Genomic DNA, 226240 nt, shown 5'->3' on the forward strand with positions numbered 1-226240 from the left:
CCGGGTTGCTGTCCGGCAATTGATCCGTGACCAGGATCGGCCCCGCCGGCAGCAATTCGCCATCGCAATCCTTGCCGCACACGCGCAGGAAGTCGTTGTTCGCGACCCCGTGCGTCTGATAGACCTTGCCCTTGTAACCGCGCTCCTTCAGCGCCTTGGCCGGCAAGGCCGAGGGCGTTCCTGCACCCGCGATCAACACGGCATCGGGATTTGCGCCCATGGTCTTCAGCACCTGACCGGTGACCGAGGTATCGGTACGGGCAAAACGCTCGTTCGCGACAATCTTCAGGTTGTGCGCGGCCGCAGCGGTGTTGAACACGCTATACCAGCCGTCGCCGTATGCATCCGCAAAGCCGATGAAGCCAACCGTCTTCACGCCGTGCTTCTCCATGTACTCGGCAATCGCGTCGGCCATTAGGCTGTCGTTCTGTGGCGTCTTGAACGCCCACGACCGCTTGGCGTCCATCGGCGAGATGATTGCGGCGGATGCGGCCATCGAGATCATCGGCGTCTTGCCCTGGCTTGCAGCGTCGAGCATCGCAAGCGAGTTCGGCGTGACGGTCGAGCCCACGATAGCGTCGACGTGATCTTCATCGATCAGCTTGCGCGTGTTCTGCACGGCGCGGCTGGTGTCGGAACCGTCGTCGAGCACGATGTACTCGACCGTCTTCCCGCCGATCTCCTTCGGCAATAACGCGATCGTATTTTTCTCGGGAATCCCAAGCGATGCCGCCGGCCCGGTTGCCGACAACGTCACGCCAATCTTCACCTGCGCGAACGCCGCGCCGGCGCCGAAGGCGAGCGTTACGCCAAGCGCCGCGCTCGTCAGCCGTCCCTGCCACTTCCACGAGTGAGTCTTTTTCATTGCATCGTCTCCAGACGCTATGCCATCGCGTACGACTTGTACGCTACTGCGAGTTGTTATGAATCTGTGTTGCGCGGTCCTGGCTTGATTGCCGCTCAATCTATTTTCGGTCGTTGCATGTGCCTAGACTCGTTTTCCCTCAGCGTTGACTACGAAGCCCGCACGAAGCCTGCGCTGCCGAGCCCATCTAAAACATCGATCCGATAACACTTCAAAAAAAAGGCGCGTTCGAAGCAACGCGCCTTTAGTCGGTTCATATATTCCTGTGGATTCCCGTCAGTCTTTGGCGAGCTTCCACTGCCCGCCGACGATCTCCACCATCACGCGCGCCCGCTGATCGAGTCCAGAGTGATCGTTCGCGCTCATGTTGAAGATCCCGTGCGAGCCGGGCAAATCCTTGGTGCTTTCAATTGCAGCACGCAACGCTTCACGAAACGCCTGCGAACCCGGTTGCCCCTTCGTCAACGCGATCGGAATCGCCCGTTGCAGCAACAGGCCGGCGTCCCATGCGTGACCGCCGAACGTGGACACGGACCCCGCGCCGTACGCATTTTCATAAGCCTGCTTATAAGTCAGCGCCGACTTCTTCACCGGATTCGAATCGGGCAACTGCGCGGCCACCAGCAACGGCCCGGCCGGCAGGAACGTGCCTTCGCAATCCTTCCCGCACACGCGCAGGAAGTCGTTGTTCGCCACGCCATGCGTCTGATAGATCTTGCCCTTGTAGCCCCGCTCTTTCAGCGTCTTTTGCGGCAATGCGGCCGGCGTACCCGCGCCCGCGATCAGCACGGCATCGGGATTCTGCGACATAGCCTTGAGAACCTGCCCTGTCACCGATGTATCGTTGCGCGCGAACCGTTCGTTAGCGACCACCTTGATCTTCGCGAGATCCGCCGCTTTGGTGAATTCCTTGAGCCAGCTCTCGCCGTAGGCATCGCTGAAACCGATGAACGCCACCGACTTCACACCATGATTCGACATATGCTGCGCGATCGCGGTCGCCATCAGGATGTCGTTCTGCGGCGTCTTGAATACCCACGCGCGCTTGGCATCCATCGGTTCGACGATCGTGGCCGCGGCAGCCATGGAGATCATGGGTGTGGAGGTCTCGGACGCCACGTCGATCATTGCCAGTGAATTCGGCACCACCGTGGAACCGATCAGGGCGTCGACGTGATCTTCACTCGTCAACTTGCGCGCGTTCTTGATCGCTTGGGTGGAATCGGTCGCATCGTCGAGAACGATGTAGTCCATCTTCTGCCCGGCGATCTCCTTCGGCAGCAACGCAATGGTGTTCTTTTCCGGAATTCCCAGCGATGCAGCCGGGCCGGTTGCCGATAACGTCACGCCAATCTTTACATCTGCAAAAGCCTGCGTACTGACTACTGCGGATACGCTCGCGACGAATGCCGCCGTCGAGATCCAGCGTAAAGCCAACTTCATCGATATGCCCCGTAAATGTGTTTTTTTCACTGGCGCGATTTTACGATTTTTATATCCCGACCACGCGGTCGGTGAATCCGGAGTGTAGCGGACGAGAACTGCGCGGAGCAAGCGATTTGAAGGAATTTGAACGCACGAATGCGCGCCAGGGCACGCATTGAAAAATGCGCGGGAAAACCCGTACGAAAATGATTAAGTTAATGTAAATCGCGGGCGTTTGCAGGCCATTTCTGGCCCTTTAATCCCGGTTGAACAAATTGGTCTGGATGTGAAAATCCGTGAGTGAGCAAAAGCGCGGAGCACAAATAAAAAGCGCTGTTGGAATCATCCAACAGCGCTTTCGGTCGGGCACTTGATGCCTCGTTGTCTCCTCGTTCTCCACCTCAAAATTCGGGTGCAACAGAACTGAAACGGATATTAGATTGCGCAACGAATACCGACAACCTAGCATTTACCCTAGTGGTGCACGTTAGCACCTTTATTGGGCGCTCGTTTATCGAGGTGCTGTCAAATGCCGCGGGAAAACCACTGCTCCTCACGGCATATAGTTCGGATCGCCAACTAAATTGCATAGCTTCCGTTCCTGTCGTTCTAGCCGCGCAGCGGCCTCACCCGTGCGACGATTTCCCCCACAATACCGCGCCGGAACAGCAGCACGCATGCAATGAAGATCAGGCCCGTCACGATCGTCACCGACTCTCCGAGCGAGTTGAACCACTCAATACCCGTGAGCGAAGACAGCGCACTGCCAATATCGCCGAGACGATTTTCCAGCGCCACAATGATGAATGCGCCGAGCAGAGGCCCGAACATGGTGCTCATTCCACCCACGAGGGTCATCAGCACGACGAGGCCCGACATGGTCCAGTACGCATCGCCGAGCGTTTCAAAGCCGAGCACCAGCGTTTGAAGCGCGCCGGCCAGTCCCGCCAATCCCGCCGACAACACAAACGCCAGCAGCTTGAATCGTGACGTGTCGTAACCCAGCGAGATCGCGCGCGGCTCATTTTCCTTGATCGCGATCAGCACTTGCCCGAACGGCGAATGCACCACGCGCACGATAAATCCAAACGCCAGCACCATCACCAGCAGCACGACGTAATACAGCGTCAGGTCGGAACTGAGGCTGATTGCGCCGAACAGCTTGCCGCGCGGCACGCCTTGCATACCGTCTTCGCCATGCGTGAACGGCGCCTGCAGGAACACGAAATAGACCATCTGCGCGAGCGCCAGCGTGACCATCGCGAAGTAGATGCCTTGGCGCCGGATCGCGAACAGGCCGACGACGAGACCCAGTAATGTCGCTATCGCTGTGCCTGCAAGCACGCCGAGCTCCGGCGTAAAACCGAGCGTCTGGATAGCGTAACCGGCGGAATAACCCGCGCTGGCGAGGAACATCGCGTGGCCGAACGAAAGCAGTCCCGTATAGCCGATCAACAAATTGAAGGCTGCCGCCAATAGCGCGAAACACAGCACTTTCATCATGAACACGGGGTACACGCCGAGGAACGGCGCCGCGATCAGGCCGGCTAAAAACACGCCGTAGAGCACTCTCCTAACCATCATTTTTCCTTGCCGAAAAGTCCTGCCGGGCGCACGAGCAGCACCAGCGCCATGATCACGAACACGACCGTCGCGGACGCTTCCGGATAGAACACACGCGTCAGGCCTTCAATCACGCCAAGCCCCAGCCCGGTCAGGATCGATCCCATGATCGACCCCATTCCGCCGATCACGACCACCGCGAACACGGTGATGATCATCGACTGTCCCATCAGCGGCGACACCTGGATCACCGGCGCGGCAAGCACGCCCGCGAATGCCGCGAGCGCCACGCCGAAACCGTAAGTGAGCGTGACCATCAATGGCACGTTGACGCCGAACGCCTCGACCATCTTCGGGTTCTCGGTGCCTGCGCGAAGATACGCACCGAGCCGCGTTTTCTCGATCACGAACCACGTTGCAAAACACACGACCAGCGATGCCAGCACCACCCACGCCCGATAATTCGGCAGATACATGAAGCCAAGATTCGTGGCGCCCGACAGCAGCTCGGGGACGTCGTAGGGCTGGCCCGATGACCCGTAGATCGCGCGGAACACGCCTTCGATCACCAGGGTCAAACCGAACGTCAGCAGCAGGCCATACAGATGATCGAGCTTATAGAGCCAGCGCAGCATCGTCCGTTCGATGATGATGCCGAACACGCCCACCACCAAAGGCGCGAGCACGAGCATGGCCCAGTACGGCACATTGAAATATGAAAAACCCATCCAAGTGAGCATCGCGCCCAGCATGAACAACGCGCCGTGGGCGAAGTTGATCACATTGAGCAGGCCGAAAATCACCGCGAGGCCAAGGCTCAGGATGGCGTAGAACGATCCGTTCACCAGCCCGAGCAGCAACTGGCTCATCATCGCCGCGAGCGGAATGCCGAAAATTTCCATTGAATCTGCCGTCAGAGTAGTTTCGACGCATGCCACCCGGCTCAAGATGAGCGAGGCGTCATGCGTCGATCGATCATGCGCAAACGTGTCGCGACGATTCAAACCCTCGGCGCTACACGTGAATCCGCAGTGCCGCTATAAACCGGCCGCTTACTTCCACAACGCGCAGCGCGACTCCGCCTTGGTGCCGAAGGCCTGGTCGCCCGGGATGGTCGCCGTGATCTTGTAGTAATCCCAAGGTTCCTTCGATTCCGCCGGCGTCTTCACCTGCATCAGGTACATGTCGTGGATCATGCTTCCATCTGCACGGATGTAGCCGTTCTGCGCGTAGAAGTCGTTGATCTTCATCTTGTGCAACTGGTCCATGACCTTGTCGCTATCCGTCGAGCCGGCCGCTTGCACCGCCTTCAAATAAGTGGTGACCGCGGAGTAATCGGCTGCGTGAAGACTCGTCGGCATCTTCTTCATCTTGGCGAAGTAACGCTGCGCCCAGGCGCGCGTGGTTGCGTCCTTGTTCCAGTACCAGCTATCGGTTGCAACCAGGCCTTGCGTGGTTTCAAGACCCAGGCTGTGGATATCGGTAAGGAAGATCAGCAGCGCGGCAAGCTTCATCGTCTTCGAGATGCCGAATTCCTTCGCGGCCTTGATCGAGTTGATCGTGTCGCCGCCGGCATTCGCCAGACCCAGCACCTGCGCTTTCGACGATTGCGCCTGCAACAGGAACGATGAGAAGTCAGAGGCCGACAACGGATGGCGCACCGCGCCGAGCACTTGGCCGCCATTCGCCTTCACCACGTCCGACGTGTTCTTTTCCAGCGCCTTGCCGAATGCGTAGTCGGCTGTCAGGAAGAACCACGTCTTGCCGCCCTGCTTCGTCACGGCCGACCCCGTGCCCTTGGCGAGCGCCATGGTGTCGTACGCGTAGTGGACCGTGTACGGCGTGCACTGCTCGTTGGTCAGATTGTCCGCGCCTGCACCAATGTTGATGTACGGGATCTTCTTCTCGCCGGCGACCTGGTTCGTCGACAGCGCGGTTGCCGAATTCGTGCCCCCGATGATCACGTTCACGCCGTCGCGGTCAATCCATTCACGCGCCCGCGATGCTGCGATGTCCGCCTTGTTTTGATGATCCGCGTAGACGAGTTCGATCGGCTTGCCGTTCACCTTGCCGCCGAAATCCGCGATTGCCATACGGATGGCCTCGAGGCCGCCCGGCCCGTCGATGTCCGCGTACAGGCCGGACAGGTCGGTGATATAGCCGATCTTCACCGTGTCACCAGGGGCTGCCTGGACATTGCCGGCCACGAGCGAAGCTGTGGCCGCGGCAACCGCGAGGCAGAGTCCCGACAGGCGCGCGAGGGTCTTCTTCTTCATTACAGTCTCCGTTGAGTTGTTGTTCTTGCGGTGAGCCGCATGTTGATGCGTTGAACTTGCGTTGAACGTTCTCAAACCCCGAGCAGCTCGTGCAGCACCGGCATTTTCGTTTCGAGTTCGCTGGAATTGAAATGCTCGACGATCTTCCCGTGCTCCATGACATAGAAGCGATCGGCAAGCGGCGCGGCAAAACGAAAATTCTGTTCGACCATCACGATGGTGTAGCCACGCGCCTTCAGCATGATGATCATTCGCGCAAGCGTCTGCACGATGACAGGCGCGAGCCCTTCCGAAATTTCATCGAGCAGCAGCAGATTCGCGCCGGTGCGCAAGATGCGCGCGACAGCCAGCATCTGTTGTTCGCCGCCCGACAAACGCGTGCCCTGGCTGCTGCGGCGTTCCTTCAGATTGGGGAACATCGAATAGATTTCATCGATCGACATGGCGTCTTTCGCGTCACCTACGAGCGGTGGCAGCATCAGGTTCTCTTCGCACGAGAGACTTGAAAAGATGCCGCGTTCTTCCGGGCAATATCCCACGCCGTAGTGCGCGATCTTGTGAGTCGACATGCCGATGGTTTCATGTCCGCCAATACGAATCGACCCCGTGCGACGCCCGGTAAGACCCATGATCGCGCGCAGCGTGGTCGTGCGGCCGGCTCCGTTGCGTCCGAGCAGCGTGACCACTTCGCCTCGATGCACCGTCAGGTCCACGCCATGAAGAATGTGCGATTCACCGTACCACGCTTGTGCACCAATGAGCTCGAGCGCCGGCTCCCGAGTCGACGCCTCGCGCAACTGTTCCGCGCGGCGCTCTTCCACGATCGTGCTCATGCATGCGCTCCCGCGAGTGATGCGTCAGCGCTGCCCATGTAGGCTTCCATCACCAGCGCATTCTTCGATACCTCTGCATAGCTGCCTTCGGCGAGCACTTCGCCGCGTTGCAGGACGGTGATGGTATCGGAGATCCCTGCGATCACGTTCATGTTGTGTTCAACCATCAGGATGGTCCGTCCCGCCGATACTTTCTTGATCAGTGCAGTCACACGGTCGACGTCTTCATGACCCATGCCTTGCGTGGGTTCATCGAGGAGCATGAGTTCGGGTTCCATCGAAAGCGTGGTGGCTATTTCGAGCGCGCGCTTGCGGCCGTAGGAAAGTTCGACCGTCGTGGTATCGGCGAAATCGGTCAAGCCGACCTGAGTGAGCAGGTCCATGGCGCGATCATCGAGTTCATGGAGAACCCGTTCGCTTTTCCAGAACTTGAACGATGTGCCAAGCGAGCGTTGCAAGCCGATGCGCACGTTCTGCATCACTGTCAGATGCGGGAATACAGCAGAAATCTGGAACGAACGGATGACACCACGACGGGCGATTTGCGCGGGACGTTCGCCGGTGATGTCGATGCCGTTGAAAACGATTTGTCCTGCGGTGGGTTCCAGGAACTTGGTGAGCAGGTTGAAGCAGGTCGTTTTACCCGCGCCGTTGGGGCCGATCAATGCGTGGATGGAGCCGCGACGCACGCGCAGGTTCACGCCGTTGACGGCGGTGAAGCCCTTGAACTCTTTTGTCAGGCCGCGGGTTTCCAGAATCGTATCGCCGAGAATCATGTCCCCTTCCGTGCTTTGTTTGAGCCTTTGTTTCAGCTTCAGCTCGGTGCGCTTTTGGCGCATTCCCCGTGATTTTGCTGGCGGTGTTTGTGTTGGGTAAGTGCGCCGTTGCCGTTGCGATTTTGCTGCGACGCTGTTGCATTTCTTGCGTGCTGCACAATGATGATGCAGACCTGCGGTGCAACAAGCGCGCAGGCCCTATTGTCGCGCCAATGATGCAGCGCAATCATCGGGATTTGCACTTAGTTTTGGGCTTGGTTTTTTGTTCGCACCGGTGGATGGGTTTTGGGGGGTGTTGGGCGGGTGTTTGGGGGTTAGCGGTCAGGGGTTGGGGTTGGGTTGCCAGGTTCTTGCGTTAGCGGTCGGGGTCTATGCCGGGTTGCCAGGTTCCTGCGTTAGCGGTCGGGGTCAGTGCCGGGTTGCCAGGTTCCTGCGTTAGCGGTCGGGGTCTATGCCGGGTTGCTGCTGCTTGGCTTGGCGGTCTGCGTGAGTGAGCTATTTTCTTTATCACTATTAGCCACTGCGCGTGGCGGCGCGTCATTTCTTTGTCCAAAGCGACAAAGAAACGAAGCAAAGAAAGCGCTTTCAAAACGAGGGCACGTAAGTTGACCTAGCGTGCACTTTCTACGTTTTTGGCACCCCAAAAGCACGGTGCTCGCAAGAGCGACGGATGTGTGAAACCCTCCTTCTCCGAACACCGATACCCACACGCTTCGCCACCAGTGACTGAACCTGCCACAGGTGCACCCCGCGCTATCCGCGAAAAACCATCTTCCGAATTTGTACGCACGTCGAACCACGTCGCCAACCCGCCTCGAAACAAGGCGTTCGGATAGATGAGGCCCTAACGTCAAAAAATAACCGGGCCAATCATGCCGACGAAGCAGCTAACCGATGAAGACCTGGAGCCGTAAATACGCGTGAGGCCGTGCGGGTTTCCTTGGCAATGGTGCTTGCCCGAGAGCGTACGGGGCGAAGCGTGTTCGTGTCAGGATTCGCGAGAAGGAGGGGTTCAAACATCGGTGGCTCTGGCGAGCACCGTGCTTTTGGGGTGCCAAAAACGCAAAAACTGCACGCTAGGTCAACTTATGAGCCCGCGTTTTGAAAGCGTTTTCTTTGCTTCGTTTCTTTGTCGCTTTGGACAAAGAAATGACGCGCCGCCACGCGCAGTGGCTAATAGTGCTAAAGAAAATAGCCAACTCACGCAGACCACTAACCCTGAAAGCAGCAACCCGGCAATGACTCCGACCGCTAACCCCAGAACCTGGCAACCCAGCACTGACCCCAACCGCCAACCCCAACGCCCAACCACTAACCCCGCCCCCCGTCCACCGGCGCGAGCGAAAACAAAAACCGTCGATCGGCGCGAATCATCTCGCTAGCCCGCTCAGCGATCATCAACGTCGGCGAATTCGTGTTGCCTGAGGTAATTGTCGGCATCACCGATGCATCGACCACCCGCAAACCGCTCACCCCAATCACGCGCAAACGCCCATCAACCACAGCGGCCGGATCGTTATCCGTCCCCATCCGACATGTCCCCACCGGATGAAAAATAGTCGTCCCAACTTTTCCGGCCGCAACAGCGAGCTCCGCGTCCGTCTGGAACGCCGGGCCCGGCAAAATCTCCTCCGGCGCATACTTCGCCAACGCCGGTGCTCTCACAATGCGTCGCGTCAAACGCAACGCGTTAACCGCAACCTCACGATCACGATCAGTCGACAAATAGTTAGGCGCAATCAAAGGCGCATCCCGCGCATCCGGCGTCGCGATATGAACACTCCCTCGCGACGTCGGCCGCAACGAACACACCGAAGCCGTGAACGCATTGAACGAATGCAGCGGCTCCCCAAACCGGTCAAGCGACAACGGCTGCACGTGATACTCCACATCCGGCCGCGTAATGCTCGGGTCGTCGGGATTGGACTTCGCAAACGCCCCCAGCTGCGACGGCGCCATCGACATCGGCCCGCTTCGCATCAACATGTACTGCAAGCCAATCCATGCCTTACCCCACCAATGCGCCGACATCGTGTTCAACGTGCGCACGCCATGCACTTTGTAAGCCATCCTAAGCTGTAGATGATCCTGCAAATTCTCACCGACTCCCCGCAGGTCCTGCACCACGTCAATGCCCAGTTGCTGCAGCCGCGCGCCGTTGCCAATCCCGGACAACTCCAGCAATTGCGGCGAATTCACCGCGCCCGCACTCAGGATCACTTCGCATCGCGACTTGGCGAGATAGTCCGTGTCGCCACCGCGATATTCCACGCCCACGCAACGCTTGCCCTCCATAATCAGCCGCTGCGTATGAGCACCCGTGATGATGGTGAGATTGGGACGTTTCATCGCGGGCCGCAAAAATGCCTTCGATGCATTCCACCGGATCCCGCTGCGCTGGTTCACATCGAAATAACCGACGCCCGTGTTGTCGCCACGATTGAAATCGTCCGTAGCAGGAAGACCGCTCTCCTGAGCCGCCTGCACGAACGACTCCAGCACCTTCCACTTCAGCCGCTGTTTCTCAACGCGCCATTCACCCCCGGCGCCATGCCATTGATTCCCACCGCCATGGTGATCTTCGCTGCGCTTGAACACCGGCAACACCGAATCCCAGGACCAGTCGCGATCGCCGGTAATGCGCGCCCAGTCGTCGTAATCCTCGCGCTGGCCGCGCATGTAGATCATGCCGTTGATCGACGAACAACCGCCCAGCACGCGGCCTCGCGGATACGAGAGCGAGCGCCCGTCGAGTCCCGCTTCAGCCTGCGTTTTATACAGCCAGTCCGTGCGCGGATTGCCAATGCAATACAGGTATCCGACCGGCACGTGAATCCAGTGGTAGTTATCCCTGCCGCCAGCTTCCAGCAGCAGCACGCTCACATCGGCATCTTCGGTCAGCCGGTTCGCAAGCACGCACCCCGCCGTTCCCGCACCCACGATGATGTAATCAAATTCGCCCTCAAGCTTGCGCGCGTCCTGTTTCATCTTGTCCCCTGCTCAAGTCCCGCCCAGCCGCTCACGGCGGCTTTGGCTCCATCGCAAATGCACACGCTACTGCGGACGCGGTGCAGCAATCCAATCAGATATCTTCAACAGCTTTATAAGCTGGGCTAATATCAGGCATGGACCTGACTCTTCTCCGCGCTTTCGTCACCGTCGCCCGCGAAGGCAATCTCACGCGCGCGGCCGTGTTATTACACGTGTCGCAACCCGCTGTCAGCCTGCAGATCAAGAACCTGCAGGAGACACTGGGCGTCACGTTGTTTTCGCGGACGTCGCATGGCCTGATCCTCACGCGAGACGGTGAAACCCTCCTGCCGCATGCCGAGCGTGCCCTGACGGCCGCCAGCGACGTCCAGCGCGTGGCCGCCGCGCTTCGTCACGAGGTCAGCGGACGCCTGACCATCGGGACAATCCTCGATCCCGAATTCCTGCGCCTGGGCGGGTTCCTGCGGGCGCTCGTGGAGACGTATCCGCGCATTGAAACCGCGTTGCGGCATGGCATGTCAGGCTGGGTGCTCGAGCGCATCAAGGCGCGCGATCTCGATGTGGGGTTTTATATCGGCGATCCGGTAATCGATGAACCCCGCGATCCGGACCGCTTTCATGTCGTGCAGTTGAAGCCGTATCTGTATCGCGTACTGGCGCCGGCTGGCTGGAAGGAGCGCGTGAACCGGCCGGACCGCTCGGAAGACGGGGAAAATGATTGGGTGGCGCTCGCCCGGCTGCCGTGGATCTGGACACCGCCGGAATCGGCGCATAACCGCTTGCTCACGCGGATCTTCGACGCCCACGGGGTCCAGCCCGTCAAAGTGGCCGAAGTGGACCAGGAGCCGTCGATGCTCGACCTGGTCAAGTCGGGCGTGGGCCTGACGCTCGTGCGCGACTCCATTGCGCTGGCCGAAGCGCACGCGCATGCGCTGACTATCGTGGAAGGCGTCACGGTGCCCACGCAGCTTTCGTTCATCGTATTGGCGGAGCGCCGCGAGGAGCCGAGCATCGCGGCGGCGTTACGTCTGATTGAAGCTCAATGGGCGACCTAGTCGCCTGAACGGCCGTTTTGAACGTCATGACCGCAAGCCGATGAATCTTCCGGTCATTAAATTTTGTTAGTCTGAGGGTCGCGCATCTGGCGCGCCCACGTGAACAGGAAATTCCAACATGGCACGCAATATCGAAATCAAGGCTCGCGCGCATCAGTTCGACCAGCTTCTGGCGCGCGCAGCAGCGCTAGCCAGCGAACCGCCGATGATCTACCGCCAGCAGGATTTTTTCTACGATGTGCCAAACGGCCGCCTCAAATTGCGTCAATTCGATGACAACACGCCGGCCGAACTGATTTTCTATCAACGCGACGACCGCGACGGCCCGAAGGTGTCGTACTACTCGCGCAGCCCGGTGACAAACCCCGAAGCCACCCACGCCCTGCTGGCACAGGCGCTGAACACGCGCGGCATCGTGAACAAAGAGCGGCACGTGTATAACGTCGGCCGCACGCGGATTCATCTGGACCGCGTGGATGGATTGGGCGATTTCATCGAGCTGGAAGTGCTGCTGGGCCAGGATGACGACGAAGAAGGCGGCGAGAAGGAAGCAGAAGAATTGTTTGCGAAGCTTGGCGTGTCGACGGCCGATCTCGTGCCGGTCGCGTATGTCGACCTGCTGAGCGAGCCGGCTTAATCGGCGGAATCCGGCGGAGTGGCGGCGAGATGTCCCAGCGGTAGCGGCCCGTTGCGCTTGAATGTGGTCAGCACAATATTGGAGCGCACACTGTCTACGCCGGGAACTCGCATGAGCTTTTTCATGACGAACGTGGAGAGCGCGTTCAAATCCGGCGCGACGATTCTCAACAGGTAATCGGCGTCGCCAACGGTCGCATGGCATTCAAGCACTTCGGGCAGCGCTTCGATCTGCTGCTGGAACTGGTCGATAACGGTATCGCCGTGATGCTTCAGCTTGAGGCTCGTGAAAGCGGTCACGCCAAGGCCGAGTTTTTCGGGGCGCAGCACGACCCGGTAACCATCGATCACGCCGGTCGCCTCCAGGCGTTGCAAGCGGCGGCCGATCTGCGATGGCGACAGCGGCACTTCCTCGCCGAGTTGTTGATGCGTCGCGCGGCCGAAGCGCTGAAGAACGTCGAGCAGCGCGAGATCGAAGTGATCAAGGTCGACCATGGGGATATCCTGCGTGAAAAGCCGAAAGACGCAAGCTTACCGCGTGATCCGCCGGTCGCCCGATCCCATGATCGCGTGCGCCGCCCAAGCGCTCTGAACCCCCACCGCTCCAGCAAGGAGAGCCGACATGATCAAGAAGCTTACAACCGACGAATTGCCCAAACTTCTCGCTGAGTTAGAGCATTGGCAACTCAGCGCGGATGCCACCTCAATCCACCGGAGTTTCAAGTTCGCCGATTTCAACGCAGCGTTCGGTTTCATGACCCGCGTGGCAATAAAAGCGCAGGAAATGGATCACCATCCGGAATGGTCGAATGTGTACAGCCAGGTGGACATCACGCTCTCGACGCATACGGCAAAGGGTCTGACGGAACGGGATATAACGCTCGCAAGGTTTATCGATTCCATAGCCTGAAAGCCGCTTACCAACCTGACTTCCGCGACAAATGCGTAACAGTCGAATTACAAACGATGACATTCAAAAACTGCAGTAAGCGAGCTGCAAGTGGTCTGAACTCCCTTATTCGAAAGCGGAAACACGGGTATTTGAAAGTCTGCGGCAACGAAGTCTTTCAACGAGAAAGAAAATATTTAATAGTGGCGTAAGCTTTCACAAGGCTCCAGGCGCTCTGGCGGCTCAAGTCCATCGGCGAAACAGACTGACACTGTACAATCAGCAGCGCATACGGTTTGGACAGTCCATTCATCCTTTTCAACGACCGGTTTCGTCGCTGGAGGGGCCGAACGGACTTGCTGGAAACTGCGGGGTGGCGTCCGTGAAGCGGGAATTCCGGCATGTCCTGCCGCAGGAGAATCGCTGCACAGCGAGGCGCGGTGCAGCGTTTGGCGTAAAAAGATTGCTGATATATAACTCGGACGGCGCCGCGGCAAAGAAAGGTAGGCAGTTCCGGCTGGCGACCGCGACGCACAATCGAGCCCAACCATCGTATAAGAGCGACTTTCATGCGAATCCTTCTGATCGAAGACGACCGCCCCATCGCGCGCGGCATTCAAAGTAGCCTTGAACAAGCCGGCTTTACCGTCGATATGGTTCACGACGGCATTTTCGCGGAGCAGGCGCTCACGCAAAATCGCCATGAGCTGGTGATTCTCGATCTCGGTTTGCCGGGTATCGACGGCATGACGCTGCTTTCGCGTTTCCGCCAGGGCAATCGTCATACGCCAGTGATTATCCTGACCGCACGCGACGAACTGCATGACCGCGTCCAGGGCCTGAACAGCGGCGCCGACGATTACATGCTCAAACCGTTTGAACCCGCGGAACTCGAAGCGCGCATTCGTGCTGTGATGCGCCGCAGCGGCCCGCATGGCGATGTACCGCGTCCGGAAGTGTCGCTTGGCGGCTTGCGCCTGTCGGGTGTGGATCGCCGCATTTTCAACGACGAAAAGCCGCTCGAACTGTCGCCGCGTGAATTCGCCGTGCTCGAAATGCTGTTGCTGCGCCACGGGCGTGTGGTCAGCAAAGCCCAGTTGCAGGATCACCTGACGCACTTCGGCGGCGATCTGGGCGACACCGCGATTGAAGTCTACGTGCACCGGGTTCGCAAGAAACTCGAAAACTGCCGCGTGGAAATCGTGACGGTGCGAGGTTTCGGCTACTTGCTGCAGGAAATCCGCCAGACCGCAGCGTAAGCGGCCGGTCGATGGCACAACCAGCCTGACCAAGCGGTAACCAGCACCTTGCGATTCCCTCCCCGGCGCACGCCCGACGACCGATTCGACCGCGCCGACTGGCTGCATCTGGCGCGTTCGACAACCACGTCTGCGCGCGTGCCGCCCAGCCTGCGGCGCTCGCTCCTGCGCCGCCTGGCCGCGCCGCTGTCGCTGCTCGCGTTGATGAGCGGATTGATGGCGTACTGGCTCGCGTGGCAATACACGCAGCACGTGGTCGATCGCTCGCTGGCCGATCTCGCCACGGCTATCTCCAAGCAAATCCAGCTGGCTGGCGTGGACGCACCGCTCACGGTCCCGCCGCTTGCGCGCGCCATGTTCTCGGATCCCATCGAACAACTGATCTACCGGATCAGCGACGGCGACAGCGAGATCGCCGGCGAACCCGACCTGCCGCTGACCGGCACGAACGTGCGCCGGATTCACTACGCCTACATCTTCGAGACGTACTACCAGGGCGTGAGCGTGCGGGCGGCGCAGGTGCGCGTCGACCAGCCGCACGGCAATCCCATTGTTGTGGAGGTGGCGCAGCGCGTGGGTTCGCGGTATCGGATAGCGGTCGAGTTCATGGTCGCAATCATGATGCCGCTGCTGCTCCTGCTGCTGGCCGGCTGGGTGATCGTGTGGCGCGTGGTGAACCAGCAGCTCAACCCGCTGACCGATCTCGCCGATACCCTCAACCGGCAGACTCATACGTCGCTGGAACCGGTCGACGAATCCTTCGTTCCTATCGAAATCCGTCCTCTGACGAGCGCGATGAACGCTCTCCTCGACCGCCTGAAAACAGCGCTGGACGGACAGCGCAAATTTATCGCCGACGCTGCGCACCAGCTGCGTACGCCGCTCACCGCCGTGAAGCTGCACGCCGAGCAGGCGGCGATCGCGAAAGATCCGGTGAAGGTGCTGGCGGCGGTCAAGGAACTGCGGGCATCGGCGGATCGGGCTGTGCGCTTGTCGAATCAATTGCTCTCGCTCGCTCGCGCCGAGCCGGGCGAACAGGCCGCGCGTTTCACTGACTTCGATTACGCCAACCTCGCATTCGAAACCGGCGCTGAATGGGTGCCGCGCGCGCTCGCCGTGGGTATCGACATGGGCTTCCAGCGTCTTGACGATCCCGATAACGAACATCCCCTGATCGTGCGCGGCAATCTCGTGCTGGTGCGCGAGGTGATCGGCAACCTCATCGATAACGCGCTGAAGTACGTCCCCACCTCACGAGCCGAAGGCGCGCGCGTGACGGTTACGGTGACGCAGACGGTCGATGAAACGGGCCGGAGGATGGGCGAGATCGTGGTGGAAGACAACGGTCCCGGCGTGCCGCTGGAACAGCAGCCGGATCTCTTCAAGCGTTTCTTTCGCGGCGATGGTCACGGCGTGGAAGGCGGCGCCGGACTGGGTCTCGCGATCGTCCACGACATCATGGTCCTGCACCACGGCAGCGTGCATTACGAAGATGCTCCAGCGCCGGAAGGCGGCGCACGTTTCATCGTGCGGATGCCTTTGAAGACGGCATGAAAAACGCCACGGAGGAAACCTTCCGTGGCGTTTTTTTTTATCTGATTCCCTCTACGAAAGCCCTACTTTTTCTTCTTCAGCGCCAACATGGTGCCGCGGCACTTTTTGGCGCCGCAGCGGCACTCGTATTCCTTCTTGAGCTTCTTCGTGATGCGACCGTCGATGACGAGACCGTAGTCGTAGTACAGCTCTTCATCTTCCTTGATCGCACGCAGCGCGTGAATGACCACGCGCCCTTCCTTCTCTTCAGCTTCGCAATTCGGCGCGCACGAATGATTGATGTAGCGTGCGCTGTTGCCGTTGACCTTGCCGTCGATCACCTTGCCGTTTTCGAGCGCGAAATAGAACGTATGGTTCGGCTCGTCGGGGTTGTGCGGATGACGGCGCAATGCCTCTTTCCACGAAATGCGTTCGCCTTTGTACTCGATTATCCGTTCGCCTTTGGCGAGCGGCATCGCGGCGAACACGCCCTTGCCGTGTATGCCCGAACGGCGGACGGCGACCCTCCGTGAACTCATCGAACGAATCCTTTAAAACGAATCGGTTTGGCTTGGCAGACGCTTCAACTTCGCCCCGTCCCGGTTTCACGCGAACGGTGACGAACCGGAACGGGGGTTAAAAAAACGCGGCGGCCTGAATGCGAGGCGCCGCCGCGTTGCTGTCCTTTCACTGCATTGTTTGCTTCGCTTGCTTCATGTGCCGCAATTCACTGTCCTTCGTCGCCCGCGTGAAGGTAAAACCATGCAGGCGAACAACGGCATCGTACACGTTAGGCGCGCACGAATTCAACCGCTCCATAAATTCAAGCCGCGAGTTTCAGCGCTGACCGAACGAGATATCGCCGAACAACGCTTTTTGATCGCGCGGCTGCGAGCGCCAGTATTGCGGCGGCGCTTCGACGGTCGCACCCAGTTGCGCGGCCGCGTGCCACGGCCAGCGCGGATTGTAGAGCAGCGCACGCGCCAATGCGACGAGATCCGCCTCGCCCGACTCAATAATTTCTTCGGCATGCTGCGGGTCGGTGATCAGACCCACGCCCATGGTATTCACGCCGGTGGCTTCCTTGATGGCTTTTGCGAACGGCAGTTGATAACCCGGCGACAGCGGAATTTTCTGCAGCGGCGATACCCCGCCCGAGGACACATCGATCCAGTCCACCTTGTGTTTCTGCAACTCCTTCACGAAGACAATGGTCTGCTCGAGATCCCAGCCGCCCTCAACCCAATCCGATGCCGACACACGCAGGCCGACGGGTTTATCGGCGGGGAAAACCGCGCGCACGGCGTCGAAGACTTCCAGCGGAAAACGCATGCGGTTTTCGAGCGAGCCGCCGTATTCATCGGTACGCTGGTTGGCGAGTGGTGAGAGGAACTGATGCAGCAGATAACCGTGGGCGCCATGCACTTCAAGCGCATCCACGCCCAGGCGCGCGGCGCGTTTCGCGGTCGCTACGAAGGCTTCGCGTATACGGATCAGACCCGCGGCATCGAGCGCCAGCGGAGGCGTTTCACCTTCCTTATGCGGAATCGCCGACGGCGCCGAGGGCATCCAGCCGCCATCCGAAACGGCAATCAACTGACCGCCTTCCCAAGGCACTGCGCTCGACGCCTTCCGGCCGGCGTGACTGATCTGCATCGTGATGGCGATGTGCGAGTATTTTCGAATCGCGTCGATAACGGTTTTAAGCGCGGCTTCCGTGGCGTCGTCCCAGAGGCCGAGGTCGCCGGGCGTGATGCGGCCATCGGGTTCGACCGAGGTTGCTTCGAGGCAGAGCATGCCGGCTCCCGAGAGCGCGAGGTGTCCGAGGTGGATCATGTGCCACGCGGTGGCTTCGCCGCGCTCGGCTGAGTATTGGCACATCGGCGACACCACGATGCGGTTCGGAAGCGTCACGCCTCGCAGCGTGAAAGGCGAAAACAGAGCGCTCATGGGAGTTTCCGATGGAAGGAAAAAGGGGCGTTTTAGAATAGCACTTCGGTTTTTTCCGTGCTGACAGCAAACCCGATTGCCTCGCCAACAACGCTACTTCCCTGCCACCCGATCCCTGCTGCGTTACCGTCTGTTCGTCTAACCTTTATTTGCCTGGTTCGAAACGGTCCAGCCATTCGCCAAACATCTTGCGCGCGGCGCGTTCGAGCGCCGGGCCGTGCCGGAGGGTATCGGCGCGCAAGGCGGTCACGGTCGTCCCGCTTTCCGCCACTTCGCCCGGATACGCGATCAGCCAGGTTTCAAAGCGGTCGACCACGACTTCCGGATGGCATTGCAAGGCCAGGACGTGATCGCCCCAGCTAAAAGCCTGATTCTGGCAAAGATCCGTGGATGCCAGCCGCGTGGCGCCATCGGGAAGATCGAAGGTATCGCCGTGCCAATGGAGAACCGGCAGCGGCTCGCCATCCGCTTCGAAATGCCGCAAAGCGGAAGCCCGTCCGGCCTCGGTCAGCGTCAACGCCTTCCAGCCGAGCTCTTTTTGTGCCGCCGGATAAACCTTCGCGCCCAGAGCACGAGCAATCAACTGCGCTCCCAGGCAGATGCCGATAGTCGGCAACCCGGCCGCAATGCGCTTTTCCAGCATGGCGAGCAATGGATTCAGATGGGGAAACAGCGCGTCATCGTAAGCGCCGATCGGGCCGCCGAGCACGACCATGAGCGAGGTATCGAGCGGATTCGGAGCGTCGATGCGGGCGCGGCCCACATCGAGATAACGCACCAGTTGGCCACGATCGCCGAGCACCAGTTCCAGGCTGCCGAGATCTTCGAAATAGACGTGGCGTATCGCCAGGACTTCACGTTTCATCGGCGGTCACCCACGAGAGCCGGCAAGCTGAGATCAGCGCACGCGGCATCAGGCGGCGCACACAAGGAAGAGGCACGGTCGAGCAACCGGCGCACCGCCAACGGGCGCGCGGCTCGAACAGTCTGGCGACAAGTCTAACCGACACCGCCGTGCTTCGCGCTCAAGACGCGAAGCACGGACGGCGAAGCGAACGTGAAGCTTCAGGCAGCGGCGCTTACGCGACCTGCGCGAAGATCTTCCAGTTCTTCTTCTGCTTGGCGAGATCACCTTCTTCGTATACCGAACAATCGAGACGCAGGTCGGTATCGGCCATGTCGATCTTCAGCAACGCGCAGTGATGCGGCGTTTTCTTCGGGTTCTTGCTTGCTTCGAGGTGCGTGCAGCTCAGGCACATGCGATGCGGCGGAATCTGCTGCACCACTTCAAGCTGTCGAATGGTCTTGAGCAGGCTCCGGTACAACTGCGACTGTTCATCGACTTTCAACGTGCCGACTGCCTTCGACAAGAACTCCGGCCATACCAGCGCCTTCTTGGCTGCCGTCTTTCCGCGTGCGGTCAGGCGTACAGCCAACGCGCGCCCGTCGTCCAGCGCGCGGCGCTTTTCGACCAGACCCTTACCTTCCAACGTGCTGACGGCATCGCTCGTGGTCGCGGCGGTCAACGCCGTTTCCCGTGCGATCTCGCCAAGCCGCATTGGACCGCGCCGCTGCATCAACAGCACGAGAATTTCGCCCTGGGTCGGCGTCAAGCCCGCACCCTCAGCCCATTCCCATGCCTGGCTACGCATCGCCGTGCTCAACCGCAGCAGCCCGTGGGTCACCCGCCCCGTGGCTTGCTCACCATATACGCCTTCGCTCATAGTCGTTCGCTTCGTCTTTCTTGATGCTTATCTGATGGTTCGGCAACAGCTTGAAACCGGCAAAACGTCAGACCCCGCTCGTTTTACCCAAGCCGCTGCTGGCTCAATCGCCGACGTATCCGACCGGCGAATCCTTTCGTATCAACTACCGTCTCAAAATTCGGGCGATCAAACCGATGCAGCTAGTTCGTCGTCCGGATAAGGACATCTACGTTTCTTCGTGGCGCCTGTTCTAGACCGTCGAGCGCTTCGTTTGTTCACCGGCGTTGCATCTCCCTACCGGTAAAACCGACATTCTAAGCGACTGGAACCAAACGTACACCTTAGTTATTCACAAAACAGTGTGGATAACGCAGTGGATAACCACTTTATTCGATGTGCGCCGATTCTTGATAACCCCCGGGTGTGCGAAACCGCACACGTCTTATCCCGCGCTCAGCCCTTCGATGCAAGGCTTCGCCCCAAGGTTATGCGCACTCCAAACTGTTGAGTTTGCGGAGATTTTATCGGTTGTCCACAGAAATGTGCGAGGCTTGTTAACTACTATTACGTATGTATACGAACTCATGACAGTAAACCTTGGAGGCGGGTTATCGGTATCAGTCTGAAAGAAAATAACGAAAAAAAAACCTGCCGAGGGAGCAGGTTTATTTTTTTTTGCGATCAAAACCGCCGGAGCCAACGCCGATCCATCACTCGCGCCACTGCAGGCACTGCTGGCGCACGGCTTCATGCAGCGAACGCTCGCGATCGAAAACACCGCGCAACCAGGTTGCATCGTTCATGTTGCTGCGGGCGATGTCGCCGACCTGGCGCAGTGCTTCGTTGGAACCAAGCGCGTCGCCATGAGGCGCGATCACGTCGAGCGTTGCGAGGATGTCTTCCGCAATCGTGCGGCGTTCGCCCGTTTGAGGATCGATGCAACTGCCTTCCAGGCCGAAGCGGCACGCTTCGAACCGGTTGAACGTGTAGACGAGATAGTCGTCCTCTTTCAGCGTCAAGGGCTTGTCGAGGAGCAGGTAGCGCGCGAGCGTCTGGATGTAGCAGGCAATGGCAGCCGCGCGATCGACCGACAGCGGCGTGTCCATCACCCGGACTTCGATGGTCCCGAAACCCGGCTTCGGCCGGATGTCCCAGTAGAAATCTTTCATGCTGTTGACCACGCCGGTGCTGACCATCTTCGAGAAATATTCCTCGAAGCTGTCCCAGGTGAGCGTGAACGGCGCGCGGCCGGACAACGGAAATGCAAAGACGGAATTAAGGCGGGCGGAATGAAAGCCGGTGTCCACTCCCTGCACGTACGGCGACGAAGCCGACAACGCGATGAAGTGCGGAATGAAACGCGACATGGAATGCAGCAGGAACAACGCGCTGTCCGGGTCCGGGCAGCCAATATGCACGTGCTGGCCGAACACCGTGAATTGCTTCGCGAGGTAACCGTAGAGCTCGGAAAGGTACTGAAAACGCGGTGTATCGAAGATCTGGCGGTCGCTCCACTGCTGGAAGGCGTGCGTGCCACCGCCACACAGCCCGACATTGAGGTGGTCAGCAGCGGCCACCAGGGTGTCGCGGATGGCATGGAGGTCCGTTACGGCCTGTTCATGCGTCGTACAGATGCCAGTGGACAACTCGATCATGCTTTCGGTGATCTCCGGCGTAATGTTGCCGGGGATCTTTTCGTCCTTGACGAGCCGCATGAGATCGGAGGCGGCCTTGGTCAGGTCGTAGTCGTGCGTGTTGACGACCTGGATCTCGAGTTCGACGCCGAAGGTGAACGGCTCCGAGTTGATGAAAGGTTCGAGTGACATGGTGCCTCTTGATTGACAAAGCCTGGTCGCCGGCCGGCGCGATATCGGCACGATGCGCCGGGTAAGCCGGGGTAATACACGCAAGCACACTCAAGCGCGCCCGAGCGCTCAGTGACAGGGTCAATGACGCGCCCGGCGACCCGATGAAAACGATAAAAAGACGGACTAAAACGTTACTCGCGGCGTTCGCCGATCGCCGACAAACTGCGGTACACGAGGAACGGCGTAACAATTTGCAGCACGACGATCGAGCACATCACGATTGCCCGCAGCGTTGGGTCGTAGTCGGGATACAGCACGTACATATCGTCGACGAGCAGGTAGGCGAGCGCCGACATTGGCGTCAACGCCACCCCGAGCGCCGCGCCCTGTTTCCAGTTGAGGCCGCTCGGTCTTGCGAAGATCAGCACGCCGGCCAGCTTGCCGATGAAACGCGCCACGATCAGCGCCAGCGCAGCCACACCGCCCAGCGCAATATCGCGCCATTCGAACGATGTCAGCGTCAGCGCGAACAGGATCACCGTCAGCAACCAGCCGGCTGTGCCGAAATGTGTCGGCCAGAGTTGCGGCCGCTCATTCGAATTCTTCACGATGATGCCAGCCGCCAGCAACGCAAGAATGGTCGACAGCTTGAACACATGCGCGATTGCGATCGCGAGCAACACGAGTCCGAACAGCGCGACGAACGAATGCTCGTCGTTGGTGTTCAGCCGGCGGTACAGCAGGTTGCAGGCCAGCGCGAGAAGCAGCGCCAGCACGAGCGAACCGAGCAGCAGATAAAGCGGCTGGACGATGGTCGCAAGCGTGTTGCCGTAGATCTCCTGATGCAGCACGCCGGCCGCGAGTTTTTCCACGATCACCGCGTACATGCTGTTCAGCGCGGTCAGCGTGAGCAATCGTTGTGTGACCTGACCTTCCGCGCGCAGTTCGGTGCGCAGTTGAATGACCATGGCCGGCGACGTCGCCATGGCGATCGCGGCAATCACCACCGACGGCATGGTCGGCACTTTGCACAGCGTCAGCGCGATCAGTACGAATCCGAACGTGAGCGTGCTTTCAGCAATGCTCGATAAGATCAGGTAAGGATTGCGACGAATCCAGCGCAGGTCGAGCCGGCTGCCAAGTTCGAACAGGAGCAGGCCGAGCGCGACGTCGAGCAAGGGCCGCGAGATCCCGGCCGAACTGACATCGATCACACCAAAGCCCGCGTTGCCCGCGATCAGGCCAATGACAGCGTAGCCCGTGATGCGCGGCAAACGCCAGGCGCGCCAGAGCAGCTCACCGCATAGACCAGCCGCGACCAGCGCAAGGCCGGCCCAAAAAATGGCGTCGGGTGTAAGTGGCCAAACCGGTAGGAATGAAAAGGCCGACTTCATCGTGAGGACTTCTCCTTCGCAGCTAGTGCGGATAGGCGGTGAATGGGCAGGTAGTGCGCGGCAACAGTGCGCGTTGCCGGAAAGGTTCGTTGCCCGGTAATTCTTCTGACTGCGTCAAACCCCGTCGGACCCGTGGGCCGATTAACAGCTGATTCGCCGCCTGGACAGCCGGTCCGTTGCCGTCACGGCCAGGGTTACAGCGTTTTTTCAATCCACGTTGCTCGAAGCCGAGCCCGGTTTGAAGCGATAAGCCGGCAAGGCGGCCAAACGAAAGAACGGGGATTGTGCCATAGCTACCGGCAGCCCCTGTTCTCTGCCTCCGGCAGTTGGAACCAGGCGGTAACAATGGGTTTCAGTGCATCAGCATGAGGAAAAATCTACCTTTCAAAGAAGTCGGATTTCGTCGTCGGTTGGTCTGAAATGACGCCGGTTTTTCACTTTGAGCGCTGCCGATGACGTGGGTTTTAAGGTTTACAAGTTTTGTTTATATATACGTAGTAGTAGTTAACAAGGCCGCACGATTTCTGTGGATAACTCCATTTTCATCAACGTTTACAGAAACTTGCAGCGCGCATAAGCAGATAGTGAACGTGTGGGCACCGGAGGGTGAACCCGGAACAACTTCGGCCGGATTCGCGTCTTGATCAAGTTGTCCCGTTTACGCCCACAGCGAGTACACAGGTCATTCGTGTGAAATTCGACAAGTTATCCACAGGCCGCGGTGGATAGTTTGCCGGGGCGAGTTTCTAGCTGAATTCGCCTTGTCTCAACGCCCGCAGAAGAAAGCGTGCGGGGTCGATGGCTTCAGCCAGTTCGCGTTCGATTGGCCACGGTTCCCCTTCGATTTGCGCGGCGATCAGCTCGGCTGCCAGCGTCGACCACACCAATCCGCGCGATCCGAAAGCAAACGCGCCGTACAAGCCGGCCTTACGTGGCAAATCCAGTGGCCACGCGCCTGAAAGACGGGCGGCATCGGCACGTGCGGCGGTTTCGTCGGCGAGGGCGCCGATCATCGGCATGCGGTCGCTCGTCACCGACCGGAACGCAACCCGGCCTTCCAGCGTTTCAGCTCGAGGAAAGAACCCGGCGAGCGCGGGTAGCATCATCGCGACACGTTCGAGGTTTTCGGTATGACCGGCGGGCTGAATTTGCGGATCGATGCCGTCGATATCGTAGGTCGCACCCGTCAGCGTTCGATGCGCGCCGAGCGGCACGGCGTAGCCATCGCCGACGATGGGTACGCGCAGGCCATCGAGGGGACTCGAATCCAATAGCGTTAGCTGGCCGCGCACGCCGCGCGTCGGAAGGCCGTGGAGCCCGGCGAGGCGTTGCGCATCGCCGGCGTTGGCAAGAATCACGACGGGGGCTTGGGCGAGGGCGCGGCCGGTGGCGTCAAACGCAGTCCATGTACCGTTTTCCTGATCGATACGCGTGACTTCCGTGCCAAAACGAACGGTTAGCAAATCTCCCGCAGACTTGCATTGCGCGGCGCATATCGCGGCTGGGGAAATCCAGCCGCCGTGAGGGAAAAACCATCCGGGACGCGCAACGGGCTGGCCCGCGAGGCGGGTGGCTTCGTGTTCATCGACGGCTACTACATAAGATGCCGGTAAGCCGAAGCGCTTGATCGCGGATGCAATTGCGTGTGCGTCCTCGGTGGTATCCGCGATTTGCAGCAATCCCCGGTTGCTGCGGTTCAGGGTGTGGCCGGCGTGTTCGAGTTCGGACCATCGGTGCAGCGCGTAGAGGAATCCTGCGCGTGTCAGGCGGGCAGCGATGCTGTCGTCACGCCAGACGATCGGGTGGAAAACGCCGGCGGGGTTCCCCGACGCATCGCGGGCGAGATCGTCGTGCCGCTCGATCAGGGTCACTCGCCATCCCCGCGATGCAAGGCGCTCCGTGATCGCACAGCCGGCAAGGCCAGCCCCGATGACGATTGCATGGCGCGGTGTTCGAGACGGGGAAGCTGACGCCGCGTCCTTCGAAAACTCTGCTGACGGAGCGGCGTTCTCGTTTTCTATTGCCAACGCAAGGGGCGGTTCATGACGCCGCACACGCCAGCGTGGGGCGAAGCGCGCTTTTACATAGCCGCCGTCGGGGCTTTCATCGCAGATAAAACCCGCGTCCTTAAGCGCTTGGGGAAGGAGCGGATGTGCTTCGGCGCATAACGTCGCCTGATCCCCGGCGACGCGAGCCAGCGCTTTGGCGACATAGGCCAGCTTCGTATCGACCTGCGATAGCCGCAGATAAAAAGCATCGGCGCGCAGCCAGATTTTCGGCAGCATGCTTTCCAGTTCGCCGATAGCCAGTGTCAGCACCACGCGCCCGTTTTCGAACTCAAGCCTGTGCAGCCCGGTTACCTGCATAGGCCACGCATCGATCAGTATTTGGGAAATCGTGGACTGCTCAGTAATTACATTCGGGCGAGCCATCGATTCCAGCGGCCCGACCGCCACGAAGTGCAGGCGCTCGCAGCGCTGCGGATCCGCACGCCAGGCGGCCCATGTTGCGATAAACAGCCGACCGGCGTCGAATTGCGCCTGCAGGACGGTGAAATGTCGCTGCCGGGCCCAGCGCGCGCGATCGACAAGCACGTTTGCGCCAAAAAAGGAATGGGTCATTCGAAAGGTTCGAAAGCAAGCTGCTGATATGACCTTCGCCGTGCATTTCCGGTACTGCGCTGCATTCCCGTAAAGCTAATAGGGGCAAGGCTTAGCGCGTGATACGCCGGATTGTCCGACAACCGTTGGCAAAAACCAACGGAGGGTGAAATGCACAGTACGAAAGGATTGCGCGCATGAAAAGGGCCGCAAGAAGGGTTTCCGCTAACGTCCGATCATGCGTAAATCTTCGAAACCCTTATCCCGCTTGGGTTTGCGCTGCGTTATGATAACAACCGGCGAGTAAGGAGGAGGCCCGGCGACCGGGGTGTGACGGTTTGCCGGAATAGTGGGCCAGGGGGCTGGACCCGCGCCAGTACTCGACTGCAAGGCCCGCGCACGTATAATCGGCGCGTTCGCGCTGTTCGTGTCAACCTAAACTGATAAAGGAACCTTAATGAATAAACAGGAACTGATCGACGCCGTGGCCGCTCAGACCGGCGCCAGCAAGGCTCAAACCGGCGAAACGCTGGACACGTTGCTCGAAGTGGTCAAGAAGGCCGTCTCGAAGGGCGACGCCGTGCAGTTGATTGGGTTCGGAAGCTTCGGTTCGGGCAAGCGCGCAGCGCGCACCGGCCGTAACCCGAAGACCGGCGAATCCATTAAGATTCCGGCTGCCAAGACCGTCAAGTTCACGGCTGGCAAGGCATTCAAGGACGCAGTGAACAAGCGGTAAGTTGTAGCCGATTGTCAGGTTGGAACCCGCCTTCGGCGGGTTTTTTTTCGCTCGCGCTCGGGTTCGCCCGGGCGGTGGTGACAAAGGCTAATGGCTGTGCCCGTGGGCTCCGCAATCGCAATCATCGCCGTGGTCATGGTCGTGGTCATGATGATCGTGGTCATCTTCATCCATCTCCCACGACGGAAACGGGTCGGCCAACACTCCCGCCGACGCCTGCTTCCACTCCTCATCGGTGACAAGACAGGCGTCGAAAGCCGCGCGCCAATGCGACTCGTCCAGGCCGGTTCCGATCATCGCCAGTTCCTGCCGCCGGTCGCCAATAGTCGTATCGTCCGCATCGCCGTACCAGTCCGCAGCAATTTCAGCTTCCAGCTCCGCATCGCCGGTCGGCCATTCGCTGCGCTCCTGCGCCGCCCACCACATGCCCGCGGGACCATGCCGCAGCGCGCCACCCGCTTGCGACAACGAGCCGCCGATATCACTACGCGTTGCCAGCCAGAAAAAGCCCTTGCAACGCAATACGCCCGGCCATTCCTGATGCACCAGCGCCCACAACCGTTCGGGATGAAACGGCCGGCGCGCGCGATAAACAAAACCACCGATATCGGAATCGGTGGACTCCGGCAGCGCATCCGGATCGGCGTTCAGCATCGCCAGCCAGCCGGGCGCGCTGGAGGTCGCATCGAAGTCGAAGCGGTCCGTGTTCACCAAGTCGTTCGCCGGCACTGCGCCTTGATGGGCATCGATCAACTCGGCACGCGGATTGAGCGCATGCAGGATGCGCCGGAGTTTGGCGAGCGCTTCGGTATCGACGAGATCCGTCTTGTTGATCACGATCACATCGCAGAATTCGACCTGCGCGATCAGCACTTCCACAACCGTGCGGTCATCTTGCTCGTCGCTTTGTTCGTCACTTGCCAAGCCGCGCTCGCTCAGCGCATCCGTCGACGCAAAGTCGCGCGAAAAGCTTTCCGCGTCGACGACGGTCACGATCGTGTCGAGGTGCGCGATGTCGTTATCGAAGACCAGGCTTTCGGCTATCAGCTGCGGGTCGTCGGTACCGGACGCTTCGACCACGATCGCGTCGAAGCGGCTTTCAGCAGCGGCGCTGTTGATTTCACCCGACAGATCGTCGATGCGGCCGCGAACGACCGCGATGGACGTGCCTGCATGATGCGCGAGCAGATGGTCGAGCAGGGTGGTCTTGCCTACGCCTGGCAAACCGGCAAGCACGGTAACGGGCAGAGGCTGATTCATCGCGTTGGCATCGAAAGAGGGCGCGTAGTCGCGCGAGCGGCCGCTGAAAACGGTGCGCTTTCAAGAAAACCCGCCTCGGGTAGCGGCGAGCTGGAACGCGGAATTGTGCATCAAACGCGACTGGAACGCCGCGCCATGCGATGAAAAACAGAAGACGGAGGACGAAGGAAAGCGAACCTGAATCAGCGCGATGCCGTCAGCAACTTCCACTTGCCCAGGATATTGATGATCTGCCTGGAGTACTGATCACGCAGCGACGGCGTTTCCGAGTGATATGCGCCGACCGCTTGCCACGTGTTGCCATACTTGTTCATCTTCTGGCGCAAGTGCCACGCGGCGATATAGACCGACTTGCACGGCTGCATCAGCGTGGTGGTCGAGATGCCGTACTGCGCGAGCTGCGACAGGTGGACCGAATTGATCTGCATGAGACCGTAGTCGATGGACCCGTTCGCGTTCTTGTTCATGGCGTCCGGCTGGTTGTGCGACTCTTGCCACGCGATGGCCCGCAGGATCAGCGGATTGACCTTTTGATATTTGGCGGCCTCATCGAAACAGTCGGCGTGCGCCGGCGCGGCTGCCAGCAAGGCGCCGAAACCAATCGCAAAGAGTCGCAGAAAAATTTTCATCATTGTTGGGTACCACCTGATCGACTGTGCGCCCTGCACCCGCAGACTGCAGCGGTGAAGAAGCCACTTCTCGGCAAAACCGGGTAACGCCCGGTAAAACTAGGTAAGACTCGGTAAGCACGGGAAAACCCGCCCGCACTTTGCGCATCTGGCGCGCCGAAGCGCTCGTATCATACCGGCAGACTATTGCGTTTTAAATTTGACCATCCGACATAGTCAAGACATGTGACGCCAATTAATCTGAAAGTTATTCGAAAGCTAACTTAATCTGCCGCGTTTGCCTTTATAACGGCACGAAACTCGAATCGCTCCACTGTACGGGCGAAAACGAACAAATATGACAAATTCAACCTTTCCGCTATATGGAAAGCGCTGAGTAAGGGTCAAGACCCACCGGGTTTTATCAGAAGTTTATTTTGAGATTGGTGATGCACTAATATTTGTGGAACGTCGGCCGAGGATTAGTACTTTTGTGACAAACATGACACGAAAAGCTGCTATGGTTCACGTTTTCGGGATATGGCATTGCCCGGGCACCGGCCCTGGAAACGTCTGTTTTAAGCCATCGTGGTGTTAAAAGCGTCGAAAGACGCTGCAACGCGACAGGCTTGCAACGACGTGATCAGCAGGTCTAGACATCACACTCCATGAGAAGAAAACGTATGGCTTTGCGTCGCGTCGCGACGGCTTTGCTGGTGGCTGGTCTTTTCACCACGCAAATTGCGCACGCACAGGTGACGCTGAATTTCGTCAATGCGGATATCGATCAGGTTGCGAAAGCGATCGGCGCAGCGACCGGGAAGACGATCATCGTCGACCCGCGGGTCAAAGGGCAATTGAACCTCGTATCGGAAAATCCGGTGCCGGAGGATCAGGCTTTGAAAACGCTGCAATCGGCATTGAGAATGCAGGGCTTCGCACTCGTGCAAGATCACGGTGTGCTTAAAGTCGTGCCTGAAGCCGACGCGAAGCTTCAGGGCGTACCGACCTATGTCGGCAATGCGCCCACCGCGAGAGGCGATCAGGTCATCACCCAGGTGTTCGAGCTGCACAACGAATCGGCCAACAACGTGTTGCCGGTCCTGCGTCCGCTGATCTCCCCGAACAACACGATCGCCGCTTATCCGGCCAACAACACGCTGGTCGTCACCGACTATGCCGACAACGTGCGGCGCATCGCGAGCATCATCGCGGGCATCGACACAGCGGCGGGACGGCAGGTCGACGTGGTGCCGCTGAAGAACGCGAATGCGCTCGACGTTGCCGAACAGCTGAACAAGCTGCTCGATCCAGGCTCGGTAGGCAGCACCGACGCCACGCTGAAGGTCACCGTCACCGCCGATCCGCGCACCAACTCGCTGATGCTGCGCGCGTCCAGCGGCGCACGGCTTGCAGCCGCCAAGCAGCTTGCGCACAAGCTCGACGCGGCTACCACCCAGCCCGGCAACATGCACGTGGTTTCCCTGCGCAACGCCGACGCAACGCGCCTCGCCAAAACCCTGCGCGCGATGATGGGCAAGGGCGGTGACAGCTCGTCTTCGTCGTCGGGGTCCGGGTCTTCGAGCAGTTCAGGTTCGTTTGGCTCGAACGGTTCCAGTACGTCCACCGGCACGAGCGGCACACCGCCGCTGCCGAGCGGACTCGGCAGCAGCAGTTCGTCGTCGAGCAGCAATCCGCTGGCGGGCGGTGGCCAGAGCAAGGACTCCGGCTTCAGCAACAACGACAACAGCGGTTCCAGCGATCAACCCGGCAACGGCATGATCCAGGCCGACACGGCCACCAACTCGCTGATCATTACCGCGTCCGATCCGGTATATCGCAACTTGCGGGCGGTAATCGACCAGCTCGATGCACGTCGTGCGCAGGTTTATATCGAAGCGTTGATCGTGGAACTGTCCGCAACGACGGGCGCGAATCTCGGCATTCAGTGGCAAGGGGCGCTGCTTTCGCAAAGTGGCAACAACGGCATTTACGGCAACTCGAACCTGGGCACGGGCACGTCGAGCATTGTCGATTTGACGGCAGCCGGCGCTACGGTCGCGAACAATACGTCGTTGCTTGCGGGTCAGACGAACATCCTCGCGCAGGGCCTGAACATCGGCCTGCTGCACAAGTTCGGCAACTTCTTCGGCCTGGGCGGTTTGCTCCAGGCGCTGTCGACGTCATCCGATGCGAACATCCTGTCCACGCCTAACCTCATCACGCTGGATAACGAGGAAGCGAAGATCGTGGTCGGCCAGAACGTGCCGGTGGTAACCGGTTCGTACGCCACGCCGACCGCCAATACCGGCACGTCAGTCTCGGCGTTCAATACGTTCGACCGGCGCGACGTGGGCGTGACGCTGCATGTGAAACCGCAGATTACGACAGGCGGCATCCTGAAGCTCCAGCTCTATCAGGAAGATTCCAGCGTCGATACCACCACGACCAATAATCCCGGCGGCGTGACGATCAACACGCGCTCGATCCAGTCGACCATCCTCGCGGACGACGGCGAGATCGTCGTGCTGGGCGGCTTGATGCAGGATCAGTATTCGACGAGCAACAGCAAGGTGCCGCTGCTCGGCGATATCCCCTGGATCGGCCAGCTGTTCCGCAGCGAAGCGAAGACGCGGACGAAGACCAACCTGATGGTGTTCCTGCGCCCGGTGATCGTGCGCGATCAGGCGACCAGCTCGCAGATCTCCAACGATCGCTACGAAAACCTGCGTCAGCAACAATACAACTCGACCTCCGATAACCGCATCGAGAAGGACAAGGATGTTCCGGTCCTGCCACCGGCGCCGATCGGTCCGAGCCAGGGCGGCGTGCCGTCGCAGAACTTGTTCGACTGGAACAACATGACACGCTCGCCGTCGCAGGGTGGCAGCGCGACGTTGCCGCAGGCGCCGCAACCGAAGATGCAGGATCAACAAGGGCAGTATCAAGGCCAGCAGCAATACCAGACGGCACAGCCGCCGGTGCAGGGCCAAGGGCAAAACCAGGGCCAGCCTGCGAACGTGAACAATTACGCTGTGCCGAATAACTCGGCGCCGGGCGTGCCGCTGAACAACAACACAGGAGCGCAGCCGTGAGCACGCTGAGTGCGTCCGCCGCCAACGTTGCCACGAGCACGCCGTCACCGCTCGCGGCACGGCTGATCCCGTACGCGTTCGCGCGCACCGGACAGATCCTGGTGGCGCACCAGCACGCGGACAGCATCGAAGTGTGGATCAGCGATAAAACCAGCGACGCCGCACTCGCCGAAGTCGCTCGCAACTTTGGCGCGCTTTCCATCGTGCGTTTGCCCGTGGCCGAGCTGTCGGCTGCGATCAATTCGGCGTACTCACGCAATGACGGCAGCGCGGCGCAGGTCGTGGGCGAAGTGGAAGGCGAAGTCGATCTGTCGCGGCTGATGCAGGACATTCCTGAAATCGAGGATTTGCTCGAATCGGAAGACGACGCGCCGATCATCCGCATGATCAACGCGCTGCTGACGCAGGCAGCGCGCGAACAGGCATCGGATATTCATATCGAACCGTTCGAGACGTCTTCGGTGGTGCGCTTTCGTGTCGATGGCACCTTGCGCGACGTCGTGCGCCCGAAGAAGGCGCTGCATGGCGCGCTGATCTCGCGTATCAAGATCATGGCGCAACTGGATATCGCGGAAAAACGGCTGCCGCAGGATGGCCGCATTACGCTGCGCGTCGGCGGCCGGCCGGTGGACGTGCGGGTGTCCACGCTGCCGACCGGTCATGGCGAACGCGCGGTGCTGCGTCTGCTGGAAAAGGACGCGCAACGGCTGAACCTCGAAACGCTGGGCATGGCGCGCGACACGCTGGTTCATTTCGACAAGCTGATCGGCCGGCCGCACGGCATCGTGCTCGTGACCGGCCCGACCGGTTCCGGCAAGACGACCACGCTTTATGCCGCCATGTCGCGGCTCGAAACCGCCACCACCAACATCATGACGGTGGAAGATCCGATCGAATACGATCTGGGCGGGATCGGTCAGACGCAGGTGAACGAGCGCATTGGCATGACCTTCGCGCGCGCGTTGCGATCCATCCTGCGGCAGGATCCGGACATCATCATGATCGGGGAAATCCGCGATCTGGAAACGGCGCAGATTGCTGTGCAAGCATCCTTGACCGGTCACCTCGTGCTCGCCACGCTGCACACGAACGATGCGGCGTCCGCCGTCACGCGTCTCACCGACATGGGCGTCGAGCCGTATCTGCTGGCGTCGTCATTGCTCGGTGTGCTGGCGCAGCGGCTCGTGCGGCTGTTGTGTCCGGTGTGCAAGGAAGAGCGCTCGGAAGACGGCCACGTCCATTGGCATGCAGTCGGCTGCGACAAGTGCGGCAACTCGGGTTATTCGGGACGTCGCGGCGTGTACGAACTGCTGTTGCTCGACGATCCGCTTCGCGCGCTGATTCATCGGAATGCATCGGATGCCGAAATTTTAGCGGCCGGCCGCGCGCAAGGAATGCGCACGCTGCGCGAAGATGCAAACCGGTGGCTCGCGACCGGCGCGACGTCGCTGGAAGAAGTGCTGCGCGTGACGGGCGGAGATTAAACATCCATGCCGGCGTTTCGTTTCGAGGCAATCGATCAGGCAGGCAAGTCGCAGAAAGGCGTACTCGATGCCGACAGCGCCCGCTCCGCTCGCAGCCAACTGAGGACGCAGGGGCTGACGCCGCTGGTGGTCGAAGCGGCGTCTACTCGCACGCGGGGTGAGCGCAAACAGCGCTTATCGCTGGGAAAGCGCTTGTCGCAACGCGAGCAGGCCATTCTCACGCGGCAAATCGCCAGCTTGCTGACAGCGGGTCTGCCGCTCGGCGAAACGCTTTCGGTGCTGACCGAGCAATCGGAGCGCGATTACGTTCGCGAACTGATGGCCGCCATTCGCGGCGAAGTGCTCGGCGGTCATTCGTTCGCGAATGCGTTGGCGGAACATCCGCGGGATTTTCCGGAGATCTACCGCGCGCTGGTGGCCGCCGGTGAACATACCGGCAAGCTTGGACTGGTGCTGTCGCGGCTCGCGGACTACATCGAACAACGCAATGCGCTGAAGCAGAAGATCGTGCTCGCGTTCACCTATCCCGCGATCGTCACGCTGATCGCGTTCGGGATCGTTACGTTCCTGCTGAGTTACGTGGTGCCGCAAGTGGTGAACGTGTTCGCCAGCACAAAGCAGGCGCTGCCGTTCCTCACCATTGCGATGATGGCGCTCTCCGGCTTCGTTCGGAACTGGTGGTGGGCCGGGCTGATCGGCGTGGCGTTGCTGAGCTGGTTCATCAAGAGCCTGCTTGCACGGCCCGGGCCACGCATGGCGTTCGACCGCTGGCTGCTTACCGCGCCGCTGCTCGGCAAACTCGTGCGTGGCTATAACACCGTGCGTTTCGCCAGCACGCTCGCTATCCTGACCGCGGCCGGCGTGCCGATCCTCCGCGCGCTGCAGGCCGCGGGCGAAACCCTGAGCAACCGGGCGATGAGCGCGAACATCGATGACGCGATCATCCGCGTGCGCGAAGGCACGTCGCTGTCGCGAGCGCTCGGCAACACCCGGACGTTTCCGCCTGTGCTGGTGCATCTGATCCGCTCGGGCGAAGCCACGGGCGACGTCACCACCATGCTCGACCGCGCGTCCGAAGGCGAATCGCGCGAACTCGAACGCCGCACGATGTTTCTCACGAGCCTGCTGGAACCGCTGCTGATCCTTGCGATGGGTGGCATCGTGCTGGTGATCGTGCTGGCGGTGATGCTGCCGATCATCGAATTGAATAATCTGGTGCAGTGAACAAGCCCATCTTATGAATGCATTCCAGACCCGCCTGCTATCGCTTATCGCGCTCGCCATTTTTTGCGCGACGCTGACGTGGTGGGTCATCACGCTGACCACGCACCAGAGCGCGCCGTTGCCCGCGGCCGCGGCTGGGCGCGCGCCGTCGGTGGAACAGGCCGCTACGTTGTTCGGCGGACAGTTGCAGCACCAGGAGAACCAGGACGTGCGCCTGTTCGGAATCCTCGCGCTGCAACACGGCGCGGCGGCGATCGTGAGCTACGGCGGCGAACCGGCGCGCGCGATCTCGCTGGGCGGGCCGCTGACGCCGGGCGTGACGATCAAGGAAGTGCGCGCGCGCTCGATCATCATCGATAGAAAGGGCAAAAGCGCCGAAATATTCCTGCCGCCGAATGCCCCCGGCCCGACCATTTATGTGCGCTGAAGCCGCCCAGGATCAAACGGATCGGACGGGCGCCGCTTACGAAGTGAAATCTGCCCAGGCGGGAGCTATAGAATGCTTGCCTGCCCGCTGCGACCGTTGATTATTCTGACGAATGGTCGGGCGAGGGCGGCGAACGGGCATCGACCATCATGTCGGGCCCGAGCGCTGTAACGACATCAATTGGAAAGGAAGATCAAGTCATGCAAATGTGGATGAAGCGCCGCTACGAACTCCAGACGGCGCAAACTGCCCAAGGCACACCCGGCGCACGTCGCCAGCGCGGTTTCACGCTGATCGAAATCATGGTCGTGATCGCGATTCTCGGCATTCTCGCCGCATTGATCGTACCCAAGATCATGAGCCGTCCGGACGAAGCGCGACGGGTGGCGGCGAAGGCGGACATCGGTTCGATCATGCAGTCGCTGAATCTTTATCGGCTCGATAACGGCCGTTATCCGACCCAGGAGCAGGGCCTGCACGCACTGGTCGAGAAGCCGACCACCGAGCCGGTCCCGAACAACTGGAAGGGCGGCGGTTATATGGACCGCGTTCCAGTCGACCCGTGGGGCAAGGAGTATCAATACCTGAACCCGGGTGTGCACGGTGAAGTGGACGTATTCAGCTATGGCGCCGACAGCAAACCGGGCGGTGAGGGCAATGACGCCGACATCGGCTCCTGGCAATAGGCTCTTTAGCGTCTTCTTGCCCCTCTTCTTGCCCCATTAACAGAAGCCAATCAACGTGAACACGCAGCACAGGCAGGACTGTCCAGCACCCGAGGCGCCGCGCCGCGCGAAGGTGCGGCCGCAGGCCGGCTTTACGCTGCTGGAAATGCTGGTGGTGCTGGTGATCGCGGGATTGCTGGTGTCGCTGGCGTCGGTGAAGCTCACACGCAATCCGCGCACGGATCTGAACGAGGAAGCGCAGCGCCTCGCGCTCCTGCTCGAATCCGCGGGCGACGAAGCGCAGGTGCGGGCACGGCCTATTGCGTGGCGGCCGATCGAGGGCGGTTTTCGCTTCAATATCCGCACGGAAGACGGCTGGCGTCCAATACGCGACGACCTGCTGCGCCCGCGCCGCTGGGAAGGCGGCGTGACCGGCGTGACAATCCAGTACGCCGGTTCCGAACAGTCCGCGGGCCAGGTGGTGTTCGGTACTGAAGCTATCGATACCCCGATGGAAGTGACGCTTGTCTCGGCGGCGGGCAGCGTGACGATAGTCGGCACCGGCAACGGCCGTTATCAGGTGCGCTGATGTCAACGCTCGCGCCCGGCCGTCGTCACGGCCCTTCATCCAAACTTAAACCTGAACGCTCGCGCGGCTTCACGATGATCGAAGTGCTCGTCGCGCTGGCGATCATCGCGGTGGCGCTGGCGGCGTCGCTGCGGGCGGTGGGCGCGCTTGCCACCGGCGAGGCGGACTTGCATCGGCGGCTGCTGGCCGGCTGGAGCGCCGACAACGAACTTGCGCAATTGCGGCTCACGCATTCGTGGCCGGATATCGGCTCGCGGACGTTCGATTGCTCGCAGGGCAATCTCAAGCTGATTTGCACCGACCGTGTGTCGGCCACGCCGAATCCGATTTTCCGGCGGGTGGAAGTCGTCGTGGAGTCGCCCGGTATCTCCGGCAATCTCGCGCAAATGGTCATGGTGGTGGCGAATGAAACCAATCGTTCGCTCTAGGCGGGACGTTCGCGGCGCTCGTGGCGTTCGTGGCGTTCGTGGATTTACGCTGATCGAGATGCTGGTCGCCATCGCGATCTTCGCGGTGATCGCGGTGCTGTCGTGGCGTGGCCTCGACCAGATCATGCGCGGCCGCACGACCATCAGCAACGCGATGGAAGACGAACGCGTCGTGGCGCAATTGTTCGACCAGATGCGCATCGACGCCCGCCAGGCCGCTACCGAAGACGAAGCCGGGCAGGCTGCGGTGGCTATCGGCGGGAATGCGCTGCAGATCGTGCGCGGTGTCTACACGGCCGGCGTGGCGCCGCGCTTGCAGGTCGTGCGCTACCGGCTGACGGACAATGGCCGGGTGGTGCGGTTTGCGTCGCCGCCGCTCGGTAACGTGGGTGAAGTGCGGCGGGCGTTATCGGCGTCGGACAACTCCGACGGCTGGACCGCGATACCACTGATGGGCGGCGTCTCGACCTTCGCCACGCGCGCCTACGTGCCCCAATCCGGCTGGACGATGCGCATGGCTGACGTCGCGGCGCGAATCACGCTGAACGACAACAACCTGAAAGTGCCGCAGCTCGGCAACGAGCCGTTGGCGCGTGCGGTGACGGGCATTCAGATTGCGGTCGGCGCGCACAATCTGGCGCAGCCGATCACTCGCGTGTTCCTGATCGGAGAATGACCATGCGTTCTTCATCGGCTCAGGCGAAAGGGGTCAGGTCAGCGAGGCCTTCCAGGCATGTGCAACAGCGCGGCGTCGCGATCATCAGCGCGCTGCTGGTCGTGGCGTTGTCGGCCATCATCGTGTCGGGATTGTTGTGGCGCGAGCAGGTGCAGGTCCGCCGTATCGAGAACCAGAAGCTGCTCGCACAGGCGCAATGGATTTCGCGCAGCGCGCTGGACTGGACCCGGCTGATCCTGCGATCCGAAGCGGATACCTCGCCGACCGTCACGTACCTCGGCGGCGTATGGGGTGTGCCGATCGCAAAAACGCGGCTCTCGGATTTTCTCGGGCAAATTGGCGATGTGCGGGCGCAGCAGGGCGCATCAACGTATCTGTCGGGATCGATTGAAGATGCGCAGGCCAAGTTCAACCTGCGCAACCTTGTCTCCACGCCCACGCCCGGCTTGCTGATCATCAATGCGCAGGAGATTGCGTCGTTCCAGCGGCTGCTGACGTTGCTCGGGCTCGATGCCTCGCTGGCGAAAAACGTCGCGCTGCAGCTTCGCGCCGGACTGGCGCAATCGGCGACGCGCTTCCAGGCGCAATCGACTACTGCGGCCGCGAACAGCACGCCGTCCACCGTGGCGGCCGCAATCGCGCAGGGCGGCGGAACGGGCGGCGGAACGGGCGGCGGCAATTTTACCGATGACCCGGGCCTCGCCGATGCGAACAGCAACACGCCCGTCGCGCCGCTGCAGATGATCAACGTGGAGTCGCTGCTCGATGTCCCCGGTTTTACGCCGGAAGCCGTGGAGAAATTGCGGCCGTTCGTGACCGTGCTGCCGACCACGACGTCGGTGAACATGAATACAGCGACCGCTGAAGTGATTGCGGCGACGGTGCCTGGCATGTCGCTTTCGCAGGCGCAGGCGTTTGTCGCGCGCCGCGAGACCGTGTTTTTCCACGATATCTCTAACGTGACACTCGCGTTGACGGGCGCGGGCGCGAATACCGACAACATCGATTCGAATCAGATGGACGTGACCACGAAGTATTTCCTGATCCACGGCCGCGTGCAGCACGAGCGGGCGGAAGTGGACCGAACAACTTTGCTGTATCGCGATCCGGCGACGCATAGCACGCGTATTGTCTATGTTCGTGACCAGCTTTGATGCGCCGGGATGGATTTCATCTTGGCAGATTCATTGCGGCGTCGCAGTACAGTGAATAACTTTCGATTCAGAAAACAAGAGAGCGGCCTTTGAGCACATTGATCGTCCTACTGCCGCCGCGCGATCCGGCGGTGCGCTCCGAAGAGTGGCATTTGCCGGAGCTGCCCTTTTTGCTGCTCGACAAGCGCAACGTCACGCAGCGGAGCGGCCGCGCCGCGCTTTCGCTGCTGCCGCGCGCGAGCGCGACGGTGCTGATCGTCGCTGCGCGCGACCTGTTGCTGACCGCCGCGCAAATGCCGCCGCTGAAAGGGCCGCGCTTGCGCCAGGCGTTGCCCAACGTGGTCGAGGATCAGCTGATCCAGGATCCGCAGACGTGCCATATCGCCGTCGATCCGGTCGCGCTCGCGAGCGGCCGGCGCGTGCTGGCGGTGATCGATCGCGGCTGGTTCCGCTTCGTGCTCGAGGCGTTTGCGAACGCGGGGCATCGGAATGTGAAGGCCGTGCCGGCCATGCGCTGCCTGCCGTTGCATGAAAGCGCCGCCGATACCCCGAATCCGTTCGTCGCGGGCATCCTGGGCGACGTGCTGGCAACCGCTCCGGTTCTGCTCGGCGGCGGGACGCTCCGGCCGCCGGAGAGCGCTACGACGCGTGTAGAGATCGCCATTGCACGCGGCGAGCACGCGGCGCTGGGCGAAGGTTTGGCCATTCCCACCGATGCCGTGACGTCCACGCTCAGCGCGCTCGCGGGCGCCCAGCCGGCCACGCTGTACGCCCTGCGCGACGTTCCCGGGGCGGAGCCGCGGTTGGCCTCGGCTCGGCCCGCGATTCCCGGCGCGCAGCCGCTGACGTTCGAAACCCTCGCACGCAACGCGCTCACGAACCACTTCGACCTGTGCCAGTTCGAGTTCGCCGCGCAGCCGTGGCGGCTCGACCGCGCGACCATGCGGCGCCTGAGGCTGCCGGTGGCGCTGCTGGCCGGGGCGCTGGTGGTAGCAATGATCGGCATCAACATTCAATGGCTGCAGCTCGCCCGGCAACGCGACGCGATCAACGCGCAGATGACCGAAACGCTCCTCAACACGTTCCCGAAAACCACGGTCGTGCTGGATGCGCCCGACCAGATGTCGCGTCAGCTCGACCGCTTGCGGCTGGTGTCGGGGCAGCTGTCGCCGTCTGATTTCCTCTCTCTCGCCGATGCCCTCGCCCGCTCGCTCGGCCCGATTCCGGTGAACGGGATCGCGGGGCTGGATTACCACGACCGGCGGCTGGAAGTGACCTTCAAGCCGGAAACCAAGGTCGATCCTGGCTTGCAGCAACGGTTGGCGACGAACGGGCTGGCAGGCGGTATCGACAGCAATACCGGCAAGTGGACCGTCAGGAGCGCCCAATGAAACAAACCCTCATCGACACTTGGGGCGAGTTCTGGAACGCGCGCACCCAGCGCGAAAAAACCATCCTGATGTGGGGTGGGCTCGTGGTGGCCATCGCGATCGTGTACCTGGTGCTGTGGGCGCCCGCCTATGAAGGCCGCGCCCGGCTTCGCAGCGCGCTGCCCGGCATGCAGTTCCAGCTCGCGCAGATGACCGCGCAAGCGAACGAGGCGCGCTCGCTGGCAGGCGGCGGGCAGGGCGTCACGCCGACCGGAGGCGCGTTGCGCGACGCGCTGGCAAAGTCCCTCACCGATAACAACATGCCCCCCGCGCAGGTCCAGGTTGTTGGCGCGGGCATACAGATTCAGCTTAAGAATGCGTCATTCCCGGAATGGACGGTGTGGCTCGACAGCGTGCGCAAGCAGTTCAAGGTGCAGGTCAGCGAGGCGCATATCACAGCGCTGAAACCCGACGGCCAGGTGGATCTGACGGCATCGCTGCAACCGGCCCAGGTGCAATGAACTACGGCATGCGACGGCTTCTCGCGGCGTGGCCGTGGTTCGTGGTGGCGGGAATATCGGTGCTCGTGACGCTGGCCGTCATGATGCCGGCGGCCTGGATCGTGCCGCAATTCGCGAAGTCCACGGACGGCCATGTGAATCTCGTCGATCCGGCCGGCTCGCTCTGGAAGGGTTCGGCCACGCTGATGCTGGCGACCGGCAGCGGTGCGGCCGCCGCCGACGGCGCGACGCTCCTGCCGGGACGGATCGAGTGGCGCACGGCTTTCTGGCCTTTGTTCACCGGCCATGTGCGCATGGAGATGCGCCAGACGGACTCCATGCCGGATCCGGTTTTCGTCGATGCCGGTCTTTCCGGTTCGACAGTCTCGCCGGGCGCGATTGCCGTGCCGGCGAGCCTGCTCTCAGGTCTGGGCGCGCCGTTCAACACGCTCAACATGGAAGGCAATGTGCGCCTGACCTGGACCGAATGGCGGATGCTCGGGCAAAACACGTACGGGCAGGTGATCGTGACGCTCGGCGACATGGCGTCCAGCGTGTCGCGCGTGAAGCCGCTGGGATCGTATAAGGTGGTGTTTCAGGCGGAAGGCCAGGCGGGAACGATCAATTTGACGACGACGTCGAAAGGGCCGTTGCTGTTGAGTGGACAAGGGACGGTGTCGAAGACATCGAGTGCGTTCAACGGCGTGGCGACGGCCACACCGGACGCACGCGAAAACCTGGCGGGATTGTTGAACCTGCTCGGACGGCATACGGGGCCGGATAGCGTCGAGCTGACCTTCGTTCGATAAAGATCTGGCGACGAAGGGCGCGTTAGTCGCGCTTTGCCTGCCAGTTCCGGCACCGCGTTAGCCGTGAAGGACGTGGCGTACCGGTGTAGACAGAAGGACTCCGCGGCATCCTCGCCCCGGCGCGTCTTACTCTTTGACCGTACCGCCGTTGGTGGCCGCAACGGTCGACGAACTTTGCGCGGAATTCAATCCCTGCACCGCAGAGCCACTCGCCGAAACCGGGACCGGACCCGCAACCGGCGCCGCTGCGCTGCCGGTTTCCTGATCCATTTGCGCCGAGTCCCAGCCGCCGCCGAGCGCCTTGATCAATCCCACCGACGACACCATCCGTTGCCCGGCAATGCTCGCCAGCTTCTGCTCGGCGGTGAACGCCGTGGTCTGTGCCGTGAGCACATTGATGAACCCGACCGTGCCTGACTTGTACTGATTGGTCACGATAGCCAACGCCTGCTGCGCCGACGCCACCGCTTGCTGCTGGATCCCGATCTCATTCCCGAGGATTCTCTGCGACGCGAGGTTGTCCTCGACATCCTGGAACGCGGTCAGCACCGTTTGCCGATACGTTGCCACGGCCGAGTCATACGACGCGCGCGCAGCTTCGGTCTGGGCGGCTCGCAAGCCGCCATCGAAAATGGTCGCAGCCAAGTCCGGTCCGAGCGTCCAGAAGCGCGAAGGCGCGGTTAGCAATTGCGAAAATATTGAGCTTTGAAAACCCCCGCTCGCCGACAAGGTTAGCGTGGGGAAAAACGCCGCAATCGCCACGCCGATCTGCTCGTTCGCCTGCGCCGCCTTGCGCTCGGCCGACGCAATGTCGGGCCGCCGTTCGAGGATGGCAGACGGCAGTTGCAGCGGCACGTCGGGCGGCGTTGCGTCGAGCGGTGATGAAGCGATGGAGAACGTCGACGCCGGTTCGCCGACCAGCACGGCGATCGCGTGTTCGTATTGCGCGCGGGCGACGCCGTTATCGATAGCCGACGCTTGTGCCGATTGCAATTGCGTCTGCGCCTGGATCACGTCCGAGCGGGCGGCCGTGCCTTGGGCGTACTGGTTCTGCGTGAGTTGCAGCGTGCGCTGATAGGCAGCGACGGTGTCGTCGAGGAGCTTTTGCTGCGCGTCCAGCGAACGCAACTGGAAGTAAGTCTGCGCGAGCGTGCCTTGCGCCGAGAGCCGGGCGTTGGCGAGATCGGCCGCGGCGCTTTGCTCACCGGCGCGCTGCGCGCCGACCGTCCGGCTGACAGTGCCCCACAGATCCGGTTCCCAGGACGCATCGAGGGAAAGATCGTAGCTATTGTTGATTGAACCGCCGCTGGTGACTGACCCGCTCGAGCGGCTGGAGGAACGTGCCCGCGAGCCCGTCGCCGATAACCCCAAGGTCGGAAAATACGCCGCGCGCGCTTCCGAGACGAGCGCCCGGGACTGCCGGTAAGCCGCCGCGAATTGCGCAATAGTCTGGTTCGACGCGTTCAGCCGCGTCTCGAGGTCGTTCAACTGCGGATCGTTATAAATCGCCCACCAGTTTCCACGGTCCATCCGGTCGGAAGGCTGCGCGACTTTCCAGCCTTCCGGCGCCTCTTTATACGATGCGGGAACGGCGGTGTCGGGGCGTTTGTAGTCGGGACCGACGGCGCAGCCGGCCATGGTCAGTGCCAGGGTCACGGCCAGGACGATGGCGGACTTGCGAGGAAAGACGGGGATTCGGGTGAATGGCATCTGCTCTGGATTCCTGTCGGAGATTGCGTGCGCTTCGACACGACGTGGCGTGAAGCGCTTCATGCAAGCGGTCCGAAATGGTAACTGAACGCACGCGAAGGGCGAGCGTCGGGCAGGCGTTAGGGTAACGGTTTGAAAGGTAGCCGGGTGTTACCCGCAGCGTGCGTTCGGTTACGGGTCGTTACGCAACCTGGTGTTGCATAACGACGCGCCAGGAACAGCGCCGGGGGTATCAGGCGTCGCAGTGCTTCGGACGACAGAGCAGCGGAGTCTTGGCGGGAGCCGGGGCCGGCGCATTGCGCGTGCGGCGGTTTTCGAACCACGCCGCACCCAATACGACAAACGAGCCGCCCGGCAGCAAGAACACGATCACATACAGCGCCAGCTTCCATGAGCTCAGATTGGGCGGCAGGACGTGCAGCAAGGTGGCACTGATCGAGTGGCCGAAGCGTCGGCCGAGGAGAAGGGTGGTTTGGGCAGCGCGGTTCATCGGGTAAATCCATTTTTGCATCGAATGATTCGATGCTTTCAGTCGGTCAGAACATGGTCTCGGGTGGCGCTTTAGCGCGTAACTCGTTGCTTAGAATAATATTGACTATGCAATCTATTTTCAAGATGCGGTCGTTAGCAAATTTTTCCAGTGTTGTTTTTCAGTCGAGAGCGCGGGCTTGTGTGGGATGGGTATCCGTTGGCTGGCGGATGCGGCACGTCGTTTTGATTCACGGACTTTCATCGCCGACGTTTTGCGCGTTGCGATCGGCAATGCTTTGATGGACAGTTCGCGGCTTTTGAGTGTCGCGTGAATTTCCTTAGCCGGAAGCGGTCGAGGCTGCTGCTTACCGCTTTCAGCCCGCCAGAACAGGGACTTTTGGGGAAAACGCACTCTTGAGCGGGAGGGTCGTTGCGCATCCGACAGGCTGCGTGTCATTCGGAGTCAGGCGAGCGATCCAGGTCAGCAGAGATTCCCCAGCGCGGAAAAATGATGCAAGGGTTTTAGGCAGACGCGGAGACTTCTGGTTGGACTCATCTGCACCTGCTTGGGCTCGGCGGAGACGCCGCGAGCACACCGAAGAGGCGAAGGCACAGCTCATTACCTCGTCAAATTAAAACAATGCCTATGCAAGGGTTTTGGCTATCGAATTGATAGCAACGAATCTGTCGATGCACCTATTAGTATGTAGACGCCACATTTTCGTCAATTGTCGCCGTCTTGCCGGCGCACACGGCGTTTGGCTGATTACCTGATTACATAAGCGAAGGCCGCGCCTCCAACGAGAGCGCGGCCTTCTGCAATCAAAATCCGCGGAAAACCTATTGCGGCGTCAGGTTTTGACCAGATTGTCCCGGCTGATTCTGGAGCGTTGGCGGCATTGGCTGGACGGGCAGGTTTTGCTGCATCGGCTTCGATGGCGGCGCGGGGGAAACCGGCGGCAACGCGTTACCGGACGCCGTCGCGCCTCCCGGCGTGCCCATCTGCGATGGCCCGCCGCGTACAAACTGCTTGAAGTCCGCGCCGGCCTTCCACGGATTCGGCTCGCAACCGAGCATGTTGTCGCAATGGGCGGCGAATCCGATCGTCGCAGTCCCTTCATTGCTCGGCGTCTTGGTGATCTGGTACGCGAGGGCGCGTTTGCCGCCGGACGGGCCGTCGGTCTGGATGATCGAATCCGTGACGGTCTGAAGCTTGTATTCGGAGTGGTTAATCACCCAAACCTGCGCGCGGGCCCACCACGCGTCGCATTCGGCCTTGTTCGTACAGGTGAGCGGCGCCGTGGCTTGTTCCATGGTCTCGCCTGAAATCTGGCCGGTCGTCGAGCAGCCGGCCAGCAGCGTGATCGCTGCCGCCACCGTGCTGATTGCCGCGAACTTGGCCAGGCTGGCGCTTCCCAACAAAGGCTTTCGCATTTTTCTTCCTCTCCTTATATGTGTCCAGGCTGGCCGATCGTGCCCGGCCAGCCGCTGATTGGTCTGGTTCAGCTGATACGTCGCTATTTTCAGACCTGACCCGCGGACGAGCGTTTCCACGCGTTGCGCACTGTTGCAAAACAAGTAAGGGTTGCCGCTGCTGAAGCTGTGCGGCGAGGAAAAAGCTGCTGGATTTGCGATGGGCACCGGCTTTGAAGCCGGCGCCCGGCAGGTTCAAACGCTAATGCGGTTCAACGTATAAGCCCGATAAGCGCCGACGAAGGCATCGAACGAACCGACCTCTTCACGCTCGATTCTTGCCTGATCGTCCAGCGACTTTACGGCGAGCGCCGCCATTTCACGCTCGGCGTCGGCGCTGAGCGGACGGCCACGGAAGTAATCGGCATGCTTCGCGCTCAGTTCCATCGCGAATTCGTTGAAGCTTTGATTCCGCTCGCGCATGGTCTGGAGCACGCGGGCGGACGGCGTCAGCGAGACATCGGCCAATCGTGCGCGCTGGGCCTTCAAAGCCGTCATGTGTTCATCGATGCCATGCAGCGCGTCGAGCGCCTGCGCGACCGGTTCGATGGCGTCGAGCAATGAATCCGCCCAGCCCTGCATAGGCACTTCACGGCCGTCGCGCGCCAGCGTCAGGCCGGGCTTGCGGCCTTCCTTCGTGATGCGCGCGAAGTTCTCGTTGGCTTCCTCGTTGGCGGCGCGCGGCAGAAGCGGGCTGTCTTCGAGCGCGCAATACAGCAGATACGCGTCCATGAAACGCGTGGTCTCAAGCGAAATCCCGGTCGGCTGGAACGGGTCGATATCGAGGCAACGCACTTCAATGTATTGCACGCCACGCGACGACAACGCATGCAACGGCCGCTCACCGGGTTGCGTGACGCGCTTTGGCCGAATGGTCGAGTAGAACTCGTTCTCGATCTGCAGCACGTTGGTGTTGATCTGCACCCATTCGCCGTCGCGCCGCTGCGTGCCCATGGCTTCATACGCCGGATACGGCTCGCTGACCGCTTTCGCGAGCACGTCGAGGTAACCGTCGAGCGTGTCGTAGCTTGGCAGCAACGCGGATTGCGCCGGGTTGTTCGTGTAGCCGAGATCGCTCATCCGCAGGCTGGTGGCGTACGGTAAATATCGCGTGGTGGCGTCGAAGGTCTCGAGCGAATTCGGGCGGCCGCGCAGGAACTGCTCATTGAGCGCAGGCGATGCGCCGAATAAATACATCGGCAGCCAGCTTGTGCGGCGAAAATTCCGGATCAGCGCGAAATACCGTTCGGACTGGAAATCGACGAGCGGCACGGCGCTGCGGTTATCGAGCGCGGCCCACGCGCGCCATACGTCTTCGTGCAGCGAATAGTTGTAGTGAATCCCGGCGATGCACTGCATGGTGCGGCCGTATCGGAGCGACAAACCGCGCCGGTACACATGCTTCAACATGCCGATATTCGATGTCCCATACCAGCCGAGCGGGATGTCCTGATCGGCGGGAAGCACGCCGGGCATGGAGTCGTTCCAGAGCAATTCGCTGCCGAGATGGGCGTAGGCGAAGCGATGCAAGTCGTCCAGTTGCTCCAGCGTGCGCGCGACGTCGTGCTCGGCCGGCGTGATCAGTTCGATCAGCGCTTCGGAGTAGTCGGTGGTGATGAGCGGATGCGTGAGCGCGGAGCCGAATGTGCGTGGATGCGGCGTGGTGGCGAGCGTACCGTCGCGCGTCACCCGCAGGCTTTCCTTCTCGATGCCGCGCAGCCCCTGGCGCAACGCCGCGCTTTGAGGGCCGCTGGTCAGCGCGGATAAGCGGCGCCGGAAGGCGCTGTCGGACGGAGAAGAGAAATTCGTATTTGCCATTGCTGCTACGGTTGCGTGTCGGGCGCAGAACAGAATGCGCCGAACCAGATTTTTTAGGTAGCGGGCACTTTAACATCTCAGTGTAAGACGTGCTTGAACCCTTGCCGGATAAGGGTTTGCGCGAATTCAAGCCGTTTGGAGCGGGAGTCTCGGCGATGGCGTTTGATAGATGATGCAGGCGTTGCGGTTCGGCTGGGTAACCGCCGGTGGTTTTTTTGAATGCGCTTTGGACGTGCGCAGCGTCACCCGCCCTTCGCCGACCCCGCCCGATCCGCGATCTCGTTCCACACATGCAGGGCAGCATAGGCGCGATATGGCCGCCACGCCTCAGCTCGGGCGCGCAATGTCGCCGCTTTCGCCATCGACGGATCGCGTGCGACCAACGACTGCATCAGGATCAGGTCGGTGCCGGGCCACGCATCGGCATCGCGCAGGGCGCGCATCGCGACATATTCCACGGTCCACGGCCCGATACCCGGCATGGCCAGCAACGCCGCCCGCAGTTCGGCGCGGTCCGCATTCGGATCGTCCAAAGGCAGCGCGCCTGCCGCGACCTCGCGCGCAAACCCCTGCAACGCGGCCACGCGTTTGCCCGGCATGCCGATCTTCTCCAGATCGACCGCGGCCAGCGCGGCGGCCGTCGGGAAACGCCAGGCCGTACCGAGATGCGGATGATCGGTCAGCGGCGTACCGGCACGTTCGACGAGTCTTCCCACAATGGTCGATGCCGCTTTCACGCTGACCTGTTGGCCGACTATCGCGCGCACGACCAGCTCGAAGCCGGACCACGCGCCGGGTACACGCAACCCGGGCACGGCTCGCGTCAGTGGCGCGAACCATGGATCGCGGGCGAGATGGGCGGCGATCGCGGGTGCATCGGCCTGGAGATCGAACATGCGCGTGAGATGCTCGCCGATCGCTTTCGCGTGGCGGCTCGCCGCGCCTTCCAGCGTCGCGACGAGACACGGCTTGCTGGCGTGTTTCGTCACGCTGAGCGTGCCCGAATCGCCGAGCCACTCGATCGCACGGCGATACGCACCGTCTTCCACCGCTTCGACGCCAAGCGTCGCGCGTCCCGCGAAAAATCGCAGGACGCGTGGCCAATCGTAGGGTTCAACGTAGGGCAGCTGGATGCGGGTGGGTTTGGTTGGTGGCAATTTGGGCGCGTTCGAAAGCAGGGAGGATCGGGGTGCAGGATCGGGATGCGAATCGGCATCGTAGCGCTCAATGTGATTTGAGAACTGCCATCAACCCAGATCCTCCGCGTCGACGGTTTCAAGTGGTGCCGTCACCCGATGCTCTTTTTCCGCCGATAACAACGCGACCTTGCGCGCGGTTCCCCATCGATACCCCGCCAGCGCGCCATCCTTATGCACCACGCGATGACACGGAATGGCAAGCGCCACAGGATTCGATGCGCACGCGTTCGCCACCGCCCGCACCGCCCGCGGCGACCCAAGCGTTTCGGCGATATCGGAATAACTGCGTGTCTGGCCGTATGGAATCCTCTGTAACGCGTCCCACACGCGCTGCTGAAAAGCAGTTGAACTGATATCGAGCGGCAGGTCGAAGTGCTCTCGCGTGCCACGCAAATAAGCATCGATCTGCACGATAAACGGTGCGAGCCGCGTCTTATCTTCGATCCGATCCGCATCCGACAACTCTTGCGCCAGTTCGGCTTCGAGCACGGCCGGGTTATCGCCGAAAGCGATCTTGCAGATACCCTTGGGCGTTGCCGCGACCAGCACGATGCCGAGCGCCGTCTGTGCAGTGGCGTAATGCACGACCAGTCCCGCCCCCTTGCGTCGATAAGTCGACGGCGTCATCCCCAGCTCGGCCGGCGCCGCCTCATACATCCGCGATGTCGACCCGAAGCCGGCGTCGTGCATGGCGCGCGTCACGTCGTCGCCACGCTGCAGCGCGCCGCGTAGCGTATCCGCGCGGCGGGCGGCTTGATATTGACGCGGCGACACGCCAACCACACGCGAAAACAGCCGCTGCAAATGAAACGCGCTGACATGCACCGCGCGGCTCAATTCCGCGAGCGTGACGCGTTGCTGCGGGTCGGCGTCGAGCACCTTGCACGCCCGCTCCACGATCGCCAGCTCGCGCGACAGACTACCCGGCTGACACCGCTTGCATGCCCGATAGCCGGCGGCTTCGGCTTGTTGCGTGGTATCGAAGAATTCGACGTTTTCACGTCGTGGCTGGCGCGACGCACACGATGGGCGGCAAAACACGCCGGTCGTGCGAACGGCATAAAAGAATTCGCCGTCGGCGCCGGAGTCGCGGCTCGACAAGGCGTTCCAACGGGTTTCATCGTTGGAAAAAGTAGCGGTGCTGGGTTCGGTTTTCATCACAATCCTCGGTTTGCGAAGGGTACGTGACTACTTTAGAGGCGTACGTCTATAGGTACTCGCCGGATCTTGCTCTGTCATTTCTTCCTTGGAGGACGGGGCTTTGAACGCATGGACAAATGACGCACAGATGCGACACATCACCACCATAGGGGTTTTTACTACGATAAGTGTTGCGTCGACCCTATCGGCTGTGTAATATCGGAACTGTCTCCTCCATGTCTCCTCCTGATATGGATTCAGCCCGCTCCGCAACGAGCGGGCTTTTTTTCGTCTGTACGCTGCGCGTACGATTCGCAGCCTTGATAGCCGTGCTGTTTCGCAACACCAGCTAAACTCGAGGCTGGCTTTTTCCGCTCGTTTATTGTCGGTTATCACGCAAGAACGGAGATACGCGATGCTAATACCCATCCGCGAGATTGATCACGTCGTGATTCGCTGTGCGAACCTTGATGCCATGGTCGGCTTTTACAAGACGGTGCTGGGCTGTCCGGTAGAGAAGGAGCAACGCGAGCTTGGGCTGGTGCAAATGCGCGCAGGACGCTCGCTGATCGATCTGCTGGCGGTGGGCGCGAAAATCGACCGGCCCGAAAGTGGCACACAGGGCGCGGGCAACAACATGGATCACCTGTGCCTGCGCGTGGAACCCTTCGACTCCGCCGCGTTGCGCGCGCATCTGCTTGAGAACGGTGTGCGCCTGGGGGAAGAAGGGCGTCGATACGGTGCTGAAGGCTTCGGTCCGTCGCTGTATCTCTTCGATCTGGAAGGCAATCTTGTCGAACTGAAGGGACCGCCCGAAGCCTGAGCGGCGGTCGCTACGGATCAGCGCGGTTTTCCCTTGAACACTGTCCAGTCGATAGCGACCGGATCAACCGTCGCGCTGCCCAGTGAGGCCTCGCCGTCCTGCACCGTACATTGAAGCCGCATGGTCCGCTCGGCCAACGCGCCGAGCGCTGCGGCCACGCCATCGGTGAGCGACCATACGGTCACGTTTTGCATCCGCTCGACCTTCGCCTTGACGCCCTGCCACCAGATTTCGGAGGTGCGGCCGCCATACGCGATCACGATCACCCGATCCGCGCGTCCGCTCGCCTTGGCGATGCGACGCTCTTCGGGTTGCCCCACTTCAATCCACGTTTCGATTTGTCCGGTCAGATCCTTTTGCCAGAGGTCGGGTTCGTCGGTGTCGGACAACCCTTTGGTGAATTCGAGGCGTTCGCTCGCGAATAACGCGAACGCGGCGACGCGCACCATCATCCGGTCGTCTGTTTCGGACGGATGCCGGGCGATCGTCAGCGCGTGGTCGCCGTAGTAGTGCCGATCCATGTCGGCGATTTGCAATTCAGCTTTGTAGATTGTGGATTTAAGGGCCATGCAACACCGGAAAGCCTGTTTGAGAGGCCGGAAAAAGGGGGAATTCAGAACGGATGGTTCGGGCGGAGCCGCAGCGTGCTGACGCATACCGACGCGTTCCGAATGACATTCGATGACGTTCGACGCGTGATGATACCGAACGCGTTCGTTCGTTGCGGGGAATCGCTGGTGGAGGGGAGGTGTTGCCGGCGGCTTGGAGTTGACCCATGCCGCTGCCGGTGCAGCGTAAGACCGTCCTGCGAGGACGCATAACCAGCCCGGCGGGCGTGAATAAATTCACGCCGCAAGATAATGCCGCGACTAGATAAGCGGCGGCTTTTACGCCGCCGTCATCATTTCAAACCGTGAGTTGTATCTGATTAATTCATTGCTTAATAAATCGATCCGCAGTCCACAAGCCTTGCGTATCGTTGTTTGCGGCATTCACAAATTCGACATCGTGGCCGACAACCTGCACTACACGGAAATGAGCGCCTTCCGGAGCCGGGATGCATTGAAATCCGGTGAAGAATTCCTGCATTTTCTGTTGCTCGCCAGCTTGGGCGTGCTGATCGGCGGAATCGAATTTGTCCTTCGATAAACAGCCGAACGCATTAGGCATGAAACTGAAGGTTTGTTGCGGCTGGATCACCTTGTCCTGGGCCTGAACCGAGGTGATCGCGCCCAATAAGCCGATCATCGCAAAACCAGCAATGGCGCGCATCTTCATCTATAGCCTCCATACAACTCTTTAACGAGATTTAGCTATGTATTCAGTGACTAGTTATTAATATGCAGCGTTTATCCTAGACGAGAATTTGCAAGAGGCAAGCACAACTTGTGTGCGTTCGCAACAAGACAGATTGTCGCAGACGGCCATTTGAGATTAAGCGGCTTTAAGCGCGCGGCACCGCGATTCAAAATGGCGAATGATGCGGCGCAAACACAAAAGACAAATAAAAGATGCCCGGTTCGCTGGAACCGGGCATTAACCCCACGTGTGAGGGAGGAGACACAACAAAATACCGGACCTGATCGCTGGTCAAAGCCCGTTCGATATCAAGCAGAATCTGTGCCGAATCCGGGAGTTGAACACGGAAATGTGATTTGGCAGCTGAAATCGTTTTAAGTCAGACACTTGGCGTGTGACGCCTATCCGTGCGACGACGGGGTCGTGCTCCGGGTCATCTAGCGATCCTGCCGTTTTTTACATAGTGTCTTGTCAGACGCGAATCTTCGTGGATTAATCGATGCTTCCTAACAGGAGCTTCCATGACCCTCGCTCAATGGCTGCCGTTCGCGGTTGCCTCCGCCATCCTTGTTGCCATTCCCGGGCCGACTGTGCTGCTGGTCGTCTCGTACGCGCTCGGCCACGGCCGCAAGTACGCACTCGCCACGACCGCCGGCGTCGCGTTGGGCGACCTCACGTCGATGACCGCTTCCATGCTCGGGCTTGGCGTGTTGCTCGCGGCATCGGCGGAACTGTTCATGGTTTTGAAATGGGTGGGCGCGGCCTATCTCGTTTATCTGGGCATCAAGTTGTGGCGCGCGCCGGTGATCGATGCGGATGCGGTCAGCGCGCCCGCCGAGTTGCGGACAGGGCGGATCGTCGCTCACGCTTACGCGGTGACCACGCTCAATCCGAAGAGCATCATTTTCTTCATTGCGTTCTTGCCGCAGTTCATCGATCCGCATGTGGCGAGCATTTCGCAGATTGCGATCATGGAGGCGACGTTCGTCGGATTGGCTGCGGCGAATGCGTTTGCCTATGCGATGCTGGCTTCGGTCGCGCGGCGCGCGATTCGGCGGCCTGGCGTGCAGCGGGGAGTGAACAGGACCGGCGGCGCGCTGTTGATGGGAGCGGGGGTGTTTGCGGCGGCTTGGAAGAAGGCGGTTTAGCGGACGCCTTTTTGCCTTTGGCGATTCCCGCTCACATCAGTGACCAGATGGAGCGGGATCTTTTGCCAGCCTTCAGGAAGGATCTCGGCCTACCTTCTTAGTCAGCCAACGCTCTGCCTGCTCCAGTTCCTCGATATCCTGCGTATCAGCCTCAAGCGCCTCCGCTCCCCGTCGTTGCTCATCGAACAGTTCGTAGCGGTCATGCGCGATTTTGACCATTTTGTCGTGGCTCATGCGTCCGTTGCCTTTGAGGAGCGGATTTTCATTGAATTCAATAAACGTATCGACGTAGTTTCGCCAATCGGCCATGCGCAGATCCTTGCGCTTTGCCGCGCGCAACTCAGCGAAGTCCAGGAACAGCGTAACAATGCGGTTGCGATCGTTGATTTCATCGGCGTTCAGATAGTTCTTCGCGACGATCACGTCTGACTTGCGGACACGTCCGGCTTTCCAGGCAGTGAGCGCCATGTTCGGCTTGCTCGCATCTGCGCGTTAAACGACGATTTCCGCTGCGGTCTGTTGCGTAACCGCATAGAACATCTTGCTTTGAACTTCCGCGAAGATTTGCCCTGCCGCTCCGAAATCGTCGCGATAGTCTACCGACAGCGCAAACAGATCCCGTATCTTCTGGTAAAAACGCTTTTCCGACGTCCGTATGTCGCGAATGCGCTGCAGCAGTTCGTCGAAATAATCCCAGCCGGCTGGATCCTTGAGTCGGGCGTCGTCCATGACGAAACCCTTCACCAGGTATTCCTTTAAATGCGCGGTCGCCCATTGGCGAAATTGGGTTCCCCGCGCTGACTTGGCGCGATAACCAACAGCGAGGATGAGGTCAAGGTTGTACGACTTCACTGTGCGACGGACCCGCCGAGCACCTTCGGCCTGAACTTGTAAGTGTGACTTACAAGTTGCCTCTTCCAGCAGTTCTCCTTCTCCGTAAATGGTTTTGACGTGTTGCGTGATGTTCTGCGGTGTCGTCTGGAATAACGCGGCAATTTCTGCCTGAGTGAGCCACACCGTCCCGCTTTCCGCCCGCAAAAAGAACTGCGCGCTGCCGTCGTCCGTAGCGTAGAGCACGAGTTCGCCGTTGTCCGATGATTTATCAGCCATGATATTCATAGATTGGATTTAGCTTGGGGTGGCCCGGTAGTGGGTTTGCGCGTGCGCCACTATCATTCACGAGAGCCTTGGCAAGACACTTGATGAGGCGCAATCAAGCTACTCGCCGATACAAGCAGGAGTATTCGCGACGGCTTGGAAGAAAGCGGTTTAAGGTTTGAGTGAGCAGCGCCGGTCAAGCCTCGGCGCGCGCACTTCGATTCGGCGGCGCCATGACGCTCTGATCAGGAAGCTGGAATCACATCCCAAGCCATCCAAACCACACGGCCATTCGCCAGAGCCCGGCGATGATGATCACGGCAGCGATGGTAGCCAAGGCTATCTGCCTGCGGCAGCGAGTTGCTTGCTCTTCCTCGAGACCCTGGGGTTTGGCCATTTTGGGCTCCCTGCGTGCGTTCTCTTCTGGAATCCTACATCAAGGAACGCCATGAGCCATGCTACGCCTACTTCCCGATACAAAAGCGGCTGAAAATCACACCCAGCAGATCATCGGAACTGAACTCCCCGGTGATCGAATTCAACTGATCCTGCGCGAGCCGCAGCTCTTCGGCGAACAAATCGAGCGCTTGCGAATTTTGGTCCGCGTGGTCCGCAGCAATCGCCAGATGTTCCCGGGCGGCGCGCAATGCAATCAAATGCCGTTCGCGCGCCAGATAGATACTTTCCGCGCCCGCCTGCCACCCGGCAATCTTGAGCAATTCGCTGCGCAATAGCGCTATGCCATCGCCGGTTTTCGCCGACAAATGCACTTCGCGCACGCCATCACCGGCCACGTCCGCCGATGCCTCCACGGCCGCCAGATCAGCCTTGTTCAGCACGCGCACGACCGGCACGCCCACCGGAAAACGCGCCGAGATCGCTGCGTCGTCGGCGCTCAGCGCTTCGCGCGCGTCCAGCAGATGCAGCACGACATCCGCGCGGCCGATTTCCCCCCACGTCCGTTCGATACCAATCCGCTCCACCTCGTCCTGCGTGTCGCGCAGGCCGGCGGTATCGATGACATGCAGTGGAATGCCTTCAATCTGAATAGTCTGCGTGACTTTGTCGCGCGTGGTGCCGGCAATCGGCGTGACGATGGCGAGTTCCGCACCGGCCAGCGCATTCAGCAACGACGATTTACCCACGTTCGGCTGCCCCGCGAGCACAACCGATAACCCCTCGCGCAACAGCGCGCCCTGACGAGCGTCGGCGAGCACCTTGTCCAGCAAGGCACGGATGCGGGCGAGCTTGCCGCGGGCATCGGCGGCTTCCAGGAAATCGATCTCCTCCTCGGGGAAATCGAGCGTCGCTTCGACCAGCATGCGCAACGTGATCACGTCTTCCACGAGCGCATGGATTTCACGCGAGAAAGCGCCATCGAGCGAGCGGCCCGCCGAGCGCGCCGCAGCTTCCGTGCTCGCCTCGATCAGATCCGCTACAGCCTCGGCTTGAGCCAGATCGAGCTTGTCGTTGAGAAACGCGCGACGCGTGAATTCGCCCGGCTCGGCCAACCGCACGCCGAATTCACGCCCGGTATCGACAGCACGCTGCAACAGCAGTTGCAACACGATCGGGCCGCCGTGTCCCTGTAACTCAAGCACGTGTTCGCCGGTGTAGGAGTGCGGCGCAGGGAAATACAGCGCAATGCCACGATCGATCGCCTCGCCGCGTGCATCGATAAACGGCACATAGCTCGCGTGCCGCGCCTCGAGCAACTGCCCGCACAGCGCGAGCATTGCGTGTTTCGCTGCTGCTTCGCCCGCGCGCCCGAACGACAGCCGGATCACGCCGATACCCCCACGCCCCGGCGCGGTGGCGATCGCGACGATCGGATCGGTGTCGTTATTGAACATGGTTGTTTCCAGCGGAACGCGAGTGAACGAGTGGCGGCATTGTAGCGTGGCGCTTTCGTTTCGCTGCGTCGTACGGTTCGTTAGGAGGATTCTTAATTTATCTTAAGTGGGATATGATCGACCATCGGAATAGCTGTGGGTGTGCATCGTTTCATTGGGTGCAAATGTGGTCGTTATTGGGTCACGGCTATCAATCACTCATCGCGGGATTCCCGACTTATTTTTCCTGAGCGCGCTAAAAATGAGAAAGATGCGCCATATCTAACGTAGGCGGTTGACTCCGCCACTGCGTTTGCCTCGCACAATCGCGACCATGCCAACACCCAAAGAGAAAACCGATTTTTCGGATCGGCTCAAATTTTCGATGACGCGCGCGCCCGAGAAAATGCGCGGCGCAACCGATCTCGCTTTGCATTTCAATTTGCGTTATCACGGTGAACCCGTGTCGCCGCAAACCACGCACAAGTGGCTGACCGCGCGTTCAATTCCTACTGCCGACAAACTGGCGACGCTCGCTGAGTGGTTCAAGGTGGAGCAGCACTGGCTTCACTACGGGCCTCCGCCAAGCGGGAATCCGCAAAATGCGCCGAAGCCGATCACCCACGATGAGAAGTATCCGGCTTCGGAGGAGACGCTTGAGCTGGCTTCGAAGATTGAGGCGCTGTCGTCGCATCACCGGTATTTGCTGGAGGAGCTGATTGACCAGTTTTATGGGACGGGTGGGAAGCGGTAGGGTTGTCAGATTATTCTCGGCTCGCCTGTTTTCAAGAAAACCATCCTGATTGCACTATCGATTGCCTTGTAGCGGCATGTTTTGTCGCCTCTTCAATTTGCGAGCTTGTTTTTTACGTTGATCTCGCGACCCTCAGTTGTCGCGAACTGACCTTAGGGTGGAGAGGAGCCGAAAGGGCAGCATCGAACTCTAGAACTGAGGGGGCGAAATAAGTGATGAAATTCATCTCAACTTGGCTACCGGTTGGCGATGCAAGCGGCCTTTCTTCTTATCTCGTTATTCGATCAAACTTGTTTGCGATACGTGCGTTGTAGTGCAGGTTTATCTCGAAAGAGACGGGCGGCAGTGGATTCGCGGACCGGTTTGAAGAAAATCGGGCCACCGCTTGCCCCCGACTTGGGCTAAACGACAGAAAATTCACTGCATGAACTCAACCACACCGGTACCAACACCAAAAGAGCGCTTTTCGGATCTGCTGCACGACTTAATAAAGGATTATTACGAGATTTCCTTCAAGACAGAGACTCGCGATCGAATATCTCTTTCTTTGACAAGTCCATCTGATTTCTCGAAATTTTTTACCGAAAAACATCCGCATTACCCCATTTCCAAAGAGACGGCGCGTAACTGGCTCAAGGGCCTAGGCCTCCCCAGTCTTCACAACTTCGACAAGCTCATCGAATGTTTTCCGGACATGTCAGATCATTTGGCTAGTGGGCTTGATAAGTTTCGGAACGAGGCGTACCCGATCGAACTTCGGTCCATAGAACGCCCAAAATATGGGCCGCAACCGAATGAGCAGCTTGACGTTTTCAAATCTCTCGGCCCAGAGGACCGCCATCTGATACTCACATTGATCGAACGGTTTGCTAAATAAAAAAACGCCCGACATAAGCCGGGCGTCCACTGAACCATCGAAAGACTAAAAACAGAAGCTCAAGCCTTCGCCACCTTCTTCTGCCCCATCATGCGCGTGATGTAATACTGCTGTGCGATGGAAAGCACGTTATTCACGACGTAATACAGCACCAATCCCGACGGGAAGAAGAAGAACATGACCGAGAACGCCAGCGGCATGAACATCATCATCTTGGCCTGAACCGGGTCTGGCGGCGTGGGATTCAACCGCGTTTGCAGGAACATGGACACAGCCATCAACACTGGCAGGATGTAGAACGGATCGGCCTGCGACAAGTCGTGAATCCACAAGACCCACGGCGCGCCGCGCATTTCCACCGACGACAGCAACACCCAATACAGCGAGATAAACACCGGAATTTGCACAACGACCGGCAGACAGCCGCCGAAGGGATTCACCTTCTCGGTTTTATAGAGCGCCATCAGCTCCGAATTCATCTTCTGCGGATCGCCCTTATACCGTTCACGCAATTGCGTCATCCGCGGCGTGATGGTCTTCATGCGCGCCATCGACTTGTAGCTTGCCGCCGACAACGGGAAGAACACTGCCTTGATCAAGAGCGTGAGCAGGATGATCGACCAGCCCCAGTTACCCACATAGCTATGGATCTTCTCGAGCAGCCAGAACAGCGGCTTCGCGATGATCGTCACCATGCCGTAATCTTTCACGAGCTCGAGACCCGGCGCGACGCCTTCCAGCATCCGTTCTTCTTCCGGACCGGCAAAAAGCCGCGATTGCACGTCGACGGTCTGCCCCGGCGCGATGGTCTGCAACGGCTGCTGGACGCCCACGCGATACAACTTGGGATCGATCTTCTGCACGTAGATATCGCGCTTCGCACCCTGCTGCGGAATCCACGCCGACGCAAAGTAATGCTGCACCATCGCGACCCAGCCGTTATCGGCGGAGGGCGCAAAATCTTCCTTGCCCTTGTCGATATCGCTGAACGTCATCTTCTGGAAGTGATGCTGCTCGGTATAAACAGCCGGCCCGATGAACGTATGCGAGAAGCGCGGCGTTTCCACCGGCGAATCGTCACGCACGAGTTCCATGTACAGGCGCGGTGTGACCGGCGCAGTGCCGACGTTCTGCACCTTCGTGTCGACACCAATCACATAGCTGCCGCGCGTGAACGTGTAAGTCTTGATGACCTTCACGCCACCCTTGACCGGCGACTCGAACGAGATCGACAACGTGTTGCCGTCGCCCATCGTCGTCTTGCTGCCCGGGACGAGCGTGAAGACGTCGTTGTGGTTCGGGAAATCGCCGCCGAGCAGGCCCGTGCGGGCGAGATACGTGTGCGTCGCGGTGTGATCGAAGAGGGTGATGTACAGATCAGGCTGCTTGCCGTCACCTTCCTTCACGAGCGACAGCTTCGAGAGCGTGCCGCCGCGCGTATCGATCTGACCGGAATAGACATCCGTGGAGAAATTCACGAGCTGATCTGCGGCGGTCGCGGGTGCATTCGAACCAGGCGCGGCCGGTGCGCCGGGCTCGCCCGGTGTGGCCGGCAAATCGGCGGCTTGCGTGCCCGGCGTCGTGGTTCCCGGTGCAGCGCTGCCGACCGTCTTGGTCGGGACGGCGCTCGGGAAGAACATCGACGGGCGCCCATGGTCACGTTGCCAGTTGTCGTACAGCATGACAGCCGACATGAAAAAGATGACCCATAGGACGGTACGTTTGATATCCATGCGTTGTCTCAGTGTCGATCGAAGAGCGCGTTATTGGCGCCGTGGGGGTTTGAACTCACTGAACTGGCCGGATCCGGTGAAACTGGATTCGGCGAATTCGATGCGCTCGGGGCAGAGTCGTCGACTGGGTCGGCCGCTGACGCGCCATCCTGCTGAACGCAGCCGGCGGCGGACGGAGGCACGGGGACCAGATCGATGCCGCCAGCCGAAAACGGATGGCAGCGGCACAGACGTTTTGCTGCGAGGAATGAGCCACGCGCGGCGCCATGATACTGGATTGCTTCGCGCGCGTAGTCAGAACACGATGGGTAAAAGCGGCACCGGTTGCCGAGCATGGGGCTCACCGCAACCTTGTAGAAGCGTAATAAGGCGATCAACGCCGTTTCTGCCATTCGTGCCGTCTGCATAGAATTCGCGCTCAGGTCGACGCCGGACCAGCCAGTGTGCGCCTGAAACGGCTCATGAGCCCGCAGGCGCGGGTGGGTCGTTGACGATAGTCGATGATGCACCCTGTTCTCCCGTGCCCTGCGTGCCTAGCGTTCGCTTGGCCGCTTCGCGCACTGCACGGTCAATCAGGCCGTCGATTTCCTCGCGAAACAGCGTACGCAGCGGCGGCGATTTCGCGCTCGGCATGGCCTTGCGGTCAATTTTCGCATGCAGCCGCAGCAGGATGTCCCAGCCGCCAAGCTCCGCACGCCGAAGCCGGAACGCCTCGCGCGCCAACCGCTTGATCAGGTTACGCGTCACCGCGCGCGGCGCAAACTTCTTGCCGATAACCAAGCCTAGTCGCGCCTCGTTGCCGGTCGGCTTGCCATACAGGACAAAGTGCGGAGACCGGCGCCAAGGGCGCAAACGAAAAACGGATGAGTATTCATCCGTTTTCAGCAGCCTTGCGGCCTTGGGGAACGCGGCACGCGCTCGCAACTGACTGGTTTCCGGTCCGGAGCTTGTCGTGCTACGCACCTGGCCGTCGCACGCGTCTGGGCGAGTGCCGGGGTGCGCCGTCAAAAGCGACCTTATACAGCCAGGCGCTTGCGGCCCTTCGCGCGACGTGCGTTGATCACCTTGCGGCCACCGGCCGTCTTCATACGGACGCGAAAGCCGTGGGTACGCTTGCGGCGGGTAACGGAAGGTTGGTAAGTGCGTTTCATGTTGGTCTCACTTGGGTAAAAACGGACCGCCGGCCAGGCGTAAGCGACGAAAAACGCGACGAACCGGCCGGTGGTACAGGAATTCGGGTTTTGCGGAACCCGCTATTTAAACCGTTTTCCTATTGACCGTCAATAGGTTACGAGGCATGGCGAGCGCTTTTCGAAGAAGTCCACAGGCCTGACGATCGGAACCGCGACATGGTCCGTCCCTGTGGATAACTCGCGCCGCGGTTGCATTTGGCGTTAGAATCTCCGCTCAATCCGACGTAACCGCACGTTGTCCCGGTCCGCTGTACCGCCTGCAAAAGCATGGTGGACAAGGCTCTGGGGCACGCTTGCCCGCGCGCACCGGGCCTTGTCGCCGAGTGGCTGCAAGGGCGGCGGCAGGACCCGCGGTAAACCCTAACGACTGCATTCGATGAACGATTTTTGGCAACACTGTTCCGCATTGCTGGAGCGCGAACTTACGCCGCAGCAGTACGTCACATGGATCAAACCGCTGGCCCTGGTCGACTTCGACGCCGATGCGAGCACGCTGCGCATCGCAGCACCCAATCGGTTCAAGCTCGACTGGGTGAAAAGCCAGTTTTCCGGCCGTATTGCTGATGTGGCCCGAGATTTTTGGCACACGCCTGTCGATATCCAGTTTGTTCTGGACCCCAAAGCCACCGCCCGCAAGGCGATGGGCGCGCCCGCGCCTTCCGCTCCGTCAGCGCCCGCTGGCGCGCCGCCGGGTTCGCCTTCCATGCAGCGAACGACGGCGCAGCCCGCAGAAAGAAGCAATGGCGGCCACGCGAACGCGAGCGCTCACATCAACGCGCTCGCGGCGGAAGCCGCGCAGCACGCGCAATCGCTGCAACATACCGACCAGGGTGACAACGGCGATCTCGACCTGCCGAGCCTCGACGCCAACGAAGCCGCCGTCGCGCGCCGGACATGGCGGCCGGGTGGCACGTCGTCGTCGAATGGGGAAAGTGATTCGGCTTACGAGCGCTCCAAGCTCAACCCCGTCCTCACCTTCGATAACTTCGTGACCGGCAAGGCGAATCAGCTCGCCCGCGCAGCCGCGATCCAGGTGGCGGACAACCCCGGTATTTCGTACAACCCGCTGTTCCTCTACGGCGGCGTGGGTCTGGGCAAGACCCACCTGATTCACGCAATCGGCAACCAGTTGTTGCAGGACAAGGCCGGCGCGCGCATTCGCTACATCCACGCGGAGCAGTACGTGTCGGATGTGGTGAAGGCCTACCAGCGCAAGGCTTTCGACGATTTCAAGCGGTATTACCATTCGCTCGACCTGCTGCTGATCGACGATATTCAATTCTTCTCGGGCAAATCGCGAACGCAGGAAGAGTTTTTCTACGCGTTCGAGGCGCTGGTCGCGAACAAGGCGCAGGTGATCATCACAAGCGATACGTATCCGAAGGAGATTTCGGGTATCGATGACCGGCTGATTTCGCGCTTCGACTCCGGCCTGACGGTCGCGATCGAACCGCCGGAGCTTGAAATGCGCGTGGCCATCCTGATGCGCAAGGCGCAATCGGAAGGCGTGAGTTTGTCGGAGGATGTGGCATTTTTCGTCGCGAAGCATTTGCGCTCGAACGTGCGTGAACTGGAAGGCGCGTTGCGCAAGATTTTGGCGTTCTCCCGGTTCCACGGCCGCGAGATTTCGATCGAGTTGACGAAGGAAGCGCTGAAAGACCTGCTGACGGTGCAGAACCGGCAGATATCGGTGGAAAACATCCAGAAGACGGCGGCGGACTTCTACAACATCAAGGTCGCCGACATGTATTCCAAGAAGCGGCCGGCGAACATCGCGCGGCCGCGTCAGATCGCGATGTACCTGGCGAAGGAACTCACGCAGAAGAGTCTACCGGAGATTGGCGAACTGTTCGGCGGCCGCGACCACACCACGGTCCTGCACGCCGTGCGGAAAATTTCGGCAGAACGAGGCACGGACGCTCAGTTGAACCACGAACTGCACGTGCTCGAGCAAACGCTGAAAGGTTGAGCGTTCCGCGCGGCGACGGAACGCCCGTCGCGCGATGCGAAAGATCCTCGAAATGCGGGAAATCGGCGGCTGTCGTTGGCCGCCGTCGATGAACAGCCCCAAACCAGCGCCGAACCAGCAGGTAGTCAAGCGGCCGACGAAAAACGCATTGAACGGCCGCCGATGATCGCGCGCCCAGCCGTTTCTCGCCGGCGCCCAAAAGCGCCACAAAAAGCGTCAAATAATGGGCCTGTTTATTGACGAAATTGCCCCCATTTTCAGGGAGCGGTCAGGTTTTGAGGCACAATACGGGTTTGACCGTCCAGCGGCCCTGGGCGGCGTTTTGGCGCAAGCCTGGCACGTGCGGGTGGCAATCGCTGCGAGCGCGTGACACGAGACCGTCCGAAGGTCATCCATGCGGTGGCAAACGCTTCTAAAAAAGCGGTGGCAAAAGCGGGGACTGCAGCGGTGACACAAGCGGCGGACGGCCGTCACATCAACGAAGGAACTCTATGCAACTGGTCAAGACCGAACGAGATAATCTCCTAAGGCCGCTGCAAACCGTGAGCGGAATCGTCGAACGCCGTCATACGTTGCCGATTCTCGCCAATTTGCTGATCACCAAGACTGGCGCCGACGTGTCGTTCCTCTCGACCGATCTCGAACTTCAGATCACCACCCGTGCCGACTTCGGCACCGGCAGCGATCAGGTTGCCACCACGGTCGCCGCCCGCAAGCTGCTCGACATCCTGCGTGCCATGCCGCCGGGTGAAGTGTCGCTCGATCTCACCGACAAGAAGCTGACGGTACGCTCCGGCAAAAGCCGCTTCGCGCTCCAGACGCTTGCTGCCGATGAGTTCCCGACCGTCAACCAGGCAACAGAGTTCGGCGCGAGCCTGTCGGTTCCGCAAAAGACCTTCCGGCAATTACTCGGCATGGTCCACTTCGCCATGGCGCAGCAGGACATCCGGTATTACCTGAACGGCATGCTGCTGGTGGTGGACGGCGACCAATTGATGGCAGTTGCAACGGACGGCCACCGGCTCGCGTTTTCATCGATGAAAATCGAGGGATCGTTCGCGCGCCAGGAAGTGATCGTCCCGCGCAAGACCATCCTTGAATTGCAGCGCCTGCTTGAAGACATTGACGACTCGCTGGTCATCGACATTGCCGCGAGCCAGGTTAAGTTCACGTTCGGCCAGGTCGAACTGGTGTCGAAGCTGGTGGAAGGCAAGTTCCCCGACTTCCAGCGCGTGATCCCGAAGTCGCACAAGAACACGTTCCTGATCGGCCGCGAAGAATTGCAGCGTTCGCTGCAGCGTGCCGCCATCTTGACGTCGGACAAGTTCAAGGGCGTGCGCTGTCTGATCGAGCCGGGCCAGTTGAAGATCATGTCGACCAACGCCGACCAGGAAGAAGCTCAGGAAGAGCTGGAAATCGCGTATCAGGGCGATAGCGTGGACATCGGTTTCAACGTCACGTATCTGCTCGACGTGCTCGCGAACCTGAAGATCGACATGCTGCAAGTGAGCCTTGGCGACGCAAGTTCGAGCGCCCTGATCACCATTCCCGAGAACGACGAGTTCAAATATGTGGTGATGCCAATGCGCATCTGACGCGGCCAAAACTAAAAACTTTCCAAGGGGCGCATTGCCCCTTTGGCATTTTTAAGGCGTTTCGAAAAGTCTCATGCAGCGACCGCGCAGCAACCCCGCAGTGACCCAGTAGCGACCCCGTAGTGACGCAGAACCGGAAAAAAACCCATGACTGAAAACCCAATTTCGCAACCCGACAACGCTTATGGCGCATCCTCCATTCAGATCCTCGAGGGTCTGGAGGCGGTCCGCAAAAGGCCGGGGATGTATATCGGCGATACGTCGGATGGCACGGGTCTGCACCACCTCGTTTTCGAAGTGCTGGACAACTCCATCGACGAAGCGCTCGCCGGCCATTGCAACGACATCCACGTCACCATTCACGCTGACAATTCCATCTCCGTGACCGACAACGGCCGCGGTGTGCCGACGGGCCTGAAGCTCGACGACAAGCACGATCCGAAGCGCAGCGCCGCTGAGATCGTGATGACCGAGCTGCACGCAGGCGGCAAGTTCGACCAGAACAGCTACAAGGTGTCGGGCGGTCTGCACGGCGTGGGCGTGTCGTGCGTGAACGGCTTGTCCGAATGGCTGCGCCTCACCGTGCGCCGCGACGGCAAGAAGCATTTCATGGAGTTTCGCCAGGGCGTGGTGCAGAACCGCGAACTCGTGACCGAGGACGGCATTACGTATTCGCCCATGCCCGTTGTTGGCGACACGGAAAACCGGGGCACCGAAGTGCATTTCATGCCCGATATCACCATCTTCGGCAACGTGGAATTTCACTATGACATCCTCGCCAAGCGCATGCGCGAACTGTCGTTCCTGAATAACGGCGTGCGGATTCGTCTGACCGACCAGCGTGACGGCAAGGAAGACGATTTCGCGTTTATCGGCGGCGTGAAGGGCTTTGTCGAATACATCAACAAAGCGAAGCAAGTGCTGCATCCGAACGTGTTTCACGCGATTGGCGAGAAGGACAACGTGACGGTCGAAGTGGCCATGCAGTGGAACGACAGCTACAACGAAAGCGTGCTGTGCTTCACGAACAACATTCCGCAACGCGACGGCGGCACGCATTTGACCGGCCTGCGCGCGGCCATGACGCGGGTGCTGAACAAGTACATCGCTGACCACGACATCGCGAAGAAAGCGAAGATCGAGACGAGCGGCGACGACATGCGCGAAGGTTTGTCGTGCGTGCTGTCAGTGAAGGTGCCGGAGCCGAAATTCAGCTCGCAGACGAAGGACAAGCTGGTGTCATCGGAAGTGCGCGCGCCGGTGGAAGACGTGGTCGCCAAGGCGCTGGAGGAGTTCCTGCAGGAAACGCCGAACGACGCGAAGATCATCACGAACAAGATTATCGATGCAGCGCGCGCCCGCGACGCCGCACGTAAAGCGCGTGAAATGACGCGGCGTAAAGGCGTGCTCGACGGCGTCGGTTTGCCGGGCAAGCTGGCCGATTGCCAGGAGAAGGATCCGGCGAAGTCCGAGATTTATATCGTCGAGGGTGACTCGGCTGGTGGATCGGCAAAGCAAGGGCGTGACCGGAAGTTCCAGGCCATCCTGCCGCTGCGCGGCAAGGTGCTGAACGTGGAGCGCGCGCGTTTTGACAAGCTGATTTCGTCGGAGCAGATCGTGACGCTGGTCACGGCGCTGGGGACCGGGCTCGGCAAGGACGACTACAACCTCGAGAAGCTGCGCTATCACCGCATCATCATCATGACCGACGCGGACGTGGACGGTGCGCACATCCGTACGCTGCTGTTGACGTTCTTTTATCGGCAGATGCCGGAGATTGTTGAACGCGGGTTTATCTATATCGCGCAACCGCCGCTTTACAAGATCAAGGCGGGCAAGGACGAGCGGTATTTGAAAGACACGCACGAGCTGAACCAGCATATGTTGAAGCTCGCGTTGCAGGGTTCGGAGTTGACTGCAAGCGAAGGCGCTACGCCGATTAGCGGCGATGCGCTCGGTGAATTGGCGCGCGCTTATTTGCTCGCGCAAGCTGTGGTGGATCGACTCAGCCGGTTTTACGATGTCAACGCGCTCGGAGCGGTGATGGATGGCATCGAGCTGGATTTGACGACGCAAGAGTCCGCAGTGGTTTCGGCTGCCGCTCTGGAGGCCGCTTTGCGTGCCGATCCGTTGAAGCCGGAGGTGACTGTCGAGCCGGCTTATGACGCGGTGCGCGAGATACGGTCGCTGCATATCAATCGCCGGCATCACGGGAACGTGAAGGTTTCGGTTATCGATGAAGACTTCCAGCTGACTGCTGATTACAAGCAATTGCAGACGACCGCGAACACGTTCAAGGGTTTGATCGGGCCGGGTGCGGTGATCAAACGCGGCGAGCGGTCGATGGCGGTGACCGACTTCAAGAGCGCGATGAAGTGGTTGATCGCGGATGCTGAGCGGAATGTGACCAAGCAGCGGTATAAGGGCTTGGGCGAAATGAACCCCTCGCAGTTGTGGGAAACGACGATGGACCCAACCGTGCGACGGTTGTTGCGGGTTCAGATCGAAGATGCGATTGCCGCCGATGGCATCTTTACGACGCTGATGGGGGATGACGTTGAACCCAGGCGCGCGTTTATTGAATCGAACGCGTTGCGGGCGGGGAATATTGATGTTTGAGGGGCTTGTGGCGGGAGCCGCAACCTGAGATTTTGGGGCGCATCTATTGAGATATTTATTGACGGATGCGCTCCGTTAGCTCAGCTTGGTGGTGCTTGACTAAATTCGCCGCAGCAAGAACGAAGGCCACCTCATCGAGGTGGCCTTCGCTTTTCAGGCAGTCCGAGAGCCGCAGTCTCTCCGTAATCTAGTCTCGCGTGAATAATCTTCGATGAAAATTCGGAAAAATGCCTTTGAGTGATAAAATCTCGAACCAGGTGAAAAAATTTCGAGTCCATGTCCAATTTGGAACCCGTCGGTTACGAGCACCTAATCCGAAGCTTTAGCCTGCCTGTCCGGCCGCTCACGCACCCCTGCTTCATTAGCGGCTCAGTGAATCGGCGAGTGCCTGCGCACAATGGATTCTGGTTCCCACGCAACGTCGCGCTCGAATCGACGCCGGTGGGCCATCTTGAGTTCGCCCTGCGGCACGAAGGTGTGAACCTCGAAGTCATCGACGCCGTGTTCGAGCACCTGCCCGACACAGAGCTCGTTCGCCGCTTCACAGCGTCGCCCAATGGGGCGCACATCCGCCGAGCCTGCTTCCTCTGGGAATGGCTAACCGGCAAAAGCCTGTCCGTCGAAGTCACACCGACAGGCCCGTACGTCGACGCACTTCCAAAAGATGAGTATTTCACCGCTGAACGCCCGGCGAACAACTCGAAGTTTCGCGTCCGCGATAACCTGCCAGGCACCTCTGCCTTCTGCCCACTCGTGCGCCGCTCGGCCCTGCCAGAAAGCCCGACGCTCGATGAGCTTCTCAACGAAGCTTCCGACACACTGGACAGCCTGACGGACCCGACGCTTTATGCCCGGGCTGTCAGCTACCTCTACCTGTCGGAGACGCGGAGCAGTTTCAGCATCGAACGAGAAAAACCCAGCGCGGACAAGGCTGAACGGTTTGTTGAGCTCCTGGCTCACGCTGGCGAAGAGAAGCTGGTGACTGAGGACTGGCTGGTCGGGTTGCAAAACATCATCGTTCGCGAGGTGTTCAGCCAGGAGGCGTCCTATCGGACGAAGCAGAACTGGCTTGAGGATGGCACGCGCCGTGTCACCTTCTTTCCGCCTCCTCCTGAGGACCTTCCGCAGGCGATGGCAGGCTGGGAGCATTTCATCAACGAAATCGGCCTCCGCTGCCCGAATACCCTGGTAAGAGCCGCGTGCGCCGCTTTCGGATTCGTCTACCTGCACCCCTTCCTGGATGGCAATGGTCGAATTCATCGCTTCATCATTCACCATGTGCTTAACGGCGCGAGACGCCTGCGCGGCGGGGCCATCGTTCCGGTGTCGGCCGTCATCCTTCGTCACGAAGCAGAATACGCTGAAGTTCTCAAAGGCTTTTCGGTCCCAACCACCCGGTTGTGGGACTACGTGATGAGCGACCCGGCTCCGCTAGTGACCCGGCATCCGGGAGGCCGCCCGTATCGTTTCTTCGACGCCAGTCAAGAAGTGCGTTTCCTGCACGAGATGCTGGTGGAGGCTATCCGGACAGAACTGCCGGAGAAGCTCAGCTGGCTCAGCGGTTACGACGAAGCTTTCAGGCAGCTGGACGCGGAATTCGACCTGAATCAGTCGGACCTGTCGGCCCTCATTCGCATGGTGAAGTCCAACAACGGAAAGCTCTCGGCAAATAAGCGCAAGCAATACTATTACCTGCCCGAGAACGTCATCGCTCGCATTGAGGAAGTGGTCAGGGAGTCTTTTCCCGAGGCTATAGGCGGTTCAGCCGACGCTGCGGACGCCGACTCCGCTTGATTCGGAGGTCTAACTCGCGGACGCTTGCTGAGCGCATCCGAAAATCTGCATGTTTTTCGAGAAACAAGCGAAAAATCCGTTTTGTCGTGAAAATTTCACGACCCAAAAACGGTTTTTTCGATGCAGGGAGACAGAATTCGCAATTCGGGAGGGATTTCGCGAATGCGAGCCTACCCTTTCAGCATGCATCCACTTCCAGTTGAGCAGCCAAGGCATGGTCACGTAAAAACCCTAGCTGCTAAGCCCCACCTGTGTCGGTTTCCCGCCGTGAAATTGTGAAAAACGATCTCAAGCGTCGGCAACGGGCATCGCGCCGTTTAAAGTCCACGGTTACCTCCGAGCGGTTCGACGCTGCAGCGCAAGCGCGCGTACGAACAATGCCCGTTCGCTAAACAACCGATGAAACTTCATGGCCCGACCCAATTTTCAACAATCGAAACAATCCGGCGGCATGCGCCAGTCCACCGCGGCCACGCGAGCGCGCTTAGCCAAGATTGCCGAGCAATTCCGGGTGGCGTACGCGACCGGCGACTATCAAGGCGGCGCGAAATTCGCAGAAGAAGCGCTTCAGATCACGCCTGGCAACATGTCTATCCTGCCGGACTACGCTCTGTGCCTGATGCGTACCAACGCTTTTGATCAAGCGTACCGGGTCTATATGAGCATCCACAACGCACCGGCGAGCCAGCGCAAGCTGGCGTCGGCGACCTGGCTTGATGGACTGGTGGAGGTGTGCGGCTGGCTGGGCAAGACCGAAGAAATGCGCGAGTACGGATTGCGCTCCTTGCGAGCCTCCGACGCCAAATGCGGCGCTAACCCGAGCGAGCCGATTCCCGATCGCGCACCGTCGCCATTCAATGCTGCGAACCCCGCTGAAAACGTAATCGCCTACTCGCTGTTCGGATCGAATCCGCGATACTGCGAGCCCGCCGTCATGAACGCCGAGATAACGCGCGACGTATTCAAGGGCTGGACATGTCGCGTTTATCTCGATGCAACCGTGCCTGAGCACGTTCAACGCAGACTCAAAGACGCCGGCGCCGAAGTCGTTTTCATGGAGCGGGACTCGGGCGTTCACCCGCTGATGTGGCGCTTTCTGGTTATCGACGACTCGAGCGTTAAACGCTTCCTTCTTCGCGACGCCGATGCGCTCTTGTCCGAGCGCGAACACGCAGCGGTACAGGAATGGGTGAATAGCTCGTACTACTTCCACGTCATCCGCGATTACTTCACGCACACCGAATTGATTCTCGCGGGCTTATGGGCCGGATGCGGCGGCGTGCTGCATAACGCAGTTGCATCGATGCAGCAGTTTGCCGCGAAAAACGCCCAAAGCGGCCGTTTCATCGACCAGCATTATCTGCGTGAACATGTATGGCCAACGTTGCGCAAGAGCGTGCTGTCCCACGACGATCTATTCGGTTTCCACGATGCCAAACCATTCCCGCCGCACGCGCCGAACAGATGGAACACGGAAAAATTCCACGTCGGCAGCAATACGAGCTATCAGGCGATCGGCGGTAAAAGCACGCTGCCCGAAGGCGCCGAGCAGCGGCTGATTTTTAGCTCAACCGATGGCAAGCCATTGTTCGATTACCATGCGCCCGTTCAGAAGGGCGAATGGCGCCTGGACATGCCTTTCTTCGTGATTCAGAAGATCGCGTCGCAGGAACTCGTGGTCCGCGCGGCCGAATAGTCGCGCCTCAAGCGCCCACCACTTCCACCGTCGAAAAGCCGATCCCCACGCTTTTCGCCACTCTGATCTGCAACGGAATGCGCTCTTTGAGCGCTTCCACGTGACTGATCACACCAATCATTTTGCCGCGCGCGTTCAACGAATCGAGCGCGTTGAGCGCAATCTCCAGTGTCTCTCCGTCGAGCGTGCCGAAACCTTCATCGAGGAACAGCGAGTCGATGGAAGTCTTGAAACTCACCAGATCCGATAAAGCGAGCGCCAGCGCAAGACTGACAAGGAAACTTTCGCCGCCCGATAACGTGCGTGTGTCGCGTGCAATGTCACCTTGCCACATATCGAGCACTTCCATTTCCAGATCCCCGCCAAGCTTGCGGTTCAACTGATAACGCCCATGCAGTTGCGCGAGTTGCCGATTCGCGAGATAGATCAAATGATCGAGCGTCAGGCCTTGCGCAAACTTTCGATATTTAGCTCCATCGGCGGAACCGATCAGACTGCTCAAGCGTTGCCACAAGTCGTAGCGCGAGCGTTGAGCATCGATCTGTTCGAATAGCGCCTGCTTTTCCACGCGCAGCCGATCGTCGTTCTGGAGCGTCGCGCGAAGCTCACCTTGTTTTTCGCTCAGTGCTTTCAACGTTGCGAGCAGTTCGTTAACCGTGCGTTGCAATGCCTCCGCATGTTGTTCGGTCTTCGGATCTTTCAGCAATTCCGCGCGATGGTTTTCGGCATTCGTGCGTAGCGTGCGTACAGTTGTAAACAGATCATCGAGTTCGCGCTTCAGCGTTTGCAAGCGCTCGCGTTCTTCGCTTGGCAGCAGAGCTTCTGTGAACGCCTGTTCATCGACGAATGCGCTTTTGGCTAACGCACTCGTCCATGCCGCTGATGTTTTCTCCGCGCGTTCAGTGTCTTCGCTCAGGCGTATCGTCAGCGTTCGGTGGGTGCCTTCCAGTTCGCTCGTTTTATCGCGTGCGGTTTCGTAGCGTTGTATGGCCGATGAAAACGCTGCATCGGGATCGTTGGACGCTGCAACAAGCTCAGTCTGCAATTCGACAAAATCCGCTTCGCAAGCGGCCCATCGCGTGGACCATTTGTCCGCTTCAGACGATGCCGCTTCAAGCGCCTGCCGCGCGCGATCAGCTTGCTGTGTTAATGCGCGGTTTTTATCCGACGCCGTCTGCCACGCCTTCCATTCGGCGTCGCGGTCGGAGAGCCACGCTTGCCATGAAGCCCACGAATCGGGCGTCGCGTAACCGACGGACGTGACGGATTCATCAAGCGTCAGTTCTCGTTTAATCAGCGCGTTTTGTAACGACTCCGTGTGATCCGCGGTTTCCTTAAGCGACTTTTCCGCAAAGCCTTGTTTCTCTTCGATCAGTCTCAAATCGTGTTGATGCTGGACGGACTTCCGCTCCGCCGCATTCGCGGCGTTCGCGTGCTGCTCAATCAACGTCTTCTGTCGATCCACCTCAGCAAGCGTCTCTTGCGCGTGTTTCAACTTAGTCGTGTGTTCGTGCGCATGGGTATCGAGCGCGCTCTGATCGATGGCTTCCAGTTCAAGCTCGGTGCATAACTTCGCCCAACTTGCGGCGTGCGAACCGGCGTCGATGATCCATGCATCGATACGTTTTCCCAACTGTTCAATCGCCACGCTCAACCCGGCGATTCCGACATCGACCGCCAACGCTTCCTTGCGTTTGCTTTCCAACGCGAGTTGTTTGTCGTTCAATGCTTGCCCGGTCGCGGAAACATCGAGCGCTTCGTACGCGCTGATCGACGGATGCTCGGTTGAGCCGCACAAAGGACAGGCTTCTCCAGGTTGCAACGCTGCACGATGACCGGCCAGATCAAGAATGCGCTGTTCCTGATGCAGCAATTTGCGTTTGTCCTCGATCTGTTCAGTGAGCGTTTCGACCTCTTTGGCGAGACGATCGCGCTGTTCCGTCAGGGGCTTGAACGATGCGTTTTTCTGCGCAAGTTCTTCGCAATCCAGCGCGAGTTGTTTGCTCCCGCGAGCAATCGTTTCGCCGATATGCGCAAGCTTCCCGAACACTTGATGTTGATCCTGAAGCCGCTGACAACGCGTCTTTAGATCGCTTTCGTTCGCGCCGTTAAACAGCGTCAAAAGCTTAGCGCGCTGCTCGGCTTCGCCTTTGCGCGCGTCCTCGGATGCCGCCGACGCATCACGAACGGCAATGCGCTGAGCATCGATCGCCTGGACTTGCTTATCGATCGTGAGCCTTAGTTCGTCGTGCTTTTTGCGGGTCACTTCAATCTCGCTTAGCGCCTGCTGGCGCGCCGCGAACTGCTGCTGCCACGACACGATCTGCTCGCCAAGTTTGCTTCGATGCGGATGTTCATCGAGCGCGGACTGGACGGCTTTGGCATCGGCCAAAATTTCAGTTAGCGCGCGTTGTCGAAGCTCTGCAATCCCTCTACTTATCGCCGATGTCTGACGCAGACCACGCGCTGCATCGAGTGACGAAGCCTGCCAGTCGGCCTTCGCGCTCGCTAGTTGGCTCGCAGTTCCAACATGCCTGTCGCGTGCCGTGAGCATGGCGATGTGATCGGCGCGCAGTTTTTCAGCTGGCTCACTCGCGGCAAGACGATCGAGCGAAGGCTTGGCATCGGCTATTTTCAATTCCGCTTGGCGTTGGTTCGTCAGCGCCTGCTCAAGCTGCACATCCGCCGCCGACAACGCCGCTCGCCACGCCAACATCGCGCGCGTTGTATCGAGTTGCTTACCGTGCGCCGTTTCTTGTTCGCCTACCGCGATCTGTTCCTGCTGCAATCCGCTGCGCTGTTCTTGAGTCAGGAGTTGAACGCCATCGGCGCGCAACAGCAGCGTGTCCAGCGCAAGCTTCTCGTTGCGCGTTCGCTCGAACACATTCTGCGAGATCGTGCCGTAGATATCGGTGCCGGTGAGTTCCTCGAGCAACTCGGCGCGCTCGTTCGCCTTCGCTTCGAGGAACGCGGCGAAGCCACCTTGAGCGAGCATCATGGACTTGGTGAAGCGGCCGAAATCGAGGCCCGTGATGCTTTCGACAAGCCGAAGCTTATCCACGATCCGCTCAGTCATGATCGTGCCATCGAGACGCGCGAGTTCCACCTTCGGCGCCTGCAGATTGCCGTCGGGTTTATCGCGTGCGCGACGTTGGCTCCAGAACGCCCGATACCCTTCGCCCTTCACTTCGAACTCCACCTCCGCGAGGCATTCGAACGTGTGCCGCGTCATCAGCTCGTTCGTCCCTTGCGAGATCGTGTCCATGCGTGGCGTGCGGTGATATAGCGCAAGGCAGATCGCATCGAGCAACGTGGTCTTGCCTGCGCCGGTCGGGCCGGTGATCGCGAACAAACCGTTATCGCGAAAGGGCGGCTGGCTGAAGTCGATTTTCCATTCGCCCTTCAGCGAGTTGAGGTTCCGCAAACGCAACGACAGGATCTTCATGCATTCGCCTCGCCAATCTGCGCGACAACCTCGCGATACATCGATAAAAGCTGCAAGCGCGTTTCCTCGTCGATGGTCTCCGTTTGCAGGCGGCGCGCGAATACATCATCGGGCGTGAGCTCGTTCAAGGTTTCCTTTGCTTCGCGATGCAGCGCGTTCGACGCCGAAGAACGCTCGCGACGGATGCGTAGTACTTCAACCGGCAGGTCTTCAGTGATCTTCTGGATACGCGACTGGAGATCGCTGAGGTAGTCATCGGCGGAGACTACGATTTCGAGCCACACGGTCTCGCCTTCAACCGCCTGCGACGCAGCCGCCGAGACCGCAGCCTCAAGCTCTTTCAACGATCCTTTGACTGACAACAACGGCTGAAAGCACGGCACGTCGAGCACGGTCACGCGTTCAAGGCCTTTCTCCGAAACATCCACGAGCAGCATCTCTTTCTGTTGCCGCGCTTCATCGAAGCTCAGTGGAATCGGCGAACCGCTGTAGCGAATGTGCTCGAACCCGCCTACTTTCTGCGGCCTGTGAATATGCCCTAGAGCGATGTAATCGGCCGCCGGAAACGCGCTCGTTGGAAAGGCTTCGAGCGCGCCGACATAAATCTCCCGCACCGATTCACTTGCGCTCGCGCCGACCGTCGTCAAATGCCCGGTCGCGATGATCGGCAAATGCGCGCCAAGCTCCACGCGTTTCTGCTCGGCCAGCGCGAACAGGGCCTGATAGTGCGCGTGAATCGCGTCTTGCAGCGACTCCTGTTTGTCGCGTGCGCTCTGCCCAGCGATGCTCTGCAGCACATCGCGTGGACGGATGAACGGGATTGCGCAGACGATCGCGCCCGGCTTGCCGTCACGCGTGGTGAGCACACGAACCTGCTCGCTCGGATCGTCCTGCACGGAGGGAATGACGACGGTATTCAACGCCGTCAGCAAGTCGCGCGACTCTTCGAGCACAGCGACGGAATCGTGATTACCCGCCAGCAGCGTCAAGCCGACGCCCGCGTCGCGCAACGCGAGAATCAGCGTGTAGTAGAGCTCGCGGGCGTAGCTGGGCGGTGCGCCGGTATCGAAGATATCGCCGGCTATCAGCACCGAATCCACCGCGTGCAGCCGCGTCTGCTCGACTAGCCACGCAATCAGCTTTTGATGTTCGGCCTGGCGTGAATGCCCGAGAAAGTACTGGCCGAGGTGCCAGTCCGAGGTGTGCAGGATTCGCATCGGGGAGTAGGGTTGAAGGCGTTGCCGCGCATCATTTTAGTGGCTGCCAGTTTAGCCCAAGCGCCGGAACCGGCCGGTGAAGCCCCGGAAACCGCCGCAAAACGAGGCAATCGCGCCGTGTACGCGTACACTTCGGCTTCTAATTGCGCGTAAAACAGCGCGCGCCGGCCTCGCCGGTGCCCTTTTCATGCCGCAACCCCATCAATTACGCTCAAATCAATCATGTTTATCTGCCGAAACCAGCCGTGCGGCGCCGAATGGCAACTTGCCGACGTGCTTATCAAGAATGAAGGCCAGGGCCTGATGTTCCGCTGCCCCATGTGCGGCGCGCGCAACAAGGTGCTGCGTCACGACGCGCCCGACGGCGCCATCACCTACGAGCAGGACAATTCGGTCCCGCCGAAACCTGCCGCAAAATAATCCCATGACCACGCCTACCTCTTTTAGCGCCCTGCCGCTTTCGCCGGCAATGCTGGCGAACCTCGAACAGCTCGGTTATCTGACGATGACCCCGATCCAGGCCGCCAGCCTGCCGATCGCGCTAGCGGGCCACGATCTCATCGCGCAGGCCAAGACGGGCAGCGGCAAGACCGCCGCGTTCGCATTGCCATTGCTCGCGAAAATCGATCCGCGGCTTTTTTCCGTCCAGGCGCTGGTGTTGTGCCCGACGCGCGAACTCGCTGATCAAGTCACGCAGGAAATCCGCCGGATTGCGCGCGCGGAGGACAACATCAAGATCCTGACGCTGTGCGGTGGTTCGCCCATGCGTCCGCAGATCGCCAGTCTCGAACATGGCTGCCATATTGCCGTGGGAACGCCCGGGCGGATCATGGATCACCTGGAGCGCGGCACGCTGCCGTTGACCGCGCTGAAAACACTGGTCCTCGATGAAGCCGACCGCATGCTCGACATGGGGTTCTTCGATGACATCGTCGCAGTAGTCAAGCAATGTCCGAAGGATCGCCAGACGCTGCTGTTTTCCGCGACGTATCCGGAAGGCATCGCGAAACTGAGCCAGCAATTCCTGCGCAAGCCGCAGGAAGTCAAGCTCACCGAGCAGCACACGAATTCGAAGATCAAGCAGCGCTTCTACGAAGTCCACGACAACGAGCGCCTGCATGCTGTAGGCCAGTTGCTCGATCACTATCAGCCGGTCAGCACGCTCGCGTTCTGCAACACGAAACAGCAATGCCGTGATTTGCTCGATGTGCTGGTCGCACAAGGTTTCAACGCGCTTGCGCTGCATGGCGAACTTGAACAACGCGAACGCGATCAGGTGCTCGTGCAGTTCGCCAATCGTAGTTGCTCGGTGCTGGTTGCGACCGACGTTGCCGCGCGCGGCCTCGATATCACGCAGCTGGAAGCCGTGATCAACGTCGATGTCACGCAAGATCCCGAAGTCCACGTGCACCGTATCGGCCGCACGGGCCGCGCGGATCAGGAAGGCTGGGCGCTGAGCCTCGCGAGCATGAATGAAATGGCGCGCGTGAGCTCGATCGAACAGGCGCAGAAAAAGGAAGTGGAATGGCACAAGCTGAGCGAGCTGACACCGGCAACGCCGGGTCACCTTCAGCCACCCATGGCCACGCTGCAGATTCTCGGCGGCCGAAAGGAAAAGATCCGTCCCGGCGATGTCCTCGGCGCGCTGACCGGCGACGCCGGTTTCGAAGGCTCGCAAATCGGCAAGATCAACGTAACGGACATGGTCACGTACGTGGCGGTCGCGCGGGATATTGCGGATCAGGCGGTGAAGAAGTTATCGGCGGGGAAGGTGAAGGGCAAGAAGGTGAAGGTGCGGCGCATTTAGTGTTGAAGCGCCGGGCCTGCAATTTGCACCATTGATTCGATGAAACCAGTCAGGGCGGATATGCGTATGCATTCATATCCGCCCTTAATCTTTGGTGTGCCATGTCCCGTCTTCTACGCGTTATTGTCGGTGTTTTGTTCGCGCTCGTATTGGGCGCGTGCATTTCGTCCCCGCCAAACCCCAATCCACGCGCGAATGTGGAGCCGAAGCTGGCATCCGTCGATTTGCCGCGTTATATGGGACGCTGGTACATCGTCGCGAACATTCCGTATTTCGCCGAAGACGATTTCGTCGGCAGTTACGCGCAATGGAAATTACGCGATGACGGCAAAATCGACGATTCGTATTACGCGCACAAAGGCTTATTCGACGCCCCGCTGAAGCATTACCAATTCACGGATTCAATCGTTCCTGGTACCAATAACGCCGAATGGAGCGTGCGCATTTTCTGGCCGATCTACGCGAGCCAGCAAACGCTTTATGTCGACGCGGATTATCAGTACACGATCCTCGGTTATCCGGGCAAGAAGCTGGCGTGGATCTTCGCGCGCTCGCCGGATATCAGCGACACGAAATATCACGAACTGCTGAGCCGTCTGGACGAAATGGGCTACGACACCTCGCGGGTGCGTCGCGTGCCGCAGACGCCGGAACAAATCGGCAAACCGGGCTTCCATTCCCCCGGCGATAAAGACTGATATCCCCGATCAGCGAAACTCATAACCGCAATCGGCGAAACAAGGGATAGGAGCAATCTGATAGTCGGACGCGAGGGCAGCGCTTAGCATCGAGAGGTTATCCACTTTGCTGAATACGCCCGCCATGAACCAACTTTCCGAACCGCTCGCCGTCGCTCTGGATCTTCATCAAGCGGGCCATATGGACGAAGCGGAAAGGGGTTATCGCGCGATTCTCAAAGAGCAACCCAATCACGTCGATGCATTGCATTACCTCGGCGTGTTGCTGCATCAACGCGGAGACAACGAAGACGCTGCGAGGTTGCTAGATCGCGCGCTCGACTTTGCCCCCGAGGCATCAGCGTGTTGGAGCAACCGAGGGTTGGTGGCGGCGGCGCTAGGCGATCTTCCCCAGGCTGTTGCATGCCACGAGCGGGCGCTTGCCATCGATCCGGCATTCGGCAACGCACGCAACAACCTCGGCACGGTGCTGCAAAAACAAGGCCGTTTCGACGAATCTATTGAACAGCTTGAGCTGTTGCTTGCTCAAGATCCTGATTTCATCGATGCACGTTTGAACCTCGGCTCGACGCTCGCTTCCGCCAAGCGCTACGACGAAGCGCTGGCGGTCTATCGCGCGGAGCTCGTACGGGACCCGAACAACTTCCACGCGCATTTCGGCGAAGGTAACGCGCTGCGCGAACTCAAGCGGTTCGATGAAGCTATCGCCAGCCTGCACCGGGCGCTTGCCTTGAAACCGGACCACTTCGAAGCGAACGTGAATCTGGGCACGACGCTCGGACTCTTCGGGAGATTCGTGGAGGCGGAGGCGCAGTATCGCCGGGCGCTGACCTTGCGCGACGATCCGCAGATTCACGTGTGCGTGGGCGCGGCTATTGGTTCGCAAGGCCGGTTTGAAGAGGAAGAGCCGTACTATCGGCACGCACTGACCCTCGTTCCCGATCACGCCGACGCATTGCATAACCTCGCGTTGCTGGAATTGCGGCGCGGAAACTACAAGGAAGGCTGGGCATTGCACGAAGTGCGCTGGCGCTCGAGCAAGTACAAGCCGATGAACATTCCCGGTGTGCCGGAATGGCGCGGCGAATCGCTGCAAGGAAAGACGCTGTTGGTCGCCGGCGAGCAGGGGCATGGCGACATGATGCAATTCGCGCGTTACATCCCGGTGCTCGAACGAATGGGCGCGATCGTCGATATGTGGGTGCCTGAGAACATCGTGGAACTGATCCAGAGCGTGCGCGGGATTCGCCGGGCGCTGCAAAAGGGCTCGACGAATGGATACGACTACTGGACGCCATCGATGAGCGTTCCGCATCGCGTGGCCCATCTCGTTCCCGGCGTGCTCGCCGAGACGCCTTATATGAGCGTGAGCGCTGAGCGCATCGGCTCGTGGCCGGCGCGTGTGAAAAAACTGGCGGGCGATCGCAGGAAAATCGGGATCGTGTGGGCAGGCAGTCCGACGTTCGGCAACGACCAATTCCGCTCGATGCCGTTCGCCGCGTGGTCACCGCTCGCGGAGGTGGCGAACACAGAATGGTTTTCGCTGCAGAAGGGCGCAGCGCGCGACCAGCTTTCGCAGCCCGGTTGTGCGTTGAAGCCCCACGACCTGACGGACGACATCCACGATTTCGCCGATACCGCCGCGCTGATCGAACAGCTCGATCTGGTGATAACGGTGGATACATCGGTGGCTCATCTGGCTGGCGCGCTTGGGAAGCCCGTGTGGGTGTTCCTGCCGGCGAATTACGATTGGCGCTGGATGCTCGATCGCGATGACAGCCCGTGGTATCCGGGTATGCGTTTGTTCAAGCAGACCACGCTCGGTGACTGGACCGAGTCGGTGGCGCGGGTGAAAGCGGCGCTGATGGCGGGGTGAATGTTTTGCGCTGGTGGTTGGTTGTCTGGTAGGAGACCACTCCTCGCGGAGCAAGCCCCGCGTGCCGACCGGCGTGCGGACTGCGCTGGCTCAGCGATTCACTAGCTATTACGTCTTGCGCTGTGCGACGAACGGCCTACTTTTCCGCTGTTTGCATCGCTTCCACGGGTTTATCGCGGGTAATCAGCCGCAAGCCGCTTGCGATACTCGCCACGCCCGCGAATCCCGCGCCAATCGCGAGCGCCAGCGCCGGTCCATGATGCCCCGCAATGCCAAAGCTCAGCGCGACCAACGCCGCGCCGGTCGCCTGGCCGATCAGCCGGGCGGTTGCCACCACCCCGCTCGCGCCGCCGCTACGCTCGCGCGGCGCGCTCGCCATGAGCGCCTTCAGATTGGGCGATTGGAAGAACCCAAAACCCGCGCCGCAGATGGCCATTCGGATACAGATATCGAGTGCATGCGGATGAGCCGGCAATAACGCCAGCGACGCCATGCCCGCGCACATGATCGCGAGGCCGATGCCGCCCAGCAACCCCGGTTGATATCGATCCGATAGACGGCCGGCGACCGGCGCAAGCAGCGCCACCATCACCGACCACGGCGTCATGAGGAAGCCGGTTTCCACCTGGCTGCGCCCGAGCACGCTTTCGAAATAAAACGGCAGCGACACGAACGCCAGCCCTTGCGCGGCGAACGAGCACACGGCGGTTGCTGTCGATAACGCGAACATCGGGCGCTTGAAGAGATCGACGGGGAGCATGGGCGCCGGATGACCGCGCTCCCGATGCAGCATCAGCCCGCCCGCCACCGCCGTCACGGCAAGCGCGATCAGCACGATATGCGCAGGCGCGCGCTGCGCTGCTTCGCCAAGCGCGAACACCAGCGCGGCGAAGGTGATCACGTTCAGCACCGCCGCCACGCGGTCGAAGCCGTGCTTTGCGCGCGGCGTCTGCGGCAAAGCCGGCCAGCCGATAAACAACGCCAGCAGCCCCACCGGCAGGTTCACGGCGAACAGCCACGGCCAGGGCCCGAGCGAGAGCACGATGGACGCGACCGTCGGACCAACCGCGAACGATATCCCCACCACCAGCGCGTTCAGCCCAAACCCACGCCCCAGCCTGTGATGCGGATAGATCGCCCCGATCAGCGCCGTGTTCACGCTCATCACCGCGCTCGCACCAATGCCCTGCAACAGCCGCGCCGCGGTGAGCGACGGCAGCGACCACGACAACGCGCAGGTCAGCGACGCCACGAGAAACAGGATCAGGCCACCGAGATAGATCTTCCTGTGCCCGACGATGCCGCCCAGCGCCGCGAACGGCAGCAGCGTGGCGACCATCGCGAGCTGATACGCGTTGATGATCCAGACGGAGGCGGCGGGCGTTGCGTGGAGATCGGCGGCGATTGCGGGGAGCGCGGTATTCGCGATGGCGGTATCGAGCGTGGCAAGTGAGACGGCGAGCAGGATGGCCGCCATGCCGCGACGCTGGAGGGCGGTCATGGGACCGTCGGCGAGAAGAGGGGTCTGGTCTGACACAGTTTTTTGGGGATTGGACGTGATCGGCGATAGTCCGACACGATACGGGATCGTGGCGAAGCTCGCCGGGCACCCTCGCGGGAGCTTTCAAACAGGTGTCAGCACGGCCTCGCCGGCGAAGTGCCGTGTGGCGTTATCGATGAACATTTGTACCGACGCCGCCACCGCTTCCGGTGAGCGCCCGCCCACATGGGGCGTCAGCACGACGCGATCGGAGCCCGTCAGCCGCGCGGGCGGCGCGGGCTCGCCTTCGTAGACATCGAGTCCCGCGCCGGCTATCACGCCGCGCTCGAGCGCGTCTGCCAGAGCGGCGGTATCCACAACGCTGCCGCGCGACACGTTCACTACGTAGCCTTTTGGGCCAAGTGCGGCGAGCACCTTGCTGTCGATCAAATGTTTAGTCGATGCGCCGCCGGGCGTGGCGACCACGAGGTAATCGGCCCATTCGGCCAGCGCGATCACCGAATCGAAGAACGTATACGCCGAGTCCGGCTGCGCCCGGCGATTGTGATAACCGATCTCGATATCGAAGCCCAGCGCTCTCTTAGCCACCTTCCCGCCGATATTGCCAAGCCCAACCACGCCCAGTTTCTTGCCCGAAAAGTTCGGCTGGAACGGCAGGTCGTCGCGCCAGACGCCCGCGCGGCACGCGCGGTCGAGCACGGGGATCTGGCGGACCACGCCGAGCAGCAGGGCGAAGGCGTGATCGGCGACGCAATCGTCGTTGGTACCCGCACCGTTTACCACGGTAATGCCGCGCGCCCGAGCAGCGTCGCGTGCAACGTTTTCATAGCCCGCCCCTAACGCCCCGATCAGTTCGAGCTTTGGCAGTTTCGCGACGGTTCCTGCTTCGATGCCGATAGTGCCGTTTGTCAGAACAGCACGGATTTCGTCGGCGTGGCGGGTGAGGGCTTGATCAAGAGCGGGTTGATCGAGGGCTGTAATGACGTTGAAGGCATTCGCAACGGAGGTCTGGTTTTCGGGACGAAGCGGGACTAACACAAGGACAGTGGGGAGCATGGATACCAGTCTCTTCGAAACCAAATTTCAAGTTTCGCATTTTTTGGAATTTTTAGCCCGTTGAATAACATGCCGCGTTCTCCGTGTTTTTTGACGCATCAGTCCCGCCGGCGTTTTAGGAAATCTCCTGTAGGCGAGGCGCAGTGGACCAATCACAATCCGGCTCGTTGCAAGATACGCATCTAACCATTGTCATCGCCTCGAATGGAGGACGTGGCAACGGAGATAGTGCTATGACCAAAAGTCACAAATCTAGATGGACTGCGAAATGTTATTTCGAGTTAACGGTTTTGTAGGGGCAGCGGTTGCCGACTCGGCTATCCCCGCTGCCAAGCCATCGCTCGTTGTTGAATAGCGGAAGGATGATGAGAACTGTTGCGGATATTCGCCGAAATGCTGCCTCGCTAGAGGTGCAAGGCGTACTTGCACGGTTGCTCGATGTCACATTGATTGTGCTGGGCGCAGTCGCGGCATCAATTTGCCGCTCGGCCCATGGGTTGCGTGCTGTCGATGACTGGAACTTCGTGGCGTTTTCGGTCGCTTGCGCGCTCTTCCTGTTTCCTTTGTTTGGTGTGTACCGGTCCTGGCGTGGCCGCTCAAAACTAAGGCTGGCGGGACACATTTCGGTCGCCTGGCTGGTCACGCAAGCGTGTGCCGTGGCACTGATGTTCGCCTTGCATTGGAGCGGGTTATGCCGTCCAAGGTGCCTCAGACGCATATGCGGGCGATCAAAGCGCTTATCTCAAGATAGGGTTATATAAAGCGGCCTGGAAAACGCAGCCATCGGATGTTACTCAGATCACCATGTTCTTTGGGCCTGTGTATGTTTCCCGGTGGTGACTGCTATCGACGAAGCGTTCAGGACAGATAGTACGTGTCGACGACTGGAGTGGTTTTCGATTTCGTAGCCTCTTGATCTCTTCGCGCAGAGTGAACGCTTTGGTAGACAGCTCCGCAATGCAGCACTTCTCAATGCAAACGCCCTGCGGCCGTCGCATTGATCCGCTTCGATGTTAGGTGATGCAAATGTCAATGATGATTGAAGGATTTTTCGACGCGAAGCCGATCGCTGATGCACTGCTCAAGCAGTGCCGTGAGGCTAGTTTTGCCGGATATGATCCCTTCGATGGATTAAATAGTTCCTTGTTCGACAGGCTCGGCGGGAATGGTTTTTCTCCTGCGCGCATTGCGTGGTTGCAACTGCACAAGCGAAGCCCGGTGAACCTGAGAAGTCTCGTCGGCGTTCCGAAAAAACGCAATCCAAAAGGTATTGCACTGTTTATTCTCGGCCTAATCGAACGCTGCCGTGGCGCCTCTGATGGCGAGGGTCTTAACGAAGCCGTCGCGCTCGGTGATTGGCTACTCACGCAGTGTGTTGACCGCAGCATCTGGAAGTACCACGCTTGGGGGTATCACTTCGATTGGGCGGCCAGGGCGTTTTATGTACCTCGCGGCAAACCCAACGCCATCACGACTTGCTATGTGGCACGGGCGCTCTACGAACTTGGGCTTGTGAGCGGAAATCCTCGCTTCATTGACGCAGCGACCGACGCCGGATTCTTTATCGACAGCCTGTACATCCGTACTTCGGACCTCGAATACTACGCATACATTCCTGGCGAGTCGGCGTTCGTGCATAACGCCAGTCTTTGGTCCGCTGCTATCGTGGCGCAGACAGCAGCGCGAATAGGCAACGAGCCGATGCGCGAGCGTGCGTTGGGGGTGGCTCGCCAGTCCGTCTCAATGCAGCGGCAGAGCGGCGAGTGGCCCTATGGAGTACGGGCGCATCACGCGTTCATTGATGGATTTCATACGGGTTACAACCTTGAAGCGCTTGACCTCATCCAGAAGGCGGTGGGGACGACAGAGTTCTCGGAGGCGATTGAAAAAGGGTTGGATTATTATCGGAGCAATTTCTTTTTACACGATGGGACTGTCAAGTATTACCACAATCGCGTCTGGCCGCTCGATACGCATTCAGTTGCACAAGCCATCGTAACCCTAATAAGAGTCGGTGGTACCAAGGAGGACTTTGCGCTGGCGCGTGCGGTCCTGTTCAGGGCGCATGCGTCGTTGTATATGGAGAATAAAAAACGGTTCGTTTATCAAAAGGGACGGTGGATTACCAACCGCATCAACTACTTACGTTGGACCCAAGCGTGGGCGTTCTACGCTTTGAGCCTTTACGCGGCGCAACCATCAAGACTTTCGGATAGACGCAATGAATCGCATTGAACTGTTTTCTTGCCCGGTAGACGTCGCGACAATAGATGAGACCGTTGAATGTATTGGCTCGCGAATTGAGCAAAGGCAGTTCACTCAGCACGTCGTCGTCAATGTCGCGAAGCTTGTCCGCATGCAGAATGACCCAGAGTTGGCAGCGTCGATTCGTGCGTGCGACATTGTCAACATCGACGGAATGGGCGTTGTGTGGGGTGCACGATTTTTGGGTTTTGACGTGCCCGAGCGAGTTGCTGGCGTTGACTTGTTTGAGCGGCTCCTGCACATGGCAGCGGAGCGGGGCCTACCTGTATTCCTGCTAGGAGCGACGGATGCCGTGGTCAGCCGCGCGGCGGAAGTCGTGTCTTTGCGCTATCCGATGCTACAGGTCGTCGGCCACCATCATGGTTACTTCTGGGACGATGAAGAGCGTGTCGTTGAAACGATTCGTAGCTCGGGCGCAAGACTACTTTTCGTTGCGATCACATCCCCGAAGAAGGAAAACTTTATCAACCGCTGGAAGGATCGTCTTGGCGTCGATTTCGTCATGGGGGTGGGTGGCACCTTTGACGTTGTTGCCGGCAAGGTGCGCCGAGCGCCCGGATGGATGCAACGCGGCGGACTGGAATGGGCCTATCGCGTTGCGCAGGAACCCCGTCGGATGTGGAAGCGCTATTTCATAACAAATAATAAGTTCGCGCTGATGCTGCTCAAATCGCGCGTCGTTTCGGCCATTGGCAGCGGCGAGCGTAGCAAATAGGGAGGGACTACATTGCCTCGACGACATATGACCGCGTCTGCGTGCTCGCGCTTCGCGACGCGGGGTGCAGGCGCTCAAACGATGGCGTGCTCATGGCAACGCAACGCCAGCAGTGGCCCCCTCACCTCCGCCAGCAACAGCCCCCACCCCCAAACCCAACCCCCAAACCCAACCCCCACTCCAACCGTCGGTGCCGCGTAATACCCAGGCGCATAGGCATACCCATACCCCGGCGCCGGCGCATACCCATAAGGTGGCGCGACGATGCATCCAGAAAGCCCAACCGCAAGTCCCAAAACAAGAAAGAGCCTGAGCATGATTTTTCTCCCTGTTGTGCCTTGGAGAGATAGAGCCGGGCCATGGTTCGGCTTGAATTGTGTCGCCAGTCGCCCATTCGTTTCGGAAAATTACACGCAGCCCGAAGTCGGGAACCTGCCCCGGACAATCCTAGGGTTTTTACCTAAAACAACAATAATCTCTTGCGCGCATCGCACTTAATTTTCGGAAACGGCTTACCTAGACTAGATCCATAGAACGCGAACAAGGTTGTTCGCGACAAAACAAGATTCGGAGGTAAGTATCATGAAATCGCTCATCCAAGCCGTTGTAGTTGCCGCAGTGCTCGCCGTGCCGGCCATGTCGTTTGCTCAATCAAGCCAACAACCATTGACCCGTGCTGAAGTGAAGGCGCAATTGATCCAGATTGAAAAGGCGGGCTACAACCCAGCAACAGCGAACGATTACGATTACCCGGCCAACATTCAAGCCGCTGAAGCCCGCGTCGCAGCTCAAAACGGAGGCGCCAGCAACTACGGTGGCGTGGCTACCGGGTCCTCGGATTCCGGGACTGCTGTCCAATCTTCATTTGGCAACAACGTGCAATCGGTTTACATGGGCCATTAATCAGCTTAATTATGATTTGACCTGAGAAGTCGCGGGCGGCTAACCGAGTGTGAGCCAGCTCGGAGGCTAGCCTGACAGGACAGGATGCTTACCAGCCAGACCTGTAAAAGAGCGCATCCGCACCTCCTCCAACGGGTTTAATCCCGATGGACTTGCCCAGCTTCGCTATCTGGGCTTTTTTGCGTGGTTCGACGGTAGACGAAGGCGAGGTCTCAACGTCGCCCAGCAAAGACGGTGCTTACAGGTCGCAAGATTCGCTTTTCAAAATGCCTGACCTAAAATGTAAGCAGGTTGCGACGTTTTTAGGAGGCGGCCATGACTGAGTCGATGATCGGTTTTGTGGTGGGCCTTGCAGTGCTGATAGTTATTGCTGCCGTACTGGGCCGGCGTTATCGACGCGAACACCCAGAAGACGGCAGCGGATGGCTACGCATGCGCGAGTGGCTCGATACGCACCACATGAGTTGGATGCACCATAAACATTAATGCGGTAATGCGTCGCCAAAAAAAAGCCCACTCGCAACGCGTAGTGGGGCAATGAAGAAGCGAGCGACAAAAATTTCATGGCGCTAGGGTAGGTGCGCTAGGGGGAGCAGTGAGGTTCGTCCCCGGTTCAGTTTCGGGCGGCGACTTCACGGCTCGCGGACGCCTTCGTCCGTCAACCTCTGCTTTCCCATATGCAATGGCAAACCGGCAGGCGTCGTCCGCTTGGGCGAAATGGCCCAAGACACCTGATGCCCAGCGCGCGCCATTCGGTTTGGTGACAATGACCATTGAGGCAAAACTGCCGCGCTCCCCCGCCGCAAGGGGCACCAAAATATGATCGTTATAGTTGAGTGGAATGGCATGCATTCGGCCTCCTCGTTAAACGATTTTTCGAATGGTGATTTTCTCGTGTTGGGGTAAACGTGGTTGTGAGTAATTGAAAAAAACGGAAACAACGCGTGCAAAAAGTCAGGCAAGCGCCGCGCAAGGCTGTGAACGCAGGTTCTTGGTCCCGATATCGCCCAGCACACCCCGGAAATACAATGCTTACGAGGAATAACTCTACTTGAGCAATCCTCTATTACCGACCATAAAACCGGCAATGCTTTCGTGAAGATTATTGGCGTATCTTTTATTGTAAAAGACAAGGTTTGCGCAAAGTTATTGCACCGACTTATCGGTGGGCTCGATTTAACGCCGCCAAGTCTTCGACAGTCATTTCATAAAGCGGATGCATATTGACGCCCTAGGACCATTCACACTGGTTACGCCATTTTCCATCGCCGAGCATGTAGCGCTACGCTACTGGCATCCGGATCGATTGCTCCGCACAGGCGACAGCCATTCGCTCATATCTTCGCGTTGCCCCATGTTCCGCTCCCGGTTGCCATCCACAACATCCTGGGCGGAGAACGCGTCGATCTACACGCTTGCGCTCCCATCGCGATTATCTGGGCGGTCAATTGCGTGCATAGCGAGTCATCACGGCTCAGAACGATATTTTGAGAATTTGCGCGCCCGCTCCTTGCGTGCCGGCATATAGGTTGCCGGTCTTGTCGATCGCAAGGGATGTGATGAGGTTCGAAGAACCCAGGAATGGATAAGCGGTAACCGTGCCGTTTAATGCAACGCGATAGATCACTTGCGTGTCCGAGGTATAGATGTTGCCCGCAGGATCAACGGCAAACGTGTTGCCCGTCGCGCGCGTGAGCGGGGTGATTGTCGTCACGGTTCCATTCGGGCTGATCTTGCGGAATATCCCGAGGCTTTCCACATAAAGGTTGTCGTCGGCATCGATTCCCAAATTGCTGGCGGACATCGTGAGCGTCGCGGCGGTCCCGGCTCCGTCAGCGTTTCCGGCCGTTCCGCTTCCGGCGAAAACGGTCCAGCCGGTCGGTGGGGTGAATTTGATGATGCGGTTATTGACTACATCGGCCAGAAACAGGTTTCCCTTGCTGTCGACGGCAAGTCCACCAGGTCCAATGCCGTTGGGCGAGGGCGAGGGCGAAGTGATCCAGTTCGGATATAGGCTCACCAAAGAGCCTGATGCCGTCATCTCGCTGATCGACGCACCAAACGTTACTGGCGAAACAGATGCGAGCGCCACACTGAAGCCGGAGCCGTAGATGTTTTAGCCGAGTCGACCGCCACGCCGTCCCATTCGTAGGGCTTAGCCGCCGCAGACAACGTCGTAACCACCCCTTGAGGTGTGACTTTCCTGAGCGCGCCCTCGTCCGAGAAGATCACGTTGCCGTTGTTATCGATGGCAAGGTGACCGCCACCATGAAGCACCGCGACTGCCCCCGTTCCGTCCTGGATGGCCGGTGCAGACGGGGAGCCGGCCGCTACAGTGGCTGATCCTGCCAGAGCGGTGACCGTGAGCGGGGTGGTCGAGACGTTGGCACTCGATGTTGCTGCGGTAGTGACGAGATTGGTCGCGGAACCGGTTGCGCTTGCCGGTACGGTCACTGTTGCGCCAGCCTGTGTGGAGACTGTATTCGATGACCCGTTAAGGGTGATGACGCTACCATTCGGCGACGTAATAATCGCACCCGAAGGCACCATGACTGATTCGTTCGCGGTCATGGTCACAGAGGCACCTGCCGCCACGATGGCTGGCCCTGCTGCAGCGGAACTGGTCGCCGATGTCGAACTGCCGCCACCACCGCAGGCGACCAGCATCGCACTGACGCAGATTACGAGAATGGCGCGCAAGAAAATCGTCATGGCTCTTCGTTCCCTAATAAATGGGTAAGAAGAATACAACGGCGCTTCTTAGTGAGATGGCTCTCATCGGCGATCGGGTGTTACGGGAAATTACTTTCGTTAACCCTGCTTACGCTCAGGGAACGGCCTTGCGACGGGATAGCCCTTTATTCAAGTAAGAAGTTAAACTTGGTAGTTTGCCTTTGTATCTGCTAAGGTACGGACATGAACTTGAACACGAACGAGAAAACGCAACATACCGATCCCGAAGTCGCGCATGCGCACGCCATTGCCGCGGAATTGCGCGTGGTGCTTGGCAAGCTGAAGCGGCGGTTGCGCGAAGAGGCGAATCTGGGAGAGTTCACTTTGTCCCAGATGTCAGCTCTTGGTCGTCTGGAGCGAGAGGGTCCCGCGACCGTCACCACGCTCGCGCGCGCCGAAGGTGTCCGTCCGCAATCCATGGGCGCCACCGTATCCGCGCTTGAGGCGGCCGGGTTTGTGATCGGTGCGCCGGATCCCGCCGATGGACGTCAAACCATTTTGTCCCTCACTGACACTTGCCGCGAATGGATCACGGCGAGCCGCGCAGCCCGGGAAGACTGGTTGTTCCGTGCCATCCGAACAAAGCTCACGCCAGCGGAGCAAGAGGAACTTGCGACCACCGTGGCGCTGCTGAACCGGCTCGTCGATTCCTGAGCGACCCACGCTCGCCTGGAAGAAGCAGTGCCATCGGCCTGACTATTCGCTTTGTCGCGCCTGGGTCAGGGCGCATCGCAGTCCAACTCGCAAGAAGGAAAACACCATGACAATCACCACGCTCGACCCGAAGACGGCGCTTGTAGTCATCGATTTGCAGAAGGGCATTGTTGCGCTTCCCACCGCGCACCCCGTCAATGAAGTCGTTAAACACGCCGTCGAGTTGCTTGACGCATTCCGCAGCCACGGATTGCCCGTCGTGCTCGTCAACGTTGCCGGCGGCGCGCCGGGGCGCTCTGAGCAGGCTCGAAACCTTGCCGGGCTTCCCGCCGATTGGGCCGATCTTGTCTCCGAGCTGAAGCAGAAGCCGGAAGATCACATCGTCACGAAGCGGACGTGGGGCGCATTCACGAATACCGGTCTCGATGAACACCTGAAGAAGCTGGGTGTCACCCAAGTCGTGATTGCCGGGGTGGCGACCAGCGTTGGTGTCGAGTCGACCGCACGTTATGCGCACGAGTTCGGGTTCAACGTGACATTAGCGACCGATGCCATGACCGACATGAACGCCGATGCTCACACCAACAGCGTCACTCGGATCTTCCCGCGGCTGGGCGAGACCGGCACGAGCCGGGAGATCATCGACCTGCTTGGCAGCACGCGCGCGTGAAGTATTTCAACCTGAAAATGGGGCCCTCGGGAGCGCTCCGGTGAAAGGCACCTTCCGCTCGCTGAACAGCTACAACTATCGGGTCTGGGCTGGCGGCGCGATCGTGTCCAATATTGGAACGTGGATGCAGCGCACGGCCCAGGATTGGCTCGTGCTTACGCAACTGACTCACCACAATGCGACCGCGGTCGGCGTGGTGATGGCGCTCCAGTTCGGCCCGCACCTTCTCTTGCTGCCCTTCACCGGTTTCGCGGCCGATCATCTCGATCGCCGCAAACTCCTGATCGGCACACAGGCGGCTTTGGGAACGCTCGCGCTTGGGCTCGGTATTCTCACGGTCGCTGGATGGGTCCAGTTGTGGCACGTGTACGCGTTCGCGTTTTTGCTCGGCAGCGTCAGTGCGTTCGATGCCCCCGCGCGTCAAACCTTCGTCGCCGATCTGGTTGGTGAAACCGATCTGTCGAATGCAGTGGCGCTGAACTCTACATCGTTTAATGCTGCGCGAATGATCGGTCCCGCCATTGCCGGTGTGCTGATTGCATCGGTGGGAACGGGGTGGGTGTTCCTGATCAATTCAGCGTCGTTCGTCGCGGTGCTTTGCTCGTTGGGATTTCTTCGTGTTGGCGAATTTCATCCGAGCAAGCGGGCCGTCCGCGCGCGGGGGAGCCTGGCCGAAGGGTTCCGATATGTCTGGAAGCGGCCTGATCTGAAAGCGGTTTTGCTCATGCTGTTTCTGATCGGCACGTTCGGGCTCAACTTCCCGATCTTCATCTCCACCATGTCCGTCACCGTCTTTCATGCCGGAGCGAGTCAATACGGACTCCTGACATCGATCATGGCGATCGGGACGATCGCAGGCGCGCTGCTCGCCGCGAGGCGGGCGAAGCCGCGGATTGGCGTGTTGTTCGCTAGTACGGCGGTCTTCGGGGTCGGCTGTGCGCTAGCGGCAATCGCGCCAAGCTATGGATTCTTTGGTCTTGCGCTTGTGGTCATCGGCGTGTCGGCGCAAACCATCACCACGACAACAAACAGCACGATGCAGCTATCCACCGAGCCCGCCATGCGCGGACGCGTGATGGCGATCTTCTTGGCGATTGCACTGGGTGGCACGCCCTTGGGTGCACCGGTTGTAGGTTGGGTCGCCGATACCTTCGGCCCGCGTTGGGCGCTTGGCGTTGCAGCGGCGGCGGGATTTGCTGCGGCAATCGTCGGGATTCGGTATCTGGTGAAGTACCGGCAGTTGCGAGTGTTTATCGATGCAGGGAGGGTGCGGTTTAGTATCGATGAGGGGGATGTGGTGGTTTGAGGGGCTTCGTTGCGCGGATGGAACACGAGTTATCTCACTCGTTTCAACCCGATCATGGAATGTGACACCAGTCATCAACAACGGGACTCTCGCGCCTGAGCGGGTTAATTCCAGAGAGCGAGATCACGCCAAATTTCCGGAAACCCCATCGCGTCTAAGGTCGCAACTCCTTCGACGCTCGGGAATTTTTCGATGAGCGTTACGAAAGCTTGCTTCCACGTGGAGTCAAAACCCATCGCGACCAAAAGGAATTGAATAATTGCGAAAGCGCCGTACACGTGTTGGCGCAAAAACAAGTTGCGTTCACCAGAGAGATGCTCGAGCAAAGGAACTTCGTTTCTGGCAGGCGGCTTGGGGCTGTCCACCATGCTGCGGTTCCACAAGCGGCTGTGGTGCGCGCAAATATTACGCAGGTGACTAATCGTACGGAGCCAGCTTGCCAGCAGAACGTGGCGTGGTATCCGTAACTCCGAAGCAATCAACTGCTTATCTTTGTCGCGTAGCCCGGCAAAATAGTGCGATAGCAAGCCGAAGTCCCAGACTTCAATCGACACCCACAGCGGGATGGGCGGGTCATAAGTGGTCCTGAAATGCTGAATGAAGTCTTCGCGGGAACGTGCAACTAACTTATCGTGTTGCTGCACCCACGTCGCGAAGTTTGAAGGTCTACGTGCTTCACCGACTCTTTCGGCCGGGATAGCGCAAAACTTCTGGTTGACCAAATCAGAGTTCAGATGCGCACAAGGATCCAGGCTACCCATGTGGTAAGCAACCTTCGCCCTTAGCGCGACCTCCAATTTCTCCACTGCATCCATCGCAAGGAGTCGTAGCGCCTGGTCAAACTTGTACAGTTTCGAGATGTGCGTGAACGATGTGCCCGCGACGAAATTAGATTCGCGCTTGGGTTGTGCGCCCATGTTCGGAGGCAGGACACGGAAAGGATAGAAGTAGCCGCTGAGGCGGTAGTAGCCGAGCTTTTCTATGTGCCACAAAGCGCTATCTTCGTCGTCGACAATGAGGCCACGTGCCTTGATCTGCTCTAGTTGCGCGCGATAGCTGAGGTGCGGCTTCGTGTACGGGGTGGTCATTTTTGCTACCGTTTCGCTGCACTTTCGCTGCCCGTTAACGAGAAAACCCGGTCGTGCAAACTACGCAGAGGACCGGGTCATATTGCTTACAATTATAAGTATCCTGATCACGTAGTCAACAGGCACCGACGCGTGGGCGAGCAAGGCGACGCTCTGACGCGACGCGCGGACCGATGTGATTTGCATCAAGCGATCCACAAAGCAAAAAGCCCGATCACAAGGACCGGGCTTTTTGCATGAATCTTTGGTGGGGCGTGACAGATTCGAACTGTCGACCTACGGATTAAGAGTCCATTTAATAATTCAATAACTTCAGCTACTTAGCTCGCTTTTTGCTCCGCATATATGTCATTTCTGTGAAGAACAGAGCGTTGCTCCCAAAGGGTTAGGTAAATTTTGCGGTGCGGAATTGCCTGCGCGGAAAGATCGGAATATATTTGCGCAGTTACAACTTGTAACGGCTTACTCCATAACAGCGCGAACCGGCCGCCTTTCGTGTGGGGCCTAGGACCTGAGACATGAAGCTTAAAGAAGAAGTAACCGTGACGCACTTCGACGTCACGAGGTGCGGCTATTTTGTGCCATTCGCTCGTAACAATGCACATCTGTTTGGGGACGCCGAGTCCATGCTTGCGGACCTCGCTAGCTGGTCAGCGGGAGTGGACCTGGTGCAGACGCAGACATATGCACCGGGTGATGAGCTTCTCCCTACATACCTTCTGGACGTTAAGTCTGCTAAGCGCGAGTATCTCGTTGGTACTTGGAACGGGACGGCGGATTCGAGCGGAAATGTGTTGTCGGTCCCTGCGACCGCTAAGGTCGGCTCTGCGCAAGCGACAACCGCAGTTTTGCCGCCGGGCAATATCGCTGGCTATGCAACCTACTTTTGGTTTCGCCCCGATCAGCAAGAGTTTTCGACGGTGCAATTCGCCGGGGGACTGAACGGCAGGCAGAACATGCTTGCGTATACAAACGCTTTTTTGGCGAAATTCAACCCCCGACACGTCGTCGCAAAGGGATCCGTGACCCTGAAAGCAGACGTCCACCGCTGTATTGAGGGGTATCGTGAGGCGCAGGACGACACCCTTGAAGTGTTGCCGCTAGAGAAGGCCTATCCGGTCTTCGAATCGCTGCTGGTTCGGAACGAGGGACGCATCAACGAGATCAAACGCAACTTGGCTTCGGTGCATACGATTATCCGTAAGGAAACCATCACTGCGACGACTGCGGCTGGCAAGTCCCATCTTGGAGGGATCATGGGTGTGTTCGGCGTCGAAAAGGCGAGGACCAATGAACATGACTATCGGGTCCGTTATCAAATCAAGTACAGGCCCACGGCTGCGGAGTTTGACGCAATGGTCGAAACTTATAAAGCGGTAAGCGGAAACGGCTGGGATGACATCGGGTTTTTGATGACTGGTCGTTCGTCGCCACTTTGGCTGAGCGGCTCAATGGCGCGTACAAAAGCCGAGATCGAGGTTGTGCGCAATGGTCATGTGGTTGACGCGCCTCAGCTTTTGAGGACCCTACAGCTACACCGCGCTGAACTGCTTAAAAAGTGACCACCACGATAAGGCTGCTTATTTTCGCGATCATTGCCGTTGCTTTGGCAGTCGCTTGGTTCTTAGGTGCCTCGATTCCCTTTGAGCAGCAGTCAAAGCTGCTTGAGGGGCTGCGAGACTCCTCTGCCGTGGTGATGGCGGTGCTCGGCATTTGGCTGGCAGTAATTTTTCCTGAGGTCTTGCCAAAGTTGTTTGCCGGCGTTCCTGTCCAGTTCGACTCGGTACAGCTAGGCCGCTTTCGGTCCGTCATTTATCCGCTATCGCTCGCGGCGGGGATCGTGGCTCTAGAAGTAATCGTGCCGTGGGCGGCGATCGTTGCAAAGCAGATTCCGTTTTTTCTTGAACATCGGGGCGCATGTCGCATCGGCTCGTTTGCCGTTCTTTCGGCCCTTTGCATGCTGCAAATGTTCGCTATTTTGTGGATGCTGATCCCTGTGGGAATCGTTGATATGTTCGCTAAGTCGTCAAGCGACAAGATCGATCACCTCGCCAAAATGAACCGCGGGACGTCTAAATCGCAGGATGAATGAGATCGCCGCCGTCCTCGCGATCGTCAACCTGCCCCGCCATCTCGTTACCGTTTCTCGGCGGCGCTGTATCGGGCTTATTGATGGTGATGCGTCACATCTTGACGCTGTGAAAGAATCCCGCACGCTGACGCGTGTTCGGGGCCTTCGGTCCAAGGACTAATCACGTGCTCACCCGTTTGGTCGAAAGTGACCAGTTGACGGTCGCCTTCGGGGAAGATTTTGACGACGGTATTCCGTGGGGTGTCTTCCTCGACTACATAAATCGGGAATCCGGCTTCTAGATGGGCCTTCGCGGCTGCACCATCGTCGGACAGCAACGCGGTTTCTAGCTGCTGCCAAAATTCTTGGTCAGACGGCGAGGGTAGTGGGACTATTTTCTGGTGCATAAAACCTCCGGCTTTTGGCCGCATTCCACGCGAGCACAAAGGCGTTGTTGTGCAATACAAACACAGATTAACAAAATTTTATTGCGACCGGGGGCGGGATATGCATGGGGTTGTGTCGACTATCGATGAAATGAATCATTTCAAAGGCTTATCGTCGTTTGTAAATCGGTTTGTCTATCCGATTATGTAAATCTATTCGTCTATCATTATCTGACATTAACTGTCGAATATCCATGTTTTGTAACTTGAGACGTCTATCAAATAGGCTCTGCGTAAATAATTGTCTGATGGTTCTATTTGAGAGTTTTGCGTATCGTTGGTTCTGCGCACTGCGCCATTGAACTAGACGATTAACGGTTAAACGGAACCTAATATGTCATCGAAACAAAAGCTTACGATTATCGCGATTAATGTCCGCAGTGGGGTTGCTCAGAAAACCGGGCGACCCTACACGATTCACGAGGCGCAGTGCATTCTCGAACAATCAAAAGACGGAGTTTCTAATGTGGTCGTCGGAGTAATCAATCTTCCTGATGTGTTGGCTAAGGAAGTTCAGCCGGGCGACTACCTCGCAGAATTTTTACTCGCGCAAGGCAGCGGTCAGGACGCCGGGAGATTGGTTCCGAGGATCACGTCGCTTGTACCGCATGGCAACCCTCGCCCGCAGCCTAAACCGGAAGCGAAAGCTGCTTAAGCGCCGCACTTCGGCGTGGACTGCTGATCAGTCGCTTTCAATGATTCGCATGCGTTCAGATGCTTCGCGAGCTGGGCGTAGGCTGCGCAATCGCATGTTCGCGGACGGCTATCAAAGAAGTCGATGCGTTCGAAATTGGCCCAAACGAACGAATCCAAATAAACGGGCCGTGCAAACTTGAGAGGTGGTGGATGAAAAAGATGGCAAATCGTGTCGTGGTTGGTGCTGCTCTGGCGGCTGCTTCGGTCGGTGCGTTCGCGCAGGCTTCGTCCGTTTCAATCAACGATACCGCGATTGTTTCGACGATTACGGGACTGTCGACCAACGTTCAGGATATTGGAGGGGCAGTGCTAGCAATTTGTGCGGTCGTTTTCGGCTTCCGCTTGCTTAAGGGATTTATTGGCCGCTGAATCGCCGAGTTCGTGAGGTAGCGATTGAAGGCGTTCGGCTGATACCGGGCGCCTTTTTTGTAGGGGGGCGGTTATGCGCGCTGTGGTGTTGGTGCTGCTGTTGGTGGTTTCGTCGTGGGCATGTGCTCAGGCTTCGGGGGTTCAGTTTTCCGGTGTCGTCTGCGGTCCTGGCGGCTTGGCGGGCGTCACATATGTGCAGGCCAGTGGTCGTGCGGTTGATTGCGGTGTGGATTCTAGTGGTGCTCAGTTGGTGTTGCAGGTGTCGACGCTGAGCGGTGATCGGCCAGTCGAGGGCGGTGAGCAAATCGGCATTGACCTTGGCGCCGCTGTGATTGCGGTGATGGCAACCGCGTGGGGTATTCGTGCTTTGCGTAATTTGTTGAATTCGAGCGGGGATGAGGCGTGATGTTCGCGAGGTCTCTCGATTTCTCGTTTGTTTGGTTGTTGTGTTGTTCACTTGGCGTCGGTGTGATCGGTGTCGGCGTAGGTCGTGGTTGGGTTAGCTGTACCAATTTTGGTTTCTGGTGTTCGGTACGCGATGTAGTGATGGCGTGGTTCGTGTGGATTGCCTGGGCGTTGATGGCTGTTGTTGATCGGGAGTCTTGATATGACTTGGTATTACGAGTGCGTTGCGTTTTTGGTCGCAACGTGTTGGGCGGTCGGACTGATTTTGTTCCTGTGACCATGAAAAAACATCGGGTGTTTCGTCAGTTGGTGATGGTGGTCTCGCTGGCGTCGTTGTTGTTGCAACAGCAGCGTGTTGCGGAGGCTCAAGCCGCGCCTATTTTGCAGGAGGCGTTTTCTGGCACGATAAATGAGGCCATTGCGGCGGCGGTTGAGTCAAATTTGGCTCGGCGCGGCATCACGGTTGCGGCGAATGACGCGACGATGGCGGCGACTGAGCAATACATCGGTGCTGCTGCTAATGCAGCGTCGTATGCCAGCACGGCATTAACCGCGGTTGCCACTGTTGCCGGTGCGCCTGTGTGGCTCACGGTGGCGCTTGGAGTGGGTGCGTTGGCGGCAGTTGGCGGTGTTGCGTGGGGCATTTATCAGTTGACGCAGAACAATGGCACGGGTACGACGACGGACGGTCAGCCGATGCCCATGTCGCTGACGCTTACGCCTAGTACGACCTCGGGTACGTCGACGGCGCCGAGTGCTGACCCTGCTGGCGCGTATCAGCTTTACAACACCGGGACGTGTAACACGTTCACGACTGCGACGTGTCCGACCGGGTTGCCGACTGTGGTGCCGAGTGATTTGCGGTATGAGGCGGCGGCGACTGGTGCTTATACGATTGTCGCGGGCGTGAGCGGGATGGATATCGCGCAGCAGTTGGGTTCGTGGATGATGGCGACGACGTGTCCGGCTGGTGGTACGAACATGTCGTGTACGGTTTCGTATCAGGATCAAGGTATCACTCAGCCGATTGGTGCGCCGGCGACGGAGTGGTACATCGTACGGCTTGATTACACGCCTTTTACGTTGGATCAGAACGGTAATCAAGTGCTGGGAACGCCGACGTTTGTGACAGCGGGCGGTAACGGCATTGTGCCGAATTACGGCTATGTGGCGCCTCCCGGTCCAGTGAGCGGTTCGCTGTCTAATCTTCAGTCATCCATTACATCGTCGATGTTGTCGCAGCCGGTTTCTCAGCCTTTGCTGGCGGATATGGCGAACCAGCTTTGGCGGGATGCCGCTGCTCAGCCGGGTTACAACGGTGAGCCGTATTCGCCGGCGAATCCGATTACTGCACAGGATATAGCGACAGCTCCCGTGTCGCCGACTTGGAATGACTTGTTGACCGCGCCTGCGCCTATAGGCACTACTGTCATTCCTATTTCGCCTACTGCGTCCACTTCGGTGAGTACGAGTACCGGCACAACCCCCGCGAGCGGTACGACTACGACTTCTGACGTTAATCCGTGTCTTGAGGACCCGACTGCGTCTGCCTGTCAGCCGTTGGGTAGTGCTCCGACGCCACCCCCTATTCCTGCCAGCTCTGTGACGGTGACGATGAGTCCGTGGGATATTGGCCCGTCGTCGGGTTCCTGTCCTGCGCCATTGACGGTATCTGCCTTTGGTGCGCCATTGACGTTTGATTACTCGGCGATCTGTACGTTTGCCGAACGCGTACAGCCGCTGATTTTGGCGTTGTGCGCGTTGGGCGCCGCTTTGATTGTGGTGATGGGATTGAAATCATGAGTTGGGCGACATGGCTGTTGGCGTTGGTGCAACCGATTATTGTGCAGGCCTTGATTGCGCTCGGGGTGGGTGTGTTGACGGTTTCGGGGATCGACCTGGCGGTGAATCAGGCTATGTCGTGGTGTACGACGGCCGTGGGTGGCATTCCTTCTGACATGTTGAATGTCTTGGCGCTTGGGGGGTTCTTTCAGGGTATGTCATACATCGGTGGCGCGATCAGTGCGCGTGTGGCGATGGCCGGGGTTGCCGGGGCGGCCAAGAAGTTTTTCATGCACTAATAAATGGCCATCACTCTAATCACTGGAACCCCGGGTAGCGGGAAGACGCTGTACGCCGTCTGGATGATGCAGAAGCAGTTGAAGGCAGGGCGGCGTTTGGTGGTTGATGGGATAAGAGATTTGGCTATTGACCATGAGTTGGTCGATGAGCTGTGGATTCGCGACTGGTTCAATCAGTGTCGGCAGCAAGATTTGATTGTGATCGATGAGGTGCAACGGATTTGGCCGCCTCAGTCGGTCAGTGTGAAGCCGGGTGTAGATATCGATGAGCTGCATAAGCATCGTCATCGTGGCGTTGATTTCATCATCATTACCCAGCATCCGCAGCGCGTGCATAAGACGATCCGCGATCTGGTTGGTCGGCATTTGCATGTGCGGCGCTTGTTCGGGTTGAAGCAAGCGATGGTCTATGAGTGGGATCACTGCCATAACCCGAATTCTGGCTTTAGGGATGCGGTTAAAACGCGTTGGGGCTATCCGCGAGGGGTGTTTGATCTCTATACGAGCGCGGAGGTGCACACGAAGCAGAAGGCTGTGGTGCCGAAAGCTCTGTATTGCATACCGTTGGCTGCTGCGGTGGCGTGTTTTTTTGCATGGCGTGGTTTGCATGATATTGCCCCAACTAAGTTTGCGAAGAAGGGGGAGGATGCCTCTGCGTCCGGTGTTGCGATCGCGGCGAAGCCTCTAGCGGTATCGGATGATTCGAAGGTTGCGGTGTCTGGCAAGTGGCGGGTGGTTGGGCAGTATTCGGTGGATGGAAGGGGGTATGTCTTGCTTGCTGATCCTCGGGGGCGGTTGCGTAGTGAGTTGAGTGATGGGTTCCACGGAGACACTGTGCGTGTGGAAGGCGTTGTGGATGGCGAGCGGGTAGCGGTTTGGTCGGGGGCGGGGTCCGACGTGTCGAAAAATGGCGAGGTTAAGAAATGATTAGGGCTACCGTATGTTGTATCGGTGCGCTGGCACTGGCCTGTGGGTCCGTTGTGTCTGCGGCGGATACGGTGCCGCAGATACCGACTGTGCCGTCTTTGTCGTCCAGTTTGCCGGGCGCGTCGCCGTATCCGGCTGGGGCATTTCCGGCGTTGCCGCTTGCGCCGTTGCCGCGTGTGAAGGGTGGCGCATTCGATCTGCGGTTCGTTAATGTCGGCCAACTGGTGGACCTCTTGTACGGGGACGCGATGCATACGCCGCACGTAATTAGCTCGGACGTCTTGCAGGATCAGCGTGTGGTGTCGTTGCAATACGACGGCAAGAGCGGTGATCTGCGGTCCTTTGTGCGGGTGTTTCTCGATTCTCTCGGCTTCAAGGTCGAGACGAAAGACGGCGTGGACTTCGTGAGCCGTAGGGACGGGAGCGATGACAAGGACGTCGCGCGAGGAACGTTTGTGTACCGACCTAAATATCGGTCGGCGGGTTACTTGGCGAAACTTGTGCAGCCGTTGTTTGCTGGCCGCATGAATGCACAGCAGGACGTGGACACGACGCAGGGGCAGCAGGACGTTGCGACAGGGGTGCCATTGGCCCCGCTTGGTGCGCCGGGCGCTGCGGTGCCGCAAGGTTTGGCAGGTCGCACTGGGCACCCTTCCGGTCTTTCTTCGTCGGTTACTTCGGCGGATGAGTTGGTGTTTGTCGGGAAGCCATCTGAAATCCGGGATCTGAAGAATGTGTTGCCGGAGGTGGACACAGCGCCGGGCGAGGTGGTGGTGCGTGGCTGGGTCTATGAGGTTTCGGACACGGACTCGAAGAACTCGGCGTTTTCGATAGCTGCGCATGTGCTGGACGGTCAGCTCGGCATTTCGAACGGCCCGACTGGCGTCGATGCGACGGCGCTGACGTTCGATGCGCATTTTCTGAACTTGGCCATCTCGGCGCTGAGCGCTGATAGTCGATTTAAGGAGGTGAGCGATCCGCACGTGCGTGTGCTGTCGGGTGAGAAGGTCAGCCTTAACGTGGGTTCGCAGGTGCCGACGCTGGGAAGCATAAGCTATCAAGGTGCGACCGGGACGCCGGTGCAGTCGGTGGACTATCAGGATGCAGGGGTGATCTTCGCAGTGCAACCGACCGTGATGGCGGATGCGATACAGGTCAAGCTCGATGAGCAGATTTCGAGCTTCGTGCCGACTACGACCGGGGTGAACAATTCACCGACAAAAAATACGCGCGAAATGACGACAACGGTAAGTATGAAAGACGGGGAGGTTGTTGTGCTCGGCGGCCTGGTCCAGGACTCTGATACGACGGCGGTGAACAGCGAGGGTTGGTTGCCGCGCTTCCTTGACGGGCATAGCTCTTCGAAGGGGCGCACGGAAGTGCTGCTGGTGTTGCAGGTGCAGCGCGTCGATGCTTCGTAATTGTGCGAGGCCGTTGGACTATGCGCTGGGGTCAAGGCTCGCGGTAGCGACCCGCAGGGCATGGCCTTGATGCCAGCTACACCGCGCGAGGATGAAGTCATGGGTTGTGTCGGCCATAGGACGGCGCAACCCATGTTAGACCGCCGTGTTGAAGACGGCGCGAGGCAAGTGTGAGTGCTAGCTGTTGGCGCTTCGTCGCCCGGCTGCACGCAGCGGAGCGCGGACAGCGGGGCGCGCGAAGCGCGCCTATCTTTATATCAGGGACACTTAACGTAAAGAGGTAGTGATGAAGGACAGGGCTCTGCACAAAGCGATGAGTTGGCCGGATTTTTGGTTGGCTTCATTTGAGCCTGCGGTTCAGCTTGTTGGTGTGCTGGAGGGAGTGAGTGTAAAGACGTCCGAGGGGGCCGTACCCGTTTACGTCGTCAAAGAAGGCAACGACTTCTGCTTGATAGCGGGCGCGCTCGCGCTCTCAGCTGTTGAAGGTGTTTCGAGCAGCGAATGTTGGTTGTACTTAGTCGGCGGTCGTTGTATGCCGGAGCATGTCAAGCGCTTCGCGAGCATAGAAGGTGTACGGGGTTGGGTTGCCGATGCTCGCTCTGAAGCGTTTAATCGCGCGCTGTTCGAAATGGTGATCTTGTAGAAAGAGGCCCGGAGCTTCGGAACAAAGTCGGAGGCGGTGTCGTATGGATGAGTTGTGGCAAGTGCATTTCGTGCCGCCCGTTGTATTGGTCGGGGTCGTTCGCGGGCTGGGTGTGCCGACGTCGGAAGGCACCAATCCAGTGAGCGTCGTACGAGCTGGGGACGAGTTTTGGGTAATGTCAGGCGGCCTCGTCATGGGGGAGACGCCGGGGTTTCCCGACAAGCTGCTTTGGTTGCCCGTGCGCAAAATGAAGGCTGATGAAACCGTAAAGGCCTTTGGATCGTTTGACGAGGTCAGCGCATTCCTTGAGGGGCTGCGGGCCGGCGCGCGGTGCAGCGTTCGAATTAGGTCAGTAGCGGAGTTTTAAAAAAAAAGCCTCGACCGTTGCAGCGGTGGAGGCTTCCGACAACAGCATTACAAGGACTAGTTGCAATGCACGACGACAGTATAGGCAATTTCTCGGCGTTTAGTCGAGAGTGGATGGTTCGTGGGCGCAAGTTTGAAGACGGACAAGTCGAAGTCACCGTTGAGCGTTTCGATCGCTATGTGGGGGCGCAAAAGCTGAGTTTGATGCCTCGTGCTAAGCGGGGCGAGTCGGAGAATACGGACCAAAACTTGATGGATGCGGCTAAGCGGGCCAAGCAGCAAGTGCGGCTTCGCTGCAAAGCTATTGGCGCGGATCGGATGATCACGCTGACCTACAAAGAAAACATGGTCGATAAGGTGCGGCTTAAAAGAGACTTTGATGCGTTCCGACGTCGGCTGTCCAAGATTCAAAACTTTCACTACGTAGCCGTCGCGGAGCGTCAAAAACGGGGCGCTTGGCATCTACATATTGCAGTGAAGGGGCGGCAGAACTATCGGGTCATCCGGTCGGCATGGGGGCGTGCTGTCGGATGCGAGGACGTGCGCATTCACGTCAAGAATCCGTTCAAGGAGAGGGGGCTGCGGCACAAGCTGGCGTCGTATATCGGAAAGTACATCACCAAGGATTTTGCCGAGCACGCGCTCAACGAGAAGCGGTATTGGACTAGTCGAGGCATCGCCGTGCCTGAGCGGCAATTGATTGCTCACTTGGCTGAGGACTCTCCGGCGGCGGCTATAAAAACTGCGTTTGCTGCGGCCGAGAGAGTGGGTGCGACGTTGGACCGGTGCCAGACGTATTGGAATCAGGGGCTAGGGTGTTTTTGGCTGTCCACGAGGGAGCTCTGACCATGGCCGACACGTTCCTCTCCGGTGATGACCTTGCGGTGCTGACTGGCCGAAAAGTTAAGTCGAAACAGATTGAAGCTTTGCGTTGTATGGGGATCGCGTTTTTTGTTAACGCGGCAGGTCGTCCGGTGGTTGCTCGGGCGGTGATCGAAGGTCGAAAGGAACAAATGCCGCGTCCTGCGTGGCAACCAAAGGTATTGACGGGGTGATATGGGGCGGCGTCCTTGGAAGAATTTGCATTTGCCACCGAGCATGCGTGCGCGGAAGCAAAGAAGCGGGGTGGTGTACTACTACTACGACACAGGCGGCTCCCCGCGCAGGGAGGTTGCTCTTGGCTCAGATTTCGTGGATGCGGTGCGTAAATGGTCGGAGCTTGAGGCGGTCGGCAATGCTGCGCATGGTGACCTCGTGACGTTCCGCTATGTTGCCGAAAGATATGTCCGCGAAATTGTGCCCACGAAGGCTAGGCGCACCCAGCGGGATAATCTTCTCGAGCTGGTGAATTTGTACAAGTTTTTTGACAACCCTCCGGCAAAGCTTGCCGACGTAAAGCCGGTTCACATAAAGCAGTATCTGTCGTGGCGTGGTGAGCAAGCGCGTCAATGGTACGTTGACCGGAAGCGAGCCGTTCCGGTTCGCCCTGGTCATATTCGCGCAAATCGCGAGGTAGCTTTGTTCTCGCACATATTTAACTTTGCGCGGGAGCACGGGCTAGCGGATACCGTGAATCCGTGTGTTGGGGTAAGGCGCAATAAGGAGGAGGGTCGGACAGTGTATGTCGAAGATGAGCTATATCAACGGGTATGGGCGGCTGCGGATGAGCCAACCCGCGATGCGATGGACCTCGCTTATCTCACCGGACAGCGCCCTGCGGATACCTTGAAGTTTGCGGAGTCTGACATCAGGGGTGGAGAGCTTTGGGTCGAACAAGGCAAGCGCGGGAAGAAGTTGCGTATCACTGTGTCCGGTGACTTTGCGTTACTCATTGAGCGCATCAAAAGCCGGAAGGAGAGGTGCCAATCGAAGATTGATGCGCTTGTAGTGAATGAGAAGGGTGAGCGGTTGCTGGCCGATGCCTTGCGGTTTAGATTTGACCGTGCGCGTGTTGCAGCAGGAGTGCAGAGCGATCTGTTCCAATTTCGGGACCTTAGAGCCAAGGCCGGAACTGACAAGACAGAATCTTCCGGGGATATTCGAGCTGCGCAGCGGCAGCTTGGCCATAAGTCATTGACGATGACTGAGCATTACGTTCGGGAGCGAAAGGGCGATAAAGTCGATCCGACTAGGTAAGGCCTGCGTACTACCGGCGGCAGGGATCAAAGATCGTTAATCGGTGATGGAGCTAGCGATGCCAGAAACGGAACAGTTTGAGGATGAGGTGCCGCGCACCAGTTGGAATTATCGAGTGATCCAGTTTGTCGGCACGGAAGGAGAGTTACGGCGGTCAATCCACGAGGTGTATTACGTCGGGGGCGTTCCTAGTGGTTTCATCGAGCGGCCAGCTGATGTAGCTTGGGAAGTCTATGAAGTCGATGAAGGCGATGCTGCTGCGTTGCTGATTCTGGAGCGGATGCGTGAGGCGGTGTCGAAACCGGTTCTGACACAGAACGATTTCCGTGGTCGGGACTCTTGTGTGGTCGATGAAGCTGGGGCCGAGCGATGGAAGGGAGAAGCAGGGCGTGGACTGTCACTGCTAGATGCCCTGAGTCAGCGGGAAAACGGTGATTTCGACTTTGTTCCGCCACGGTTGGATGGCTCCCTGCGAAAGCCGGACGATTCGTAGTCGGCCCGATTTGCGGAGCACAGTGGCTATTGCGGAGCAAACAAAAAGGCTCCCGATCCTCTGGGAGCCTTACGTGTCTTGGTGGGGCGTGACAGATTCGAACTGTCGACCTACGGATTAAGAGTCCGCTGCTCTACCAGCTGAGCTAACGCCCCGAAAAACTGAATCCGAATTATAGCGACATTTTCGCGGATCGCGCAACTGTCCGCAACGCAAAACTTGAAAATACCGTCTCGCAGACGCCTTAAAGCCTTGCTGCACCTCGTGCGGGCGCTCATCGGCCATCCCAAAAAGCCTCAACTTCGGCCAATTGTCACGAGCCGTTATCATGACGGACGCATGAAACATGCACGCGTTGCGGCCTCAGCAAACGCACGAAAGAAGTCACGAGACCAACACAACTCAACCAAACCCATGGACGAATTCGCCATCCGCGCTCTGCTCGACACCACCTTCGCGCCGTGGATCCGCGACCTGGGCCTGAAGCCGGAAAGCTCCACCGATACCAGCGTCACCCTGCGCCTGCCGCACGCGGACAAACTTCGCCACGTGGGCGGCGTGATCTGCGGCCAGGTTTTCATGGCCGCCGCCGACACTGCCATGATCGTCGCCATCGCCCACGCGCTAGGCGGTTTCCAGCCGATGACCACCGTCTCGCTCACGACCAGCTTTCTACGCCCGGTCAAAGCTGGCGATGTCCTGGTGACGGCCAATATCCTGCGCCGCGGCCGCAACCTGATCTTCGGTGAAATCGAAGTCCACGACGAAACCGGCGCACTCGCCGCGCACGCGACCACCACGGTCATGCTCCTCACATAAAAAACCTATGTTCGATCAAGTCGTATTCGCCGGCGGCGGCAACCGCTGCTGGTGGCAAGCCGGTTTCTGGGACGTCGTCCAGCCGGAGCTCAAGCTGCGCCCGCGCGTGATTACCAGCATCTCGGCCGGCGCGGCCACGGCCTGCATGCTGTACATGAACCGCTCCGAGTGGGTGATGGACTACTACGCGCGCGTGCTGCGCGACAATCCAAAAAACGCGTATTGGGGCAATTTGCTGCGCAGCGAATCGGTGTTTCCCCACTATCGGATCTACCGGCAGGCACTACTCGATATCTACGGCGCCGAGTTTGCATCGCTGCAAGACGCGCCGGAGATTCGTATCGGCGTATCGCATCTACCGCGTTGGCTGGGTGCTCGCAGCGCGGTGGCGGCGGGGCTGATTGCCTATAACATCGAAAAGTACGTGCGCAAGAAGCTTCATCCGACGCTCGGTCAGTCCCTCGGTTTTCATCCGGAATTCGTGAAGGCGCAAGAGTGCGCGACCGTCGATGACCTCGCCGACCTGATCCTGCAATCGTCTTGCACGCCCCCATTCACGCCGGTCATGCACCGGCACGGACGGCCAGTGCTCGATGGCGGCATGGTCGACAATGTGCCGGTCGGCGCGCTGGATGCATCGCCGGGACTGGTTCTCGTGATGGTGACGCGCGTGTATCCGCGGCCGCAAATGTTTGTCGTGGAGCACGGCGCGAACCGCGACCAGCGTCGCGTCTATGTGCAACCTTCGCGCAAGGTGCCAATTTCGGCTTGGGATTACACGAGTCCGTCGTTGATGCGGCCCGCGTACGACCTGGGCCGTGCCGACGGCGAGCAATTCCTGACCCGCTTGCCCGATGTGCTTAACGCATCCGTAACAGGAGAACTGAACCGATGACAAAACACCACAAATACACGCTCCAAGTCGTCTGGACCGGCGATCAAGGCTCCGGCACGTCACGCTACGACGCTTACTCCCGCGATCATCTGGTGCGTGCGGCGAACAAACCGGCCATCGAGGCGTCGAGCGATCCGGCGTTTCGCGGCGATGCCACGCGCCACAACCCGGAGGAGTTGTTCGTCGCGTCGCTGTCGTCGTGCCACATGCTCTGGTACCTGCACCTTTGCGCGGTGAATGGCATCGTGGTGACGGGTTACGTGGATGACCCCGTCGGGATCATGGAGGAATCGGCGCAAGGCAGCGGCCGCTTCACCGACGTCGTCCTGCGCCCGCAAGTGACCATTGGCGCAGGCGGTGACGTGAATCTGGCCGGCCGTTTGCACGAGGAAGCGCACAAGTTCTGCTTCATCGCGAACTCGGTCAACTTCCCCGTCCGATGCGAGCCGTCCACGGACATTTCCACGCTTTGACTATCGCCGGCGCCCGCCCACCAGCGCTTCCGGATTGGCGACACTCGATGTGTCGCCGGCATCGAAGGCGAGGATGTTCTTGAACGCCGCCGTGAAGTAGAGCTCGTAACTCTCCCTCTCCACGTACCCGATGTGCGGCGTACAAATGACGTTCTCCATGCGCAGCAGGCCATAACCCTGCAGGATCGGTTCGCTCTCGAATACATCGATAGCAACCATCCCCGGCCGGTTGTGATGCAGCGCATTGAGCAGCGCGTTTTCTTCGAGCAATTCGGCGCGGCTGGTATTCACAAACAGCGCGGTGGGCTTCATGCGCATCAGGTCGGCGGCCGTGACAATGCCGCGCGTTTCGTCGTTCAGCCGCAGATGCAACGAGAGCACATCGCTCTGTTCGAACAGGGCTTCCCGGCTCTCGGCGACATTCACTCCGTCCGCCCGCGCGGCGGCCTGCGAGTGCTCCCGGCCCCAGACCACCACTTTCATGCCGAACGCCTTGCCGTAACCGGCGAGCAATTGGCCGATTTTTCCGTATCCCCAGATCCCGAGCGTCTGGCCGCGAAGTACCTGGCCCAGGCCGAAATTCGGCGGCAGCGCGGAGGTCTTCAGACCGGACTGCTGCCACGCACCCTGCTTCAGGTTCGCGACGTACTGAGGGATCCGGCGTTGCGCAGCCATGATGAGCGCCCAGGTCAGCTCGGCCGGGGCGATCGGCGAACCGCTGCCTTCGAGCACGGCGATTCCGCGCTCGGTACAGGCTTCGACCTCAATATGGCCGCCCGCCTTGCCGGTCTGGCTGATCATGCGCAGCCGCGGCAGTTTGTCGAGCAGTTGCGAGCTGATCCGGGTGCGCTCGCGGATCAGGACGAGCGCTTCTACTTCCGAGAGTCTGCTAGCCAACTGTCCGAGTCCGCGCACGGTGTTATTGAATACTTTCACCTCGTGATCGGCGAGCAGACTGAAGCAATCGAGCTTGCGAACGGCGTCTTGATAGTCGTCCAGGATGGCAATTTTGATTGGCATGGATTGGCTTTTGATAGGCATCAAACGTGCGGCGGAAATTCGAGGATGGACAGGAATCGACGTGGTAAGTTCGGGTAATTACGGATAAATCGGGTAATTACGTATAAATTCGCCGAAATACGGCCATTGTGTCGCGTTAAGCTGCTGGTGTAGCCGGCGAATTTACTGGTCGCCGAACGGGTATCTGAAAAGAAATCGAATGCGGAAAAGGGCAGTTTAGCCATTCACGCGTCACTAGCGCCGGAAAACCGGCAACGAGGAGACAAGTCCTATCCCTTTTTAACAGTTTGTTCCGTGCCGACGCAAGCCGCGATTTCACGACGGCAGTCGCCACCAAACTAGCCAACTCCCCGACGCATGCCTTGTTTTTGTGTCGCCGTCTGCCGCGTGAATTTTCCGTGCAGGTAAACCGGCGACTCGAAATGCGCCTCTCGCGAGCAGCGCCGGCGGGTTGCAAACCGTTTTCTCTTCCAAGAACGGAGTGTGCTCGATGAACCAGCCCGCAGTAGTAGATCAAAACGTGGCCGCCGACAACGACGTCCCGGCGTACGTCAAGAACCAGAAACTCATCGACTGGGTGCAGCAGGTCGCCTCGCTAACAAAGCCGGACCGGATCGAATGGTGCGACGGGTCGGAGGAAGAATACGACCGCCTGTCGCAACTCATGGTCGATGCCGGCACGCTCAGACGCCTCAATCCCGCCAAACGGCCTAATTCCTACCTTGCCTGCTCGGATCCGTCCGACGTCGCGCGGGTGGAAGATCGCACGTTCATCTGCTCGGCACGTCCGGAGCAAGCGGGCCCGACGAACAACTGGATCGATCCCGCTGAAATGCGTCTCACGCTGGACGGTCTTTTCGACGGCTGCATGAGCGGCCGGACGATGTTCGTCGTCCCGTTTTCGATGGGTCCACTCGGCTCGCCGATCGCGCACATTGGCGTGGAATTGACCGACAGCCCGTACGTGGTCACCAACATGCGCATCATGACGCGCATGGGCCGTGCCGTGTACGACGTGCTCGGCGCCCGCGGCGAGTTCGTGCCCTGCGTGCATTCGGTTGGCGCGCCTTTGCAACAGGGGCAGAAGGACGTTCCATGGCCATGCAACGATACGAAATACATCGTGCATTTTCCGGAAAGCCGCGAGATCTGGAGTTTTGGTTCGGGTTATGGCGGCAACGCGTTGCTTGGCAAGAAATGTTTCGCGCTACGGATTGCATCGACGATGGGACGCGACGAAGGCTGGCTCGCCGAACACATGCTGATTCTCGGCGTGACGTCGCCGGAAGGGCGCAAATATCACGTCGCGGCGGCGTTTCCGTCGGCGTGCGGCAAGACCAACTTCGCCATGCTGATTCCGCCGCAAGACATGGCGGGCTGGAAAATCTCCACGATCGGCGATGACATCGCCTGGATCAAGCCGGGCCGCGACGGCCGGCTCTACGCGATCAACCCCGAAGCGGGCTACTTCGGCGTGGCGCCGGGCACGAGCGAGAAGACCAACTTCAACGCCATGGCGACGCTCAAGGAAAACGTGATCTTCACGAACGTGGCGCTCACCGACGACGGCGATGTCTGGTGGGAAGGCATGACGGACACGCCGCCGGCGCACCTGATCGACTGGCAGGGCAACGACTGGACGCCCGAATCGGGCAAGAAAGCGGCGCACCCGAACGCGCGTTTCACGGCGCCCGCTGCGCAATGTCCGTCTATTGATGCTGATTGGGAAAATCCAGCCGGCGTGGCGATCGATGCGTTTATCTTCGGCGGTCGCCGCTCGGACACCGTTCCGCTCGTCACAGAAGCGCGCAACTGGAACGAGGGCGTCTACATGGCCGCGACCATGGGCTCCGAAACCACCGCCGCCGCGGCCGGCCAGCAGGGTGTGGTCAGGCGCGACCCGTTCGCCATGCTGCCGTTCTGCGGCTACAACATGAGCGACTATTTCGGCCACTGGCTGAAAGTGGGCGAACGGCTTGAGCGACTCAACGCCAAATTGCCGAAATTTTTCTGCGTGAACTGGTTCCGCAAGGACGGCAACGGCAAGTTCGTGTGGCCGGGTTTCGGCGACAACATGCGCGTGTTGAGCTGGATGATCGGCCGTATCGAAGGCACGGCTCAGGGCGAGGAACATGCGTTCGGGCTTTCGCCGCGCTTTGAGGATATCGACTGGGGCGCACTCGATTTCACCCGCGAGCAATTCGAGCGCGTTATCTCCGTGCAGGACTCGGCATGGCGAGCTGAGCTCGAACTACACGACGAGTTATTCACAAAACTCGCCCAGGGACTGCCGGCCGAACTTGCAGAGACGAAAGCCGCGATCGGAAAGAGGGTCTCGGCCTGACTTTTTGTTAAAGCTAGTTAAGCGATTAGTGACAGAAGTCGACATAATCGATGAAATAAGGGCCGCATTAGTGGCCCTTATGAATTTCCCGCCGTACTGCGTCAAAATTGCTTCAGCCAGCTATTTAGAATTGTGTGGGTGGAAGTTTCATAGCGACATCGTTCCGAATTTCGCAACAATGTGCCGTGTTTCACCTTACCGACTGGCTAAGCCGAAATCTTTTGTCAGAAAAAGTCACATTTAAGGCAACTTCTGCACGAAAACGGGAGTCCTAGGATAATTCCGAATTGCTTCTGGAATTAAAAGAGGCTGTCTAGCAGCAGGAGTTGTCTCATGGATCATTTGCAGTCGATGAAAGTATTCGTCCGTGTGGCGGATCTCGGCAGTTTTGCCCGCGCGGCCGGCGCGATGGATATCTCGAATGCAGTGGCAACACGTCATATCGCTGACCTGGAAGGGCGCCTGGGCACCCGTCTGCTCAACCGCACCACGCGCAGCCTGTCGCTGACCGAGTCGGGCCAGGTATACCTGGAACGCGCCCGCCAGATCCTCGACGAGCTTGAGGATGTCGAACAAATGGTGGTTGCACGTAACCACGAGCCGGTTGGATCGCTACGAATTGTCGCACCCGTTGTGTTTGGCCTGCACAACCTCGCGCCCGTGCTGCAGACCTATACGGAGCGGTATCCCAAGGTTGTGCCGGACGTCACGCTGGTCGACCGGCAAGTCGATCTGGTTGAAGAGGGCTTCGACGTGGGCATTGTGATCGCGCGCCAGATGCGCAGCGCGAGCATTGTCACGCGACGCCTTACGACGGGTTGCCTCACCGTATGCGCCACGCCCGGTTATCTCGAAAAGCATGGCGTGCCGACGCGGCCGGAAGACCTGTCCGAACATCCGTCGCTGAGTTTGCCGTCCGAATATTTCGGCGATGAGCGCGTCTTCACCGGACCTGAAGGGGAAGTGCGCGTGCGGCCGACGAACGTGATCGTCGCGAACAATACCGAGATGCTGCGCCAGTTCGCGCTGCTCGGCATGGGCATCGCCATCCTGCCTAGTTATCTGATCGGCAACGACACCACGCGCGGCAAGCTTGTACGCCTATTGAGCGATTACCAGTTGCCGGAGGTCGAAATCAACGTCGCGTATCCGAGCCGGCGCCATTTGCCCGCGAAGGTGCGTACGTTCATCGATCACCTGGTCGAGCATTTCAGCCAGACGCCGAATCATCAGCTTGGCGAGCAGTGGGTGAAGAACGGGTTCGTGAAGCCGGGGGCGCCAGCGATAGATGAGCGCGATTCCGAGCCGCTCGTCGCGCACGCAGCCTATGCGGAAGCGGAAGGCGGCGCGCGATTCGAGGCCGACCTGCCTCCCGCCGATGACAACAAGCTCGGTGGCAAGCCGGCGAAGTCGCGCTCGCGTGCGACACCGGCCATGCCCTCACCGTTTTGAGGGAAGCGCTGTGGTGAGATTTCCTGTGCGGTTAAGCGTCGTCCAGCACGACGAACGAAAAAAAGCCCGCGAATGATTCGCGGGCTTTTTTTATGCTGCCGGGCCTATTCAAAGCGCCTCGAAAATTGAAAACTAACCCGCCTTGCGAGCCGGCGCCTTCTTGGCAGCGACTTTCTTGGCAGGCGCTTTCTTCGCCGCAGGCTTCACGGTTGTTTTCTTGGCCGCCACGGCGACATCGCCGTCACCTTCATCTTCCGCTTCGGTAGCTGCCGCCGCGCCGCGCTTGACCGCCGGTTTCGCACCGGGCTTCGGCTCTTTCTTCTCGAACTCGAAGCCAATCTTGCCGTCCGGCTGCTTCACGAGGAATGCCTTGAAGTTCCGGCCTGTGCGCGACGACTTGAAACCCGTCAGCAAGTCCGTGCGTCCTTCTTCGAGCAGCTTCGTCATCTGCTCGCGTGTCATTTCCTGCTGCAGGATCACCTTGCCCGATCGGAAATCGCAGGTCTTCGGATTCGCCACCGAGTTCTCGCAGACATAACTCATGCCGTGCTCGTACACCCGCGACTGGCACTTCGGACACGCGCCAACCGGTGTTTGCTCCGAGAAGTCCACCGGTTCGCCGTCTTCGCCGCCTGAATCCTGACCGAAGTCGAACTCGAGCTTCCAGTTCTTGATTTCGTCGTCGAAGGACAGCTTCAAGATTGCCGAGAACGGCCGGCCCATCTTGCTGCGGAAACCCGACAGCGGCCCAATCGTCTTGTCCTTGATCAACTGCTCGACTTCGGGAATCTCGAACTGGCGTCCGCCGGGAATCTTCGACATCGAGAATTCGCACTTCGTACAAGCGAATCGCCGATAGTTCTCTTTGATCTGGCTGCCGCAATTCGGACACGGTGTTTCGAGCGTCGAATAGTCGCCGGGAATGGTGTCGGAGTCGTATTCCTTCGCACGCTTGACGATGGTCTGCGTCATGCGCGCGATTTCCTGCATGAACTCGTCGCGCGGGAGATTGCCGCGTTCCATCTGCGACAGCTTGTGCTCCCACTCGCCGGTCAGTTCGGGCGCCGTCAATTCTTCGACGCCCAGACCGCGCAGCAAGGTCATCAACTGGAACGCCTTCGCCGTGGGAATCAGTTCACGGCCTTCACGCACCATGTACTTTTCACCCAGCAATCCTTCGATAACCGCCGCACGCGTAGCCGGCGTGCCCAGGCCCTTTGCCGCCATTGCCTCGCGCAGTTCCTCGTCTTCAATGAGCTTGCCTGCGCCTTCCATGGCCGAGAGCAACGACGCTTCGTTGTAGCGTGCAGGCGGTTTCGTCACGAGGCCGATCGCCGCAACCTTCTCGACATCGACCTTCTCGTCCTTCTGAACCTGGACCAGGTTGGCGTCTTCGCCGCCCACTTCCTTGCCGTACACCTGCAGCCAGCCCGGTTCGACGAGTACCTTGCCTTCCGTCTTGAAATGATGGCCGGATACTTCGGTGATCCGCGTGGTGACGAGGTATTCGGCCGCCGGGAAAAACACCGCGAGGAAACGCTTCACGACCAGGTCGTAGAGCTTCTGCTCCGGCTCGGACAACGCCTTCGGCGCCTGCAGGGTCGGGATGATGGCGAAGTGATCGCTGATCTTCGAGTTGTCGAAGATGCGCTTGTTCGGCTTCACCCAGCCCTTGTCCAGCACCTGCTTCGCGTGCGGCAAGTAGTTGTTGCTCTCCTTGAGCATCGCGAGCGTGTCTTTCACCGTCGGAATGTAATCCTCGGGCAGCGCGCGGGCGTCGGTACGCGGGTAGGTCAGCACCTTGTGCTTTTCATACAGCGCCTGAGCCAGGCCGAGCGTGTTCTTGGCCGAAAAGCCGAAGCGGCCGTTGGCCTCGCGTTGCAAGCTGGTCAGGTCGAACAGCAACGGCGACATCTGCGTGGACGGCTTCGCTTCTTCCGTGACCGTACCGGTCTTGCCGCGACAAGCCGCGACAATGGTTTCAGCAGCCGGCAAGCTCCAGAGCCGTGAATCGCGCTGTTCCGGATCGCCTTCGACACGCTTGAATTTCGGGTCGAACCAGCGGCCTTCGTACATGCCCTTCGCCGCGATAAATTCAGCACGCACTTCCCAATAATCGCGCGGCACGAAACGACGGATCTTTTCCTCGCGCTCTACGACAATAGACAACGTTGGCGTCTGAACCCGGCCAACAGTCGTCAGGAAGAAACCACCGCCCTTGCTGTTGAACGCGGTCATCGCGCGCGTGCCGTTGATGCCCACGAGCCAGTCGGCTTCGGAGCGGCAACGGGCGGCGTCCGCGAGCGGCTGCATGTCGGCGTCGCTGCGCAGATGAGCAAAACCGTCGCGGATGGAACCTGCGGTCATCGACTGGAGCCAGAGGCGTTGCACCGGCTGCTTCGCTTTCGCATGTTGCGCGATCAGGCGAAAAATCAGCTCGCCTTCGCGCCCCGCGTCACAGGCGTTGATCAGGCGATCGACGTCCTTGCGCTTGAGCAGCTTGGTCAGCACTTTCAGCCGCGATTCGCTTTTGGCGATCGGATTCAGGTCGAAATGCGGCGGGATGACGGGCAAATTGGCGAAGCTCCACTTGCCGCGCTTGACTTCGTACTCTTCCGGCGCGGCAATTTCGAGCAAGTGGCCGACAGCCGACGACAGCACGTAGTCTTCGCTTTCGTAATATTCGTCATGCTTGGTGAAGCCGCCCAAAGCGCGCGCGATGTCGTTCGCGACAGAAGGCTTTTCAGCAATGATCAGGGCTTTGGACATGACTCGATTCTAGTTAGGGACTGGCATGAGGCCGGGTTTGGGGGCTTGCGCCACCGCGGTTCGGGCTCGTTAACGTCCGCTTTATAGCATATGGCGTGCGGCGCGCGGTCTGGCATTTGGTGAAACGCGCGATGCCGAACGGTGAATGTGGGCGCTTTGTGATCCAAGCGCGAAAGCCGTTTCGGCTTACGAGTGCGCTCGGTTGCGCAGGTTGGTGTTGCCGGCCGGGTTGGTTTTAAGCGGCGACCAGAGCGGGCCGGATCTTTGGTGCGCCCACGATACCCGGCAACGCGCTCAAGTCGGTCAACATGCGCGCAACAATGGACGTTTGCGGCAGCACCGTTCCAAAAAACCGGGTTGTCACGGCGTCTTCGATCAAGACGGTTGGAAAATTTTCCACATCGAGGTCATCGAAGCGATCCGCCTGATTTTCGATGTCGATCCATGCAAAACAGATGTCCGGATGGGCATCGGCGAGCAGGTTGAAACTCTCACGGTAATCGCGGCACGTCCCGCACCATTCGGCGCACAGGCAGGCGACGAGCAGCGTGCCGGCGCTGGCCAGGCGCTCGGCAATCTGATCGGCGTCGGTGTCGAGATTCAGCGCGGGCATGGTTCGTTGCAGTCCTTTTCGTCGGTAATTTGTGGGCAGTGCAGGGAGCGGATTTTGTCGCGAATGTAGCATGGCGTCGAAGAATCAGCGTTCAAGGCGGGTAAAACGTCCGCCCGGCAATGCACCAATCCGTCCCGACAGTTCGAGCTGCAGCAGCAGGCTTTGCAACGTTGCGCCATCCATTTCGGTCCGTTCAGCGAGAATTTCAAGCGTCGCAGGCGAGTGCCCGAGTGCATCGAGCAGGCGTTGGGCTTCGGGGTTGACGGGTTTCAGAGAGGCGGACGCCCAGGATGCGCTCGCCGGCTTGCCGCGAGCGATGGAGCGCGAGGCCGACGCATCCTGAGGTTCCAGCACGAATTCACTGGTAACCGGTTCGACGCTGGCATCCTCCGCTGAACGCGTTTTCGCACGCCTTCGCGGTTTGGAAGCAGAATCGGCCACCGCTTCGCTTGGAATCGTCATACCAAACTCATCGAGGATATCTTCAGGCGTTTCCGCAAGCTTCGCCCCCTGCTTGATCATCCGATGACACCCGCGCGACAGCGGCGCGTGGATCGATCCGGGAATCGCAAATACATCGCGCCCCATTTCGTTGGCGAGCCGGGCGGTAATCAGAGAACCCGAGCGCGTGGCCGCTTCGACGATCAGTACGCCGCTCGCCAGCCCCGCGATCAACCGGTTACGCTGCGGAAAGTTTGCCGGCCGGGCGGGCGTACCGAGCGGCCATTCCGACACGATCGTGCCGTTCACCGCGATCTCATGCGCCAGTGCGTGGTGCAGCGGCGGATAGACCAGATCCGCACCCGTTCCGATAACCGCAATCGTGCCGCCTGGACCGCTTAGCCCACCACGATGCGCCGCGCCATCTATACCCAGCGCGAGCCCCGACACAATGACCAGCCCGGCATCCGAAAGTGCTTGAGCGAAACGGCGGGCGTCGTCAATGCCTTGCGGCGTCGCGCTCCGGCTGCCGACAATCGCGACCGCCCGGGCCTGGAGAAGATCAAGCCGTCCCTTTACATATAGCAGCGGTGGCGGATCGGGCATGGTCAGTAGCGCCGGTGGGTACGCTGAATCTGCAAGCGTGACGATCCTGTTGCCCGGAGCGGACGCCCACTCGAGCGTGCACGCGAGGCATTCGTCGAATGAGCCGAGTTCGGAGCGTGGCGGGGGACCGAGAACGGCACGCGCGGCTTTCTCCCCGGCGATGACCGCGAGCGCGTCGAATGACTGGTTCAATACGGCTTGAGGCCCGCCGAATTCGGCAAGCAACGCACGCAGCGCAATGGGCGGCAAACCGCTCGTATTTGCCAGTCGCAGCCAGGCTGAAACGTCCTGCAATTCGGTTTCTCCCAGACAGGGCTTGGTGTTGGCCGTCGGCAACAGGAAAGGCGTCATGTTAAAATTTTCATATCCCGAAATAAGAAAGGATTGTCGAGCGGCCCGGTTTCCGGCTGTTCGGACAACGCGTTGCCGCCCCGCGAGCGGCGCTAAAACGACGTTGAAGCGCTGCGTTTCGGCCCAATCATCTTCCCGATACCGGCACTCTTTTACAACCTGGCCGAATGGCCGACTTTCGCATGCTGCGGCGTGCGTCGATAATCTGAATCATGGCTCTGCTCAACATACTCAAGTACCCGGACAAACGGCTGCACAAGGTCGCGAAGCCCGTAGAGGTCGTCAACGACCGGATTCGCAAGCTAGTCACGGACATGGCTGAAACCATGTACATGGCGCCTGGCGTCGGCCTTGCCGCGACCCAGGTGGACGTGCATGAACGCGTGATCGTCATTGACACGTCGGACACGCACGATCAGCTTCAGGTCTTCATCAATCCGGAGATCGTCTGGTCGAGCGACGAGAAGAAGGATCACGAGGAAGGCTGCTTGTCGGTGCCGGGCATTTACGATTTCGTCGAGCGGCCGGAAAAGGTGCGCGTGCGCGCCTTGAACGAGAAGGGCGAAACGTTCGAAATCGACTGCGACGAGTTGCTCGCCGTGTGCATCCAGCACGAAATGGATCACCTGATGGGGCGCGTGTTTGTCGAGTACCTGTCGTCGCTCAAGCAGACGCGGATTCGCGGCAAGATGAGAAAGCTCGAAAAGGCGCTGTGACGTGTCGATTCACTAATACGGATGATGGAATTTGCAGGTTGCTGAATCGATGACTCAATCGCTGCGTGTCGTATTTGCCGGAACACCCGAGTTTGCCTCTGCCGCGCTGGCTGCCATCCACGCCGCGGGTTTTCAGGTGCCGCTCGTGTTGACGCAGCCGGACCGTCCCGCCGGTCGTGGGATGAAACTGGCCGCGGGGCCGGTGAAGCGCTTTGCCGTCGAGCACGGTTTGGCCGTAGCGCAGCCGACATCATTGCGGCGCAATGGCAAGTATCCCGAGGAAGCGGCCGCTGCAATCGAACTACTGAAGGCCACACCGCACGACGTCATGGTGGTTGCCGCATACGGACTGATCCTGCCGCAGGAAGTGCTCGACATCCCGCCGCTGGGAGCAATCAATATCCACGGCTCGCTTTTGCCGCGCTGGCGAGGCGCAGCGCCAATTCATCGTGCGATCGAGGCCGGTGACGCCGAGACGGGCATCACGCTCATGCAGATGGATGCAGGACTCGACACCGGCGCGATGGTCGTCAAAGGTCACATCGCGATCACGTCCACCGACACCACCGCCACGCTGCACGACAGGATGGCGCAGCTCGGTGCTGAACTGATCGTCGAAGCGTTGCGGGATCTCGAGCGCGACGGCGCCTTGCCCGCCGCGCCGCAGCCGCAGGACGGCGCGACATACGCTGAGAAGATTGCCAAGCACGAGGCGGCGCTCGACTGGCGTCGACCGGCGAGCATGCTTGCCCGTCAAATTCGCGCCTTCGATCCGTTTCCCGGCGCGTTCGGAACGCTCGATGGCGTGGTCGTGAAGATCTGGGCCGCCGAGCCAGTGGAACTCAGAGGCGACGCCGAGGCCGGCGTGATCTTGGAGAGCGGCGCGGAGGGTGTAGTTGTCGCGTGCGGCCAGGGTGCCTTGCGACTAACGCAGTTGCAAAAGCCCGGCGGCAAACGACTCCCCGTGCGCGAATTTCTCGCCGGATCGCCTATTGTTAAGGGGCAGCGATTCGAACTTCGGGAAGTCGCGCCGGGTGCATAAACCGGCGTTTGCGCATTACCCGCGCCGTCGCTGCGACGGCTAAAGGCAGCCAAATAACAAAGGTCCCGCAATGCTTGGAATCACCGGTTTTACGCTTTTTATCGTCGCCGTCATGTTGCTGAGCGTGACGCCGGGGCCGGATACGGCGTACATCGTCGGCCGAAGCGTTGCGCAAGGACGAGGCGCGGGCGTGGTGTCGGCGCTGGGCATTGCGCTCGGTTGCATCGTGCATACGCTGGCGTGCGCGTTCGGGTTGACGGCGTTGCTGGCGGCATCGGTCACGGCATTCACTATCGTCAAGTTCGCAGGCGCGATTTATCTGATCTATCTCGGCGTGCGGCTGATCCTCACAAAGCCCGCAGCCGAGAAAACCAGCGACAAGCAGAGCGAAGCAGAAGTCACCCGCGTTCGCGCCGCGCCGAAATCGCTGCAGCAACTCTTCACGCAAGGCTTCGTCACGAATGTGCTGAACCCGAAGGTGGTGCTGTTCTTCGTCTCGTTCATTCCGCAATTCGTTGCTGTCGACAGCGCACACAAGACCCTTGCCTTCCTCGCGCTCGGTTTGGTGTTCGTGCTGGTCAGCACCTTCTGGAACACCTTTGTGGCGTGGATCGCGGGTAGCGTGACGCAACGCTTCGCTGGCAAGCCGAGCGTCAAGCTTTGGCTGGACAGGGTGGTGGGCAGCGCGTTCGTCGGATTGGGCATCAAGTTGGCGACTTCGCACAGGTGATTGAATTTTTCCGAGATGCCCTTATCTAACATTTTGCTTACAATCGGGACCAATGAATCGTTGGGCGATTTTTTGGTCAGGCAAAAAAAGGTCGTTTCGGCCACTCGCGCTTAACGCGCATTGATATTGGGTGAGGAGTTCAAGACATGTTCAACTGGGTCAAAACGGCGATGCTGATGGCAGCGATCACGGCCCTTTTTGTCGTGATCGGAGGAATGATCGGCGGCAGCAAGGGGATGATGCTTGCGCTGATCGTCGCCCTCGGCATGAATTTCTTTTCGTACTGGTTCTCCGACAAGCTCGTGCTGAAGATGTACAACGCACAGGAAGTGGATGAAGCCAGCGCGCCGCAGTTTTATCGGATGATTCGCGAGCTTGCCACGCGGGCGCAGTTGCCGATGCCGAAGGTGTATCTCATCGATGAAAACGCGCCCAACGCGTTCGCAACCGGCCGCAATCCGGAGCACGCGGCTGTTGCTGCGACGACCGGCATCTTGCGGGTGTTGTCCGAGCGTGAGTTGCGCGGCGTGATGGCGCACGAGTTGGCGCACGTGAAGCACCGCGACATCTTGATTTCGACGGTTTCAGCGACCATGGCCGGAGCGATCTCGGCGCTGGCCAACTTTGCCATGTTCTTTGGCGGCCGGGATTCCGACGGCCGGCGCTCAAATCCGATCGCCAGTATTGCTGTTGCCATGCTGGCGCCGCTGGCGGGTGCGCTGATCCAGATGGCGATCTCGCGGGCGCGCGAATTTGAAGCCGATCGCGGCGGCGCGCAGATTTCCGGCGATCCGCAGGCGCTTGCCAGCGCGCTCGAGAAAATCCATGCGTATGCCGCGGGCGTACCGTTCCCGACGGCTGAGCAGCATCCCGCCACCGCGCAGATGATGATCATGAACCCGCTGGCGGGCGGTGGAATTTCCAAGCTCTTTTCTACACACCCGGCGACCGAGGAGCGTGTCGCGCGCCTGATGGAGATGGCGCGAACCGGGCGGATGGAGTGATGGCGCCTGTGTAAGGCCGCAGTCATGGACCCATCGCCGCGCAAGCGGCGATGGGTTTTTGTTAAACAGCGATCTGCCTTCAATCCCGGCCGTTCGGCCAGCATCGGGGCTCCAATCTCAGCCCAAACCCCTCGCAAGTTACAATGTTCGTTTGTGCGGACCGGCATCGGCCGGCTCGAACGCCTTCGCCCCGACATGACCGAAAAGCCTTCCCGACGCCGCGTCGTTTCATCGGCGGACAGCAGCCGAGCGTCGTCCGACGCCCGTCTCGCCACGCTTCACCTTGCTCCCGATTCCCTGGCGTTCGCGCTCGATGCCGCCGCGCAAGCGGTCGGCGCGGTGCGCGCCGGTTCCGCGCTGCCCGCAGCCTTGCAAACGGTGATCGCGGCAACGCACGTGGCGATATCGCGTGGGGCGACACAGGATATTGCGTACCGAACGCTGAGGCGTCTCGCCGTCGCCGACGCGCTGCTCGCGAAACTGGTGCGCAAGGCGCCGCCGCCGCATGTATCGAATGTGATGGCCTGCGCGTTCGCGCTGCTGGTCGATGACGAAGCCCACGCTGCGTACACCCCTTTTACCGTCGTCGATCAAGCCGTCAACGCAATCGCCGCGAGGCGCGAATTCGCGTTTGCGAAGGGTCTGGTCAACGCGGTGCTGCGCTCATTCCTGCGTGAACGTGAAGCGCTGCTGACGGAGGTTCGAAGCGATCCTGTCGTGCGCTTCAACTATCCCGCGTGGTGGATCGACGCGGTCAAGCGCGGCCATCCCGACGAATGGGAAAACATCTTGGACGCCGGTAACCGGCAAGGCCCGCTCACGTTGCGTGTGAACGCGCGGCGCATGAGCGTCGCGCAATATCTCGAGGTCCTCGAGGCCGAGCACATAGAAGCCGAAGCCGTGGGCATTCACGCCGTGCGCCTCAAGACGCCGATGGCCGTCGACAAGATCCCCGGTTTCGCCGATGGCGTCGTCTCGGTTCAGGACGCCGGTGCGCAACTCGCCGCGCAGTTGCTGAACGCGCGCGATGGCATGCGTGTGCTCGACGCGTGCGCCGCGCCCGGTGGCAAGACGGGTCATGTGCTGGAGCTGGCGAACGTCGAATTGATCGCGGTGGAAAGCGATCCGGTGCGCGCACGGCGTATCGGCGAGAACCTGCAGCGCCTGAACGTGCAGGCGGAAATTCGCGTGGGCGATGCAGGCGAACCGTCGGGCTGGTCGGACGGCGATCCATTCGATCGTGTTCTTGCCGACGTGCCGTGTTCGGCATCGGGGATCGTGCGGCGTCACCCTGACATTCGCTGGTTGCGCCGTCCATCCGATATCGCCGCTCTCGTCGAAGAGCAGCGCCGCATTCTCGCAGCACTCTGGCCGCTGGTCGCGACCGGCGGCGAGTTGCTTTACGTTACGTGCTCGATCTTCCCCGAAGAGGGCGAGTTGCAGGCGCAGTGGTTTGGAGAGGTTCACGAAGATGCGGTACGATTGGACGCGCCGGGGCAATTATTGCCGACTGCCAGCCGCACCGGCGCGGTTGGTTCGCAAATATCACCGGACCCGGTCACGAACTCGCTGACGGACAATTCAGGCGAGGCGCAACGTACCCGTTCAACATCGACGCGGGACGTGGAAGCCTCTGCGGACCATGACGGATTCTTCTACGCGCGCTTTCAGAAACGGTGACGATCAAACGCTTTTTCCCGCTGCGGCTCGCGCCTGCCGGCCAGGCCGTGCTGGCCTTGTTGCTGAGCCTCGCGCTGTCGTTCATGCCCGTTTCGGCCGCGCAGGCCGATCCCATTGCTGTGCAGCGCGCGTCGTTGCAGGCGGATGGATCGGGCTGGAGTATCGACGCCCGTTTCGACTTCGATCTCAACAGCAGCCTTGAAGACGCCGTGAACAAGGGCGTGCCTTTGTATTTCACCACCGATTTCGATTTGTCGCGGCCGCGCTGGTACTGGTTCGACGAAGAACCGGTGAGCGTGTCACAAAGCATCCGGCTTTCGTTTCAACCGCTGACACGCGAATATCGTGTTTCCACGGGCGGCTTGCAACTGGGTTTCGCCACGCTCGATGAAGCGCTTGCTGTCATCAAGCACGTGACGTCTTGGCACGTCATCGATCGTAACCAGGTCAAGCCCGGCGAGACGTATAACGCGTCGGTGCGCATGCAGCTCGACATTGCACTGATGCCCAAGCCGTTCCAGATCGACGCGGTGAACAATCGCGACTGGAATCTCTCTTCCGAGTGGAAGCGTTTTACTTTTACGGCGGCGACCAGTGCTAAATAAACTACGCCGCCGGCCGCTGCGCCGCACGAACATCACAGGCCTCGTGGTTCGCGTGCTCGTGACCACGGTCGCGCTCACGGCCATTCTCCTGCTGGTCATGCTGGCGCTTGCCAGTGCGAACACCGAGTTCTTCGACCGCTATTATCAGTGGCTCTATGCTGCGAATCTTGCGGTGGCGGTCGTCCTCATCCTGATTGTCATCGGGCTGGTGGTGATCATCATCACCCGGGTGCGACAGGGCAAGTTCGGTACGCGGCTTCTCGCGAAACTCGCGTTTATCTTTGCGCTCGTGGGCGTGGTGCCGGGCGCCATCATTTACGTGGTGTCGTACCAGTTTGTGTCGCGCAGTATCGAATCATGGTTCGATGTGAACGTTGAAACCGCCCTCACGTCCGGGCTGAATCTCGGGCGCGGAATGCTCGATGCATCGCTGTCCGATCTGCAGAACAAGGGCCGCCTGATGGGCGACCAGCTCGCGAGCGCCGATCCGACCAGCCTCACGCTGACGCTGTTGCGCTTGCGCGATCAGTTCAATGTGCAGGATGCGACCATTGTCGAGCCGGCGAGAAGCGGCTCCGGTACCGCGCCCGATGTGCGCGTGGTGGCGCAGGCATCGAGTAATTTCGCGGCGCTCGTGCCCGACGACCTGCCCACTCCGCTGCAACTGAATCAGGCGCGCGGCAGGCCGTACGGGGCGATTGAAGGTGAGGTCGATGGCGATGCAAGTCAGACCGGGGCAAAGGGCGCATTGAGGTTACGGGTGATCGTGAAGATCCCCGACAGTTCGACCACTGAACTGCAGCCGGCCGAGCGGTTCCTGCAGATCGAACAGCCGGTCAGTACCGGACTCGCCCGCAATGCCGACGCCGTGCAGCGCGCGTATCGCGAGTATCAGGAGAAGGCGCTCGGGCGCACGGGCTTGCGCAAGATGTACATCGGCACGCTGACGCTGGCATTGTTCCTCGCCACCTTCATCGCAATGATGTTGGCGCTCGCGCTCGGCAATCAACTCGCGCGGCCGTTGTTCCTGCTTGCGCAAGGCACGAAGGAAGTTGCCGAGGGCGATTACACGCCCAAACGCGAAGTGAAGTCGCGTGATGAACTCGGCTTCCTCACGCAGTCGTTCAACGCAATGACGCGGCAATTGTCCGAGGCGCGTGCGGCGGTCGAGAACAACCGGATCGCACTCGAACATTCGAAGGCGTATCTGGAGAGCATTCTCGCGAACCTGACCGCCGGCGTGTTCGTGTTCGACCGGCAATTCCGCCTGACCACGGCGAATCGCGGCGCCGAGCGGATCTTCCGGCAGCCGTTCAATGCGTCGCTGAACCTGCCGCTTGAGCAGATCGGCGTGCTGTCCGAGTTTGGCGCGATGGTGCGAAAGGCATTTGCTGATCGCGATGCAGCGGCAAGCGGCAGCGGCCGGCCTATTGGCGACCGTGGTCACTGGCAACAGCAGCTTGCCGTTCCGGTGGCCGGCGAGACTGATCCGCTGACCTTGCTGGTACGCGGTACGCAGTTGTTGACCCTGACCGAAAGCGACACCGACGACGCGGAGACAACCGGCTACGTAGTCGTATTCGACGACATCTCCGACGTCATCTCCGCGCAGCGTTCGGTGGCATGGGGCGAAGTGGCGCGGCGGTTGGCGCACGAGATCAAGAATCCGCTCACGCCGATCCAGCTATCGGCTGAACGACTGCAGATGAAGCTCGCCGACAAGCTCTCGCCGACCGACGCCGACGTGCTCAAGCGCGGCGCGACCACCATCGTGAATCAGGTGCAGGCGATGAAGCAGATGGTCGACGACTTCCGCGAATACGCGCGTACGCCGCCGGCCGTGCTGGGTAACCTGCAGCTCAATGATCTCGTGGCCGAAGTGCTGACCTTGTATGGCATCGAAGAGCGCAAGAGTCATATCACCGTGGAGCTGACAAAATTGCCGGTGATTCGCGGCGACGCCACGCAGCTTCGGCAGGTGATTCACAATCTTTTGCAGAATGCGCAGGATGCGGTGGCCGATGTCGCTGAACCGCGCGTGTTGCTTGAAACGAAGACAGTAGAATATGGCGACCCCGATGCCTCAGGACATGCCCGCGTGGCGGTGCGGTTGACGGTATCGGATAACGGTTCAGGTTTTCCCGCGCGAATTCTCTCGCGCGCATTCGAGCCTTATGTGACTACGAAGGCGAAGGGCACGGGTCTGGGTCTTGCAACGGTGAAGAAGATCGTCGATGAGCATGGCGCACGCATCGACATCCGCAATCGTTCGAAGACACCTGACGTGATCGAAGGCGCGCAGATCTCGATTCTGTTCCTGCAACTCGCGGAAGATTCCGCCGAACCGGGCGCGACACCGCCCTCGGCGGCGGCGAGCCACGGAACGACAAAAGCATTAGTGCAGACAAGGGCAGCGTAAATGGCAACCATCCTGGTGGTAGACGACGAAATGGGTATCCGGGAATTGCTCTCGGAGATCCTGAGCGACGAAGGTCACGTGGTGGAGACGGCGGAGAATGCGCAGCATGCGCGGGAGTATCGGTTGCGCCAGGCGCCGGATCTCGTGCTGCTCGACATCTGGATGCCCGATACCGACGGCGTGACGCTGCTGAAAGAGTGGGCGGCGCAGGGCAAGCTCACCATGCCGGTGATCATGATGTCGGGCCATGCGACTATCGATACGGCGGTTGAGGCCACGAAGATTGGTGCGCTCAACTTCCTCGAGAAGCCGATCGCGTTGCAAAAGTTGCTCAAGGCAGTCGAGCAAGGTCTTGCGCGCGGCACGGCTGCCGCGCCAATTGCAAACGCGGCCATCCGCCCGGCGTTGCCACCGAGTGGTTCAACGGTGCCGGCTTCCGCTGCGTTGCCGGTGGCTTCGTCGCTGAGTCTTGCTGGCGGCGATGCAGGTTCGCCAAATGCAGCGCCGGGTCCGGCAGGTGCGACGGCGTCCATCTCCTTCGATATCCCGTTACGCGATGCCCGCGATGCCTTCGAGCGCGCGTACTTCGAGTATCACCTGGCGCGCGAGAACGGCAGCATGACGCGGGTGGCGGAGAAGACGGGGTTGGAGCGCACGCACTTGTATCGCAAGCTCAAGCAGCTCGGCGTGGATCTGGGCAAGAACAAGAGCGAGGCATGACTGGCGGGGGTTTCGAGATCGTTTCAGTAAAAAGGTGCCAAAAAGCACTTGAGCGACATAATCCCCTTTGATATACTTTCGTTCTTCGTGGCCCGGTAGCTCAGTTGGTAGAGCAGCGGATTGAAAATCCGCGTGTCGATGGTTCGATTCCGTCCCAGGCCACCACAGTTGCAAAAAATGCCCGGAAACCGCAAGGTTTCCGGGCATTTTCAATTGGGTTGCGTTCGGGGCTGCGTTGGCCTCCCCGCTGAGAGCGAACACCCGTCTTCGTGATAAAATCCTTGGTTCTTCAAAGACTTGGCTAAGATAGAACGCGTGCAGCGGCCGCTTCTGAACGTTAGCCAATTCATGCTTCCCCCTTCTCCATTGGAGTTTCACGGTGACTCGGACAGACGCTAAAGACAGCGCACTGGTGCTGTTTTCCGGCGGCCAGGATTCGGCCACATGCCTTGCCTGGGCGCTCGATCGCTTTACGACCGTCGAGACGCTCGGCTTCGACTATGGCCAGCGCCATCGCGTGGAACTCGAGTGCCGGGAAGGCTTCAGGGAATCGGTGAAACAGCAGTTCCCGCAGTGGGCAGAACGGCTCGGCGAAGACCACATGATCGATCTGTCCGTGCTCGGCGCAATCAGCGACACCGCCATGACGCGCGAGATCGAAATAGAAGCCAGCGCGAACGGTTTGCCCAACACCTTCGTGCCCGGCCGCAATCTCATGTTCATGACGATCGCCGCCGCCATCGCGTATAGGCGCGGTTTGAAGGTGCTCGTTGGCGGTATGTGCGAAACGGATTTCTCGGGCTATCCCGATTGCCGCGACGACACCATGAAGGCGCTGCAAGTCGCCCTCAATCTCGGCATGGACAGCCGCTTCCTGCTCGAGACACCGCTCATGTGGCTCGATAAAGCCGACACCTGGCGCCTGGCCGAACAGCTGGGCGGAGAGGCGCTGGTGGAACTGGTGCGCGTCGAGACGCACACGTGTTATGTCGGCGAGCGTGCCGAGCTGCATGAGTGGGGTTTTGGTTGCGGCCAATGCCCGGCGTGCAAGCTGCGCAAGCGCGGCTACGAAGCCTACAAGTCGGGTGAGCAAGTCACCACCGAACCGGTCTGATCATGACGTACGCAGTAAAGGAAATTTTCTACACGTTGCAGGGCGAGGGCGCAAACGCCGGACGTCCGGCTGTGTTCTGCCGCTTCGCCGGTTGCAATCTCTGGTCAGGTCGCGAGGAAGATCGCGCGGACGCCGTGTGCCAGTTTTGCGATACGGATTTCGTCGGCACCGATGGCGAGAACGGTGGCAAATACAAAACGCCAGCGGACCTTGTTGCCATGATTTCATCGCAATGGCCGGAAGGCGAAGCGCATAAGTTCGTTGTCTGCACAGGCGGCGAGCCCATGTTGCAGATCGACCAAGCTTTCGTCGATGCCCTGCATGCAGCCGGCTTCGAAATGGCGATCGAAACGAATGGGTCACTGCCGGTGCTGGACAGCATCGACTGGATTTGCGTGAGCCCGAAAGCCGGCGCGCCGCTGGTCGTGACGAAGGGCAATGAGTTGAAGGTCGTCGTGCCGCAAGACAATCAGCCGCTGGCCGATTACGCCAAGCTCGACTTCGAGTATTTCCTCGTGCAACCCATGGACGGCCCGTCGCGCGATATCAATACGAAGCTCGCTATCGATTGGTGCAAGCGGCATCCGCAATGGCGCCTGTCCATGCAGACGCACAAGTACCTGAACATCCCCTAACGCGAATCACCCAAGCTGAGCAGACGTGCAGACGATCACCCGAAAACTCGAATTCGATGCGGGCCACCGCATCCCCGATCACCGCAGCCAGTGTCGTAACCTGCACGGTCATCGGTATGTGCTGGAAATCACGCTGCAAGGCGAGCTCGTCGAAACGGAAGGCGCGCCGGATCGCGGCATGGTGATGGACTTTGCCGACGTCAAGGCGCTGGCCATGGAGCATCTGGTCAACAAGTGGGACCACGCGTTTATCGTCTATGCGCGCGACGAAGTCGTGCGCAGTTTTCTCGAGAAGATGGCGGACCACAAGACCGTCGTGCTCGACCGCATACCCACAGTTGAAAATCTCGCCGCCGAAGCGTTCCGGATTCTCTCCGAGGTCTACAACGACCACTACGGCGTCGATCTGAAGTTGAAGCGCGTGCGTCTCTACGAAACGCCGAATTGCTGGGCGGACGTCGAAGGCGTCTGACGCTTCCTTCACAGTCTTCAAAGCGGGCTCCTGCCAGCGCTCTTTTGTCACGGTATGATCTTTGAATAAGCCGCACGTTTTGTTGCGGCGCAGTTCAGTGACATAGCCTATTGGAGCGAGACATGCCTGCCAGCCATCCCGCCGCGTGCGATCTGCCAAGGACCACGCGATGAGCACCTACACCAACCTCCTCAAACAGCGTTTCACCGAATCCGGCACCATGTACGGCCTGTGGCTGTCGCTTGGCAGCGCGGACGTGGCCGAAGCCGTGGCGCACGCCGGTTTCGACTGGCTCTGTATCGACATGGAGCATTCGCCGAACGACAGTCATGACGTCGTTGCGCAACTTCGTGCAATTGCCGCCGCGCACTTGCCGACCGAGCCGATCGTTCGCGTGCCGGCGCATGAAGGCTGGCTGGTGAAGCGCGTGCTCGACGCGGGCGCGCGCACCCTGATGTTCCCGAACGTGGAAACGGCGGAAGAGGCGGCACACGTTGTGCGTCTCACGCAGTATCCGAACGCCGATGCCCGCGATGGCCTGCGCGGCGCCGCTGGCGCGGTGCGCGCAGCGGCGTACGGCATCCGGCGTGATTATGTGAATTCGGCGAACGCGCAGATATCGACGATCGTGCAGATCGAATCCGAGCGGTCGCTCGCGAATGTTGAAGCGATCGCGGCTACGCCGGGCGTCGATTGCCTGTTCATCGGGCCTGCCGATCTGGCCGCGAGTCTCGGTCATCTCGGCGATACGAAACATCCGGACGTCCAGGCGGCAATCACGAAAATTATCGATACTGCTAAACAAGCGGGCATTGCGAGCGGCATTTTTGCACTCGATGTCGCGAGTGCGCGGTCGTATGCGGAAGCGGGTGTGAAGGCAATCGCGTTATCGGCCGATGTCGGCTGGCTGTTAAAAGCGACGCGACAGGCGTTGCAGGAGGCAAGGGCATGAAACCCGGAATATTGGGCGCTGTATCGGTATCCGTAGCGTTGTTGATGGCATGCAGTGCGGCAAGCGCACAGACGGTCAAGGGCAGTGACAAGGCGACGCAAAACGCCGTCGCCGATTACAACGCGGGCAATCTCGGCGTTGCGCGCAAGGAGTTTCTAAGTGCGGCGAAGAATGGCAGCCGTCTAGCCGAATTCAACTACGCGATGATGCTCGTGAACGGCGAAGGCGGTCCGGCGGACGTCGAAGAAGGCAAGAAGTGGCTGCGCAAAGCCGCCGACGCCAACATGACGCAAGCGCAGTACGTGTACGGCAAGATGTACGACGATGGCGAGTTTGTCGATCGTGATCCGGCCGAGGCGCATCGCTGGTTCTTGCGGGCGGCGAATCAGGGCCATGTGCTGGCGGAGCTCGCGCTGGCGAACCAATTCCTCGATGGCCGCGGCACGCCGCGCGATAACGCGCAAGCGTTCGTCTGGTACAAGAAGGCGGCCGAAGGCGGCGACATGACCGCGCAATACGTGGCGGGATCGTTCTACGAGCGCGGTGGCGATGGCGTGAAGAAGAACATCAACGTGGCACGCGCGTATTACGCGGCGGCAGCAGCCCAGGGCGATCCTGCGGCGAAGCTGAAGTTCCAGCAACTCAGCGCGGAACTCGCACACGAACAGCCGCAATAAAACAAAAGCCCACGATGAAGACATCATCGTGGGCTTTGCTTCAGCAACGAGTCACGTAGAAAAACGCTAGCTTTTCATCAGCCGTTTTTGTCGCGACACGCTCATGATGAGCCCGACCGCAACGCCGAGCGTGGTCAGCGCAGTTCCGCCGTAACTCATGAACGGCAGCGGCACGCCGACCACCGGCAAGATCCCGCTCACCATCCCGATATTCACGAACGCGTAGGTAAAGAACGCCATGGTCAGCGATCCGGCCAGCAGGCGTCCGAATAGCGTCGCCCCGGCCGCCGCGATAAACAGCCCTCGCGCGATCAACGCCATGTAAAGGAACAGCAGCACAAGGCCGCCCGCGAGCCCGAACTCCTCCGAAAACACCGCGAAAATGAAGTCGGTATGTTTTTCAGGGATGAACTCCAGATGCGACTGCGTGCCCTTTAGCCAGCCTTTTCCGAAGGTCCCGCCCGAGCCGATCGCAATCACGGCCTGAATGGTGTGAAAGCCTTTGCCGAGCGGATCGGAAGTCGGATCCAGCAACGTACAGATTCGATGCTTCTGGTAATCGTGCATCAGCGGCCAGTTCACTTCCGGCTGGCAAATGCGCTCCTGGAATACGCCGATACTCGCGACCAAAAGCACAGCCGCCACGAGCACCGGCACGATCAGCTTGAAACTCAGGCCCGCGAAATAGATCACGAAGAGGCCGGCCGCAAACACCAGCACGGCGGTGCCGAGGTCCGGCTGCTTGGCGATGATCGCGACCGGCAGGATCAGGATGATGAAGCCGACGATGTAATCCCACCACCGGATGCCGCCCTCTCGCCGCTGGAAATACCACGCGAGCATGAGCGGCATCGCGATCTTCATGATCTCCGAGGGCTGGATCACCACGCCCACGTTCAGCCAGCGTTTCGCGCCTTTGCGTGTCAACCCGAAGGTGGCGACCGCAATCAGAAGCGCCATGCCGATGGTGTAAAGCGGCACGGCGAAACGCATCAGCGTGGGCGGCGGCACGTTGGCGAGAATCCACATCAGCCCGAACGTCAGCATGATGTTGCGCAACTGGTCTTCCACGCGGCCGGGGACGTCGAGGCTCGCGCTGTACAGCGTCACGATTCCCACGCACAGCAGCAGGAACACGATCAGCGCGAGCGGTTTATCGAAGCCCGCGAACATGCGCTTCGCGCGTTCGAGCCAGACGCGCTTGTCGAATTGCAGCGCTTGCATGGCGATTTCTCCTTTACTCGTCGATGCCGCCAGACGGCGTCAACGTCTGGATGGCGCTTTTGCCGGTGTTGCGCGGGATCGCGGCGGTCGGCGCCGGTTCTTTCGGTCGCGGTGCGGGCGTAGGTGCTGCCGGCGCCTTGCGGACCTCGGCGGTACGTGTTGTTTCTTTCGCGTTGGCCGTGGCCGGTGCTTTCGTTTCGGTTGCCGGGCGCGCTGTTTCACGCGCTTCGGTGATGATAGGAGCTACCGGCACGCGCGGCGCTTCGAGCGCGCGCAGCATGCTCGGCGCGACAGGAACGGCCGATGCAGCCGGCGCGCTTGATGCCGCCGCGGGTCCGCTGCTCGCAGGCGCAGACGCAGCCGTCGCCGAATCAGACGCCGCAGCACCGGTGCTCGCACTTGCACTTGATGCCGCCGTCGGACCCGACGCCGCCAGTGGCTTGAACGCCGGCGACGCACCCGCCACCGAGGCTGGCAGCGCCGCGTCCAACGGGCTTTGCGCGCCTCCAATCACTGGCGCGTTCGCATCTTCCGTCGCCGATGCCGCCGCAGCCACGGCCGCCGCTTCCGCGCCCGGTTTCAACCGGTCGACGAGATAATAATCGAGCACTTTCCGGGCGATCGGACCCGCCGATTCCGCACCCCAGCCGCCGTTTTCCACGATCAGCGCAACCGCGATAGTCGGATGATCGGCCGGCGCAAACGCGATAAACAATGCGTGATCGCGCAGACGTTCCGCGATCGCGCTGTGCGAATAATTCGCGCCTTGCAGCGAATAAACCTGCGCCGTCCCGGTCTTACCCGCCGCTTGATAGGGCGCGCCGCGGAAGATCTTCGAACCCGTACCGGTCGTCACCACGCCTTCCATCGCGCGCTTGATGAAGTCGACGTCCGCCTGCTTGACCGCAATCTTGTCGCTCGGATCGCGTACGGTGACGCGGATCGCCTTACTGATCGGATTCTCGACTTCCTTGACCAGGTGCGGCTTCATGACCACGCCGTCGTTCGCGAGCGTCGCGGTGGCGTGCGCGAGTTGCAGGATCGTGAACGAGTTGTAACCCTGCCCGATGCCCAGGCTGATCGTCTCGCCTTCATACCAGCGCTGCTGCTCCGGCTTCCGGTACGCCTTCTTTTTCCACTCGGTGGACGGAAGAATGCCGCGCGCTTCGCCGTTGATATCGATACCCGTGATCTGGCCGAATCCCCACGGCTTCATGAAGCCGGCCATCGCGTTCACGCCGAGATCGTGCGCCAGCATGTAGAAATACGTGTCGTTGGACACCACGATCGCGCGGTTCATATCGACCCAGCCCTGGCCTGCGCGCACGTCGTTGCGGAAGGTGTGGCCGCCGAACGTGTACGAACCCGGGTCCTGGAAACCCCAGCTGGTTGTGCGTTTATGCAGCGTCAGCGCGGCGAGCGCCATGAACGGCTTGTAGGTGGAGCCAGGCGGATAGGTGCCGTGCAGCGGGCGGTTCAGCAGCGGGTGATCGGGTGAATTGTTGAGCGAATCCCAGGTCTGCTGGTCGATGCCATCGACGAACGAATTCGGGTCGAAACTGGGCGCCGATACGAACGCGAGCACATCGCCCGTCGCGGGTTCGATAGCCACCAACGCGCCGCGTTTGCCCGCGAACGCCTGCTCGGCGACCTGCTGCAAGCCGATATCCAGCGACAACACCAGGTTGTTCCCCGGCGTGGCCTGCGTGCGCGACAGCGTGCGCACGGGCCGACCGCCCGCCGTGACTTCCACTTCCTCGAAACCGGTCAGGCCATGCAGTTCGGTTTCGTAGCTCTGTTCCACACCAATCTTGCCGATGTAGTCCGTGCCCTTGTAGTTGTTCGCATCGATACGGGGATCGTAGTGATCGGTGTCGGCGTCGTTCTGGTCGCTCGATTCATCGATACGTTCCTGATCGCGCTGCGAAATCCGCCCGATATAGCCGATCACATGCGCCGCCGTGGGTCCAAGCGGATATTGGCGGAACAGCCGCGCGCGCACTTCCACGCCCGGAAAGCGGAATCGCTGTGCGGTGAAACGGGCGACTTCTTCGTCGGTCAAGCGGGTGCGGATCGGCAGGCTCTCGAAATTCTTCGAGTCCTCCAGCAGCTTCTTAAAACGCCGCCGGTCGCGCTGATCGACGGGAATCACCGTCGCGATGCGGTCGATTTCATCGTCGAGGGTGGTGTTGATCTTCGATGGCGTGATTTCCAGCGTGTAAGCCGAATAATTCTTCGCCAGCACCACGCCATTGCGGTCGGTGATGATGCCGCGGTTCGGCACGATGGGCGCGACCGAGATGCGGTTTTCATCGGCTTGCAGGGAGTATTTGCTGAAATGCCAGACCTGCAGATACAGGAAGCGCACGCCGATCAGCCCGAAACAGACGAACACGAACAGGCCGGCGGCAGCCACACGCAGGCGAAACTTCGATAACTGTTGTTCGGCGTTCTGAAATTCGGTCATGCAATGTTCGCGGGGACCGCGTGTGTGGCTCGTGTGGCGTTCAGCTCGTACAGCAGGCGCTTGGTTAGCTTATCGGTCAACTCAGATTGGCCGCGTGTCGTCGGGATCGGTGGCGCGGCGCTGCGGAATCAGCAGCAGGAAACTTGCAAGCGGCCACAAGATAGCCTCCACGAACCCATCGACCAGATAACCCCAGCCGGGAAACGCCGCGCCCGTCAGCAGGCGGATCACGAACGGCACGATTTGCGCGCCGATCAGCAAAGGCGCGACCACGAACGTTTGCACCGGCAGAGACATCCACAATACGCGCCTGTGGATCGTGATGGCGCCATACGACAACAGCGTATACGCGAGCGCGTGCTCGCCGAGCAGACTGGCATTGTGAACGTCCATGAGCATGCCGAGCATGAACGCGATACCCATGCCCACGCGGCGCGGCTGATGGACGTTCCAGAACAGCAGCACGACCGCGACGAAATCCGGGATACCGAAGGTTCTGCCCCAAGGCATCAGGTTCAACAGGAACGCGGCGGCCAGACTGAACGTAATGAAGTACGGATTGACCGGCTGCAGGATGTATTGCGGACGGTTCATGGTGCTACTCCCGGCACGGGCTTGCGGACAGGTTCAGCTTTCCTGGTGTGCTCGGATTTTTCAGCTTTCTTCACGGCGGCGGGTTCGGTTTTCTTTACTACCGCTGGCGGTTCAGTTTTTTTCGCGGCCGGCGCACTCGCCGCAGTGGCAGCCGCAGGGGCGCCCGCGCTGGCGCTTTTCGCCGGCGCGGCTTTCTTCTTGCCCTTGTTGTCCTTCGCTTCCTTGGCCGCGGCCGCTTCCTCGGCTTCTTCCGGATTCGGCGGCTGATTGATCTCGTAGTGCAGCACAAGCAACTGGCGCGCACCGCGGACCGGCGCGACCGGCAGGCAGACTACGCGGGCGAATGCGGTATCCGCTTGTTTATCGACGCGAACCACTTTCGCCACTGGTAATCCCGGCGGGTAAATGCCGTCCAGGCCACTGGTCACGAGTTCGTCGCCGGTTTGCACGTCGGCGCTGATGGGCACGAACCGCAGATCGAGCGTGTCGCCCTTCGGCGTGCCGTAGATCACGCTGCGCAATCCGGTCCGTACGATCTGTACGGGCACGGCCTCGTCTTTGTCGGAGAGCAACGTGACTTCCGATTGGAGCGGAAACACCCGGGTAACCTGTCCGATGACGCCGTCTTCGTTCACCACCGGCGCGCCGTTCTGGATACCTTGCTGCGAACCCTTGCCGATCACGACTTTTTGCGTGAAAGGATCGCGGGTGTCGTACTGGACTTCGACGGGCGTGGTTTTCGTGCTGGCCCGCGAGCCGAGCTCGAGCAGCGAGCGAAGATGCGCGTTCTCGGCGGTCAGCTGGGTCGCGTCGCCCGCTTTCACCGACAACTCGAGGTTCTTTTCTTTCAGCTTGCCATTCTCAGTGCGCAGGGTGGCGCTGGTGACGGCCAGATCGGCCGCACCCATGAAAATATCGCGCGGTACGAGCGCGGCGCGCTGCAGCGGATACAAACCCGCTCCCAGCACGCCGCGCACGATCTCGAGCGTGTTGAAGCGGGCGTCGGAGATCAGCAGGGCGAGGGCAAGCACCACGAAGAAGATCAATCGCGCGAGAGCGGATGGACCTTGCTTAAAGAGTGGCGGCGGACTGTATTCCATGGTCGGCGCCGAGGGCGTGATCGGTTGGTTCGATGCTGCGGGTCCGCGTGGGGGCGCGGCCCTGCCCAGCGCTGCTCCCCGTGACCCGGATCAAGCCGGACCACGTGGACCATTGCGCAAGTCGCATACTTCGCGCACGTCGCCGTTGTTGCCTTGAGCGAGTGCGTGCTGTTGGCGCCTTGATGAAAGGCGTCAAGGCTTACTCGTAGGAGAAGATGCTGCCGAGCTTGTCCATGCGTTCGAGCGCCATGCCCGAACCGCGTACGACGCACGTCAGCGGATCTTCTGCGACAAGCACCGGCAAGCCGGTCTCTTCAGCCAGCAACCGGTCCAGATCGCGCAACAACGCGCCACCGCCGGTCAGCATCATGCCGCGCTCGGCAATGTCGGCGCCCAGTTCCGGCGGCGTCTGTTCCAGCGCAATCTTCACCGACGACACGATCTGGTTCAGCGGATCGGTTAGTGCTTCGAGAATTTCATTGCTCGAAATGGTGAAGCTGCGCGGAATACCTTCCGAAAGATTACGGCCCTTGACTTCCATCTCCTTGACTTCGGAGCCCGGGAAAGCCGAACCGATTTCCTTCTTGATGGCTTCAGCCGTCTGCTCGCCGATCAACATGCCGTAGTTACGACGGATGTAGTTGACGATGGCTTCGTCGAATTTGTCGCCGCCCACGCGCACCGAACCCTTGTACACGATACCGCCGAGCGAAATCACGCCCACTTCGGTCGTGCCGCCGCCGATGTCGACGACCATGGAGCCCGTTGCCTCGGACACCGGCAAGCCGGCGCCGATGGCCGCAGCCATGGGTTCTTCGATCAGGTACACCTGCGACGCGCCGGCGCCATGTGCAGCTTCCTTGATCGCGCGGCGTTCGACCTGGGTCGATCCGCACGGCACGCAGATGATGATGCGCGGCGAAGGCGAGAACATACGCGATTCGTGCGCAGTCTTGATGAACTGCTTGATCATCTGTTCCGTGACGGTGAAGTCGGCGATAACGCCGTCCTTCATGGGCCGGATAGCTTCAATGTTGCCCGGCACCTTGCCGAGCATCTGCTTCGCTTCGCGGCCGACGGCCTGAATGGTTTTCTTGCCATTCGGACCGCCTTCCTGGCGGATGGAAACCACCGATGGCTCGTCAAGGACGATGCCCTTGCCCCGCATGTAGATCAGCGTGTTGGCGGTGCCGAGATCAATCGCCAGATCGTTTGAAAAGTAGCTGCGCAAAAAACCGAACATTCAAAATCCTGTCTCGCTGGGAGCCGTGCCTCGCTTCGAGCGCCAAAGGACGGCAGCGGAAAAAAATGACAGCCTGCAGCGGGACCCATTCTTGGCCACGCAAATTGCAAGACTGCGGAGAAATCTACCGGAGGATGCAAGCGAACCAGGCGTGCACTTTTCTTAAAAAACTGAAACTAAGAACAGGCTGCTGGTAAGTCGATCCGGATTTGGGTCGAACGCGTAATGATACCTTATAATTTTGGGGTGTTCGTAGGAAAAGGGCGGTACATTTTGCCACCGTCAAGCCTGCTTTTTAGGGCTCCTTTATCTCGAATTAGGGTCTCTCTTGTAGATGCTCTTGCAGTCGCGCTGTTTAACAGCGTGTAAGTCGAAAAAAAACCGGTGATCGAATGTCTCTGACCCTGACCGATGTAAAACGCATTGCGCACCTCGCGCGGCTCGAATTGCCCGAGCACGAGGCCGAACCCACGCTCGCGCGGCTGAACGACTTCTTCGGTCTCGTCGAGCAAATGCAGGCGGTGGATACCACGGGTATCGAACCGCTTGCTCATCCGATCGAACAGATCGAGAAAGCCGAGCTGCGTTTGCGAAATGACGTTGTTACAGAGCATGTAAACCGCGAAGAGTTCCAACGGCCCGCGCCCGCCGTGCGCGACGGGCTGTATCTCGTGCCCAAGGTGATCGAATGAACGTCGTGCTTTGAGTCATTGCCTCGAAGTGAGCGCCTCTGAGGCTATGTAAGCACTGCAACATACGTACAAAAAGCACGAAAACAAAAAGGCGCGCGGGACCCGATATCGGGTATCCGGCGCCCATCAGGAATAACGCAATGCATCAAAAAAGCTTGACCGAACTACGCGCGGCACTTGATGCCAAGACCCTTTCCGCCGTCGAACTCGCGCAGCTCTTTTTGCAGCGCATCGACGCAGCGAAGGATCTCAATGCGTTCATCAGCGTCGACCATGAACTCACGCTCGAGCAGGCGAAAGCAGCGGATGCGCTGATCGCCAAAGGCGAAGCAGGCGCGCTGACCGGCCTGCCGATCGCGCATAAAGACGTGTTTGTCACGCGCGGCTGGACCTCCACGGCCGGTTCGAAAATGCTCGCCAATTACGCGAGCCCGTTCGACGCCACCGTTGTCGAGCGCCTCAAGAACGCCGGTGTGGTGACGCTCGGCAAGACCAATATGGACGAATTCGCGATGGGTTCGTCCAATGAAAACTCGTACTTCGGTCCGGTCAAAAACCCCTGGGATTTGAAAGCCGTTCCGGGCGGCTCGTCGGGCGGCTCTGCTGCGGCGGTGGCTGCGCGTCTCGCGCCCGCTGCCACCGGTACCGACACCGGCGGCTCTATTCGCCAACCGGCGTCGTTCACCGGCATTACCGGAATCAAGCCAACGTACGGCCGCGTTTCGCGTTACGGCATGATCGCGTTCGCATCGTCGCTCGATCAGGGCGGACCCATGGCCCGCAGCGCGTCGGATTGCGCGCTGTTGCTCAACGCCATCGCGTCGTTCGATCCGCGCGATTCAACCAGCCTCCAGCGCGAGGACGAAGATTACACGCGCTATATCGGCCAGAACTGGTCGGGCACGGACGTGGCCAAACCGCTCGCCGGCTTGCGCATCGGCTTGCCGAAAGAGTTTTTCGGCGAAGGCTTGAGCGCTGAAGTGCGTGCCGCCATCGACGTCGCCCTGAAGCAATACGAAGCGCTGGGCGCGACGCTGGTCGAGGTCTCGCTGCCGAAGACCGAGCTGTCCATTCCGGTGTATTACATCATCGCACCGGCGGAAGCTTCGTCGAACCTGTCGCGTTTCGATGGCGTGCGCTACGGGCATCGCGCGGCCGAATACACCGACCTTCTCGATATGTACAAGAAGTCGCGTGCCGAAGGTTTCGGCCCGGAAGTAAAGCGCCGGATACTGGTCGGCGCGTATGTGCTGTCGCACGGTTATTACGACGCGTATTACCTGCAGGCGCAGAAAATCCGCCGCATCATCGCACAGGATTTCCAGGAAGCGTTCAATCACTGCGATGTGATCATGGGTCCGGTCGCGCCATCGGTGGCATGGAATCTCGGTGAAAAAGCCGATGATCCCGTGCAGATGTATCTCGCCGATATCTACACGTTGTCGATCAGCCTCGCCGGCTTGCCTGGCATGAGCGTGCCCTGCGGTTTTGGCGCCACGGGCAGCGCGCATGCCACGCGCCCGGTCGGCTTGCAGATCATCGGCAACTATTTCAATGAAGCCCGATTGCTGCAGGTCGCCGACGCTTTCCAGCGCGCGACAGACTGGCACGTGCAATCACCGGCGGGAGTCTGAGTATGAGTAAGCAATGGGAAGTAGTCATAGGTCTGGAGACGCACGCGCAACTGTCGACCGTCTCCAAGATTTTTTCAGGCGCGGCCACGCAATTCGGCGCTGAAGCGAACACGCAGGCTTGTCCTGTCGACCTCGCGTTGCCGGGTTCATTGCCTGTGATGAACCGCGGCGCCGTGGAGCGCGCGATTCGTCTTGGTCTTGCTGTCGGCGCGACCATTGCGCCGCGCAGCATTTTCGCGCGCAAGAATTATTTCTATCCGGATCTGCCGAAGGGCTATCAGATCAGCCAGTTTGAGATTCCGGTCGTGCAGGGCGGCAGCGTCACGATCCAGGTTCCGGCTAACGAAAAAACCGGCAAGGATGCGTACGAAAAGACCGTCAACCTGACGCGCGCCCATCTGGAAGAAGACGCCGGCAAGTCGCTGCACGAAGACTTCGCGGGCATGACGGGTATCGACTTGAATCGCGCAGGCACGCCGCTGCTCGAGATTGTGACGGAACCTGAAATGCGCAGCGCCGCCGAAGCAGTCGCTTACGCCAAGAGCCTGCACAGCCTCGTGCAATGGCTCGGTATCTGCGACGGCAACATGCAGGAAGGCTCATTCCGTTGCGATGCGAACGTCTCCGTGCGCCCGGTCGGGCAGGAAAAGTTCGGCACGCGTGCCGAGATCAAGAACCTGAACTCGTTTCGTTTCCTTGAAGAAGCTATCCAGTACGAAGTACGCCGGCAGATCGAGTTGATCGAAGACGGCGGGACGGTCGTGCAGGAAACGCGGCTCTACGATCCCGACAAGCGCGAAACGCGTTCCATGCGCACGAAGGAAGACTCGCACGATTACCGCTATTTCCCCGATCCCGACCTGATGCCTTTGGTCATCGATGAAGCGTGGATCGCGCGGGTTCGCAGCGAATTGCCAGAGTTGCCTGAAGCGATGCAAACGCGTTTCGTCGAGCAATACGGTTTGACGCCGTATGACGCGGCGGGGCTGACGTCGTCGAAGGGAATGTCGGCGTATTTTGAAAGCGTGGTTGGTGTAGTCGGGCCGACGCATGCGAAGCTCGCGGCCAACTGGCTGATGGGCGAAGTATCGTCGCAACTGAACCGCGATTCGCTGGATATTGCGGACTCGCCGGTTTCTCCCGCGCAACTCGGACTCGTGATTCAGCGCGTGGCCGACGGCACGATCTCCAACAAGATTGCCAAGGATATTTTCCAGGAGATCTGGGAAGAGAAAGCCACCGATGACGCCGCCGCCGACCGCATTATCGAGGCGAAGGGGTTGAAGCAAATCTCGGATACGGGCGCGCTGGAGGCGATCATCGACGAGGTGATGGCCGCGAACCAGAAGTCCGTTGACGAGTATCGATCGGGCAAGGAAAAGGCGTTCAACGCGCTGATCGGCCAGGCGATGAAAGCGACCAAGGGCAAGGCGAATCCGCAGCAGGTCAACGAGCTTTTGAAGAAGAAACTATCCTCTTGAGCTGACGGCTGGACTATTCGCGGGTTGCTGTCGGGTTTCGTCTGGCAGCAACCCTTTCTTTTATCAACCGGGATCAACCGAGAACCGCACGCGTGGCTAAAAAACCTGAGCTGGACGATTATCGCGTGCCGTATTTCGACGGCAAGAAGATCGTGCCGTTTGATCTGACTTCCATCGATACCGCATCCAAGCCGTTTTCGTCCGGCGCGAAAGACGCGGATCGCGGGCGGTTGAGCGAGTTGAGTTCAGCGCTCGATGGCTTGCAGGAAAAACTCCACGCACAACGCTCGCATCGCATTCTGCTGATCCTTCAAGGCATGGATACGAGCGGCAAGGACGGCACGGTTCGCGGTGTCTTTCACGAAGTCGATCCGCTCGGTTTGCGCGTCGTGCCGTTCAAGGCGCCTTCTGAAACCGAAGCCGCGCATGATTTTCTCTGGCGCGTTCATTCGCAAGTGCCGGCGACAGGTGAGTTCGCCATTTTCAATCGCAGCCAGTATGAAGACGTGCTGGTGCCGCGCGTGCTGAAACAGATTGATCAGGAAGCGTGGGAACGCCGGTACCGCCAAATTCGCGATTTCGAAGCGATGCTTGCAGAAAACGGCACGACGATTGTGAAGTGCTTTCTGCATATATCGAAGGACGAGCAGAAGACTCGTTTGCAGGCGCGTATTGATAACCCCGAAAAGCACTGGAAGTTTGATCCATCGGATCTCGATGCCCGCAAACTCTGGGACGATTACCGCAAGGCTTATGAAGACGCGCTTGGCGCGACATCGACTGAAAGCGCGCCTTGGTACGTGATTCCCGCCGATTCGAAGACGCACCGCAACGTGATGATCGGCGAGTTGATGGTGCGCACGCTGCAGGGTCTGAAGCTCGAATATCCGCCGGCGAAAGAGTCGCTGAAAGGGATCAAGGTCGAGTAGTTCACCAACATACAAGGATGCTTCATGTTTCGTGTCATCACCGCTAATTTGAACGGCATTCGGTCGGCTGCCAAGAAGGGTTTCTTCGACTGGTTTGGCGAGCAGGATGCCGACGTTGTCTGCGTGCAGGAGATCAAGTGTTCGCAAGACGATCTGACGCCTGAGTTTCTCGCACCGCATGGCTTCCAAGGTTACTTCCAGCACGCAGTTAAAAAGGGTTATTCCGGCGCAGGGCTTTATACGAAACACGAACCGGATGAAGTGATCATCGGTTTTGGCAGCGAAGAATTCGATCCGGAAGGGCGTTATGTGGAAGCGCGCTTTGGGGATCTATCGGTGATATCGGTGTATGTGCCGTCAGGATCCAGCGGCGAAGAACGGCAGCAGGCCAAGTACCGTTTCATGGACGAGTTCATGCCGCATCTGGAGAAGCTGGCCAAAAAGCGCGAAGTGATCTTGTGCGGCGACGTGAATATCGTGCACAAGGAAATCGACATCAAGAACTGGAAGAGCAACCAGAAGAATTCCGGTTGCCTGCCGGAAGAGCGCGCGTGGCTCACACAACTCTTCGATGAAAAAGCCTACGTCGATGTCTTCAGAACGCTGGACCAGCGGCCTGAGCAATATACGTGGTGGAGCAATCGCGGCCAGGCTTACGCGAAGAACGTAGGGTGGCGGATCGATTACCAGATCGCGACGAAGGGCGTGGCGGACACCGCGGCGGCGACTTCCGTTTTCCGCGATATCAAGTTCAGCGACCATGCGCCGCTGATCATTGATTACGAGTGGAAAATCTAAAGCCGCGGCTTCTTGAACCGGCCCATTCCCGCGTAATTGGGCAACTGGTCCACCGTTTTCCCGATCGCTTTTGCGTAGAGCGGCATCATGTCGGGCAAGCGCTTCATCAGGTCGTGTACGCGTGCAGCGCCATACGGATGCATCCAGATAAAACCGTTCGGCGTGCGCCGCGTACGCGCATCAATCTTCTTCCATAACGTGATGGCGGCGCGCGGATCGTAACCCGCGCGCGATGCAATCTCGCTACCAATCACATCGGCTTCGGTTTCATCGGCGGGCGTATATCGCATGGCCAGCAACTGCTCGCCGATTCCAAGCGGGGTCGAGCTGATATCGGCGAAACCGAATAGCGGCGGAATCGTTCCCGTGCTCAATTGCGCCGCCTGCTGACGCCCCAGCCGGTCACGCGCATGTTCGCGCAACGCATGCGCGATCTCATGGCCGATCATCATGCCGAGTTCGTTATCGTTGAGATTCAAGCGGTCGATCAATCCGCTATAAATCACAATCTTGCCGCCTGGCAGGCAATACATGCGGATCTCGTCCGAACGCACCACATTGACTTCCCACTTCCAGTTCTTCGAGCGGTCATTCCACTTCAGCGCAAACGGAATCTCGCGATTGGCAATGTCGCGTGCACGCTTCACGAGCAGATTGTCGTCGCCGAGAAGATGCTTTGTGCGTCGCGCTTCGCGCAGGATTTGAGCGTATTCGTCGGCGGACTGCTGTTCCAATGTCGCCGATGGAATCAGGTTGCGAAACAACGCCGCATTGCCGAAGCGGATCTGGTCGCTGGCTGTGGAATAGGGTGGTTGTGCATTGGCTGCAGCGGCTGGCGCAGCATCGGACGCCCCGGATGCCGCGAAGCTCAGGCCAGCATGTAGCACGACAGCGCAAGCGGCGACGCGGATCAGGGCGTGCACCTTCATCGGACAGGTCTCCAGGGCGCGATTTTCGGCAACAGTAACATGCCCGGAATAGACAGCGCCGCGCAGATCATGAAGTACTCGAACCAGCCGGTTTGCGCGACCACAAAGCCACTCGATGCCGACGCCAGCGTCCGCGGCACGGAAGCCAGGCTCGTAAAGAGCGCGAATTGCGTGGCGGTATATCGCGGATCGGTCGTGCTCGCGATGTAAGCCACGAACGCGGCCATGGTGAGGCCGGTGGCGAAGGTTTCGAACCCGTAGAGCGCGGCCAGCGCCAAGGGCGACGGCCCGATTTTCGCCAGCCACGCAAAGCCGAGCGTGGAGACGATCTGCAGCACGCCAAAGATCCAGAGCCCGCGCGAAATGCCGATCTTCACCAGCCACACGCCGCCTACGATGCCGCCCGCCAGACTCGCCCAGAACGCGACGGTCTTCGCAATCACGCCGATCTGCGTCTTGTTGAAGCCGATATCGAGGAAAAACGACGTGGAGAGGGTCGTCGCCATCGTGTCGCCGAGCTTGTACAGGAAGATGAAGCCGAGGATCAGCAGCGCCGTGCGCCAGCCGTCCCGCGCGATGAATTCTCGAAACGGCTGGACGATGGCATCGCGTAGATTCTTGGGCGGCGTGCCATGTATTTCGGGTTCCTTGACCACCAGCGTCAACACCATGCCCGGCAGCATGAACGCCGCCGTGACGAGGAAAACCGTGGTCCACGGCAGATGATCGGCGAGAATCAACCCGAGCGAACCGGGGATAAGCGCTGCAATCTTGTACGCGTTGACGAAGACGGCGTTGCCGAGTCCCTGCTCGGTATCGGCGAGGAGTTCGCGGCGATACGCATCGATTGCAATATCCTGGCTCGCCCCGAAAAATGCCACGAGCGCGGTCAGCGCGGCGACGGTCCAGATCTGGTCTTTCGGCGATGTAAATCCAAGCGCACCAATCGCCACCGCCACGAGCAACTGCGTAACCAGCATCCAGCCGCGCCGGCGTCCTGGCCGCCAGCCGGGCAGGCGCGGCACGTAGCGGTCCATCAGCGGCGCCCAGATGAACTTCCAGGTGTAAGGAAACTGGATCAGCGCGAACAGGCCGATCTCTTTGAGGTTCACGCCTTCGGTGCGTAACCACGCCTGGACCAGATAGACGAGCGTGAAGAGCGGCAGCCCCGACGTGAAGCCGATAAACACGCAAATCAACATGCGTTTGTTGAGAAACGCGCGCCAGCCGGGGTGGTCTTCGTGAGCGGTAAGAGCGGGCGCCTCGTGTGGCGAGTTGGACATAGGGTCGATTCGAAGCAGTAAGCGGTGCGCGAGCGACGAACCGGCAAGCTCAGTTCAGCTTCGCTTTACGCGATAGACCGCAAGGCTACCACGCCAGTTCGCCCCCCAACGGATGGACTGGCCGCCGTGCAGCACCGCGCGATCGAGGATCTCGATTCCCACTTCCGGCGCCAGCGCTTCAAAATCCCGGATGGTGAGAACGCGCACGTTCGGCGTGTTATGCCATTGATACGGCAGCGTTTTCGACACCGGCATGCGTCCCTGCAACACCGTCAGCCGATGCTGCCAGTAGCCGAAGTTAGGAAACGACACAATGCATTCGCGCCCGACCCGTACCGTTTCACGCAGGATCGCGGCGGTCTGATGGATCGTTTGCAGCGTCTGCGACAGGATCGCGAAGTCGAAACTGTTGTCTTCGAACAGGCGCAAACCGTCTTCCAGGTTCTGCTGGATGACGTTCACGCCTTTCTGGGCGCACGCGAGCACGCCGGCGTCGTTGATTTCGATGCCATAGCCCGTCACATCGAGTTCTTCGGCGAGCAGCGAGAGCAAGGAGCCATCGCCGCAGCCAAGATCCAGCACCGACGAGTTCGGTTCAACCCAGCGCGCAATTGCCCGAAAGTCAGAGCGCAAAGAAAGAGAATCCAGCGTGATTTGGTTCATGCGCCCACCTCGGCGGCAATGCGTTCGTAATAGGCGCGCATCAGGTTGTGATAACGGGCGTCGTCGAGCAGGAAGGCATCGTGGCCATGTGGCGCATCGATCTCGGCGTAGCTCACCGTGCGTTTGTGATCGAGCAGCGATTTCACCAGCTCGCGCGAGCGCGCGGGTGCAAAGCGCCAATCGGTCGAGAAACTCGCGATCAGGTATTTCGCCGTGGTGTGGGCGAGGGACTTGGTCAGGTCACCGTCGAACGCCTTGGCGGGATCAAAATAATCCAGCGCGCGCGTGATCAGCAGATACGTGTTGGCATCGAAGTATTCGGCGAATTTATCGCCTTGATATCGCAGGTACGACTCCACTTCGAACTCGACGTCGAAGTTGAAGTTGTACGCATCGAGAGCGCCTTCCGCCCGACGCAGCGCGCGGCCGAATTTGGCGGCCATGTCGTCGTCCGACAGATACGTGATGTGGCCGATCATGCGCGCCACCCGCAATCCCCGACGCGGCTTGATGTTGTGCGCGTAGTAATCGCCGCCGTGGAAATCGGGATCGGACAGGATGGCGGAGCGCGCGACTTCGTTGAACGCAATGTTTTGCGCGGAGAGTTTCGGCGTCGATGCCACCACGATGCAATGCGCCACGCGGTCCGGATACATCATGCTCCACGCCAATGCCTGCATGCCGCCGAGGCTCCCGCCCATGACCGCGGCGAAGCGCTCGATACCGTATAGATCCGCTACGCGAGCCTGCGCGTGAACCCAGTCTTCGACCGTGACAACGGGGAAACTCGCGCCGTAGGGTTTGCCGGTGGCGGCGTTCACGCTCATGGGGCCGGTCGAGCCGAAACACGAGCCGAGATTATTGATGCCGATCACGAAGAACTTGTTCGTATCGAGCGGCTTGCCCGGGCCCACCATGTTGTCCCACCAGCCGACGTTCTTGGGGTCATCGGCGTAGACGCCCGCCACGTGATGCGACGCGTTCAGCGCATGACAGACCAGCACGGCGTTCGAGCGCGCAGCGTTGAGCGTGCCGTAGGTTTCGACGACGAGATCGTAGTCACCGAGCAAGCTGCCATTTTGCATGCGCAGCGGTTCAGTGAAATGCAGTGTTTGGGGAGTGACGATGCCGATTGATTCCATTCATTCCGCCTAGAGAAAACAGGGCGGCTAAACGGCGTCGGCGATGCGCTGAAATACCTGAGCGGCGCGGCTGACAACCTCTTTAGCCGCATTTATAGTGAACCGGGTCAGGGTTCGCGCGCCCGCAATCGAGTCAGCAAATCGGCGCGTTGAAACAAATCAGGATAGCGCTGAAGTATATCGGAAAAACGGGAAAGGGAGCTGTGGGGTGGCCCGGAGCTCTTCTGGGACGCGATAACGTTTGAAGTCCGTACTAGCCGAGGGCGCGCAAGCCTTTGAGAGACCGGATCTTGAGATCGACGTAATGCGGCCGGCCGCTACTGGGTGAACGAAGCGATTTCGCTCCGCTAGCATTTAAAACCGACGGCAGATGCCCCGTGATCCAGACCGTGCGAATCCCCAAGCGTTTATAGCTTTTCAGATGCCCGCGCGTGTCTTCAACAAGAACGGCATCGGAAAGCGGCACGTGGGCGCGGCGCATCGCGCGCCGAAGCATTGCCGCGTCGGGCTTTGCACGCCAATAACCGCTTCGATCCTGCATGTCTTCGATGGCGATCACGCGTTCAAACAGGTTGGCGATACCCAGTTCGTTGAGCACGGCGTGGGCATAAATCGACGGCGCGTTAGTCAACACGATCTTTCGGCCGGGAAGCCCGCGGATCATCCGCGCGAGACCGCGTTCGGCGCGAACCATGGAGCCGAGATCGGCGAAGGTATGGACCACTTGCAGGAAGTCGGTGGCATCGACTGGATGATGGCGCACCAGTCCGAGGAGTGTGGCGCCGTACCGCTGCGTGTAACCGGTGCGCAATCGGTTGGCTTCATCAACATCCACGCCCAACCGGTCGATGATGTACTGCGTCATCCCGCGATTGATCGCGGGAAAAATCTCGTGCGACGCGTGATGCAGCGTGTTGTCGAGATCAAACAACCAGACGGGGCGGTCATGCGTTTTCACCCGGCGCTTCGAGGAACGCAAAAGCCCAACTCGAGCACCGGATGAATCCATGTTCAGTGCGAGCGGATCATTGTCCCGAACGGCTGTTCGGTCAGGATCTCGAGCAGCACCGAATGCTCGATTCGCCCATCGATGATATGCACCGAGCGCACGCCGCTCTTCGCTGCATCGAGCGCCGATGAAATCTTCGGCAGCATGCCGCCGGAAATGGTGCCGTCGGCGAACAGCGCGTCAATTTCGCGAGCCGACAGATCGGTCAGCAGATTGCCTTCCTTGTCCATTACGCCGGGGATGTTCGTCATCATCACGAGCTTCTCGGCGTTCAGCACCACGGCGAGCTTGCCCGCGACCAGATCGGCGTTGATGTTGTACGACAAACCGTCTTCACCGAAGCCGATCGGCGAAATGACCGGAATGAACGCGTCGTCTTGCAGCGCCTTCACGACCGCCGGATTGATGGCTTCGACTTCACCCACCTGTCCGATATCGATAAATTCGCCCGGATTGTCGCGATCCGGCATTTGCAGCTTGCGCGCGTGGATCAGGCCGCCGTCCTTGCCGGTGAGACCGACCGCATGGCCGCCGAAATGATTGATCAGCGTGACGATGTCCTGTTGCACTTCACCGCCGAGCACCCATTCGACCACTTCCATGGTTTCTTCGTCGGTGACGCGCATGCCCTGGATGAACGTGCCCTGCTTGCCGATCTTCTTGAGCGCCTGGTCGATCTGCGGACCGCCGCCGTGAACGATCACGGGATTGATCCCGACCAGCTTCAGCAGGATCACGTCGCGCGCGAAACCCTGTTTCAGGCGCTCCTCGGTCATGGCATTGCCGCCGTATTTGATCACGATCGTCTTGCCGTGATACTGGCGAATGTAGGGCAACGCCTCGGCCAGGATTTCGGCTTTCAGGGTCGGCGCGATCTGCGTAAGGTCGGGAAGCTCGGACATGGCGGCGATAAGGCGAGGAGCAGTTTAAACAGGCGGAATTGTACAGGACTGACGCGCTGCATCATGCGTTTCCGATAGCATTCCGGCGACGGGTGAAAGTTAGCCTCTGGTCGCGCCAGTATGGGGTTGGCGCGTGAAATAATAATCCGATCGGGCATGCGTGAGCGGGTCGAAAACGTGGCGCTTCGGCAACGGCTGCATCGCGCGCAACGCGGCTCGTGACTGTGTGCTGCGTTTTCAAAAGGCTTGGCTCCACCATGAGTTCCACCGATCCCGCCTCTCAACGCTGCGCTCTATGCGGCGATTTTTTCCGCTGCGCCGAGCAAACCGGCGATGCGCAATGCTGGTGCGCAGCGTTTCCCGCTTTGCCTGCCGAGCGCTTGAATCCGCGCATGACGTGTCTTTGCCCGGATTGTTTGCGTCAAGAAACGCAACGTAGCATAAACATGTGAACGGAGCGCTCGTTGCTGAATTCCCGGAATGCGCGAGGACGTGGTTTTCGTGTCGGCGCAGTGGCCCAAGTGGAGGAATCGCACACGAAAAAAAGCGGCGATTCGTTGCCGAATCACCGCTTTTTGCCGACTTGAAACCCTGTTGGCGCTTACACAGCCGCTTTCTTCGCCCGCTTGCGGGGCGCCGCGCCCGTATGTGTTGCCGCTAGCGCGGCCAGATCACGCGCGACATCGTCCATTACCGGCTCCCACTTCGAAAATTCCTTCTGCCGATACAGCGTCGCCGTCGGGTACCACGGGCTGTCGGTGCGCTCCAGTTGCCAGACCCAGTGCGGATTGGTGTCGAGGAGAATCCAGGTCGGCTTGCCGAGCGCCGCCGCCAGATGCGCCACGCTCGTGCAAACGGTAATCACGAGATCTAGTGAATCGATGAACGCCGCCGTATCGTCGAACGTTTCAAACTTGCCGGTGCGATCCGCGATCTCGAAACCACTGTCCCGAGCCGTGGATACTGCGCCCGACGCATCCTTCTGCAGCGAGAAGAACGCGACGTTCTCGATCCCGCTGAACGCTTTCGCATACCGTTCGATGCCCACGCTGCGGAACATGTTGCGCTGATGGCCTTCGCTGCCGCTCCATACAAGGCCCACGCGCAGGCGTTTGTCGGCGGCGAACTCGGCGCGCCAGTCAGCGGCGAGGTCGGCATCGGCGGAAAGATACGCGCGCTTAGCCGGAATGGTGTCCGCGTCGATTCCGAAGTGGAGCGGCAGGCTCAACAACGGGAAATGGAAGTCGAACGCGGGCAGAGGCGCATCGTGCGGCAAGCATTCGACGCCCTTCGGCGCCATGCGCGCCATCAGCGGATGCACTGCCTTGAAGGCGACCCATATCAGCGTGCCGCCCTGCGCGTGAACCTTTTTCGCCAACATCGGGAGAAAACGCGAGAACTGCAGCGCGTCGCCGAAACCTTGCTCGCCCCAAAGCAGTAAGGTCTTGCCGCGGAGCGGCTCGCCATTCCATCGCGGCATGGCGAAGTTGGGGTACCAATTACGCAGTTCGTTCGAACCGTTCCAACGGGTTTCGAAATTGGCCCAGCCTCGAGCGTAATCGCCCTGCACGAGATCGAGGATGGAGAGATTGAACGGAAGACGTGCCATTCCGGGCGAGATTTCAGCGGCGGTCTTCGCCGCTTCCGTAGCCTCCGGCCAGCGCTGCGCTTCTTTCAACGCGAGACTGTAGTTCGACAACGCGAGCGCATTCGACGGATTGATCTCAACCGCGCGCTTGCCAGCCGCCAGCGCATGCTCCAGATCCAGGTGGCGCGGATACACGCGCGTCAGGTTCGTCCACGCTTCGATATCGTCGGCATTCGCGGCGACGGCTTCTTCAAGCATGGTCAGCGCTTTATCTTCACTGCCCGTGAGTTCGTACGCGACCGCCAGGTTGTTGCGCAGGGTCAGGACCGCAGGATTGATTGCGTGGGCGCGTTCGTAGAAGGGAATGGCGTCCGGGTGCCGGTTGGCGAGCTGGAGCGCATAACCTAGATGCCAGAGCGCGAGCGCGTGCTGCGGATGACGATCGACAAGTTGAGCCGCGAGCTGAATACCATCGGCAATGCGGTTTTGCTTCAGCAGGGAGTCGACCAGGTCGAGCCCTGTGTCCGCCTGATTGGATTGCAGCATCATGGCGGCCTGCAGCCATACGGCGCGCTCGACCTGATTGCCTTGCGCGTTCGCGCTACGAGCGTTGTCAATGAAAGCGTTGAGCGCGCGCGGGATAATGCTGTCGTGAGCGGCGGCGGTTTGCGGCGCTTCGCTGAGAAGCTGCTTGGGGCGGGAGGATGGGCTGTTAGTCATTTTGTTTGCGGCCTGGCCGCCCTGTACGAGACAACGCTAGATGGTGCGGCAAGCGGCCATGTCCATCCATTAGACTAATCTGAAATTTGAGGTGAAATTCACCGCGATGCATCGAATAACGAACACCGGCCGCGTCAATCTCGGTCACCTGTTTTGGCTTCGCAGTCTTGCGATCATCGGTCAATTGGGTACGATCGCCGTCGTACAGACGTTTTACGGTGCGCATCTCCCGCTGGCGGGCATGCTGACCATTGTCGCGCTGGAGATATTTTTCAACGCGCTAACGTGGGTACGCGTCGCGCGCGCGCAGCCTGAAACGAATCTCGAATTGTTCGGACAACTTTGGGTCGATCTCGGCGCGTTGTCCGCCCTGCTGTTCCTGAGCGGCGGCGCCACGAATCCGTTTGTCACGCTGTATCTGCCATCGCTGGCGATTGCTTCCGCCGTGTTGCCGTGGCAGTTGATGGCTTGGCTCGCACTGTTCGCAGTCGTCTGTTATTCGCTGTTGACGGTCAGCTACGTGCCGCTGAACATGGAAGATCCGCTGAATCTGTTCGAATATTTCCGCATTGGGTTGTGGGTGAACTTCATGGTCAGCGTGGGGTTGATCGGCTGGTTCGTGGCGCGTATGTCGCGGGCGCTGCGAGCGCGGGATTTTGCGCTGGCCGATGCCCAGGAGCGGCTTCTGCGCGACGAGCGCGCCGTGGCGCTGGGTGTCCAGGCGGCGACGGTCGCGCACGAAATTGGCACGCCGCTGTCGACCATCGCGATGCTGAGCGAGGAGTTACGCGATTCCGCCCGTCACGACCCGCATCTCGCCCCTTATTGCGCCGATATCGAACTCCTCGAGCAGCAAATGACGTTGTGCACGTCCGCGCTCGCGCGCCTGCGCAGCCGCGCGACCGGACCCGCGCCGCGGCAACCGCTGGATGACTGGCTGCATGGGTTTGTCGAACAATGGCGGCTGCGCCATCCGCACGTGCGTTTCGAGTTGATTGAGTTGGAGGATGAGTCGAAAAATGAAGCGGAGGAGCACAAGCGCTCGGGGCTGTTTCTCAGCGATCCCGTCGCGGTAGGGCAAATACTGACCATTCTGCTGGATAATGCGGCGCGGGCCAGCAGCGATTCGGTGACGTTGAAGACATCGGCGAGCCGGCATCTTGGCGAGCCCGTGATTCAATTCGATGTCCGCGATCAAGGCCCCGGCATTCCGGCGGCATTGCGGGGTTCGCTAGGCGCGATGCCCGTTGACAGTACGCAAGGCGGCCACGGTGTCGGCTTGTATCTGGCATTTTCGGCGGCAACGCGGCTTGGCGGGTCGATCGAACTCACGCCGGCCAGTCCGCACGGTACGCACGCCATCCTGCGTCTCACCGACACGAGCGCCGCCGAATCGCGGGAAAAAGCAGCAAGGACGGGCCGCGGCGGCATCGCCGCTTCCGTCACTACGGAGAAAAGAGCATGAGCGATACAAATTTTTTGGTCATCGACGACGACGAGGTCTTCTCGGGCATTCTCGCGCGCGGACTGACGCGCCGCGGCTATACGCCGCATCAGGCGCACGACGCCGCCACGGCGTTGCGATTGGCGAACACGCAGAAGTTCGGCCAGATCACTGTCGATCTGCACCTCGGCCACGATTCAGGTTTGACGCTCGTCGCGCCCTTGCGCGATCTTCAACCCGATGCGCGGATTCTCGTGCTGACGGGTTATGCGAGCATCGCGACGGCGGTTCAGGCCGTGAAAGACGGCGCCGATAACTATCTGGCCAAGCCGGCGAACGTCGAGACAATCCTGTCCGCGTTGCAGGAGCAGGCCAGCGAGCAGACGGCCGAAGAGGCTATCGAGCACCCGGCGTTGCTGTCGGTCGCGCGGCTCGAGTGGGAGCATATCCAGCGCGTGCTGGCCGAGAACGGCAACAATATTTCGGCCACGGCGCGAGCGTTGAACATGCATCGGCGGACACTGCAGCGCAAGCTGGCGAAGAAACCCGTGCGGCAATAAATGTTATGTAGAACGTAAAAGGGCGGTTCACGATTTCAGCTATTCGCTGAAACCGGGAACCGCCCTTTTTTAACTCGAATCGCGTTACAGCACGTAGCGCGACAAATCTTCGTCTTCGGCTACATCGTTCAACGCTTTATCGACATAAGCGGCGTCGATGTTCACCGGATGACCCGTGTGATTGCCCGCCGCAAACGATACTTCTTCGAGCAATTTTTCGATCACGGTATAAAGCCGCCGCGCACCGATATTCTCGGTCTTCTCGTTCACTGAAAACGCAATCTCAGCCATGCGGCGAATACCGTCGGCGCTGAAAGCCAGCTCGACGTCTTCCGTTGCCAACAACGCCGTGTATTGCTTCACGAGACTGGCATCGGTCGTATTCAGGATGGATTCGAAATCCTCCACGGACAGCGAATCCAGCTCGACGCGAATTGGGAAACGCCCTTGCAGTTCGGGGATCAGGTCGCTCGGCTTGGCCAGATGGAACGCACCGCTGGCGATAAACAGGATGTGATCGGTCTTGATCATCCCGTATTTCGTATTGATGGTCGTGCCTTCCACGAGCGGCAGCAGGTCGCGCTGCACGCCGGCCCGCGACACTTCCGCACCACCGGTCTCACTGCGCGAAGCAATCTTGTCGATCTCGTCCAGGAACACGATGCCGTTCTGCTCGACGTTCTGAATAGCCTTCGTCTTGACCTCTTCGTCGTTCAGCAGCTTGCCGGCTTCTTCGTCGGTGAGCATCTTCAGCGCGTCCTTGACCTTCACCTTGCGGTGCGTCTTCTTGCCGCCGCCGATATTCGCGAACATTGAACGGATCTGGTCGGTCATTTCCTCCATGCCCGGCGGCCCCATGATGTCCATGCTTGGCTGCGGCCCTTCAACGTCGATCTCCACTTCCTTGTCGTCGAGCAGACCTTCGCGCAGACGCTTGCGGAACGTCTGGCGCGTGCTGTTCGCGCTGTCGTCCTGCAACTCGGCCGTGCCGAAACCCGCCGCCGGGCGCGCGCTGGGCAGCAGGATGTCCAGGATCCGGTCCTCGGCGCGATCGATGGCGCGCGAACGCACTTTGCGCATCTCGGTTTCACGCGTTTGCTTGACCGAAATTTCGATCAGGTCGCGCACGATGCTGTCCACATCGCGACCGACGTAGCCGACTTCGGTGAACTTCGTCGCTTCAATCTTGATGAACGGCGCGTCGGCGAGCTTCGCCAGGCGCCGCGCGATTTCTGTCTTGCCGACGCCGGTCGGTCCGATCATCAGGATGTTCTTCGGGGTGATTTCCTGGCGCAGCGGCTCGGCGACTTGCTGACGGCGCCACCGGTTGCGCAGCGCCACGGCGACCGCTTTTTTCGCGCGGCCCTGGCCAATGATGTGTTTATCGAGTTCCGAGACGATCTCGGCGGGAGTCATGGTGGTCATCGTTGGTCCTTGTCCTGTGCTCGCGAATACGCGAAAGCGGAGTTACTCGATCGTCTCGATGACGCGATTGTGATTTGTATAAATGCACATGTCGCCCGCGATTGTCAGTGCCTTTTCGACGATATCGCGTGGCGAGAGTTCGGTGTTTTCAGCAAGCGCCTGCGCCGCGGCCTGCGCATACGCACCGCCCGAACCGATCGCGCAAATGCCGTTTTCCGGATCGAGCACGTCGCCGTTACCTGTGATGACGAGCGTGGTTTGCGCATCGGCGGCAATCAGCATGGCTTCCAGACGGCGCAGCATGCGGTCCGTGCGCCAGTCCTTCGCGAGCTCGACGGCGGCGCGTGTCAGGTTGCCCTGGTGTTTTTCCAGCTTGGCTTCGAAGCGGTCGAGGAGCGAAAACGCGTCGGCCGTGCCCCCCGCGAAACCGACCAGGACCTTGCCGCCATAGATGCGGCGCACTTTCTTCGCGCCGCCTTTCATCACGATATTGCCGAGGGTGACCTGGCCGTCGCCACCGAGGGCGACCTTATCTCCGCGTCGTACGGAGACGATGGTCGTGCCGTGAAATTGTTCCATGTGCATTCCTTTGAAAGCGGAGTGGGCGCGGCAGCCGGTTGACCGGTATGCTGCCGCGCCGCCGGGGAATCCCTGGGAGCGCGAGGAGCCCGGGCGCGCTGCAATGTTGCGCTCGACCGGACTCTGGTCACGTCCGCGCCACGAGAGCGCGTCCAGCTCATTTTAGGGCACGGCGGAATTTATCAAGGCGCGTCTTGCGGCATCTTGTACATGACAGCGTTCTCGACGTGACAGCCTTGCGGAATAAGCCTGAGCAGATGCAAAAACGGAGCGCAAAAACAAAAAGGCACACGATCTTTCGTGTGCCTTTTGTGCTTCCAGCGCGCTTTCAAGCGTTTTCGATAGAAATCCCGGCCGGCAGGTTTCCCGCCGCGTCCCGAGCCGCGGCGTACGCTGCTCTGGCCGATCAGTCGCCGAACAGCTTCTGGCGCAGTTCGCGTCGTTCCTGCGCTTCGAGCGAGAGCGTCGCCGTCGGGCGTGCGATCAGGCGGGGAATGCCGATCGGCTCGCCCGTTTCTTCGCACCAGCCGTAATCGCCGGACTCGATACGCGCCAGCGACTGCTGCACTTTCTTCAGCAGCTTGCGTTCGCGGTCGCGCGTGCGCAGTTCGAGCGCGTGCTCTTCCTCGATCGTCGCGCGATCAGCCGGGTCCGGAACGATGACGGTTTCCCGCAGGTTTTCCGTCGTCTGGCCCGCATTCTTGAGAATGTCGGCCTGCAACTGTTCCAGCCGGACCCTGAAGAACGCGAGTTGATCCTCGTTCATGTAATCCTTGTCGGCCATCTTCAGGATTTCGTCTTCGGTCAACAATCGTTTCGTCGTCATCTGGCTTGCTTCTTCAATGTGGGGCGATGTCATTCGCCATCTTCGCGGTCGCTCGCCGCGCTCGCCGCCGCTGTCGTTCGGTTACCCGCACTTCAGCGATACTCGCCAACAATTACTGCATGCACTTACTACGCTAAACGGGCTGCGACTCTCGGGCGCTGGACGGCGCCACGCGGGGCCGATTTCATCTGTACTGATTTTCAAGCGATTCGACCGGTGCCCGATGTTCGGAACAGCACCTTACTCCTCACTTCCACGCTCTCGCCAGGTTTGCAATACAACGGTGAAACGTTGCTCGCGGCGCCGGCGGGAGTCCTTTTCAGACTCTTTTCAGCAAGCCCTTGCGCCGGGCTTTGCAGTCAAGGCTTGGCGGCGTACCGGCTTCTCCAGTGGGGCTGTATTGTAACTGAATCGCAAATGCTTACTACACCAGAGCAAAACGCCGGCCCCATTCGTTCGTTATCTCAAAAATATAACGCGCTGACGTTTAAAAAGCGATGGTTCTTGGCGTGCGTGAACACATATTGCAACGACGTTCATCGCGAAAAAAGCGGCGGCTCCCAAGGGCGCAGCGATTTTAGCCTCGCTGAAGCGCTGCAATGGTTGCGCTACAGGAGAGAAATAGCGAGAACTGTGCCGAAAATGGAGGTTTTTGAATCGAGCGGCGGCGCGAAGCCTTCGTGCGAGGGCTTCGCGTTTCGCCGGGTGTTTCAGTGACTCAGTTTCATCAGGTTCTACGATCAGACCAGGCAGGCAGTCAGTCCGTCGATGATCAAATCCTGCGGCAGCTCAATGCCAATGAACACCATCTTGCTGTTCTTCTTTTCGATCGGTTGCCATTTCGCGGCAAGATCGCTGCCCATCATCTGATGCACGCCCTGGAACACGACCTTGCGATCGACGCCCTTCATATACAGCACGCCCTTGTAGCGCAGCAGACGTTCGCCGTAGATCTGCAGGATGCCGCCGAGGAAATCTTCGAGCCGGTTCGGATCGAAGGCGCGGTCGCTGCGGAATACAAACGACTTGATCTTGTCGTCGTGATGCGCGTGGTGGTGATGCGCGTGGCCATGCTCATGGTCGTGGCTGTGATCGTGGCCGCAGGTGGCGTGGTCGTGATCGTCGTCGTGCGCATGGTCGTGCCCGGCGTGGTCATGTGCGTGATCGTCTTCCGCCAGGAAATCCGGATCGATTTCGAGCTTCGAGTTCAGGTTGAAGCCGCGCAGATCGAAGATTTCCTTGATGTCAGCTTCACCGAAATTCACCACTTTGATCGCGGCGCGCGGGTTCATGTGGATCAGCCGGTGCTTGAGTGCGTCGAGCGCGGCAGCATCGACCAGATCGGATTTCGTGATGAACAGCCGGTCTGCGAAACCCACCTGGCGCTGGACGACTTCATGTTCGTCGAGCTGATGGTTGGCGTGCTTAGCATCGACCAGCGTGATGATTGCGTCGAGCAGGAATTCGTCGGCGATGCTGTTGTCCATGAAGAACGTCTGAGCGACCGGGCCAGGATTCGCGAGGCCGGTTGTCTCGATCACCACGCGGTCGAAGTTCAGCGTACCGGCCTTCTTGCGCTCGGCGAGATCTTCGAGCGCCCGTGCGAGATCGCCGCGGATCGTGCAGCAGATGCAACCGTTGCTCATCTGGATGATCTGCTCGTTCGTTTCCTGGACGAGGATCTCGTTGTCAATATTTTCTTCGCCGAACTCGTTCTCGATCACGGCGATCTTCATGCCGTGCTTGTCGTTCAGGATGCGCTTGAGCAACGTGGTTTTGCCGCTGCCGAGAAAGCCGGTCAGGATGGTAACGGGAATCATGATGGTCGCCCTGTTCTTTAAAGTCGAAGGATCGTGCGGCATGTTTTCGGGCTGCGGGCGTGATCTGAGATGCCTGCGCTACGCCCGAAAACATGCGGTCGGTCGATTATTGAAACATATTTGTCAAGCGGACGCTCTGTGCTCCCCTGAACGCGCGCTGTCCGAAGCGTTCAACTATGGGCGATCACGCGATTTGCAACAATAGGCCTTTCAGGTATTCCCCTTCGGGAAACGCGGTTAAAAGCGGGTGATCGACGCCGGCACCCAGGCGTTTCAGGATACGGGCGTCAACTTTTGCGTCGGCCGCGGCGCCTGCCACGATCTTCTGGAACAGATCGGCGTCAATGGCGCCCGAGCACGAGTAGGTGAACAGCAGGCCGCCCGGGCGCAACAGCTTGAAGCCGGTCAGGTTGATGTCCTTGTACGCGCGCGCGGCGCGGTCCACGTGTTCGCGCGAAGGCGCGAACTTGGGCGGATCGAGCACGATCAGGTCGAAGCGCTCGCCTTCCTCATGCAAGCGGCGCAAGGTCTTGAACGCGTCGGCGTCGAGCCACTCGGCGCGTTGCGGATCGAAACCGTTCGCTGTGACGTTTTGCTGGGCGAGCGCCAGCGCGTCGCCGGAGGAGTCGATCGATACCACCCGTTTTGCACCGCCTTTCATCGCTGCGAGTGAAAAGCCTCCTGTGTAGCAGAAGCAGTTGAGCACGTCCCGGTCGCCGGCGTATTCGCGGACAAGCGCGCGATTGTCGCGTTGATCGACATAGAAGCCCGTTTTATGGCCCCGTTCGACGTCGATGTGATACCGCACCCCGCCTTCGTTCGCGATTAGCGTTGCCGGGGGCGGATCGCCGGCGAGTACACCCGTGATCTGTTCGAGCCCTTCCTTCTGCCGGATCGACACGTCCGAGCGTTCATAGACGTTCGGGCAACCGGTCGCGCCGATCAGCGCCTGCACGATCGCCTCTTTCCAGTGCTCCACGCCCGTCGCCATGAACTGGCAGACCAACTGGCCGCGCTGGCTTTCATCGTCCGAGATGTAGTAATCGACGATCAAGCCCGGCAGGCCGTCCGCCTCGCCGAAAATCAGCCGCGTGGCGCCGGTGTCGCGCACCATCGTTTGCCGGTGCGCGATCGCCCGTTGTACACGCCGTTTGAAAAACGCGTGATCGATGGGCTCGCTCTCGTCGAAACTCCAGACGCGGGCGCGAATCTGCGAGACGGGGCTATATGACGCGCGTGCCATGAACCGGCCATCGTGAGCGCGGATCAGCACGGTTGCACCCGGCGCGGGTTTGCCTTCCACATGCTCGATCGCGTTGGCATAGATCCAGGGGTGGCGGCGCGCCAGCGACTTTTCTTTCGCCGGTTTCAGCGTAATGGTGTTCATTCGAGTCTTCGGTGAAAGCGCTGACTGGTCAGGGGAAGTGAACGCTGGGAGGTTTCGGGCTGCGGTTTTGTTTCTGTTTCTGTTTCTATTCGCAGCGAGAGAATCTGACGGTTACGCCGGTTTCACGATGAGTCGGCCACGTTCTTGCGCGCCGGCGGCACGCACGCATCTTATTGCTTGCGGCCAAGCAGGCTTAGTCGCGTTTTTTTGCGCGTGGATGCGTCTGATCGTAGACGCGAGCCAGATGCTGGAAATCGAGCGACGTATAAACCTGCGTGGCCGCAATACTGGCGTGGCCGAGCAGTTCCTGCACCGCCCGAAGGTCGCCGCTGGATTGCAGCACATGCGTGGCGAACGAATGCCGCAAGACGTGCGGATGCACATTCGACGGCACGCCGGCCAGCAACGCCATGCGTTTCACGCGGTCACGCACTACATTCGGCGACATCCGGTTGCCGCGCACCGACAGAAACAGCGCGTGCGGATCGTCTTTCACGAATTGCCCGCGCACTTCAATCCACGCGCGCAACGCTGTGATCGCCTTGCTGCCCACGGGCACCGACCGCCGCCGGTTTCCCTTGCCGAGCACATTGACTTCGGTGCTGGCGAGGTCGAGCCAGCCTGCCGACAAATACCCTTCGGATTGCACGAAATGCACGTCCAGCCCGACCAGTTCGGCGAGCCGCAAGCCGGACGAATAGAACAGTTCGAGTATGGCGTGGTCTCGCAGCGCCTCAGGCGTATCGGGCTGGGGCGCTTCCATCAGCGCGTTGGCGTCGTCGACGGAAAGCGCCTTGGGCAAGGACTTCGCGCGTTTCGGCGCACGCACGGTCGCAACCGGATTGGCCTGCATTTCGACCTGCTCGGCGAGCCACCGATAAAACGCCCGCCACGCCGATAGCCGATGCGCAATGGAGCGCGCCGACAACCCGCCGCCGTGAGCGCGCGCTACGGCGCCGCGCATATCGGTCGCGGTCAGCGATTCCAGCGCCCGGCCGTTGGCCAGCTTCTTCAGCTCGTCGAGTTCGTGCGTATAACCGCGCAACGTGTGGTCCGATAATCGCCGCTCGTGCTCGAGCATCGACAGATAGGCGGTTATCGGATCGCCGGTCATGTCAGTGGGGCAGCAAGCGGCTGAGCGCGGCGCTTGCGAGCGTGCCGATCTGTTTAAGGAAGTCGGTGGCCATGCCTTCGTGGAACCGGCGCGGATCGGGCGAACCCATGACCAGCAAGCCGAACGCGGGCGCTTCGGGGCCGGCCGACGGATCACGCAGCGCGAGCAGCGCGATGGATTCAGTGGTGTTGGCGGTATCGACGACACCATCCGTTGTAGCCGACGCCACCGAAACCGAACTCGCCGATGTCAGCCATTGGGCCGCCTCGAAGCCGGTGTTCGGCCCGCAATACGGCGCCGTCAGGCCGCTCGTGAAGGAGCGGACTTCCTCGCTCGTGGTCCGCGCGAATTCGGCTTGCGCATACGGCTCCGCGACATCCCACACGCGCAGCGCGGCTTGGGGCAGCTCGAAAATTTCACACAGGCCGGCGGGAATGGTTTTCGGCAGCGCATGCGGATCGCGCTCGGACATCACCCGAATTGTCCATCGATGAAACTTCGCGGCAATGCTGTCGTTCTCATGTCCGTACCGCAACAGCTCGGCCAACCGGCGCTCGATCTGCTTGTTCTTGTCGCGGAGCATTTGCATCTGGCGCTCTTGCAGCGACACCGCGGACTTGCCATGCGGATTGGACAGGCGGATCGCAGCCAGCAGCTCGGCGTGCTCGACAAAGAAATCAGGATTGGCGATCAGGTAGTCGGCGACTTCGCGTTCGTTCATGGTATCGGGGAGCATCGGGGTTCCTGACGGTCAGTCGGCGTGAGCGAGTTCGGAATCAAGCTCGATCTGGCCTTCGAATACGGTGGTGGCGGGGCCGGCCATGAAGAGCGGGGCTGCGGCGTTGTGCGCGCCATCCCAGGCAATGGTCAGCATGCCGCCGTGGGTCTGGACCTGCACCGGCGAGTCGAGCAGGCCGCGCCGGATACCCGCCGCGACCGCCGCACATGCGCCAGTACCACACGCCAGCGTTTCGCCCGCACCACGTTCGAAAACGCGCAGCTTCACCGCACCGCGGTTCACGATCTGCATGAATCCCGCGTTGACCCGGTTTGGAAAGCGCGCGTGATGTTCGATCACTGGCCCCTCGGTCAGCACCGGCGCATTTTCAACGTCGGCCACAATTTGTACGGCGTGCGGATTACCCATCGATACCACCGAGACCCAGCGTGTTTCACCTTGTAGGTCGAGCGGCCAGAGTGTGTCGGCGCCTTCAGTGCGGCCTTGCAAACCTGCCGCGTCGAAGGGCACCAAAGCAGGTTCGAACTCCGGCCGTCCCATGTCCACCGCAACGTCGCCGTTCTCCTGCATGGTCGGTACGATCACGCCGTGATGTACCTGTACCCGGATGCTCGTCTTGCTGGTGAGGCCGCGGTCGCGCACGAACTTCACGAAGCAGCGCGCGCCGTTGCCGCAATGCTCCACCTCGCCGCCGTCGCAATTGAAGATGCGGTATTTGAAATCAACGCCTTCAATGTCCGGTTTTTCGACCAGCAGCAACTGATCCGCGCCGACGCCGAAGTGCCGGTCCGCGAGCGCGCGCACCTGGGCTCCGTTCAGCGAGAGCGGTTTGGAATAGCCGTCGAGCACGACAAAGTCGTTGCCCGCGCCCTGCATTTTGGTGAATTCGAGTTTCATGCCGCTATTGTAAGTGACGCGCAGCAAGGGCATGCACTAGACCGAATGGGGGATGAGCCCGATCTCGTGCAACACTCGCTCGTTATTTCACGGAGACTGGTACCAGCCCGTCAATAAAAGCCCGGCTCGCCCGGCGGTCTCGTCTTGAAGCGCTTGTGCACCCAGTAATACTGCTCGGGCATCAGCCGGACCTGCTCTTCGAGAAATGCGTTCATGCGGCGGGCGTCGGCTGCGTCGTCGCCGGTCGGGTAGTTGTCCCAGGGCTTGAAGACCCGCAGCCGGTAACCCTTGTAGTTCGGCAGCACTTCGCCCACGAACGGCATGATTTGCGCGTGCCCGGTCTTGGCCAGGCGGCCGACCGCCGTCAATGTGCATGCTTGCACGCCGAAGAACGGCACGAAGGTGGAGTTGCGCATGCCGTAGTCCATGTCGGCGCCGAGCATGACGGGCTTGCGGTCCCGCAACCAGCGCAACACGATGCGCGCGCTGTCGGCGCGGCTCGCCATTTCGGCGTCGAAACGGCCACGCTGCTTCTTGGCTATTTCGTCGAGCGCCTTGTTCGACATCGGCTGATACAGCGAACCGCACGTCCGGTGCAGCGAGTAGTTGATCCACACTGAAGCCGCCTCGATCGCGACGAAGTGAAAGCCGAGCAGCAACGTGGGCGGCATGTCGGGATCGAGGAGGTCGACTTCACTGTCCACCTGGATCAGCTTGGTGAGTTTCTCCGCCGAGCCGAACCATTGCACGCTGCGCTCCACGTAACTGCGGATCGCGTGCCGGAAGTGTTTCTGGGCGACTTCTTCCCGGCGCTCGGGCGTCCACTCGGGAAAACACAGGCCGAGGTTGATATGCACGATCCGTTTCCTGTGGCTCGGGACTTGATAAAGCAGCCAGCCGAGACCGTCGCCGAAACGGGCGGTGATGCCGTAGGGAATGAGGGCAAGCAGTTTCAGGAAGCCCACTGCGAGGGCGACGCCAATGCGACCTAACATGTGACGCTCCCATGGGTCCGGAAGTTCGGAATTCGATTTTGCCGGGGAGCGTTCCGGGCATGGCGGGGGTGAGGGTCTATCTGGGCGGGCAGCAAACGTTCGGCTCTGTGACAAAAGTGAGAAGCCGCTATAATAAAACCTTCGCCGAGTTAATGGACAACTTGCGGGGCGAAGCCAGACAGCGCTTAACGGTGCTTTCCGGACCATGTTTTCCGCTAAAGCGTCGCCGCTTCAGACTCCAGACGAAGTCGGCTACGTGAGCAACTTACCCGTACTCAAATGGAGTCTGAAGCGTGTCAAATAATTACTTCTTTACCTCTGAATCCGTCTCCGAAGGCCACCCGGACAAGGTAGCCGACCAGATCTCCGACGCCATCCTCGACGCCATCCTGGCGCAGGACAAGTATTCGCGCGTCGCGGCAGAAACCCTTTGCAACACGGGTCTGGTCGTTCTGGCGGGCGAAATCACCACGCAGGCTAACGTCGACTACATCCAGGTCGCGCGTGACACCATCAAGCGTATCGGTTACGACAACACGGAATACGGCATCGACTATCGCGGCTGCGCAGTGCTCGTCGCGTACGACAAACAATCGCGCGACATCGCGCAAGGCGTGGACGCCGCTCATGACGACAACCTCGATCAGGGCGCCGGCGACCAAGGCCTGATGTTCGGCTACGCATGCGACGAAACGCCCGAACTGATGCCGCTGCCCATTCACCTGGCACACCGGCTGGTTGAGCGTCAGGCGAATCTGCGTCGCGACGGCCGCCTGAACTGGCTGCGTCCGGACGCGAAGTCCCAGGTGACCGTGCGTTATGTCGATGGCAAGGCGCACAGCATCGACACCGTCGTGCTCTCCACGCAACATGCACCGGACATCGAACTGAAAGCGCTGCGTGAAGCCGTGATCGAAGAAGTCATCAAGCCGGTGCTGCCGGCCGAGCTGATCAAGGGCGACATCAAGTTCCTGGTGAACCCGACCGGACGTTTCGTGATCGGCGGTCCGCAAGGCGATTGCGGATTGACGGGTCGCAAGATCATCGTCGACACCTACGGTGGCGCGGCGCCTCATGGCGGCGGCGCGTTCTCGGGCAAGGACCCGTCGAAGGTCGATCGCTCCGCAGCGTATGCAGGCCGTTATGTCGCGAAGAACATTGTCGCGGCAGGATTGGCTTCGCGATGCCTGATCCAGGTGTCCTACGCGATCGGCGTGGCACGCCCGACTTCGGTCATGGTCAACACGTTCGGCACGGGCCGCGTGTCGGATGAAAGGATCCAGGAGCTCGTGCTTGAGCATTTCGACCTGCGTCCGAAGGGCATCATCCAGATGCTCGACCTGCTGCGTCCTATCTATGAGAAGTCGGCTGCGTATGGCCACTTTGGCCGTGAAGAGCCGGAATTCACGTGGGAAGCCACGGACAAGGCACTGCTGCTGGCGGAAGCCGCTGGAACGGAACCGGTTGTTGAAACGGCCTGAAGGTCTCGTTTGAGTGTGTAAAAAAGCCCGCTGAGCGTGACGCTCAGCGGGCTTTTTCTATGATGGCGCTGTGGGTGCCTCTCGCGCGCTCGAAGCGGCAAAACCGCGCACGCGTGAGGACAACCGAGCTAAGACCAAGGCTTTGCGTCTTCAGGAATAATCAGCGGGCTGCAAACGCAAACCATCCGTCGCTGGTGGAAAGCCTGCGCGGACGACGGCTTTTCGTATTAATCACACCAGGCGCCAATTTCAATTTAGCCACAGGCGCGCGTAATTGCGTTGGTTTTCGCAATAACGCTTTAAATGCGGCCTGTCGCGATGCCGCCCTTAATCGCAGATTCGAAAAAAATCCGTGAAACCAGGAACGAATACCATCGACGGGGTGGGTATTCCTGAATTGTCCCGCGAGCAATTGAGTGCGCGCGGAATGATGGCGTAAGGCCCGCACGACGCTACGTCCGGCAGGGCGTGCAGCGCGGACGGCGGCACGGGTGAGACGATTCGTGAAACGGATATTCATGGATTCCACAGGCTCGGGTTCGCAATGGCTGCAACCCGACATTAGTCGGATCAAAAAAAGCGTTCAACAGTTTGATCGATTGAACACAATAAAAGTTGCGAGCCTGAAGCGCGCACTTATTTAATAGATTTTCATCGAAAGCGATTTTCGATGGGCTCTCTCAATGCACGACGGCAGGTTATAGAAGAAATGTTACTGCCGGAAGTCGGCATTTTCCCGCACGGGTGTTCGAGCGATTGTTCAACAGCGCGAAACCCGCAGGACGGAGCGCCGGACGCTCCGGGCGATTTACAATCGATGTATTCGCCCTAATTAGCCGGCTTGTCTGCAGCCCGTTGAAGCCAGCCGGTCAGTTGCTTTCCTGTGAGTCGATATGCCGAATCAATCAAAGATGGAACAAGTCCGCGCGTTGCGTGAGAACGGCTACGTGGTGGTGCCCGGCCTCGTCACGCCGGAACGCTGCGAAGCCATGCGCCACGTGGCGCGGCAGCAGTTGGCAGAAGCTGCGGCGCCCGTGGAGTTCGAAGCCGACCTGCAATATCCGGGTGCGCCGAATTCGAAGGACGCGCCCGGAGGGCATACCGTGCGACGCCTGCTCGACGCATACGGGCGCGATCCGCAATTCGCCGCCTGGGCCACGTCGCCCGATGTACGCGGTTGGATGGAGGTGTATTTCGGCGAGGCGCCAACGCTTTCGCGCGCGCATCACAACTGCGTGATGACGAAACATCCGGCTTACGGCAGCCTGACCGGCTGGCATCGCGACGTGCGTTATTGGAACTTCGAGCGGGATGACCTGGTGTCGGCGTGGGTGGCGCTGGGTAACGAGACGGTCGAAAACGGCGCGTTGTGGTTCGTGCCGATGTCGCACAAGTTGCCGTTCACGTCCGAACGTTTCGATAAAGCCAAGTTCTTCCGTTCGGACCTGCCCGAGAACGAAGTGCTGATTCGCAGCGCGGTATCGCCGAAACTGAATGCCGGCGACGTCGTGTTCTTCCACTGCAACACGCTGCATTCGGCCGGCAAGAATCTCACCGATCAGGTGAAATTCTCGCTGGTCTACACCTATCGGGGCGCCAGCAACTTGCCCTTGCCGGGAACACGTTCGGCATCGATGGTGGACGTGCCGCTTATCTGAAGCAGACGCGCGAGTATCAGCGCTTGCCAGGTATCGCCAGGCCGATCAACCCGGCCAGCATGGCGACCGCGCCTGCGGCGATCAGCCAGATCGTCTTGTTCGTCGGCGCGCCGGTGAAGAAGCGCGAGACGTCGTTGCCCAACGAATGGAACGACTGGCCGCCGAAATACAGCAACACGACGCCGCCTACGATCAGTGCAATGGAAAATGCCTTGGTCATGGAAGTCTCTTCAATGTTCGGAGGGCAAGCTTATTGGGCCTTGGCCGGATCGTCCAGCGCAGCGCCCGTCCCAGGTGCGGGTGGCTGCGGGGCTGGCTTGATGCCCGGCTTGATCTGGCGCAGCAAATCGGCCTGCACGGTCGCGTAATCGGTCCGGGCCGTCCAGACGGCGACGTTCAGTTTCACGCCGGTATCGGTGTAGTCGGAGACGGCGATCCACGGTTTGGTCTTGTCGTCGATGATGATGCGCGGATCGGTATCCACAATCCGATGCAGCGAAGCCAGCGACTCTTCGATATTTTGATCGTCCGGGATGATCACATTCAGCACCACGCGCCGCCGGTCGTTGGCCGTGAAGTTGGTGACCGGGTTCGCCCAGATCGTGCTGTTCGGCACGAACATGACGACGCCGTCGCTTTTCGTCAGACGAGTGCTGAACAAGCCAATTTCGTTGACGGTTCCGGCCGTCGCCCCGGCTCCTTCAATGTAGTCACCCACCTTGAACGGCCGCAGCAGCAACAGCATCAAGCCCGCTGCAATGTTCTGCAGCGTACCTTGCAAGGCGAGGCCGATGGCCAGTCCGGCGGCGCCGAGCACGGTCAGGATGCTGGCCGCCGCGACGCCGAATTTGCCCAGCGCTGCAACAATGGCGACCACGCGGATCGCCCATTGCACCAGGCTCGCCATGACGGGCGTGAATGTGGCGTCCGCGTTCGTACGGCCGAGCGCGCGTTTCACCGCGTTCGCCACCCGGTTCGATACCCACCAGCCGACCAGTAGAATCAAGATGGCCATCAGGATGTCGAAGCCGTAGGTGACGCCTGCTGTCAGCAAGAAATTGTAGACAGGGCGTAATTTGTCCAGCGGGTCCATGAAACTTCTCCTCGTTCGAATGAACAGGGTTGGGCCGGGTCCGCTCCCTAATCGTTCCCCTGTCGGCCATTTGGCCGTGTCCCGAATATCGGGATAGCCTTGAAGTCTTTCAGGTCAAGCCCGGCACGAGTTCGCGCGATTCGCTACCATGGCGGACTCGGCGAACGTCAGACGGTCAGACGATATGACCCGCGCGATTGTTGCTTGCCTGTAGTTGCACATCCCATTGTCCGTTCACCCAATTCGAGGATTCCGTCATGGCTTACGAAGCAGCTTCCGAACGCTATTCAGAGATGACTTACCGCACCTGCGGCAAGAGCGGCCTGAAGTTGCCGGCGTTGTCGCTGGGTCTTTGGCACAACTTCGGCGACACCACGCCGATCTCCACGCAGCGCGACATCCTGCGCACCGCGTTCGATCTTGGCATTACGCACTTCGATCTCGCGAACAACTACGGCCCGCCGTACGGCAGCGCGGAAACGAATTTCGGGCGCTTGTTCAAGGACGATTTCCGGCCGTATCGCGACGAATTGCTGATTTCGTCGAAGGCGGGCTGGGACATGTGGCCGGGGCCGTACGGCCAGGGCGGTGGATCGCGGAAATACGTGCTTGCGTCGCTTGATCAAAGCCTGCAGCGCATGGGCCTGGATTACGTCGATATCTTCTATTCGCATCGTTTCGATGCCGACACGCCGCTCGAAGAAACCGCGGGCGCGCTCGCGACCGCCGTGCATTCGGGCAAGGCGTTGTACGTGGGCATTTCGTCGTATTCGTCGACCAAGACGCGCGAGATGGCGAAGCTGCTGGCCGAGCATAAAGTGCCGCTGCTGATTCATCAGCCGTCCTACAACATGCTGAACCGGTGGATCGAGGAAGACCTGCTCGATACGCTCGACGATGTGGGCGCGGGCAGTATCGCGTTCACGCCGCTGGCGCAGGGGCTGCTGACGGGCAAATACCTGAACGGCATTCCGGCTGATGCGCGAGTCAACAAGCCCGGCGGCGGGTCGCTGAAGCAGGAGCATTTGAGCGAGAAGAATATCGACCATGTGCGCAAGCTCAACGAGCTCGCGCAGCGGCGCGGCCAAAGCCTCGCGCAAATGGCATTGGCGTGGGCATTGCGCGGTGGGCGCGTGACGTCGGTGCTGATCGGCGCGAGCCGTCCCGAACAAGTCACGGAGAACGTCGGCGCCTTGAAGAACCTGGAGTTTTCGAAGGAAGAACTCGCCGAAATCGATCAGCACGCGACGGAAGGCGGGATCAACCTGTGGGAAAAACCGTCGACGGATCAGCGGATCTGAATCCCCGCTGACGAGCATGAGGGGGCGCTGCGCGGGCTGCGTTCCCTCGGCTCTTGATTGAAGCCACAACGTCGCTTCGAAAAGGATGCCAACGGGAATCTCAGCGCCGCGTCCCATTTCACCTCGCCAGAACCAGCCTGACGGCAGCAGGGCTTTTGCCTTGCTGCCCGCACGGGTTGCTATCATGCGGACTCCGCAACGCTTGCTTCGTCCCGATCGAGTTTTATATCGGATTTGGCGCGCCATACGGTCCGTTGTCCAGACGATCCTGGCCGCGGATCGCGCGTATAGGTCGAACATTCCTGTGCCGCGCGTAAAAAAGACGCGCTTCGAACCCCGAAATCGCGTGTGCGGTAAAATACGGGATTACGCGTGAGGCAAGCGGGGAATGCGGAACATTCGCTCCGAACGCGCGGGTCTTGCAGCGCTCGACCCGGTTCTCGCATATCGCCGGAAATTCCGCTTTAGCATCACGCATTGCTTTCGTCGCGCCTTCGAGGTGTTGTCGCCGGAATCGAGCCCAAGTTGATCAGACAAGGGTCGCCGGAACGCACTACTGCGCCGCCCTGATTCCGCACTATCCATGAAGCCATGAGCAACCTTAATCCTCAAACCGTTCTAAGCGTCCATCACTGGACCGATACGCTGTTCAGCTTCACTTGCACGCGCGATTCCGCGTTCCGTTTCGAAAACGGCCAGTTCACCATGGTTGGCCTCGAAGTCGATGGCAAGCCGCTCTTGCGCGCTTACAGCCTGGCGAGCGCGAACTACGAAGAGCACCTCGAATTTCTGAGCATCAAGGTGCAGGATGGTCCGCTGACATCGCGTCTTCAGCATTTGAAGGTGGGCGATCCGGTGTTGATCGGCAAGAAGCCGGTGGGTACGCTGGTCGCCGATAACCTGCTGCCCGGCAAGACGCTGTGGCTGTTGTCGACGGGTACAGGCTTGGCTCCGTTCATGTCGATCATCAAGGACCCGGACGTCTACGACCGTTTCGACAAGATCGTGCTCACGCACACCTGCCGTTTCGTCGATGAACTCGCGTACAAGGACTTCATTACCGAGCACCTTCCGGCGCACGAGCATCTGGGCGAGCTGATCCAGGAAAAGCTGGTGTATTACCCGACGGTTACCCGTGAAGAGTTTGCCAATCGCGGCCGGATCACGGACCTGATCGAAACGAAGAAGCTGTTCGCCGATCTGGACGTGGCGCCGTTCTCGGTGGAAAACGACCGAGTCATGCTTTGCGGCAGCCCGCACATGCTGCGCGACACGCGTCAGCTCCTCGATGAAATGGGCTTCCAGGAAGGCAGCAACAATCATCCGGGACATTACGTCGTGGAAAAGGCCTTCGTCGGTTGAGCTTTGCTCGGCGCCTTGCCCGCGTGCTGGAAAACAAAAACCGAAGCCCTTGTGCTTCGGTTTTTTCATTTGACGGCTCCATCAACCAATCGTGTCATGCAATTCAACGTTGCGACAAGATGCCCTGAAAAGCGGCTTTTACTACTGATGCAGTTTCCGAAAGCTGATCTGATCTCAAATTCGCCCTGATACACAATTTCCAAACGTTTTTGGAAAAAATTCGCTGACACCGGGAAGTCAAAATTCCAATGTGTGCAACGTTTCGCGACGCTTAACTTCCTCAATCCGATAAAATCGCGGGTTTTCCAATCGATTTAGCGCGCTGCGCTCGATGTTTGAGGAGTCACCCGTTCATGTCCCTGTTCCGCAAGAAAAGCATCGAGCACATGCTCGCCGGCGCGCAACGCGCCGGACTCAAAAAAACGTTGGGGGCGCTCGATCTGACGTTTCTCGGTGTCGGCGCGATTATCGGCACGGGGATCTTCGTGCTTACCGGGACGGGCGCGGTGCAAGCCGGTCCGGCGCTGATGGTGTCGTTTATTCTCGCCGCCATTGCGTGCGCTCTCGCGGCGCTCGCGTACGCGGAGTTTGCATCGACCATTCCCGTCGCCGGCTCCATCTACACGTATTCGTATGCCACGCTCGGCGAACTCGCCGCGTGGGTTATCGGCTGGGATTTGATGCTGGAATACGGGCTGGCGACCTCCGCGGTGTCGGTCGGCTGGTCGGGTTATCTGCAGTCGCTGCTGTCGGGCTTCGGCATCGGGTTGCCTACGGTGCTGACAGCGGCGCCCGGTGCCGTGCCCGGGCATTTCACCCTGTTCAACCTGCCCGCGTTTCTTGTGATGATGGCGATCACGTCGCTGCTGTCGATCGGTATCAAGGAATCGGCGCGCGTGAACAACGTAATGGTCGCGATCAAGGTCACGGTCGTGCTGATGGTGATCGGCGTCGGCGTGTTCCACGTCACGCCGGCGAACTGGCATCCGTTCATGCCGAACGGCTGGAACGGCGTGTTCGGGGCGGCGGCCGTGATGTTCTTTGCGTTTATCGGCTTCGACTCGGTGTCGTCGGCGGCGGAAGAAGTGAAGAATCCGAAACGCGATTTGCCGATCGGCATTATTTCGTCATTGGCGGTGTGCGCCGTGCTTTATGTAGCGGTGGCCGCCGTGGTGACGGGGATTGTTCCGTCGGCGCAGTTCGCCAATATCTCGCATCCGGTGTCGTACGCGCTGCAGGTCGTGGGGCAAACGTGGGTGGCGGGTTTCATCGATCTGGGCGCGGTGCTCGGCATGCTGACCGTGATCCTGGTGATGAGCTATGGCCAGACCCGCATCATCTACGCTATGTCCCGCGATGGCTTGCTGCCCGCGCGTTTGTCGAAGGTGCATCCGAAATTCGGCACGCCGTTCTTTACGACGTGGCTCGTGGGTCTGTTCTTCGGGCTGATCGGCGCGCTCGTGCCGCTCAACGTGCTGGCGGAGTTGATCAATATCGGCACGCTGGCCGCGTTTTCGATGGTGTCCATTGCGGTGCTGATCTTGCGTCGTACGCAACCTGATTTGCCGCGTGCGTTCCGTTGCCCGGGCGTGCCGGTCGTGCCGGTGCTGGCGGTTCTGGCTTGCCTGTTCCTGATGCTGAATCTGCAAGCGGTGACGTGGATTGCATTCGTGGTGTGGCTCGCAATCGGGCTGGCGATCTATTTCGGCTATTCGCGCCGGCATTCGAAACTGGGGCGCGGGGTGGAGTGACACGCGGAGGTTGAACCCAGCCGCTTAAGCCTTACGCCGCCCATCGAGGCGGCGTTTTTACGTCCGCTTTCCGCGAGACTCACCCCCGCAATCCTTTGTCCCCACCCGCCTTTAGCCCAATAGCGACGGTTTTCGTTTTGTGCTTTACTCATTGCTACAACAAATAAACACGAACCCAGCCAGACACTCACACTCGTGAAGTCGCAAGGTCAGTGAAACAAAAGCGGTGAGTGAGCTTCGGCTGTTTATCCCCCGAAGGAGACAGAAGCATGGCGCTCAGCATCAGTCTGACGGTCAACGGCAAAGCCGTTACCGCCACCGTCGAACCCCACATCCTGCTGGTCCAGTTTCTCCGTGAGGAGTTGGGTCTCACGGGTACGCATATAGGTTGCGATACCGCCCAATGCGGCGCGTGCACCGTTCACCTGGATGGCCGCGCGATCAAGTCGTGCAATATCCTCGCCGTGCAGGCGGACGGGGCGTCGGTGACGACTATCGAGGGAATCGCGAAGGACGGTGAACTCCATCCCATGCAAGCGGCGTTCAAGGAGTGCCATGGCCTGCAGTGCGGCTTCTGTACGCCCGGCATGGTGATGAGCGCGACGTCGCTTGCCGCGCAAAAGCCCGATCTCACCGAAGCCGATGTCCGAGAACAACTCGACGGCAATCTCTGTCGATGTACGGGGTATCACAACATCGTGAAAGCCATAGTGCAGGGCGCGCAGGCCATGAAGGCCTCGCCCTGAGGGCCGCGCACTGAGCCGCCGTCCGCGCTTCCAGCAAAGCCTCACCGAAGCCGCACTCACCTTTTCCGATGAAGATTCGCGCCTGAACAGGAGTCCGCGATGAACGCCCCTGATACACCCGATACCCACCACATGATCGGCGCTGCCGTTAGACGCAAGGAAGACTATCGCTTCCTGACGGGCAACGGCCAGTACACCGATGACGTCGTCCTTCCCCGCCAAACCTTCGGCGTCTTCCTGCGCTCACCCCACGCGCACGCGACGATCCGCAGCATCGACATTACCGCAGCGAAAGAAGCGCCCGGCGTCGTCGCGATCTTCACCGGCGCGGACATGGCCGGCGAAAGCGTCGGCGGATTGCCGTGCGGCTGGCTGATCCACAACATCGACGGCAAGCCGATGAACGAACCGCCGCACCCCGTGATTGCGCATACGAAAGTGCGTCACGTGGGCGACCAGGTGGCGTTGATCGTCGCGGAATCGGTGAAGCAAGCGAAGGACGCGATCGAGTTGATCGAAGTGGACTACGACGTGCTGCCGGCTGTCGTCGATACCGCCACCGCCGCCGACCCCGGCCAGCCGCAAGTCCACGATGAAGCGCCGAACAACCTCTGTTACACCTGGGGCCACGGCGACAAAGCCGCCACCGACGCCGCTTTCGCCAAAGCCGCGCATGTGACCACGCTGGATATCGTGAATCAGCGCCTTGTGCCGAACGCGATCGAACCGCGTGCCGTGAACGCGAGTTATTCGAAGTCCGACGACAGCTACACGGTCTACGTCGCGAACCAGAATCCGCACGTCGAGCGGTTGTTGATGGCGGCGTTTGTGTTGTCGTTGCCTGAGTCGAAACTGAGGATCATTGCGCCCGATGTAGGCGGCGGTTTCGGCTCGAAGATCTATCTGTATGCGGAAGATGTGGCGTTGACGTGGGCGTCGAAGAAAGTCCGGCGGCCGATCAAGTGGACGTGCGAGCGCTCGGAAGCTTTTCTCTCCGATGCCCACGGCCGCGATCACGTCACCAAAGCCGAACTCGCGATGGACCCAGACGGCAAGTTCCTCGGCCTGCGCGTGCACACGACGGCGAACATGGGCGCGTATCTATCCACCTTCGCGTCCGCGATCCCGACCATCCTCTACGCCACGCTGCTCGCCGGCCAGTACGCCACGCCTGCGATCTACGCAGAGGTGAAGGCAGTTTTCACGAACACGGTTCCCGTCGATGCTTATCGCGGCGCGGGGCGTCCGGAAGCCACGTACGTGCTGGAACGTATCGTGGAGACGGCGGCGCGCGAGATGAACATCGATCCTGCGGAATTGCGGCGGCGAAACTTCATCCGTTCATGGCCGTACACCACGCCAGTCGGCCTGACCTACGATTCCGGTGATTACTCGGCGCTGCTCGACCGGGCGATGGAACTTGCCGACGTGGAGGGGTTCCCCGCACGACGCGAGGAATCGAAGAAAAACGGCAAGCTGCGCGGGCTTGGCTATTCCTGCTATATCGAGGCGTGCGGGCTGGCGCCATCGAATCTCGCAGGCGCGTTGGGCGCGCGGGCTGGCTTGTTCGAAGCCGGCGAAATTCGCGTACATCCCACGGGTTCGGTCACCGTGTTCACCGGCTCGCATAGCCACGGGCAGGGGCACGAAACCACGTTCGCGCAAGTGGTGGCGGACCGGCTGGGGGTATCGATGGACAACATCGAGATCGTCCACGGCGACACTGGCCGGATTCCGTTCGGCATGGGCACGTATGGCTCGCGGTCCATCGCGGTCGGTGGCTCGGCGATCATGAAGGCGCTCGACAAGATCGAGGACAAGGCGAAGAAAATCGCCGCGCATTTGCTGGAGGCATCGGCGGAAGATATCGAGTTCAAGGACGGCATTTTCCGCGTGGCAGGCACCGACCGGACGAAGGCGTTTGCGGAGGTATCGCTGGCGGCCTACGTGCCGCACAACTTCCCGCTCGACAAGCTCGAACCGGGTCTCAACGAAAACGCGTTCTACGATCCGAGCAACTTCACGTATCCATCGGGCGCGTATTTGTGCGAGGTGGAGGTCGATCAGGACACCGGCGAAACGCGCATCCAGAAGTTCACCGCCGTCGATGATTTCGGCAACATCATCAATCCGATGATCGTCGAAGGGCAGGTGCATGGCGGGATCGGGCAGGGTATTGGTCAGGCGATGCTGGAACGCGCCGTGTACGACAACGAGAGCGGCCAACTGATGTCCGGTTCGTTCATGGACTATGCGATGCCGCACGCGTCCGACCTGCCGAACTTCGATGTGGAAACGTCGAAAGGCACGCCGTGCGTGCACAACCCGTTGGGCGTGAAAGGCTGCGGCGAAGCGGGCGCGATCGGCTCGCCGCCGGCGGTGATCAACGCGATCATCGACGCACTTTCGCCGCTCGGCGTGACGGATCTGCAGATGCCTGCCACGCCGCATCGCGTATGGGCCGCGATGCATGCCGCAGCCGATGCTTCGGCCGCTCGCGGCGCTTCGACTCCCGCTTAAGAGGACTTCGACATGTACTCATTCGACTATCAACGGCCCGACAAGTCCGACGCAGCGGTGGCGTTTCTCAAGCAGCACGATGACGCCAAATATCTCTCGGGCGGCCAGAGCTTGCTGCCGACCATGCGCTTGCGGCTTGCGCAGCCGTCGGCGCTGGTGGATGTGACGCGCATTGGCACGATGAAGGACATCACCGTGACGGGTGACAAGGTGACGATTGGCGGCGCGGTTTGTCATGCGCAGGTTGCCGCGAACCCGGAGGTGCAGCGCGCGCTGCCGGGGTTGGCGGACCTTGCCGGTCATATTGGCGACCGGCAGGTTCGGGAACGCGGGACGATCGGCGGCTCGCTTGCCAACGATGATCCGGCAGCGTGTTATCCGGCGGCAGTGTTGGCGTTGAACGCGACGATCGTGACCGATAGACGGCGCATCACCGCCGATGACTTCTTCCTCGGCATGTATGAGACGGCTTTGGAGCCGGATGAGCTGATTACATCGGTTGAATTTCCGATCGCCGAGCGGGCCGGGTACGAGAAGTTTCGCAATCCTGCGTCGCACTTTGCACTGGTCGGCGTGTTCGTCGCGAAGCATGCGGGTGGCGTGCGAGTGGCGATCACGGGCGCGGCAGCGTCAGTGTTTCGTGCGTCGGCGCTTGAGGATGCGTTATCGAAGGATTTCTCTGTTGCGTCGGCGCGCAGCACGTCGATTTCCGCCGATACCCTCAACGAGGATATGCACGCGAGTGCCGAGTATCGGGCGCATTTGATCCCGATACTTGCCGGAAGGGCGGTCGATAGGGCCAATGCGTTCTAGCTTCTCGTTCACCTCGGTTTTTTGCTCGCGCCGATGAACGGGCTGGGGTTCTCCCGGCGCGAGCGAAACAAACGTTGAGCTACCCAGACCCAGGAATCTTATGGATCCAGCCTCGATCGACGAAACGCTCACCGCCCTGAGCGGACAGCAATACTTCGCCAGCCGCGAACTTGCGACGGGGCTTTTCCTCGCGTTGAAAATGCAGCGCCCGCTATTCCTGGAAGGTGAGCCGGGGGTTGGCAAGACTGAACTGGCAAAAGCGGCGGCCGGCATGCTCGGCACGCAAATGCTGCGGCTGCAATGCTACGAAGGACTCGACACCGCCAGCGCACTCTACGAATGGGACTATCCGCGCCAGATCATGGCGCTGCGGCTTGCCGAGGCGGCGGGCGAACAACCATCGAACGACTCGCTCTATAAAAGCGAGTTCCTCCTCAAGCGTCCGCTGTTGCAAGCGCTCATGCCCGACCCCTCGAATCCGGGCGCTCAACGCGTTCTGTTAATCGATGAAATCGATCGCGCCGATGAACCGTTCGAAGCTTTCCTGCTCGAGTTGCTGTCGGATTTCCAGGTATCGATTCCCGAATACGGAACCGTGCGCGCCGAACGGCCGCCGCTGGTCGTGATGACATCGAATCGCACTCGCGAGGTCCACGATGCGCTCAAGCGACGCTGTTTATATCAATGGATCGGCTATCCGGCGCGCGACGTGGAACTGCAGATTGTGGCTGCACGCGCGCCCGAAGCCGGCGCGGATTTGCAGGCGCGAGCGGTGGCGTTTGTGCATCGGCTGAGGACGCTCGATTTGTTCAAGGCGCCGGGCGTGGCGGAGACCATCGACTGGTGCCGGGCGCTGGCGGCGCTTTCGGTCAGTGAACTCGATCCGCAATCGGTGCAGGACACATTAGGCGTGCTTCTGAAGTACCAGGACGATCTCGCCCGCGTGGACGCCGCCGAGATCGCGCAGTGCCTCGCCGCGCCGGCCTGAATGAACATGTCGACGCCAACGCTCGCCCACAACGTTGTGCATTTTGTGCGATTGCTGCGCGGCGCGGGCTTGGCGATGTCCCCCGCGCACAGCGTGGATGCGCTCGAAGCGCTGCGCTGGATCGATATCACCCGTCGCGACGATGTCCGCGCCGCGCTCGCTGCGCTACTTGTTCATGCGCCCGACGAGCGCGACCTTTTCCATCAAGCCTTTGATATTTTCTGGCGCGATCCCGATTGGGAAGGGAAACTGCGCGCGCTTTTACTGCCGAAAGTGACGAACGGCGTGCCGCCGCCCAAGCGTAACAACCGTCTCGCCGATGCCCTCGCCGCACGCGCGGCTGCATTGAAGGCGGCAAACAACCCGCCGGACACTGTTGAACATCTCCACGCGCGCATTACATTCAGCGCGCAGGAACGCCTGAGCCATCGCGATTTCGACACGCTTACGTCCGATGAATGGCGCGCGCTTCGACATCAAATTCGTTCGCACAGAATGCCGCTCGCCACGGAGCCGACCCGGCGTTTGAAAACGGCATCGCACGGCACGCATGCGGATCTACGCGCCAGCGCCCGCAGCGCTGTGCGCTCGGGCGGCGATTGGACCACGTGGAAATACAAGAAAGTGGTCGAGCGCCGGCCGCCGCTTGTCCTGCTGCTCGACATTTCCGGGTCGATGAGCGCGTATTCCCGCGCTGTGCTTTACTTCTGCCATGCCTTGCTGCAATCGCGCGAGCGCCTGCAGGTTTTCCTGTTCGGCACGCGCCTGACCAACGCCACGCGGGCGTTACGTGAACGTGATCCCGACGTCGCGATTGCCGCGATCTCCGATCAGGTGGTCGACTGGTCGGGCGGCACGCGGATCGGCGCGGCGCTGGCTGAATTCAACCGGCGCTGGGCGCGACGGGTGCTCAACGGGCGCGCAACGGTTTTGTTCGTGACGGACGGGCTCGATCACGAAGCAATCGATGTCCTCGAAACCGAAATGCTGCGCCTGAGGCGCTTTGCGCATCGGCTGGTGTGGCTCAATCCGTTGCTTCGATACACCGAATTCACCCCGCGCGCACGGGGCGTGCGGGCGATCCTGCCGCATGTCGATGCGATGCTTGCGGCTCACAATCTCGACAGCCTGAACGCTGTCGGCCGGGAGCTGGCGGCGGTGACGCGTCGGGCGGACCGGAAATCAGCCGGAGACACGTCATGGAACTGACCGAAACGCATCATCTGCCTGTGCCGCAGAATGTCGCTTGGGAAGCGTTGAACGATACTGAAATCCTGCGCGCGTGCATTCCAGGTTGCGAAAGCATAGAAGCCGATGGCGAAAACGCGTATGCGGTGGCAATGACGGCGTCGGTTGGACCTGTGAAAGCGAAATTCAAAGGGCGCATGAATTTGGTGGACATCGACGCGCCGCACACGTACACCATCGTGTTCGAGGGGCAAGGCGGGACGGCCGGTTTCGGCAAGGGGCAGGCGAAGGTGAACCTGGAACCGGGCGACAATGCGGATTCGACCACGTTGACTTATACGGCGAACGCGCAAGTGGGCGGCAAGCTTGCGCAAATCGGCTCGCGGCTGGTGGACGGCGCGGCCAGAAAGATTGCCGGGGAATTTTTCAAGCGTTTCAGTGCGCAGTTGACACAGGGCGATGAACCCGAGGGTGAGTCCGACTCGGTGGACGGTGAAGGTGTAGAGAAGAAGAGGAAAAGATCATGGACAGCGTGGATCTCGAAGTCCTGAGAAACAGCGCGCGATGGCTCGAACGGGGGCATCGCGTGTTGCTGGTGACTGTAGTCAAGACGTGGGGCTCGTCGCCTCGGCCAGAAGGCGCGATGCTCGCCGTGCGCGATGACGGCGCGGTGATGGGATCGGTGTCGGGCGGCTGCATTGAAGACGATTTGATCGAACGCGTCAGGCAACGCGGCATCGAGCAGACGAAGCCCGAGAGCGTGAAATACGGCATCTCGGCGGAGGAGGCGCATCGGTTCGGACTGCCTTGCGGCGGGACGATTCAACTGGTGCTTGAACCGTTGTCGATGGCGAGCGGCATTGCTGAGTTGTGCGATGCCGTTCTCGCCGGACGGCTGGTGACACGTACGCTCGATATGACCAGCGGCGCGGTCAAGCTCGAACCGGCGCAAGCAACCGATGGCGTGACGTTCGATGAAACCACCCTCTCGACTATTCACGGACCGCGGTATCGGATGCTCGTGATCGGGGCGGGGCAGTTGTCGCGGTATTTATGCAGTATCGCGGTCGGGCTGGATTACCACGTGACGGTCTGCGATCCGCGCGAGGAGTACACCGACGAGTGGGATGTGGCCGGTACGAAAATCGTGCGCACCATGCCCGACGATACCGTGATGGAAATGAAACTGGATGAGCGTTGCGCGGTGATTGCGTTGACGCACGACCCGAAGCTCGACGACCTGGCGTTGATGGAAGCGTTGAAGACGCCGGCGTTTTATGTTGGCGCATTGGGATCGCGGAAGAACAACGCGGCGCGCAGGGAAAGGCTGAAAGAGTTCGATCTCTCCGATGCCGAGTTGTCGCGCCTGCATGGGCCGGTGGGGATTTATATCGGCAGTAGAACCCCGCCCGAAATTGCCGTTTCGATTCTCGCTGAAGTGACGGCGGCGAAGAACGGGGTTTCCTTGCCGACTATTCTGCAGGTTGAAGGGGCGAAGGCGGCGCGTGAACTTGAAGGGACCGGCGAGGTTTGCGGGATTTAAGAGGGGTGTTTGGTGTCGCCGCGCTTGGACGATAAGCGCGGCACGTCGTTCTCAAGTCACTTTGCCGTTGAGTCGCATGGACTGGAGGTATTGACCCGATACCTCCGATGCCCCGTAATGAACCACCGTCTGGTCAATCAGCGCCCATATCGATATTCCTGCCTGGCGCGCACGCATGCAGAACGACACGTCTTCGCCCAGATAGACGCCGTCTTCTTCGATGGTTTCGAAGAAACCGTAGAACTTGCCGCTAGTGTCCTGAGTTAGAGATTCGCAGACAAAATCGTTCGATGCTTGCCATGATGTCGTCAGCAGATTTTGTCCACATGAAGGGCTGCGGCTCAGCGTTGTAGATGTCGAGATAGTGGCGAATCGCGTCTTCCAACTGGCGTGTTGAACGATGGGTGCCACGCCGGATTTGTTTTTCAGTCAACGTGGCAAACCAGCGCTCCACTTGATTAAGCCAAGAAGCCGATGTTGGAGTGAAATGGATATGAAAACGCGGATGACGAGCGAACCAGGCGCGCACGGTCGGTGTCTTGTGAGTCCCGTAGTTGTCCATCACCAGATGCACGTCCAATTGAGGGGGAACGTTGGCTTCGATCGTACGCAGGAACTTCAGGAACTCAGTGCCGCGATGACGCCGATGCAATTGGCCGATGACTTCTCCCGTAGCTATATCCAGGGCCGCGAACAGCGTCGTGGTGCCATGGCGTTCGTAATCGTGCGTACGGCGCTCGGCTATGCCGGGGGCCAACGGCAGAATCGGTTGAGTCCGGTCCAGTGCTTGAATCTGGCTCTTCTCGTCCACACACAACACCATGGCCTTGGTCGGCGGATCGAGATACAAACCGACGATGTCACGCGTCTTGGCAACGAACTGCGGATCAGTCGACAGTTTGAAGGTTTCCTGACGATGAGGCTGCAGGCCAAACGCACGCCAGATCCGACTCACCGCCGTCTGCGACAGACCACTTTCACGCGCCATGGTGCGCGTGCTCCAATGTGTCGCTTTGGTCGGTTGTTCTTCCAGTGTCTTGGCAATGAGTGCATCGACCCGAGCATCATCAATGGTGCGTGGCGCACCGGGTCGGGGTGCATCGAGCAGCCCATCAAGTCGCTGGTTGAGAAAGCGCGCACGCCATTTCGTTACCGTCTGCGGTGTCACGCCAAGCACCTCGGCTACGACTCTGTTGGTGGTGCCACTGGCGCAACTCAGAACGATGCGCGAGCGCAAGGCGAGCGCCTGAGCTGTCTTGCGCCGACGCGACCAGGCCTGCAACTGCTCACGTTCCGATTCACTCAACACCAACTCCGCTTTCGGTCGACCTCTCATCGCGCCTCCGCCGTATCGAACCAACTATACGACGGACAACGCAATGATCAATAAATTCCATGAACTTCCAACTCAGGACACTAGGTATCATCGATGCATATTGTTTCGGCGGCGAGTAGCACTCCGTAAAGGGTTTCGTCACCTCGAACGCTTCGCGTTGCGCCAGGAAAACGCCGGTGCCAATATGCCGTGCTTCGGCAAATCCATTCACGAAATCGAGATCTCCGTCCGCATTCGTAACGGGCGCAAACGTGTAGTCGGCATGCTTTTCCAGCCATTGACGCATGGTGAGGCCGGAATCGGCGGGATCTATCGAGCGATCCAGATTGAAACGTCTGAACGGATAGGCGAGGCCCGTGAGCGTTTTGTTCGCGGCCAGAAGCTTGATGACGGCTTCGGCGGGAAACTTCATGTCGGTATCGAGGAAAAGCAGGTGCGTGAATTTAGGATGATCCAGGAAATAGTTGGCGAAGAAGTTTCGCGCCCGAACGATTTGCGACGATGCAACGTGCAACATTTCGTAGCTCGATCCGGAATCTGTTAATGCGCGCGTGAGGTCCATTAGCGAAAAGGCGAAATTGACGTGCACTTCTTCGCTGTAGGTGGGCAGGCAAATGAGTATGTGGTGGTTAGACATGAGCAATTGTAAAAATTAGTGATGCGAAATAGTTGAGCCACGATTGAAGCCTTGATGGTACATGCTGCGTGGACTGAGATCGTTTCGTTTTGTTTGCTTTTGCGGATCGCAAAGAGGTTCAATTCACGCGCCGCGCAGGATGCGCAAAATCAAAAAAACAAACCCCGCATTTTGTAGCGGGGTTTGTTGTTTAAACCGCAGCATACGCAGGCGGCGATACCGTCACATCAACCCCAGGAAAACCATCGCGACAATCGATGCGATCACAATCACCGCGCCCACCGTCTTGCGTTTATTCAACTCGGTCCACAGCAGCACGCCTGTCAGCGACAGCAAAATAATGCTGCCTGCGAGCGTATCGATGAGCAGCACCCAACCCACGCTCAACCCCACGCCTCTGTGCAAATTGCTCATGGTCGCGAGAAAGCTGTTCTCGGTGCGTTTCACCGATACGAACCCGTTCCCCACCCAGTATTCCGCCGATACCGACCCGCCCGGCGACGCCACCGCGACCGTCCACAACTCGGGCTGCATGGTCTTCTGATCGCCCCAGCCCACCGCGTGCGCGGACTCGCGTTTCGGCCGGCCGATATTCCCGTCGAGCTTGAGTTCCTGCTTGAGCCACTTGCCGAGTTCCATCGGCGACTTTAGGCCATGCGCGGGCACAGCCATTTGCATCTGAGAAACCTGTGGTTCTCCGCTCGAAATCTTGAGCGGACCGGCGCGATGATTCAGCAGGAAACCCGTCGTCCCGAACAGCAACCCCAGCACGGCGCCCCACAAACCGACCCAGCCATGCACCTTGCGCAGCCATTTGATGAAGGTTGCGCGGCGCGAGCGTTGTTTGCGCATGAACTGCTCAGCGTCGTCGATAAGGCGGGCGCCGCGCGGCGCGTACGGCATCGTGGTCACGTTGGACGCGGGTTCAAAAGTTTCAGGCGCGTTCACGCGTCTCTCCAGAGGGCATAGCGAATAAGGGGATGCTGCGGATGGATTTCTCATCGAGACGGCCATCAAACCGCCAATAAGCGTATCGGCGGGATAAAGCTTTCAAATGAGAATTGTTATCATTACACGAACATTGCAAATCTTCAATAGTCGTGTCGGGCGGCCGGCGCAGGAGGGGGGCGCCGGCGGCGCCAAGAAGCATCGGCGAACCACTCGCCGAGAAACCGTCAAACCGGCCAGAGCGGCCCTTCTTCCATCGCGCCGACCTGCTCGCGTAACTCCAGAATCCGGTCTTCCCAATAGCGCTGGGTGTTGAACCACGGAAACGCGGCGGGAAACGCGGGATCATTCCAGCGACGCGCCAGCCACGCCGCGTAGTGAATCAACCGCAGCGTGCGCAGCGCTTCGACCAGATGCAGCTCGCGCGGCTCGAAATCGCAGAAATCTTCGTATCCCGCCAGCAAATCGCCCAGCGCACGCGACGCCTCCGGGCGATCGCCCGGCAGCAACAGCCACAAATCCTGGATCGCGGGCGCCATGCGGCTATCGTCGAAATCGACGAAATGGGGACCCGCATCCGTCCACAACACGTTGCTTGGATGACAATCGCCGTGCAACCGGATGCTTTTGACATCGCCGGCGCGTTCGTAGCATCGCTCGACACCTTCCAGCGCCATCTTCACCACGGTTTCATACGCTTCCCGCACGTCCTTCGGCACAAATCCGTGCGTCAGCAAAAACTCGCGCGGTTCGTATCCAAAGGTCTGGATATCGAGCGCCGGCCGTTCCACGTAGGGCTTGATCTGCCCGACCGCGTGAATCCGTCCGATAAAGCGCCCCAGCCATTCCAGCGTCTCCGGCCGATCGATGTCCGGCGCACGTCCTCCGCGCCGTTCGAAGATGGAGAACCGGAAACCCTCGAAGGTATGCAGCGTGGCGCCATTCAGCACGCGAGCCGGTACCGCCGGGATTTCGCGTTCGTAAAGCGTCGAAACGAAAGCGTGCTCTTCGAGAATGGCGTCGTCGGACCAGCGCAGAGGCCGGTAGAACTTCGCGACCATCGGCGGCCCATCTTCCATGCCCACTTGATATACACGGTTCTCATAGCTGTTGAGCGCGAGCATGCCGCCGTCGGTGCGCTCGCCAAGCGGGATCAGGACGCTGTCGAGTGCATCGAGCACACGCTCGGGCGTGAGATCGGCGAAAGGCGGAGGCGGGAGATTAGCGTCGTCGCCGGAGAGGGAAAGGCTGTCTGCGGACGCGCGCGATGCATCGGAATGGTTCGAGTTCATCCCTGCATTGTGACGCGCATCGCGGGGGGAAGCATCAGCGATGCGCGGATACAGCGAAACAACGTTCTGAAACGCGCTGATTCCTTAATGTATGAGCGCGTTGGACGGGCGGACGAGTTCACCTGTATCGATCAGATCTTCGAGGAAGAACGGTTCCGTGTTTAGCAGCTCCGACGTGCCGGGTTCATCGGCGTACCAGGCGACCATCGCCATGTCGCCGAGAATCCGCATGACGATCCCGCGTGCGCCTTGTGGCACCGCGATATGGACGGAGCGAACGATTGAACCAATTTGCATGATGACTCCCCGAGGTGTGCCGGCAAAACAGTGCGCGTGCCGGTCGGTTCTGCATGAAGCACAGGTGCGTAGCGCCCTGTGCACGAAACTGAAGTGCCGCGCGTGAATTCCTCGAATGCCTGCAAACTGCAGTCCTGTACCGATGATTTCGGCTGAAACGATGTTCTACTTTAGCGCATCAATTCGCGCGGGGCGAAAACTTGCATCGCATCGAAACAACGTATTTGCATTTCAACGGCTTTCCGAAAGTTGATTGAAAGCGCTCCGGCGTGGAACGTCCGGCGTGAAACGCTCGACTCGATGTCCGGCAAAACCCTGACGATCAAGGTATGGTTAGGACCTTCGCCACCGGAGATCCACTTGTGACTTCATCGCCGGCGTCGTCCCGCTCAGCTTCGTCGTCCTCGCTTAGCCCCGATTCCTTGCCGTACCTCGAACGTGGATCACGTGCTTACTGGCACGCGGCGATTGCCTTGCTATTTGCAGGCTACGCCACCTTCTCGCTGCTCTACTGTGTGCAGCCGCTCCTTCCGGAGTTCACCAAGACGTTCGGCGTGAGTCCCGCGGAAAGTGCGCTGTCGGTATCGGTGACGACGGCTTCGCTCGCCATCGCGATTTTTATCGCCGGCTTTCTTTCAGAGGGCTGGAGCCGGCATCGATTGATGACGTTGTCGCTGACGGTTTCTGCGCTGCTGACGATCACCGTTGCGTTTCTGCCGAGCTGGCACGCGCTGTTGTTCGTGCGTGCGCTCGAAGGACTCGCGCTGGGTGGCGTGCCGGCCGTCGCCATGGCCTATCTTGCCGAGGAAGTGCATCCCGACGGCCTCGGCCTCGCGATGGGACTCTACGTCGGCGGCACGGCAATCGGCGGAATGGCCGGGCGGGTGATCAGCGGGATTCTCGCGGACTTTTTCTCGTGGCGCGTGGCTATCGGCGCAATTGGAGTGCTGGGGCTGCTCGCCACGCTGGCGTTTCGTGGGCTCTTGCCGCCATCGCGACGATTCGTGCCGCGCACCGGGATGGGCTTTCGCCATCATCGGATCGCGCTGGCGGGACATTTGAAAAATCGCGGCCTGCGATGCGTAATCCTGATGGGTTTCGTGCTCATGGGCAGCTTTGTGACGCTTTATAACTACGTTGGGTATCGGCTGATCGCGGCACCGTTCGATCTAAGCCAGACGGAGATTGGCGCGATTTTCGTGGTGTATCTGACGGGCGTGGTGGCATCGCCCTGGTCCGGAAAAATGGCCGATATATTTGGCCGCGGCCGGGTTCTGATTGCCGCTCTGCTGCTTATGATTTTCGGCGTGGCGTTGACGCTGTCGAGTTCGCTGCCCGTGGTGATTGCCGGCATCGCGTGCATGACGTTCGGGTTCTTCGCGGGACACTCAGTCGCAAGCGGCTGGATCGGCTGGTTGGCCAAAGGGCCGAAAGGCCAGGCCGCGGCGCTGTATCTGCTGGCGTATTACATCGGCTCCAGCGTGCTCGGTTCCTGGGGCGGGCACTTCTGGACTATCGCCGGCTGGCCGGGCGTAAGCAGCTTCGTATTCGTGCTGCTGTTAATCGGTTTGGGCGGCGCGCAATACTTGCGCCGGCTGGAGCGCCGCGCGAATGCCTGATCGCTTAGATACACAGGTGAACGTAATGAAAGAGCTTTGTAAGTACCGCTGAACGAGGGTTTTTCCGTATCCGCTTAAAACATCTGACCCGAAAGCCACGCCGTGTATGGTGTTTCGTTAGTCGATCGCTAACGTTTGCGGAAAGCGGCACAAATAAAGTTTAAACAAGGGCCTATACTCGAATCGACAGTGCGACGTCTCACGCAGCCAGGTGAACGCTGAGCACGAGTGATGGGAGACGAGTATGACCACATACTTCACGATCGGCGACTTCATCCTGATTATCCCGATGGCGCTTGCAGGCATCCTCTTTCTCGGTGCTGTGCCATGCGCGACGCAATTCCGGAAAAACACACTACGCGTATTCGGCGCGCTGCTCGGCGTGCTAGTTGCGTTCTTGCTGGTGGAAGGCTTACCAGCGCTGGTTTAGCAGTCCGTTGGGCCGATTTGCGCGGCAAGTGGAGGCTTCGGCTTTCACTTCTGCGCTTGGCTGACCGGGAACAGGGCGCCGCAAGACGCACCGTTCCCGTGATTGCGCTTATCTTCGGGAATGTCCTCTGCTCACGTTCGCTCTGAACGTCGACATCTGGATTACTTCAATCTCGCTTTTGCTACTTCGGGTCCGCGCATCCGCCGGAGGACAATGTGCGTAATTAGCCCAAGTCGCAATCGCTCTCCAGTCGATGCCACCGATATCCGACGAACAACAAATCGACATCGAGAACCTCATGCTGCCGCTCACCGTTGCCGTTATCGCTTTTATCGCGCTCATCGCTGTTTTCACGGCGGTTTGGGCGTGGCAGCTTAAATCGAAGAATGCCGGGATGGTCGATCCCATCTGGGCGATGTCGCTTGGCCTGATCGCGGTGCTGGTCGCGGTACTCGCCGGGGGCGATCTGCATACTCGGGTTGTCGTTGGAATTGGCGGGTTCGTCTGGGGCATGCGACTTGGTTTGCATCTGTGGAAGCGCAATGCCGGTCACGCCGAAGATCCCAGGTATCACAAGTTCCGCGAACAATGGGGCGCCGACGCCAACAGGAACATGTTCTGGTTCTTCCAGATGCAAGTCGTGATTTCGATGTTGCTATCGCTTGCGTTCTTCGTGCCGGCCTATCGCGCAACGCCACCGGGCGCTGCCTGGGTCGCGCTCGCGGCGGTGATCTGGGCGCTCTCGATAGCGGGCGAAGCGCTCGCCGACCATCAGTTGCGCGTGTTCAAGGCAGACCCGTCGAATCGCGGCAAGGTCTGCCGCGAAGGCCTATGGCGTTATTCACGGCACCCGAACTACTTCTTCGAGTGCGTGCATTGGGTCGCGTACATCCCGCTTGCAATCGGCGTGGGCGCGTGGATTTTCGCCATGCTGTTGCCGCCCGTGCTGATGGCGTGGCTGCTGATGAAAGTCTCGGGCGTACCCATGGTTGAAGCGGAATCGGCTAAAAAACGCCCGGGCTATGCCGACTACATGCGCACGACCAGCGCACTGATTCCATGGCCGCCGCGTCATCCTTAAATAATAATAGCGAGGAGTTTCCACATGAGCGATCTGCCATCGCAAGCGGTTATGTCAGAACCACAAGAAAAAGAAGCGCCGACAGAAAATTGGCTGATCGACTGGTGCGAGCGCGGCCGGCTTCCGGACTCGCTCGTGCGCTTCGGGATGCGCCGGCTGATGAAGCAGCGTCTGCGCGATGAGGGTATCGACGATGGCGAAGCGCGTTCCAAGCGCTTTAATCGCCTGGTCGATGAACTGCGCGCAAGCCCCATCGCGATCGAAACGCAAGCCGCGAACACGCAGCACTATGAGATGCCTGCGGCGTTTTTTCATGGGCATTTGGGCGAGCACTTGAAGTATTCGTGCTGCCTGTATCGGACCGGAACGGAAACGCTTGATCAGGCCGAGCGCGCCATGCTCGAGGAATATGCCATCCGCGCGCAACTCACCGATGGTCAGCGCATCCTCGATCTCGGTTGCGGCTGGGGTTCGCTCTCGTTGTGGCTGGCGGAAAATTATCCGCGTTCGCAGATCGTGGCTTTATCGAATTCGCGGGGGCAGCGCGAGTTTATCGAGAGCGAGGCGGCCGAGCGCGGCATCACGAATCTGAATGTGGTGACGGGGAATATCGTCGATTATCAATTCGATCCGGCATTGCTCGGCGATGGGTTCGATCGTGTTCTATCGATCGAGATGTTCGAGCACATGAAGAACTATCGGCTGCTTCTGGAGAAGGTTTCTGGATGGATGCGCGAGGACGGCAAGCTTTTTGTGCATGTGTTCGCGCATCGCACGCTGGCGTATCACTTCGAAGTGAAGGATGGCAGCGACTGGATGTCGAAGTACTTTTTCACCGGCGGGACCATGCCGTCGGAGGCGCTGCTCCTGCATTTCCAGGACGATCTCACCATTGACCGTCGATGGTGGGTGAGCGGCACGCATTATGAAAAGACGGCGAATCACTGGCTGGCGAACCTGGACGCGGCACGCAGCGAGTTGATGCCGCTGCTGGTCCAGACGTATGGCGTGGCTGACGCCGGTATCTGGTTTCAGCGCTGGCGCATGTTCTATATGGCGGTGGCCGAGTTGTTCGGGTACGCCGGCGGCAACGAATGGGGCATCGCGCATTACCGGTTTTCCAAACGGGCGGACTAGATTGCGCCGATGCGGATCGGGCAAAAGCCCTTCATCTCGCCGCCATCAACGCCGGGCGGCGGGCGAACCACGGCCTCGCGGCCTCCAGCTGCGCCGCCAGCCGGAACAACGTGGCATCGTCGTTGATCCGCCCCGCGAACTGCACGCCGATCGGCATGCCGCGGGCGTTCCAGTACAGCGGCACGGACATCGCCGGTTGGCCGGTAAAGTTGAAAAGCTCTGTGCAACCGGCCCAGTCAAATGCCTTCCTGGAAGACACCGACAACATCCGCTTCAACAACGGCTCAATAGGAATGGCCGAGAGCACGCGCATCTGGAAACGCTCGAACTGGGTCGGCTGCTTCGCTCCAATCCTGACCGGTGCGGCAGCAAGCGTGGGCGTCAACAGCACGTCATATCGCGTCATCAACGTAGCCATCTTCGCCTTGAACTGACGCTGGGTTTCCAGTGCGGCCGGCAGATCGCGTTCACCGATCTTGCGGCCAATATGCGCCATCGCCCACGATGCAATTTCGAAATCAGCGCGCTTCGGCTTCTGGCCGCTGATGCGATCGGCGTGCAGCACGATCTCTTTGGCCAGCACCGACCACATCACCAGGAACGCATGGGCGAGGACGTCAAAGTCGAGCCCGAAAGACGCCGGCTCTACACGATGACCCAGTGATTCAGCGAGCCTGGCGGCATCGTCGAGAGCGGCTTTCACATCCGCCGATAACGCCACCGCAAGCTGCGGCTCTTCCATATAGCCGATGCGCAACGGCCCGCACGGTTCACCGACAGCTCGGAAGAAGGCGTTCGATTTCCCGGACGATGTGAGGTCGAGTAGCAGGGCGCTATCGCGGACACTGCGCGACACGGCATGATCCACCGCCAGATCGCCGGGTGCGGGCAACGGCTGCGGCTGGACTTCGTTGGATGGCTTGTAGCCGAAGAGCCCGCAACACGACGCCGGGATGCGGATCGAGCCGCCGCCATCCGCCGCGTGCGCAAGCGGGACGACACCGCCCGCGACCGCCGCCGCAGCGCCTCCGCTGGAACCGCCCGGGGTGTAGTCGAGTCCCCACGGGTTGCGCGCCGGGCCGAACAACTCGGGCTCGGTATACGGCATCTGGCCGATTTCAGGCGTGTTGGTCTTGCCGAAAATGTTGAGCCCGGCCTGCTTCGAGCGCGCGACGATCGGCGAGTCTTCAGTGGGCGTGAAATGCTGGAAATGGCGGCAGCCCATGGACATCCGCAAACCTGCGACCGGCGCACCCAGGTCTTTGATGAGATACGGAACGCCCGCGAGCGGACCTTGGCCCAGGGTGGCGGAGCCATCGCGTCCGCCACGGCTCGCGCGGTTGCGAGCCGCCTGATAGTCCTTCAGGACAATGGCGTTGAGCGCCGGATTGACGGCTTCGGCGCGCGCGATGGCCGTATCGATCAATTCCCGTGCGCTGACCTGGCCGCTGCGCACGAGCTCGGCCAGGCCGATCGCGTCGTAGTCGAGATACTCGGACTGCAAGATTCCCCTCCTTTGATGCGGTTGTGTCCCGTCTTCTCAGGCGGCCAACCGTGCAGTCCGCGGAGCAGTGCGCCGAGTTACGAATGCTCGCCGAGGAACGTCAGTGTGCGGCCGTGCGCCAATGCCGACGCTGCTTGATTGTACGATGCGCGATCCGTGCAATTGAAGCCGTGATCGGCGCCCGGGTACACGTGGACCTGAGCGTCCTTGCCCGCGAAGCGCTGCTTGACCGAGTCGACCGCGTCGGACGGAATGTGGGCATCGAGTGCGCCGTAGTGGAATTGCATCGGCACCTTGATCTTGTCGGCCTGGTCGAGCTCGTTCTGGATGCCGCCGCCGTAGTAGGCCACGGCGATATCGAACGCACCTTGCGCAGCGGACAAATAGGCCAACCGGCCGCCGAGGCAATAACCGACGGCGGCGACCTTGCCCGTGACTTCCGGCAGTGCGCGTAGCGCGGCGGCGCTGGCGGTGACATCGTCAACTGCTTTCGATGCGTCGAGCTTGCCGTAGATTTCCATTGCCTTTTCGCGGTCCGCGCCGTCGTAGCCGAGTTCCACGCGCGGCTGGACGCGCCAGAAAATGTCCGGTGCAAGCGCGACGTAACCATCGGCCGCGTACTGGTCGGCCACGGCGCGGATATGCGAGTTCACGCCGAAGATTTCCTGGATGATGACGACGCCCGGGCCTTTGCCGCCTTTGGGCAACGCGAGATAGCCCTGGAAGGTGTCGCCGTTTGCAGGAATGTCGATCCAGCGGGATGTCACGGTCATGATGAAGCTCCTGGCTGATGCCTGAATAAGTGGCGCGAAATGATGGAAGACGATACGGCGATAAACCGCAGCCGAAGAGTGTGCCACCATTCGATGCGCCTTGCTGGCAAGGGCGCGCGCTGTAAAGCAGCTGTAGGAAACGCGCGTGGCGGAGGGTTTTCAGCGACGTTTCTGCGCCATTTCCGCCGCCGTCAAGGAGCACGGCGTGAGGCTTTGAAGGGCCTTGCAGGGATTTGAATCCGCGACTAGTTAATACTGCTAATCCGAGTGCTTACCCCAATGCTTACCCGAGTTCTAAACCCACGAAATTGACTTGAAACAAATGGACGGACCAATAGCTGCATGATCGGGTAAAACTAAAGCGCCGCCTCTAGAGCGCCGTGAACGACCTCTTGCGCAAACGTGTCAATCTGCTGAAGAACCGCATGAACAGGAGCTTTGCGCACTGCACCAGCACACTTTCAAGCGCTTCTCAACACATCTCTTATTGGTAGTCACACCAGTATCCTAAAAAACTTCCCCAAATTAATTTGATAACCCTACACTTGCGCGCAGTGCGGATGCTGGTCGTCATAAACGGCCTGCGGAAGTACGAGCCAAGTGCATGACGATGCATCCGGCGTGGTCGTCCACGGGGCTGAGCGAAACGTGATGAAACGGAGCACAGGGCGACACCGTTGTTTTTGGGACCGAAACTGGAGACTTACATGAACACCAAGCTTCACAAACTGTTGCCTATCAGCGCTGCAGCGCTAATGTTCGCCTCGATGGCAACAACCGCTACGGCCGACGAAGTCGTCAAGATCGGTCACGTTGCACCGTTGACCGGCGGTATTGCCCACCTGGGCAAGGACAACGAAAACGGCGCGCGCCTCGCAGTTGAAGAAATCAATGCCAAGGGTCTGACGATCGGCGGCCAGAAGATCACGCTTCAACTCGATCCGCAAGATGACGCGGCCGACCCGCGTACGGCTACTCAAGTGGCGCAAAAGCTCGTCGACGACAAAGTCGTTGCCGTGGTTGGCCACCTGAACTCGGGCACCTCGATCCCGGCATCGAAGATCTATAGCGATGCAGGCATCGTGCAGATTTCGCCGTCGGCAACGAACCCGGTGTACACGCAGCAAGGCTTCAAGACGACGTATCGCGTTGTGGCAACCGATGCACAACAAGGTCCGGCGCTCGCGAACTATGCTTCGAAGGAACTGAAGCTGAAGAGCGTCGCGATCGTCGATGACTCGACCGCTTACGGCCAGGGTCTCGCGAACGAGTTCGAAAAGACTGCCAAGTCGCTCGGCATGAACGTGATGTCGCATGATGCGACCAACGACAAGGCTGTCGACTTCCGCGCAATTTTGACGAAGATCAAGGGCGAAAATCCTGACGCTGTGATGTTCGGCGGCATGGACGCAACCGGCGGCCCGTTCGCCAAGCAAGCCAAGCAACTCGGCCTGCGTGCCAAGGTGCTGGCTGGCGACGGTGTCTGTACCGACCAGTTGTCGCAACTGGCTGGCGATGCAACCGACAATATCGTCTGCTCGGAAGCCGGTATGGCGCTCGAAAAGATGGCGGGCGGCGCGGAATTCTCGGCCAAGTTCCAGAAGCGTTTCGGCCAGCCGATCCAGATCTACGCTCCGTTCACGTATGACGCGGTGTACATCATTGTCGATGCCATGAAGCGTGCTAACTCGACCGATCCGGCGAAGATTCTGGCAGCGATGCCGAATACGGATTACAAGGGTGTGATCGGCGAAACGACCTTCGACTCGAAGGGCGACCTGAAGCACGGTGTGATCTCGCTGTACAACTACAAGTCGGGCAAGAAGACGTTGCTGGACGTGGTCAAGATGTAATTGCCGCGGGCGGCCAGGGTCGTGATGTTTCGACTGTGGCCGCCTTCGATGATTTTCATTTTTGGAAAAAACGCGCTGATTTCGGTCAGCGCGTTTTTTTTTGCACGGCGATATGGAGAGTAGTAAGGGGCGGCCCATGCCTGTTGCGTGGTTGGTGCTCGTGGCCAGTTAGCCTGTTGCGGTCCGGCGACCGCGGCGTTGTCCGTTCACAGCTTCAACTGTTTCATGATTCTCGGTCCCACGAGCGCGATCAGCGCTGCGCAAGCTGCAACCACAGATAACCCGATCGGCAACGTGCTCAACTGGGCCACACCGCCTATCAGCACCGGCCCGAGCAGCAAGCCGAAGTAGGCGAGGCCCGCGACCTGCGCGAGCCCTTCCGCCGGGCTCACCCCCTCCACACGCGCCGCTGCGGCGAACAGCACCGGCATCATGTTCGCGAGTCCGAGCCCCATGAGCGTGAAACCCGCGAGCGTGACGACCGCGTATGGAAACAACAGTGCCGCCACCATGCCGATAAACGCCAGCGCCGCGCTCGCGAAGATGAGTTGCGGCGCGCCGAAGCGGGCGCGCACCGCATCGCCACCGAAACGTCCGGCCGCCATGCCGCCCGTAAAGGCCGCGTAGGCCGTGCTGGACAACGCCGGTGTGGCGAGCACAACGTCACGCATGTAGACCGTTGCCCAGTCGTACATGGCCCCTTCAGCGATCAATGCGACCAGCGCCATGCCGCCGAGCGCCCACAACGCCCTGGAGCGCCAGCGATTCGATGATGACCCGCCATGCGCATGGTCTGCGTGAGGGACGTGCGGCAGGACGGCGGGCATGGATACGAGCAGCACGATCACACTCACCACCGACGCCAGCGCGAGATGCACCTCCGGCGCCATGCCGTGCGCGAGCAGCGCGCCGCCGGCGGCCGCACCGGCCATTCCGCCGACACTGAACATGCCGTGCAACGACGACATGATGGGCCGCTCGAGCGCTTCTTCAACCGCGCTGGCTTCCGCGTTCATCGCGACATCGAGCGTGGCCATGCTGAAGCCGAACAGCGCCAGCACGACCAGCAGCAGCCAGTAGAACGGTGCGACCAGGATCAGCGCCCCGCAAATCGTCATGCCGATACCGCCGGCCAGGCACGCGCGGCGAGTGCCAACGCGCGCGATCCACGGACCGTTGGTGAGCATGGCGACGATCGATCCAACCGCGACAGCCAGGAGCGCAATGGACAGCGATCCGGGACTCAGGTGGAATTTGTCGCGCACGGTGGGCACGTGCACGCCCCAGGACGCGTACAGCATCCCTGCGATGAAAAACACGGCCATGGTCGCGTAGCGCGCCCGCTCGCGTTTTGCTGCGGGAAGCCGCCGATGCACGTCGTTCGGGGTGTCGTGCCCGACGGCGCGGGCGCTTGAGACAGATTCGGACACGGGTGTTTGCTCGCTCTCGGTTTTCTTGTCGGCTTCTTGTGTTCACGGCCGGTCTTTCGTTGGCCGGCGAAGCTTTCAATTCTATCGGGTTGCGGACGGACCTGGTTTTAGTGCTTTAAGATCGCAAAGGCAGCTCGCTGCTTTTATTTGCTCGCTGCCTCGCCGCTGGTGAGTTCTCTCGTGAGGTCCCGCTTTGAATATCCCGTCGCATGCCCCGTTGCATCTGTTGCATCAAGTGCCGCACGGCACGCTTGCCACGCATTCGCGTGAGCCGCGCGGTTTTCCTTACCCCACCGCATTGCCTTTCGCGCCGACTTCCCGTCACGTGCCAATGGTACTTATTAGCCATCTGGCCGAACACACGCGCAATCTGCAACTGGACGCACGCGCGGGTTTCCTGATTACCCAAACGGCCGGCGATGCCATTCTCGAAGGGCAGCGTCTTACCATGCTTGGCTCGTTTTCTCCGGCGCCGCTTGAATCCGTCGATGAACTGGCGCGCCGTTATCTCAGATATCACCCGGATGCGGCTCGTTATCTCGAACTGGGCGACTTCACGTTCTGGATCATGTCGCTCGAACGGATGCGCTATATAGGCGGCTTTGGCGCAATGGGCTGGCTGGATGCAACGGCGCTTGATCCGCTTGAACCGTTATCCGAGCAGAATGAACTTCGGCTACTGGAATTATTTTCCGATTCTCCCGCGCGACCGGCTGATCTCGAACTAATGGGGATAGACAAATATGGTTGCGACCTGCGGACTCCCGGAGCGCGCAATCGTTTCACCTTCGATAAACCGAAACAAACTCGCGCAGAATTGAATGCTGCGTTGATCGATTGTATTGAACGGCATAGGTGATTGTCTGAACTCGTGATCACCCGATACGTGTCTTTATGTCGCCGAATTACGAGATAGCGTTACGGCGATGAAGAAGTTTGAGCAAGCTCGCACGGAATGGAAGGTTTAGCCGATATGTTCCGGCTTATTTTCATTTCATGAAAGATTTTCCGAGTTAATTTAACGATGTAAGTAAGATGAATGCGTAGTTTCGGTAGCATTCACGAAATATCACGAATTGTTACGAACGCTCGTCGACTGAATTGATTTAAATCGACAGCGTAGAAGCGCGCGCGGAATCCTAGTTGTGTTAATCTGCGATTCATTGAGAGGCTTAACGTTATAACCGGAACGGGCAACGACTCGTACACTGCAAACCACAAGGAAAAGATCATGACGTCTTACAAGGAACTTCTCGCGCAGCGCGAAAATCTCGAGCGACAGATTGAAGAAGCGAAGTCGCGGGAATATGCCGAAGTTCTCAATGAAATCAAGCAGAAAATGGCCGACTATGGGATCACGCTCGCTGAATTGGCAGGCGGTCGCGGCGGTAAGAATTTGAAAAACGCTGCGCGTCCGCGTGCAGGCGTTGCACCGAAGTATCGTGACCCGGACAGCGGCAGCACGTGGTCGGGCCGTGGCAAGCCACCGAAGTGGATCGCAGGCCAGGAGCGGGACAACTTCCTGATCCAGAAGTAAGAGGGTGATCGTTTGAAAAAGCCGCACCATTAAAACGGTGCGGCTTTTTTTACGCCTGCGGATCGCGCAGCTGATAGCCGGCAGTCGAAACCAATCGGTTGCGTGGCATTGCGACGATATTCGAGATGCGGCATGAGAATACGTCGCGTTTCAGATAAATAGATGATTTTTATAGGATTTTTTAATTTTTAAGCGAGTGTGTGGAAGCTCGGCTTGGTAAAATTCGTCAAACGATGACTTCGAGTGATGCCATGCCGCAATCAACAGCGCGCGCCGCAGAAAAGCAGGATGTAGCCCGCAAAACGACCTTCGCGAGTATCGCGGTGAATTGTGTGCTGATGACGGCACAGATTGTCATCGGCGTGTTTGCGCATTCCCAGGCCTTGATTGCCGACGGTATTCATTCGCTCTCTGACCTGGTGTCGGACTTCATCGTGCTGCTGGCCAATCGGCATAGCACGGCTGCTCCTGACGACGATCACAATTACGGTCACAGCCGCTATGAAACAGTCGCTTCATTATTTCTCGGTGCTCTTTTAATTGCTGTCGGCGTGGGGATGTTATGGCGTGCAGGTGAACGTATTACCAATCTGCAAGACATTCCGGAGGTTCACGCAAGTGCACTGGTTGTCGCAGCGATCGTTCTGATTTCCAAGGAGTTATTGTTCCGCTATATGCTCCGTGCGGCCGAGCGCGTGAGATCGGCGCTGTTGATCGCCAATGCATGGCACGCTCGGTCGGACGCGGCGTCATCGCTGGTCGTCGCTATCGGCATTATTGGGAGTATGGCCGGCTGGCGTTTGCTGGACCCTATCGCGGCCGCAATTGTCGGTTTTATGGTCGCGCGAATGGGTTGGTCTTTCGGATGGGATGCTCTGCAGGATTTGTCTGATCGCGCGCTGGATTATGCCGAAACCGAGGAGTTACGCAAGCTGTTGAGCAGCACGCCTGGTGTTCGCGATGTCCATGATTTGCGCACACGGAAAATGGGCGATCTCGCCATTGTCGACGCGCATATTCTCGTCGATCCGCTCATTTCGGTTTCGGAGGGTCACTACATTGCGGAATTGGCGCGAGAGCGCTTGTTGACGAATACCCACGTTCTGGATGCGTTGATTCATGTTGATCCGGAAAATGACGAAGCCAACCCCCAGCCGGGCAGAATGCCGACGCGTTCGGCGGTCATTGGTGCCATAAGCGCCGTACTGGGAACTCTCGGTCTCACCTACAACGCATTGAACCTGCATTATCTGAGCAGCGGATTCGATATCGACGTGACACTTCCCGCGGACTTAACTGATGATCAGCTGGCCAGTCTGGAAGCCGGCGATTTTGACGGACTCAAGCGAAAACTCGATGCACGCGAGATTCGGTTTACACAAATTGTAAGAAACATGCCACCCGTTGCCATTACGGAATCGACTATGGCATCGCCGCCTGATTAAGGCGTCGGTATTCATGTAATTGAAAGCTATCTTAAAGCGGCAATTGCGTATCGAATTTGATTTCTCGAAGGACGACACTGGTCCGGACTTGCGCGACTGCCGGAATCTTGAAGATGCGGTCGTGGAGAAAAGCGTCGTATGACTTGATGTCGGGCGCCACAATTTTCAGAATGTAATCGGCCTCGCCCGTGGTGCTGTAGCACTCGGTGACTTCCGGGCACGTGGTGATCTCGCGCTCGAATTGCTCGACACCGCCCTCTGTGTGACGCGTGAGATGAATATGGGCGAGCGCGCAGACATGCAGCCCGAGCTTTTCGCGATCGAGCAGCGCGGTGTACCGCTGGATCACGCCCGATTGCTCCATGTCCTTGATACGACGCCAGCACGGAGTGCTCGAAAGCCCGACCTGATCGGATATCTCCTGAACCGAACGGCGGGCGTCCAGTTGCAGAAGTCGCAGGATTTTTTGTGAAAACGTGTCGAGAGTCAACTGCGCCTCCTTTCGGTCGCTACCAAGTCCAATAGTAGAGGGGGCAGAAAGGAAGTGCAATGTCAAACGCCCGGCGTGAGCAATATTGCCTAACTCAACGCCCAGACTGCGCGTTTTGTCCTTCGATGTCAGTATCGCCGGGCGTTTCGCCAGCCGTTTTCAGGGACGCCAGCAGAGCGCGTTGAGTCCGCAATTCGGCCAGCATGTTGCAGAAAAGCGCGCCTTGTTCCACGGCGTCATCGAGCGCGACGTGCGTGTGCGGGAGTTCATCGAACCAGTGTTTCGGCAAACGCGGTTTGATCGCCTTACGGTACGGCAGATCGGTCAGCGCGAACGCAAGCGTCTTGATGTCGAGCGCGGACCATGAGAACGGACAGCGTTCAGCAAAACGCATCATGTACCAGAACATATAGGTGAAGTCGAAGCCCGCCGGATAGGCGACGAACACCGGCTTGCCGGGCAATGCCTCGACCCATTCCACGTATGCGCGCAGTGCCGTCAAAGGTTGCTGCAGGTCGGTCCGGCATGCGGCCCATGCCTCGGGCTGGGTTTTCCACCAGGCAGCCTGGACCGGGTGAGGCGCCGCGCCTTCGAGCGTTTCGAGATTGGCTGAAAACGTGCCAATCAGTTCCTTGTGTTCCGTGTAGGCCGCCGACGCAAAACTCAGCATGGAGTGCGGCCCGGGGATCGGCCCATCAGCTTCAACGTCCGTGCTGACGTAAATTTCAGGAATGGCAGTGGTGGTGCTCATGCGCTCATCCGGTCGGCTACAAAGGGGTTGGTGCGGCGTTCGTGCCCGAACGTGGACGCGGGACCGTGGCCGGGTACGAACGTGACGTCATCGCCCAGTGGCCAAAGTTTTTCCTGGACGGAGCGCACAAGGTCCGAATGATTGCCGCGCGGAAAATCCGTACGACCGATGGAGCCCGCGAACAGCACGTCGCCTACCAAAGCCACGCGATTCACACGGCTGAAGAAGATCACATGGCCCGGTGTATGTCCGGGGCAGTGGTAGACCTCCATGGTTTCGTCGCCGAACTGAACCGAGTCGCCATCTTGCAGCCATCGGTCGGGCGTGAAGGCCTGCGCGTCGCCGAAGCCGAAGCGTTTGCTTTGAGCCGGCAACTGGTCGATCCAGAAAGCATCGTCGACGTGCGGTCCGTGGATCTCCACGCTGTAGTGATCGGCGAGCGCCTTTGCTCCGCCGCAGTGATCGAGATGCCCGTGCGTGAGCAACACCTTGTCGACGGTCACCTTGAGTTGTCCGACTGCGCTGATGATCCGCTCGACTTCGCCGCCTGGATCGACGACGACCGCACGACCCGTCGTCTCACACACAACGATCGAACAATTTTGCTGAAACGGTGTCACGGGAATGAGGGTGACCTTCATGGCTGGGCAACCGGGACGTGTAAAAACGTGCATTGTAACGGGCGAAAACCAGCGCTGCGGTAGCGCGCCAGGCGTTAGCCAAACGGTCAAGTTGTGCCTAAAAAACAGGCAGATTCTGCAATTTTTACGCCAACGGAGAAAATGAGTAACATTTTGTTCGTCTCCGGGCGGTCCACCTGTGCTTTTGGGTATAATCCTGTCACTTGTGCATGGTTTCAACATGCCACCAATGGGCAATGAGAAACACGAGTAGCGCGTTTTTACAATTGTCATCAAGTACGCAGTTCGGAGCAGATCGCTTCGAAATCGCAATCAAGCATCGGTTTTAACCGATGTACACGTCTTGTCCAGCCAGGTGCGATGCGCCTGCCGACGGCCTTAGCTGCCGTTGCGCTGGATGGGGCCTACGCCGCCGTTCCTGCGCAGTTTAACGCGCAAGAATGTGTGATCCACGTTCGATGGCGGCATGTGGGGTCTGGTCAGGCTGCCGGGGACAGGTTGCGCCAGACGTGAAAACTAACCGGGCATTTGCGGCGAGGTACGCCGCACCCGAGCACTGGCTCGCCGTTCGACTTTTCGAGCGGTGTGTACCTTTGCGCGGAAAGCCTTGAGCTGCCTACGCACGTCCGCGTTTTGTCGGATGGAGAGGCGGCTCTAACCGTTGATTACACGTCTATGAATTTACGACTAACCCGACGTTTCGGGAGTCTTTCGATCTTTGCAATCCTCACGGGTTGCGCCATGCCGCCAAGCGGCGGCGATCAGGCCAGCGCGCTGAAAACCGGCTCGCAGTTGACCACAGCAAACCCGGGCCGCGCTCCGGCGCGGGTCGCAGCACCACTCGCTTACGACTCCCAGTTGAATGCATTGCCTTCATCGGCTGGCAATTCTTCGGACACATCCTCGCTCGCAAACGCGCAGCCCATCACTGCCGGACCTGATGTCAGCGACTTCGAGCAGCAGGGTCGCGCCTCCTGGTATGGTCGCGGTTTCCACGGCCGCAAGACTGCAAGTGGTGAACGCTACGACATGCACGCGCTCACCGCCGCGCATCGTACGCTGCCGCTCGCTTCGTGGGTTCGTGTGACCAATGAATCGAATCACAAGACCGTGGTCGTCAAGATCAACGACCGCGGCCCGTACGCGCGTGGCCGCGTGATTGATCTTTCCTATGCGGCCGCTGCCATTCTGGGCATGCGTGGCGCGGGCGTCGGAAAGGTGAAGATCGAGGGCTTGTCGCCTCAAGAAGCGCGGTCGGCGGTACGAGACCAATCGCTGGCATCGAACAACTCAGTCGACTGATCATCGTCAACTTGTTGCACAACAAAAACGGGCCGTTTCGACGGCCCGTTTTTTATTGCCCCAGCGTGTTTGCCCATCTGATTCCGGGCCGTCATTCCTGCTCGTTTTCGCCCTGTGCTCCGCGTTCTCTCTCGCGTGCTTTCTCCATTGCCAGCGCCCTTGTGTAAAGCGCGTTGCGCGATGTACCCGTCAGCGTCGCGGCCAGTCTGGCAGCGCTGCTCACCGACAACTCCTCCAGCAAAGTCGCGAGCAACCCATCATGAGCGTCGTCCGCCGCCTCCTTCTGTGGCGCGCCTTCGACTACAAGAACGAACTCGCCGCGTTGCCGGTTTGCATCGCCGGATAGCCACGTTGGCCCTTCGGCCAGGGTGCATCGATGGATGCTCTCATGTAACTTGGTCAGCTCACGAGCAATCAGTAATTGCCGCTCGCCACCGAATGCGCGTTCGAGCGCCTGCACCGTTTCCACAATCCTGTGCGGTGCTTCGTAGAACACGAGCGCCGGCGTGTGCGTGAGCAGCGATTGCAGTTGCGTGTCGCGCTGCTTCGGTTTGGTGGCAAGAAAGCCGATGAACGAAAACGTGTGAACCCATGCGCCGGCTACGCTGAGCGCGGTGGTGAGGGCGCTTGCGCCCGGCAAAGGAATAACGGGAAAGCCCGCTTCGCGCACGGCGTCGACCAGTTTCGCTCCGGGGTCGGAAATGCCGGGGGTGCCTGCGTCGGACACGCACGCAATGCGCTCGCCATTACGCAGATGCGCAATCACGTTCTCGGCAGCGCTGCGTTCGTTGTGTTCGTGCACGGCGATAGTCGGCTTCGAAATGCCGTAGCGCGACAGCAGTTGCGACGTGTTCCGCGTGTCCTCGGCAGCCACCCGGTCGACCAGTCCGAGCACGTGCAGCGCGCGCACTGTGATGTCCGCGACATTGCCGATCGGCGTCGCGACTATATAGAGCGCGCCAGCCGGAAACTGCTGGCCAAGGGCTAATTCGGAGAGAGGAGTCATGAGGGCGGGTGGCATGCGGAGGACGTCATTGTGCCATGCGATGAGGGACAACTTTTTGGGGAACGGAGTGTCGAAAACGATCGGAAGCGCGTTCGAGCAACGCGCGCTTGAATATCTGCAGCGGCAGCGCCTGCGTTTTGTCGCCCGTAACTTCACTTGTCGTGGCGGCGAAATCGATCTCGTGATGCGTGAGATCGGCAGTCAGCGTGCACTCGTGTTTGTGGAAGTACGCGCGCGGCGCAGCCGCCAGTTCGCAGCAGCGGCGGCGAGTATCGGTGCGCATAAACAGCGGCGGCTGGTGCTCGCGGCGCAGCACTACCTGATGACGTGGCGCGGTGCGTTGCCCGTGTGCCGCTTCGACGTGATCGCGTTCGATGCGGGCCGTATCGTGTGGGTACGCGATGCTTTTCGCGCCGATACGTCGTGAAAATGCGCGCATCTTAAGTGATGCGGACAGCGAGTGCGGTAAACTGCGCGGAGCTTGCGCGTCGGGTTGACCGAGGTCTTATGGTCTGATGGTCTTACGTTCGAACGCTGCGCACGAGCGCGTTGCGGTGAACCTCGGATCGTGATGCGCTGGAGCTCAAGTATTGAAGTGGTGAAGCGTCGGCGTCGGAGACCTTGGCAGCCAGCCGTCGAAGCAAATCATCGAAGCAGTCCGTCAATGAACTACCGCGCGTGGCGCGGCCGATAACCGAGAGTCGATGTCCGTCGAACGTATCCAGCAACATTTCCGCGAAAACGCGGAAGTCCATCGCGAAGCACTCGATACGCTTGCTTTCCCCGTCGCCGCAGCCATTGACGTGCTGTTCGGCGCGCTCGCCAACGGCTCACGAATCCTCACGTGCGGCAACGGGGGATCAGCGGCCAACTCGCAGCGGCTCGCATCCGCGTTGGTCGGGCATTTCGAGCGCGAGCGGCCAGGCTTGCCGGCCATTGCGCTGGACGCGAATGTCCTGACGCTCACGGGCATCGGCAATAACTCGGCGTTCGAGGAGATCTATTCGAAGCAGATCCGCTCGCTCGGGCAAGCCGGCGACGTGTTGGTCGTCATCTCCACGTCGGGCAACTCGGTCAACCTGCTCTCGGCGATTCAGGCCGCGCATGAGCGCGAGATGTTCGTGGTCGCGTTGACGGGGGCGGGCGGCGGCGTGATCAGCGAAGTGCTCGCTGACACCGACATCCATATCTGCGTGCCGTCCGAACGGCCCGCGCGAATCCAGGAAGTCCATCTGTTAACCATTCACTGCTTGTGCGATGGCATCGACGCGATGCTGCTGGGTGACGAATGATTCTTAAGGGGAACGAGTTGATGAACAAGACACGCGTCAGGTCGACGCTAGCCAGAGCCACGTTGCTGGCGAGCCTGTTGTCAGGCGTTGTGCTGACTCTGGAAGGGTGCCCGTTGGTGGCTATCGGCGCTATAGGTGGTGCAGTGGGCGGCGGCACGCTCGTCGCGACCGACCGGCGCACGCTCGGCGCGCAGACCGAGGACCGCGAGATCCAGGTCAAGGCCAAGTCGCGCATCAATGAAAGCCTGCCCGACGAAGCGCATGTCAGCGTGACCGTGTTTAACCGGCGGGTGTTGTTGACCGGCGAAGTGCCGAGTGCTCAATGGAAGCAGAAGGCCGAAGAGGTGGTGCGCGGCATCAACAATGTGAACAGCATTGTGAATGAGCTCGCTATCCAGGGCGCGAGTTCGTTGTCGTCGCGGAGTAACGACGCTTATCTCGAGAGCCGCGTGAAGGGTGCGATGGTTGGTGAGAAGGACATGCGCGCGAACTTCTACAAGGTGGTGTGCGAGCGCGACACGGTGTACCTGATGGGTCTGGTCACGCGCGATGAAGGTGCTGCCGGTGCGAATGTGGCGGCGCAGGTCCCGGGCGTTGCACAGGTGGTCAAGGTATTCCAGTACATCAAGCCGGAAGATGCTCAGGCGTTGTCGGCCGCGGCTGCAGCGGGCGCTAGTACACCGGCGGTCACACCCATCGATAGCGATCCGACCGTGGGCGCGGTACCGGATTCGTCGGTCAGCTCGAAGCCGCTCGACGGGCAAGCGCCGGTCAAGAACTCCGACGTGCATTCGGGTAATCCTGCGCCAGCCGCGAAATGAAGCGGTGGCTTTGCATGACCGTGGTCGCGATGGCGATCACGGCCGCGACTGGCCGGGGTGCGCTCGCAGCCGACGCACCCGCCGTTTTTTCTCCCGCCGACGCCATGAACATCGCTCGCAAGAATGCCTGCATGGGATGTCACGCGGTGGATCGCAAGCTGGTTGGGCCATCGTTTGAGCAGATCGCCGGGAAGTACAAGGGCGACGCGCAGGCGCAAGCGCGGCTTGAAGCCAAGGTGAGGGATGGCGGCAGTGGCGTGTGGGGTGTGTTGCCCATGCCGTCGCATCGATCCATGAATGGGGCGGATATCAAGACGGTTGTTGGCTGGATTCTCGCGGGTGCGCCGGCGAAATAGGGTGTGTCGCAGGGCGCTCTGGGGCCTTGCCAGACGGTCTTGAGGCTGTGCTAGAATCAGGACACGTTGGGGGGGTAGCTCAGCTGGGAGAGCGTCGCGTTCGCAATGCGAAGGTCGGGAGTTCGATCCTCCTCCTCTCCACCAAGATTGTGTTTAAAAGCAACGCACTACGTCTCGCGATGTAGTGCGTTGTTTTGCTTTGGAAGGCGTGGTGACGTGGTATCAGTTGGGGCGACGTGCACGACAACGAGGTTGCTCGTTCAACGCCCCCCGCGACCGATGCCGAGGCGGAGATCGTTTCCAAGATACGACGCGGAAAATGCTGCTTATCGAATCGATGGCCTTCAAGAACGGCAACAAGTGGCGCGTGCACGATGGCACGGCCGCCTACTATGCACTCGTCGAAGATCAGGAGTTCCTCGACAAGATTGACGCGGGCGGGGGAGCGATTCGGGAAGGGCGACGTCCTGGTCGTCGATCCACGGCTGAACTGGCCGGTCGTAGCTGAGATTCGCGTGAGTTCAACGACGCGGTAGGTATTGTCGGCCGTGAGGACACTGGATTGCTGCACCTGAGGATGATTCCGAGGGCCGTATGGGCGTTTGCCGCACGGGTTGCCCACATACCCGCTTCTTGGACCTAAGCCCACTTTCTCAAGCGGTTTCCGACGAAAATAGGCAGCCCGTTTGACAAAACATTCGTCGTAGCGCAGAATTCATTTCGTCCGAGGACCACGTTCAATACCTGACTAGCAACAGACGGTCGGCTATCCGCGGACTCGGACATTTTCGTTTCTAGGCCGCGTCGCGGCCTTTTGCATTTTCAGGTGTTGCTTCGGTGTCCAAGACCACGACTTGGTCGATGCTCACCACTTCGATGGTCACTTCACGTGTCGGTTCTGCATTCGCTGCCACGACGGCTACAACTCCCACCGCCTGTGAAGGTTTCCAGAGCAATAGCCCGTTCTTCTACCACCGCTCGATGATTTCTGGCTTTTCCTTTGCGTATGCACTGGCCATCCAATGAAAATTGGACTTGCCGGACGCACCCATGACGTCGATCTTGATCGGGATCAGCAAGGGATTGATCCCGTCGGGCATCTCCGCGGTCACCACAACTATGCTCTCGCGCTCCGTGGCTGACTTATAGACCGCGACTGGTTCCAATATCAGCTCCTTCAGGCTTTCGACCATCGAAGGTTTCAGACCGTGCTTCTCCATCACCTTGACCAGAATTGCCACTGACGTGATGACGTCGAGGTCGCGAATTCCTAGCGCAGTGATCGCTGTCTTCGAAAATCGCCCGATGCGAACTTGTAGACGGTAGTCCTGATCGGACAGCAGCGTCTCGGCGTGCCGCTCCAGTACGGTCTCGGCCAAAGCTGCCGACAGATCTACGCGGTGAAATCGACTCATGGCGCCTTTTATTATTGTTGTGCCATGCAGGCACCCCGGGAAGTGGCTGTTTTATCCGTTACGTTACGTTCCGGTCGCAGCAGCCGATTCATTGAACGATGTTGCCGCTCTGGCAGATTCACTCCGACTGCGATTTTGTCGCGGAGCATGCCACGCTGGCAGCGCATTTTCCGAGCCGGTTCATCTTCACGCGGTGGCCGGTCTGGGCGTATCGGTTGCGGATGCGCTATTTCTCGAATGACGCTGATCGCCCTAATTACTGAAAACCGGCGTGTTGACGATCGAGACTCAGTTGGCATCGCGCAGGGATGCCGTGTGATTGGGCAACTACGCAGTCGAAGGGCAGATCATTCGAAGGCATCGTCCGCCTGGTTCGGGGCGCGCCGATCAAACTATTCTATCCGGACTCCTATCATTAGGAAAATTGTTTACTTGGCTCAATAGCAAATGTGAAGGCAGCAAGACGACAACCGCTTTCAGTTTGGGCTGAGTGTTGCGGCTAATGGGTAAGCAGGTTCTGCTCGCCGACTTCGACGGCTAGCCCAAAGTGCAAACGCTCAGCCCGAACTCATTCGTTATCCCAAAAAAACCCTCAAAAAAAACCGCTCAGAGCCGGAGGCTGTGAGCGGACAAGATCGGAGAGTTACAACGACATCATGCACATTCATGGATTGCGCATGAGATGAAGTATGCGACGCCGGGCGTCGGTGGCGAATACGAAAACTCTTAAAAATTCAGTAGTTGATTCGTTCGTGCCCATCGTATCCAAAACCGGAACGCAGTGGCCTCGGGTCTGGCGTAGCGCCATGAAGTGACAAACAGAAAACGCGGTTCACGCCGCGCTGCCTTTCTTCCGATTCACAATCGCCGTCTCCGACAAATCGATTTCCCGCATCAGCTTGTTCAAGGTTTCATCGTTGATCGCCTGCCGCGTGCGCATCTTGAGCAACTCCGAGCGCTCCGCCCTCAACCCGGCCATTTTCAGCTTCGTCTCCACCATCTCGCTTTGCCGGGCGGCCCGGCGCGGCTCTTCATCTTCGCCAAGCCCTTCAAGACGCCGCCGATACAAACTCATCACGCGTGCGGCCGTATCCGTGCAGCGTGCCGACGCCGCCTCGTCCATCTGCTCGCTGAGATTTTCCTGGGCGGTATCGATAGCGCGGATCGCTGCCTGCGCCGCATGCCGGCGCGCGATGCGTTCTTCGGCCGCGTGTGGATCGCCGCGTTTTTTCAGGCCGTTCAGCAGCAAGGGCAAACCGACCACGCCGATCAGCAGTGACATCAGGATAACCGCCGATGCAATGAAGACCGCGAGATCGCGTCCGGGCAGGTCCGACCCATTCGGCAGCACCTCGGGCAAGGACAGCACGCCCGCGAGCGTGACCGCGCCGCGCACGCCGCCGATGGTGGTCATCGCGACCGTGCGCACGCCCGGCACCGCGTTCGCGACGCCGTGTTTCGCGGCGCCCCGGCTCGCGACCCAGCGCAGCACCCAGACCCATGCGAAACGCAGCCCGTACAGCGCGATCACCACTGCGGCGACATAACCGAGCAGCAAGCCGACCTACTGAAGCCCGTCGTGATGCGCTTCGATCAAAGCGCGTCCGATAATGTGCGGAAACTGCAGCCCGAGCAGGATGAACACCATGCCGTTGAACACGAATTCGAGCATCGTCCATGTGCTGGTCATGCGGACTCGGGCAGCCGTGGGGATGCCTTCGCGCAGGCTCTGGAAGTTCATCATCATTCCAGCCGATACCGCCGCGAGAATGCCCGAGCAGCCGAACCGCTCGGCAATGAGATACGCCGCGAACGGAATCAGCAGCGTCAGGACGACGCCGGCGGCGGGATCGTCGTCTTCGGACATCTTCACGAGCCGCCCGGGAATCGATGTCACGAGCCAACTGATCACCGCGCCTATCACTAGGCCGCCCACCGCGATCAGAACGAAACTGATCGCCGCCGCGCGCAACGAAAACACGCCGGTCAGCGCCGCCGCGATCGCAAATTTCAGCGCGACCAGGCCGGACGCGTCGTTCATCAGCGCCTCGCCTTCCAGTATGTGCATCAGGTTCGCAGGAATGCGGCCTTTACCCGCGATGCCGCTGAGCGCAACGGCGTCTGTCGGTGATAAAACCGCGGCGAGCGCGAATGCGACCGGCAGCGGCATGGTGGGAATCATGAAGTGCAGCGACCAGCCGAGCGCGCCCACGGTCATGAATACGAGGCCCAGCGCAAGCATCAGGATCGCGCGGCGCTGCATGAAAAATTCGCGTTTGGGGATGCGCCATCCATCGGCGAACAAAAGCGGCGGGATGAAGAGCATCATGAATAGCTCGGGGTCGAACGTGACGTGCAGGCCGAATCCCGGCCACGCGAGACACGCACCAATCGCGATCTGGATAAGAGGCAGCGGCAACGTGAAAGGCAGCGCGTTGGGCAACAGGCTGGTGACGAACCCGGACAGGGCGACCGCCAGCATCAGGATCAGGACGGTGAAAACGATTTCCATAGATTTTTGCGATCCGGCAGGGGCGCGGCAAGCCGGCAGCGACGCTCCCTTTTAACGAAGGAGGTCCAAAGTTTACCGTGGACGTGCTCAATCGGTGTTTTGGTATTCGTTGGCGCGCGGCGGAGTGCACCGTTATGGTGCACTCGCACGCCGCTCCGTGAACCCGGCGTCTCCTCGCGGTGCACATGCAGCCAGCCGGTATGGAAACGCAGGGACTTGCGTGAGCACGGAGCTTGCTTTATGGAAGCGGCACGGGACGGGCAGATTCCGCTTGAAGATAATGAGGGCATCGTATGAAATCAGGATTGAGGGCTTCGGTTGCGCGACGTCGAGCGCAATCGATTGCGTTGATCGACTATGACCGCGGCCATGACCGGTCGCAGAAACCAAGGTCGAATGCGGACATCCGGACGGGGAAGGCACGATGGCAATAGCGAATCCTGACAAGGTGAAGCCGGTCTCGCCGCGGACATTTGAACTGAGCGTGACGTCGGGCTTCGACCGGTATTCGGTCGAACACGGCGCGTGGACGTTGTCGAGTGCATTTCAGCCGGTGTTCAGCTTGTCGCATATGCGGGCAGTCGGCTACGAAGGTTTGCTGCGTGCGCACGATGCGCTTGACCGCGCGGTGTCGCCACTCGATGTATTCGGCCAGGCCGCGCGCGTGGGCGAGGCGATGCAGGTCGACCGGTTGTCCCAGGCGCTGCATCTCGAGAATTTCAACGTGCTCGGCACGGAGAATGAGTGGTTGTTTCTCAACGTGCATCCTGCCGCGTTGACCGAGCCGTATCACATGGCCGCGTTGCTGGCGAACCTCAAGCGCTTGCAGATCGAGCCGCGCCGCGTGGTGCTGGAGGTGCTTGAGCAACGCGCCGACGACATCGAAACGCTCGCGGACGCGGTGCAGCATTTTCGCGAGCATGGCTTCCTGATCGCGCTCGATGATTTCGGCGCGGGGCACTCCAACATCGAACGGATCTGGCAACTCGATCCGGATATCGTCAAGCTGGATCGCGTGATGTTGTCGCATGCCGCGCACTCGGCGCATACCGTGCATGGGACGAGCCACCTGAAGCATCGGCGCAACATGGAAGCGATTCTGTCCGGCGTGGTGTCGCTGCTGCACGAGGCGGGCAAGCTGGTGCTGATCGAAGGCGTGGAGACCGAGCACGAGGCGCAGTTGGCGCTCTCGAGCGGCGCGGACTTCGTGCAGGGTTTTTTCTTCGGCCGGCCGAATCCCGGTCTCGCCGATGCCGCGCAGGCGCACAGCTTGATGAGCGAATTGACCGAGCGTTTCCGCTTGCAGACGGAGGCGAAGGAGCGGCGCGTTGCGGCCAGGCTGCAGCCGTACATGCGAGCGTTCGAGCGCGCGGCGGAGCGGCTGGCGGCGGGGGAAGCGCTCGAGGAAGTGTGCTGGAATTTCCTCGCGCTGGATAACGCCGCGCGGTGTTTTCTCCTCGATGCCAACGGGCGGCAGGCTGGGCGCAATGTCGTGCTAAGGGCCGATCGCGCGGCGCATGAGGCGCGCTTGTTGCCACTTATCGACGCCCAAGGCGCGAACTGGTTGCGGCGGCCGTATTTCCGGGCGGCGCTGGGCGACCCGGATAGGGTGCATGTGACGAAGCCGTATTTATCGATTAATGAGGCGTTGCCGTGCGTGACGCTGTCGGTCGAGACGAGAATGGGCGGGCAGCGGTGTGTGCTTTGCGGGGATATCGACTGGATGCCGGAAGAGGAAGAGTAAGGGGTATTTTCGTTTCTGTGACACCACGAAAAAGGCCCGCGAATTCGCTCGCGGGCCTTTTCAATTTTGCGGGATATTGCCTTCGGAGCGGTTATCCAACTGCCGAGGGTACGGTCGTCACTTCGCCACCACGACCGGAATTCCTCTCAACGCGCCGGCGCCTTTCACCTCATCGAGTGACGCCTTTACATATCGCCCGGTCTGCACCTCGATCCCCAGCTTCACCCCCAGATCCCGTTCTCGCCGCTTGACCATCGACAGATTCGCCAGCTTCACATGTCCATAACCGCGAATGCGTTCGTGCAGCAGCGCGAGCGTTTCGATATCCCTGGCGCTATCGGGCGTCATGACTTCAAGCGCGCGTCGGATCGTGATTTCATAGTCTCCGGCAAGCTCACGTTCCATCTTCCGTTCGAGCGATTTGCCGAACGGATCGATGACCGTGCCACGCAGCCCACGAACTTTCGACATCATCCCAAGCACTGGCCAGAGCCATTGCCCGAACGTCATCTTGCGTGGTTGCCCGCCGTTCTTCGCCTTCGATAAAACCGGCGGCGCCATATTGAATTTCACCGTGAAATCCTGGCCTGCCGTGCCTTCGAACTGCGCTTCCAATGCCGCGCGGAATGCCGGGTCGGTGTGAAGCCGAGCAACTTCGTATTCGTCCTTTACCGCCAGCAACCGATAAAACGTCGAAGCCACCGCTCGCGTGACGGCATCATTGTGATGCGCTGCCGTAGCAGAAACCAAAGCCCGATAGCGCGTCACATAGCTTGAACCGCCATACGCCAGCAACCGCGCTTCGCGATCCACAATCAACGTGTCCAACGGCATCGCAGCCATCTCGACACGCGGCGCAGCAGCGGCTTTGCGGAGCGTTTCCAACGCATCCAGATCTGCCGCAGCCAGCCGGCCGATGGCAAACGCCAGCTTGTTCATCGGCACGGCGACGTTGTTCAACTCGATCGCGCGCATCAACGCCGCATGCGATACGGGCACCAGTCCAAGCTGCCACGCATAACCCAGCATCAAGATATTCGCGCCGATGGTGTCGCCGAGAAAACGCGTCGCCAAAGCTTGCGCGTCGCACGTGTTCATGCGCTCGGCGCCCGCCGCGTGCTGCATCTTTTCCAGCAGCGATCCGGCGTGAAGGTTCGCATCAGGGTTCTGTACGAACGTCGCGTTCGGAATTGCGTGCGTGTTCACGACAATCCGCGTGCGCCCATGCCGCACCGTTTGCAGCGCGTCAGCGCTCGCACCGACGACCATGTCGCAGGCGAGCAGCACGTCGGCTTGCTGGGTATCGATGCGCACCTGGTTAAGCAAGGCATCGGTGGAAGCGAAGCGCACGAACGACAGCACCGCGCCACCTTTTTGCGCAAAGCCCATGAAGTCGAGAACGGACGCGCTCTTGCCCTCAAGATGCGCGGCCATGCTGATCAGCGCGCCGACCGTCACCACGCCCGTGCCGCCGACGCCGGTAATCAAGATGTCGTACGGAGCATTATCGAGTTCGAGCCTGGGTTCCTGCAACGCATCGACACGTGCCGCGAGCGCTTCCGGATCGAAGACATTCCCCGCTGCTTTCTTGAGCTTTGCGCCTTCGAGCGTAACGAAGCTCGGGCAGAAACCGTTCACGCAAGAGTAGTCCTTGTTGCACGACGATTGGTCGATGCGGCGCTTGCGTCCGAGTTCGGTTTCCACGGGTTCCACCGATAAACAATTGCTCTGCACGCCGCAATCGCCACAGCCTTCGCACACGGCCTCGTTGATGAACAAGCGCTTGTCGGGATCGGGGAACTCGCCTTTCTTCCGTCGACGGCGTTTTTCCGCGGCACAAGTTTGATCGTAGATGAGGACGGTGACGCCCTTGATATCGCGTAAGCGCCGCTGAACATCGTCGAGTTCGCGCCGATGATGGAACGTCGTCCCCTTCGGAAACTGATCGTGATGACCGTCGTATTTCTCGGGTTCATCGCTGACGACTACCAGCGTGGCGATACCTTCGGCCTCTACTTGCCGCGCGATTTGCGGCACGGAAATGCTGCCATCGACGGGCTGGCCGCCGGTCATCGCGACCGCGTCGTTGTACAGGATCTTGTAGGTGATGTTGGCCTTCGCCGCGACCGCCTGGCGAATAGCGAGGATTCCTGAGTGAAAGTAGGTGCCATCGCCGAGATTCTGGAACACGTGCGGCGTTTTCGTAAACATGGAATGCGATGCCCAGTCCACGCCTTCACCGCCCATTTGAATCAAGCCCGTTGTGTCACGCTCCATCCACGACGCCATGAAGTGGCATCCGATCCCGGCTTGCGCGATCGATCCTTCAGGCACTTTCGTCGATGTATTGTGCGGACAGCCCGAGCAAAAATACGGCGTGCGTTTGACCGCATCGGCGGCGTTCGACAGGATTTGCGGCGCGACGAGATCCACGACTTTATCGCGGCGATCCAGCGCGGGTTTGTGCCGCGCGAGCCAGTCAGCGAACACGGGCAACACGCGCGATGGACGCAGTTCGCCGAGCGCGCTCAACAGCATTGCACCGTTCTGCGCGTTCTTGCCGACCACGATCGGACGTGCGCCTTGTGTCCGGTTATACAAATGGTCCTTGATCTGCTGCTCGATCACAGGCCCTTTTTCTTCGATCACGAGGACTTCGGAAAGACCTTCCACGAAGATATCGAGACGGGTGGTTTCCAGCGGAAACGACAAACCCACTTTATAGATGCGCACGCCGGCTGCATCGAGGTCATCGACGGTGAGATCCAGCCGGCGCAACGTTTCCATCAAGTCGAGATGCGCCTTGCCGCAGGTCACAATGCCGACGTTCGCGTGCCGACTCGGTGCGATCCATTTATCGATGGAATGGGTTTTCGAAAAATACCGCACGGCGTCGAGTTTTGCGGCAAGACGCGCCTCGATCGTCAAGCTCGGCAAGTCGGGCCAGCGATTGTGCAAACCGCCTTCGGGCGCGACGAAACCCTCCGGCGCGGGCCACACGGTCTGGAACCCGTCGAGGTCCACAGTCGACCCGGATTCCACCGTCTCCGATATCGCCTTGTACCCCACCCAAGCGCCCGAAAAACGCGACAACGCCCAGCCGTAGAGACCGAACTCGAGCATATCGGCGATATTCGATGGGTTCACCACCGGCATATGCCAGGCGATCATCGCCTGATCGGACTGATGCGGCATGGACGACGACACGCAGCCGTGATCGTCGCCCGCCACGACCAGCACACCGCCGTGCGGCGAAGAACCGTACGCGTTGCCGTGCTTGAGCGCATCACCGGCTCGATCCACACCCGGGCCCTTGCCGTACCACATCGCAAAGACGCCCTCCACGGTCCGCTCGGGGTCCGACTCCACCCGCTGCGTGCCAAGCACCGCCGTGCCGCCGAGTTCCTCGTTGATCGCGGGCAGAAAACGCACGTCGTGCGAGGCAAGGAGTTTTTTTGCTTTCCACAATTGCTGATCGACCATGCCAAGCGGGGAGCCGCGATAACCGCTGACAAACCCCGCGGTATTCAGCCCGGCGGCGCGATCGAGCTGGCGTTGCATCAGCACCAGCCGAACCAATGCCTGCGTCCCGGTGAGGAAGATGCGGCCGTGCGCGGCGTTGAGGTTATCGGTGAGTTGGTAGCTGGCTAGCGGAGGGTTCTCTGAAAAAGGCACACGCGCGTTCATGGATAAAGTCTCCGGCTTCTTATCTGGCGAATTGAGGGGATGTCGCCATTCTTCCTCGACACAACCGGAAGGTTTTTGCGTTCTTCGCGATCGAACGCTCGTACCCGAAACAAAATCGATCTTTATTGAGATAGATGAGCGGAAACCACCTGCCGAATGGCTAACGTGTGGTTAACCCGCACCTTCGAACGCTCAGGAGCGGGTAATCTGAACGCTCCCCGGATCATGCAGCGTCATCAAAAGGAATCCACCCATGAAGCTCTACTACTGGCCAAAGACGCGCGCATTTCGCGCGTTATGGATGCTCGAGGAATTGCGCGTGCCGTACGAGTTCGCCTACGTGAACATTCGGGCGGGTGAGCAGAATGAGCCGGCGTTTTGCTCGGTGAATCCGATGTCGAAGTTGCCCGCGCTGGATGACGACGGCGTGTGCGTCGCGGAATCGGGCGCGGTGCTGCTTTATCTCGCCGATAAATATCCGCAAGCCGGGCTGGGTGTTCCGAATGACGATCCGCTGCGAGGCCGTTTCCTTCAATGGATGTTTTTCACGGGCGCTTGTCTTGAACCGGCGATGGCCGAAAAGATGACGGGCGCGCCGGGCAATAGCGTGAGTTTCGGCTGGGGCGATCTGGGGCGCGTGGAGAGAGCGATTGAATCGGCGCTGGACCACGGGCCTTGGTTGCTCGGGGAGCGTTTCACCGCCGCCGATATCCTCGTCTCGAGCACGCTACAGATTGCCTATATGGCGAAGCTGATCGAGCCGGGCGGCGTGTTGTCGGATTATGTAGAGCGAGCCACGTCGCGGGAGGCGCACGAACGCGCGGTATCGATTGATAAACTGGAAGCGCAGAAGGTGCCGTCAGCCGCCTCGCAGCAGCAGACGGGCACGGTTAGCGTCAAACCCTGAAGTCGCTTTGGATCAAGGGAAAGTCTTGGGCTTGGGAATGCCCGCGCCAGCTTCAATATCCGCGACCGCTTGAACGTGCGCGGCATTAATGGCGTCGGTGGGACTCGACAAGCCGTTATCGCCGCCAACGGTTTTCCACGATTGCACGGCCTTCTCGTGGTGGCGGATTTCGTATTCGGCGTCCCACCGGGAACCCTGAAGTTCAATGGGCCGAACGTGGATGGAGTAGACGCCGTAGAGGAAGAGTTGTTCAGGCATGGTGGTTCTCCCGATCAAGCGAGGTGACATTGGCGTCGGCGCTCACTGTTCGCGCCGACGTTGTAGTCACAGTTCCAGTTCGCCGAGGATCCGGTGAGCGAGCGCGCGGGCTTCTTCCAGCGCCTCTTCTTCAGACAGCGAAGTGGCCGCGACGTCGTACTGTTTCGGCTCGGACTCCTCGCCGTATTCACCGTCGTCCCGCACCAGCGTCACGACGCCTCGAAACTCACCGCCGTCTACGGCGTGGGCGCCGATCGTCGCGGTGTAGATGCCTTTCGTGTAGATCGTGTCATCCATGATGCACCTCCGGCAAGGGTTGAAACGATGCTAGCACGCGTATTTATCGCGCGTATGACCGTCTCTCAATGACTCGAAGGCGCACGTTTCAGACCAGCAAGTCCTCGACTTCTTCCAGTGACGGCGAGTGCGCTCCCGACTTCCGGCACGCCGCCGCGCCTGCCGCGAGCGCAAAACGCAGATGGTCAGGCCAGCCTCCGGCGCGCGCCATCAAGCTGTAGAGCAAGCCGGCAATGGACGCGTCGCCGGCGCCGACTGTATCGGCGACATCGACTTTCGGCGGACGGGCTTGCCAGCTTTCATCGCCGACATGCAGCGTAGCTTCGGCCGATCCCCGTGTGACGAGCAAGGAGGCTTGCGGATTCATCGCGCGGATTTCAGCGATGGCGTCGGCTTCATTCGGGATCGATGGAAAAAGCTTTTGCAGGTCTTCGTCGGAGACTTTGATCAGGTCGGCAAGTGCGGCCATCTTGCGCAAAGTGGGCTCGTAGCCATGCTCCATCAGGTTTCGATAGTTCGGGTCGAAGCTGATCTTCACGCCGTGCTCGCGCAATTGCGCGGCGAGACGGGCGAGCGTGTCGCCAAGCGGCTGGCGCACGAGGCTGATGCAGCCGAAGTGCGCCCATTTCACCGAGTCCATCCAGCCGGACGGCAGAAGGGCGGGATCGAACGCGAGATCGGCGCCGTTTTCACCCAGGAAGTAGTACGTCGGCGGCTGCGTCTTGTGGACGATTGCCAGCAGCGGTGGTCGCTCGACGCGCTGCATGAAGCGCATGTCGAGGCCGGCCGCGACGCTCGCGTCCCACAGTTCATCGGAGAAATTGTCGATGCCGAGCGAACCGGCACTTGCCGTCGGCAAACCGAGACGCGCGACGGCGCGTGCGACGTTCCAGCCGGCGCCGCCCGGTCGCGACAGCCAGTCCGACGGTCCGGTGCGGATCAGGTCGGTAAGGATGTCGCCAGCCGAGACGAATTGGGGGAAGGTTGAATTGGAGGTCATCGTGCTCACCGTTTAGCTTGTTTCTTTAGCCCGCTTCTTTCGCTGTCTCGCGGCTTGGTTGGGGCGAAGCCGCTGCGTCTATCGCGTTCAGCACTTCGTAGCACGCGCCCATCGTGTGGTAATCGGTCTTGCCGGCGGGGCTCTTTTCGTCGCCGTACTTGCGGTTGTCGCAGGTCAGGATGCGGAACCACGCGCCATATTCGTGATCGACGAAATGTGCCCAGCTATAACGCCAGAGTTCGTCGTAGCAATCCCAGAATCGCTCCAGACCAGTCCGCTTGCCGAGCAACGCCGCGGTGGCGAAGGTTTCGGCCTGCACCCAAAAGTATTTGTCGTGGTCGCAGATCGAGTTGTCGGGGCCGAAGCCGTAATACAGGCCGCCATGCTGGTCGTCCCACGCGCGGTTGAAACCGGCGTCGAATAGTTCGATGGCGCGCGGCGCAAGCCACGGCAACGCGCGATGCCGCTCCAGGATCAGCAGCAGCTTCGCCCATTCGGTCTGATGGCCCGGCTGGAAACCCCACGGCCGGAAGATGTTGGAACTGTCGGATTCGTTGTAATGCCAGTCGATTGACCAGTCCGGGTGGTAATGCTCCCAGACCAGGCCGTTGCTCAAGCGTGCCTGACGCAACGTGATGTTGCCGGCGATTTTCTCAGCGCGATCCAGATACAGCACATGGCCGGTTGCCTCGTACGCGGCCAGCAGCGCTTCGGTCGCGTGCATGTTGGCGTTCTGCCCGCGATACGGCGACAACTGCCAGTCGGGCGTGGCTTCGTCGGCGTACAAGCCGGAGCTCGCGTCCCAGAAATGCTTGTCCATCAGCTGGAAGGTTTCGTCGATCAAGGGCTTGGCTTCATCAATGCCCGCCATCGCCGCATGCGCGCAAGCCAGCAGGACGAACGCGTGGCCGTAGCAATGCCGCGTGCCGTCGAGCGTGCGTTTCGCGCCGTCGCGCCATTCGATTTCCCAGTCGTAGCCTTCATTCGCCGCGTCCCAATGTGCGTTGCGCAGGAATGCGAACGCGTGACGGGCGTTGTCCTGATGCTGCTGGCCGCCGAAATGGCGGAAGGCCATCGCGTGATTGAAGACGAAGCGCGTGCTGCTGACGAGGTGCCGCGTGGTGCGGTCGTAGACCGTGCCGTCGTCCTTGAAAAAATGAAAAAAACCGCCCGAGTCGTCGCGGGCGGTTCGCGCGTAGAACGCAAGCGTGTGGCGAACGTGATCGAGGAGGAAATCGCGGCTGCGAAAGTTCGGTTCTGCCGAACCCGCCACGTGCAGAGCGGTTGAGTTCATGCCGTTGTCTGTGTCCGTGTTATGGCCGAGCTCGCGCGAGGAATCAGGTGCACGGGCACGAGCGTGTCGGTGGTATTCACGTCGTCGTGGCTTTGAGCGGTTTCAAGCAGCAATTCCACGCCGCGCCGACCCAATGCTTCCTTGTCGACCGTGACCGTGGTGAGCGGCGGCGTGCTTTGGGCTGCGGCAGGAATATCGTCGAAACCGACAAACGCGATGTCTTCCGGGACCCGCAAACCGTGCGCGAGACAGACGCGCATGGCAGCGAGGGCCGCAGCATCGTTATAGGCGAAAACGGCGTCGGGCAGCGGAGCAGATTGCGCGCGCGCTTGGGCGATCAGGCGTTCCATGGCGTCGGCGGCAGCCAGGTCGGAGTCAATAGCGGGCTGCGTAGTGACTTCAAGCGTTGGGTTAAAGAGCAATCCCGCTTCGAAATACGCCAACCGGTATCCCATTGCCCGTTGCGAGATGCTGTAGTGCGCCAACGATCCGCCAATGAACGCGATCCGTTTGCGTCCGAGTGCGAACAGGTGCTGCATGGCGAGCGCGGCGCCGCGCGCGTTGTCGACGTTGACCGAGCGGAAACCTGGCGCGCGCAAATCGATCAGCACGACCGGCCGGTTCATGGAGCGCAGATGAGTCAGCAATTCCGGTTCGATGAATCCCGCAACGGCTACGGCGTCCGGTGCGTGGAGACGCATCTGCTGGGCGAGATCGTGTGTGGGGCCGGCTGTCAGTACTGACGGCACCAGCCGCCGCTCGCGGCAGGCTTCTTCGAAACCGTGCAGCACGTGGGAAAAGAACGGGCTGACCGCAAAATTATTGTGCTGGCGATGAAGCAGGAACGTGACGCGCCGGATTCGCGTGCGAAGCTGGGCGGCGTCGTAGCCAAGTTGTCGCGCCGCTTCCACCACGCGTTCACGCGTAGTCTCCGACAAGCCCGGCTGGTTTTTAAGCGCCCGCGATACCGTGCCGATCGACACACTGGCGGCGCGCGCGACATCGCGAATGGTTGTGGCCATCGGTTTTCTCGTCTCTGCTTTGCGTGGATTTGTTGTTATCGGCGCAGACGCGTTGTAGGCACGTGATGTGTTTACTAACGAGATCAAATTCGCACGATTTCGGCGATTGTATAGTAAAACATTGCGAAAACTTACCCGCAGAGTCTTGGAGAAAACCCGTAAGCTGTTTGTTGATAAGGCTTTCAGTTGCCTTTATTGTTTAGTCAGTGTGGCGTGAAAATTCAAAGTAACACGCGTTGTCAGGCACTAGCGCGCTTCTCGCTGATGAGTAGATTTCGCATTCGATGACCATACGTCAAGCACCATGTCATCGTCCTGGTAGCACGACAATCGCGGTAGCGTGAGTTTTGCGCGAAGTTCTCGATGTACGTGATCACCTGAATGCGGCCATTCCTCGATCGGCCGTCGCCAATGACAGGCGATCAGTGTTCCGCCACCGGCGAGTGAAGTTGTCAGCCTCGCCATGAGCCTCGCTAGCTCCGCTTCATTCAGGTAATACGCCACCTCGCTAATGACGATCAGGTCGAACTCGCCTTCCGGCCAGTCGCCGGGCATGGCGCGTTGCTCGACCCTGACGTTATGAAGATGCGCGACTCGCTGGCGCGCAAGATTGACTGCGGCCGGATTCAAATCCGCCGCGAGCAGCGACTCGCATCGAGGCGCCAGCTCAACTGTCAGTTCGCCGTTCGCGCAGCCGGGTTCATACGCCCGACGGTAATGTTCGTCGGGGAGGGCCGCCAGCGTCAGCGCACGCTTACGCCGCTCGTACCAGCGTTCGCGAAGTAGCCAGGGGTCGTCGCTGCGTTGATAGAGATCGGCGAAATAGTCCTGCGCGTTTGGTTCCTGCGTTTTCGGTTCCGCCGTCATATCAGCACGACCTCATAGGGCCGGGTGAGACGTTCGAGCACATGCTCGGGCAGGATGGGGGCGCGGCCGGTCGACCCGTCTGCTTCGATCTGGCTACGAAACGCCTGGATCGCATGAACCTTGCGGGCAAGCGTGGCCGCATCAAGCACGACGCGACGGGCACGGCTCCAGGGCACGCGGGAATCCTCGGGTGTCGCCCAGTGCCAGGCCCACACTGGGACTTCCACGAACGGCAGGTCAAGCTCGCCAGCTACAGCGGTCACGGCCCGGCCGACCGACTCGTGGTCGGGATGACCATCGAAACGCCAGGTTCCAAACACGATGTCGCCCGGTTCGAGATGCGCTTTGAGCGCTTCTGCCAGTTCCGGCTCGTATTTTTCTCCGCCGCCGTCCGCAAGGTGCAGCCGCACCAGCGCAACATACTTCATGTGCAGACGTTGTAGCGCGTCGCGCGTTTCTTGCGGACGGGTCGCGGCGAGCCTCCCTGTGGGCCATTCGGACGAACCAGGATGGCTCGCGGTGCCGTCCGTCACGGCGATGACCAGCACCTTGCGACCCAGATCCGATAGTTGCGCGAGCAGGCCTCCGGTGCCAAGAATCTCGTCGTCCGGATGCGGCGAAACAATCACGGCGCGCGCGCCGGGCGGGACTAGGATCGCCGGATCGATTTCAGGCAGGCTCGAAAGCCGGCCGGAGCTCTGCCAAACTGCTTCCGGCGTGCCATTCCCCCGGATGGCGCGGTCGTCTGCCGAGTGCGTTGCTACAGGTTCCATGTGCCGCATTCCCCATTGATAAGTCGTTCAGCAAGCACGGCTTCATCGCGTTCGGCGTGACTTTGCCGGATAAAGACAGGTAGATCGGCCATCAGGCTGGCGAAATGGCGGTTACGGCAGAGCGGCCCGGCGCCCAGCGCACGACCAGATCGCTCGACGACATCAACCGCTGCCCGTTCCGCCGCCAGGCGGACTCGAAAGGCATCGGGCATTGCGTCGGCCTGCGGCTCGCGGTCGATCCTTGCGGCCGCCTCGCGCAGGAGGCTGGCCGTGCCGGAGAGCGCTGTGTCAATAGCGCCGAGGTGGGCAAGCTTGTACGGGTCGGCACGGCGCGCAGCATCCAGTTTGACGAATTCCCCGATTGCCGCCGCCGCCCCGAACCAGCATGCAGCGATACCGCAGCCGCCGTGCCAGAAGCCCGCTCGTTCCAGGTAGGCGCGCGGCGCGCCGATGCGGGTGCCTTTAGCGTGATCGAAATGGACGTCCACGCTCGCGCTCGCCGACATGCCGACAGCCATCCAGCCATCACGTGTGATGCGCACGCCCGGCTGGCGGAGATCGACTGCGACGAGAATTGGCTCGTCGCGCTCGTTCCAGGCTGTGACGAGGGCATGGGTAATGGAGGCCGCTCCGGAACACCAAGCCTTCGTACCGTGCAACGTGACGCTGGTCGTGTTCCCTGCACCTTTCGCGGCGAGACGTGCCGTGGGCGGTTCTGCCGCCCAGACGCCCCACGCCTGACCGCTTTCCGGGACGTAACCAACGCCCAGTTCGGCCATGATCGCAAGCGCGTCCGTATGGCCTTCGAACAGCTTGACCAGTGCGAGATCGCACGCCGCGACCGCCGCGAGCGCTCGCCAGCGTTCAAGCGTCGCGCCTTGCCCGGGGAGCGGCAGCCGATCAAAACCTGCGTCGATCAAGGCGTGGAGCGCACGGGCGGTATCGGTGGCCGAGCCGCGCTCGAAGCGGAGTTCACGCAAAAACGGGCCGAGAATGGATTCGCTCACGGCCCCGCCAGTCATTGCTTGCATGGTGATGGTTCCCAACCGCGTGCGTGGATGAAGTCAGGCATGTTGTTGTCCGTTGCCTGGTGCCGGTAACAGCTTCTCGACTCAAGTGTGGCAAGGCACATGCCCGATCACCAGTCCGCCAAACGGCATAGGCGTTGTGAAGAAACGAAACGCGTTTGCGGCAGGGGCCAGGGATCAAGTCATAGGTCTTCAGGCCGAATCGACAGAACGTCTGAACGAGTTCCAAATAGCAAAAAAGCCGCGCAGGGCGGCTTCATGCTTGGGTAAGTTGGGTCGGGGAGTCAGTCATGCAACGTGTTTTCGCACTATTGCCGGTAGCGGGACGAGCGCCGCGCTTACTTCCGGTCCTATTGGACCTATCGGACTTGCGCGCGGGCGCCTTCTGGCTGTGGCGCTTGCTCACCGGAAGTGTCGCGAGCACCCCAGCGTTGTGCGAGTACAGCGCACGTCATCAGCTGGATCTGATGAAAAAGCATCAGCGGCAGAACGACCGCGCCGACCGCATGCGACGCAAAAATCACCTTCGCCATTGGAATCCCGGAGGCGAGGCTCTTTTTCGATCCGCAAAAAATGATCGTGATCTGATCTGCCCGGTTGAAGCCCAGCCGCTTGCTGGCGAGCGCCGTCACTCCCAGCGCGAGCGCCAGGAGGACTACGTTCACTACAACCAGTCCGCCGAGCGTTTGCAGGGAAATGGTGTGCCAGATGCCTTCATTCACCGCTTCGCTGAATGCGACGTAGACGACCAGCAGGATCGAGCCTTGATCGACGAAACGCAGGACGCCTCGATTCTTCTCGAGCCATTTGATGATCATCGGCCGCAGCAATTGCCCTGCAATAAACGGCACGAGCAATTGCAGCACGATATTGCCGACCGTGTGCCATGCGGAACCGGCGTGGCCGGTGCCGTCGGTCACCACGAGGCCGACCAGCGCGGGCGTGATGAAGATGCCGAGCAGGCTCGACGCCGAGGCAGCGCAAACCGCCGCCGGCACGTTGCCCTTGGCAATGGATGTGAACGCGATAGACGACTGCACGGTGGACGGCAGCGTGCACAGGAACAGGATCCCCATGTACAGCGCGGGCGTGACGAGCGGCGTGAGGACGGGTTTCAGCGCCAGGCCGAGCAAGGGAAACAGCACGAAAGTGCTGAGCAGTACAACGATGTGCAGACGCCAGTGCGTCATGCCTGACACGATCGCTTCGCGGGAGAGCTTCGCACCGTGAAGGAAAAACAACAGTCCGACCGCAATGTTGGTCAGCCAGTTGAAGCCGACTGCCGCCGTGCCGCGGCAGGGCAACAGGCTGGCAAGGATCACCGTGCCTACAAGTGCAAGGGTGAAGTTATCGGGGAGGAACTTGGGGCGGGTCATCGGAAATTCGCATGTTCATGAAAGTGCGTGACGACGTCCGGCGAGCACATTTTGAGCCCCAAAAGGCGAATGGACACGCGGGAAAACCATCGCGACCGTCATTTTGGCCCTATAACTATTCAAGATGCAAATTCATTTAAATGATCTATTAATTCTGTAAACGCATGAATTGCCCGTTTTGGAGGCCCGACACGGGCACGTGCAAAGCAGATATGGACCATATGCGGACCCCTGTTCAGCGCCACGAAATCAAGCCGGATTTGATAAGACAGAAGCACAGTGGAGCATCTCGAAAAGAGCCAAAAAACAGTGAAGTAACATGGTGTTACAACCCTCAGGAAGACCTAACACTTTTTGGCTCGACTCCAGTCGCGCAGCGCAATAAATTGAATGACAGACCGGTCAGCAGGCGCGTTTGGAAACGCAGGCCTGATGCTCCGACAATTGACCGGTCGGCGATGCTCGGCGGTGCTCACTCCGCCAACACGCTTGAACATAGCCGGACAATTCGCAGTATCGACATGTTGCTCACCCGATTTCGACCTATCGCTCGCTTGATCCTCGCCGCTGCTACCGGATTGGTTGCGGCGTCGACCTTGTGTGCGTCGCTGGCTTACGCTGGCGGGAATAACGGCGGGATGTTCAACCGCAATGCGGGTCAGGGGCAATGGAAGGCCGCGAACCGGCATGCAATGCGAGTGGACGCCTTTGAGCGTGGTGCGCAGCCGTTCCGTTATCAACGTGTTGCGGCGGGTTCGGGCCTGACTCCGATCAGCGCGGAAGTACGCGGCGGACCGCGTGCCGAGCAAGCGGCGCAATTACCCACCGGCGGATCAATCCGCGCCGACATCGCACGTTACAACGAGGAACGCGGTAGCTCGCGTCCGTCAGGCCGCCAAGGCGATGCCCCACGCTCGCCCGCGAACTCTCCCTATCGGAACTGATGGCGGAAGTATCCGGCGCGTACAGTCGGCCGCGTAATTACCCTCGTGCATAGAGTCTGCAAGTGGGGGTAGCAATGGGCGAAATGCGTCCTCGCCGACCTTCAAAAAATCCCGCGCCTCTCTCACCGTCCTTCGTAAGCCCCGCGATGTTCTTTACCCGCTAGTTCGAACCGTTGGTTCGACCGGTCGCAATTTGCTATCGAGTGGAGTGCAAAACAAAAAACAATTCTCCCGTCTATGGCTAGCGTCGCAATGACGTTATCGCGCCACAGTTTCATCGTCGGAAGCCCATGTCCATTCCTCTCAAAATTAGTCGCATTAACAATGCGACCGCTTGGCGTTTCTGATCGCATTTTTATTGTTGCCGGAATGCAGATTGCCCGGGCGCACCGTGGCATATAGCATCGCGGGCTATCGCCTTGCAGGCCGTCTCTTGCTTCAGACGTCCTTTTCGCACTGCGTTACGTCAGTCAATAAAAGTTCGTCGCGCGCAATGTATTCAAACCGCTATAGACAGCATAAGGAAAGTTATTTTTGTCCGGAAAAATGATCCGTAAAGATGGTCCCGCCCTAAGCCATTTGCATGCATAGCGGACATTTATAAGAACAGTCCGATCAAGCGAGGCAATCCCCTCGCCGAATCCCGTTTTAACGTTAATACGACAGGAGAGTCCATGAAGCCATCCGTGAACCGCGTGCTTAAGGCCGCGGCCAAGGCTACCGTTACTGCCGGCATGTTCGGCTTGCTTGCCGCCAGTTCCGCCCAAGCACAATCGAGCGTCCAGTTGTACGGACAGGTCGACGAATGGGTGGGCGCCACTAAATTCCCCGGTAGCCAAACGGCCTGGAATGTCGGCGGCGGCGGCATGTCGACGTCGTACTGGGGCATGAAAGGCAGTGAAGATCTGGGTGGCGGGTACAAAGCGATCTTCACGTTGGAGAGCTTCTTCCGGGCGCAGAACGGCAATTACGGCCGCTTCCAGGGCGATACATTTTTCGCACGCAACTCGTATGTCGGCATCGAGTCGCCGTACGGTACGTTCACCACTGGCCGGCTGACCACGCAGCTGTTTGTATCGACGATTCTGTTCAACCCGTTCATCGATTCGTACACGTTCTCGCCGATGGTGTATCACGTGTTCCTCGGTCAGAGCACGTTCCCGACGTACACGACGGACCAGGGCGTTGTCGGCGATTCGGGTTGGGACAATTCCGTTCAGTACACCACGCCTGATTTCAGCGGTTTGTCGGGTAGCGCGATGTACAGCTTCGGCAACCAGGCCGGACAAAACGGCGCGAAGAAATACAGTGCGCAATTCCTGTATTTCCATGGCCCGTTTGCGGCGACCGGCGTGTATCAGTACGTGAATTTCAGCGCAACGCCGGGCGACCTGACGTCGTTCGTGGCCGGGTACAAGAGCCAGAGCGTAGGCCAGTTAGGCGCGTCGTACGACATGAAGTTCGTCAAGTTCTTCGCGCAGTACATGTACACGCACAACGATATCGATCCGGGTTCGTTCCACGTGAACACGGGCCAGGGCGGCGTGACCATTCCGGTCGGCGTGGGTTCGGTGATGGCGTCGTATGCGTACTCGCGCAGCAACGGCGGCCTTGACCAGACGCACAAGAGCTGGGCGCTCGGCTACGACTATCCGCTGTCCAAGCGCACTGACGTCTATGCCGCGTACCTGAACGACAAGTACACGAGCATGTCGAGCGGCGATACGTACGGCGTCGGCATTCGCACGAAGTTCTGAGCCAGCAGAGCGAGTGTTAAGCGCTGGCTCCCGGTAACAACGCAAAAACGCCGCCCCAAGTCACGAGGCGGCGTTTTTGCTGTCAGTGCGTACGAGCAATTTAACGCGCTTGGCGAAAACTCCCGCCCGCTTTATAGCGAAATGCCGAGGCGCGTTTTTGCGTCGTCGTATTCGTGCGTGAGGCGCGACACGAGTTCAGCGACCGTCGGCACATCGTCCATCAAGCCGACGCCTTGTCCCGCGCCCCAGATTTCCTTCCACGCCTTGGCTTTGATCGCCGAGTCGCCGAAATTCATCGCTGCCTTATCCGATGCCGGCAGCGCATCCGGATCGAGTCCCGCGTTGAGAATGCTCTGGCGAATGTAGTTGCCGTGCACGCCGGTGAAGAGGTTGGTGTAGATGATGTCGGCAGCCTTCGATCCCACGATCGCAGTCTTGTAGTCTTCAAGCGCATGCGCCTCGCGCGTGGCAATAAAGCGCGTGCCGATATACGCGAAATCCGCGCCCATGGCTTGTGCGGCGAGAATCGAGCCGCCGTTGGCAATGGCGCCGGACAACGCGATCGGGCCATCGAAAATGCGCCGTACTTCGCCTACCAGCGCGAACGGTGAGGTCATGCCCGCGTGTCCGCCGGCGCCGGCTGCAACCAGGATCAGGCCATCGACGCCCGCTTCCAGCGCCTTCTCCGCGTGCCGCAAGTTGATCACGTCGTGCAGCACGATGCCGCCGTAGCTGTGCACGGCGTCGATCATCTCCTTGACCGGTGCGCGCAGGCTCGTGATGAAGATCGGCACGCGATGCTCCACGCACACCCGCACGTCCGCCTCAAGCCGCGCGTTCGAGTGATGCACGATCTGGTTCACGGCAATCGGTCCGACCGGCGCGCCCGGATTCGCCGCCTTATGCGCCTCGATTCCCTCGCCGATCTGCGTGAGCCATTCGTCGAGCAACTCGGCCGGCCGCGCGTTCAGCGCAGGAAACGAGCCGACAATACCCGCCTTGCATTGCGCGAGCACGAGCTCGGGATAGCTGACGATGAACATCGGCGAAGCGATGACGGGCAGCGCGAGGTGTTGCAGAGCGGCGGGAAGTGCCATGAACGTGTCTCCTGATTGAATGTGAAAGCCGGCGATACGCGCGCGTCCATCTGACGTGGGGTCACGATAACCTCGCATGGCGCTTGCGGCCGGACTTGGGCGAAGCTCAGCGCATGCACCGAATGCATGCGAACGACCGTTCTATTATAGGTGAATCTTCCGATCCGCGATCGCCACCGAAATTGGAAGAAGTGTTCAGCTTCCACGAAAGGGCCGGTCAGCAAGCAGTTTAGTATCGCCGGGGACGCCTACAATGCTTTTCCCGCCACGCTGATTATTCACGCCATGTCGTTCGAAGACTACGAGCCGTTCACCTTCGATGCTGCGGGCGTCGATATTTTCGGCATGAAGGGCGGTAACGGGCCGCCGCTTCTGCTGCTTCACGGCCACCCGCAAACGCATGAGATCTGGCATCGGCTGGCGGCGCCCCTGGCGCAGCATTTCACCGTGATTGCGACCGACCTGCGCGGTTACGGCGCATCGGCGAAACCGCCCAGCGACGCGCAGCACACACCCTATTCGAAACGCGCGATGGCCGCCGATCAGGTCGCGGTCATGCGGCACTTCGGGTTCGATACCTTCATGGTCTGCGCGCACGATCGCGGCGCGCGCGTGGCGCACCGGATGGCGCTGGATTTTCCGCAGGCTGTCGACCGTCTCATGCTGCTCGACATAGCGCCGACGCTTGCCATGTACGACGCCACCGATCGCGTCTTCGCCACGGCCTATTTTCACTGGTTCTTCCTGATCCAGCCGGAGCCGCTGCCGGAATTGCTGATCGGTGCGCATCCGGACGCGTATGTCGAGCGCGTGATGGGCAGTCGCCACGCGGGTCTCGCGCCGTTTGCGCCGCACGCTTTGCAGGCCTACCGCGACGCGTTGCGTCAGCCGGGCGCGGTGCATGCGATGTGCGAGGACTACCGGGCGTCGGCGAGCATTGATCTCGAGCACGACCGGGCGGATATCGAATGCGGCAACCGGCTCGCGTGTCCGCTGCGGGTGTTGTGGGGACAGGAAGGCGTGATCGAGCAATGCTTCGAGCCGTTGGTCGAATGGCGTCGTGTCGCACGCGATGTCAGCGGCCGGGCGTTGCCTTCGGGCCACTATATCCCGGAAGAAGTACCCGATGAATTGCTTGCGGAAATGCTCGCGTTTTTCGAGGCAACCGAGGCCGCATAAGGGCGCAGCGTACGCGCATCATGGCGCGTTAAGCCGGTTGTTATATGTCTGTAGGGAAAGCACCGATGCGTCCCAAAAACAGGCGCGCTACGATGCAGTCGGCGCTGATCACGTCAACAAAATTCCGCCGCTTGGGCTTGGCCGTTCGACAAAAAATCGATAGCTGACAAGCGGCTTCTTTTTGGCTGTCTGCGGTCATTCGTCTGTGGCGCGTGTGTCTCGTAGCCCGAATCGACCAGCGCGGCGTGCGTCGCATCGATGAAAAGCACGTTATTCGACGACAGCCAGCCACGCTCGAACACCCGCATGCACACCGGTAACGCAATCATGCGTTCCGCTCCTTCGGCATCACGACGATGGTCGCGCTCGCCTTGACCACGATCTCGCCGTGCTGGTTCAGAGCCAGGCCTTCCAGCTTCACGAGATCGCCGTTCAAGCTCGGTTTCCAGTGCGCTTCAGTCACTTTCCAACTCATCGCGAGCACGTCGTTCGCCTTGACCGCGCGCACGAGCTTGAGGCCGAATTCAAGGCCGAGCGGCTGGGCGTAGGTGGAAAAATGCGTGGCGAGCATCGCCATCAAATGCGCGGTGGGTTGCGTGCCGGATGCGATCAGCGAGCCGAAGCGGCTGGCCTGGGCGTAGGCATCGTCGTGATGCAGCGGGTTGTGATCGTTCACCAGCGTGGCAAACGACTTGATGGAGTCTGGCGGCAAAGCAAGCGTGGCCGTGAAGCTTTCGCCGATATGCACGACACGCGGCCCCTTCCGGCGTGCTTGCGCTTGCGTCAGAACTGCCGCCCGTTGCGCGTCATCGAAGGATGACCAGGCCGCTATTTCATCGATGGTGCGAAAACAGCCGTCGCAAAGCCCCGTCGATGAATTCATCCTGCATACATCGATACACGGCGATGCCACGGCCTCGGTCATTACGCAGTCTCGCGCAACGCGACATCGGCGACCGGCGCGCCGGTCAGCGCGACCAGTTCCTGCGGCGTCAGGTTGAACACGGCGTGCGGATGACCGGCGGCAGCCCAGAGGCTGTCAAGTGCGAGCAGGTCTTCATCGATCAGCGTCAGCGGCGTGGTGGCATGGCCGATCGGGCACACGCCGCCGATTGCGTAGCCGGTTTTCTCGCGGACGAACTTGGCGTCGGCGCGGGCGAGTTCCCCTACGCGTTCAGCCACTTTCTTCTCGTCCACACGATTCACGCCGCTGGCAATCACGAGCACGGGCGCGTCGTCTTTCTTGCGGCGAAACAGGATCGACTTGGCGATTTGCGCGACCGAGCAGCCAAGGCCGGCCGCTGCTTCAGCCGATGTCTTGCCGGTTTCGGACAGCATCACAACAGATTTGGTGTGTCCGCGTTCCTGCAGCAGGAGCGCGACGCGGCGAGCGGAATCGGGCAGGGCGTCGAGTGTTTCGTTCATCGTGTTTTTTCCATAGTCATAAGCCGATCATCAAACGCAGGGCGCCACGCCGTCGCGTTTCTTCGCGAGCAGCGCACGTCCCACTCGCGATGCGCTCGGCTTGCCGATCGCCTGCGAAATGAAATCACCGATCTCCACGAGCTGATCGAGATCGACGCCGGTTTCAATACCGAGCCCGTTCAGCAGGAAGATCACGTCCTCGGTCGCGACGTTGCCGGTCGCGCCTTTCGCGTACGGACAGCCGCCGAGTCCCGCCACGGACGCGTGGAAAATCTCGATGCCTTCCTGCAGCGACGCGTAGATATTCGCGACCGCCTGACCGTAGGTGTCGTGGAAATGGCCGGAGAGCCGTTCGCGTGGAAATACCTTCGATACCGCCGCCATCACCTCGCGCGTGCGGCCCGCGGTGCCTACGCCGATGGTGTCGGCGATATCGATTTCATCGCAGCCGAGCGCCTTCATGCGCTGCACGACATCGACCACTGCTTCGATCGGCACATCGCCTTGATAGGGACATCCCAGCGCGCACGAAATGCTGGCGCGCACGCGCAGTCCTGCTTCTTTCGCGGCCTTCGCGACAGGTTCGAAGCGCGCGATGCTCTCCGCAATACTGCAGTTGATGTTCTTCTGCGAGAACGCTTCGCTCGCCGCGCCGAAGATGACGATCTCATCGGCCTTCGCATCCAGCGCCGCTTCGAAGCCGCGCAGATTGGGCGTGAGCGCCGAGTAAATCGTGCCCGGACGCCGCTCGATACCGGCCATCACGGCCGCGCCGTCCGCCATTTGCGGCACCCATTTTGGCGAGACGAATGACGCCGATTCAACGTTCAGCAAACCCGCGTTCGCCAGCCGGTTCACCAGTTCGATCTTCACCTCGGTCGCAACGAATTCCTTCTCGTTCTGCAAGCCGTCGCGCGGTCCTACTTCGACGATTTTTACCTTGGCCGGTAGCATGGCTGTCTCCTTGGAATGCGTGTTTGTCTTTGCGGTTTCAGTAACCGCGTTTCACATCGACTATGCCGGATATCGGCTCGCCGCGCGCAAGCGCCATGATCTTGTTCGCGACCTGCTCCGTGCTTTCCTCGCGCAGCGTTTCTGCGGCGATATGCGGCGTGATCGTGAGGCGCGGCGTGCGCCAGAACGGATGATTGTCCGGCAGCGGTTCGGTGTGGAATACATCGAGTGTTGCGGCGGCGATCTGGCCGGTTTGCATCGCGTGGAGCAAATCGTCGTCGACCAGATGCCCGCCGCGCGCCAGATTGACGAGATACGCGCCCGGCGCCAGGCGTTCGAACGTGCGCCGGTTTAGGATGCCCTCGGTATCCGGCGTATGCGGCAGCAGGTTGATGAGCACTCTGGTGCCGTCGAGGAAGGACTCGAACTGTTCGTCGCCGGCGAAAGTCTTGACGCCCTCGACATCCCGCTTGGTACGGCTAAAACCGCGCACCGGCATGCCGAACGCCGTCAGCGCCTGCGCGACCCGTGCGCCGAGAACGCCCATGCCCAGCACGCCGACCGTGAAGTCCTTGAGCGCATAGGGCGGTAGTTTTTGCCAACGATGCTCGCGCTGGAGCGCATCGTATTCGTCCAGGCGGCGCAGGTAGCGCAGCACCGTGTGGGCTGCGTATTCGACCATCTGGTGGCCCATGCCGCTATCTTCCAGGCGCACGAGCAGCGCATTGGGCGGCAG

207 protein-coding genes, 3 tRNA genes and 4 pseudogenes (2 of these 214 cut by a window edge) are annotated in these 226240 nt (G+C 59.9%); 116 read left to right on the top strand and 98 right to left on the bottom strand.

Translation table 11 applies throughout. The annotated features are described in order from the left end of the window. From ACSOSP_RS13150 to ACSOSP_RS13185, 8 genes are all read right to left on the bottom strand, one after another. On the bottom strand, positions 1–865 hold the 5' portion of the coding sequence (locus ACSOSP_RS13150) for an ABC transporter substrate-binding protein (RefSeq protein WP_455307261.1). The gene continues 314 nt to the left of window position 1, outside the view; 865 of the gene's 1179 nt are visible here — the first part of the coding sequence; the start codon lies at positions 863–865; its stop codon lies beyond the left edge, outside the window. A 276-nt stretch (positions 866–1141) separates the two neighbouring features. Then, positions 1142–2308 (bottom strand): ABC transporter substrate-binding protein, encoded by a 1167-nt coding sequence (locus ACSOSP_RS13155; protein WP_455307263.1) that lies wholly within the window; start codon positions 2306–2308, stop codon positions 1142–1144. Between the two features lie 591 nt (positions 2309–2899). Next, positions 2900–3871 carry a branched-chain amino acid ABC transporter permease gene (locus ACSOSP_RS13160; RefSeq protein WP_455310949.1) on the bottom strand — a complete coding sequence of 324 codons (972 nt, stop codon included), beginning with the start codon at positions 3869–3871 and terminating at the stop codon, positions 2900–2902. After that, the gene (locus tag ACSOSP_RS13165) at positions 3871–4755 is read right to left on the bottom strand and encodes a branched-chain amino acid ABC transporter permease (protein ID WP_455307265.1); all 885 of its coding nucleotides are present in this window, start codon (positions 4753–4755) and stop codon (positions 3871–3873) included. The genes ACSOSP_RS13160 and ACSOSP_RS13165 overlap by 1 nt, the downstream gene beginning before the upstream one ends. A gap of 150 nt (positions 4756–4905) precedes the next feature. Beyond that, positions 4906–6129, bottom strand: coding sequence for an ABC transporter substrate-binding protein (locus tag ACSOSP_RS13170; protein WP_455307267.1), 1224 nt, complete (start codon positions 6127–6129; stop codon positions 4906–4908). Positions 6130–6200: 71 nt separating this feature from the next. Next, entirely contained in the window at positions 6201–6962 is a 762-nt protein-coding gene (locus ACSOSP_RS13175; protein WP_455307269.1) for an ABC transporter ATP-binding protein, read from the bottom strand. Continuing rightward, the gene (locus ACSOSP_RS13180) at positions 6959–7738 is read right to left on the bottom strand and encodes an ABC transporter ATP-binding protein (RefSeq protein ID WP_031364218.1); all 780 of its coding nucleotides are present in this window, start codon (positions 7736–7738) and stop codon (positions 6959–6961) included. Before ACSOSP_RS13180 ends, ACSOSP_RS13175 begins: the two co-directional genes overlap by 4 nt. A gap of 1311 nt (positions 7739–9049) precedes the next feature. Next, complete coding sequence (locus ACSOSP_RS13185; protein WP_455307272.1) at positions 9050–10726, bottom strand: GMC family oxidoreductase; 1677 nt, start codon at positions 10724–10726, stop codon at positions 9050–9052. Between the two features lie 137 nt (positions 10727–10863). On the opposite strand from ACSOSP_RS13185, the gene ACSOSP_RS13190 reads away from it, so the two are divergent. Next, on the top strand, positions 10864–11784 hold the full coding sequence (locus ACSOSP_RS13190) for a LysR family transcriptional regulator (RefSeq protein WP_455307274.1): 921 nt from the start codon (positions 10864–10866) through the stop codon (positions 11782–11784). Between the two features lie 118 nt (positions 11785–11902). Beyond that, positions 11903–12421, top strand: a complete 519-nt coding sequence (locus ACSOSP_RS13195; protein WP_455307276.1) for a class IV adenylate cyclase — start codon at positions 11903–11905, stop codon at positions 12419–12421. Here ACSOSP_RS13195 and ACSOSP_RS13200 read toward each other — a convergent pair. After that, on the bottom strand, positions 12418–12915 hold the full coding sequence (locus tag ACSOSP_RS13200; protein WP_031364556.1) for an Lrp/AsnC family transcriptional regulator: 498 nt from the start codon (positions 12913–12915) through the stop codon (positions 12418–12420). The genes ACSOSP_RS13195 and ACSOSP_RS13200 overlap by 4 nt on opposite strands. 127 nt (positions 12916–13042) lie before the next feature. On the opposite strand from ACSOSP_RS13200, the gene ACSOSP_RS13205 reads away from it, so the two are divergent. The 3 genes from ACSOSP_RS13205 (at position 13043) to ACSOSP_RS13215 (ending at position 16122) form a co-directional block, all read left to right on the top strand. After that, positions 13043–13330 carry a 4a-hydroxytetrahydrobiopterin dehydratase gene (locus ACSOSP_RS13205; RefSeq protein WP_455307278.1) on the top strand — a complete coding sequence of 96 codons (288 nt, stop codon included), beginning with the start codon at positions 13043–13045 and terminating at the stop codon, positions 13328–13330. A gap of 548 nt (positions 13331–13878) precedes the next feature. Beyond that, positions 13879–14568 carry a response regulator gene (locus ACSOSP_RS13210; protein ID WP_031364554.1) on the top strand — a complete coding sequence of 230 codons (690 nt, stop codon included), beginning with the start codon at positions 13879–13881 and terminating at the stop codon, positions 14566–14568. Positions 14569–14676: 108 nt separating this feature from the next. Next, on the top strand, positions 14677–16122 hold the full coding sequence (locus tag ACSOSP_RS13215) for a sensor histidine kinase (RefSeq protein ID WP_455310951.1): 1446 nt from the start codon (positions 14677–14679) through the stop codon (positions 16120–16122). Positions 16123–16184: 62 nt separating this feature from the next. Here the strand turns inward: ACSOSP_RS13215 and ACSOSP_RS13220 are convergent, their stop codons facing one another. The 4 genes from ACSOSP_RS13220 to ACSOSP_RS13235 form a co-directional block, all read right to left on the bottom strand. After that, entirely contained in the window at positions 16185–16640 is a 456-nt protein-coding gene (locus ACSOSP_RS13220) for an SET domain-containing protein (protein ID WP_455307280.1), read from the bottom strand. A gap of 298 nt (positions 16641–16938) precedes the next feature. After that, positions 16939–18051, bottom strand: coding sequence for an NADH:flavin oxidoreductase/NADH oxidase (locus tag ACSOSP_RS13225; protein WP_455307282.1), 1113 nt, complete (start codon positions 18049–18051; stop codon positions 16939–16941). 145 nt (positions 18052–18196) lie between these two features. Further along, on the bottom strand, positions 18197–18916 hold the full coding sequence (locus ACSOSP_RS13230) for a glutamine amidotransferase (protein ID WP_455307284.1): 720 nt from the start codon (positions 18914–18916) through the stop codon (positions 18197–18199). Positions 18917–19130: 214 nt separating this feature from the next. Next, positions 19131–19775: a MarR family winged helix-turn-helix transcriptional regulator gene (locus ACSOSP_RS13235; RefSeq protein WP_031364549.1), complete on the bottom strand. Its 645-nt coding sequence runs from the start codon at positions 19773–19775 to the stop codon at positions 19131–19133. Between the two features lie 50 nt (positions 19776–19825). On the opposite strand from ACSOSP_RS13235, the gene ACSOSP_RS13240 reads away from it, so the two are divergent. Then, positions 19826–20011 (top strand): hypothetical protein, encoded by a 186-nt coding sequence (locus ACSOSP_RS13240; RefSeq protein ID WP_455307286.1) that lies wholly within the window; start codon positions 19826–19828, stop codon positions 20009–20011. Positions 20012–20467: 456 nt separating this feature from the next. Here ACSOSP_RS13240 and ACSOSP_RS13245 read toward each other — a convergent pair whose 3' ends face one another. The 3 genes from ACSOSP_RS13245 to mnmC form a co-directional block, all read right to left on the bottom strand. Then, positions 20468–21583 (bottom strand): YbdK family carboxylate-amine ligase, encoded by a 1116-nt coding sequence (locus tag ACSOSP_RS13245; protein ID WP_455307288.1) that lies wholly within the window; start codon positions 21581–21583, stop codon positions 20468–20470. Between the two features lie 173 nt (positions 21584–21756). Then, the gene (locus tag ACSOSP_RS13250; protein WP_455307290.1) at positions 21757–22959 is read right to left on the bottom strand and encodes a cation:proton antiporter; all 1203 of its coding nucleotides are present in this window, start codon (positions 22957–22959) and stop codon (positions 21757–21759) included. Between the two features lie 746 nt (positions 22960–23705). Continuing rightward, entirely contained in the window at positions 23706–25580 is a 1875-nt protein-coding gene (mnmC, locus tag ACSOSP_RS13255) for an FAD-dependent 5-carboxymethylaminomethyl-2-thiouridine(34) oxidoreductase MnmC (RefSeq protein ID WP_455307292.1), read from the bottom strand. A gap of 436 nt (positions 25581–26016) precedes the next feature. On the opposite strand from mnmC, the gene ACSOSP_RS13260 reads away from it, so the two are divergent. Further along, complete coding sequence (locus ACSOSP_RS13260; RefSeq protein WP_031364544.1) at positions 26017–26295, top strand: HU family DNA-binding protein; 279 nt, start codon at positions 26017–26019, stop codon at positions 26293–26295. Positions 26296–26382: 87 nt separating this feature from the next. Here ACSOSP_RS13260 and ACSOSP_RS13265 read toward each other — a convergent pair whose 3' ends face one another. Both ACSOSP_RS13265 and ACSOSP_RS13270 read right to left on the bottom strand, forming a co-directional pair. Next, complete coding sequence (locus ACSOSP_RS13265) at positions 26383–27555, bottom strand: GTP-binding protein (RefSeq protein WP_455307295.1); 1173 nt, start codon at positions 27553–27555, stop codon at positions 26383–26385. A gap of 182 nt (positions 27556–27737) precedes the next feature. Then, the gene (locus tag ACSOSP_RS13270; RefSeq protein WP_455310952.1) at positions 27738–28184 is read right to left on the bottom strand and encodes a lytic transglycosylase domain-containing protein; all 447 of its coding nucleotides are present in this window, start codon (positions 28182–28184) and stop codon (positions 27738–27740) included. Positions 28185–28846: 662 nt separating this feature from the next. Between ACSOSP_RS13270 and gspD the strand changes: the two genes are divergently transcribed. From gspD to ACSOSP_RS13330, 12 genes are all read left to right on the top strand, one after another. After that, entirely contained in the window at positions 28847–31258 is a 2412-nt protein-coding gene (gspD, locus tag ACSOSP_RS13275) for a type II secretion system secretin GspD (protein ID WP_455307297.1), read from the top strand. Beyond that, the gene (gspE, locus tag ACSOSP_RS13280; RefSeq protein WP_455307299.1) at positions 31255–32742 is read left to right on the top strand and encodes a type II secretion system ATPase GspE; all 1488 of its coding nucleotides are present in this window, start codon (positions 31255–31257) and stop codon (positions 32740–32742) included. Before gspD ends, gspE begins: the two co-directional genes overlap by 4 nt. A 6-nt stretch (positions 32743–32748) precedes the next feature. Further along, positions 32749–33966, top strand: coding sequence for a type II secretion system inner membrane protein GspF (gene gspF / locus ACSOSP_RS13285; RefSeq protein ID WP_455307301.1), 1218 nt, complete (start codon positions 32749–32751; stop codon positions 33964–33966). A gap of 13 nt (positions 33967–33979) precedes the next feature. Then, positions 33980–34393, top strand: coding sequence for a type II secretion system protein N (locus ACSOSP_RS13290; RefSeq protein ID WP_455307303.1), 414 nt, complete (start codon positions 33980–33982; stop codon positions 34391–34393). Between the two features lie 200 nt (positions 34394–34593). Continuing rightward, positions 34594–35079: a type II secretion system major pseudopilin GspG gene (gene gspG, locus ACSOSP_RS13295; RefSeq protein ID WP_455307305.1), complete on the top strand. Its 486-nt coding sequence runs from the start codon at positions 34594–34596 to the stop codon at positions 35077–35079. 145 nt (positions 35080–35224) lie between these two features. Beyond that, positions 35225–35647 carry a GspH/FimT family pseudopilin gene (locus ACSOSP_RS13300; RefSeq protein ID WP_455310953.1) on the top strand — a complete coding sequence of 141 codons (423 nt, stop codon included), beginning with the start codon at positions 35225–35227 and terminating at the stop codon, positions 35645–35647. After that, a complete protein-coding gene (gene gspI / locus ACSOSP_RS13305) occupies positions 35647–36075 on the top strand; it encodes a type II secretion system minor pseudopilin GspI (RefSeq protein ID WP_455307307.1) in 429 nt (142 codons plus the stop codon). The genes ACSOSP_RS13300 and gspI overlap by 1 nt, the downstream gene beginning before the upstream one ends. Next, positions 36053–36751 carry a PulJ/GspJ family protein gene (locus ACSOSP_RS13310; protein ID WP_455307309.1) on the top strand — a complete coding sequence of 233 codons (699 nt, stop codon included), beginning with the start codon at positions 36053–36055 and terminating at the stop codon, positions 36749–36751. The genes gspI and ACSOSP_RS13310 overlap by 23 nt, the downstream gene beginning before the upstream one ends. 2 nt (positions 36752–36753) lie before the next feature. Continuing rightward, positions 36754–37905 carry a type II secretion system minor pseudopilin GspK gene (gene gspK, locus ACSOSP_RS13315; RefSeq protein WP_455307311.1) on the top strand — a complete coding sequence of 384 codons (1152 nt, stop codon included), beginning with the start codon at positions 36754–36756 and terminating at the stop codon, positions 37903–37905. Positions 37906–37994: 89 nt separating this feature from the next. Next, complete coding sequence (gspL, locus tag ACSOSP_RS13320; protein WP_455307313.1) at positions 37995–39296, top strand: type II secretion system protein GspL; 1302 nt, start codon at positions 37995–37997, stop codon at positions 39294–39296. Next, entirely contained in the window at positions 39293–39796 is a 504-nt protein-coding gene (gene gspM / locus ACSOSP_RS13325) for a type II secretion system protein GspM (protein WP_455307315.1), read from the top strand. Before gspL ends, gspM begins: the two co-directional genes overlap by 4 nt. After that, on the top strand, positions 39793–40584 hold the full coding sequence (locus ACSOSP_RS13330; RefSeq protein ID WP_455307317.1) for a type II secretion system protein N: 792 nt from the start codon (positions 39793–39795) through the stop codon (positions 40582–40584). Before gspM ends, ACSOSP_RS13330 begins: the two co-directional genes overlap by 4 nt. A gap of 126 nt (positions 40585–40710) precedes the next feature. Here the strand turns inward: ACSOSP_RS13330 and ACSOSP_RS13335 are convergent, their stop codons facing one another. From ACSOSP_RS13335 to ada, 6 genes are all read right to left on the bottom strand, one after another. Beyond that, on the bottom strand, positions 40711–42294 hold the full coding sequence (locus ACSOSP_RS13335) for an efflux transporter outer membrane subunit (RefSeq protein WP_455307319.1): 1584 nt from the start codon (positions 42292–42294) through the stop codon (positions 40711–40713). Between the two features lie 232 nt (positions 42295–42526). Next, positions 42527–42784 (bottom strand): hypothetical protein, encoded by a 258-nt coding sequence (locus ACSOSP_RS13340; RefSeq protein WP_455307321.1) that lies wholly within the window; start codon positions 42782–42784, stop codon positions 42527–42529. A gap of 821 nt (positions 42785–43605) precedes the next feature. After that, positions 43606–44199 (bottom strand): hypothetical protein, encoded by a 594-nt coding sequence (locus ACSOSP_RS13345; RefSeq protein WP_455307323.1) that lies wholly within the window; start codon positions 44197–44199, stop codon positions 43606–43608. Positions 44200–44433: 234 nt separating this feature from the next. Then, the gene (gene gshA / locus ACSOSP_RS13350; protein WP_455307325.1) at positions 44434–46056 is read right to left on the bottom strand and encodes a glutamate--cysteine ligase; all 1623 of its coding nucleotides are present in this window, start codon (positions 46054–46056) and stop codon (positions 44434–44436) included. 242 nt (positions 46057–46298) lie between these two features. Next, complete coding sequence (locus ACSOSP_RS13355; RefSeq protein ID WP_455307327.1) at positions 46299–47213, bottom strand: DNA-3-methyladenine glycosylase family protein; 915 nt, start codon at positions 47211–47213, stop codon at positions 46299–46301. 90 nt (positions 47214–47303) lie between these two features. Beyond that, the gene (gene ada / locus ACSOSP_RS13360; RefSeq protein ID WP_455307328.1) at positions 47304–48413 is read right to left on the bottom strand and encodes a bifunctional DNA-binding transcriptional regulator/O6-methylguanine-DNA methyltransferase Ada; all 1110 of its coding nucleotides are present in this window, start codon (positions 48411–48413) and stop codon (positions 47304–47306) included. Positions 48414–48810: 397 nt separating this feature from the next. On the opposite strand from ada, the gene ACSOSP_RS13365 reads away from it, so the two are divergent. Then, entirely contained in the window at positions 48811–49218 is a 408-nt protein-coding gene (locus ACSOSP_RS13365) for a VOC family protein (protein ID WP_455307330.1), read from the top strand. A 17-nt stretch (positions 49219–49235) separates the two neighbouring features. Here the strand turns inward: ACSOSP_RS13365 and ACSOSP_RS13370 are convergent, their stop codons facing one another. Together ACSOSP_RS13370 and sap1 are read right to left on the bottom strand one after the other, a co-directional pair. Next, on the bottom strand, positions 49236–49787 hold the full coding sequence (locus ACSOSP_RS13370; RefSeq protein ID WP_031360972.1) for a YaeQ family protein: 552 nt from the start codon (positions 49785–49787) through the stop codon (positions 49236–49238). Positions 49788–50151: 364 nt separating this feature from the next. After that, a complete protein-coding gene (gene sap1 / locus ACSOSP_RS13375; protein ID WP_455307332.1) occupies positions 50152–50496 on the bottom strand; it encodes a surface attachment protein Sap1 in 345 nt (114 codons plus the stop codon). 542 nt (positions 50497–51038) lie between these two features. Between sap1 and ACSOSP_RS13380 the strand changes: the two genes are divergently transcribed. Continuing rightward, positions 51039–51665, top strand: coding sequence for a LysE family translocator (locus ACSOSP_RS13380; protein WP_455307333.1), 627 nt, complete (start codon positions 51039–51041; stop codon positions 51663–51665). A 72-nt stretch (positions 51666–51737) separates the two neighbouring features. Here ACSOSP_RS13380 and ACSOSP_RS13385 read toward each other — a convergent pair. Both ACSOSP_RS13385 and mnmE read right to left on the bottom strand, forming a co-directional pair. Continuing rightward, positions 51738–52784: pseudogene (locus ACSOSP_RS13385) on the bottom strand (virulence RhuM family protein). Between the two features lie 443 nt (positions 52785–53227). Further along, positions 53228–54616: a tRNA uridine-5-carboxymethylaminomethyl(34) synthesis GTPase MnmE gene (gene mnmE, locus ACSOSP_RS13390; RefSeq protein ID WP_455307335.1), complete on the bottom strand. Its 1389-nt coding sequence runs from the start codon at positions 54614–54616 to the stop codon at positions 53228–53230. Positions 54617–54929: 313 nt separating this feature from the next. Between mnmE and ACSOSP_RS13395 the strand changes: the two genes are divergently transcribed. Both ACSOSP_RS13395 and ACSOSP_RS13400 read left to right on the top strand, forming a co-directional pair. Then, entirely contained in the window at positions 54930–55349 is a 420-nt protein-coding gene (locus tag ACSOSP_RS13395) for a hypothetical protein (protein ID WP_031360978.1), read from the top strand. Positions 55350–55773: 424 nt separating this feature from the next. Further along, a complete protein-coding gene (locus ACSOSP_RS13400) occupies positions 55774–56226 on the top strand; it encodes a hypothetical protein (protein ID WP_455307337.1) in 453 nt (150 codons plus the stop codon). A gap of 59 nt (positions 56227–56285) precedes the next feature. Here the strand turns inward: ACSOSP_RS13400 and yidC are convergent, their stop codons facing one another. The 4 genes and pseudogenes from yidC to rpmH all read right to left on the bottom strand — a co-directional run bounded on the left by yidC (position 56286) and on the right by rpmH (position 59110). Further along, entirely contained in the window at positions 56286–57959 is a 1674-nt protein-coding gene (gene yidC / locus ACSOSP_RS13405; RefSeq protein ID WP_455307339.1) for a membrane protein insertase YidC, read from the bottom strand. A gap of 170 nt (positions 57960–58129) precedes the next feature. After that, a pseudogene (gene yidD / locus ACSOSP_RS13410) lies at positions 58130–58351 on the bottom strand (membrane protein insertion efficiency factor YidD); the annotation flags it as partial. 67 nt (positions 58352–58418) lie between these two features. Continuing rightward, a complete protein-coding gene (gene rnpA / locus ACSOSP_RS13415) occupies positions 58419–58922 on the bottom strand; it encodes a ribonuclease P protein component (RefSeq protein ID WP_455307341.1) in 504 nt (167 codons plus the stop codon). 53 nt (positions 58923–58975) lie between these two features. Then, entirely contained in the window at positions 58976–59110 is a 135-nt protein-coding gene (rpmH, locus tag ACSOSP_RS13420) for a 50S ribosomal protein L34 (RefSeq protein ID WP_006998755.1), read from the bottom strand. A 418-nt stretch (positions 59111–59528) separates the two neighbouring features. Between rpmH and dnaA the strand changes: the two genes are divergently transcribed. From dnaA to ACSOSP_RS13445, 5 genes are all read left to right on the top strand, one after another. Further along, on the top strand, positions 59529–61121 hold the full coding sequence (gene dnaA, locus ACSOSP_RS13425) for a chromosomal replication initiator protein DnaA (RefSeq protein WP_455307344.1): 1593 nt from the start codon (positions 59529–59531) through the stop codon (positions 61119–61121). Positions 61122–61612: 491 nt separating this feature from the next. Further along, entirely contained in the window at positions 61613–62716 is a 1104-nt protein-coding gene (gene dnaN / locus ACSOSP_RS13430; RefSeq protein WP_455307346.1) for a DNA polymerase III subunit beta, read from the top strand. 147 nt (positions 62717–62863) lie between these two features. Continuing rightward, positions 62864–65335 (top strand): DNA topoisomerase (ATP-hydrolyzing) subunit B, encoded by a 2472-nt coding sequence (gene gyrB / locus ACSOSP_RS13435; RefSeq protein ID WP_455307348.1) that lies wholly within the window; start codon positions 62864–62866, stop codon positions 65333–65335. A 384-nt stretch (positions 65336–65719) separates the two neighbouring features. After that, on the top strand, positions 65720–67129 hold the full coding sequence (locus ACSOSP_RS13440) for a Fic family protein (RefSeq protein WP_455307350.1): 1410 nt from the start codon (positions 65720–65722) through the stop codon (positions 67127–67129). Positions 67130–67538: 409 nt separating this feature from the next. Then, on the top strand, positions 67539–68825 hold the full coding sequence (locus ACSOSP_RS13445) for a tetratricopeptide repeat protein (protein ID WP_455307352.1): 1287 nt from the start codon (positions 67539–67541) through the stop codon (positions 68823–68825). Positions 68826–68832: 7 nt separating this feature from the next. Here ACSOSP_RS13445 and ACSOSP_RS13450 read toward each other — a convergent pair whose 3' ends face one another. After that, positions 68833–72270 carry an AAA family ATPase gene (locus ACSOSP_RS13450; RefSeq protein WP_455307354.1) on the bottom strand — a complete coding sequence of 1146 codons (3438 nt, stop codon included), beginning with the start codon at positions 72268–72270 and terminating at the stop codon, positions 68833–68835. Beyond that, positions 72267–73487, bottom strand: coding sequence for an exonuclease subunit SbcD (sbcD, locus tag ACSOSP_RS13455; protein ID WP_455307356.1), 1221 nt, complete (start codon positions 73485–73487; stop codon positions 72267–72269). Before sbcD ends, ACSOSP_RS13450 begins: the two co-directional genes overlap by 4 nt. Positions 73488–73709: 222 nt before the next feature. Here sbcD and ACSOSP_RS13460 point away from each other — a divergent pair, with 222 nt between their 5' ends. From ACSOSP_RS13460 to ACSOSP_RS13475, 4 genes are all read left to right on the top strand, one after another. Continuing rightward, entirely contained in the window at positions 73710–73907 is a 198-nt protein-coding gene (locus ACSOSP_RS13460; protein ID WP_031361008.1) for a hypothetical protein, read from the top strand. Positions 73908–73911: 4 nt separating this feature from the next. Further along, complete coding sequence (dbpA, locus tag ACSOSP_RS13465; protein WP_455307358.1) at positions 73912–75294, top strand: ATP-dependent RNA helicase DbpA; 1383 nt, start codon at positions 73912–73914, stop codon at positions 75292–75294. 101 nt (positions 75295–75395) lie between these two features. Further along, positions 75396–75992, top strand: a complete 597-nt coding sequence (locus ACSOSP_RS13470) for a lipocalin family protein (RefSeq protein WP_455307360.1) — start codon at positions 75396–75398, stop codon at positions 75990–75992. A gap of 124 nt (positions 75993–76116) precedes the next feature. Then, on the top strand, positions 76117–77868 hold the full coding sequence (locus tag ACSOSP_RS13475; RefSeq protein WP_455307362.1) for a tetratricopeptide repeat protein: 1752 nt from the start codon (positions 76117–76119) through the stop codon (positions 77866–77868). 136 nt (positions 77869–78004) lie between these two features. On the opposite strand, the gene ACSOSP_RS13480 is transcribed toward ACSOSP_RS13475, so the two are convergent. After that, positions 78005–79369 carry an MFS transporter gene (locus tag ACSOSP_RS13480; protein ID WP_455307364.1) on the bottom strand — a complete coding sequence of 455 codons (1365 nt, stop codon included), beginning with the start codon at positions 79367–79369 and terminating at the stop codon, positions 78005–78007. 123 nt (positions 79370–79492) lie between these two features. Continuing rightward, positions 79493–80425 (bottom strand): 2-hydroxyacid dehydrogenase, encoded by a 933-nt coding sequence (locus ACSOSP_RS13485; protein WP_455307366.1) that lies wholly within the window; start codon positions 80423–80425, stop codon positions 79493–79495. Between the two features lie 365 nt (positions 80426–80790). Between ACSOSP_RS13485 and ACSOSP_RS13490 the strand changes: the two genes are divergently transcribed. From ACSOSP_RS13490 to ACSOSP_RS13510, 5 genes are all read left to right on the top strand, one after another. Next, positions 80791–81186 carry a hypothetical protein gene (locus ACSOSP_RS13490; protein WP_455310954.1) on the top strand — a complete coding sequence of 132 codons (396 nt, stop codon included), beginning with the start codon at positions 80791–80793 and terminating at the stop codon, positions 81184–81186. A gap of 265 nt (positions 81187–81451) precedes the next feature. After that, positions 81452–82660, top strand: a complete 1209-nt coding sequence (locus ACSOSP_RS13495; protein WP_455307368.1) for an aspartate-semialdehyde dehydrogenase — start codon at positions 81452–81454, stop codon at positions 82658–82660. Beyond that, entirely contained in the window at positions 82647–83405 is a 759-nt protein-coding gene (locus ACSOSP_RS13500) for a WecB/TagA/CpsF family glycosyltransferase (RefSeq protein ID WP_455307370.1), read from the top strand. The genes ACSOSP_RS13495 and ACSOSP_RS13500 overlap by 14 nt, the downstream gene beginning before the upstream one ends. A 582-nt stretch (positions 83406–83987) precedes the next feature. Next, complete coding sequence (locus tag ACSOSP_RS13505) at positions 83988–84308, top strand: DUF4148 domain-containing protein (protein ID WP_455307372.1); 321 nt, start codon at positions 83988–83990, stop codon at positions 84306–84308. Positions 84309–84623: 315 nt separating this feature from the next. After that, the gene (locus ACSOSP_RS13510) at positions 84624–84794 is read left to right on the top strand and encodes a hypothetical protein (RefSeq protein WP_455307374.1); all 171 of its coding nucleotides are present in this window, start codon (positions 84624–84626) and stop codon (positions 84792–84794) included. Between the two features lie 988 nt (positions 84795–85782). Here the strand turns inward: ACSOSP_RS13510 and ACSOSP_RS13515 are convergent. Together ACSOSP_RS13515 and ACSOSP_RS13520 are read right to left on the bottom strand one after the other, a co-directional pair. Then, on the bottom strand, positions 85783–86328 hold the full coding sequence (locus tag ACSOSP_RS13515; protein ID WP_455307376.1) for a hypothetical protein: 546 nt from the start codon (positions 86326–86328) through the stop codon (positions 85783–85785). Positions 86329–86372: 44 nt separating this feature from the next. Then, entirely contained in the window at positions 86373–87020 is a 648-nt protein-coding gene (locus tag ACSOSP_RS13520) for a hypothetical protein (protein ID WP_455307378.1), read from the bottom strand. Positions 87021–87224: 204 nt separating this feature from the next. Here ACSOSP_RS13520 and ACSOSP_RS13525 point away from each other — a divergent pair, with 204 nt between their 5' ends. The 3 genes from ACSOSP_RS13525 to ACSOSP_RS13535 all read left to right on the top strand — a co-directional run bounded on the left by ACSOSP_RS13525 (position 87225) and on the right by ACSOSP_RS13535 (position 89671). Further along, a complete protein-coding gene (locus tag ACSOSP_RS13525; protein ID WP_455307380.1) occupies positions 87225–87695 on the top strand; it encodes a MarR family winged helix-turn-helix transcriptional regulator in 471 nt (156 codons plus the stop codon). A 106-nt stretch (positions 87696–87801) separates the two neighbouring features. Then, entirely contained in the window at positions 87802–88365 is a 564-nt protein-coding gene (locus ACSOSP_RS13530) for an isochorismatase family protein (protein ID WP_455307382.1), read from the top strand. A 40-nt stretch (positions 88366–88405) separates the two neighbouring features. Continuing rightward, positions 88406–89671, top strand: a complete 1266-nt coding sequence (locus ACSOSP_RS13535) for an MFS transporter (RefSeq protein ID WP_455307384.1) — start codon at positions 88406–88408, stop codon at positions 89669–89671. 104 nt (positions 89672–89775) lie between these two features. Here ACSOSP_RS13535 and ACSOSP_RS13540 read toward each other — a convergent pair whose 3' ends face one another. After that, a complete protein-coding gene (locus tag ACSOSP_RS13540; RefSeq protein ID WP_455307386.1) occupies positions 89776–90759 on the bottom strand; it encodes an Abi family protein in 984 nt (327 codons plus the stop codon). A 518-nt stretch (positions 90760–91277) separates the two neighbouring features. Between ACSOSP_RS13540 and ACSOSP_RS13545 the strand changes: the two genes are divergently transcribed. Both ACSOSP_RS13545 and ACSOSP_RS13550 read left to right on the top strand, forming a co-directional pair. Then, positions 91278–92321: a hypothetical protein gene (locus ACSOSP_RS13545; protein ID WP_455307388.1), complete on the top strand. Its 1044-nt coding sequence runs from the start codon at positions 91278–91280 to the stop codon at positions 92319–92321. Further along, positions 92318–92851: a hypothetical protein gene (locus tag ACSOSP_RS13550; RefSeq protein ID WP_455307390.1), complete on the top strand. Its 534-nt coding sequence runs from the start codon at positions 92318–92320 to the stop codon at positions 92849–92851. The genes ACSOSP_RS13545 and ACSOSP_RS13550 overlap by 4 nt, the downstream gene beginning before the upstream one ends. 74 nt (positions 92852–92925) lie before the next feature. Here ACSOSP_RS13550 and ACSOSP_RS13555 read toward each other — a convergent pair whose 3' ends face one another. Beyond that, positions 92926–93237, bottom strand: coding sequence for a hypothetical protein (locus tag ACSOSP_RS13555; RefSeq protein ID WP_455307392.1), 312 nt, complete (start codon positions 93235–93237; stop codon positions 92926–92928). Positions 93238–93610: 373 nt separating this feature from the next. On the opposite strand from ACSOSP_RS13555, the gene ACSOSP_RS13560 reads away from it, so the two are divergent. The 13 genes from ACSOSP_RS13560 to ACSOSP_RS13620 all read left to right on the top strand — a co-directional run bounded on the left by ACSOSP_RS13560 (position 93611) and on the right by ACSOSP_RS13620 (position 102813). After that, the gene (locus ACSOSP_RS13560) at positions 93611–93931 is read left to right on the top strand and encodes a cellulose synthase (protein WP_455307394.1); all 321 of its coding nucleotides are present in this window, start codon (positions 93611–93613) and stop codon (positions 93929–93931) included. A 191-nt stretch (positions 93932–94122) separates the two neighbouring features. After that, positions 94123–94341 carry a major capsid protein gene (locus tag ACSOSP_RS13565; RefSeq protein WP_455307396.1) on the top strand — a complete coding sequence of 73 codons (219 nt, stop codon included), beginning with the start codon at positions 94123–94125 and terminating at the stop codon, positions 94339–94341. Between the two features lie 73 nt (positions 94342–94414). Continuing rightward, positions 94415–94747, top strand: a complete 333-nt coding sequence (locus tag ACSOSP_RS13570; protein WP_455307398.1) for a hypothetical protein — start codon at positions 94415–94417, stop codon at positions 94745–94747. Between the two features lie 278 nt (positions 94748–95025). Continuing rightward, complete coding sequence (locus ACSOSP_RS13575) at positions 95026–96549, top strand: virulence factor TspB C-terminal domain-related protein (protein WP_455307400.1); 1524 nt, start codon at positions 95026–95028, stop codon at positions 96547–96549. Further along, positions 96546–96827, top strand: a complete 282-nt coding sequence (locus ACSOSP_RS13580; protein ID WP_455307402.1) for a DUF2523 domain-containing protein — start codon at positions 96546–96548, stop codon at positions 96825–96827. The genes ACSOSP_RS13575 and ACSOSP_RS13580 overlap by 4 nt, the downstream gene beginning before the upstream one ends. A 3-nt stretch (positions 96828–96830) precedes the next feature. Beyond that, complete coding sequence (locus ACSOSP_RS13585; protein WP_455307404.1) at positions 96831–97754, top strand: zonular occludens toxin domain-containing protein; 924 nt, start codon at positions 96831–96833, stop codon at positions 97752–97754. Positions 97755–98002: 248 nt separating this feature from the next. Next, a complete protein-coding gene (locus ACSOSP_RS13590) occupies positions 98003–99175 on the top strand; it encodes a type II secretion system protein GspD (RefSeq protein ID WP_455307406.1) in 1173 nt (390 codons plus the stop codon). A 286-nt stretch (positions 99176–99461) separates the two neighbouring features. Then, positions 99462–99818, top strand: a complete 357-nt coding sequence (locus tag ACSOSP_RS13595) for a hypothetical protein (RefSeq protein WP_455307407.1) — start codon at positions 99462–99464, stop codon at positions 99816–99818. Between the two features lie 43 nt (positions 99819–99861). Next, positions 99862–100185: a hypothetical protein gene (locus ACSOSP_RS13600; protein ID WP_455307409.1), complete on the top strand. Its 324-nt coding sequence runs from the start codon at positions 99862–99864 to the stop codon at positions 100183–100185. Positions 100186–100250: 65 nt separating this feature from the next. Continuing rightward, positions 100251–101030: a rolling circle replication-associated protein gene (locus ACSOSP_RS13605; protein ID WP_455307411.1), complete on the top strand. Its 780-nt coding sequence runs from the start codon at positions 100251–100253 to the stop codon at positions 101028–101030. A 2-nt stretch (positions 101031–101032) separates the two neighbouring features. After that, complete coding sequence (locus ACSOSP_RS13610) at positions 101033–101239, top strand: DUF4224 domain-containing protein (protein WP_455307413.1); 207 nt, start codon at positions 101033–101035, stop codon at positions 101237–101239. 73 nt (positions 101240–101312) lie between these two features. Continuing rightward, on the top strand, positions 101313–102320 hold the full coding sequence (locus tag ACSOSP_RS13615) for a tyrosine-type recombinase/integrase (RefSeq protein ID WP_455307415.1): 1008 nt from the start codon (positions 101313–101315) through the stop codon (positions 102318–102320). A 58-nt stretch (positions 102321–102378) separates the two neighbouring features. Then, positions 102379–102813, top strand: coding sequence for a hypothetical protein (locus ACSOSP_RS13620; RefSeq protein WP_455307417.1), 435 nt, complete (start codon positions 102379–102381; stop codon positions 102811–102813). A 79-nt stretch (positions 102814–102892) separates the two neighbouring features. Here the strand turns inward: ACSOSP_RS13620 and ACSOSP_RS13625 are convergent. Further along, positions 102893–102968, bottom strand: a tRNA-Lys gene (locus ACSOSP_RS13625). A gap of 259 nt (positions 102969–103227) precedes the next feature. Between ACSOSP_RS13625 and ACSOSP_RS13630 the strand changes: the two genes are divergently transcribed. From ACSOSP_RS13630 to ACSOSP_RS13640, 3 genes are read left to right on the top strand one after another with little or no spacing between them, the layout of a single operon-like run. Beyond that, complete coding sequence (locus ACSOSP_RS13630) at positions 103228–103632, top strand: PaaI family thioesterase (protein ID WP_455307419.1); 405 nt, start codon at positions 103228–103230, stop codon at positions 103630–103632. 7 nt (positions 103633–103639) lie between these two features. After that, positions 103640–104527, top strand: coding sequence for a patatin-like phospholipase family protein (locus ACSOSP_RS13635; protein ID WP_455307421.1), 888 nt, complete (start codon positions 103640–103642; stop codon positions 104525–104527). Then, positions 104524–105000: an OsmC family protein gene (locus ACSOSP_RS13640; protein WP_455307423.1), complete on the top strand. Its 477-nt coding sequence runs from the start codon at positions 104524–104526 to the stop codon at positions 104998–105000. Before ACSOSP_RS13635 ends, ACSOSP_RS13640 begins: the two co-directional genes overlap by 4 nt. On the opposite strand, the gene ACSOSP_RS13645 is transcribed toward ACSOSP_RS13640, so the two are convergent. Then, positions 105001–106014: a D-2-hydroxyacid dehydrogenase family protein gene (locus ACSOSP_RS13645; RefSeq protein ID WP_455310956.1), complete on the bottom strand. Its 1014-nt coding sequence runs from the start codon at positions 106012–106014 to the stop codon at positions 105001–105003. A gap of 496 nt (positions 106015–106510) precedes the next feature. On the opposite strand from ACSOSP_RS13645, the gene ACSOSP_RS13650 reads away from it, so the two are divergent. Continuing rightward, on the top strand, positions 106511–108364 hold the full coding sequence (locus tag ACSOSP_RS13650; RefSeq protein WP_455307425.1) for a phosphoenolpyruvate carboxykinase (GTP): 1854 nt from the start codon (positions 106511–106513) through the stop codon (positions 108362–108364). 333 nt (positions 108365–108697) lie between these two features. Further along, positions 108698–109816, top strand: coding sequence for a LysR family transcriptional regulator (locus tag ACSOSP_RS13655; protein WP_455307427.1), 1119 nt, complete (start codon positions 108698–108700; stop codon positions 109814–109816). 132 nt (positions 109817–109948) lie between these two features. Here the strand turns inward: ACSOSP_RS13655 and ACSOSP_RS13660 are convergent, their stop codons facing one another. The 3 genes from ACSOSP_RS13660 to dprA all read right to left on the bottom strand — a co-directional run bounded on the left by ACSOSP_RS13660 (position 109949) and on the right by dprA (position 114596). Further along, positions 109949–112585, bottom strand: a complete 2637-nt coding sequence (locus ACSOSP_RS13660; RefSeq protein ID WP_455307429.1) for a DNA topoisomerase III — start codon at positions 112583–112585, stop codon at positions 109949–109951. A 235-nt stretch (positions 112586–112820) separates the two neighbouring features. Further along, on the bottom strand, positions 112821–113198 hold the full coding sequence (locus ACSOSP_RS13665) for a thioredoxin family protein (RefSeq protein ID WP_455307431.1): 378 nt from the start codon (positions 113196–113198) through the stop codon (positions 112821–112823). A gap of 84 nt (positions 113199–113282) precedes the next feature. Next, the gene (gene dprA / locus ACSOSP_RS13670; protein WP_455307433.1) at positions 113283–114596 is read right to left on the bottom strand and encodes a DNA-processing protein DprA; all 1314 of its coding nucleotides are present in this window, start codon (positions 114594–114596) and stop codon (positions 113283–113285) included. A 212-nt stretch (positions 114597–114808) separates the two neighbouring features. On the opposite strand from dprA, the gene def reads away from it, so the two are divergent. From def to ACSOSP_RS13740, 14 genes are all read left to right on the top strand, one after another. Further along, on the top strand, positions 114809–115312 hold the full coding sequence (gene def / locus ACSOSP_RS13675) for a peptide deformylase (RefSeq protein ID WP_455307435.1): 504 nt from the start codon (positions 114809–114811) through the stop codon (positions 115310–115312). A gap of 49 nt (positions 115313–115361) precedes the next feature. Continuing rightward, on the top strand, positions 115362–116354 hold the full coding sequence (gene fmt / locus ACSOSP_RS13680) for a methionyl-tRNA formyltransferase (protein ID WP_455307437.1): 993 nt from the start codon (positions 115362–115364) through the stop codon (positions 116352–116354). A 70-nt stretch (positions 116355–116424) separates the two neighbouring features. After that, on the top strand, positions 116425–117084 hold the full coding sequence (locus tag ACSOSP_RS13685) for a LysE family translocator (protein WP_455307439.1): 660 nt from the start codon (positions 116425–116427) through the stop codon (positions 117082–117084). A gap of 146 nt (positions 117085–117230) precedes the next feature. Then, a complete protein-coding gene (gene htpX / locus ACSOSP_RS13690) occupies positions 117231–118088 on the top strand; it encodes a zinc metalloprotease HtpX (RefSeq protein ID WP_455307441.1) in 858 nt (285 codons plus the stop codon). A gap of 195 nt (positions 118089–118283) precedes the next feature. Continuing rightward, positions 118284–119768 carry a 16S rRNA (cytosine(967)-C(5))-methyltransferase RsmB gene (gene rsmB / locus ACSOSP_RS13695; protein ID WP_455307443.1) on the top strand — a complete coding sequence of 495 codons (1485 nt, stop codon included), beginning with the start codon at positions 118284–118286 and terminating at the stop codon, positions 119766–119768. Further along, complete coding sequence (locus ACSOSP_RS13700) at positions 119765–120373, top strand: DUF4390 domain-containing protein (protein ID WP_455307445.1); 609 nt, start codon at positions 119765–119767, stop codon at positions 120371–120373. Before rsmB ends, ACSOSP_RS13700 begins: the two co-directional genes overlap by 4 nt. Then, on the top strand, positions 120363–122792 hold the full coding sequence (locus ACSOSP_RS13705; protein ID WP_455307447.1) for an ATP-binding protein: 2430 nt from the start codon (positions 120363–120365) through the stop codon (positions 122790–122792). Before ACSOSP_RS13700 ends, ACSOSP_RS13705 begins: the two co-directional genes overlap by 11 nt. Next, positions 122793–123512 carry a response regulator transcription factor EsaR gene (esaR, locus tag ACSOSP_RS13710; protein WP_455307449.1) on the top strand — a complete coding sequence of 240 codons (720 nt, stop codon included), beginning with the start codon at positions 122793–122795 and terminating at the stop codon, positions 123510–123512. An 89-nt stretch (positions 123513–123601) separates the two neighbouring features. Further along, a tRNA-Phe gene (locus tag ACSOSP_RS13715) sits at positions 123602–123677 on the top strand. A 214-nt stretch (positions 123678–123891) separates the two neighbouring features. After that, complete coding sequence (gene queC, locus ACSOSP_RS13720) at positions 123892–124626, top strand: 7-cyano-7-deazaguanine synthase QueC (RefSeq protein ID WP_455307451.1); 735 nt, start codon at positions 123892–123894, stop codon at positions 124624–124626. Positions 124627–124628: 2 nt separating this feature from the next. Beyond that, positions 124629–125261, top strand: a complete 633-nt coding sequence (queE, locus tag ACSOSP_RS13725) for a 7-carboxy-7-deazaguanine synthase (protein WP_455307453.1) — start codon at positions 124629–124631, stop codon at positions 125259–125261. 25 nt (positions 125262–125286) lie between these two features. Further along, positions 125287–125733, top strand: a complete 447-nt coding sequence (gene queD, locus ACSOSP_RS13730) for a 6-carboxytetrahydropterin synthase QueD (RefSeq protein ID WP_455307455.1) — start codon at positions 125287–125289, stop codon at positions 125731–125733. A 169-nt stretch (positions 125734–125902) separates the two neighbouring features. After that, a complete protein-coding gene (locus tag ACSOSP_RS13735; RefSeq protein ID WP_455307457.1) occupies positions 125903–126685 on the top strand; it encodes an HpcH/HpaI aldolase family protein in 783 nt (260 codons plus the stop codon). A gap of 44 nt (positions 126686–126729) precedes the next feature. Next, entirely contained in the window at positions 126730–127362 is a 633-nt protein-coding gene (locus ACSOSP_RS13740; RefSeq protein WP_455310957.1) for a tetratricopeptide repeat protein, read from the top strand. Between the two features lie 66 nt (positions 127363–127428). Here ACSOSP_RS13740 and rodA read toward each other — a convergent pair whose 3' ends face one another. The 5 genes from rodA to ACSOSP_RS13765 form a co-directional block, all read right to left on the bottom strand. Continuing rightward, complete coding sequence (gene rodA, locus ACSOSP_RS13745) at positions 127429–128577, bottom strand: rod shape-determining protein RodA (protein ID WP_455310958.1); 1149 nt, start codon at positions 128575–128577, stop codon at positions 127429–127431. Between the two features lie 22 nt (positions 128578–128599). Then, positions 128600–131053 carry a penicillin-binding protein 2 gene (mrdA, locus tag ACSOSP_RS13750; RefSeq protein ID WP_455307459.1) on the bottom strand — a complete coding sequence of 818 codons (2454 nt, stop codon included), beginning with the start codon at positions 131051–131053 and terminating at the stop codon, positions 128600–128602. A gap of 81 nt (positions 131054–131134) precedes the next feature. Then, positions 131135–131647 carry a rod shape-determining protein MreD gene (gene mreD / locus ACSOSP_RS13755; protein ID WP_455307461.1) on the bottom strand — a complete coding sequence of 171 codons (513 nt, stop codon included), beginning with the start codon at positions 131645–131647 and terminating at the stop codon, positions 131135–131137. Next, positions 131644–132747, bottom strand: coding sequence for a rod shape-determining protein MreC (mreC, locus tag ACSOSP_RS13760; RefSeq protein ID WP_455307463.1), 1104 nt, complete (start codon positions 132745–132747; stop codon positions 131644–131646). Before mreC ends, mreD begins: the two co-directional genes overlap by 4 nt. Positions 132748–132946: 199 nt before the next feature. After that, a complete protein-coding gene (locus tag ACSOSP_RS13765) occupies positions 132947–133990 on the bottom strand; it encodes a rod shape-determining protein (RefSeq protein WP_017772379.1) in 1044 nt (347 codons plus the stop codon). Between the two features lie 392 nt (positions 133991–134382). Here ACSOSP_RS13765 and gatC point away from each other — a divergent pair, with 392 nt between their 5' ends. The 5 genes from gatC to ACSOSP_RS13790 all read left to right on the top strand — a co-directional run bounded on the left by gatC (position 134383) and on the right by ACSOSP_RS13790 (position 139524). After that, positions 134383–134682 (top strand): Asp-tRNA(Asn)/Glu-tRNA(Gln) amidotransferase subunit GatC, encoded by a 300-nt coding sequence (gene gatC / locus ACSOSP_RS13770; protein WP_089166607.1) that lies wholly within the window; start codon positions 134383–134385, stop codon positions 134680–134682. 140 nt (positions 134683–134822) lie between these two features. Next, the gene (gene gatA / locus ACSOSP_RS13775; RefSeq protein ID WP_455307466.1) at positions 134823–136316 is read left to right on the top strand and encodes an Asp-tRNA(Asn)/Glu-tRNA(Gln) amidotransferase subunit GatA; all 1494 of its coding nucleotides are present in this window, start codon (positions 134823–134825) and stop codon (positions 136314–136316) included. A 2-nt stretch (positions 136317–136318) separates the two neighbouring features. Continuing rightward, positions 136319–137797: an Asp-tRNA(Asn)/Glu-tRNA(Gln) amidotransferase subunit GatB gene (gatB, locus tag ACSOSP_RS13780; RefSeq protein ID WP_455307468.1), complete on the top strand. Its 1479-nt coding sequence runs from the start codon at positions 136319–136321 to the stop codon at positions 137795–137797. A 92-nt stretch (positions 137798–137889) separates the two neighbouring features. Next, a complete protein-coding gene (locus ACSOSP_RS13785; RefSeq protein ID WP_455307470.1) occupies positions 137890–138726 on the top strand; it encodes a polyphosphate kinase 2 family protein in 837 nt (278 codons plus the stop codon). A 24-nt stretch (positions 138727–138750) separates the two neighbouring features. Further along, positions 138751–139524: an exodeoxyribonuclease III gene (locus tag ACSOSP_RS13790; RefSeq protein ID WP_031356977.1), complete on the top strand. Its 774-nt coding sequence runs from the start codon at positions 138751–138753 to the stop codon at positions 139522–139524. Here ACSOSP_RS13790 and ACSOSP_RS13795 read toward each other — a convergent pair. From ACSOSP_RS13795 to argB, 6 genes are all read right to left on the bottom strand, one after another. Beyond that, on the bottom strand, positions 139521–140453 hold the full coding sequence (locus ACSOSP_RS13795) for a M48 family metallopeptidase (protein WP_455307472.1): 933 nt from the start codon (positions 140451–140453) through the stop codon (positions 139521–139523). The two genes, ACSOSP_RS13790 and ACSOSP_RS13795, sit on opposite strands and share 4 nt — an antisense overlap. Further along, positions 140450–141736 (bottom strand): AmpG family muropeptide MFS transporter, encoded by a 1287-nt coding sequence (locus tag ACSOSP_RS13800; protein WP_455307474.1) that lies wholly within the window; start codon positions 141734–141736, stop codon positions 140450–140452. Before ACSOSP_RS13800 ends, ACSOSP_RS13795 begins: the two co-directional genes overlap by 4 nt. A gap of 54 nt (positions 141737–141790) precedes the next feature. Next, positions 141791–142399: a methionine biosynthesis protein MetW gene (gene metW, locus ACSOSP_RS13805; RefSeq protein ID WP_455307476.1), complete on the bottom strand. Its 609-nt coding sequence runs from the start codon at positions 142397–142399 to the stop codon at positions 141791–141793. Further along, positions 142396–143541 (bottom strand): homoserine O-succinyltransferase MetX, encoded by a 1146-nt coding sequence (gene metX / locus ACSOSP_RS13810; protein ID WP_455307478.1) that lies wholly within the window; start codon positions 143539–143541, stop codon positions 142396–142398. Before metX ends, metW begins: the two co-directional genes overlap by 4 nt. A gap of 253 nt (positions 143542–143794) precedes the next feature. Next, positions 143795–144499 carry a pyrimidine 5'-nucleotidase gene (locus ACSOSP_RS13815; protein ID WP_455307480.1) on the bottom strand — a complete coding sequence of 235 codons (705 nt, stop codon included), beginning with the start codon at positions 144497–144499 and terminating at the stop codon, positions 143795–143797. A gap of 53 nt (positions 144500–144552) precedes the next feature. Then, positions 144553–145452, bottom strand: coding sequence for an acetylglutamate kinase (gene argB / locus ACSOSP_RS13820; protein WP_404604205.1), 900 nt, complete (start codon positions 145450–145452; stop codon positions 144553–144555). A gap of 257 nt (positions 145453–145709) precedes the next feature. Here argB and ACSOSP_RS13825 point away from each other — a divergent pair, with 257 nt between their 5' ends. Beyond that, the gene (locus ACSOSP_RS13825; RefSeq protein ID WP_455307481.1) at positions 145710–145904 is read left to right on the top strand and encodes a cysteine-rich CWC family protein; all 195 of its coding nucleotides are present in this window, start codon (positions 145710–145712) and stop codon (positions 145902–145904) included. 149 nt (positions 145905–146053) lie between these two features. On the opposite strand, the gene ACSOSP_RS13830 is transcribed toward ACSOSP_RS13825, so the two are convergent. Then, a complete protein-coding gene (locus ACSOSP_RS13830) occupies positions 146054–147760 on the bottom strand; it encodes a tetratricopeptide repeat protein (protein ID WP_455307483.1) in 1707 nt (568 codons plus the stop codon). Positions 147761–147866: 106 nt separating this feature from the next. Between ACSOSP_RS13830 and ACSOSP_RS13835 the strand changes: the two genes are divergently transcribed. Together ACSOSP_RS13835 and ACSOSP_RS13840 are read left to right on the top strand one after the other, a co-directional pair. Further along, entirely contained in the window at positions 147867–149225 is a 1359-nt protein-coding gene (locus ACSOSP_RS13835; protein ID WP_455307484.1) for an ATP-binding protein, read from the top strand. After that, positions 149222–149764: a response regulator transcription factor gene (locus ACSOSP_RS13840; protein WP_455307486.1), complete on the top strand. Its 543-nt coding sequence runs from the start codon at positions 149222–149224 to the stop codon at positions 149762–149764. Before ACSOSP_RS13835 ends, ACSOSP_RS13840 begins: the two co-directional genes overlap by 4 nt. 84 nt (positions 149765–149848) lie before the next feature. Here ACSOSP_RS13840 and hslU read toward each other — a convergent pair whose 3' ends face one another. The 3 genes from hslU to dksA all read right to left on the bottom strand — a co-directional run bounded on the left by hslU (position 149849) and on the right by dksA (position 152594). After that, entirely contained in the window at positions 149849–151189 is a 1341-nt protein-coding gene (hslU, locus tag ACSOSP_RS13845; RefSeq protein WP_455307488.1) for an ATP-dependent protease ATPase subunit HslU, read from the bottom strand. Between the two features lie 42 nt (positions 151190–151231). Further along, the gene (gene hslV, locus ACSOSP_RS13850) at positions 151232–151768 is read right to left on the bottom strand and encodes an ATP-dependent protease subunit HslV (protein WP_047895365.1); all 537 of its coding nucleotides are present in this window, start codon (positions 151766–151768) and stop codon (positions 151232–151234) included. A gap of 406 nt (positions 151769–152174) precedes the next feature. Beyond that, positions 152175–152594 carry an RNA polymerase-binding protein DksA gene (gene dksA / locus ACSOSP_RS13855; protein WP_047895366.1) on the bottom strand — a complete coding sequence of 140 codons (420 nt, stop codon included), beginning with the start codon at positions 152592–152594 and terminating at the stop codon, positions 152175–152177. Positions 152595–153011: 417 nt separating this feature from the next. Between dksA and ACSOSP_RS13860 the strand changes: the two genes are divergently transcribed. Beyond that, positions 153012–153311, top strand: coding sequence for a hypothetical protein (locus ACSOSP_RS13860; protein WP_455307490.1), 300 nt, complete (start codon positions 153012–153014; stop codon positions 153309–153311). Positions 153312–153334: 23 nt separating this feature from the next. On the opposite strand, the gene ACSOSP_RS13865 is transcribed toward ACSOSP_RS13860, so the two are convergent. The 6 genes from ACSOSP_RS13865 to ACSOSP_RS13890 form a co-directional block, all read right to left on the bottom strand. After that, positions 153335–154414, bottom strand: a complete 1080-nt coding sequence (locus ACSOSP_RS13865) for a CobW family GTP-binding protein (RefSeq protein ID WP_455307492.1) — start codon at positions 154412–154414, stop codon at positions 153335–153337. A gap of 184 nt (positions 154415–154598) precedes the next feature. Next, on the bottom strand, positions 154599–155801 hold the full coding sequence (locus ACSOSP_RS13870) for a class I SAM-dependent rRNA methyltransferase (RefSeq protein ID WP_455307493.1): 1203 nt from the start codon (positions 155799–155801) through the stop codon (positions 154599–154601). 193 nt (positions 155802–155994) lie between these two features. Next, on the bottom strand, positions 155995–156915 hold the full coding sequence (gene xerC, locus ACSOSP_RS13875; RefSeq protein WP_455307495.1) for a tyrosine recombinase XerC: 921 nt from the start codon (positions 156913–156915) through the stop codon (positions 155995–155997). Position 156916: 1 nt separating this feature from the next. Further along, positions 156917–157636: a DUF484 family protein gene (locus ACSOSP_RS13880; protein WP_455310959.1), complete on the bottom strand. Its 720-nt coding sequence runs from the start codon at positions 157634–157636 to the stop codon at positions 156917–156919. Positions 157637–157666: 30 nt separating this feature from the next. Continuing rightward, positions 157667–158551 (bottom strand): diaminopimelate epimerase, encoded by an 885-nt coding sequence (dapF, locus tag ACSOSP_RS13885; protein WP_455307497.1) that lies wholly within the window; start codon positions 158549–158551, stop codon positions 157667–157669. A gap of 110 nt (positions 158552–158661) precedes the next feature. Continuing rightward, positions 158662–159546 (bottom strand): lipid A biosynthesis lauroyl acyltransferase, encoded by an 885-nt coding sequence (locus tag ACSOSP_RS13890; RefSeq protein WP_455307499.1) that lies wholly within the window; start codon positions 159544–159546, stop codon positions 158662–158664. A 293-nt stretch (positions 159547–159839) separates the two neighbouring features. Here ACSOSP_RS13890 and metK point away from each other — a divergent pair, with 293 nt between their 5' ends. Further along, on the top strand, positions 159840–161027 hold the full coding sequence (metK, locus tag ACSOSP_RS13895; RefSeq protein ID WP_455307501.1) for a methionine adenosyltransferase: 1188 nt from the start codon (positions 159840–159842) through the stop codon (positions 161025–161027). A 160-nt stretch (positions 161028–161187) separates the two neighbouring features. Here the strand turns inward: metK and ACSOSP_RS13900 are convergent, their stop codons facing one another. Further along, entirely contained in the window at positions 161188–161547 is a 360-nt protein-coding gene (locus ACSOSP_RS13900; RefSeq protein ID WP_455307503.1) for a hypothetical protein, read from the bottom strand. A 373-nt stretch (positions 161548–161920) separates the two neighbouring features. On the opposite strand from ACSOSP_RS13900, the gene ACSOSP_RS13905 reads away from it, so the two are divergent. Then, positions 161921–162685 (top strand): phytanoyl-CoA dioxygenase family protein, encoded by a 765-nt coding sequence (locus tag ACSOSP_RS13905; protein WP_455307505.1) that lies wholly within the window; start codon positions 161921–161923, stop codon positions 162683–162685. Between the two features lie 16 nt (positions 162686–162701). On the opposite strand, the gene ACSOSP_RS13910 is transcribed toward ACSOSP_RS13905, so the two are convergent. Together ACSOSP_RS13910 and ACSOSP_RS13915 are read right to left on the bottom strand one after the other, a co-directional pair. After that, positions 162702–162905, bottom strand: coding sequence for a DUF3185 family protein (locus tag ACSOSP_RS13910; protein WP_455307507.1), 204 nt, complete (start codon positions 162903–162905; stop codon positions 162702–162704). Positions 162906–162935: 30 nt separating this feature from the next. Further along, entirely contained in the window at positions 162936–163778 is an 843-nt protein-coding gene (locus ACSOSP_RS13915; RefSeq protein ID WP_455307509.1) for a mechanosensitive ion channel family protein, read from the bottom strand. 257 nt (positions 163779–164035) lie between these two features. Here ACSOSP_RS13915 and mgrA point away from each other — a divergent pair, with 257 nt between their 5' ends. The 10 genes from mgrA to ACSOSP_RS13965 all read left to right on the top strand — a co-directional run bounded on the left by mgrA (position 164036) and on the right by ACSOSP_RS13965 (position 175990). Continuing rightward, positions 164036–165079, top strand: a complete 1044-nt coding sequence (gene mgrA / locus ACSOSP_RS13920; protein ID WP_455307511.1) for an L-glyceraldehyde 3-phosphate reductase — start codon at positions 164036–164038, stop codon at positions 165077–165079. 591 nt (positions 165080–165670) lie between these two features. Then, positions 165671–166441 carry a ferredoxin--NADP reductase gene (locus ACSOSP_RS13925; RefSeq protein WP_089166527.1) on the top strand — a complete coding sequence of 257 codons (771 nt, stop codon included), beginning with the start codon at positions 165671–165673 and terminating at the stop codon, positions 166439–166441. 353 nt (positions 166442–166794) lie between these two features. Next, positions 166795–168192 carry an amino acid permease gene (locus tag ACSOSP_RS13930; RefSeq protein ID WP_455307513.1) on the top strand — a complete coding sequence of 466 codons (1398 nt, stop codon included), beginning with the start codon at positions 166795–166797 and terminating at the stop codon, positions 168190–168192. Between the two features lie 269 nt (positions 168193–168461). Continuing rightward, positions 168462–168938 carry a (2Fe-2S)-binding protein gene (locus tag ACSOSP_RS13935; RefSeq protein ID WP_455307515.1) on the top strand — a complete coding sequence of 159 codons (477 nt, stop codon included), beginning with the start codon at positions 168462–168464 and terminating at the stop codon, positions 168936–168938. Positions 168939–169037: 99 nt separating this feature from the next. Beyond that, positions 169038–171458 carry a xanthine dehydrogenase family protein molybdopterin-binding subunit gene (locus tag ACSOSP_RS13940; protein WP_455307517.1) on the top strand — a complete coding sequence of 807 codons (2421 nt, stop codon included), beginning with the start codon at positions 169038–169040 and terminating at the stop codon, positions 171456–171458. Positions 171459–171470: 12 nt separating this feature from the next. Further along, complete coding sequence (locus tag ACSOSP_RS13945) at positions 171471–172271, top strand: FAD binding domain-containing protein (protein WP_455307519.1); 801 nt, start codon at positions 171471–171473, stop codon at positions 172269–172271. A gap of 100 nt (positions 172272–172371) precedes the next feature. Further along, positions 172372–173259, top strand: coding sequence for an AAA family ATPase (locus tag ACSOSP_RS13950; RefSeq protein ID WP_455307520.1), 888 nt, complete (start codon positions 172372–172374; stop codon positions 173257–173259). Between the two features lie 6 nt (positions 173260–173265). Beyond that, a complete protein-coding gene (locus tag ACSOSP_RS13955; RefSeq protein ID WP_455307522.1) occupies positions 173266–174468 on the top strand; it encodes a vWA domain-containing protein in 1203 nt (400 codons plus the stop codon). Continuing rightward, positions 174459–174998: a CoxG family protein gene (locus tag ACSOSP_RS13960; RefSeq protein ID WP_455307524.1), complete on the top strand. Its 540-nt coding sequence runs from the start codon at positions 174459–174461 to the stop codon at positions 174996–174998. Before ACSOSP_RS13955 ends, ACSOSP_RS13960 begins: the two co-directional genes overlap by 10 nt. Next, the gene (locus tag ACSOSP_RS13965; RefSeq protein WP_455307526.1) at positions 174971–175990 is read left to right on the top strand and encodes an XdhC family protein; all 1020 of its coding nucleotides are present in this window, start codon (positions 174971–174973) and stop codon (positions 175988–175990) included. The genes ACSOSP_RS13960 and ACSOSP_RS13965 overlap by 28 nt, the downstream gene beginning before the upstream one ends. Before the next feature lie 250 nt (positions 175991–176240). Here the strand turns inward: ACSOSP_RS13965 and ACSOSP_RS13970 are convergent, their stop codons facing one another. Beyond that, entirely contained in the window at positions 176241–177326 is a 1086-nt protein-coding gene (locus ACSOSP_RS13970; RefSeq protein ID WP_455306846.1) for an IS630 family transposase, read from the bottom strand. Between the two features lie 43 nt (positions 177327–177369). Between ACSOSP_RS13970 and ACSOSP_RS13975 the strand changes: the two genes are divergently transcribed. Then, complete coding sequence (locus ACSOSP_RS13975) at positions 177370–177870, top strand: hypothetical protein (protein ID WP_455307528.1); 501 nt, start codon at positions 177370–177372, stop codon at positions 177868–177870. A 315-nt stretch (positions 177871–178185) separates the two neighbouring features. On the opposite strand, the gene ACSOSP_RS13980 is transcribed toward ACSOSP_RS13975, so the two are convergent. From ACSOSP_RS13980 to ACSOSP_RS13990, 3 genes are all read right to left on the bottom strand, one after another. Further along, complete coding sequence (locus tag ACSOSP_RS13980) at positions 178186–178911, bottom strand: PepSY-associated TM helix domain-containing protein (protein ID WP_455307530.1); 726 nt, start codon at positions 178909–178911, stop codon at positions 178186–178188. Between the two features lie 227 nt (positions 178912–179138). Next, positions 179139–180203 carry a serine/threonine protein kinase gene (locus ACSOSP_RS13985; RefSeq protein WP_455307532.1) on the bottom strand — a complete coding sequence of 355 codons (1065 nt, stop codon included), beginning with the start codon at positions 180201–180203 and terminating at the stop codon, positions 179139–179141. Positions 180204–180287: 84 nt separating this feature from the next. Continuing rightward, complete coding sequence (locus ACSOSP_RS13990; protein ID WP_031357014.1) at positions 180288–180500, bottom strand: hypothetical protein; 213 nt, start codon at positions 180498–180500, stop codon at positions 180288–180290. Between the two features lie 329 nt (positions 180501–180829). Here ACSOSP_RS13990 and ACSOSP_RS13995 point away from each other — a divergent pair, with 329 nt between their 5' ends. The 4 genes from ACSOSP_RS13995 (at position 180830) to ACSOSP_RS14010 (ending at position 184767) form a co-directional block, all read left to right on the top strand. Then, a complete protein-coding gene (locus tag ACSOSP_RS13995) occupies positions 180830–182119 on the top strand; it encodes an MFS transporter (protein ID WP_455307535.1) in 1290 nt (429 codons plus the stop codon). A 244-nt stretch (positions 182120–182363) separates the two neighbouring features. Then, the gene (locus tag ACSOSP_RS14000; protein WP_047895389.1) at positions 182364–182549 is read left to right on the top strand and encodes a hypothetical protein; all 186 of its coding nucleotides are present in this window, start codon (positions 182364–182366) and stop codon (positions 182547–182549) included. A 298-nt stretch (positions 182550–182847) separates the two neighbouring features. Further along, positions 182848–183630 (top strand): DUF1295 domain-containing protein, encoded by a 783-nt coding sequence (locus ACSOSP_RS14005; RefSeq protein ID WP_455310961.1) that lies wholly within the window; start codon positions 182848–182850, stop codon positions 183628–183630. 51 nt (positions 183631–183681) lie between these two features. Continuing rightward, positions 183682–184767, top strand: coding sequence for an SAM-dependent methyltransferase (locus ACSOSP_RS14010; protein ID WP_455310963.1), 1086 nt, complete (start codon positions 183682–183684; stop codon positions 184765–184767). Positions 184768–184798: 31 nt separating this feature from the next. On the opposite strand, the gene ACSOSP_RS14015 is transcribed toward ACSOSP_RS14010, so the two are convergent. Both ACSOSP_RS14015 and ACSOSP_RS14020 read right to left on the bottom strand, forming a co-directional pair. Beyond that, on the bottom strand, positions 184799–186271 hold the full coding sequence (locus tag ACSOSP_RS14015) for an amidase (protein ID WP_455307537.1): 1473 nt from the start codon (positions 186269–186271) through the stop codon (positions 184799–184801). 77 nt (positions 186272–186348) lie between these two features. Next, positions 186349–187044: a dienelactone hydrolase family protein gene (locus ACSOSP_RS14020; protein WP_455307539.1), complete on the bottom strand. Its 696-nt coding sequence runs from the start codon at positions 187042–187044 to the stop codon at positions 186349–186351. Between the two features lie 707 nt (positions 187045–187751). Between ACSOSP_RS14020 and ACSOSP_RS14025 the strand changes: the two genes are divergently transcribed. Then, entirely contained in the window at positions 187752–188897 is a 1146-nt protein-coding gene (locus tag ACSOSP_RS14025; protein ID WP_455307541.1) for a branched-chain amino acid ABC transporter substrate-binding protein, read from the top strand. Positions 188898–189103: 206 nt separating this feature from the next. On the opposite strand, the gene ACSOSP_RS14030 is transcribed toward ACSOSP_RS14025, so the two are convergent. Continuing rightward, complete coding sequence (locus ACSOSP_RS14030) at positions 189104–190273, bottom strand: MFS transporter (RefSeq protein ID WP_455310964.1); 1170 nt, start codon at positions 190271–190273, stop codon at positions 189104–189106. Between the two features lie 247 nt (positions 190274–190520). Between ACSOSP_RS14030 and ACSOSP_RS14035 the strand changes: the two genes are divergently transcribed. The 3 genes from ACSOSP_RS14035 (at position 190521) to ACSOSP_RS14045 (ending at position 193309) form a co-directional block, all read left to right on the top strand. Beyond that, a complete protein-coding gene (locus ACSOSP_RS14035; RefSeq protein ID WP_455307543.1) occupies positions 190521–191186 on the top strand; it encodes a HugZ family pyridoxamine 5'-phosphate oxidase in 666 nt (221 codons plus the stop codon). Positions 191187–191558: 372 nt separating this feature from the next. Next, on the top strand, positions 191559–191864 hold the full coding sequence (locus ACSOSP_RS14040) for an H-NS histone family protein (RefSeq protein WP_031357024.1): 306 nt from the start codon (positions 191559–191561) through the stop codon (positions 191862–191864). A gap of 251 nt (positions 191865–192115) precedes the next feature. Next, a complete protein-coding gene (locus ACSOSP_RS14045) occupies positions 192116–193309 on the top strand; it encodes a cation diffusion facilitator family transporter (protein WP_455307545.1) in 1194 nt (397 codons plus the stop codon). Between the two features lie 31 nt (positions 193310–193340). Here the strand turns inward: ACSOSP_RS14045 and ACSOSP_RS14050 are convergent, their stop codons facing one another. The 3 genes from ACSOSP_RS14050 to ACSOSP_RS14060 all read right to left on the bottom strand — a co-directional run bounded on the left by ACSOSP_RS14050 (position 193341) and on the right by ACSOSP_RS14060 (position 195191). After that, entirely contained in the window at positions 193341–193799 is a 459-nt protein-coding gene (locus ACSOSP_RS14050) for an Lrp/AsnC family transcriptional regulator (protein WP_031357026.1), read from the bottom strand. Positions 193800–193893: 94 nt separating this feature from the next. Beyond that, a complete protein-coding gene (locus tag ACSOSP_RS14055) occupies positions 193894–194550 on the bottom strand; it encodes an exonuclease (protein WP_455307548.1) in 657 nt (218 codons plus the stop codon). Beyond that, on the bottom strand, positions 194547–195191 hold the full coding sequence (locus ACSOSP_RS14060) for an MBL fold metallo-hydrolase (RefSeq protein WP_455307550.1): 645 nt from the start codon (positions 195189–195191) through the stop codon (positions 194547–194549). Before ACSOSP_RS14060 ends, ACSOSP_RS14055 begins: the two co-directional genes overlap by 4 nt. A 675-nt stretch (positions 195192–195866) precedes the next feature. Here ACSOSP_RS14060 and ACSOSP_RS14065 point away from each other — a divergent pair. After that, entirely contained in the window at positions 195867–196493 is a 627-nt protein-coding gene (locus tag ACSOSP_RS14065; protein WP_455307552.1) for a septal ring lytic transglycosylase RlpA family protein, read from the top strand. 91 nt (positions 196494–196584) lie between these two features. On the opposite strand, the gene rsmI is transcribed toward ACSOSP_RS14065, so the two are convergent. Then, on the bottom strand, positions 196585–197499 hold the full coding sequence (rsmI, locus tag ACSOSP_RS14070) for a 16S rRNA (cytidine(1402)-2'-O)-methyltransferase (RefSeq protein ID WP_455307554.1): 915 nt from the start codon (positions 197497–197499) through the stop codon (positions 196585–196587). Between rsmI and ACSOSP_RS14075 the strand changes: the two genes are divergently transcribed. The 6 genes from ACSOSP_RS14075 to ACSOSP_RS14100 all read left to right on the top strand — a co-directional run bounded on the left by ACSOSP_RS14075 (position 197498) and on the right by ACSOSP_RS14100 (position 200476). Then, on the top strand, positions 197498–197926 hold the full coding sequence (locus tag ACSOSP_RS14075) for a YraN family protein (RefSeq protein ID WP_455307556.1): 429 nt from the start codon (positions 197498–197500) through the stop codon (positions 197924–197926). The two genes, rsmI and ACSOSP_RS14075, sit on opposite strands and share 2 nt — an antisense overlap. A 277-nt stretch (positions 197927–198203) precedes the next feature. Continuing rightward, positions 198204–198791, top strand: a complete 588-nt coding sequence (locus ACSOSP_RS14080; RefSeq protein ID WP_455307558.1) for an SIS domain-containing protein — start codon at positions 198204–198206, stop codon at positions 198789–198791. Positions 198792–198811: 20 nt separating this feature from the next. Continuing rightward, positions 198812–199612 carry a BON domain-containing protein gene (locus tag ACSOSP_RS14085; protein WP_455307560.1) on the top strand — a complete coding sequence of 267 codons (801 nt, stop codon included), beginning with the start codon at positions 198812–198814 and terminating at the stop codon, positions 199610–199612. A gap of 14 nt (positions 199613–199626) precedes the next feature. Next, positions 199627–199968, top strand: a complete 342-nt coding sequence (locus tag ACSOSP_RS14090; protein ID WP_455307562.1) for a c-type cytochrome — start codon at positions 199627–199629, stop codon at positions 199966–199968. 68 nt (positions 199969–200036) lie between these two features. After that, a tRNA-Ala gene (locus ACSOSP_RS14095) sits at positions 200037–200112 on the top strand. A gap of 175 nt (positions 200113–200287) precedes the next feature. Beyond that, complete coding sequence (locus ACSOSP_RS14100) at positions 200288–200476, top strand: hypothetical protein (RefSeq protein WP_455307564.1); 189 nt, start codon at positions 200288–200290, stop codon at positions 200474–200476. A gap of 460 nt (positions 200477–200936) precedes the next feature. Here the strand turns inward: ACSOSP_RS14100 and ACSOSP_RS14105 are convergent, their stop codons facing one another. Both ACSOSP_RS14105 and ACSOSP_RS14110 read right to left on the bottom strand, forming a co-directional pair. Next, the gene (locus tag ACSOSP_RS14105) at positions 200937–201383 is read right to left on the bottom strand and encodes a MuF-C-terminal domain-containing protein (RefSeq protein ID WP_455307566.1); all 447 of its coding nucleotides are present in this window, start codon (positions 201381–201383) and stop codon (positions 200937–200939) included. Between the two features lie 832 nt (positions 201384–202215). Then, a pseudogene (locus tag ACSOSP_RS14110) lies at positions 202216–203895 on the bottom strand (Na+/H+ antiporter). Between the two features lie 424 nt (positions 203896–204319). Between ACSOSP_RS14110 and ACSOSP_RS14115 the strand changes: the two are divergent. Further along, complete coding sequence (locus tag ACSOSP_RS14115) at positions 204320–205639, top strand: sensor domain-containing phosphodiesterase (RefSeq protein ID WP_455307568.1); 1320 nt, start codon at positions 204320–204322, stop codon at positions 205637–205639. Between the two features lie 117 nt (positions 205640–205756). On the opposite strand, the gene ACSOSP_RS14120 is transcribed toward ACSOSP_RS14115, so the two are convergent. Continuing rightward, positions 205757–209326: an indolepyruvate ferredoxin oxidoreductase family protein gene (locus ACSOSP_RS14120; RefSeq protein ID WP_455307570.1), complete on the bottom strand. Its 3570-nt coding sequence runs from the start codon at positions 209324–209326 to the stop codon at positions 205757–205759. A 253-nt stretch (positions 209327–209579) separates the two neighbouring features. On the opposite strand from ACSOSP_RS14120, the gene ACSOSP_RS14125 reads away from it, so the two are divergent. Beyond that, complete coding sequence (locus tag ACSOSP_RS14125; RefSeq protein ID WP_455307571.1) at positions 209580–210233, top strand: glutathione S-transferase family protein; 654 nt, start codon at positions 209580–209582, stop codon at positions 210231–210233. A gap of 12 nt (positions 210234–210245) precedes the next feature. Here the strand turns inward: ACSOSP_RS14125 and ACSOSP_RS14130 are convergent, their stop codons facing one another. The 9 genes from ACSOSP_RS14130 to ACSOSP_RS14170 all read right to left on the bottom strand — a co-directional run bounded on the left by ACSOSP_RS14130 (position 210246) and on the right by ACSOSP_RS14170 (position 218148). Continuing rightward, complete coding sequence (locus tag ACSOSP_RS14130) at positions 210246–210491, bottom strand: hypothetical protein (RefSeq protein WP_455307573.1); 246 nt, start codon at positions 210489–210491, stop codon at positions 210246–210248. A 66-nt stretch (positions 210492–210557) separates the two neighbouring features. Further along, positions 210558–210788: a hypothetical protein gene (locus tag ACSOSP_RS14135; RefSeq protein WP_455307575.1), complete on the bottom strand. Its 231-nt coding sequence runs from the start codon at positions 210786–210788 to the stop codon at positions 210558–210560. Positions 210789–210876: 88 nt separating this feature from the next. Then, positions 210877–211788, bottom strand: a complete 912-nt coding sequence (locus ACSOSP_RS14140; RefSeq protein ID WP_455307577.1) for a carbohydrate kinase family protein — start codon at positions 211786–211788, stop codon at positions 210877–210879. 25 nt (positions 211789–211813) lie between these two features. Then, on the bottom strand, positions 211814–213082 hold the full coding sequence (locus tag ACSOSP_RS14145) for an AGE family epimerase/isomerase (protein WP_455307578.1): 1269 nt from the start codon (positions 213080–213082) through the stop codon (positions 211814–211816). Continuing rightward, positions 213079–214104, bottom strand: a complete 1026-nt coding sequence (locus ACSOSP_RS14150) for a LacI family DNA-binding transcriptional regulator (protein ID WP_455307580.1) — start codon at positions 214102–214104, stop codon at positions 213079–213081. The genes ACSOSP_RS14145 and ACSOSP_RS14150 overlap by 4 nt, the downstream gene beginning before the upstream one ends. 246 nt (positions 214105–214350) lie before the next feature. Continuing rightward, positions 214351–214971: a class I SAM-dependent DNA methyltransferase gene (locus ACSOSP_RS14155; RefSeq protein WP_455307582.1), complete on the bottom strand. Its 621-nt coding sequence runs from the start codon at positions 214969–214971 to the stop codon at positions 214351–214353. Beyond that, the gene (locus ACSOSP_RS14160; RefSeq protein ID WP_455307584.1) at positions 214968–215744 is read right to left on the bottom strand and encodes a PIG-L deacetylase family protein; all 777 of its coding nucleotides are present in this window, start codon (positions 215742–215744) and stop codon (positions 214968–214970) included. The genes ACSOSP_RS14155 and ACSOSP_RS14160 overlap by 4 nt, the downstream gene beginning before the upstream one ends. Next, a complete protein-coding gene (locus ACSOSP_RS14165; protein ID WP_455307586.1) occupies positions 215732–216775 on the bottom strand; it encodes an acyl-CoA dehydrogenase in 1044 nt (347 codons plus the stop codon). The genes ACSOSP_RS14160 and ACSOSP_RS14165 overlap by 13 nt, the downstream gene beginning before the upstream one ends. A 356-nt stretch (positions 216776–217131) precedes the next feature. Next, positions 217132–218148, bottom strand: a complete 1017-nt coding sequence (locus ACSOSP_RS14170) for a bile acid:sodium symporter family protein (protein WP_455307588.1) — start codon at positions 218146–218148, stop codon at positions 217132–217134. 521 nt (positions 218149–218669) lie between these two features. Here ACSOSP_RS14170 and ACSOSP_RS14175 point away from each other — a divergent pair. Together ACSOSP_RS14175 and ACSOSP_RS14180 are read left to right on the top strand one after the other, a co-directional pair. After that, entirely contained in the window at positions 218670–219092 is a 423-nt protein-coding gene (locus ACSOSP_RS14175; protein WP_455307590.1) for a hypothetical protein, read from the top strand. Between the two features lie 734 nt (positions 219093–219826). Then, positions 219827–220849 (top strand): porin, encoded by a 1023-nt coding sequence (locus ACSOSP_RS14180; RefSeq protein WP_455310966.1) that lies wholly within the window; start codon positions 219827–219829, stop codon positions 220847–220849. Positions 220850–220980: 131 nt separating this feature from the next. Here the strand turns inward: ACSOSP_RS14180 and ACSOSP_RS14185 are convergent, their stop codons facing one another. Next, the gene (locus tag ACSOSP_RS14185) at positions 220981–221946 is read right to left on the bottom strand and encodes an NAD(P)H-dependent flavin oxidoreductase (RefSeq protein WP_455307592.1); all 966 of its coding nucleotides are present in this window, start codon (positions 221944–221946) and stop codon (positions 220981–220983) included. Positions 221947–222231: 285 nt separating this feature from the next. On the opposite strand from ACSOSP_RS14185, the gene ACSOSP_RS14190 reads away from it, so the two are divergent. Beyond that, on the top strand, positions 222232–223125 hold the full coding sequence (locus tag ACSOSP_RS14190; protein ID WP_455307594.1) for an alpha/beta fold hydrolase: 894 nt from the start codon (positions 222232–222234) through the stop codon (positions 223123–223125). A 200-nt stretch (positions 223126–223325) separates the two neighbouring features. On the opposite strand, the pseudogene ACSOSP_RS14195 reads toward ACSOSP_RS14190, so the two are convergent. From ACSOSP_RS14195 to ACSOSP_RS14215, 5 genes and pseudogenes are all read right to left on the bottom strand, one after another. After that, positions 223326–223454, bottom strand: a pseudogene (locus ACSOSP_RS14195) (MBL fold metallo-hydrolase); the annotation flags it as partial. Continuing rightward, complete coding sequence (locus ACSOSP_RS14200) at positions 223451–224050, bottom strand: DUF1289 domain-containing protein (RefSeq protein ID WP_455307596.1); 600 nt, start codon at positions 224048–224050, stop codon at positions 223451–223453. The pseudogene ACSOSP_RS14195 and the gene ACSOSP_RS14200, both read right to left, overlap by 4 nt. Beyond that, positions 224050–224550, bottom strand: coding sequence for a YbaK/EbsC family protein (locus tag ACSOSP_RS14205; RefSeq protein ID WP_455307598.1), 501 nt, complete (start codon positions 224548–224550; stop codon positions 224050–224052). The genes ACSOSP_RS14200 and ACSOSP_RS14205 overlap by 1 nt, the downstream gene beginning before the upstream one ends. Positions 224551–224580: 30 nt before the next feature. Further along, positions 224581–225504 (bottom strand): hydroxymethylglutaryl-CoA lyase, encoded by a 924-nt coding sequence (locus tag ACSOSP_RS14210; RefSeq protein WP_455307600.1) that lies wholly within the window; start codon positions 225502–225504, stop codon positions 224581–224583. Between the two features lie 37 nt (positions 225505–225541). Beyond that, on the bottom strand, positions 225542–226240 hold the 3' portion of the coding sequence (locus tag ACSOSP_RS14215) for a 2-hydroxyacid dehydrogenase (RefSeq protein WP_455307602.1). It continues 243 nt past the right edge of the window; the window shows 699 of its 942 coding nt (coding positions 244–942); its start codon lies beyond the right edge, outside the window — the gene reads right to left on this strand; it ends in the stop codon at positions 225542–225544.

The sequence above is a fragment of the Caballeronia sp. KNU42 genome, assembly GCF_053760385.1.

What these genes read in the sequence shown, in the direction of transcription:
- ACSOSP_RS13155 (WP_455307263.1), bottom strand. Translation starts at nt 2,308, where the DNA reads ATGAAGTTGGCTTTACGCTGGATCTCGACGGCGGCATTCGTCGCGAGC.
- ACSOSP_RS13160 (WP_455310949.1), bottom strand. Translation starts at nt 3,871, where the DNA reads ATGGTTAGGAGAGTGCTCTACGGCGTGTTTTTAGCCGGCCTGATCGCG.
- ACSOSP_RS13165 (WP_455307265.1), bottom strand. Translation starts at nt 4,755, where the DNA reads ATGGAAATTTTCGGCATTCCGCTCGCGGCGATGATGAGCCAGTTGCTG.
- ACSOSP_RS13170 (WP_455307267.1), bottom strand. Translation starts at nt 6,129, where the DNA reads ATGAAGAAGAAGACCCTCGCGCGCCTGTCGGGACTCTGCCTCGCGGTT.
- ACSOSP_RS13175 (WP_455307269.1), bottom strand. Translation starts at nt 6,962, where the DNA reads ATGAGCACGATCGTGGAAGAGCGCCGCGCGGAACAGTTGCGCGAGGCG.
- ACSOSP_RS13180 (WP_031364218.1), bottom strand. Translation starts at nt 7,738, where the DNA reads ATGATTCTCGGCGATACGATTCTGGAAACCCGCGGCCTGACAAAAGAG.
- ACSOSP_RS13185 (WP_455307272.1), bottom strand. Translation starts at nt 10,726, where the DNA reads ATGAAACAGGACGCGCGCAAGCTTGAGGGCGAATTTGATTACATCATC.
- ACSOSP_RS13190 (WP_455307274.1), top strand. Translation starts at nt 10,864, where the DNA reads ATGGACCTGACTCTTCTCCGCGCTTTCGTCACCGTCGCCCGCGAAGGC.
- ACSOSP_RS13195 (WP_455307276.1), top strand. Translation starts at nt 11,903, where the DNA reads ATGGCACGCAATATCGAAATCAAGGCTCGCGCGCATCAGTTCGACCAG.
- ACSOSP_RS13200 (WP_031364556.1), bottom strand. Translation starts at nt 12,915, where the DNA reads ATGGTCGACCTTGATCACTTCGATCTCGCGCTGCTCGACGTTCTTCAG.
- ACSOSP_RS13205 (WP_455307278.1), top strand. Translation starts at nt 13,043, where the DNA reads ATGATCAAGAAGCTTACAACCGACGAATTGCCCAAACTTCTCGCTGAG.
- ACSOSP_RS13210 (WP_031364554.1), top strand. Translation starts at nt 13,879, where the DNA reads ATGCGAATCCTTCTGATCGAAGACGACCGCCCCATCGCGCGCGGCATT.
- ACSOSP_RS13220 (WP_455307280.1), bottom strand. Translation starts at nt 16,640, where the DNA reads ATGAGTTCACGGAGGGTCGCCGTCCGCCGTTCGGGCATACACGGCAAG.
- ACSOSP_RS13225 (WP_455307282.1), bottom strand. Translation starts at nt 18,051, where the DNA reads ATGAGCGCTCTGTTTTCGCCTTTCACGCTGCGAGGCGTGACGCTTCCG.
- ACSOSP_RS13230 (WP_455307284.1), bottom strand. Translation starts at nt 18,916, where the DNA reads ATGAAACGTGAAGTCCTGGCGATACGCCACGTCTATTTCGAAGATCTC.
- ACSOSP_RS13235 (WP_031364549.1), bottom strand. Translation starts at nt 19,775, where the DNA reads ATGAGCGAAGGCGTATATGGTGAGCAAGCCACGGGGCGGGTGACCCAC.
- ACSOSP_RS13245 (WP_455307288.1), bottom strand. Translation starts at nt 21,583, where the DNA reads ATGTCACTCGAACCTTTCATCAACTCGGAGCCGTTCACCTTCGGCGTC.
- ACSOSP_RS13250 (WP_455307290.1), bottom strand. Translation starts at nt 22,959, where the DNA reads ATGAAGTCGGCCTTTTCATTCCTACCGGTTTGGCCACTTACACCCGAC.
- mnmC (WP_455307292.1), bottom strand. Translation starts at nt 25,580, where the DNA reads ATGACCCATTCCTTTTTTGGCGCAAACGTGCTTGTCGATCGCGCGCGC.
- ACSOSP_RS13260 (WP_031364544.1), top strand. Translation starts at nt 26,017, where the DNA reads ATGAATAAACAGGAACTGATCGACGCCGTGGCCGCTCAGACCGGCGCC.
- ACSOSP_RS13265 (WP_455307295.1), bottom strand. Translation starts at nt 27,555, where the DNA reads ATGAATCAGCCTCTGCCCGTTACCGTGCTTGCCGGTTTGCCAGGCGTA.
- ACSOSP_RS13270 (WP_455310952.1), bottom strand. Translation starts at nt 28,184, where the DNA reads ATGAAAATTTTTCTGCGACTCTTTGCGATTGGTTTCGGCGCCTTGCTG.
- gspD (WP_455307297.1), top strand. Translation starts at nt 28,847, where the DNA reads ATGGCTTTGCGTCGCGTCGCGACGGCTTTGCTGGTGGCTGGTCTTTTC.
- gspF (WP_455307301.1), top strand. Translation starts at nt 32,749, where the DNA reads ATGCCGGCGTTTCGTTTCGAGGCAATCGATCAGGCAGGCAAGTCGCAG.
- ACSOSP_RS13290 (WP_455307303.1), top strand. Translation starts at nt 33,980, where the DNA reads ATGAATGCATTCCAGACCCGCCTGCTATCGCTTATCGCGCTCGCCATT.
- gspG (WP_455307305.1), top strand. Translation starts at nt 34,594, where the DNA reads ATGCAAATGTGGATGAAGCGCCGCTACGAACTCCAGACGGCGCAAACT.
- ACSOSP_RS13300 (WP_455310953.1), top strand. Translation starts at nt 35,225, where the DNA reads ATGCTGGTGGTGCTGGTGATCGCGGGATTGCTGGTGTCGCTGGCGTCG.
- gspI (WP_455307307.1), top strand. Translation starts at nt 35,647, where the DNA reads ATGTCAACGCTCGCGCCCGGCCGTCGTCACGGCCCTTCATCCAAACTT.
- ACSOSP_RS13310 (WP_455307309.1), top strand. Translation starts at nt 36,053, where the DNA reads ATGAAACCAATCGTTCGCTCTAGGCGGGACGTTCGCGGCGCTCGTGGC.
- gspK (WP_455307311.1), top strand. Translation starts at nt 36,754, where the DNA reads ATGCGTTCTTCATCGGCTCAGGCGAAAGGGGTCAGGTCAGCGAGGCCT.
- gspM (WP_455307315.1), top strand. Translation starts at nt 39,293, where the DNA reads ATGAAACAAACCCTCATCGACACTTGGGGCGAGTTCTGGAACGCGCGC.
- ACSOSP_RS13330 (WP_455307317.1), top strand. Translation starts at nt 39,793, where the DNA reads ATGAACTACGGCATGCGACGGCTTCTCGCGGCGTGGCCGTGGTTCGTG.
- ACSOSP_RS13335 (WP_455307319.1), bottom strand. Translation starts at nt 42,294, where the DNA reads ATGCCATTCACCCGAATCCCCGTCTTTCCTCGCAAGTCCGCCATCGTC.
- ACSOSP_RS13340 (WP_455307321.1), bottom strand. Translation starts at nt 42,784, where the DNA reads ATGAACCGCGCTGCCCAAACCACCCTTCTCCTCGGCCGACGCTTCGGC.
- ACSOSP_RS13345 (WP_455307323.1), bottom strand. Translation starts at nt 44,199, where the DNA reads ATGCGAAAGCCTTTGTTGGGAAGCGCCAGCCTGGCCAAGTTCGCGGCA.
- gshA (WP_455307325.1), bottom strand. Translation starts at nt 46,056, where the DNA reads ATGGCAAATACGAATTTCTCTTCTCCGTCCGACAGCGCCTTCCGGCGC.
- ada (WP_455307328.1), bottom strand. Translation starts at nt 48,413, where the DNA reads ATGAAAACCGAACCCAGCACCGCTACTTTTTCCAACGATGAAACCCGT.
- ACSOSP_RS13365 (WP_455307330.1), top strand. Translation starts at nt 48,811, where the DNA reads ATGCTAATACCCATCCGCGAGATTGATCACGTCGTGATTCGCTGTGCG.
- ACSOSP_RS13370 (WP_031360972.1), bottom strand. Translation starts at nt 49,787, where the DNA reads ATGGCCCTTAAATCCACAATCTACAAAGCTGAATTGCAAATCGCCGAC.
- sap1 (WP_455307332.1), bottom strand. Translation starts at nt 50,496, where the DNA reads ATGAAGATGCGCGCCATTGCTGGTTTTGCGATGATCGGCTTATTGGGC.
- ACSOSP_RS13380 (WP_455307333.1), top strand. Translation starts at nt 51,039, where the DNA reads ATGACCCTCGCTCAATGGCTGCCGTTCGCGGTTGCCTCCGCCATCCTT.
- mnmE (WP_455307335.1), bottom strand. Translation starts at nt 54,616, where the DNA reads ATGTTCAATAACGACACCGATCCGATCGTCGCGATCGCCACCGCGCCG.
- ACSOSP_RS13395 (WP_031360978.1), top strand. Translation starts at nt 54,930, where the DNA reads ATGCCAACACCCAAAGAGAAAACCGATTTTTCGGATCGGCTCAAATTT.
- ACSOSP_RS13400 (WP_455307337.1), top strand. Translation starts at nt 55,774, where the DNA reads ATGAACTCAACCACACCGGTACCAACACCAAAAGAGCGCTTTTCGGAT.
- yidC (WP_455307339.1), bottom strand. Translation starts at nt 57,959, where the DNA reads ATGGATATCAAACGTACCGTCCTATGGGTCATCTTTTTCATGTCGGCT.
- rpmH (WP_006998755.1), bottom strand. Translation starts at nt 59,110, where the DNA reads ATGAAACGCACTTACCAACCTTCCGTTACCCGCCGCAAGCGTACCCAC.
- dnaA (WP_455307344.1), top strand. Translation starts at nt 59,529, where the DNA reads ATGAACGATTTTTGGCAACACTGTTCCGCATTGCTGGAGCGCGAACTT.
- dnaN (WP_455307346.1), top strand. Translation starts at nt 61,613, where the DNA reads ATGCAACTGGTCAAGACCGAACGAGATAATCTCCTAAGGCCGCTGCAA.
- gyrB (WP_455307348.1), top strand. Translation starts at nt 62,864, where the DNA reads ATGACTGAAAACCCAATTTCGCAACCCGACAACGCTTATGGCGCATCC.
- ACSOSP_RS13445 (WP_455307352.1), top strand. Translation starts at nt 67,539, where the DNA reads ATGGCCCGACCCAATTTTCAACAATCGAAACAATCCGGCGGCATGCGC.
- ACSOSP_RS13450 (WP_455307354.1), bottom strand. Translation starts at nt 72,270, where the DNA reads ATGAAGATCCTGTCGTTGCGTTTGCGGAACCTCAACTCGCTGAAGGGC.
- sbcD (WP_455307356.1), bottom strand. Translation starts at nt 73,487, where the DNA reads ATGCGAATCCTGCACACCTCGGACTGGCACCTCGGCCAGTACTTTCTC.
- ACSOSP_RS13460 (WP_031361008.1), top strand. Translation starts at nt 73,710, where the DNA reads ATGTTTATCTGCCGAAACCAGCCGTGCGGCGCCGAATGGCAACTTGCC.
- dbpA (WP_455307358.1), top strand. Translation starts at nt 73,912, where the DNA reads ATGACCACGCCTACCTCTTTTAGCGCCCTGCCGCTTTCGCCGGCAATG.
- ACSOSP_RS13470 (WP_455307360.1), top strand. Translation starts at nt 75,396, where the DNA reads ATGTCCCGTCTTCTACGCGTTATTGTCGGTGTTTTGTTCGCGCTCGTA.
- ACSOSP_RS13475 (WP_455307362.1), top strand. Translation starts at nt 76,117, where the DNA reads ATGAACCAACTTTCCGAACCGCTCGCCGTCGCTCTGGATCTTCATCAA.
- ACSOSP_RS13480 (WP_455307364.1), bottom strand. Translation starts at nt 79,369, where the DNA reads ATGACCGCCCTCCAGCGTCGCGGCATGGCGGCCATCCTGCTCGCCGTC.
- ACSOSP_RS13485 (WP_455307366.1), bottom strand. Translation starts at nt 80,425, where the DNA reads ATGCTCCCCACTGTCCTTGTGTTAGTCCCGCTTCGTCCCGAAAACCAG.
- ACSOSP_RS13490 (WP_455310954.1), top strand. Translation starts at nt 80,791, where the DNA reads ATGAGAACTGTTGCGGATATTCGCCGAAATGCTGCCTCGCTAGAGGTG.
- ACSOSP_RS13495 (WP_455307368.1), top strand. Translation starts at nt 81,452, where the DNA reads ATGTCAATGATGATTGAAGGATTTTTCGACGCGAAGCCGATCGCTGAT.
- ACSOSP_RS13500 (WP_455307370.1), top strand. Translation starts at nt 82,647, where the DNA reads ATGAATCGCATTGAACTGTTTTCTTGCCCGGTAGACGTCGCGACAATA.
- ACSOSP_RS13505 (WP_455307372.1), top strand. Translation starts at nt 83,988, where the DNA reads ATGAAATCGCTCATCCAAGCCGTTGTAGTTGCCGCAGTGCTCGCCGTG.
- ACSOSP_RS13510 (WP_455307374.1), top strand. Translation starts at nt 84,624, where the DNA reads ATGACTGAGTCGATGATCGGTTTTGTGGTGGGCCTTGCAGTGCTGATA.
- ACSOSP_RS13520 (WP_455307378.1), bottom strand. Translation starts at nt 87,020, where the DNA reads ATGACGATTTTCTTGCGCGCCATTCTCGTAATCTGCGTCAGTGCGATG.
- ACSOSP_RS13525 (WP_455307380.1), top strand. Translation starts at nt 87,225, where the DNA reads ATGAACTTGAACACGAACGAGAAAACGCAACATACCGATCCCGAAGTC.
- ACSOSP_RS13530 (WP_455307382.1), top strand. Translation starts at nt 87,802, where the DNA reads ATGACAATCACCACGCTCGACCCGAAGACGGCGCTTGTAGTCATCGAT.
- ACSOSP_RS13540 (WP_455307386.1), bottom strand. Translation starts at nt 90,759, where the DNA reads ATGACCACCCCGTACACGAAGCCGCACCTCAGCTATCGCGCGCAACTA.
- ACSOSP_RS13545 (WP_455307388.1), top strand. Translation starts at nt 91,278, where the DNA reads ATGAAGCTTAAAGAAGAAGTAACCGTGACGCACTTCGACGTCACGAGG.
- ACSOSP_RS13555 (WP_455307392.1), bottom strand. Translation starts at nt 93,237, where the DNA reads ATGCACCAGAAAATAGTCCCACTACCCTCGCCGTCTGACCAAGAATTT.
- ACSOSP_RS13560 (WP_455307394.1), top strand. Translation starts at nt 93,611, where the DNA reads ATGTCATCGAAACAAAAGCTTACGATTATCGCGATTAATGTCCGCAGT.
- ACSOSP_RS13565 (WP_455307396.1), top strand. Translation starts at nt 94,123, where the DNA reads ATGAAAAAGATGGCAAATCGTGTCGTGGTTGGTGCTGCTCTGGCGGCT.
- ACSOSP_RS13570 (WP_455307398.1), top strand. Translation starts at nt 94,415, where the DNA reads ATGCGCGCTGTGGTGTTGGTGCTGCTGTTGGTGGTTTCGTCGTGGGCA.
- ACSOSP_RS13575 (WP_455307400.1), top strand. Translation starts at nt 95,026, where the DNA reads ATGAAAAAACATCGGGTGTTTCGTCAGTTGGTGATGGTGGTCTCGCTG.
- ACSOSP_RS13580 (WP_455307402.1), top strand. Translation starts at nt 96,546, where the DNA reads ATGAGTTGGGCGACATGGCTGTTGGCGTTGGTGCAACCGATTATTGTG.
- ACSOSP_RS13585 (WP_455307404.1), top strand. Translation starts at nt 96,831, where the DNA reads ATGGCCATCACTCTAATCACTGGAACCCCGGGTAGCGGGAAGACGCTG.
- ACSOSP_RS13590 (WP_455307406.1), top strand. Translation starts at nt 98,003, where the DNA reads ATGCATACGCCGCACGTAATTAGCTCGGACGTCTTGCAGGATCAGCGT.
- ACSOSP_RS13595 (WP_455307407.1), top strand. Translation starts at nt 99,462, where the DNA reads ATGAAGGACAGGGCTCTGCACAAAGCGATGAGTTGGCCGGATTTTTGG.
- ACSOSP_RS13600 (WP_455307409.1), top strand. Translation starts at nt 99,862, where the DNA reads ATGGATGAGTTGTGGCAAGTGCATTTCGTGCCGCCCGTTGTATTGGTC.
- ACSOSP_RS13605 (WP_455307411.1), top strand. Translation starts at nt 100,251, where the DNA reads ATGCACGACGACAGTATAGGCAATTTCTCGGCGTTTAGTCGAGAGTGG.
- ACSOSP_RS13610 (WP_455307413.1), top strand. Translation starts at nt 101,033, where the DNA reads ATGGCCGACACGTTCCTCTCCGGTGATGACCTTGCGGTGCTGACTGGC.
- ACSOSP_RS13620 (WP_455307417.1), top strand. Translation starts at nt 102,379, where the DNA reads ATGCCAGAAACGGAACAGTTTGAGGATGAGGTGCCGCGCACCAGTTGG.
- ACSOSP_RS13630 (WP_455307419.1), top strand. Translation starts at nt 103,228, where the DNA reads ATGGACGAATTCGCCATCCGCGCTCTGCTCGACACCACCTTCGCGCCG.
- ACSOSP_RS13635 (WP_455307421.1), top strand. Translation starts at nt 103,640, where the DNA reads ATGTTCGATCAAGTCGTATTCGCCGGCGGCGGCAACCGCTGCTGGTGG.
- ACSOSP_RS13640 (WP_455307423.1), top strand. Translation starts at nt 104,524, where the DNA reads ATGACAAAACACCACAAATACACGCTCCAAGTCGTCTGGACCGGCGAT.
- ACSOSP_RS13650 (WP_455307425.1), top strand. Translation starts at nt 106,511, where the DNA reads ATGAACCAGCCCGCAGTAGTAGATCAAAACGTGGCCGCCGACAACGAC.
- ACSOSP_RS13655 (WP_455307427.1), top strand. Translation starts at nt 108,698, where the DNA reads ATGGATCATTTGCAGTCGATGAAAGTATTCGTCCGTGTGGCGGATCTC.
- ACSOSP_RS13660 (WP_455307429.1), bottom strand. Translation starts at nt 112,585, where the DNA reads ATGTCCAAAGCCCTGATCATTGCTGAAAAGCCTTCTGTCGCGAACGAC.
- ACSOSP_RS13665 (WP_455307431.1), bottom strand. Translation starts at nt 113,198, where the DNA reads ATGCCCGCGCTGAATCTCGACACCGACGCCGATCAGATTGCCGAGCGC.
- dprA (WP_455307433.1), bottom strand. Translation starts at nt 114,596, where the DNA reads ATGACGCCTTTCCTGTTGCCGACGGCCAACACCAAGCCCTGTCTGGGA.
- def (WP_455307435.1), top strand. Translation starts at nt 114,809, where the DNA reads ATGGCTCTGCTCAACATACTCAAGTACCCGGACAAACGGCTGCACAAG.
- fmt (WP_455307437.1), top strand. Translation starts at nt 115,362, where the DNA reads ATGACTCAATCGCTGCGTGTCGTATTTGCCGGAACACCCGAGTTTGCC.
- ACSOSP_RS13685 (WP_455307439.1), top strand. Translation starts at nt 116,425, where the DNA reads ATGCTTGGAATCACCGGTTTTACGCTTTTTATCGTCGCCGTCATGTTG.
- htpX (WP_455307441.1), top strand. Translation starts at nt 117,231, where the DNA reads ATGTTCAACTGGGTCAAAACGGCGATGCTGATGGCAGCGATCACGGCC.
- rsmB (WP_455307443.1), top strand. Translation starts at nt 118,284, where the DNA reads ATGACCGAAAAGCCTTCCCGACGCCGCGTCGTTTCATCGGCGGACAGC.
- esaR (WP_455307449.1), top strand. Translation starts at nt 122,793, where the DNA reads ATGGCAACCATCCTGGTGGTAGACGACGAAATGGGTATCCGGGAATTG.
- queE (WP_455307453.1), top strand. Translation starts at nt 124,629, where the DNA reads ATGACGTACGCAGTAAAGGAAATTTTCTACACGTTGCAGGGCGAGGGC.
- ACSOSP_RS13735 (WP_455307457.1), top strand. Translation starts at nt 125,903, where the DNA reads ATGAGCACCTACACCAACCTCCTCAAACAGCGTTTCACCGAATCCGGC.
- ACSOSP_RS13740 (WP_455310957.1), top strand. Translation starts at nt 126,730, where the DNA reads ATGGCATGCAGTGCGGCAAGCGCACAGACGGTCAAGGGCAGTGACAAG.
- mrdA (WP_455307459.1), bottom strand. Translation starts at nt 131,053, where the DNA reads ATGACCGAATTTCAGAACGCCGAACAACAGTTATCGAAGTTTCGCCTG.
- mreD (WP_455307461.1), bottom strand. Translation starts at nt 131,647, where the DNA reads ATGAACCGTCCGCAATACATCCTGCAGCCGGTCAATCCGTACTTCATT.
- mreC (WP_455307463.1), bottom strand. Translation starts at nt 132,747, where the DNA reads ATGGAATACAGTCCGCCGCCACTCTTTAAGCAAGGTCCATCCGCTCTC.
- ACSOSP_RS13765 (WP_017772379.1), bottom strand. Translation starts at nt 133,990, where the DNA reads ATGTTCGGTTTTTTGCGCAGCTACTTTTCAAACGATCTGGCGATTGAT.
- gatC (WP_089166607.1), top strand. Translation starts at nt 134,383, where the DNA reads ATGTCTCTGACCCTGACCGATGTAAAACGCATTGCGCACCTCGCGCGG.
- gatA (WP_455307466.1), top strand. Translation starts at nt 134,823, where the DNA reads ATGCATCAAAAAAGCTTGACCGAACTACGCGCGGCACTTGATGCCAAG.
- gatB (WP_455307468.1), top strand. Translation starts at nt 136,319, where the DNA reads ATGAGTAAGCAATGGGAAGTAGTCATAGGTCTGGAGACGCACGCGCAA.
- ACSOSP_RS13790 (WP_031356977.1), top strand. Translation starts at nt 138,751, where the DNA reads ATGTTTCGTGTCATCACCGCTAATTTGAACGGCATTCGGTCGGCTGCC.
- ACSOSP_RS13795 (WP_455307472.1), bottom strand. Translation starts at nt 140,453, where the DNA reads ATGAAGGTGCACGCCCTGATCCGCGTCGCCGCTTGCGCTGTCGTGCTA.
- ACSOSP_RS13800 (WP_455307474.1), bottom strand. Translation starts at nt 141,736, where the DNA reads ATGTCCAACTCGCCACACGAGGCGCCCGCTCTTACCGCTCACGAAGAC.
- metW (WP_455307476.1), bottom strand. Translation starts at nt 142,399, where the DNA reads ATGAACCAAATCACGCTGGATTCTCTTTCTTTGCGCTCTGACTTTCGG.
- metX (WP_455307478.1), bottom strand. Translation starts at nt 143,541, where the DNA reads ATGGAATCAATCGGCATCGTCACTCCCCAAACACTGCATTTCACTGAA.
- argB (WP_404604205.1), bottom strand. Translation starts at nt 145,452, where the DNA reads ATGTCCGAGCTTCCCGACCTTACGCAGATCGCGCCGACCCTGAAAGCC.
- ACSOSP_RS13825 (WP_455307481.1), top strand. Translation starts at nt 145,710, where the DNA reads ATGAGTTCCACCGATCCCGCCTCTCAACGCTGCGCTCTATGCGGCGAT.
- ACSOSP_RS13830 (WP_455307483.1), bottom strand. Translation starts at nt 147,760, where the DNA reads ATGACTAACAGCCCATCCTCCCGCCCCAAGCAGCTTCTCAGCGAAGCG.
- ACSOSP_RS13835 (WP_455307484.1), top strand. Translation starts at nt 147,867, where the DNA reads ATGCATCGAATAACGAACACCGGCCGCGTCAATCTCGGTCACCTGTTT.
- ACSOSP_RS13840 (WP_455307486.1), top strand. Translation starts at nt 149,222, where the DNA reads ATGAGCGATACAAATTTTTTGGTCATCGACGACGACGAGGTCTTCTCG.
- hslU (WP_455307488.1), bottom strand. Translation starts at nt 151,189, where the DNA reads ATGACCACCATGACTCCCGCCGAGATCGTCTCGGAACTCGATAAACAC.
- hslV (WP_047895365.1), bottom strand. Translation starts at nt 151,768, where the DNA reads ATGGAACAATTTCACGGCACGACCATCGTCTCCGTACGACGCGGAGAT.
- dksA (WP_047895366.1), bottom strand. Translation starts at nt 152,594, where the DNA reads ATGACGACGAAACGATTGTTGACCGAAGACGAAATCCTGAAGATGGCC.
- ACSOSP_RS13860 (WP_455307490.1), top strand. Translation starts at nt 153,012, where the DNA reads ATGCTTACTACACCAGAGCAAAACGCCGGCCCCATTCGTTCGTTATCT.
- ACSOSP_RS13865 (WP_455307492.1), bottom strand. Translation starts at nt 154,414, where the DNA reads ATGATTCCCGTTACCATCCTGACCGGCTTTCTCGGCAGCGGCAAAACC.
- ACSOSP_RS13870 (WP_455307493.1), bottom strand. Translation starts at nt 155,801, where the DNA reads ATGAACACCATTACGCTGAAACCGGCGAAAGAAAAGTCGCTGGCGCGC.
- xerC (WP_455307495.1), bottom strand. Translation starts at nt 156,915, where the DNA reads ATGACCGGCGATCCGATAACCGCCTATCTGTCGATGCTCGAGCACGAG.
- ACSOSP_RS13880 (WP_455310959.1), bottom strand. Translation starts at nt 157,636, where the DNA reads ATGAACGAACGCGAAGTCGCCGACTACCTGATCGCCAATCCTGATTTC.
- dapF (WP_455307497.1), bottom strand. Translation starts at nt 158,551, where the DNA reads ATGAAACTCGAATTCACCAAAATGCAGGGCGCGGGCAACGACTTTGTC.
- ACSOSP_RS13890 (WP_455307499.1), bottom strand. Translation starts at nt 159,546, where the DNA reads ATGTTAGGTCGCATTGGCGTCGCCCTCGCAGTGGGCTTCCTGAAACTG.
- ACSOSP_RS13900 (WP_455307503.1), bottom strand. Translation starts at nt 161,547, where the DNA reads ATGAATATCCGTTTCACGAATCGTCTCACCCGTGCCGCCGTCCGCGCT.
- ACSOSP_RS13905 (WP_455307505.1), top strand. Translation starts at nt 161,921, where the DNA reads ATGCCGAATCAATCAAAGATGGAACAAGTCCGCGCGTTGCGTGAGAAC.
- ACSOSP_RS13910 (WP_455307507.1), bottom strand. Translation starts at nt 162,905, where the DNA reads ATGACCAAGGCATTTTCCATTGCACTGATCGTAGGCGGCGTCGTGTTG.
- ACSOSP_RS13915 (WP_455307509.1), bottom strand. Translation starts at nt 163,778, where the DNA reads ATGGACCCGCTGGACAAATTACGCCCTGTCTACAATTTCTTGCTGACA.
- mgrA (WP_455307511.1), top strand. Translation starts at nt 164,036, where the DNA reads ATGGCTTACGAAGCAGCTTCCGAACGCTATTCAGAGATGACTTACCGC.
- ACSOSP_RS13925 (WP_089166527.1), top strand. Translation starts at nt 165,671, where the DNA reads ATGAGCAACCTTAATCCTCAAACCGTTCTAAGCGTCCATCACTGGACC.
- ACSOSP_RS13930 (WP_455307513.1), top strand. Translation starts at nt 166,795, where the DNA reads ATGTCCCTGTTCCGCAAGAAAAGCATCGAGCACATGCTCGCCGGCGCG.
- ACSOSP_RS13935 (WP_455307515.1), top strand. Translation starts at nt 168,462, where the DNA reads ATGGCGCTCAGCATCAGTCTGACGGTCAACGGCAAAGCCGTTACCGCC.
- ACSOSP_RS13940 (WP_455307517.1), top strand. Translation starts at nt 169,038, where the DNA reads ATGAACGCCCCTGATACACCCGATACCCACCACATGATCGGCGCTGCC.
- ACSOSP_RS13945 (WP_455307519.1), top strand. Translation starts at nt 171,471, where the DNA reads ATGTACTCATTCGACTATCAACGGCCCGACAAGTCCGACGCAGCGGTG.
- ACSOSP_RS13950 (WP_455307520.1), top strand. Translation starts at nt 172,372, where the DNA reads ATGGATCCAGCCTCGATCGACGAAACGCTCACCGCCCTGAGCGGACAG.
- ACSOSP_RS13955 (WP_455307522.1), top strand. Translation starts at nt 173,266, where the DNA reads ATGTCGACGCCAACGCTCGCCCACAACGTTGTGCATTTTGTGCGATTG.
- ACSOSP_RS13960 (WP_455307524.1), top strand. Translation starts at nt 174,459, where the DNA reads ATGGAACTGACCGAAACGCATCATCTGCCTGTGCCGCAGAATGTCGCT.
- ACSOSP_RS13965 (WP_455307526.1), top strand. Translation starts at nt 174,971, where the DNA reads ATGGACAGCGTGGATCTCGAAGTCCTGAGAAACAGCGCGCGATGGCTC.
- ACSOSP_RS13970 (WP_455306846.1), bottom strand. Translation starts at nt 177,326, where the DNA reads ATGAGAGGTCGACCGAAAGCGGAGTTGGTGTTGAGTGAATCGGAACGT.
- ACSOSP_RS13975 (WP_455307528.1), top strand. Translation starts at nt 177,370, where the DNA reads ATGATCAATAAATTCCATGAACTTCCAACTCAGGACACTAGGTATCAT.
- ACSOSP_RS13985 (WP_455307532.1), bottom strand. Translation starts at nt 180,203, where the DNA reads ATGAACTCGAACCATTCCGATGCATCGCGCGCGTCCGCAGACAGCCTT.
- ACSOSP_RS13990 (WP_031357014.1), bottom strand. Translation starts at nt 180,500, where the DNA reads ATGCAAATTGGTTCAATCGTTCGCTCCGTCCATATCGCGGTGCCACAA.
- ACSOSP_RS13995 (WP_455307535.1), top strand. Translation starts at nt 180,830, where the DNA reads ATGGTTAGGACCTTCGCCACCGGAGATCCACTTGTGACTTCATCGCCG.
- ACSOSP_RS14000 (WP_047895389.1), top strand. Translation starts at nt 182,364, where the DNA reads ATGACCACATACTTCACGATCGGCGACTTCATCCTGATTATCCCGATG.
- ACSOSP_RS14005 (WP_455310961.1), top strand. Translation starts at nt 182,848, where the DNA reads ATGCTGCCGCTCACCGTTGCCGTTATCGCTTTTATCGCGCTCATCGCT.
- ACSOSP_RS14010 (WP_455310963.1), top strand. Translation starts at nt 183,682, where the DNA reads ATGTCAGAACCACAAGAAAAAGAAGCGCCGACAGAAAATTGGCTGATC.
- ACSOSP_RS14020 (WP_455307539.1), bottom strand. Translation starts at nt 187,044, where the DNA reads ATGACCGTGACATCCCGCTGGATCGACATTCCTGCAAACGGCGACACC.
- ACSOSP_RS14025 (WP_455307541.1), top strand. Translation starts at nt 187,752, where the DNA reads ATGAACACCAAGCTTCACAAACTGTTGCCTATCAGCGCTGCAGCGCTA.
- ACSOSP_RS14040 (WP_031357024.1), top strand. Translation starts at nt 191,559, where the DNA reads ATGACGTCTTACAAGGAACTTCTCGCGCAGCGCGAAAATCTCGAGCGA.
- ACSOSP_RS14045 (WP_455307545.1), top strand. Translation starts at nt 192,116, where the DNA reads ATGCCGCAATCAACAGCGCGCGCCGCAGAAAAGCAGGATGTAGCCCGC.
- ACSOSP_RS14055 (WP_455307548.1), bottom strand. Translation starts at nt 194,550, where the DNA reads ATGAGCACCACCACTGCCATTCCTGAAATTTACGTCAGCACGGACGTT.
- ACSOSP_RS14060 (WP_455307550.1), bottom strand. Translation starts at nt 195,191, where the DNA reads ATGAAGGTCACCCTCATTCCCGTGACACCGTTTCAGCAAAATTGTTCG.
- ACSOSP_RS14065 (WP_455307552.1), top strand. Translation starts at nt 195,867, where the DNA reads ATGAATTTACGACTAACCCGACGTTTCGGGAGTCTTTCGATCTTTGCA.
- ACSOSP_RS14075 (WP_455307556.1), top strand. Translation starts at nt 197,498, where the DNA reads ATGAGGGCGGGTGGCATGCGGAGGACGTCATTGTGCCATGCGATGAGG.
- rsmI (WP_455307554.1), bottom strand. Translation starts at nt 197,499, where the DNA reads ATGACTCCTCTCTCCGAATTAGCCCTTGGCCAGCAGTTTCCGGCTGGC.
- ACSOSP_RS14080 (WP_455307558.1), top strand. Translation starts at nt 198,204, where the DNA reads ATGTCCGTCGAACGTATCCAGCAACATTTCCGCGAAAACGCGGAAGTC.
- ACSOSP_RS14085 (WP_455307560.1), top strand. Translation starts at nt 198,812, where the DNA reads ATGAACAAGACACGCGTCAGGTCGACGCTAGCCAGAGCCACGTTGCTG.
- ACSOSP_RS14090 (WP_455307562.1), top strand. Translation starts at nt 199,627, where the DNA reads ATGACCGTGGTCGCGATGGCGATCACGGCCGCGACTGGCCGGGGTGCG.
- ACSOSP_RS14100 (WP_455307564.1), top strand. Translation starts at nt 200,288, where the DNA reads ATGCTGCTTATCGAATCGATGGCCTTCAAGAACGGCAACAAGTGGCGC.
- ACSOSP_RS14105 (WP_455307566.1), bottom strand. Translation starts at nt 201,383, where the DNA reads ATGAGTCGATTTCACCGCGTAGATCTGTCGGCAGCTTTGGCCGAGACC.
- ACSOSP_RS14115 (WP_455307568.1), top strand. Translation starts at nt 204,320, where the DNA reads ATGGCAATAGCGAATCCTGACAAGGTGAAGCCGGTCTCGCCGCGGACA.
- ACSOSP_RS14120 (WP_455307570.1), bottom strand. Translation starts at nt 209,326, where the DNA reads ATGAACGCGCGTGTGCCTTTTTCAGAGAACCCTCCGCTAGCCAGCTAC.
- ACSOSP_RS14125 (WP_455307571.1), top strand. Translation starts at nt 209,580, where the DNA reads ATGAAGCTCTACTACTGGCCAAAGACGCGCGCATTTCGCGCGTTATGG.
- ACSOSP_RS14130 (WP_455307573.1), bottom strand. Translation starts at nt 210,491, where the DNA reads ATGCCTGAACAACTCTTCCTCTACGGCGTCTACTCCATCCACGTTCGG.
- ACSOSP_RS14135 (WP_455307575.1), bottom strand. Translation starts at nt 210,788, where the DNA reads ATGGATGACACGATCTACACGAAAGGCATCTACACCGCGACGATCGGC.
- ACSOSP_RS14140 (WP_455307577.1), bottom strand. Translation starts at nt 211,788, where the DNA reads ATGACCTCCAATTCAACCTTCCCCCAATTCGTCTCGGCTGGCGACATC.
- ACSOSP_RS14145 (WP_455307578.1), bottom strand. Translation starts at nt 213,082, where the DNA reads ATGAACTCAACCGCTCTGCACGTGGCGGGTTCGGCAGAACCGAACTTT.
- ACSOSP_RS14150 (WP_455307580.1), bottom strand. Translation starts at nt 214,104, where the DNA reads ATGGCCACAACCATTCGCGATGTCGCGCGCGCCGCCAGTGTGTCGATC.
- ACSOSP_RS14155 (WP_455307582.1), bottom strand. Translation starts at nt 214,971, where the DNA reads ATGACGGCGGAACCGAAAACGCAGGAACCAAACGCGCAGGACTATTTC.
- ACSOSP_RS14160 (WP_455307584.1), bottom strand. Translation starts at nt 215,744, where the DNA reads ATGGAACCTGTAGCAACGCACTCGGCAGACGACCGCGCCATCCGGGGG.
- ACSOSP_RS14165 (WP_455307586.1), bottom strand. Translation starts at nt 216,775, where the DNA reads ATGCAAGCAATGACTGGCGGGGCCGTGAGCGAATCCATTCTCGGCCCG.
- ACSOSP_RS14170 (WP_455307588.1), bottom strand. Translation starts at nt 218,148, where the DNA reads ATGACCCGCCCCAAGTTCCTCCCCGATAACTTCACCCTTGCACTTGTA.
- ACSOSP_RS14175 (WP_455307590.1), top strand. Translation starts at nt 218,670, where the DNA reads ATGTTGCTCACCCGATTTCGACCTATCGCTCGCTTGATCCTCGCCGCT.
- ACSOSP_RS14180 (WP_455310966.1), top strand. Translation starts at nt 219,827, where the DNA reads ATGTTCGGCTTGCTTGCCGCCAGTTCCGCCCAAGCACAATCGAGCGTC.
- ACSOSP_RS14185 (WP_455307592.1), bottom strand. Translation starts at nt 221,946, where the DNA reads ATGGCACTTCCCGCCGCTCTGCAACACCTCGCGCTGCCCGTCATCGCT.
- ACSOSP_RS14190 (WP_455307594.1), top strand. Translation starts at nt 222,232, where the DNA reads ATGTCGTTCGAAGACTACGAGCCGTTCACCTTCGATGCTGCGGGCGTC.
- ACSOSP_RS14200 (WP_455307596.1), bottom strand. Translation starts at nt 224,050, where the DNA reads ATGACCGAGGCCGTGGCATCGCCGTGTATCGATGTATGCAGGATGAAT.
- ACSOSP_RS14205 (WP_455307598.1), bottom strand. Translation starts at nt 224,550, where the DNA reads ATGAACGAAACACTCGACGCCCTGCCCGATTCCGCTCGCCGCGTCGCG.
- ACSOSP_RS14210 (WP_455307600.1), bottom strand. Translation starts at nt 225,504, where the DNA reads ATGCTACCGGCCAAGGTAAAAATCGTCGAAGTAGGACCGCGCGACGGC.